This window comes from Mucilaginibacter puniceus, assembly GCF_054783175.1.
On record NZ_BAAGRB010000001.1, the window covers coordinates 977,560 to 1,208,245 of the forward strand.

Sequence of the window (230,686 nt, forward strand, 5' to 3'; positions counted from 1 at the left end):
TGGCACGGTTCATTAAATCGCCGGTGTTGTGGCGGCGGTAAAATGCCAGTGATAATATTTGGTAATGATTATATATCTCGTTCTTTAAATCATACTCAATATGGCGCGACATGAGGATGATAGTTTGCCGCATAAAGAATAAAAACAAGCCGCGTAGTAATGCCAGTATCAATACCAATATACCAAACAGCAACAGGCTCGATCCAAAAATGTCATAGATCAGCTCTTGCCGGTTAAAACCCGCAAATTGTTGGTACAAGCTAATGTTTTCGGTAACCAGGTCAAAAGCTATACGTATAACCTGCGCGGGTAATACACTAAATACGTTTGATATAATTACAAAAAGCACCCCTGGTATTAAGCGCCAGCGGTATTTAACAAAAAATTTATTGAGGTATGCGAGGTCCTTCATTTTGGTATAGCAACAAAAATACAGTAAAAAGCTTTACCGCGATAATCTAAAAAATGCCAATTCCAGTCCGTCCTCCTCTGTGAAATTTTCTCCGCGTTTAAAGCCAGCTTTTTCCAATACCCGTTGCGATGCTATATTAGGTAACTGTGTGCACGCAACTATTGCTTTTATATTTGGTGTAGTAAAGCCATAAGCAACAAGTGCTTCCACCATTTCTGTAGCTAAACCTTGTCCCCAGTATTTTTTTTCCATGCTATAGCCTATCTCAAATATATTTGAATCATTATGAAACGTGCGCAACAGGCATCCTCCAATAAATTCACCATTGCTTTTACTAAACATGCCCCACATGCCATTGGTTTTTGTTGTTTGATATTGAATAAAGGCATTATTGAAAAAACCTATGCGTTCTTCTCTACTTCGCTTGGGGATGTATAGGGCAACCTCTTTATCTGTAAAGTGATTTAAATATGTTTCCAGTTCATGCGGTAAATATTCGCGAATGGTTATTCTGTTGGTTTGGGCAATAAGGTGCATAGCCAAATATAAGGCAATTAGTACTGCGTATAAGCTAAACGCGTTGGTTTTTTAATGTAAATGCTTTGTCGCAATAAAAAAATAGCTACTTTTGACCTACCTTAAAACACTCCATGCCGATCTCAACCGCTATCGATTCTATATTTAACCAACTGGGCGCGTTTGGACATAAAAAAGTTGTTTACTGCAGCGACCCTGATACCGGGTTAAAAGCCATTATAGCTATTCATGATACTACCCTGGGCCCTGCTTTGGGCGGTGTGCGTATGTGGAACTACAAAACCGAAGCTGATGCTTTAAGCGATGTATTGCGCCTGTCAAGAAGCATGACCTACAAAGCCGCAATATCGGGCCTTGACCTGGGTGGTGGCAGCGCGGTTATCATTGGCGATTCGCATAAAGATAAAACCGAGGAATTGATGCGTAAGTTTGGCCGTTTTGTTAAAAATTTAAACGGCGAGTTTATTGCAGGCGAAGATGTGGGTACCAATTTGCGCGATATGGAATATATCCGCATGGAAACCGAGCATGTAGCCGGCTTGCCCGAAACCATTGGCGGCAGCGGCGACCCGGCACCCATAGCGGCAATGGGCGTCTTCATGGGTATAAAGGCATCGGTAAAAGAGCTTTTCGGTACCGATAGCCTAACCGGTAAATCAGTTATTGTGCAAGGCATAGGCCATGTGGGCGAGCACCTGGTAAAATTGCTTCGTGATGAGAATGTTAAAATTTATATAAGCGACATCAATGAAGAACGCACAGGGCAGGTATCAAAAAAGTATGGAGCCGAGGCTGTAACCCATAATAGCATTTTTGATATTGATGCAGACATATATTCGCCATGTGCTTTAGGCGGTACTATTAACACGCAAACAATTAATAAGCTTAAATGCGGCATCATTGCCGGATCGGCCAATAACCAGTTAGAAGATGAAGCCCGGCACGGCAAAATGCTGCTGGATAAGGGTATTTTATTTGCACCTGACTATGTAATAAACGCAGGTGGTGTAATTAATTGCTACTCAGAACTAATGGGCTTCAGCAAAAAGCGTTCGTTGCAGTTGACCGAAAATATTTATGAAGCAACCCGCAATATTTTAAAACTTTCTAAGGCCGAAAGCATTTCTACCATAGAAGCGGCTAATAAAATTGCCGAAAAACGTATTGCAGCTATTAATAAAGTAAAATCATCCTATTAAATAACAATATCACAAACCCGGGAGTTGATCCCAAAATCGTTCTTACTAATGTTAAACAGAAGGCACCTAAGAGTAAAAGTATTACAATCATTGTACGCGTACCATCAATCGGATGTGCGTGATTTAAAGGTTCACGAGAAAAATTTACTGCTGAGTATTGATAAGGTATTTGAGATGTATATCTGGATGCTTTCATTAATATCAGAAGTGGTAGGCTATGCCGAAACCGATGCTACCGAAAGGGCCCACAAACATTTACCTACAGCCGACGACTTAAATGCCAATCTTAAAATTTTAACTAACCGTTTTGTTTTATCACTTAACCAAAACAAGGAATTTTTAGCCGCGCTAAAAAAATATAAAGTATCGTGGACATTTGAGCCCGAGTTGACAAAAACCCTGTTCAGTATCTTAAAATCATCACCAGAGTATGCCGATTACCTGCAGAAAAAGGATGATAATATCCACACTGATAAGGACATTATTAAATTTATCTTCAAAAAAGTTATACTAAAATCATCATTAGCCGACCAGGTTTTTGAGGATATGTTTATTGTTTGGCCGGTTGATAAAGATGTATTGCAGGCACTGATAGCTAAAACCTTTAAAAACTTTGCATCAGATGATGATTACAGCAAAAATGAGTTGGCCGAAGTAACAGGTAATTGGACTGAGGACAAGGAATTTATAATAAGTTTGTTTCAAAATACCATCCGTTATGATGAGGAATACCAGGAACTGATAAGCGCCAAAACCCAAAACTGGGAGCCCGAGCGTATAGCCATGATGGATACATTGCTGATGAAAATGGCTTTGGCCGAGTTTTTAAAGTTTAACTCCATACCGGTTAAAGTAACCATTAATGAATACCTGGAGATATCTAAAGAGTTTAGCACACCCAAAAGCAATTCGTTTATAAACGGTATATTAGACAAGATTTTGATAGAGCTAAAGGCTCAAAATAAAATTGTAAAAATAGGCAGAGGATTAATAGAATAATTATGATGAAAAAACTGTTTTTAGGTTTATTACTGGCAGGAACTACTTTGGTAGCTTGCAACCAAACCCAATCAACCGACACTGAAAAAACTGATGGCGAAGGCACAACTACTGTAAATGCCAATGCCCCGGTAATGAAATTTGAATTAGAAAGCTATGATTTTGGTAAAGTAAAAGCGGGCGATAAGGTTACTTATGATTTTAAGTTTACCAACACCGGCCCATCGCCATTAATCATAAGCACTGCTACCGCATCATGCGGTTGTACTGTGCCCGAGTGGCCTAAAGAACCTATACAACCAGGCCAGGACGGCAATATAAAGGTTACTTTTGACAGTGCCAATAAAGAAGGTTTACAGGATAAGCAAATAACCGTTACCGCCAATACCAGCCCCGCGCAAAATGTGGTACATTTGGTTGGCGAAGTACTTACAAAATAAATTGAACAAAAAATGATAGCAACTATTTTATTACAGGCTGGTGGTTTTGATAGCCGTATGTTAATTATGTACGGCCTTATTGCGCTGGTATTTTATTTCTTTATGATACGCCCGCAGTTAAAAAAGCAAAAGGATCAGAAGAAATTTACTGAAGAACTAAAAAAAGGCGACAAGATTATTACCACAGCAGGTATGCACGGCCGTATAGCCGAAGTTGCCGATACTACTTTTTTAATTGAAACAGAGGGTGGTGGTAAAATACGTTTTGATAAATCAGCCATATCATTAGATGCATCAAAACCATTAAATACGCCGCCTGCAGCCGCTAAGTAAGCTTAAAGCATAAGGCTTAAAGCGAAAAGCTTATGAAGAAATATACATAAAGCGGAGAGAAAAGCAATAGCTTTCACCTTTCCGCTTTCTGCTTTTAGCTCAAAAATATGCCTATAATAAAACTATCAGCAACAGAAAGGAGACGGGTATCGGTATTTTTTACCTGCCTGGTGCTGGCTATTATTGCATGGGTGGTAGTTACCCTGTCGCGCACTTATAATTTCAGCGTAAAACAGGTGCTGGCTTATAAAAATACTCCAAAAAAGCGGGCCTTTCATTCTTTACAATCAGATACAGTTGATGTTACGGTTAAAGGCACAGGCTGGGAGATGCTTTTTTCAAAAATGAATAGCATGAGCCCGGCTATAAAAATAGACCTAAGCTCGTTAGAATATGAAGACTACGTATTGTTAAGCGAGCAGGTTAAGGCCATAAATAAGAATAAGCAGTATCCGCATGAAATTGTATCATTTAACCCGGATACACTTTATTTTGATTTTTCGCACCGCCGGGTAAAACGCGTGCCGGTAAAATTGGCCATGAAGTTAAAATACCAGCAGCAGTTTGCCCAATCAGATAATATTATTATAAACCCCCGCTACGTTACAATAAGCGGGCCCAGTAGTGTAATTGACAAGATAACCTCCTGGCAAACCGACTCGTTAAAAGCAACCGATGTAAGCGAAAGTATAAATACGCGTGTTAAATTAGTGCCTGTAAAGGAGGGTAATATTGGTATATTTCCTAATAGTGTGCAGGTGAAAATACCCGTAGCTGAGTTTACCGAAAAAACTATTGAGGTACCTGTTAAACTGGTTAATAACACCAGTTATTATAATGTAAACTTGCTGCCTAAAAAAGTTAGTGTGACCTTTACTACTGCTTTAAACAAGTATGCGGGAATGAACGATGAGTTTTTTGAGGCCGAAGTTGATTTAAGTATGTGGAAAAATTATGGGTATAAAATACTGCCTGTTAAAATTACACAATTGCCCAATTTTTGCAGAATAGTAAAAATAGAACCACAAAGTGTAGACTTCATTATCAAAAAATAATGCTTAAAATAGGTATCACCGGTAATATTGGCAGCGGTAAAACTACCGTAAGCAAGTTATTTGAACTGATGGGCATACCTGTTTTTTATGCCGATGATGCTGCTAAAATATTAATGGTTACTGATGAAACACTGATAGCCGGTATAAAGCAAACCTTTGGCCCCGAAAGTTACCTGGATGATAAAACCTTAAACCGAAAGTATATAGCCGATATTGTTTTTAATGATGAAATACAATTGGCCAAATTAAACGCGTTGGTGCATCCTGCCGTATTTAGGGCGTTTGATAGTTGGGCCGACCAGGAAGTAAAAGATGGCGTGCCTTATGTTTTGAAAGAAGCAGCTGTTTTATTTGAAAGCTCATCCTACAAATTTTGCGATAAAACCATAATGGTTACCGCACCATTAGAGTTGCGTATAAAACGTGTTATGCACCGCGATAACATTACCCGCCAGGAGGTACTGAACCGCGAAGCGCGCCAGTTTACCGAAGAAAAAAAAATACAACTGGCCGATTATGTGATCAAAAACGACGAATCGGAATTGGTGATACCACAGGTGTTGAAATTGCATAATATTTTTTTGTCATTAGTCAATGGTCACTAGTCATTAGTGCATATAAGTAATAAAAGAATCTAATGACAACTGACCAATGACCAATCCCCCAATAATAGATGATTTTGTAGCCTTTGATGCCAATGGTTTATACTGTAAATACGGCGATTTTTATATCGATCCGCAGCAGCCGGTAAAAAACGCGGTCATATCGCACGCACATGCAGATCATGCGGTTAGCGGTAACACCAATGTATATGCTACACCAGCTACGTTGCAGTTTATGCAATTACGTTATGCTAAAAGCACAGGTAGGGTTTTAAATAAAGTAACCTACAATGAGCCGTTTAATATTGGAGGCGTACAGGTTACTTATATATCCGCAGGGCATATATTGGGGTCGGCGCAGGTTTTAATGGAATACGGGGGCGTAAAATACCTTTATACGGGCGATTATAAACTGCAACCTGATGCCACTTGCGAACCTATTGAATGGGCAAAAGCCGATGTGCTGATAACCGAAAGCACCTTTGCCGACCCGGCCGTAATACACCCAGATCCGGTTGAAGAGATAAAAAAACTAAATAACATACAAAGCAATATCCTGTTAGGTGCCTATAGCCTGGGTAAAAGCCAGCGTTTGATACAAATGATAAATGAATATGCTCCGCAGAAAAAAGTATTAGTGCATCACCGTATTATGGCTATTAATGCTATTTATGAGCTGATGGGGTACTCGCCGGGCAATTACCAGGTATACGGCCGTAAATTAATGAAGGAACAAAAGGAATACGTATACATAGTACCCCCTTTTACTTTCGACAGCTATTTTAAAGCCACGGGAGTAAAGCGCCTTTTTGCTTCGGGATGGAAAAATTTGCAGGTAAATAAGGATGATACCCTTTTTATATCAGACCATGTGGATTGGAACGATATACTGCAAGCCATTAAAGAAGTGCAACCCACCCAGGTTTGGACACTGCATGGCAACGGCAATCACCTTAAAAATCATTTTGCTGATAAGCTTTTTGTAAAGATGTTATGCTAACTATACGTTTAAATTAGTTTCAAGGTGTAATTTGATTATATTGTCGGTCCTTATCAAAACCAATATGAGAGCGTATTTTTTAATAATAATTTTATTTATTGCTGCTTGCAGTAAAAAAGAAACTGCACCTGTTGAAACTGCACTTGTTGAACCTTCGTGGGTAGTAACAACATTTGCGGGTAGTGGAGAAAAGAAGATAGCGAACGGAACAGGAACTGCAGCATCATTTTATAGCCCTTCAAATATAACAATCGATGCGGCAGGTAATCTTTATGTAGCAGAAGGTAGTTTAATACGCAAAATAACCCCGGCAGGGGTAGTTACAACTATAGCTGGCAGTAGTACAACTGCCGGTTATGCCGATGGCATTGGTACGGCGGCGTTATTTCAAGGAATAACTGGGATTTTTTCAGATAAAGCCGGCAATATATATGTTGCAGACCTAGGTAATTACAGGATACGTAAAGTAAATACAAATGGGACTGTAACCACTATAGCAGGGAGCGGAGCTAAAGGTACAGCTGATGGTACAGGCACTGCAGCCAGTTTTACTTACCTTGCCGCTATTACGCTTGATGCAAATGACAACCTTTATGTAATTGATGACTTTACAAAAATAAGGAAAGTGACCCCTTCTGGTGTGGTAACTACCTTATCGGTACGTTCAGCAACAGGCACAGGGGCTCCATATTTTCTGTTATTTGGACTTACAACCGATTTAGCTGGTAACATATACGTATGTGATTCAAATAACAATTTGATAAAAAAAATCACTCCTGATGGGGTAGCTTCCACTCTTGCGGGTACCGCTAACGTCCGGGGTTCGGCAGACGGTGTAGGTACGGCTGCTTCATTTGACGGGCCGTTTCAAGTTGCAACTGATGCTGCAGGTAATGTTTATGTTAGTGAAGCATTTAATAATAAAATACGCAAAATAACACCTGGAGGTGTGGTTACTACTATTGCCGGTAACGGCATGGCGGGGGCAACTAATGGTTCTGGTGCTTCAGCATCTTTTAATCATCCCTACGGTATAGCGGTAGATATGGCGGGAAATATCTATGTGGCCGATGCTTACAATAATTTGATTCGTAAAATAACTTTCAAATAATACATTGATAAACATAGCTAGTTGAGGTAAAAATTTAACGCATATTTTTATATTAGCATATTCAAAGGAACCAATTACCTTTTAAACCATTTTATTAAACCATGAAATTAAAATTCACATTTATTGCCGGTATTGCCTTGACTTTACTGAGCATACAAAGCTTTGCGCAAGACAAAAACTTTTACATTTTTTTAGCCATTGGGCAATCAAACATGGAGGGCAATGGCAGGGCCGATGCGCAGGATACCACAGTAGACAGCCGTTTCCAGGTTTTACAGGCTGTTGATTGCGATGGCTTAAACAGGAAAAAAGACAACTGGTACACTGCAAAACCCCCTATTAGCCGTTGTAGAACCGGCTTAACCCCGGGTGATTACTTTGGCAGAACGTTAGTTGCCAACTTGCCTAAAAATATTCGCGTAGGTATTATTAATGTATCAGTAGCAGGCGCCAAAATTGAGGTTTTTGATAAAGACAACTACCAGGCTTATGTAAATACCACTGCCGATTGGTTGAAAAATATTGTTAAAGAGTACAACGGCAACCCTTATGCAAGGTTAGTGGAGTTAGCTAAGATTGCGCAAAAATCGGGTGTTATTAAAGGTATATTACTGCACCAGGGCGAATCAAACAATGGTGATACGCTCTGGACAAAAAAGGTGAAAGTAGTGTACGATAACCTGATGAAGGACTTAAGCCTGAATCCTAAGAATGTACCATTATTGGCAGGTGAGGTGGTAAACGCCGATCAAAACGGTGCTGCCGCGGGCATAAATAAAATAATGGCTACACTGCCTCAAACTATTCCAAATTCATACGTCATATCATCAGCAGGTGCCCCTGCCAAAGGCGACAGGCTGCATTTTACAAACGAAGGTTACCGCATATTAGGGACACGTTACGGCGAGAAGATGCTTGACATATTAGGTGTTAAAAAGAAATAAAAAACAATTCAAAAATTATAGGAGAAGCCCGGGTAAGCAATTATCCGGGCTTTTTAATTTTATAAATAGCCCGAAGGGCATTACCAAAAAATTATAGCACAAATGGTTATTATTTAAACAATTAGAATAATAAGGTGTATTTTATAAGGAGAGTATTGAAATATACGACTAAATATTGCACTTATTAATTTACCGAAATGAAGACCAATAGCTATAAAATTTTCTTTATCACCCTGGCAATATCATTTATATTGATGTATGCGGTGATGTACCTGAATGTGGAGCAGGCAGACCATATCTATATTAGTATGACAAGGCTTTACATGACCACTATGATGATAACTGTTATGGCCGTACTTATGCTGGTAACTATGGGCACAATGTACAAAAATAAGCGGCTAAATCTGGGTATAACCGTAGTAAGCATTGTTGTTTTCGCGTTATCATTGGCAGGGGTACGGGCACAAACCTTTATTGACGATGTACAATATATGAAGGGTATGATCCCGCACCATTCTATTGCTATTTTAACCAGTAAAAATGCCGATATTAAAGATCCCGAAGTCAGGAAACTGGCAGATGGGATAATTGCTGCTCAAGAAAAAGAAATAGCAGAAATGAAAAAGATATTAGCACGTATGGACAATCAATAACTTAATTTGTTACCAACCAAATAGTAAGCGTCCACAAAAGGCCAGCAACGGTAAACGAACTGATTACTGATGCATATGTACAATATTATCAAACCTTTACCTCAATTTTTAAAACTTTTTAGCCTGTTTTATTATTGTATATAAAGGATAAAGTGTGTATGCCACTCCTTACGACGTTGTTTTCATGGTGGCGTACAGCGTTCAGAATGAAAAACTTTAAATACAATGTCAGGAATAAATAAAGTGATCCTGGTGGGGCACATAGGTACCGACCCGGAGTTAAGAAAATTAGCAGGAGATATAAGCGTAACCAGTTTCGCGCTGGCTACTACCGAATTCATCAAAAAAAACGGTGTAAAGGTTGAACAAACCGACTGGCACCAAATTATATTGTGGCGTGCTTTAGCCGACATAGCAGTTAAGTTATTAAAAAAGGGAAAGCTGGTATATGTAGAAGGGAAACTCAAAACCCGCTCGTACCAGGATAAAGAAGGTATAAACCGTTATACTACTGAAGTTGTTGCCGAAACATTTAACCTATTGGGCCGCAACAGCGATTTTGAGGAACATGTAGAAAACACCACCTCTCACAACTCGCAGCAGTTTGAAGAAATTCATACTTAATGAGCCTGATAGTTACTTATCAGTTAATTTTAAAAATGTAAATTAAAATATAAAACTGGGGGTTGGTTTATTATAGGTATATTTAAAAAAGTTCATTCCTTCCTATCTTCCCTAAATGGCCAAAGTAAATGTTGTCGATCCATTACAAAAGCAATTTCCCGTAGTTGGTATTGGTGCTTCGGCCGGCGGGTTGGATGCTGTTAAAACATTTTTAAAAGCATTACCCGCTAAAACAGGGATGGCATTTGTGTTTATACAACACCTCAGTCCCAGCCATGAAAGTATATTACCCGAGATATTAAGAAAGATAGCGCCATTCCCTGTTAATTTAATTACAGACAATATACACCTGGAACCCGATAACCTATATATCATACCTCAAAACAAGGTGGTTACGGTAATTGACCATAAGCTTAAGTTAACGCCACTAACCAGCCAAAATAAAAAAAGCACTATTGATCTTTTCTTTTCATCCTTAGGCATTATTCACCAAAGTTATGCCATTGGTGTAGTACTATCAGGAGCTTTACATGATGGTACACATGGTCTGCAGGTAATCAAATCATATGGTGGGTTAACTTTTGCCCAGGATGAAGGCTCGGCTGCTTTTGACAGTATGCCTAATAGCGCTGTTAAGGCCGGCGTGGTTGATTTTATTTTGTCACCCGAAAACATAGCCGAACGTATAATTTCCATTAATGATCATTTTCATAATGATGATGCGCCAACTGAAAAATTACCGTCTGTTTTACCTAAAACGGATAACGAGGTATTTAAACAAATATTAACCATACTACGTGTACGCCGCGGGGTTGATTTTACTTATTATAAGCAAAGCACGCTTAAGCGTCGTATCATCAGGCGAATGGCATTTAGTAAAACAGATAAATTGGTTAGCTACCTGGCATTTTTACGTGAAAGTAAAGCCGAACAGGATACTTTGTATAATGATATGCTGATATCGGTAACTCACTTTTTTAGAGATACCAAAAGTTTTGATGTTTTATGTACCAATATATTACCCGAACTGATACACAAAAAAGAAGAAGATGACACTTTAAGGATATGGGTAGCAGGTTGCGCTACGGGCGAAGAGGCTTATTCAATGGCCATTTGTTTGCAGGAACATCTGGGGGATAAAACGGCTGCTATGAAAATACAGATTTTTGCTACTGATATTTCAGAAACAGCCATTGCCAAGGCTCGTACAGGGATGTATCGCCTGACAGAGTTGGAGGGTATTTCGCCTTCGCGTTTACAACAGTTTTTTACTAAAATAGACGGCAATTACCAGGTAAATAAAATTACACGCGATATGTGCGTATTTGCGCACCATAATTTATTAAAAGATCCCCCTTTTTCTAAAATAGACATGGTAAGCTGTCGTAATGTTTTAATATACCTGGAGCCTGTTTTGCAAAAGCGGGCGTTAACTACTTTTAATTACTCGTTAAATCAGGATGGGTTTTTGATGTTGGGTAAATCAGAAACTATAGGCAGCAACACCGATATTTTTACTCCTTATAACAGTACCGAAAAAATTTACCATCGTAAAGGGGCAGCAGGCAGGTTTATGGCAGTGAGTACGACCGGCCGCGAAAAAACATTCAGAGAGATAGACCAGGGTATACAAAAGGAAAGCATTAACCGGGATATTTTTAAAATGGCTGATGATGTAATGCTGGCTAATTTTATGCCGCCTGCGGTATTGGTTAATGAAAAGTTTGATGTGGTGCAATTTAGGGGATCAACAGACACATGGTTAGTACCGCCAATTGGCAAACCAAGTTATAATGTGTTAAAAATGGCACGCGAAGGTTTGGGGTTTGAGTTGCGTAACCTGCTGCATTCGGCCCAAAAAACTAATGGCGCGGTACGCAAGTTTGCCGTATTTTTTAAGGTAAATGATGTGCAACAATATGTAAATATGCAGGTGATACGTATAACAGAATACGCAGATCCGCATTACATGGTCATATTTCAGCAAACCAACTCCGGTGGCATACAACCTAATTTGTTTGAAACCAGTATGCCTGACGATCTAACAAGTCATAATGCTGCCGAGTTGCGTGTTGACCAACTGGAGAGAGAACTGGTACAAAACCGGGCCGACATACGCATCATATCCGAAGAACAGGAAACTGCTAATGAAGAATTGCAAAACGCGAATGAAGAGTTGCTATCGGGCAGTGAGGAATTGCAAAGCCTGAATGAGGAACTGGAGACTTCTAAAGAGGAACTGCAAAGTACCAACGAGGAGATCATGATAGTGAATGAAGAATTGATTGACAGAAATGTGCAATTAAATAATTCGCGATTATATGCAGATGGTATTATCAGCACCATACGCGACTCTTTGGTTATATTAGATAAAGAGCTTAGAGTTAAACGAGCTACCAGTGGCTTTTACAACAAATTTAAACTTACCGAGGAAGAGGCAGAAGGCAATTATATTTACGAGATAAAAAATAACCAGTGGGATATACCCATATTAAGGAAGTTATTGAATGACGTGTTTTTGGCTAAAAAGCCCTTGCCGGATATAGAGGTGGTAAAGGTTTTTTCGGACATTGGCGAGAGAACATTATGCGTTAATGCACGTGTAATTGATAACATTCATAGCGAGAATCTTATTTTATTGACATTAGAGGATATCACTGACAAGCGAAAAGCCGAAGAAGGATTAACGGAGGTGGAATATTTGCTGGCTGAAAGTAAAGAGCGCCTAAAATTTGCTGTTGATTCGGCAGGGTTGGGTACCTGGGATTACGACCCGCAAACCAGGAAGGTAGTATGGGATAAACGCTGCAGGGAAATATTTGGCTTAACAAAGTCGGATATTTTCGATATGGAAATATTTTTGGCCACCATAAACGATGACGACCGGATACGTGTTAAAAATAGCATTGTCGAAACATTGAATGATAAGGATTCGGGTGAGTTTGATCTGGAATTTCGCACTGTGCCCATCAACGGAAAAATTAAATGGTTAAAGACAAAGGGAAGGGCTTATTTTAACGAAGATGGTACAGCCGTGCGCTTTATAGGTACCTTGCTGGATATAACCGTGCAACGATTATTAGACGAGGCTACAAGCGACTTACTAAGTAAAAAGGATGAATTTATAAGTATAGCCAGCCATGAGTTAAAAACCCCCATTACCAGTTTAAAAGCGGTGCTGCAAATGATAGAACGCATCATATCCCAAAAGGAGGAGATGAAGCAGGTAACTACATTTGTTCAAAAAGGTATTAAACAGGTTGATAAATTGGTGGTTTTGATAAAAGATCTGTTGGAGGTTACCCAAATACAGACCGGAAAACTCGAACTGAAGAAGACACATTTTAACCTGGACGAGATCATTAAAGACTGTTGCGAAGATTCGCAGATATTATCTGAAAAACACAGCATGACCATTAACGGCGAAAAAAATATTACTGTTTATGCTGACAGGAACCGGTTAGAACAAGTAATTATTAACTTGATATCCAACGCCATTAAATACTCGCCCGCTGCTGACAAGGTAGTTGTTAACGTTTCTAAAGCAGGTGGTGCCATAAAAGTAGCTGTTACAGATTTTGGTATAGGCATACCTGCAGATACCTTGCCTTTTTTGTTCGATAGGTTTTATAGGGTTGATGAGGTATCACAACGTTACTCGGGCCTGGGCTTGGGGTTGTATATATCTGCCGAGATAGTAAAACGGCATAAGGGTGATATCGGCATAGATAGTACCCCGGGCAAAGGATCAACTTTTTGGTTCACCATCCCGCAGGGTAATAACTAATCGCGCAGGCGCATGCTACACGCTATCAGTTTATTTAATACCAGGGTGCGGTTGCTGGCGGGTTCGTTCAAATTAACTTCAATGGCACCATGGTTATTAAAAACATCCACGGCTTCCTGCGCTTCGCGCGTATCGACGGCGTGTACAGTAACCACAGTGCCGTTACGTGCCAGGGTAGCGTAATGCTCGGCTTCATGCTCATCATCAAACAAATGCCTAAAAAAGTTGCCCAGCCGGTCGGTTTCGGCTGCGCCATCGGCTTGCGTGTGTATATCCACATTTTCCGGCTCAAACTCATTGGCCAGTAAGTACTCGCTTGCCTGCTTGGCAAGGTCAATATCAGCAAAAATGCCTATTACGGTTATCATAAATATATAATGATTTGAAAGACGAATTGTTTTATAGGTATGATATTAGATATTATAAGCTAAATTTTAACTTGTAATATCAAAAACAAATTGTTAGGTTTAAATAAAGCGTTTTAAACCAACCACTATACTTAAATTATACACACCACTTATTTTTAACTGCTAATTATGACTTTAAGGTCCGGTAAAGGTATTTCCGAAAAGAGAGATTTGTTACAAGTGGTCGGTGATGATGTACCCTTTAAAAAGCTTACCGAAAATAGTTTTTCAGGCATTAGCTTATTAGATGGAAATTTAAATGTTATCTATCTAACACCATCTGCCGAACGTATAAGCGGGTGGGATATAAAAAGTGAGTTTGCAACTAAAATTACTGAGCTAATTCATCCCTCAGAACAGGCCATGGTAAATGAATTGTTGCAGGATGTATTAGCAAATCCGGGAACGCCAAAAACCTGCAGTTTTCGTTCGCTACATTTTAAAGGCCATTATATATGGCTGCAATTCACCTTTACCAATATGTTAAACGAAGGCGACGTAAAAGCTATCGTATGCAATTTTATAAATATATCTAATCAAAAAAAATCTGAAGATAAGTTACAGCAAACCGTAAATGAGTTATCAGCCTATAAATACGCTTTAGATGAAGCGGCTATTGTGGCCATTACCGACCAGAAAGGCATCATTCAGCACGTAAATGATAACTTTTGCAGGATATCTAAATACAGCAAAGATGAACTAATTGGTCAGGACCACCGTATCATTAATTCGTCATACCATAGTAAGGCTTTTATAAAGGATTTATGGGTAACAATAGCAAATGGTAAAATTTGGCGTGGCGAATTAAAAAATAAAGCAAAGGACGGAAGCCATTATTGGGTAGACACCACCATTGTGCCTTTTTTAGATGAGAATAACGGTAAACCTTACCAGTACGTTGCTATACGATCAGACATTACCGAACGAAAATTAGCGCAGGAAAAAAACATTGATTTACTGGAAAATATAACAGATGGCTTCATTTCATTGGATGAAAACATGTGTTACACCTATGCTAATAAGCGGGTAGGTAAAATGGTTGGCATTGAGCCCGAATTGTTAATTGGAAAAAATATTTGGGAAATTTTTCCTGACGCTGTAGGGTCATTAACCTGGCAAGCCATACAAACTGCTGTTAACGAAAAAAAATATGTTTGTAATGAGGATTATTATGAGCCGCTTGGGTTATGGCAGGAGAACCGGGTATACCCATCAGGTAACGGGGTATCTATGTTTATAAGGGATATAACCCAAAGGAAGCGGGAAGAACATCACTTACGCTTGTTAGAATCAGTAATTACAAATACAACTGATGCGGTATTAATTACGGAGATTGAACCGCTGGATGAACCCGGGCCGCGAATTATTTATGTAAATGAAGCCTTTACTACAATGACCGGTTATTCTGCAGAAGAAGTTATAGGTAAAAACCCCCGTATGTTACAAGGACCTAAAACTGATAGCGGAGAATTAAAACGATTAAGTAAAGCTATACGCAACTTTGAGCCATGCGAAGTAACAGTGATAAATTATAAAAAGAACGGTGAAGAGTTTTGGATAAATTTTTCAGTAAGCCCAATAGCTGATGATGAGGGTAAATACACCCATATGATAGCCATTGAAAGGGATGTAACTGATCATAAAGCTGAAGAATTGCAAAAGAGTTTATTAGCCCAACAGGTTACCAACGCCTTTAAGGAGCGGAATACGATACTTGAAAGTATAGCCGACGCTTTTTTTGCAGTAGATAAAAATTGGGTGGTTACTTATTGGAATAAAACGGCTGAAGAAGTTTTAGGCAAATCAAAAGACGAAATGATAGCTCATAATTTATGGGATGTATTTTCAGATTCGGTAGGGTCGACGTCCTATAAGCAATATCACCAGGCTATTAAAACCAATACTTCTGTTCATTTTGAAGATTATTATGAACCGCTCAATAAGTGGTATGAGATAAGCGCTTATCCCACAGGCAAAGGATTATCAGTTTATTTTAAAGATATAACCGACCGTAAGTTATACGAGATAAGGCTCACAGAACTAAACCAAAGTTTACAAGCGCAAACCAAAGAACTGGCTATTTCAAATGCTGAATTGGAACAATTTGCTTACGTAGCATCACATGATCTGCAGGAGCCTTTGCGCATGGTAACCAGCTTTTTAACCCAAATTGAAAGGAAATATGCTGCTATAATTGATGATAAGGGAAAGCAATATATCCATTTTGCAGTTGATGGCGCTAAACGTATGCGGCAAATTATTTTGGATCTGCTGGAGTTTTCAAGAGTTGGACGTGCAGAAGAAAGTGTGGAGAGTGTCGATCTCAATACTTTGGTAAATGACATTATTGTTTTATACAAAAAAAAGATAGGAGAAAAAAAGGCGGTAATGATGGTTGAAAAATTACCTGTTATACGTACATCAGCAGTACAGATAAGGCAGGTTTTTCAAAACCTGATAAGTAATGCCTTAAAGTATCATAAACCAGGCCATTCGCCGCGACTCAATATCTCATTTATGGCTGATGGTAAACATTGGCAATTTGCAGTTAAAGATAACGGCATAGGGATCGATCCCGAATATTTTGACAGGATATTTATTATTTTTCAACGGCTGCATAATAAAGACGAGTACTCCGGTACAGGTATGGGTTTGGCGGTTACCAAAAAGATAGTAGAAAATCTTGGCGGAAAAATTTGGGTAGAATCGGAAGAAGGAAAAGGGAGCACATTTTATTTTACCATTTTAAAAACTTAAGCTATATGAAATCGATACACATTTTATTAGTAGAAGATAATGAAGGGGATATTTTGTTAACTACAGAAGCATTGCAGGAAAGCAGGATAGTTAACAAAGTAACTGTTTTAAAAGATGGTAAAATGGCCATTGATTTTTTTAGAAATATGACGAGTAAAGAGGCTATTCCGGACCTGGTTTTATTAGATATCAATTTGCCCAAAAAAAATGGACTTGAAGTTTTGCAATATATCAAAAGCAGTGATGAGTATAAACAAACACCGGTGATCATGTTAACTACCTCATCCTCTGAAAAGGATATCCTTAATTCCTATAAAAATTACGTAAATTGCTATATAACCAAGCCAATTGAAGTACATGATTTTATAACAGCTATTGCAAAAATTGAAGATTTTTGGATCAATATTGTTTCTATCCCTAAAGAATGATCGATAACAAAGCATATAAAATTTTAGTTATAGAGGATAACGCCGGCGATTATACCCTGGTGGAGGATTTTTTATTTGAACAAATTGCTGCGCCTGTTATTACCCACGCCAAAACTTATAAAGCCGCCTCCGAAATTCTTAGTGACGATTGTGACTTCGACGTTGTTTTATTGGACCTTTCATTACCGGACAAAACCGGTGAATCTCTCATTAAAGAGGTAATAGCTTGTAGTAATAATATTCCCATAATTGTTTTAACCGGTTACGCCGACTTTGATTTTGGCGTAAAATCATTGGCTTTAGGGGTGTCAGATTATATTTTAAAGGAAGAACTAACGGCTATATCGCTGTATAAAAGCATCATTTATAGTTCTGAACGTAAGAAAGCTACACGCGATTTGCTGGAGTCGGAAAAAAGATATAGTGATCTGTTCCATCTAAGTCCGTTACCTATGTGGGTTGCCGACTTAAATACGTTGGAATTTTTAGATGTTAACGCTGCAACTTTAAAACACTATGGTTATAACCGCGATGAATTTTTATCACTTACCCTAAAAGACATCAGGCCCCCTGAAGAAATACCCAATATGATTAAAATGGTAGCAGAGGGAAGGGAAAAAACTGATCAACCTACTACTAGGTTATCAGTCCATAAAAAAAGTAGTGGCCAATTAATGAATGTTGAATTGCAAATTGCACCAATTATTTATAAAACTAAAGCAGCCAGTATTGTAACAGCTACCGATATAACAGAAAGATTGAATTATATAAAAGCTATTGAAGATCAGAATGAAAGGCTAAAAGAAATATCTTGGATACAATCCCATATTATAAGGGCGCCACTGTCAAGAATAATGGGTTTGGTGCCATTGATAACTGATATAGAAGATCCGGCTGATCGGGAGGAAATGTTAGGATATCTAATGCTATCGGCTAATGAACTGGATGAAGTAATTAGAGGCATTACCGAAAAGGCACATAAAGCCGATTATCAATTCCCATCAAATTCTGGCGATAACGGTTAATATTAAGCCATTTATTCCTGTTTCTTAAAGCAGATTATCCAAAGCAGATAAAATCGCCTAAATTTTTTTTATCAATTAAAATATATTTATAGCTTTAGCAATAATGTTATCTTGACATTTAAAAGCCAAATATTACAACCAATTTTATAATTGCCTTTTATGCATAATTTATTAAAGAATGTTGTTGCTACGGTATTTATTGCCGGGCTAACCGTTACCACAGTATTAGCACAACCCAGAAAACGCCCAGATCCAATTTATATTGACGCTACAGAGAACACTATAGTGCGCAGCTTTATTGATCTGCCCGGAGGAAACGGCAGGGTAACGCATAGTGTTAACGTGGGTAGCCCTACTACGGTTCATTACACTTATGATATGGACAAAGGGATGATAGTTGCTTTATGGAAAGGCGACTTCTTAAATGCCTCAAGCATGTGGATAGAGCGCGGCGACGGTTCATCAAAAGTACGCGGTAAAGCAACCTATTTTGGCAAACCGGCCTTAGTGATCAATAAATTAAGTACTGACCAGGCTGTTTGGTCGGCCGACACTGCCGGTACACGGTATAAACCAACAGGCTATAAATTGGATGATACCGGCCTGCCAACATTTATGTACCAAATTTACGGCGCACAAGTGAGCGATGCCAGCAGAGTATTACCTAACGGCGAAGGCATAAAACGCGAGATAACCGCACAAGGCGCAACCACAGGCATGTACGCGCGTTTAGCCTCGGCCAGGCAAATTGTAAAGGTGAGCGAAGCCTTATATAGCATTGATGATAAAGCTTACCAGGTACACCTGGATGATGGGGTAGTACCTGTAATACGCTTATCTGCCGAGGGCCAGGAACTGATCGTGCCTTTTAAAGGTAAATTAACTTACTCTGTTATTTTTTAAGCTGATAGTTGATGAAAAATATAATATCAAAAACATACAGGAATTTATTACCCGTGCTGGCTGTGTCCTATCTGTTAGCAGGCAGCAACCAGGCTTTTGCACAGGCCGAATCACCTAAGGAAGACGACTACTTTAAAATAAAAAACATTACAGCACCTGCCGGTAGTATTTTAGAAGTGGGCGGTTTATGTACACTGCCTAATGGTACACTGGCGGCAACCACCCGCCGCGGCGATATTTTTATGATAAAGGATCCGCATACTTTAAACCCGGTGTTTACCAAATTTGCATCAGGTTTGCATGAAGTGCTGGGTGCCGAGTGGGTAGACGGTTCATTATACGTAGCGCAGCGTGGTGAGTTAACCAAAATAACCGATACCAACAACGATGGCAAAGGCGATCTGTTCGAGACCGTATATGCCTGGCCAATTACCGGTAACTACCATGAATATAGCTTTGGCCCTAAACTGGCACCTGACGGCAGCTTTTTTGTAACCCTTAACCTGGGTTTCCCTGACGAGTGGTGGCACCCGCAAAGCATGGCACCATGGAGAGGCTGGACATTAAACATCACCAAAGACGGTAAAGTAACCCCATGGGCAGCAGGTATGCGCTCGCCATGCGGAATTAGCATGATCGACGGTGAATTGTGGTATACCGATAATCAGGGCGACTGGGTAGGTTCGGGTAGTTTGATGAAGGTGCCTAAAGGCGGCTTTATGGGCCATCCCGCCAGTTTGGTATGGACCAACCTGCCAAACTCACCCGTTAAATTGACACAGGAGCAATTTTACGCTAAAAATAACCCGCGTGTGGAGCGTGATGAAAAAGGCAAACCCGTTAAGCCAGAAAATATTGTGAACGAGGTTTATCAAACCAAGTACGACGAGAAAAAACTATTCCCCGAATTAGTGATGCCTGCTGTATGGTTGCCACATGCTATTTTGGGTATATCCAATACGGAAATTGTAAAAATACCTAAAGGTTCATTTGGTCCGTTTGAGGGCCAGTTATTGGTGGGCGACCAGGGCCAGAGTATGCTGAGCCGTGTGTTTTTAGAGAAAGTTAATGGCGAATACCAGGGAGCAGCAATGGCTTTCCGTAGTGGTTTTAGTTCAGGCGTAATCAGGTTATCGTGGTTAAAGGATGGTTCATTAGCTGTTGGCGAAAGTAACCGCGGGTGGGGATCAGCAGGCGAGGCTACCATGGGCCTGCAACGTTTGGAGTGGAACAACGATATACCTTTTGAAATGAAGGCCATACGTGCCAAAACAGACGGCTTTGAAATTGAATTTACCAAACCTGTCGACCGCAAATCTGCAGAGGATTTGGCATCGTATGCTATTGAAGGATTTACTTATAAATATCACGGCGTATACGGCAGTCCGCCGGTAGCTACCGAGAAATGTCCGGTTATAGGTGTAAAAGTGTCTGACGATGGCTTAAAAGCGCGTTTAATAGTAAATAACATGCGCAAGGAATACATCCATACCATCACTATTGATGGCATACGCGAGAAAGAGCATTATTATAGCCTGGTACATCCAACGGCTTATTATACGTTAAACAACATCCCGTCGGGTACAAAGTTGACCGGATCAGGCATCAGCAGGAGGAACTCGGCATTGGCGGCGGCTAACAGATCTGTATCAGCAGCAATAAATAGGGAAATAGCTGAGGCAAAAACTACGGCTACGAAAGCTACTACTGCTGCTAAAGCTACTACTGCTGCTAAAGCTACTACTGCTGCTAAAGCTACTACTGCTGCTAAGTCAACAACCGCTAAAAAAGCTGTAGTTGTTAAGGTTAGCAAAGCGCCAACTTACGAGGAAGTAAAACCGTTATTGCAAAAAAATACCTGTTTAGCCTGTCATGCACCAACTACCAAATTGGTTGGTCCGGCGTATAGCGAAGTTGCTAAACGTAACTATACCGTAGCACAGATATTAGAATTAATAAAAAATCCAAAGCCAGAGCACTGGCCGGATTACTCGACCCCAATGGCGCCAATGCCGCAGGTTAGCGTGGCCGATGCAACCAAAATTGCACAATGGATAAGGTCATTAAAATAGATCAAATTATTTAACACTGTATTGATCCCGCTTTAACCAAGCGGGATTTTTTTTGGTCCGGTGCGCCACCTATTTGCAATATCTGTTAAAAATACTACATTTAATCTTCCAAGATAAACCGCTTAGTATGAAATGTTTTCCAATAATCAATGGCGCAGCCGTAGTGTTGGCTATGTTAGTGAATGTAAATGCAGTAGTTGCCCAGGGGCCTCAAATCCCCATTCGCGATCCGCTTACACCCGGTTACGTAAAAAAAATTGCATTAGACGATGGTAAACTGCCGCCGCCAACCGCTACCGGTAATTTCATCATAGGCCCAACGCATACCCCTTCGCCGTATAGCGTAGCTTACGATACCGTACCCAAGGGTACCATATACCGGTTTACCATTAACTCAACCGATAGTAAGATTTACCCCGGCATAGCTAAAGACAGGGGCACCTTTGGCACGCCCGACCCGGACAATCCTGCTAAATTAAATGTAACTACCAGCCATCCGCAACCCTATACCCGCCAGGTAGCAGTGTATGTGCCCAAACAATATGTAGTGGGTAACGTCGCGCCGTTTATAGTAGGCATGGATGGTCCTGATAATTTATTGTTTACCGTACTGGATAATTTAATTAATGCCGGGAAAGTTCCACCAATGATAGCCATATCCATAGGTAATGGTGGCGGCGACGCGCAGGGAAGCCAACGCGGCCTGGAGTACGATACCATGAACGGTGTATTTGCCGAGTTTGTTGAATACGAAATATTGCCAATGGTGGAAAGTAAGTTTAATGTGAAATTGAGTAAGGACCCTGATGCTCGCGCCGCAATGGGTGCCAGTTCGGGCGGTTCAGCAGCGTTGGCCATGGCCTGGTACCATCCCGAGTGGTACCATAGGGTGTTAACCTACTCGGGTACGTATGTAAACCAGCAGTGGCCCTATAACCCTAAAATACCGGGTGGTGCCTGGGAGTTTCATAAAAGCCTGATACCTAATAATCCGCGTAAACCTTTACGTATATGGATGGAAGTAGGCGACCAGGACTTGTATAACCCCAACGTAATGCGCGATGAAATGCACGATTGGGTACTGGCTAACGAAAACATGGCCCGCGCACTGGCCGATAAAAAATACACCTACCAGTATGTATTTGCCAAAAACGCCAAACATGTGGAGGGTGCCGTAAAAAGGCAAACCTACCCCCTGGCGTTGGAGTGGTTATGGAAAGATTATAAACCGAAGAAGTAAGTAATAGTATTTGGACGTTTGATGTCCCCGCAGGGTCTCTTGCATAGGATCCTGCGGTAGTAAAAATAGGAATACTATATTTACATCACTGTATTACCACTATTGATTATTGTTCGGTACGGTATATTTTATCAATAATGTTCCCAAACGGTTATTAAATCCCATAATGGGACTGGTCATGGTTAGTACATTTGCGGCAGTATCAACTTGTGTGTTGGCAATATTTACATCAGCATCTGTTATAACTTCTGCCCAGGGCCGTCCTTCATCTTTCTTATTGGTAGATGCGATTATTGTCCCCTTAGTATCTGCTACTATAATTCGCTGTATGTTTTGCTCTTTAACCATGTCGGCCATATAAAGATTTACCTGGTTTAAATTGCCTTGCATCATTTCGGTTCTTAATGCCCATACAAAAGGTTTAGCCAATAGTTGCAAATGCTGACTATGCGCCTGTAACAGTTGTTGGTTGGCTTCCGCTTTTAATGCAAGCTGTTCGGTTTGAGCTTTATCCTTTAAGTTACTAATTTCAATAGCTTTCCATATCCAAATGGTGGCCATTAATACCACTGCTATTGCTATGGCAATAAGAAATGGTTTGTTGTGTATTAAAGACGGGGAATTTGAATAATTATCATTATTTGCAGCCATAATTACAAAGATTAAATGTTTAAAAGTGAAGTATGGGCACCAGTATCAGGTAGCCCCTTGTTATACAAGGAATAGCCCACTGTTTAGTTTTAGAAAATATGAATTACCGGCCAACACCGTAAACTGGCACTATTATGGTACATTTATTAACCCATGAAAAAAGATTCCACCGACAGTAAAGAACAATTAACATTCCAGCAGAAGTTAGGGTTAACCACCTTGCTTATAGTGGTGGTACTGATAGTTAAAACAACTTTTAATGTATTTTTAATGGTCCTGGCTGCATCCTTGATTGCCTTATATTTTCACGGCCTGGCCGATTTTATAGAAAAAAAGACAAAGCTTGCACGAGCATGGAGCATGACTATTTCTGTATGCGCAAGTTTTATACTGTTAATTTTACTGTTGTTGTTGATAGGCAGTAAGGTGCAATCGCAAATTGAAGAATTAAGCTCCAATTTCCCATCAATGGTACAACAGGCTAAGGACCGTTTAAACGAAACAACTATTGGCCAAAAAATTCTGGAACAGGTTTCGGGTACAAATTCAACCCAAATTACAGATCAGGCTAAAAAGTTATTCAGTTCAACCTTTGGTGTGCTTGGCGACTTATATGTTATTATATTTCTGGGGATTTTTTTTACCGTGTCGCCAGGCATATATGTAAAAGGTATTGTTGCCCTTATACCAGCCAAAGGCGAGGCAAAGGCACAGGATATTTTGCATAAACTTGATAGCAAACTGAAGAGATGGCTGGCAGGAAAAATATTCGCTATGGCAGTTGTAGCTATTTTAACAGCCGTGGCACTGGCAATTTTGGGTATCCCTATGCTATTTGCTTTAGCCCTGATTGCCGGTATACTTAATTTTATACCCAACTTTGGGCCTATTATCGCCATGATACCGGCGGTGCTGGTGGGGTTGTCTATGGGGATTGATACTGCGCTTATAATTGTTGGCGTATATACCCTTATACAGGTAGTTGAAAGTAATTTTATTACCCCCATGGTTCAAAATAAGTTGGTTAGCATTCCCCCGGCAATGATTATTACCGGCCAGTTAATAGTAGGATCGCTGACCGGGTATTTAGGTATCATACTTGCTACACCGCTGGTGCTTATTGTAATGGTGTTGGTACAGGAACTTTACATCGCAAAAAAGCATCCAACAGGAAATAACTAAAAATTCATAAACAATTATATATATTGTTCAAAATTTAACCACAACCTAAATAATAATAGCCGGCACTTAACATAAACATGAACGAGATATTTCGCAGCATTAAAGTTTTCCTGGCTCGCCGCTTTAGCCTGCTGGAAGATAGGGCAGACGAAGCCGACATAGTTGATTCTATACGTAAAGACGTTGATTTTAAGGGTGTGCACCTTTGGGCACTCATCTTTGCCATCTTTATTGCTTCCATTGGGTTAAACGTTAACTCTACAGCTGTAGTTATCGGAGCGATGTTAATTTCGCCCATTATGGGCCCGGTTATGGGTATTGGTCTGGGTATTGGTACCAACAATCTGGATCTGGTAAAAAAAGGTGCCCGAAACCTGCTGGTGGCAACCATCATCGGTATATTGACGTCTACACTGTATTTTTCCATTTCGCCGCTGCATGAGGCACAATCCGAATTGCTGGCGAGGACATCCCCATCTATATGGGATGTATTTATTGCTTTTTTTGGCGGACTGGCGGGAATGGTAGCAGCATCAAGAAAGGAAAAAAATAACGTAGTGCCCGGGGTAGCTATTGCTACCGCGCTAATGCCCCCGCTTTGCACCGCGGGTTTTGGTATAGCTACGGGTAACTGGTATTTCTTTTTAGGCGCGTTGTACCTGTATTTTATTAATAGCATTTTTATTGCTATTGGTACCTTTTTAATGGCGCGTTACCTTAAAATGACTAAGTTTCATGCCGAAGATGCTCAAACGGAGAAAAGAGTAACCAGGTATATTGTCATTATAGTTTTAATTACCATTGTGCCGAGCATATTTATGGCATACCGTATAGTTGACAAAAGTATATTTGAGGCCAATGCCCACAAATTTATAGATGAACAATTTAAATTTAAAAATACGCAGGTAGTATCGCGTAACTACATTTATCGCACCAACGAGAAATCTATAGACATACTTTTATTAGGTGAAGAACTGGATAAGGCAATGATTGATACACTGAACAGGCGGCTTAACAATTATAAATTGCAAAACGTTAAATTAAATATACGGCAGGGCTTAAATGCCAAGCAACAAATTGACCTAAGCCAAATTAAAGCCAGTATACTGGAAGATGTGTTTAGTAATACTACCTATAATACAGCCAAAGAAAATGAGGATACGATAACTGCTGATACAGCCGTGCTGGCCGAATTGAAGGTATTATACCCGGCAATAAGGTCTTTTGGGTTGAGCCGTATGGTACTATATCGCAAAACCGACAGCCTGGTAACAGACACTGTTGAGGTTGCACTTGCCGATTTTAAGTCAACATTGCGGAAGGCAGATAGGGATAAGTTACAGAAATGGCTAAGGGTGCGTTATAAATCAACGGCTATAAGGTTAGTGGTAGAGTAAATCCCTATGGTAATAACAGCCGCTTAGCGAGTTTTCCTACTGACAGTCCCTGCACTATGATAGAGAATACTACAATAATATAAGTGATCAGCACCCATTCGTTACGGTGCATATTCTCTGGCAATGATAGCGCTAAGGCCACAGATATTCCACCTCTAAGGCCCCCCCAGGTAAGTATAACTATTGCATTTTTTTCGAGGTGCATACGCTTACGCAAAATCTGCACCGGAAGAAAAACAGAAATATAGCGAGATGCTAAAACCAACAAAATAAGAATAGCACCAAGTATAACTATGGTTGATTCAACTTTTATTACCAGCATTTCAAGCCCTATCAACATAAAAAGTATAGCATTAAATATTTCGTCAATCAGGTCCCAAAACTTGCCGAGGTAATCTCTTGTTTGCTCAGAAAGTGCAGATTCCCTGCCTTTATTGCCAATAAGGATGCCGGTAACTACCATGGCAAGAGGGGCTGAGACGTGAATAGTATTGGCCAGCGAATATCCGCACATTACTACAGCCAGGGTTATTAGTACCTCCACCCTATAATTGTCTATTGATTTCAAAGCTAGAAACCCTGTATATCCCAATAAACCGCCAAACAAAAGGCCGCCAATGGCTTCGCGCATAAAAAGCAACCCTACATCAATAGCCGAAAGCTCGGAAACACCAACAGTTAATATTTCAAGGATAGTTAAAAAAACAACAACAGCAACACCGTCATTAAAAAGTGATTCGCCCGCTATCTTCAATTCAAGCGATTCAGGAATGCCTGCTTTTTTTAAAATGCCCAGCACCGCAATAGGATCGGTAGGCGAAATGAGTGCCCCGAAAAGCAGGCAATGAATAAAAGGGGTATGCACATTAAACAGTACTAACAAATAATAGGTCATTCCGCCAATAAGTGCCGTTGATATCAACGTACCAACAGTGGCCAGTACAATTATGGGTATAAGCTGTTTTTTTAGTTTTTTATAATCAATATGTATGGCGCCGGCGAAAAGCAGGAAACTTAACATGATCTCCAATAACACTACCTTAAAGTCTATGGCACCTACTAAATTGGTAGCATTGTTTGCCAGCCAGGGCACTCTTGCCCCAAATATAGCCAGCAAAATAGAAGTGATGAGCGAAAGTGCCATTATGCCTATAGTGGATGGCCATTTAATAAACCGGGCATTTATATAAGCAAATACCATGGTAAGAAATATAAGCGCAGCGATAATATGATATATATCCATTAATTTAAATTAGATAAGTTAAGAGGGTGCCTAAAAACCAAAAATACATAATCTTACCTTATTAATTGGTTATGCCGTTTAAATACCATTTTGAGTTGGTGACAGCTATTACGGTTAAAAAATGTTTTCTTAACTTTGCGCATCGGTGCCCGCCTGTTTTGGGTACATGCTTGTAAAATATTCAAGCCATCACACGGTGTCTGTTCAGACAGCCGGCAATTAATCACAGTACTTTTATCTACCGGGTGAAGTGCTATATTATTTACTGCCCTAACGGGATCAAATCTTCTACTATTATGAAGGAAATATGGAATAGCTCATTTTTTGGAAATACCACCTTGGTTTGGCTTACCTGCTTGGGTATTTTAATCGCATCATTTATAGCAATTGTTATATTTAAAAAGATCGTTCTAATCAGACTCAGAAAATGGTCGGCTCAAACAGTAAACACTTTTGATGATTTCCTTATAGCCACGATTGAAAAATCGGTGATCCCACTTCTTTATATAACAGTCGTTAATTTTGCCATTAAAGTATTGGTGCTGCCTGCTGTTTTAACCAATATAATTGATGTTGCTTTTCTGTTTGCGGTAACCTATTTTATATTGCAGATCATATCTGCAGTGATAAAGAATTTTGTTTTTTCTTTTCTGGAAAAGCAGGAAGATAGCGAAACCAAGGAAAAGCAGGTCAAGGGGATGCTCATCATTATCAACGTGGTTATCTGGCTTTTGGGAATCCTTTTCCTGATAAGTAATTTGGGGTATAACGTTACCACTATTATAACGGGTTTGGGTATTGGAGGTATTGCTATAGCACTTGCCGCACAAACCATCTTAGGCGATCTATTTAGTTATTTTATCATTTTCTTTGATCAGCCATTTGAGATCGGCGACTTCATAATTGTTGAAGAAAAAATGGGTGTGATAGAATATGTAGGTATTAAAACCACCCGTTTAAGGACTTTGAGCGGCGAACAACTGATATGCTCAAACACGTATTTAACCAGCACACCTGTACACAACTATAAGCGTATGGAACAACGCCGTATTGTATTTAATATTGGTGTTGTTTATCAAACCCCGTATGAGCAATTGAAACAAATTCCCGAAATGATCAATGATATAATTCGCTCCAAAGCAGATGTTCGTTTTGATAGGGGGCATTTTTCAGGTTTTGGTGATTCAAGCCTGGATTTTGAGTTTGTTTTTTATGTGGAAAGCAGAGAATATAATTTTTACATGGACAGGCAACAGGAAATTTACTTTGATATTTTTGCTGCCTTTGCTGCCCGGGGAATAGAATTTGCCTATCCAACCAGGACGTTATGGGTGAGCAATACGTCCACAGCAGCAGAAGGGGCGGGCAATGATCAGCCTTCTCTTGATAATAACCTTTAGTAAACAGGTAGTTAAGTTATTTAACTATTAAAAGGAAACAAAAGCCCGGTAGTAATGTAGTATTAAAAGGATGGAATATCTGAGCATTTGCCATCCCGAATTTTATTAAATCACTACACATGAAAATCCCGTACCGTTTAGTATTGTTTCTTAGCATTGCAGTTGCCATTACTTTAACTTCCTGCTCAAGGAAATTAAATTTTGTTACCTCGGCGGTAGTGCCCGCGGCACAGGGTTCCGCTAAGATCAGCAAAGACGCTAATAATAATTACGCTATCACCGTTAAGGTTAATAACCTGGCCGAGCCTGACCGCCTGCAACCCAAACGCGAGCTTTATGTGGTTTGGATGGTAACAGAAAACAACGGTACCAAAAATATTGGACAGTTAAAAAGTTCAAGTGGTTTTTTCTCCAGTGCATTAGAGGGCGAATTGCAAACCGTTAGCGCGTTTAATCCACAACGAATTTTTATCACTGCCGAAAATGATGCAAACATACAGTATCCCGGCAGCATGGTTATTATGACTACTGAGGGTAAAAACTGATCTTATTTCTTATCCCTGCAGCGTATCTAAGGGAACTAACTATGCTATGTTGAAGAGTAGCGGCAACACATCAATGCATAGTATTACCTACTTAAAGATGTAACACTACTTTGTCAGTGAAGCACCCAGCTTAATCATGTTTAGTTTAATTTTTATTTAATTATCTGCAATTTAAGTGGTATGTGTATATTAATAATTGAATATTATTTCCCTTTGTTTAAAAATTTTCGTAAGATATTGTTTCGTAACGAAATAATTACCTAAATTAGCCTAACCAATAATTAATAACCTAAAAAACAACCTTTTATGAAAAGAAATTACCTGTTGATGGGATTGGTATGCGTTGTGGCATTCAATTCCTGCAAAAAAGATGAGAAAAATCCTGAGGATGAGTATGTAGCATCGGACATTGTTGATCCCGGAAGGTTAGTTGCAGCCAGTGCAAAAGGAAAACTGGATACCCTGGCCCGCGATTTTGCCTTTAGTGAGGGCCCCGCGGTTGATAAAGAGGGCAATATTTTCTTTACCGATCAGCCTAATGATAAGATTTTTAAATGGGACGTAAAAGCCAAAACAATTTCGACCTTTTTGGTAGGTACCGGCCGCTCAAACGGTATGGCGTTTGATAAGGATGGTTATCTAATTGCCTGCGCAGATATGAATGGCGAGTTGTGGAAAATTGCCCCAAATGGTAACCGTACTATATTAGCAAGTAAGTATAACGGCAAATTGCTTAACGGACCTAATGATGTTTGGATAAACCCGGTTACCGGTGGTTTATATATAACTGACCCAATATTCCCGCGTAATTACTGGGCCATCGGCGATCCGCGCCAGCAGCCATGGGAGCCAACACATTCAGAGCAGGCAACAACAGGTAAAGGCGGCCATGTTTATTATTTGGCAAAGGGTTCAAAAACGTTGGTTAGGGTAACATCCGACGCTATGGGCTGGGATTCAGACTCATGGCCAAATGGCGTAGTAGGTACCCCCGACGGTAAGAAACTATACGTAAATAAATGGGCCGGCAATAATATGGGAGGTACCTGGGTATTTGACATTAATACCGATGGTACCCTTACCAACATGAAAAAATTTGCTGATATGGGCGGCGACGGTATGTCAATGGATGAAAAGGGTAACATTTATATCAGTAATGGTTTAGGTATTACCGCTTTTGATCCTGCGGGAAACCAGGTATTAAAAATCCCAATTAAAGGTGGCGCTACCAACAACGTATTTGGCGGCCCGGATAATAATATTTTATTCATAACCGGCCCGTCAGACAAACTGACCTCTGTAAAAATGAATGTAAAAGGCGTAGAAAAATTTTAAATACCTAAACTTAATTATATATGCCAATAGCGGTGGGTGTAACCCATCGCTATTTTTGTTTTATATCATATTAATTTCCACAGTTAAAGGGCAGAAATTCCCCATTCTAAAGTTTGTGACATGTGTTCTTAATGCCTCACAACATAGGCACTAAATTTGTAATTATTACATGTGTTAAAATATGTTAATAATATACTACATTTGCCCGCCCAATATTAATTTTGCATCGTAGATGAAAATTGCTTATTTGTATATCCTGTCCCTTTGCTTCCTATTGTTAGGGGGGTATTGCGCTGCATACGGAATTTTGCCCAATGATAATAGCCGCCCGGCAACCAAACGCATTGGCAAAACGCAATTAGTAAAATTACCCGTTGTTAACCAGGATCCTGTTATAACACATAACACTTTACCCTTAGACGATAAGCAAACTATTGTTAGTGTTGTAAATGATGATGACGATTTTGGCTTCCGGCGCAGGTACGTATTGCTAGTTACTAGCCTGGTAATACTGGCCTATGCTTCATTTTTAAATTACCTCTATAAATACTTTAAGAACCGGCTTTACAGCTATAAGCAATTATTAACCGTCGGGGCCTATAAATACCTTCTTCAAGGCGCGTTGCGCATTTGATCAATACCCCTTAAGCATTAGTTTAGCTCAATAATTGCTATGCCTTTTTGGGATATAATATTCTTTTCGCGTGCAATTTTTAGATGAAAACTGGTGCTGTTCCGCGCACAGGAGAATTGCTTATTCTCCATAACTAAAAATTGTTAAATACTAATTACATCATGAAAAAAATTGTAATGCTAATGGGCTTAGCCGCAGTATTATACGCGTCAAGCTGTACATCAAAAGCAGAAGAAAAAGAAGAATCCTACAAATATGTGGTTACTAGTCCGCTACAGGTGGATACTTCCTATACTAAGGAATATGTTTCACAGATCAAGTCTGTACGAAATATTGAGATAAGGGCGCAGGAGAAAGGCTTCCTGCAAAACATTTATGTTGATGAGGGCCAGTCGGTAAGCGCCGGCCAATTGCTGTTCAGGATAATGCCAAAGGTATATGAAGCCGAGTATCAAAAAGCACAGGCCGAAATAAAAGCGGCAGAAATTGAACTATCAAATACCAAAGCTTTGGCCGATAAAGACATCGTTTCAAAAAATGAGTTAGCTATGGCACATGCCAGGCTTGACCAGGCAAAAGCCGAAGCATCGCTTGCGCACATCCATTTATCATTTACAGAGATACGTGCTCCGTTTGCGGGTACTATTGACCGTATCCCTTTAAAAATAGGAAGTTTGATTGATGAAGGAGCGCTGTTAACCAGCCTGTCAGACAACAGCCAGATGTTTGCTTATTTCAACGTGTCTGAACCTGAATACCTGGACTATCAAACTAATTTGAAGGGACGTGCCAATAATAAAGTGGGGCTGCTTTTGGCAAACAACCAACCGTTTAAATACACAGGCGAAGTAGAGACCATTGAAAGTGAATTTGATAACGAGACCGGCAATATTGCCTTCCGCGCACGTTTTCCTAATGCCGATAGGTTGTTAAGAAACGGCGAAACCGGTAAAGTGCAAATGACTGTTCCGCTTAAAGGAGCCCTGATAATTCCGCAAAAAGCTACCTATGAGATACAGGATAAGACCTATGTTTTTGTGGTGGGTAATGATAATGTGGTAAGGTCAAAGCAAGTCACTATTTACAGTCAAATGCCCGATTTATATGTAATAAGCAGTGGCATCTCGTCATCAGACAAGATATTGTTAGAGGGAGTGCAAAAAGTAAAAGAAGATGATAAAATAACCAGCGAGTACCGCGCCCCAAGGGAGGTTATTGCTCATTTGCAATTGAGAACAGAATAGTGGACCAATCCCAAAATAAGAAATTAAATGTTTAATAAATTCATACATAGGCCGGTTCTGTCTATTGTAATATCGCTATTGATCACCTTTTTGGGGATACTGGCTATTACGACATTACCGGTAACGCAATTTCCATCCATATCGCCGCCGAAGGTGAATGTAGTTGCAGAATACCCCGGAGCAAACGGCGAGTTGATGATCAAATCGGTTATTATCCCGTTGGAGAGAGCCATAAATGGTGTACCGGGTATGAAGTACATGGCATCAGATGCAGGTAATGATGGCGAGGCCGGTATACAGGTAGTATTCAATTTGGGTACTGACCCTAATCAGGCATCCATCAACGTACAAAACCGGGTAGCCTCTGTGGTAAACAAGTTGCCACCGTTAGTAGTACGCGAAGGGGTAAAGATTACCCGCGAAGAATCGAATATGTTAATGTACATCAACCTATACAGCGATGACCCGCATGCTGATGAAAAGTTCCTGTATAATTACGCTGATATTAATATTCTGTCGGAGTTAAAAAGGGTTAACGGTGTTGGTTCGGCCCAAATTTTAGGTACCCGCGAATATGCCATGCGTATATGGCTAAAACCCGATCGTATGCTGGCCTACAAAGTATCAGCCGATGAGGTTTTGGAAGCTATTAATGAACAAAGTTTGGAAGCTTCGCCCGGTAAAACCGGCGAAAGCTCGGGTAAACGATCAGAGGCATTTGAATATGTGTTGAAATATCCCGGCAGGTATAATACGCCGGAGGGATACCAGAACATAATTATAAAATCAAACCCCAATGGCGAAATGCTACGCCTGAAGGATGTGGCTGATGTGGAGTTTGGCAGTTCTTACTATGACTTGTATTCAAACCTAAATGGTAAGCCTTCTGCAGCAATTGTGGTTAAGCAATCATACGGTAGTAACGCCAGCCAGGTTATAAAGGACATTAAGGAAAAACTGACAGAAATAAAAGGAAGTTCGTTCCCCAAAGGAATGAATTACGAGATCAGCTATGATGTTTCCAAATTCCTGGATGCGTCTATAGAGAAAGTGCTGCATACCCTGGTAGAAGCATTTATACTGGTAGGATTAGTAGTGTTTTTGTTCCTGGGCGATTGGCGGTCAACCCTTATCCCGGCTATCGCGGTGCCCGTATCGCTTATAGGCACGTTTGTGTTTATGCAATTTTTTGGCATTACGCTTAATATGATCACCCTATTTGCGCTGGTACTTTCCATAGGAATAGTGGTTGATAATGCTATTGTGGTAATTGAGGCGGTACACGCCAAAATGGAAGAGAAGCACCTCTCGCCGGTAAAAGCTACCGAGGAAGCCATACATGAAATCAGCGGAGCCATTATAGCCATAACTTTAGTAATGGCAGCCGTATTTATACCGGTTGCATTTATGTCTGGACCGGTAGGGATATTTTACCGGCAGTTTTCCATCACTATGGCAACTGCTATTATTCTTTCCGGTGTGGTTGCGCTTACCTTAACACCTGCGCTTTGTGCGGTTATGCTTAAGAATAATCATGGTAAAGCCAAAAATAAAAACTGGATATATAAAATACTGGATAGCTTTAATAACTGGTTTAACCGTATTGCCGGCAGGTATCAAAACCTATTGAAGACAATTGTTAACAGGCGGGTAATAACTTTTATTATGCTAATAGGGTTTTGTGTGGGTACATGGCTATTAAACACTACTATTCCCTCAGGATTTATACCTAACGAGGATCAGGGTATGTTTTATGCCGTAATCCAAACCCCTCCCGGCTCGTCATTAGAAAGAACTAACCAGGTAGCCGAACGGTTACAGGAAATAGCGCAAAAGATGGAAGATGTGCAATCTGTATCATCATTGGCAGGTTACGAGATATTAACTGAGGGAACAGGTGCTAACTCAGGTACGTGTTTGATCAACCTTAAAAGTTGGGAAGACAGGAAACATTCAGTACAGGAAGTGATAAAGCAGTTGGAGGAGAGGTCAAAAGAAATTACCGGAGCTACTATTGAATTTTTCCAGCCGCCTGCTGTACCCGGTTACGGTGCTGCCGGTGGTTTCGAGCTGCGCTTGCTGGATAAGGAAGGAACCAACGATTATAAAAAGATGGAAACCGTGAGCCGTGATTTTGTGCACGAGTTAGAGAAACGTCCTGAGCTATCATCCGTATTTACTTTTTATAGTGCCAGTTTCCCGCAGTATATGCTGCATGTTGATAATGATATAGCTCAGCAAAAGGGAGTGACTATTGAGAACGCAATGAATACACTCTCAACCCTGATAGGAAGTAATTACGAAACCAGCTTTATTAAATTCAATCGCCAGTATAAAGTAATGGTACAGGCCCTGCCTCAATACCGGGCATTGCCGCAGGATGTATTAAAGTTATATGTAAAGAACGATCATGATGACATGGTGCCTTTTTCCTCATTTATGAAAATGGATAAGGTATATGGCTTATCAGAGATCACCCGGCATAATATGTATAACGCGTCAGAAATTAGCGGTGCCGCCGCCCCTGGTTACAGTAGCGGCTCGGCAATTAACGCCATTAAGGAGGTAGCCAAAAAAGCGCTCCCTCGCGGGTATGGTATAGACTGGGCCGGTATATCGGCAGACGAGGTTACCCGGGGTAATCAGGCTATTTATATATTCCTGATATGTTTGGTGTTTGTGTACATGCTGTTATCTGCCCAGTACGAAAGCTTTTTGCTGCCATTCCCGGTTATTCTGTCATTACCGGCGGGTATTTTTGGAGCATTTTTATTTTTAAAGCTATTTGGGCTGCAGAATAATATTTATGCCCAGGTAGCCATGGTAATGCTAATAGGATTACTGGGTAAAAATGCTGTACTTATTGTAGAGTTCGCGGTACAAAGACACCGTGCCGGAGATTCAATATTCAAAGCCGTTATTGCAGGCTCAGTAGCCAGGTTTAGGCCAATCCTCATGACCTCGTTTGCCTTTGTGGCAGGGTTAATACCACTGGTAATTGCTACCGGGCCGGGTGCTATTGGTAACCGCACTATTGGTTCGGCAGCGGCCGGGGGTATGGTGTTTGGTACCGTTTTCGGGGTGATCATTATCCCGGGGCTATATTTCATATTCGGCACCATAGCCGAGCGTTTTCAGCCTAAGCATGAAGACGAAAATCCGTTAACTGAAGATCTGAATAATAATGTATAATCGCACCGTATATAAAAGTATAGCCTTACTGGGCTTGTGCCTGGGCTATGCCAGCTGTAGTATTCCGAAGATCGCACAGCGTGAGGAAAAAATAGAAGTACCAAAAGTGTACACCGATGTTAGCGATACTACCAATATAACATCTGTGCAATGGCGCCAATTTTTTACCGATAAGAATTTGGTGAGCCTGATTGATACTGCGCTGAAAAACAACCAGGAGCTGTTGATCACCCTGCAGGAAATTGAAATGGCGCAAAATGATGTTAAACTTCGCCATAGCAAATTGCTGCCAACCGTTGGGGCACATGTAGGTGCCGGAGTTGAAAAAGTGGGCCGTTACACCAGCCAGGGTGCCGGTGATGCCAGTACCGAGATCATGCCGGGTAAGGAGTTTCCCGACCCATTAACCGACTTTGGCGTTAACTTATACGCCAGTTGGGAAGTTGATATCTGGAAAAAATTACGTACCGCTAAAAAAGCGGCTATTGTAAGGTATTTGGCAACGGTTGAAGGGAAGAATTTTGTATTGACCAACCTGGTTGCAGAAGTAGCAAGTTCCTACTACGAATTAATGGCGTTGAATAACCAATTGGCCGTTGTAAGGCAAAATATCGAGCTGCAAAAAAACGCGTTGGAGATTGTTAAAGTGCAAAAAACGGCTTCACGCGTAACAGAGTTGGCGGTGCAAAAATTCAGGGCCGAAGTGCTGAAATCGCAAAGCCTGGAATTTGATATTTTGCAGGATATAAAAGTGACCGAAAATCGGATCAATCTTTTATTGGGCCGCTACCCGCAGCCCATAGTAATTGACCAAACCGACTTTTTAAGCTTATCGCCTGCAAGGGTTAATACCGGTATACCATCGCAACTCATGTCAAGCCGACCGGATATCAGGCAGGCCGAATTGGAGTTGGCCGCTTCTAAATTGGATGTGAAAGTTGCCCGCGCTGAATTTTATCCATCGTTTGATATTACGGCTACCCTGGGTTTGCAATCATTTAAGCCAGCATATTTGGTTACGTTACCTGCATCGTTGATCTACTCGTTTGTGGGTGATATGGCGGCACCGCTGATCAACCGCGCCGCTATTAAAGCCGAGTTTAGAAATGCCAACGCACGCCAGCTGCAGGCCATGTATAACTACGAGCGGGTAATTTTGAATGCCTACCTGGAAGTTTCTAACCAGCTATCGGGCGTAACGAACTTGCAAAGGAGTTATGATCTGAAACGCCAACAGGTGGATGCCCTGACACAGTCTATTGACATATCAGGCGACCTGTTCAGGTCTGCACGTGCCGATTATTTGGAAGTATTAATGACCCAGCGCGATGCATTAGAAGCCAAACTGGAACTCATAGAAACCAAGCAAAAGCAATTAAATGCTGTGACCAGTGTATACCGCGACCTGGGCGGTGGCTGGGCACAATAAATACTTAATAAAATACTTAATACCCCTAGTAAGAGCCGGCTATTAGCTGGCTCTTTTTGTTTTATTAGTTATACAGCTAAGGTTTAGGATTTATCAACAATAATTTTCATATTTAAACACCAATTGTAAATCTGATCAACCAAAAATGAAAAAATATCTAATCCTATTTTTAGTATTCATTGTTATGAACACTTATGCCCAACAGCCTGACCCTAATTTTGAATTATACATTTTAGCGGGCCAATCAAACATGGCGGGACGTGGTGAGGTAACTGATGCTTACAAAGCCGCGGGTAATGCCAATGTGCTCATGTTAAACAAAGAAGGTAAATGGGTGCAGGCAACCCACCCGATGCATTTTGACAAACCTAACGCGGGTGTTGGCCCGGGATTGGAGTTTGGTGTGCAAATGGCAAAGGCCAATCCAAAGGTTAAAATAGGATTGATACCTGTTGCTGTTGGTGGCTCGCCTATTGAAAGCTGGCTGCCGGGGGCTTTAGACCAGGCTACCGGTACCCACCCTTATGATGACGCGGTGGCCCGTATTAAACTGGCTATGCAAACAGGTGTTGTAAAAGGCATAATCTGGCACCAGGGCGAATCAAACAGTGGCCGTCCCGCGCAGGTAGCTAAGTATTTAGATCAATTGAAGGAACTGATTACCCGCTTCCGTACCATGGTAGGTAATGATAACTTGCCCTTTGTAGCCGGGGAGTTGGGCCGATATGCCACATTTGGTAATATAAACGCGGAGATAAATAAACTACCTGATGCATTGCCGAATACAGCTGTTGCTACCACCGAAAACTTAGTACACAAAGGCGATAACCTGCACTTTGATAGTCCATCGGCTGATGAATTAGGGAGAAGATACGCGGCTAAAATGCTATTGTTGCAAAAGAAAAATAATGAGTAAAGTGCTTTTTGAGGAAACTCAAAGGAATATTCTTTTAATTATTGTACCTATACCAATTGCGGTAGCTTTTGGTGCAATGGCTGCGGTTCAAATAATCTCAGGAAAACCCATAGGTAATCATCCAGCATCAAACACCGCTTTGGTAATTATATTTATTGTACTTGTTGTTATGGCATTAGTAGTAGGGTCGCAAAAATTGAAAACAAAAATTACACCTGATGAAATAGCCTACGGTATTGGCATATTTTCGGGAGAAACAGTTACCCGGTTTAATGATGTAAAAAGTATTTCTATAAGAAAATACAACCCTTTAAAAGAATTTTTAGGTTGGGGTGTAAGATATAATTCAACAACTGATTGTTTCACCATGTCTGGCGATGACGGATTAGAGTTGACTATGACCAACAACAAGAAAATATTAATAGGCACCCAAAAGCCCAATGAACTGCAATTGGTATTGGAAACTTATTTTAAAGATAAGTTGGTATTGACAGATGAAAATAAATCCTGAAATTATTTAAAAAAATCAGGACCTTGCACCGGCAAAACATGAAGCCCGTTTAATGAAGAAATTAACTGAAGCTAACGCCCGGTCGTTTACCATCCAATTAATCATAATCACCTTTTTTATCCGCCTGCTTATTGCCGCATACACCGGCTTAGGGGTGGGCGAATCATACTATTTTCGTGGTGCCCTGCATTTAGACTGGAGTTATTTTGACCAGCCGCCTTTGTTTTTTTGGCTGGGTGGTTTAAGTATTAAAATATTTGGCCTCACCAATTTAGGCCTTCGCTTCCCTACCGTTTTATTATTTGCAGGGGCAGGCTGGCTGCTATACCTCATTACGCAAAAATTATTTAATGCCAAGGCAGGCTTTTGGGCCGTGGTATTGATGAATTTAAGCGCGGTATTTACCATAGGTATAGCCTGCTGGTACCAGCCCGATTGCCCGTTGATATTTTTCTGGCTTTTAAGCACGTATTATGTCATAAAGGTATTAGGTGTAGGCGAGGATAAAAAAGTTGATCCTGCGAGCCGAAAAGCTTATCTGTTGTGGATCATCATAGGTATATGCATGGGCTTTGCCACACTAAGCAAATACCATGTGCTGTTTATATTTGCAGGAGTGTTTTTATTCGTAGCGGTTAATAAAAACCAGCGTCATTGGCTAAAGCACCCGGGTCCATATTTGGCCATTGTTATTACTATTTTGATGGCTATGCCTGTTATCTGGTGGAACTATAAAAACAACTGGGCATCGTTTGTTTTCCAGGGAACAAGGGCAGGCACCAGGCACGAGCCTTTTCAAATACATATTGATTGGTTTTTACGAAGCATAGGAGGGCAGGCTGCCTGGTTATTACCGTGGATATGGTTCCCAACCATCAGGCAGTTATTTGTTACTTATAAACTGCGTGCACAGGAGGCTTTTGGTTTTAATTTCTGGATGTCGGTACTGCCCATAGTCTTCTTTACGGTTATTACCTTATGGGCCGACCTACAATATCATTTCCATTGGCAGGCACCCGGTTATATGATGCTATTTATGCCTCTGGGCTTCGCTATAGATAAAGCTTTACATGGTGCGGATGAAAAGCGCAAACGCCTAACCCGCAGGTGGCTTAATTTTTCTATTTACTTTACTATAATCACCATAACCGTATTAGGTTTACACATGGTAACGGGCTTTTGGCAAAGTTATGGTCCTAAATGGGTGGTAAGCCTGGGTGGTGGTAAAACCGACCCTACTATGCAGGGTGTTGACTATGATGATATTATGACCCGCTTTGAAAAGGAAGGCTGGCTCAACAACGATAAAGTATTTGCGGGCAGTACCCGCTGGTGGCTAACCGGTAAGGTAGATTGGGCATTAAAGGGTAAAAAGGATATCATCTGCTTTAACCGTGATTCGCGCAATATGGCATTTTTGGTTGATCCAAATAAACTAATTGGTAAAGATGCTATAGTTATAGGTGAGGATCATCAGATAACTGTCGATGATGATGTAAAACCGTTTTTTAATAATGTTAAGCAATTAGCCGATATCCCGGTGATACGTAATGGCGTTATTGAAAGCTATTTGCAGGTATACTATTGTACCAATTTTCATGAAGCGCCACAATCGTCTGCTTATGATGATTATCCGTTGTACAGGCAGTTAAAAGGTTTGCCTGCATTTGGGAAATAAATTAATTTACTAACCTGCCAACAATTTGGTGGATATGGAGTTATTATTTTGCGTTTAGAGTGCCCATTACGCTGATTGCTGGTAACCTAATTAACTTTTTTTGATTAACCATTATCACAAAATATGACTACACCAATTAATGGAGACGGCTACCGGGAAATTTTTGAAAATAGCCCTACAGCTATGCTTATTATAGCTACAGATGCCCCGGTATATACTATGTTGGATGTTAATCCCGCTTATCTTAAAGCAACAAATAGTACCCGTGAGGCATTAGTTGGTAAATCGGTATTTGCTGTTTTTCCGGGTAACCCTACTGATGAAGAATCGAAAAATATTGAAAGGACCTATTATTCTTTTGAACAGGCAATAACTAAAAAACAGCCTCATACCATGAGTAATTACCGGTATGATATTCCTGTTCCGGGTACAAACCAGTTTGAAGAACGTTATTGGACAACTACCAATACCCCTATATTAAACGAAAAAGGCGAAGTAAAATATTTTATCCATTCGCCCCAAAACGTAACAGAGCTATATAAGTTAAGCCAGCGGGAACAAGCAGGAATAGAAGCGTTAAATAAGCAACGCGGGCAATTATATTCAACTTTTATGCAGGCGCCGGTAGGTATAGCCATTTTTAGAGGGCCCGAATATATTGTTGACCTGATAAACCCACCATTATGTGAAGTGTACGGGAAAACGGCCGAAGAAATGCTGGGAAGATCAGTTTTTGAAACCCTTCATCATGCTAAAGGGATGGGTTTTGAAGAGTTGATAGATAATGTACGGTTAACAGGGGTTTCTTTTAAGGGGCAAGGTATTGCTGCGCCTCTTGAGCGAAACGGGGTATTAGAAACTGTTTACCTCGATTTTGTTTATGAACCTTTTAGAGAAGAGGATGGTAGCATTAGCGGCGTAATTGCCATTGCCATTGAAGTTACCGAACAGGTAACCGCTAAAAAGAAAATTGAAGAAGCAGAAGAAAGAGCAAGGCTGGCAGTAGATGCTGCTGGTTTGGGCACATTTGACCTTAACCTGTTAACCGGGCAAACAATTACTTCAAAAATATTTGCCAATATTTTTGGTTTTGATGAGCCGGTATCAAGGGAGGAATATGTAAAAGCATACCACCCTACGGATATGAAGTTACGCGAAAAGGCTCATGCAGAAGCTTTAGCTAATGGAACGTTGTTTTATGAGGTAAGGATAATACGTCCTGATCAAACTACGCGATGGGTACGGGCAGAGGGAAAGGTATTTTATGATAATGGAAAGCCGGTGAGGCTATTAGGTACCATGTTAGATATAACCGAGCAGGTATTGGCTAAACAGGAGCAACTTAAACTAACAACCTTGGTGGCTAATAGTGTAGATCTGATGTCGTTATTGAGAATGGATGGAACTAATTCATACATTAATGAAGCGGGAATGAAGATGCTGGGCTTTAAAAATGCGGAGGAAGTATTACAAACACCTATTGCCAACTTACACATGCCCGAAGATTTTGAGTTTGTGCAAACAGAAGTATTGCCTACAGTAATGAGTAAAGGGCGCTGGGCGGGAATAATGAAGGTTAAACACCTGCAAACAGGTGAAGTTTTTCCTGTATACAATAACTGTATTCGCATTGATGACGAGGAGGGTACACCAATTGCGGTAGGCGCTGTGATGCGCGATATGCGGCCCGAGATAGCATCAAAACAAGCACTTGAGAACAGCGAACAATTATTAAGGAATATTACGTCAGCTGCGCCTACCGGCTTATGGATGACAAACGAAGAAGGTAACTTAATTTATGTAAATCAAACCTGGGTTGATTGGACGGGCTTTTCATATGAAAAGCAACTGGACACCGGATGGGCAGATGCTTTAGTGATTGAGGACAGAGAAAAAACAGCCGATAAATTTTCTAAAGATCAAGCCGAACGAAAATTGTATGAGGCGGAGTTTAGGATAAACCATGTCGATGGAACTGTGCATTGGTGTGTGGCAACCGGAAGTCCGCAATACCGAAAGGACGGTAGTTTTGCCGGGTATATAGGTGCCTGTGTTGATATAACCGAGCAAAAGTTTCTGCAACAGCAAAAAGATGATTTTATAGGCATTGCCAGCCATGAATTAAAAACACCGGTTACCAGTATTAAGGCCTATACCCAGGTATTAGAGAAAATGCTTCTTAAAAAAGGGGATGAAAAGGAAGCCGGGATGATAAACAGGATGGATGTACAGCTTAACCGTTTAACCAGCCTTATTGGTGATCTTTTAGATGTTACTAAAATTAACTCGGGTAAACTGCAGTTTAATGATGCCGACTTTGATTTTAATGAATATGTTAAAGAATTAATTGAAGATCTGTCACGCACAACCACCAAGCATGCCTTGATTGAGAAACTTGCCCCTGCAGGTATTGTATTTGGTGATAAGGAACGCATTGGGCAGGTAATAACCAATTTAATTACAAATGCTATTAAATACTCGCCACAGGCTGATGAGATAATAATATATACTGATGTTAAGGATGAAGAAGTAACGCTTTGTGTTCAGGATTTTGGCATTGGTATATCTAAAGAAAACCTGGAAAAAGTATTTGAACAGTTTTACCGGGTAAGCGGTAATATGCAGCATACTTACCCCGGATTAGGGCTGGGCTTATATATATCGTCAGAAATAATTAAACGCGAGGGTGGCAGGATATGGGTTACCAGTGAGGAAGGCAAGGGATCTACTTTCTGTTTCGCCTTGCCGCTAAAAAAAGCCGATAATGATTAAAGAAGTTAAATAAGCTTACGGTAGGGTAACTTGATGCCTTGACGAGCAATTTACAATAGGTAAAACTAAATATGATAACCTTCTAACTGTTCGGCAACCAAATGCAATAAACCCTCATCTACCACGCCTGGATTTTTGCAGATATGTAAAATTTTATGATGATCAGGCTCAAAACTGCCAATAAATACATCGTCGTTATAAACCTCATACTTACATTGATCGTCCTTATGGTGCATATAATCGCGCACTTCTAAATGATAGTTCTGCTTATTATGTGTTACTGATATTTCAAATTTTTCCATGACATAGCTTGTTTAAGCAATAACCATATCGCAAGGATATTGTTGTAGTTTTATACTATAGCTGCTATAAATTATTAATATTTTTTTGAATTACCTGTTTATCTGCCGACGTTTTGGCTAAAACCAATGCTTTTAAAAAGTTTTCTTTAGCTTTTTGAGTATCGATGGGCTTATAAAGTTCGCCGAGTAACGTGAAGTAAAAAGGGTTATTATTCAGCTTCAGCGCCTCAGCCTCTATAATAGCAGTTGCGTTACCCTTAACCTTTGCCAAAGCGTAGGTTCTGTTCAATGCTGCAATGGGCGAGTATTGTAACATCAATAATTTATTATATAACTGTAATATACTATCCCATTTTTCCAGGGTATCCGTTTTGTTCGTGAGCCAGTAAGCAATACCTGCTTCCAAATGATACTTGGTTAAAGTGTCGCCATTGGACGCCTTGTGAAGATGATAAGCGCCTTTATATATCAATTCCTGGTTCCATAATGTCTCATCCTGCTCATGGTATAAAATCAATTGTCCGTTATTGCTTTTGCGCGCCTCAAATCGCGATGCATGGAAGCACATTAAGGCAAACAAGGCATTTACAGCGGGTTTATTTGTTGATTCATTTTCTATCAGCATATACGTTAACCGCATAGCTTCCAGGCATAATTCATCTCTTAATATAATATCTTTACTTTCAGAGTAATAGCCTTCATTATATAATAAATACAACGTAGTTAAAACGGTTGATAACCTGCTGTCTATGTCTTCCTGAGCCGGGAATTCGATTTTTACCTTTTCAACGCGCAGTTTTTCTTTGGCCCTAAAAAGTCGTTTATTAATAGCTTCCTTATTAGACAGAAAGGCATTGACAATCTCATCAATGCCGAAACCGCAAAGTATACGTAAAGCCAATCCAATTTGACTCTCAACAGGAATGGAGGGATGGCATATCGCAAATAGCATTTGTAACTGGCTGTCGGCTATATTTTCTTTTGAAAGGTCAATTTCAACTTCTTGTACAATGGCAGATGAATTTTTTAATTCTGGCACTATCTTTTCAGTAAAAACCAAGCTGCGGTTAAAATGATTTTTGGCTTTGTTTTTTGCAACGGTGTATAGCCATGCCGTGGGGTTGGCGGGTACACCTTTATATGGCCAGTTCTCTAATGCTGCTAAAAAGGTTTCTGCAGCAATATCCTCTGCCAAATCTATCTGATCAATACCAAGCAACTTGCAGAGCACAGTTGTAATTTTACTAGCCTCAGTTCTAAAAAGGTGTGGTATGAGTTGATTATGATCCATAATAAGAAAGCCTCTCAAATATTGAGAGGCTTATAAATACTGCTTATACTTTAGTATGGCTATTAATTTCCCTAACTTCCACACTGTTGCCATCACCCTGTAAAACCGGGCTGCCTTTAGCAAATTCAACAGCCTCATCAATGCTATTTGCTTTAACAACGATATAACCACCAATTGTTTCTTTAATCTCGCCAAATGGACCGTTGGTAACCACATTATTGTGCCATACCACTTTGGCACCTTCAAATGGTAGCCCGTTACCAGCAACAAATTGGTTTTTGGCGGCTATGCCACCAATCCAGTCCATAGTTTGTTTCATCCAAACTTGTATTTGCTCTGGCGATGCTACTTTCATCCCATCCTCATGCCTGAAAATTAAAATGTACTCTTTCATCTTGTTTAAAGTTAATGTTATAAAATGTACGAATTACTTTCATAACAAGTGATATAAATCAAATTGGACATTACCTGGTAATTAATTTAGTGATTTCCTTGTCGTGCCATTTTGAAAATAATACAACCATACAAATTGCCCCAATCATGGCAAAAAGCATGTCCGACTGTGTATCCCATATGTAACCTTGTGTTCCTAAAAATGAATCTCCCGATTCGCCTGATTGTAGAGAAACAAACCACTCTAAAAATTCATACACGACACTAATTGTTGTACAAACGCATACCGTTAAAAACGCTATCCATCTTTTATTTTGAATAATATTTAGTCGGATAAAAAGTTCGCGTGTTATAAATGCCGGAACAAAACCCTGAACAAAATGCCCTACCTTGTCGTAGTTATTACGGGTTTGATGAAAAGTATCTTTTATCCAATCAAATAAAGGTACTTGCGCATAAGTATAATGGCCACCAATAAATAAAATGTAACAATGGAATAATATCATTGCATAAGTTAAACTGGTGAATTGAAATTTTTTATAAGTTAGTATTAAAGCTACGAAACCTAATATGGCAGGAAATACTTCTAACACCCATGTAAAATAATCGTGCGGTTTAATTGCCGAAAAAAGCAAACCCAAAAAGAATAAAACAATAAGTAAGGTTTTTTTCATCGTACAATATAAAGGCTTTTTAAATAATTTATTTAAATTAACCACTTTATCGATCATCATGAAAACATCAAACAGAAGAAAATTTATTGCTACTTCAACAACTTTAGCTATGGGAACAGCCGCTTCAGCATTGCCTTTATCAAATAACCCTGCAGATAAATACCCGGTCGTGCACCATGTATTATTTTGGTTGAAAAACCCGGATTCAAAAGCAGATCGTGATAAATTGATAGCCGGTGTAAAAACTTTAGCTAAAATTCCAACCGTGCGTGAGTTAAGAGTAGGTATAGTAGCCAGTACCGAAAAGCGCGATGTGGTTGATAATAGCTGGGGGGTATCTGAATTAATGTTTTTTAGTGATCTGGCCGGGCAGCAAGCTTATCAGGATCATCCTATACACTTAAAATTTGTTGAAGATTGCAGCCCGCTTTGGGACAAGGTGATTGTATATGATGCTATTGAAGCTTAAAAAAATCTTTATGTAACAGATACATTACAAAATAACAAACATATTTGCATATTTGTGATTATATAGCAAATGAGTATAGAAGACGACATACAAAGTACAAAGTTTGAAGATAATTTTCAAAAAGTAGCCATCAATATTGCTTATACCGATGGTTGGCTGCAGAATAATTTTCGCGCGCACTTTGAAAAATATAATCTTACCATTCAGCAATTTAATGTGTTGCGCATATTACGTGGGCAATACCCTAAGCCTGCTACGGTAAACCTGTTAAAAGAGCGGATGATAGATAAAATGTCTGACGCATCGCGTATTGTTGACCGTTTGGTACAAAAGGAATTGGTGTCCCGTTGTACCAATACTAAAGACCGACGCGCAGTTGATGTGCGGATAAGCGATAAGGGATTGGATATCCTGTCAAAAATGGACGCGGAATTTAAAGTGAAAGATATCCTCCAAAAAAATCTATCAGCTGAAGAAGCAGCTACACTAAGCGATCTATTAGATAAGCTAAGAGGATAATTACATCTCAGCCAAAAACGCGGCCAAAGCAATCCCAATACCCAGTAATACCGCTATCAATTTTCGCATGGTAAATTTATGGTCGGAGCTTGACTCAAACAGTATAGTGGTTGATATGTGTAAAAATATACCAATAACCACACCCATTATCCGGTTAAAATATTGTTGTAAGTTGCCTATACCGCCATTGCTTAACGCCATGCTGAAATAGTAACCTAATGGAGACATTGCCGCAAATAAAAATATGTAAAGTATGGTATTGTTACGGCTTTGATGATTAGCTAAGAAAACACTTCCTAAAGCAAAGGCGGCAGGTATATGGTGCAGACCAATACCAAACACTAATTCGTTTTGATAGCCCTGTGCCAGCGGCATCCCCTCTAAAAAAGCGTGCAGGCACAAACTTACCATAATACCTAATGGAAATATGGCATGAGTAGCCGAGGGTTTGTGCATGTGTCCATGCTCAATACCTTGTGAGAATTGTTCTAATACAATTTGGAATAAAAAGCCCACCAAAATAAATACCCCAACCAGGTTATCGCCACCATGGTAAGCGTCAGGTATTAAATGCAGAACGGTAATAGCGAAAAGGTAAGCACCGCTAAAAGATAATACCAGTTTAAGGGTTTTATGGTTATCACCTTTAAACAAAAACACAGACGTTCCACCAAAAAAGGCGCAGGCAAATAAGAATATGATTTTCCAGATCTCCATTAAAATTTGGGTTGTAATTTTTTAAATAAAACGGCAAACAGGCAGCCAATTAATATACCATAAATTGCCCCGCCTAACACATCAATGGGGTAATGCACCCCTACATATACTTGTGCAAAGCATATTATGCCTGCCCATAAGGTGGCCCATAGCGCTATCCACGACCATTTTTTGTAAAATATCAATATTAAAAAAGCCGCCATAGCAAAATGATCAGTAGCATGGGTAGATGGAAAGCTATACCCTGTGCCGCAGCCCACACGGTTAATATCTGTGTCGCCCAATGCAACTTCGCGGCAGGGTCGTATGCGTTTAACAGCGGGCTTAATTAGGCTTGCGCTGGTAAAATCGGCCACACCTGCAGTTAAAGCTAAAAGTATGATAATAACCGCCCCGGGTTTTCTATATCGCCATAGGCAAAAACTTATAATAAATATATATAAGGGTATCCAAAAACTTGGGTTGCGCAAATAAGGCATTATCCAGTCGAAAAACACATTACCCAGTTCATGGTTAATGAAATAAAATAGATGCCGGTCAAATTGTAAAAGGGCTTCGGGCATTGGATAACTATTATTAATATTTTTTGTCATCTCGAACGTAGTGAGAGATCTATACATATGCTACGAACGAGTGTATAGATTTCCCCCGTTGGTCGAAATGACAAGTGGTAAAATAAACCAGTCAAACTTAAGGCTTTTATTAATTTTTATGCTCAGGTTTTTGTCATTAAAAAAGTCGTGTAACATTGTTATCAGTTTAATAATTATTTTTGCACGCAAACAAACACTACTTTGACACTTATAAAATCAATTTCGGGAATCAGAGGCACTATAGGTGGTGCCGCCGGCGATGGACTTACGCCGATGGACATTGTAAAATTTACCTCGGCATTTGGCACCTGGGCCATTCAAAAAGCGGGCATTAAAAAAATAGTATTGGGCCGCGATGCACGTATATCAGGCAGTATGGTAAATAACCTGGTTACAGGCACTTTACAGGGCTTAGGGATAGATGTAGTTGATTTGGGACTATCTACCACGCCGACTGTTGAAATTGCTGTGCCGTTGGAGGATGCTGCCGGTGGTATCATATTAACTGCAAGTCATAACCCTAAGCAATGGAACGCCTTAAAACTATTAAATGCCAAAGGCGAGTTTATAAGCGATACCGACGGTAAAGAAGTACTGGATATTGCCGAAAACAGCAGCTTTACTTATGCCGATGTAAATGAATTAGGTAAAGTTGTATATGATGATAGCTATATGCAAAAGCATATTGACCAGATACTGGCACTGCCACTGGTTGATGTTGATGCCATTGCTAAGGCGGATTTTAAAGTAGTTATTGACTGCGTTAATTCAACAGGTGGTATTTTTGTACCTGCTTTATTAACCGCGTTAGGTGTAAAAACTGTACATAAATTATTTTGTGAGCCCAATGGCGAGTTTCCGCATAACCCGGAGCCATTGCCCGAGAACCTAACGGCTCTATCAAAAGAAGTAATTGCTAAAAATGCCAGCTTAGGCATAGCTGTTGACCCGGATGTTGACCGTTTATGCTTTGTAAGCGAAGATGGTAATATGTTTGGCGAGGAATATACACTGGTTGCCGTTGCCGATTATGTATTGAAAAATAACAAGGGTAATACGGTATCTAACCTGTCATCAACACGTGCTTTGCGCGATGTTACTGAAAGCGCCGGTGGCGAATATCACGCGGCAGCGGTAGGCGAGGTAAACGTAGTTAACCAAATGAAAGCAGTAAATGCCATAATAGGTGGCGAAGGTAATGGTGGTGTTATTTACCCGGAGTTACATTATGGCCGCGATGCTTTGGTGGGGATAGCTTTATTTTTAACGCATCTGGCTAAGTACGGTAAGACTATCTCTAATTTAAGAAGTTCATACCCTAACTACTTTATATCTAAAAATAAAATAACACTTACGCCCGAAATGGATATTGACGCGTTATTGGCAAAAGTAGAAGAGAAATATCAGGCTCAGCCGCATTCTACCATTGATGGTTTAAAAATAGAATTTGATAAGCAATGGGTACACCTGCGCCGCTCAAATACTGAGCCTATTATTCGTATTTATTCTGAAGCTGATTCGGAAACAGCGGCGAATGGATTGGCTAATAAGATCATTGCGGATATAAAAGAAATTTTGCAGTTGAGTTAGGGTTAGCCTGTAAGTCGGAAAAGTCAGTAAGTCCGGAATATACTAATCACCAATTCACAAATCACTAATCAACTAACTCATGCGTGTTTACCTCGATAATGCTGCTACTACACCACTTGATCCTGAAGTGATGCAGCAGATGTGCGCGGTGATGGAGAGTACCTATGGTAATCCATCGTCCATACACGCGCATGGACGTGAGGCAAGGACGGTGATTGAGAAGGCCCGTAAAACTGTTGCTAACCTGCTGCATACTTCGCCGGCCGAGCTGTTTTTTACCAGTAGCGGTACCGAGGCTGATAATACGGCTATACGTTGCGGAATTATTGATAATAATATTACTCACGCTATATCTACCCGCATAGAGCACCATGCTGTTGTGCATACGCTGGAGGCTATGGAAAAGGCCGGTAACATCAAGTTAAGCTTTGTTGATGTAGATGCTAAGGGCAACCTAAATTATGAGCACCTGGAGCGGCTATTGCAGGATAACGAGCGCAGCTTTGTATCATTAATGCACGCCAATAACGAAATAGGTACTATTAACGATATTGAACGTATTGGCGATATATGCGAGCAGTACAACGCTATATTTCATTGTGATACGGTGCAAACTATGGGGCATTATCCGCATGACCTAAGTAAGCTTAAAGTCCATTTTTTGGTGTGTGCCGCGCATAAATTTCATGGGCCAAAAGGTGTTGGCTTTTTACATGTGAGCCATAAAATAAAGATCAAGCCATTTATATACGGCGGCGCGCAGGAGCGTAACCAACGCGGCGGAACCGAAAACGTTTATGGTATTGCAGGTTTAGCAAAAGCAATGGAGTTAGCTTATGCCAATATGGATGAACATGCGCAATATATACAGGGATTGAAAACCTATATGATGGAGCAGCTAAAGCAGCATATAGCCGGCGTTGAATTTAATGGCGAAACTGATGAGGACAAAAGCCTGTATACTGTATTAAACGCCTCTTTCCCGGATACAGAAATAGCCGATATGCTGTTGTTTAATTTGGACATAGCCGGAGTCTCCGCATCCGGCGGTAGCGCCTGTAGTTCGGGTACGGATATTGGTTCGCACGTATTAACCGGTATTGGTGCAAGCACTACAAGGCCATCCGTAAGGTTCTCATTTTCAAAATACAACACTAAGGATGAGATTGACTATGTTGTGGCAAAATTACTGGAATTCTTCCCTGTGAAAGTGTAATTATTACACGATAAAATATTTCTTTTATCGAAATTAATTTAAGTTTTTGGCATGGTTATCGTAGTTGTATATATACAATTAAATATGAAACCTATGGAAACTAATAAGAAAAATTCCGGCAACGGTAACCGACCAAACGAAATACCTGAAAAAAGACAATCAGAACAAGAAGGTTCAGGATATTCACCACAAAGGGAGCAACAACAACAAAATAGCGGTAATGATGCTTCATATAGCGAGCAAACCGATGTTACTCCGCCAAATCAAAAAGAATTCCCTGCAGAAGGACCTGCAAAAGGCAATTTTGAAAGCCGCCCACACGGACGTACTACTGCCCGTATGGTAGGCCATGAGCCGGGAACAGAAGGCAATATTTAAGATTTTATAAACTAAATTTTAACCTATAAAGGCTTTCATTTTTGGAGGCCTTTATAATTAAACCTAATGTTATGGAAAATTATAATGAAACTTCCGGAAACGGAAATCGCCAAAATGACCAAATGGACCTACAAAGGGCCAACAGAAATCAAATTAGAAACGAACAGGAAAATCAATCTCAATCCAACAGGGATATTTCTCAGCAGGAGGGTCAACATGATCGTGAAGGTCAACAACGGGCAAATCGAGAGCAAAATAGAAGCAATCAGGAAAGCCAATCAGGCTCCAACAGGCAATCTTCTCAACAAGAAGGCCAAAATGACCGTGTAGACCAGCAATGGACCAATCGGGATCAAAACAGAAATAACCAGGAAAGTCAATCACAATCTGGTAACATGTCTAATCAGGAAGGTCAAAATAAAAGACCTGTATATATAAAGGACATGCCCGAAATTAAACCCGAAACTAACCAGGGTGGGGTATAAAGGCATAAAAAAAGGGAGCTAATAGTAGCTCCCTTTTTTATTAATATCTGATTAATTAGTTCTTCATCATCTTTAAAAACGATGATAGTTCCTCTTTCATTTCCCTGCGGTCTACTATAAAATCCAGGAAACCATGCTCCTGCACAAACTCAGCAGTTTGGAAACCTTTAGGTAGATCTTTCTTAATAGTTTCTTTAATTACACGCGGGCCTGCAAAACCAATTAAGCTGCCCGGCTCGGCAATGTTAATATCACCCAGCATAGCATATGATGCAGTTACGCCACCTGTTGTAGGGTCGGTTAATAAAGAAATATAAGGTATTTTAGCTTGTGCTAATAAGGCCAGTTTAGCCGATGTTTTAGCCATCTGCATTAATGAAAATGCCGCTTCCATCATACGTGCCCCACCTGATTTTGAGATCATCAAAAATGGGATGTTATTTGCGATGGAATGATCAATAGCCCGGGCAATTTTTTCGCCTACTACTGATCCCATTGATCCGCCTATAAAGTTAAAATCCATACAGGCAATAACCAGGCCCTGCTCGTTTATTTTGCCAACGCCTACACGTAAAGCATCTTTTAAACCGGTTTTAAGTTGGGTTTCGGTTATACGCTCCGTATATTTTTTGGTATCCGTAAAGTTTAATGGGTCGCCTGATGTTAAGTCGGCAAAAAGCTCTGTAAATTCATTATTATCAAACAGAATAGAAAAATATTCTTTTGAACCAATACGCAGGTGGTAACCGCAGTAATGGCAAACATATTGATTTTCGACCTGTTCAGAATAGTGCAGGGGTTTTTTACATTGAGGGCATTTGTTCCAGATTCCGTCAGGGGTTTCTTTCTTTTCCTCAGTAGTCGTAATTATCCCTTTTATCTCTCGTTTAAACCACGCCATATCTATATCTAGCTCTTTCAATTAAATGCAAAGAAACAAAAAAAGTTTGTAAAGGATATAAAAGTTGGTGGAGTTGTAATTATTACAGCAATTTTTAAATAGTGTTAAATTTACAATAACTACTAACTTTTTTCGGCCTAAAAGCAAGGAAAATTAGTAACTTTGAGTATAAATTAAAATTCATGGATTTAAAAAATTATAAAGGCGTACTGCATGGTGATCAGGTGCAGGAGCTATTTGAAGCAGCAAAAAAGCACCAGTTTGCTATACCTGGGGTAAATATAATAGGTACTAACTCTTTAAACGCTGTATTAGAAACAGCTAAAGCGGTTAACTCGCCGGTTATTGTACAGTTATCAAACGGTGGCGCGCAGTTTTACGCAGGTAAATCATTAGATAACTCCAAACTGCAAGCTTGCATTTTAGGAGGTGTATCTGCTGCAAGGCACGTGCATTTATTGGCCGAGCATTATGGGGTAGCTGTTATTTTGCATACCGACCATGCCGCTAAAAAATTATTACCATGGATAGATGGTTTGTTAGAGCATGGCGAAAAGTTTTTTGCCGAAACTGGTAAACCATTATTTTCCTCACATATGTTAGATCTATCAGAGGAGCCTTTAGAGGAAAATATAGAGATATCTGCAAAATACCTTGAGCGCATGGCTAAATTAGGTATGACGTTGGAAATTGAATTAGGTGTTACGGGTGGAGAAGAAGATGGAGTGGATAACAGCGATGTAGATAGCTCACGTTTATATACCCAACCCGAAGAGGTTTCGTACTCGTACGAGCATTTATTAAAGGTTAGCCCGCGCTTTACTGTGGCTGCTGCTTTTGGTAATGTACATGGAGTTTATAAACCAGGTAATGTTAAATTACAGCCAAAAATATTACATAACTCGCAGGAGTACGTTAAAAAGAAATTTAATTTAACTGCCGAAAAACCTATAAACTTTGTATTCCACGGTGGATCGGGTTCAAGCCAGGAAGAGATACGCGAAGCAATTAGTTACGGTGCTATTAAAATGAATATTGATACCGATATGCAATGGGCATTTTGGGAAGGTGTAAAGGATTTTTATCTGTCAAAAGAAGCCTACCTGCAAGACCAGATCGGTAACCCTGAAGGTGAAGATTCTCCAAACAAAAAATATTACGATCCAAGGGTTTGGTTACGCAAAGGCGAGGAAAACTTTGTTAAAAGGTTAACCGCAGCGTTTGAAGATCTGAATTGCTTGAATGTTAATGATAAACTTTAATTTCGATACTCAAAATGATATAAGCGTCAATATAAAACATTGGCGCTTTTTTTTGGTTTAGATTTAAGATATTTAACAAAAAATGGCCAGGAAAAAACACAATTTGTTCGAACGCTTCTCTAATTGGGCAACCACCGCTACAGGTAGTTCATGGGCTTTTTTTATAGCCCTGTCTATTATTATTACATGGCTTGTTACCGGGCCAATATTTGATTATTCAGATACCTGGCAACTTATAATTAATACGGGAACTACTATTGTTACTTTTTTAATGGTGTTTTTGATCCAAAAATCACAAAATAAAGACTCAAAGGCGGTACACTTAAAATTAAATGAACTATTAGCATCGCATCAGGGGGCCAGTAACCGTATGGTTGATATTGAGGACCTAACTGAAGACGAACTTGATCACCTGCACCGGTTTTACGTGGAATTAGCCGATTTAGCTGAAAAGGAAGATGACTTAACTTGTACCCATTCCATTGACGCGGCACAGGAAAACCATAACCAAAAAATAACCGGTTATCAATCAAAAAGCTATTATGCCCATGCTAAAGCCAAAAGAAATGCAGGTAAGGCAAGTAAATAATGCTAATGAACTTGAAAATGTTTTTGCTATACGTCGGCAAGTGTTTGTAGTTGAGCAAAAATGCCCGCCTGAGTTAGAGTGGGAGTTTGAAGATGAATCCACCCATTTTTTGGCAACTGTTGATGATATCCCCGCAGGGGCGGCACGCTGGCGTAAAACCGATAAAGGTTACAAATTAGAACGTTTTGCCGTATTGCAAGATTTTAGAGGATTGGGTGTAGGACAGAAACTGGTAAAAGCTGTATTGGCGGATCTGCCTGCTGATGCCAATTACATTTACCTGCACGCGCAAATACAAGCTATAGGTTTATACCAAAAATTAGGTTTTGAAATAACCGGGCCCGAATTTGAAGAAGCGGGTATAAGGCATTATAAAATGGTGCTAAAGTAATTTCGGATTTCGAATTTTCAATTTCGGATTTATTACCTTAGTCAATTTTTGAGGTTTGTTTGTCCTTTTTAACCAACTCTTCTCTTTTAAAATTGCGTATTATAAGCCTGCTGCCGCCATTATTATTTACATAGCTGGCAACCCAGTTAATAAACACAATAACCTTGTTACGGCCTCCTAAAAGCGAAATAAGGTGCACAAACATCCATATCAACCAGGCGAAGAATCCCTGGAAACGTATTTTACCCAAATCAGCCACCGCTTTGTTGCGGCCTATGGTAGCTAATGAGCCTTTGTCATTATACTTAAATGGTTCAGTTGGTTCCCCTTTGATAATATGAACAATGTTTTTACCCAACTGCTTGCCCTGCTGTATGGCCACTTGCGCCACACCCGGATGACCCTTTGGGGTATCATCGGTTATCATGGCGGCTACGTCGCCAATAGCAAATATATTTTCTGTGCCTTTAACACGGCTTATAGTGTCAACACTGATGCGGTTGCCCCGCTCAATACTATCTTTGTCAATACCTTCCGGTACAACGCCCATTACTCCTGCAGACCATATAACATTTTTTGTTCTGATGGATCTGCCGTCCTCAAATTTTATTTCATTCCCATCGTAGCTTTCCACCTTTACATTCAACAGCACTTTAACACCCATATTAGTTAAAAATTCTTTTGCCGCGTGTGATGCACTATCTGAAAATGGCCCTAACACTTTTGGTAAAAAATCAACCAGGTAAACTGTCATGTGTTCTTTGCTCAGTTCGGGATAATCTTTGGTGAGGATATGATTACGTAATTCGGCCAGTGCACCGGCCAGTTCAACACCAGTAGGGCCTGCACCCACCAATACGAATGAGAGGTAAGGTTCACGTTCATCTTTGGTAGTTTTCAATACCGCTTCTTCCATGTTTTGCAATATCAAATACCGCAGATTAAGTGCCTCTGGTATCGATTTCATGGGCATGGCAAAGCGTTCAATGTCTTTATTGCCAAAAAAGTTGGTGGTCGACCCGGTGGCTATAACCAAATAATCGTAGGCAATCTCACCCACGGTAGTATCTAATGTGCTTTTATCAGTATTAATTTTAATTACTTCGGCAATACGGAAACGGAAGTTTTTTTGATCGCTAAAGTTTTTCCGTAATGAAAAAGCTATTGCTTCGGCTTCCAAACTGCCTGTGGCAACCTGGTATAACAGAGGTTGAAAAGTATGGTAATTATGCTTATCCAGCATTAAAACATCTACAGGTTTATCTTCTAACTGCCGGGCAACTTCCAGGCCGCCAAAGCCGCCGCCAATAATTACAACTAATGGGTATTTTGAATTATGAGTTGAAGCCATAATGGGTTGTTTTAAATAGATATTTTATAATATTTTATAATTAAGTATAAACAAAAAAGGCTCCAAATGTTCTTTGGAGCCTTTAAATATTGAAGATAATATTATCTCAAATCTTTCTTTCCAAAGTCGATTATAACCGGTGTCGCTACGCAAATTGACGAATAGGTACCAAAAAGCACCCCTATCAACAATGCGAATGAGAAACTCCTGATAACATCACCACCGAAGAAGAATAATACTACTAATACAAACACTACAGTTAAAGCAGTAATAATGGTACGGCTTAAAGTATTGTTGATAGCGTTATTAATTACCTCTTTAGGCTGGTCGGTTTTAGCACGGTGTACCTCTAAGAACTCGCGGATACGGTCAAATACAACCACCGTATCGTTGATAGAGTAACCTATAACGGTTAATATAGCAGCTATAAATGCCTGATCAATTTCTAAGAAAGGCAATATGTTTTTAAATAATGAGTAAAATGATAATACCATTAACGCATCATGAGCAGTAGCTACCGTTGCACCCAGACTAAACTGCCACTTACGGAAACGTAATAGGATATATGCCGCAAGCATTATAATAGCGAATATTACTGTCCATACAGCTGATCTTTTTAAACCTTCAGCAATAGTAGCCTCCACTTTTTGTGATTGCACTATATCTTGTTTAGATACTTGTGTTTCTGCTTTTGTGTTAAGCGCTTTTAATAGTTCCGTCTCAACCTTGGCATCAGCAGTAGTTGAATTATCATCAATTAAATAATTGGTGGTAATGTTGATCTTATCGCCCAGGGTTTTTATCTCGCTACCATGGCCAAATACGCCTTCTATCGCATTCCTTACATCTTGTGTGGTTGCATTTTTATTTTGAAAATGGATAGTATATGAGCGTCCACCCTGAAAATCTACACCGTAGTTAAAGCCTTGTGTAAACATGGATACTACACCTGCTCCAATAAACAAACCAGAGAAAGCATAGAATTTGAAACGATTTTTAACAAAACCGTAGTTGGCATTTTTGAAGGTATGTGAACTCCATGGGTGAGAGAATTTAATATCCCAGCCTTTTTCAAGCATCCACTCAAATATAACTCTTGATATTAATAATGAACAGAACAATGAGGTTATAATACCAATCATTAAGGTGGTGGCAAAACCTTGTATTGGGCCACTACCAAAAACAAATAGAATGAAACCGGTTAAAAAGCTACTGATGTTTGAGTCAAGAATAGAAGGTAACGCATGTTTAAAACCATCATTAATAGCTATACGCAATGATTTGCCTAATGCCAACTCTTCACGTACACGCTCATATATCAATACGTTAGCATCAACCGCTATACCCAAAATTAATATAATACCTGCAATACCCGGTAACGTTAACACAGCGCGTAAGCTGGTTAATACCCCCATCAGGAAGAATACGTTGATTATAACGGCAACCACAGCTACGGTACCTGCACGATTATAATAAGCAACCATAAATATCAATACCACTATTAAGCCCATTATACATGAGGCCAAGCCATTATTGATAGACTCCTGGCCTAAGGTCGGACCTACTACATCCTCACCTATTATTCGGGCAGGTGCATCTAAACGACCAGCTTTTAATACGTTGGCCAAATCCTTAGTATCTTCAATAGTAAAGCTGCCTGATATAGATGATACTCCACCGGCTATTTCGCCTTGTACGGTTGGTGCCGAATAAACATTGTTATCTAAAACAATAGCTATTGACTTTTTATTAACGCCGGATGAAGCTTCGGCAGTAATAGCACGCCATTTTTGGGCACCTTCCGAGTTCATGCTCATAACCACTTCCGGGTTTCCTTTTTGGTCAGTGCTTGGGTTTGCATCATTAATCACATCGCCTGATAATACAGGGCCATTCTCGGCACCTGCTAATTTAATGGCATACAACTCATACACCTTGGTTTTATCCATAGGTTTTACACCCCAAAGAAATTTCATGTTTTGAGGGATAACCGACTTAGCTTCGGCACCACGTAAATACCCAGCAACTTTGGCAGTATCTTTTTCGGCCGCCCAACCTGCTACCGGGCCCGGGCGTAACTGTTGCTGACCTGTTTGGTCCTGGTAAATAGCAGGAGACAAGATGGAAATAAGTGGGTGTTCGGCAGCTAAAGCGGCTCTGTTTGCTAAAGCTGAAGTATCTTTTGCGGCACTTTTTTGAACTTTATTTAATAAAGCTGTGCCTCCTTTTGCAGCAGTAGTGTCTTTTGTATCAGTAGCGGTTTTTGATGTATCAGTGAGCTTGCTTTTTGCAGCTAATAACTTATCAAGGCTATTTAATATAGGGTAAGCTTCAAGGTTATCATAAGTTTGATAAAACTCTAAATTAGCCGTACCAACTAATAGTTTACGTACACGTTCGCGATCTTTAACACCAGGCAACTCAATTGTTATACGATTGTTTTGTTGTCTTTGTATATTAGGTTGCGTTACTCCAAATTGGTCAATACGGGTATTTAATACTGTATAGGTTTGCTCTACAGCTGCATTCGCTTCTTCTTTTAAATAAGCCTCAACATCGCTGTTTGATGCATTAAATTTAAGATGCGCCTGGTTGTCTTTAGTCGAAAAGATAGAAGCTAATCTTCCGTTTGGATTAAGCTTTTCATACTCGTTAACAAATACGGTAATATAATCTGATTGAGATTTACCTGATTTAACAATGGCATTAGCATTTGCTAAAGCCTGGTTAAATACCAGATCAGGGTTGTTGTTTGATAATGTTTTTACCAAATCAACCAATTCTACCTGCATCGTAACATTCATGCCACCTTTAAGGTCAAGACCTAAAGCCAACTCCCTTTCCACACAATATTGATAGGTGTGGCCCAATACCGGATAAGCCGGTAATTCTGATACAGAATCTAAATAACTTTTTTCTCTCGCTGTATCGCCGTTGGCATATATCCTCGCGTCGTTTTCAACTTTTTTCGCTACCCATGTAAACGAAAGCTGGTATATACATACAATACCCAGCAGTATAGCGAAAAATTTAATAACCCCTTTACCTTGCATCGTGAATTGAAATATTTAATTAATTAGTTTATAAGCGTTTTTAAACAAGACGGCAAATCTAATAAAATTTTACAAGCATAAAATTTTATATTCAAACAAAATAATTGTTTTAAATGTTAGCGCCGCTCAAGTGTGATAAATGAATATGGAAACAAATGTTTTTCGTCTGTTTCATGATCTTGCCTTGCGGTTTCTTTCCATACATTTTCCTTAATTTCAGGAAAATAAGTATCCCCATCAAATTCCTGATGAACAATAGTTAAATATATTCTATCTGTTAAAGCCATTGCCTGTTTATAAATTTCGGCACCGCCAACAATAAATATTTCATCCTCGCCGGCACATAGTTTTAATGCTTCGTCAATAGAGTTAACAACCTCGCAGCCATCTATAGTGATGTTTTGGCGGGTGATGATAATATTACGGCGATTAGGCAACGGCTTACCAACAGATTCGTAAGTTTTACGTCCCATTATGATGGTATGGCCGCTGGTTATCTCCTTAAAATGTTTAAGGTCCTTTGGTAAATGCCAAAGTAACTGGTTGTCTTTGCCGATAGCGTTGTTTTTGGCTATGGCTACTACTATAGATACGATCATTACACTGCTACCTCGCCTTTAATATGTGGCCATGGATCATAATTCTCCAATTCGAAATCTTCAAACTTAAAATCAAAAATATCTTTTACATCAGGGTTAATTTTCATAGTTGGCAGTGGACGCGGCTCACGGCTCAATTGCAGCCTGGTTTGCTCCAGGTGGTTGTTGTATAAATGCGCATCGCCAAACGTATGTATAAAGTCGCCGTATTGTAATCCACATACTTGTGCCACCATCATAGTAAGCAAGGCGTACGAGGCTATATTAAAAGGTACACCCAAAAATATATCAGCGCTCCGCTGATATAATTGGCACGAAAGCTTACCATCAGCCACATAAAATTGGAACAGGCTATGGCATGGAGGCAAAGCCATTTGGTTAACGTCTGCCACATTCCATGCAGAAACCATTATACGGCGCGAATCAGGGTTGTTTTTAATTTGATTAATAACCTGGCTTATTTGGTCAATATGCCCTCCGTTAGGTGTAGGCCATGATCGCCATTGGTAACCATAAACCGGGCCAAGGTTGCCATTTTCATCGGCCCACTCATCCCAAATGCGCACACCATTATCTTTTAGGTATTTGATGTTGGTATCGCCGCTTAAAAACCATATCAGTTCATGTATAATTGATTTCAGGTGCAGTTTTTTAGTAGTAACCATCGGAAAACCATCCTGCAGGTTAAAACGCATCTGGTAACCAAATACGCTGATAGTGCCTGTGCCGGTACGGTCATGCTTTTGCGTGCCGTTTTCCATTACATGGCGCATAAGGTCTTGATATTGTTTCATTTTTTTGGAGTTGATTAAGTTGATTGAGTTAGATTAGGTTAAATAGTCAAGCGATCCGTTTTTCAACTTAATCAACCACTCTCTTATTCAACTTAATCAACTTATCGATTACAAATAAAAATAATCTATTTTTGGTATCCTACGGATGTTTATAAATATAGGCCGTTGTTAATCTTTTTATGATATTATTCCCCAATGCCAAAATTAATATTGGCCTAAATATTACCGAACGCCGCACAGATGGTTACCATAATCTGGAAACCGTTTTTTATCCTGTTAAAATTAATGATGCTTTAGAGGTTATTCCTGCCGATAAATTGAGCTTTGAATCCTCAGGTTTAGAAGTTCCGGGCAGGATGGAGGATAACCTTTGTATTCAAGGTTATCATTTGCTTAAAAAGGATCATGATCTGCCTCCTGTAAAAATACATCTGCATAAAAATATACCCATAGGGGCAGGCCTGGGAGGAGGATCGGCTGACGCGGCATTCTTCATTAAGTTGATGAATACGCAGTTTAATTTAGGTTTATCGGTTGACGAAATGCAGGATCATGCCCGCACCCTTGGTGCCGATTGCGCTTTTTTTATTGAAAACAAACCAGTGTTTGCTTTTGAAAAAGGGGACGAGTTTGAACCTATCCGGCTTGACCTTTCTAATTACAGCATTGTATTGGTTATGCCGCCTGTTCAGGTGTCAACATCCGAGGCTTACCGGGGGGTGGTAAGGCCCATGATGGTCAAAGATTCGTTAATGGAGCTAATTCAGGCCCCTATTGCCGAATGGAAAAAATACATCAAAAACGATTTTGAAGAAACCATTTTTAAAAATCACGCGGAAATAAGAGGGGTGAAGGCTGCCTTGTATCAATCGGGGGCGTTGTATGCCAGCATGAGCGGAAGCGGCTCATCTGTATTTGGGATATTTGAAGAAACGCCTGATCTGTCTTTTTTAGAGCAAAACAACCAGGTGTTTTATAATATATAACTTATTAGTTTATATAGTCTCTATCTTCTTCACTTAGTGTATTGGCTTCGCCTTTGTGAATCTGATCATGATAGGCCTCAATATCATATTCTTGTTTTTTAGGTCGACCCACCAGTATGCCTAAAATAAATGCTATAACAGCCACAACTCCCAGTACTACCAACTTGGATAAATAAACATCGCCAAACAAAATGGTGAATTTTACCTGGTCGGTGTTTTGCATTAGTACAGTTGTAAGCAATACGGTTATAACAATGATAATGATAGTTTTTATGCTCATGATTTTTGGTTAACTGTTTTTATACAATATCGACTTTTTATTGGGTTTATAAAAATTGCTTCTGTTATATTTTTCTTTTTTCAGGGGGGGTAGGGCAGTTGCAGTTAATTTTTTATTGCCTCATTAAAGGTATCATTTTTGGGAGCTGTGTTTTGAAAAAAAATTGCCTTCAAAAATTTGGAATCAAAAATTGCTTGAAATAATTATATCGAAAACCAATTTTTTTATTGGCGTCAAAAAGGAGGGTGTTGCCCTGATTTTTTGACGAAAACGGAAAATGTATTTTCATTACACTATCCTTCCAAAAAATGCCCCGATTTCCATATAGTAAATTAAAATTTTATTTAATGTAGTATATTTATCTGAATATAAGTTGTTTATGTTATTTTAATGTGTACCATATGTTTGTTTGCTAAATTATTTAGTATATAATTTTTAATAACCAATTTTTTATTTATATTTTTTGTTTTATTGATTTAAATAAATATTTGATTAACAATTTATTATGATAAATAATATATGTTAAATAATTGTCTTATGTACCTTAAAATTGCTTGTAACTTGCTATGTTTTTTACAAAGATTTAGGTGGAAAGCAATTGTGAACTTAATACACCATTTGATTTTGCGAATTTTGTGTCTTTTTAATTAAAATATAGCTAAAGCACTGTAGCTCTGTTTAATTATTATAATGGCTTAAAACGGCTTAAATTGAGTTGTGTGAGCGGAGTTTTCCTCCCCTACTCGCATACAAATTGTAGAAATAAAATAATTTTTGAGCAAGAATACGGCAATTGGCAACGATATTTTGATGGAAGCGCTAACGATTTTTACGTTTGTGTAATTGTGTTTGAGCTACGGGAAAAAGAAAAATGGTTGACAAAATTATTGTGGCGCCCACCCAAAAACCGGTGGTCATTTTATGGATATCATTAAAAAACAGGAAAGACATCAGGATGCCGTATACCGGCTCCAGGTTGGTGATTAAAGCCACACGAAAAGCCGAAAGCTCGCTCATTACTGATACCCCGGCTACATAAGCCAGCGATGTGCAAACCGTGCCCAATAATATCAAGTAGCCAAGGTCTGTAGTTTTTAAATACATGTTTTGGTCAAAACCGCCAACGGCTAAAAGGTAAATTGATATCCATAAAAAGGCACCCGCTAATTCATAAAGAGCAATTACCGGTGCGGTGTTATGTTTAATTTGTTTGCCATTAATGATAGAAAAAATGCTTGCACTGGCGGCGCTAATAATGCCGAATGTGATACCCTTAGTGTATTGAGTTTCAAATTTGAATATTAATCCAATACCGGTGATAATTAGCAAGCCGGCAATGATCTCTATTTTTGAGATACGCTTTTTGTTGATCAATGGCTCTAAAAACGCAGTGAATAAAGTAATAGATGACAGGCAAACCAATGCCACCGGAACAGTAGAAAATTTGATAGACGAGAAGAAAAATATCCAATGGCCACCTACTATTGCACCCGTGAAAAGTAATTTGAAAAGGGTTTTGGTAGTAACCTTAAATGCTGTTTTATTAATAGTAAAGTATAAAAAAAGCGATATAGCGGCTATTAAAACCCTGTACCAAACCAATTGTACAGCTGCTATTGATATCAACTGGCCCAAAATGCCCGTAAAACCCCATATAAATACGGTAAAGTGAAGTATCAGCAGGTTTTTATTGATGCCTGCAGGTATTGCTTTATTAAGTGCAGCCATTTATTTGGGGGCTTTACGCAACAAATACAACCCGAGTAAACCAAACAATCCATTGGGTAAAAATACTGCAACTAATGGCGAGAGATTACTTTTTATCGCAAATACCAGGGCAAATTTATCAACTACAATATAAGCAAAGCATAAAAATAACCCTATCCCCAGCGGCAAACCAATGCCACCACGTACTTTACGAGATGATATGGAAACACCTATCAGCATAAGGACGAACGACGATAAAGGATGTACAAATCGTTTGTATTTTTCATATTCCATATCTTTTAAATCGCCTGCACTACGTATTTTTTCTTTTTCTATACGTTTATTCAACTCCTTTAATGACATGGCCGGATAAGCATTATTTACCACAAAATCTGAGGGTTGCAGATCTAATACGGTGTCTTTTTGATTGATATCCATTTTTAAGGTTTCCCTTAAGCCGTTAACATACCGTACAGAATAGTTTCTAAAAGACCATACGCGTTTAACCGAATCATAAATAGCATTACTTGCAACTAATTTTTCTCGTAACACATCGCCATCAAATTTCTCTAAAACGAACATATATGCAGAATGCGAATTGTTATCGTACGATTGTGCATATACATATGTGTTTTTATCTAATTGTAAATGCACGTCGTTTTTAGAGGCATCACCATAAAAGCCATGCGTATTTTCAAAATTTATTTTTAACGCGTTAGTAAATGGTATTAAAAAAACGCTGGCAAAAAACGATATAACGAAAATTATTGCTGCAGATACAAAATATGGCCTTAAAAAGCGACTAAAGCTAACCTTTCCGCTTAAAATAGGCACTATTTCGGTTTGGTTAGCCATTTTAGCGGTAAAAAAAATCACTGCCAAAAAGTTAATAAGCGGAGATAAAAGGTCCATATAAAATGGAATAAATCCTGCGTAATATTTAAAAGCTATTTCATATAGTGTGGCGTTTTTAGTCAAAAAATTATCCATGTGTTCGGATATATCGAACACAACAGATATCACTATGAACAGTATTAGTGTAAAAAAGAAAGTGCCCAGGTATTTCTTAATAATATACCAGTCCAGTATCTTTAAATATCTGTCTAAAAAAGCTTTCATTTATAGTCGTTGCCCCAGGCGGTTAACCATTATTTTTTTCCAGTTATAAAATTCGCCTGCAATTATTTTTTCGCGAGCCTGGTTAACCAGCCATAAATAAAAATGCAGGTTATGTAAGGTAGCTATTTGCGCGCCCAATATCTCGCCCGAATGTATTAAATGGCGTAAATAAGCCTTTGAGTATACGGTATCAGTAAACAGATCACTATCAGCCTCGATAGGCGAAAAATCATTTTTCCATTTTTCGTTTTTGATGTTGATGATACCATCTTTGGTGAACAACATACCATTACGTGCATTACGGGTAGGCATTACACAATCAAACATATCAATACCTAATGCAATATTTTCCAAAATATTTACAGGCGTGCCTACACCCATTAAATAACGTGGTTTTTGCTCGGGTAATATATTGCAAACAATTTCAGTCATGGCATACATTTCTTCGGCAGGTTCACCTACTGATAAACCGCCAATGGCATTACCTTCTCTTTCAAACGACGCAATAACTTCTGCCGATTTTATACGCAGATCTTTATATACCGATCCCTGTACAATCGGAAAAAAGGTTTGGTTATAGCCATATTTGGGCTCGGTACTGTCAAACCTGTCGCAGCAGCGCTTTAGCCAGCGGTGGGTCATTTCAATAGATCGTCGTGCATATCCGTACTCACAAGGGTAGGGTGTACACTCATCAAAAGCCATAATAATATCGGCACCAATGGTGCGCTGTATGTCCATTACATTTTCGGGTGTAAACAAATGTTTTGAGCCATCAATATGCGAGCGGAAGGTTACGCCTTCTTCTTTTATTTTACGCACTTCGGTTAATGAGTATACCTGGTAGCCGCCGCTATCAGTTAAAATAGGGCCATCCCAGCCATTAAATTTATGCAAGCCACCGGCTTTTTCAATGGTATCTAATCCGGGCCTTAAGTATAAATGATAGGTGTTGCCCAATATAATTTGGGCTTTTATATCATTTTTTAACTCGTGTTGGTGTACTGCTTTTACCGTGCCTGCGGTACCAACAGGCATAAATATAGGCGTTTGTATATTTCCGTGATCGGTAGTTATCTCGCCTGCGCGGGCTTTTGAAAGCGGATCTTGTGCTGTTAAGTTAAATTTCATTCAGGTTGCAAAATTAGGCTTTTTTGTTGTAGATGTGGTAAAGGTTATACGCTATAAACCGCCTTACTTTATTTGGTGAGTTTTTAACACAGATTAATTGGTAATAACTTTATCACATCTGCACCCTTTACAAGTTTTTTTAACAACTTTGCTTCAAAGTTTTAGCCCGGTTTGGAATATTATATACAAGTAGTCTTCTTCGTTTTATTTTTACTGTGTTTTATTATTCAGTTGTATTTTCTTATAACAAACCATAAGTCGCTGGTGGCATATGTGTCGGATGATGAACTGCCCCAAATTAAGCTACCTATATCAGTTATTATTAGCGCACGTAATGAGGCTCAAAACCTGCGCGAGAACCTGCCGTCGATATTAACACAAAAATATCCCAAGTTTGAGGTTGTAGTTGTTAATGACTGCTCATCTGATACTTCGGATTTAGTTTTAGAGGAATTTCAAGCTAAGTATAAAAACTTAAAAGTTGTTACCATAACAGAGCATGTCCGTTTTAAAACCGGGAAAAAATTCGCGCTTACTTTAGGTATAAAAGCGGCTAAAAATGAGCATTTGTTATTTACCGATGCCGATTGTCAACCGGCCACTCCCAACTGGATAACCCGTATGGCAGCCAAATTTACCGGTGATACACAAATAGTGCTGGGCTATTCGCCTTATTATAAAACTGGCGGATTTTTAAATGCGCTCATCAGGTTTGAAACATTAAAAACAGCAATCAACTATTTATCTTCCGCATTAAATGGCGATGCCTATATGGGTATAGGGCGCAACCTGGCCTATACCAAAACCTTGTTTTTTGGAGCCAAAGGTTTTGCAGCGCATATGCATGTATTATCGGGCGATGATGATCTGTTTGTTAATCAAAATGCTACAGCTACTAATACAGCTATTGAAATACACCCGGATACATTTGTTTTTAGCACTCCAAAAACTACAATGTCATCATTATTCAGGCAAAAAAAACGGCATATGGGTGTGGGTAAACTATATAAGGCCAAACACCGTAAAATTTTAAGCTTGGATGCGGTAAGTGGTTTATTATTTTATACCCTGCTAATAGGTTGCTTGTGCTGGCGGTTTGAAGCCTTTGCCATATTACTCATTTTGTTTGTAGTTAGGTGGATAATACAGCTCATTATCTATCGTAAAACATTTAAAAAGTTGGGCGAGGCTAGATTTTTGTGGTATTTACCCTTATTTGATTTTGTTTATTACCTTTATATAAACGTGTTTGGATTGATTGGGACCTTTATAAAAACCAGACAATGGAAGTAAACGCCAATTTTACCGAGAATGCTAAAAACGATTTCTACCTGGTAGTAAAGGCACGCGAAGGAAATCAAAAAGCATACGCAGATTTGATGCACCGCTATAAAGATTCGATATACTTTATGGTGCTCAAAATGGTAAATAATAAAGAGGACGCAATGGACCTAACCGTTGAAACCTTTGCCAAAGCATTTGAAAAGTTAGAAAAGTATCAACCTGAGTATGCTTTTAGTACCTGGCTTTTTAGGGTGGCTACCAATAACTGTATTGACTTTATCCGTAAAAAAAAGCTGAATACCACTTCTATTCACAGCATGGTCGATGGTGACGGAGAAGAGCAAACTTTGCAGATTAGGGCAGATAGTTTAGACCCCGAAGAGCAATCCATCAAAAAACAAGAAACCGAAAAACTTAAAGTATTGATTGATGGGCTGCCGCCCCGTTACCGTAACCTGATTACCTTGCGTTATTTTGATGAGCTGGCTTACGAAGAGATAGCCCAGCAGCTTGACCTGCCTTTGGGTACAGTTAAGGCACAGCTATTTAGGGCCAGGTACTTACTGTCAAATATTATGAACCGAAAAACAAGGGATGACATCTAACAGGCTATTCACTTATTTTCCTGATCTGACCGACCACCAAAAGCAGCAATTTGAACAATTGCCTGAGTTATATAATTTTTGGAACAACCAAATAAACGTGATATCCCGTAAGGATATTGACGAGTTATTTGAGCGCCATGTGTTACACTCATTAGGTATTGCCAAAGTAATGCCGTTTTTACCTGGCGAAAAGGTACTGGATGTGGGTACAGGCGGTGGTTTCCCGGGGATACCGTTAGCTATATTATTTCCTGAAACGGATTTTTATTTAGTTGATTCTATCGGCAAAAAGATAAAAGTGGTACAGGAGGTGGCGAAGGCCATCGGTTTAAAAAATTTACGTGCCGCGCACTTGCGTGCCGAGCAGGTGAATGAAAAATTTGATTTCGTAGTATCACGCGCTGTAACCCGCCTGGGCGAGTTTTATCCCTGGGTGAGGGGTAAGTTCAATAAGAACTCCAAAAACACCTTAGCCAACGGCATATTGTACCTTAAAGGCGGTGATCTGCAGCAAGAGATAACCGAATCTGGTTTAAAAGTACAACAGTACTATCTTAAAGATTACTTCACAGAAGAGTTTTTTGAAACCAAGCAGGTTATTTACGTTAAGGGTTAATTAATCCCTTCCCGGTAATGGCGGTGGCGGCGGTACTTTTGCTGACCCGCTTTTTTTCTTAAATAAATTTAATGGGTTTGGCGGTGGTGGCGGACCACCTGCAGGCGGCGCAGCCAATTTTGGCCTAGCCGGAGCTTTGGCATTCTTTTTAAAAGGATTGATCTTTTTTAAAGCATCACCTGTACTTTTTAAAACCTTTTCGGGCGGTGGTGGGGGTGGCGGTGCGCTTTGCGCAAATGTTTTTGACGATGGTATAAGTAATCCCAGGCCAAGCATGCCTATTGCCAGGTATTTTATGGGTTTTATTTGGGTCGAATTTGGTTTAATAAGCATAATGTATAGCTTTTAATTGCTGACAGTAAAAGCAAATTATCGGCAAAATGTTTTATTAAACGCAAAAAAATCCAGTAAATTACTTTTAGACTTTAATGAAAAATGCCAGATCATTTAATAACCTGGCATCTAAATTAATTGGATGTTAAAAAAACCTTAGTTTTTACCATAACTGTAGGCCGTTATTACAACCTGGCCAAGGTTTAGCCCGTCTTTTTTAGGCAAAGGCTGCATCGGATTATTTTTATCATTAAAGTCGGCCAAAGTAAATGCTATAGACATTGTATAGATACCGGATTTAACCTGCATTTTGCTTTTGTATAAATTTAAAACCCGTAAAACTTCTTCGTCACATCCGCTGCCAATTCCGTTTACTATCCGGCTATTAGTTATCATATAGTCATCAATCTTTACTTCGGCAGTTACATATCCCCTGGTTCCATTTTGCCTTGCTTCTGCCGGGTATTTAACATTGTCACCTATGAATTTTAAAAACTCACCGGTAAATGGGTTTGGTTTTACAATAGGCGGCGGAAATTTAACCTGATCTGTTTTAGTTTTAGGCGCAGATTTATCTGGTCTTACAATCGGCGGCGGAAATTTAACCTGATCTACTTTAGATTTAGGCGCAGATTTATCCGGCTTTACAATAGGGGGCGGAAATTTTACCTGGTCTACTTTAGGTTTAGGCGCAGATTTATCCGGTTTTACAACCGGCGGCGGGAATTTAACCTGATCTGTTTTAGGTATACTGTGTACATAAACTCTTTGTTTTATATTGTCAAAACCAACGGCAATAATATAATTTGTTTTTCTCAATAAATCCAGGTCAAAAGTGGCACTAGCGCCTCTATGCTTACCAAGTTTAGGCGAGGTTTCTAACGAGATTTGCAGTTGGTTTGAACCATTTGTTTTAGCGTCTTTATACGTCATTATATAATTAGCATCTTTAAAATTTGTGGCAATTTGGCTCAGTTCTGCGGTGCCATAATAGTTATTAGGATCAATATAATGAGTAAGTTGTTTGTAACCTTTAGTGTCAGGCTTAACTATAGGCGGCGGGAATTTGACTACGTCAATTTTAGGTTTGACGCGCTCAGGTGGAGGCGGCGATAATTTGACCTGTTTTTTGGCAACAGGTGTTTTTTGCTGTGGCGGTGTTTGGGTACTTTGTTTAAACGTTTGCGGTGCCAGATCTATCCAGCCATAAGTTTTACTGAATCCCAGGGTTGAGACACATAGTAATGCCGCGCCTATAGGCACAGCTACCAGGTATTTTAGCCTTGCTAAATTGCCCGAGCGTTGTTGATGTAACATAATAATTCGGTTTTTTAAAAGGTTTAGGTTGTAAAATGAGTGTGTAATGGCAGGCCCGCTTAATCCATACGCATTGTTAACTAAAAAGGACGAGTAGGAGGTGGCATCAGCTTCATGGGTAACAGTTTGTTCATCGGCAATATATTCGTGTTGGGTTTTAAGGCTGTTTTGCAGCAGGTAAACCAAGGGGTTAAACCAATTGATGATCTTTAAAAATTCTAAAAATAGTATATCAGCCGAATGTTTTTGGCGGATGTGCACCAGCTCGTGCCTTAAAATAGTGCGCTCATTGTTGGCTGCGGTACCAATAAAAAGATAATTAAAAAATGAAAAGGCGGTATTTGAATCTTTTAGATACACAACTTTGTAATTGTCCTGTACGGTCACTTTGTTTGTGCGGATAAGCTTATACAAACTAAATAGTTTGATCATAAGGTATACGGCACATACAATAGCACCTGCTAAGTACGCATACCATAAGCCATCCTGTAAAGTAAATGCGGGTGCTGTTACTTGGACCGGCACAGCTATAGGTGCCGGTCCATTGGTAACTTGCTGCGCTACGAAATAGCTTGCGGTGGGAGGTTCAGGTAAAGGGGGTAGTAATATGCCCAGTTGTAAAACGGGCAGTACAAATGATACTATGCTGCTTAATACCAGGTAAAGGCGGTTTAGCAGGTAATGGGTTTCTTTATTTAAAAACAAACAGTAGGCCACATAAAATACACCCAGGTATATATTAGCCTCTAAAAGGTAGTGCAGCCAGTTCATCGTTTTTTATTTTTAAGATTATCAATCAGTTTGGTTAGTTCGTCAAGCTCCTTTACGCCTAATTTCTTCTCATCAGCAATAAACGATACCAGGCTCTCGTACGAGTTACTGAAATAGTTGCTCATCATCTTATCAAAAGTGAATTTCCTGTACTGTGCCTCGCTGATCAGCGGGTAGTACACATGCGAGTTGCCGTAGGCTTTATGGTCAATAAATCCTTTACCCTCTAATACCCTTACCACGGTTGATACTGTGTTATAAGCGGGTTTGGGGTCGGGCATTAGGGCTATAATGTCTTTTACAATGGCTTCTTCCAGTTGCCATAATAATTGCATTACCTGTTCTTCTGCTTTTGTTAATTCTTTTATTTTCATAGCAAACTATTTTTGTAGTTAGGTAAAGGTAAAACTATTTTGATAGTTTGCAAACTATTTTTGCAGTTTCGCGAAAATATATTTTTAAACACCTATAAATAGGGTGTTTACCGTTCATAAAATCAATTATATTTGTTGCCCTGCACATCACAATATGTCATTACTACACCGCGTTGCTTTAACATTTGTAAAAAATATCGGCCCTGCGTCGGCTAAGGCAATGCTTTCTTATTTGGGTGATGCTGAAGAAATATTTAATGCCAGTAAAGCAAAGCTGTTAAGCGTGCCCGGCATTGGCGAAAAAACCGTAGCGCAGCTTGATTTTGACGATGCGCTTGAAACGGCGGCAAAAGAGCTGGAATTTGTAGAGAAGAATAATATCGACCTGGTTTTTTATACTGATCCTGCTTATCCTAAGCGATTAAAGAATTGTTTTGATTCGCCTATTCTATTATACAGTAAGGGTAATGCCGATTTGAATAATCAAAGGGTTATAAGTATTGTAGGCACACGTAACGCTACCGATTATGGTAAGCAACTATGCAGGCAATTGGTAGAAGAATTGAAACCTTATAATACCTTAGTAGTAAGCGGACTGGCACATGGTATTGATGTTGCCGCCCATAAGGAATGTTTAAAAGCCAATTTACCAACTATAGGCGTACTGGGCCATGGTTTGGATAGGATATATCCCAGTCAAAATAAATCAACAGCTGATAAAATGCTGGAGAATGGGGGGCTGTTAACTGAGTATCCATTGGGTATTATACCCGGCCCTCAAAACTTCCCGCAGCGTAACCGCATTGTAGCAGGCATGGCCGATGCTACCGTGGTAATTGAAGCCAGCGTAAAAGGCGGCGCGTTAATTACTGCCGAAATTGCTAATGGCTATAACCGTGATGTATTTGCCTTCCCGGGCAGGGTGGGCGATGATTATAGCGAAGGATGTAACTTCTTGATACGAAATAATAAAGCTGCGCTGCTAACCTGCGCCGCAGACCTGGCTTATAGCCTGGGTTGGGAAAAACCGGATGATTTAAAACCTGCAGAGCAATTTATGTTGCCGCTTGATCTGAATCCGGAAGAACGTACCATATTTGAAATTATCAACCAACATAAACAGCCGATAGCCATTGATGACCTCACCATTAAAACCAATATGCCCATGAGCCAATTGGCCATGAATTTATTGAATATGGAAATGCAGGGTTATATACGCTCTCTACCGGGCAAGACATACCAGGTTTCTTAGAATCAAGAATTAAGATGCGAGAATCAAGATAAAGATAGATTTACACTTGCTATCTTGTTTCTTGATTCTTGCATCTTGTCTCTGTTATCAGGCTCTTCTAATTAAGCCTAAAAGTAAAGCTACAACAGCTATAACTAATAAAACGTGTATAATTCCTGTTGCTGAATAGTAGAAAAATCCTAATGCCCATCCTATAACCAGGATAACTGCAATGATGTAAAGTAAGCCTCTCATGTTGGTAGTTTTTTAGTGTGTGATTTATTAAATCAATACTAAAACCATTCCAAAATGGTGTATACACAAAAAAAAACCCCGCTTAAGCAGGGTTTTTAATATATTTTGAGTGATTAATACTCGTCTTCGTTGAAAAAGAAATCGTCTTTTGTAGGGTAATCAGGCCATATTTCTTCTATATTTTCGTACGGTTCGCCATCATCTTCTAAGGCTTGCAGGTTTTCAATAACCTCTACCGGTGCCCCGGAACGTATAGCATAATCAATTAATTCATCTTTAGTTGCAGGCCATGGTGCATCTTCTAAATGCGATGCTAATTCAAGTGTCCAGTACATATTTTTCCAGTATTATTGTTTAAAAGTCGGTAAATTCAATTTTCGCAAAAGTATAATATTTTAGATTGTTAAATCATATATTTTTTTAATTTTTTTTAAAGCCTCGGTATCCAATGGTTTTCAGGTATGTTTTGCTCATTTCCCAGCTTGCGCGCTAAGGTAAAAAGGTAGTCGCTTAACCTGTTTAAATAAATGTTCACTTTTTCATCAACTGTGCTTTCTTCAGCCAAATGAACGGTAATGCGCTCGGCCCTGCGGCACACGCAGCGTGCCAAATGGCAATAGGATATTGTTGTACTTCCGCCAGGCAAAATAAAATGCTTTAACTCGGGCAAATGCTCATCCATAGCATCCATTTCTTTTTCCAGCAGTTCAATATCCTCTAAATGCAGATCAGGTATAACCATTCGTGATTTTTCAGGATCAGCTGCCAACAATGCGCCTATGGTAAACAACCTATCCTGTATTTGTTTTAATATTTCGCGGTGATGATCGGCAATAGGCTGGTCGCGTATTAAACCAATGTAGGAGTTCAATTCATCCACCGTACCATAGCTTTCAATACGTAAATGATGTTTAGGAACGCGTGTCCCACCAATTAATGATGTATAGCCCTGGTCCCCGGTTTTGGTATAAATTTTCATTCAGCTAAACATAGTTAATAATTACAGTAATATAAATCATTAGTTTGTTAATTTTAAAAAACAAAACTTTAATACGCAATGCCCGATTTTCCATTTGATACCGTTGGCTTAAAACCCGAAGAAATTGACCGCTTGCAGCAAACCTATACTGCACTAAAAGATAAATTCGGTATTCAGCTTACCGGGAACATCAATTTCCATTTGAAACAGTTTGAAGTATTTAAGCATTGTTTTGATGTGAACGTTCGTGATTCATACGTAATTAAGGAAGATGGTAATAGTAGCTATGTGCTTTTTGTAGAAACACATTTAAAAACATCAAACATCAAAGCCGGGGTAACTGACCATTGCGATTGCCAAACCTGGGCGCTGGCTTACTTAAAACATAATTTTGGCAGGGTAGTTATCCGGCCGGAAACGCTTAGAGATAAAATAGTTGAACTGATACACCCCTTAGAAATAGATTTTAAAGAAGATAAAGCCTTTAGCGATGTCTTTTATGTAATAGCTAATGACCATGATAAAGCGGTTAAAGGAATCAACCGCAACTTTCGTAATGCGGTGATGGATATTAGGGAAGATGATTTTGTAATTGAAATAGTAGAGCATACCCTCATCATCGGCAGCAAAAAAACAATTACACCTGATAGGGCAGTACATTTAGCAGAGTTTGTGGCAAGGGTTGCTGAGACGTGTTGATTGAAAGAATATAGAATGATGAATAGTGAACTTCGAATTTCGAAGTAACTTCATTATTTAATATTCGTAATTCGGTGTTCGATATTAAAATCTACACCTTAACCGCCCCTTTTCTTACCGTTTGGATATCCGTATTCTGGTAATCTTTTTCAACCAAACCATCGCGCATACGTACAATACGGTGGGCGTGCTGGGCAATGTCTTCTTCGTGGGTTACTAATATAATGGTGTTGCCTTTGGCGTGGATGTCCTCTACCAAACCCATAATTTCAATAGAGGTTTTAGTATCTAAGTTACCGGTAGGCTCATCCGCTAATATAATTGATGGATTATTTATTAAGGCACGCGCCACGGCAACACGCTGGCGCTGCCCACCCGATAATTCATTTGGGCGGTGGTCAATACGGTTGCCTAAGCCAACATTCTCTAATGCTTTTTTTGCGCGAGACTGCCTATCTTCTTTGTTAACACCGGCATATATTAATGGCAGAGCCACATTATCTAATGCACTATTGCGAGGCAATAAGTTAAACGTTTGAAAAACGAAGCCAATTTCAGAATTACGCACTTCGGCCAGTTCGTTATCCGTCATGTGGCTTACATCAATGCCATTCAAAATATATTCGCCATGCGTAGGGGTATCCAGGCAGCCTAAAATATTCATCAGTGTTGATTTGCCTGAACCGGATGGGCCCATTAAAGCCACAAACTCACCTTTATTGATAGTTAACGATACCGATTTAAGTGCGTGAATAACCTCGCTGCCTATAACGTATTTACGACCTATATCTTTAATGGTAATTAATGGCTCCATGTATTATTTATTGATTTGACTGATGAGTTAAGTTAAATGTTACAACTACCATCAAAAATTAAATCCGAAATCGAAAATCCGATATTCGAAATCAATCCCGATAGCTATCGGGACTCAATAACCTTAGCCACCAAAATGTATTTGTCATCGTGTTTAGGCGCGTTTTGTAAAGCCTCTTGGGTAGTTATTTGCTGTTTCACTACATCCTCCCTAAATACATTCACTTCTTCCGACATATAAACTAACGGTTCAACACCTGAGGTATCTACCTCATTTAGTTTGGCCATAAAATCCAATATCTTATTCATGTCGCCAATCATTTCCTGCTTTTCGTTGTCAGCAAGTTCAAGGCGGGCCAAATGAGCTATTTTATCTACGGTTTCGCTATCAATGTTCATTCTTGTTCAAATTTTTGTTTGATGATGTTATATACCTTATCGCGTAAAGCATCGGCATCATCAATAGTTAATTGTGATGTTTCAATGGGTTGATGTACAAATATATTACAAATACCCGGTTTGCTGCCTTTTTCTATCCCGGTATCCCACAAAATCTGCCATGTATCCGGCGAAGTTACAGGAATAATAGGTATTTTCAATTCAATAGCTAATCTAAACGGTCCATTTTTAAAATCATGCAAACGTGGTGGGTAATTGTCAGGTATTTTCCCTTCGGGGAATATGATAACTGTAGTGCCGTTGGCTAACCGCTCTGCGGCCTGTTTAAATGCCCTGAATGATGACATTTTGCTTTCACGGTTAACCGGAATATCCACTGTTTTAAAAAACAGGCGGGTAACAAAACTTTCCAGTAATTCCTCCTTACCCATAAAACAATAATTGTTTTTTACCAACAAGCTTATGGAAGTAATATCCAGGTTTGAGGTATGGTTTGGGCATACTATATAGGTTTTGCTCCAGTCGATAGGTTGCTCAAAATGGAATTTGTAGAATATGCCGGTAACGGATGAACTTAAAAAGCCCCATAAACGACGCACGTGGTTCATTTTTGGGTATCGCGATGGCTTGCGTGAAAAGTAATACAATAATGGCCAAAGCAGGATATAGAAAAAGCCCACACTACAGTGATAAAAATAACAGTGCAGTTTTTTCAATATCATTTTCATCGCCTTCAAAAATAGAAAAAATACTTACTTTCGTCGCTATGGAAACTGTTGTTAGTGGCATCCGGTCAACCGGGAACCTGCATTTAGGTAATTATTACGGAGCGATACAAAATTTTGTAAAAATGCAGCACCAGTATAACTGCTATTTTTTTATTGCCGATCTGCATTCGCTAACCACCCACCCAACCCCGGCCAACCTGCATAATAGTGTTAAAAGCGTATTGGTAGAGTACCTGGCAGCGGGTATTGACCCTGAAAAGGCTACCATATATGTACAGTCGGATGTGCCAGAAATATCGGAATTGTATCTTTATTTAAACATGAACGCCTATTTAGGTGAGTTGGAGCGCAGTACTTCTTTTAAAGATAAGGTTCGTGATAATCCCGAAAATGTGAACGCCGGGTTATTAACCTACCCGGTATTAATGACGGCAGATATATTGATACACAAAGGTACCAAAGTGCCTGTGGGTAAAGATCAGGAGCAGCACCTGGAAATGGCACGTACCTTTGGTAACCGCTTTAACCGTTTGTACAATACCGAATATTTTAAAGAACCCTTCGCATTTAACTTTAGCAATAACCTGGTTAAAATTCCGGGGCTGGATGGTAAAGGCAAAATGGGTAAATCAGAAGGGGAGGGCAATGCCGTATATTTGGCCGATGCTCCTGAAGTTATCCGTAAAAAGGTTATGCGTGCGGTTACCGATAGTGGCCCGACTCAAGAAAATCAAACCAAACCAGAAGAAATACAAAATCTGTTCGACCTGATGAAAGTGGTATCAACAGAAGATACTTATAAGCATTTTGATAATCTCTACAACACCATGCAGGTGCGTTACGGCGACCTGAAAAAGCAATTGGCCGAGGATATGATCATCGCCACAGCACCAATCCGCGACCGTATCAATGCCATTGCTGCTGATACAGACTACCTGCGTAAGGTTGCTCAATTAGGAGCTGATAAAGCCCGGGAAAGTGCTTCAAAAACTTTAAAAGAGGTTAGGGAAATTATTGGTTTCAGGAGTTTTTAACGGTTCATAGTTGATAGTTCATAGTTCATAGTGTATATTAGTCGGTAAATATTTGTGGATGTTTGGCTATGAACCATCATCCATAAACCATGAACTAATTACGCAAATGCACATAGCTATAGTAGGAAACATAGGCGCCGGTAAAACCACCCTTACAGAGATGCTGGCCAAAAATTATGGATGGGATCCATTGTATGAGGCCGTTGATAATAACCCGTACCTGGAAGATTTTTACAGTGACATGAAACGGTGGAGCTTTAACCTGCAGATATACTTTTTAAATAGCCGCTACCGCCAGATCATCGAGATACAAAAAAATGGCCGCAATATTTTGCAGGACCGTACCATTTATGAGGATGCCTACATATTTGCCGAAAACTTGCATGATATGGGTTTGATGACCACCCGCGATTATGAGAACTACCAATCCATTTTTGATAATATAACCGAGTACATTAAACCACCGGATCTTTTGGTTTACTTAAAAGCTTCCGTTCCAACTTTAGTAAATAACATTCAACGCCGGGGCCGCGAGTATGAAATAGGTATACGTATTGATTACCTATCCAAACTGAATGAGAAGTACGATAAATGGATAAAGAACTATAAGCTGGGTAAACTATTGGTGTTGGATAAAGATAATTTAGATTTTGCCAACAATCCTGAAGACCTGGGTAATATTATCCAATCCATCGAAAGAGAAATAAACGGCTTATTTTAATTTTAGAATTACAATTTACGATGTACGATTGATCGGTCAATCTAAAATCGTAAATCTAAAATCGTAAATCCATGAACATCCTCGGTATCATACCTGCACGTTATGCTTCCAGCCGTTTCCCGGGTAAGCCGTTGGTGGATATTGCCGGTAAAAGCATGATACAACGGGTTTATGAGCAGGCCAAAAAATGCCCGCATTTAAACGAGGTTTTGGTGGCTACTGATGATCACCGCATATTTGAGCATGTAAAAGCCTTTGGCGGCGAGGTAGTAATGACTGCTGATACCCACCAAAGCGGTACCGACCGTTGTGCCGAGGTAGCTTTAGCTTATACCCATTACGATGTTATCATCAATATACAAGGCGATGAACCCTATATTGATCCGGAGCAGATAAGCAAGTTGGCCCAATGTTTTAATTCGCCGGATGCACAAATTGCCACTTTGGTAAAGCGTATTAAAACCGAGCAGGAACTGCATAATCCCAACTCACCTAAAGTGGTGGTTAATAAACTGGATGAAGCGGTTTACTTTTCACGCTCAGCGTTGCCACACATCAGGGGAGAGGAGCCGCAAAACTGGTTGGAGTTTTATCCATACTATAAGCACATAGGTATTTACGGTTACCGAGCCGATATTTTACAACAGATAACCAAGTTACCTATATCCCCCTTAGAAAAAGCCGAGAGCCTGGAGCAACTACGCTGGATAGAGAACGGCTACCGCATCAAAGTTGCCGAAACCGACCTGGAAACCTATGCCATCGATACGCCGGAAGATTTGGAATTGATCAAATAGATCGACACCCCTTTATTTTTTACGGGCGTTTAACAGGTCGTCAATTATATAAGCTATATCTAAAAAGTTATTAGCCAAATTGGATATGTTATTTTCTAAGTTATCATCAAGCGAAACCCATCCCTCCATTAAAGTAAGTGGGCCATAGTTGGTGCTAACATTTGGCCATTTATTGGCATGATCTTTAAATTGTTTCCTAAATTCTTCGGCAAATCCACGACTTTGAATGCGGAAGCTTTTTAACTCTCTTAACTTCAAAGCATGAATATTATAATATAGTCTATTCTTTTGCAAAGTATCATCATTTACCCAAACTGAAAAAAACACCGACTCCACGAAAGGTTTTGCCTTAGGCGATTGATTTAACCAGGCTTTTTTCTGAATTTTTAGCACAACCGAACTCAACCAAATATCAACTTTTAATTCCAGATTTTTTTCAGTAAAAGCAGACACGTTTATTAACGAAAGGCTTTTTTTAAATTTATCTAAATAATAGGTTGTATCCATTTAAATGAAATTAAAAAACCTTTTCGACAATTACAATTTACCCGGATTACTACGCTGTTTGGTATTACTCTTCGGCTGTATTTTTCATTTTCATTAATAAAGTATAAGCCCCTTTAGTTACAAACGTTTGGTTGCTGATGTCCTTGCCCTCAACGGAAACTTCTGTATATCCATCCTGCGTTACGCCTGTTTTAACCTCGGTTATTTTATATTGATTTGGCCCCTTTACTACAAATGCAAAGGTTTTATTTTCATAGTTTACAATGGCGTCTTCAGGCAAGGTTAAGGCTTTGCCTTTTGTAACTTCAATTTCGGCATTCATAAAAGTACCGGGCAATAATGACTTATCGTATTGTTCAAAATGGCAATGTACCACCGTTCTGCGCTGGTCACTTAAGTCCCGCCCTATCAATACTATTTCGCATATGTATTTTTTATCTGGCCTGCTGTTGGTATAGGCAATTACCTTTTGTCCTTCATGTAATAAATTAACATCTTTCTCGAATACATCTAAACCCAGGTGTATATCCCGCGGGTCAACAATTTCAAAAAGTACATCGCTGGGGTTTACATATTTGCCTACGTTTACATTTACCTTGGTTACATAGCCGTCAATAGGTGAGTGTATAGCCGCGCTGCGGGTAATGGTGCCATCAGTAACCCTGGCAGGGTTCATTCCTATCAGCCTTAATTTTTCAGCTAATGAGCTTACTAATATTTTTTGTCCCTCATAATCAGATTGAGCCTGTTGGAAAATTTTGTCGCTATTGGCTTTGCTTTGGTTCAGATCGCGCTGGCGCTCAAAATCTTTTTGCGTATAAATTAGTTTGGCTTTTGCAGTAAGATAGTCTTGTTGTAGTTGTATAAACTGTTGATCTTCCATTATGGCAACAACCTCGCCTTTGCTGATATGCATACCGGGTAGCAACTTGGTCGATTTTAAATAACCACCCATTGGGAAGCTTATACTCACCATGTTTTGTGGGGGTACATCAATAGCCCCCGTTACTCTCAATGTCGTAGCTAAACCACGAGTCGTTGCATGACCTGTATCGATCACCGCATTTTTTGCCTGCTCGGGTGTTAAGGTAACCGTGGTTACGTCTTCAACAGCTGCAGGTTCAGTTGCCTGATTTTCTGTTTTATCAGTTTGGCTGCCACATGAGTACAAAACAATGGCACACAGTACCAAAATATATTTTTGCAGATATGTCTTTAAAGTAGTTTTCATCTTATTGATTTTGAAGAGAATTTAATTGGATAATGGCCTGGTTCAGATTGTTTACTGCATCGGTGTATTCGCTTCTTAGCGAGGTTGCCTGGTTTATTAGTAATACATACTCCAGGTAATTAATTTGGCCCGCAGTAAATTGCAGGTTAGCCGTTTTGTATATCAAATCGGCGTTGGCTAAGCCTGTTTTTTCGTAATAATCTGCCTGTTGCTGGTATTTGGTTATTTCAGCAGCCGCCTGTTTGTAGCGGCTTTGCAGGGCTTGTAAACCTGATTGATAATCAACCTGTGCCTGTTGCTCTTTTATACGGAACGCGCTTACTTTATTTTTTTGCGCGCCGGCAAACAACGGTATTGAAACCCCCAATTGAACGGATGAGAAACGGTTACCTCCGGTATAAGTTTGGTTAACACCATTTACCGTTTGCGTACCATTAAAGCTTTGATTAATATAGCCCAGGTTCATATCAGGTAGTAGTTTTGCCCGTTCCAACTCGGTTTGTGCTTTACTTATTTGTTGTAGTTGGTTTAAGTATAACGATTGCGGGTGGTTAGTAAAAACGGTATCAGCTATTACCGGAGGTGATAATTTAAAGCTTACAGACTCCGGCTGGTAGTTTTGTTGTGTGTTTAATAAAACCTGGAACCTGTTATAAGCAATGTCAATATCGGCATTAACCATTTCTATTTGGCGGGCTATCTGTGCCCGTTGAGTTTCGGCGGTGGTTTTCTCCAAAATATTGCTTTCGCCTTTTTCAAAACGCAGATTGGCGTTTTTAACAAACAGGGCATAGGCACTATCCGCGCTAAGCAATAGTTGCAGTTTTTGTTTCAGGTAAAGTATATTATAAAAATTTTCGGTTACCAGTCTTTTCAGTTCGCGGCGATACAAGTTTACATTCAATTCGCCTGCCTGGTATTCGGCATTTAGCAATGCTTTTTGACGGGTATAAACTGTTGGGAAGTTAACCGATTGCACTACAGATAAGCGGTTGTCGCTATAGGCACTGTTAATATTTCCATACTCTCCGGTTATACCGGTTTTAGGTATGGTTACACCGGTGGCCGTATTCTTTTTAAGGTATTCGGCATTTAGTTTTTCGCTTTTTAGGTTGAGGTTGTTTTTTATAGCGGTATCAATAGCCGCGCTTAAACTGATATGGGTTTGTGCCCTGGCGTTACCCGTTAACAAGAAAAAGATGAATAACACAGGTACAACAGTTTTAGCTGATGTTTTTACAGCCTTTATTTTTTCAAACAACATATACAAAATTGGTAATACAAATAAGGTTAAAAAGGTGGCGGTAATTAGTCCGCCTATTACTACGGTAGCCAATGGCCGTTGTACTTCGGCACCTGCGCCATTACTCAAAGCCATTGGTAAAAAGCCAAGAGAAGCAACACTCCCCGTCATTAATACAGGGCGTAAACGCTGTTTGGTGGCTTCAAATACAATATCTTTCAAATTGGTCCAGCCGCCTTTTTTTAGCCGGTTAAACTCAGATATTAAAACCAATCCGTTTAACACGGCTACGCCAAACAAAGCTATAAAACCTACCGCCGCACTAATACTAAACGGCATGCCGAATATGAGCAATGCAAATACACCACCAATGGCTGATAAAGGAACTGCCGAGAATATGAGTAAAGCATGTTTAATTGAACCCAGTGCAAAGTAAAGCATCAACAGTATCAATAGGAGCGATACCGGCACAGCAACAATTAAACGGGCTTTAGCCTCATTTAAGTTCTCAAACGCACCGCCATAAGTAACGTAATAGCCGGACGGTAATTTTATTTGTTTATCTACCTTTTGCTGCAGTTCTTCAACAATACTTTGTACATCGCGCCCCATTATGTTAAAGCCAACTATGATGCGCCTTTGCGCGTCCTCGCGTTGTATCTGGTTTAGCCCTTCTTCAATATTTACTTCGGCAACCTGTTGGAGTGGTATTTGTCCGCTATTAGGGGTGGATATCAATAACTCCTGTACATCACTTAATTGTTTTCTTTGTTCGCCTGCCAGCCTTACTACCAGGTCAAAGCGTTTTTCTCCTTCGTAAACTGTACCACTGCTTTGCCCGGCAAACGCGGTGTTAATGGTTTTGTTGATGTCTTCTATATTCAAACCATATTCAGCAATTGCGGCTCGATTGTAGTGTATTACAATTTGCGGCATACCGTTTACTGTTTCTACATAAACATCACGCGTACCTTCAATGCCACCTGCTATTGCCCCTAACTTTTTGGCATAGGTTGAAAGTTCATTTAAATTATCACCGAATATCTTACAAACTACATCCTGCCGCGCACCGGTCATCAGCTCATTAAAACGCATTTGTACAGGGTACTGGAAACCAAAAGTTACCCCAGGGATAGCATCCAGTTCTTTAGACATTTTAGTGCTTAGTTCATCAAAGGTTTTGGCACTTGTCCATTTACTTTTGTCTTTTAAAATCACCATCATATCACTGGCATCAATAGGCATGGGGTCGGTCGGGATTTCGGAACTACCGGTTTTGCCTACTATTTGTTCCACTTCAGGGAACTTACTAAGCAATATTTTTGATCCCTGCCGTATGGCTTTAACGGATGTTTCTAAACTGCTGCCGGTTAATACCCGCGTATCTACGGCAAAATCGCCCTCTTCTAATTTGGGTATAAACTCGCTGCCTAATTTGGTAAGCGTAAATATGGTTACTATAAATGCAAGTGACGTTACACCGATTACCATTTTAGGATATTTGATAACCTTCTCTAAAGCGACATGGTAATGCCTTTGCAAATAACTCATCATTTGGTCAGACCAATTAGCTGTATTGTGCGGTTTGCGGCTTAAAAACAAGCTGCTCATTACAGGTACATAGGTAAGCGATAAAATAAAAGCACCTATTAACGCAAAAGCAACGGTTTGGGCCATTGGTTTAAACATTTTACCTTCTATACCCTGGAGTGTGAAAATTGGGATATATACGATTAAAATGATCAGCTCGCCAAAAATGGCCGCATTACGCATACGTGCCGAAACGCTAACCACTTCCCGGTCCATTTCATCCTGGCTAATTTCTTTGCGTTTTTTAAGGTGTATCTCATGCATTATGGCTTCTACAATAATCACGGTTCCATCTACTATTAAACCAAAATCAAGCGCCCCCAGGCTCATCAGGTTGCCTGATACACCAAACAGGTTCATTAAAATTACGGCTATCAGCATAGCCAATGGAATAACTGAAGCAACTATTAAAGCCGCCCGAAAATTTCCCAGAAAAATGATCAGCACAATAAGTATAATGGCTATTCCTTCCAGTAAATTATGCTGTACGGTATTAATAGCATTATTTACCATTTTGGTGCGATCCAAAAACGCGTCTATCACTACACCTTCGGGTAAGGTTTTTTGTATTTGTGCAACCTTGTCTTTAATATCCTTAATAACCGCGTTACTATTGGCTCCTTTAAGCATCATTACTACAGCTCCGGATACTTCCTGTTTGCCGTTCCAGGTCATTGCGCCAAAACGTGTGGCATGGTCTATGCCCACTTCGCCAATGTCCCTGATAAGCAACGGTGCCCCGTTGGATAAACTTTTAACAACAATGCTATTAATATCATCTACAGAACCAACCAAACCCTCGCTACGGATAAATAATGCCGTTGGGCCACGCTCAATGTATGCACCACCGGTATTGCTATTATTTTTTTGCAACGCGGTAAATACATCCGAAATAGTAACATTGTTAGCTTTTAGCCGGTCGGGGTTAATAGCTATTTGATACTGTTTAAGATAACCCCCAAAGCTACTTACATCAGCAATGCCGGGCAGCCCCAATAATTGCCGGCGTACTATCCAATCCTGAATGGTGCGCAGTGCCATGGCATCATATTTCTTTTCATAACCGGGTTTTGCTCTTACGGTGTATTGGTATATCTCGCCCAGTCCGGTGGTTACAGGTGCAAGCTCGGGTTTGCCATATTCAGCAGGGATTAAACTGATCACATTATTTAACCTTTCGGCTACCTGCTGCCTTGCCCAGTATATTTCGGCGTGTTCTTCAAATACAATGGTTATTACCGACAAGCCAAAACGCGAAAAACTGCGTATCTCTTTTACGTCAGGTATATTACGGCATGATTGTTCAATAGGGAACGAGATCAACCGCTCTACATCGGGTGCACCTAATGATGGCGTACGGGTAATAATTTGTACCTGGTTATTGGTAATGTCAGGTACGGCATCAATAGGTAAGCGCTTAACCTCATATATACCAAAGCCCATCAGGCTAAAAATTAATAAGCCGATAATAAGTTTGTTCCGTACAGAGAACTCAATGATTTTATTTAACATGAATAGGGGAAATAATTGTTAATGTTCAGAAAAAAAACATAGGCATAGCCTTGCACTGTAAGTACAGTGCACTAACAATTAACAGGAGGGCCGCGAAGTATTGTTTGATCAGTAACCCAGCCCGGAGGGTAAGGCTCGTCAGGCAAAATTATAGGTTGGTTTATTTTAACGGGGAGCGGAACTATATGAAATTTATAGCCAAAAACTATATCCGGAATTATTGCTTGAAGATCATTTGAAAAAGCGTAATCGGTATAAAACACATGGTCCATCCTAACACGCTCCAGTATGTTATAATGGTTGTCGCGGAAACCGTAGCCTTTCTCGTCGGCATGGTGGTGCGCAACAATATTGTGCACCAGCACTAATATTAGTGCCGTGAACAAGAAAAATTTGCTTATACACCGTATACACCGTTTCATGATAACAAATATATAGTATTGGGTAATACTAAACAATTGATTGAATGTATCAAATATTTGACATCCTCATAATTCTATAGTTTTAACAAAAATTTCTTCTTTAAAACTTTCCAACAATTCTATTTTCTTATCAGCAAGCCCAAATATTTTCTTACTTTTGTATCCCGTACACAAACATTTGGTTTCGGCTTAAAACCGGCTCCATTTTCAAAACAAAACATGACTAAATATATATTTGTTACGGGCGGTGTATCCTCGTCGTTAGGCAAGGGTATTATATCGGCATCTTTAGCTAAGTTACTGCAATCTCGTGGCTACAGCGTAACCATTCAAAAGTTTGATCCCTACATTAATATTGATCCCGGAACATTAAACCCATATGAGCATGGCGAATGTTATGTTACCGAGGACGGAGCCGAAACCGACCTTGACCTTGGCCATTATGAGCGCTTTTTAAATACGCCTACATCCAAGGCAAATAATATTACTACCGGCCGTATTTACCAAAATGTGATCAATAAAGAACGCGAGGGTGCTTTTTTAGGTAAAACTGTACAGGTAATTCCGCATATTACTGATGAGATAAAACGTAACATACGCATATTGGGCGAAGACGGTAAATACGATATTGTAATTACCGAATTAGGTGGTACCGTAGGTGATATTGAATCGTTGCCTTATATTGAAGCTGTACGACAGTTTAAGTGGGAAGTAGGTTCAAGCAACGCAATAGTAATACACCTTACATTGGTGCCTTTCCTGGCTGCTGCGGGCGAATTAAAAACCAAGCCTACACAACACTCTGTTAAAATGTTATTAGAGTATGGTATACAGCCGGATATATTGGTTTGCCGTACCGAACATCACCTTACACAGGATCTGAGAAAAAAAATCGCATTATTTTGTAACGTTAACCTTAATGCCGTTGTCGAATCAATAGACGCATCAACTATTTATGATGTGCCATTATTGATGTTGAAAGAGCAACTGGATAAAACAGTATTATCTAAATTAAAACTGCCTAATAAAAGTGAACCGGATCTTGAAAATTGGAAAGATTTTTTGGGCCGCTTAAAAAACCCTACATCCGAAGTTTGTATTGGTTTGGTAGGGAAATATGTGGAACTGCCCGATGCTTATAAGTCTATCATCGAATCGTTTATACACGCCGGTGCTAAAAACGAGTGTAAAGTAAAAGTACAGTATATACCGTCAGAACAATTAACCCCGGGTAATGCTATTGAAAAATTAAAAGGCCTGGATGGGGTATTGGTTGCACCGGGATTTGGTGAACGTGGTTTTGAAGGCAAAATTGAGGCGATACGCTATGTGCGCGAAAATAATATTCCCTTCTTCGGTATATGTTTAGGTATGCAATGCGCCGTGGTTGAGTTTGGCCGTAATGTTTTAGGCCTAAAAGATGCCAGCAGTACCGAAATGAACCCTGATACCAATAATCCGGTTATTGCCATGATGGAAGAGCAGAAAAAAGTAGTGAACAAAGGTGGTACCATGCGTTTAGGTGCTTATGACTGCGACCTAAAAAAAGGAAGCAAAGCTGCAGCTATATATGGTAAGTTGCATATAAGCGAGCGCCATAGGCACAGGTATGAGTTTAACAACGATTATTTAAAAAAATATGAAGAAGCTGGTATGATTCCATCTGGTTTTAATCCTGATAATAATTTGGTGGAGATAGTTGAACTTAAAAATCACCCATTTTTTATAGGGGCGCAGTTCCACCCCGAATTAAAATCAACGGTTGCTAATCCGCATCCACTTTTTATTAACTTTGTCGCCGCTTCACTGGCTTACGCCCGAAAAAAATAGTACTTGTACGATAAAATTAAGTAATGGATAGAAATACGTTTACAGGATTATTCCTGATCATGCTCATTATAGCCGGCTCGGTATATTTTTTAAAACCGAGCGAGACTGAGTTGCAAAAAGAGAGAGAGAAACAACATATAGATTCGCTAAAAAGAGCCGGTATTGCACCCCCTGCTGAAATTAAGATCGATAGCTCAAAAGCCGCTCAACCAGCGGTTGATTCGGCTGCTTTAAAAAGCCCGTTCGGTGGCACTATAAGTGGCACCGAAGATTTGATCACTGTTGAAAATAATGACCTGCGCATTAAATTAACCACCCGTGGCGGCCGTATTTATTCGGTTGAGTTGAAAAAATTTAAAACCTACGATAAAAAACCGTTAATATTATTTGATGGCGATAAAAATAAATTTGGTTTTACTTTCTCTGCTGCAGGCACTGCCAACATCAATACCAACGACCGTTACTTTACGCCAAGCGCGACCGAGTTAAAAGTTGCCGGCACAGATTCGTCGTCAATCACAATGCGTTTAAGCTACAGTGCTACTCAATACATTGATTATATATACAGTTTAAAAGGCGAAGGATATAAAGTTGGTTTTACTATAAAAGCAACCGGGTTAGATAATGTAATTGCCAACAGTAACTCAATTACTTTAGATTGGTTAAGTAATTTAAACAGGCTGGAAAAAAGCCCGGTGTTAGATCGTGAGTATTCCATGATCCAATACCTTGATGCGGAGAATGATTTTAGCACTTTAGGCGATACTAAAGACGATCAAAAGGAAATAACTGATCAAAAATTACAATGGGTATCATTTAAACAACACTTCTTTTCAAGCGTATTATTAAGTAAAGAAGGTTTTAGTAAAGCTAAATTCGCGGTAGTTACTGATACCGCTATACATAATGAAATAAAGCAATTAAAAGCTAACCTGGTAATTGCACGTAGTGCCGATGGAAGCTTCCCGATGGAGTTTTACTTTAGTCCTAACCGTTTCAATACTTTACAGGCTCAGGGCCATGATTTAGAAAAGCAGATCAATTTGGGTTGGGGACCGTTAAAATATATCAATCGTTATGCTGTATTACCCATATTTAACGCGCTAAATCATTTTAACTGGAACTATGGCTTAATTATTTTGGCATTAACCATTATCCTTAAATTGGTTTTATCGCCGCTTACCTATAAGTCATACCTTTCAATGGCTAAGATGCGTGTTTTAAAGCCCGAAACCGACGAAATTGAAGCCAAGATTGGTAGTGATAATCCTACACTGCTACAGCAGGAAAAATTAAAACTCTATAAAAAAGCCGGGGTTAATCCACTAGGCGGTTGTTTGCCTTTACTGCTGCAAATGCCTATAGTTATTGCCTTCTTCCGTTTTTTCCCAAGTTTATTTGAGTTGCGCGGACAAAGCTTTTTATGGATGAATGATTTGTCGACTTATGATGATATCATCAAATTTGGCTTCTCTATCCCGTTTATCGGCGACCATTTAAGCTTAATGTGTGTGTTGATGACTATATCGACCTTGATATATACCTATTTTAACAACCAAATATCGGGTGTAACCGGCCAGATGAAGTATATTGGATACATTACCCCAATCATATTCTTAGGTGCGTTAAATGGCTATCCATCAGGTTTAAATTATTATTACTTCCTGGCAAATATGTTTACGTTTTTACAGCAGTATTTAATTCGCTTGATGGTTGACGATAAAAAAATACATGCTCAAATTGAAGCAAATAAAAAGCGCCCTGTTGATCCTAAAAAGAAAAAATCAGGCTTTGCCGCTAAAATGGAAGAAATGATGCGCGAGCAGCAGAAAGTACAGGCGAAGAAGGGAAAGAAGTAGAGATTAGCGGTTAATTAGAGAGTAGTCAAAACATGAAGGGGCCTTATTGGCCTCTTTTTTTGTGGTAATTAACAACTAAATGTAAATTAGGAACGTGAAGCCTTTAAGATTTTATTTATTCTGGATTAGACTTATCATGTTTTTTGTGATAAGTATTCCAACAGTTTTAAAGGCGCAAACTAGTCAAACGGTTAATGCTAGTAGTCAAACGGCAGTTGTTAATTTCCCGGTAACTACGTGCACATATACTTGGACTAACAGTAATCCTGCTATTGGCCTTGCTGCCAGCGGTACTGGAGATATTGCCGCGTTTACAGCAACAAATATTACCGGAAGCCCTATTAATGCTACCATTACTGCTACGCCAGTTGGTCCTTCGTCACAGCCGCCGTTATTGTACGTTCCCCTTACTAATAGCAATACTGTATCAGTAATAAATGCGACAACTAACGCATTGATTACTACAATACCAGTGGGTAGTAGTCCGTGGGGAGTTGCCATAAGCCATGACTATAATAGGGTTTATATTGGGAACTTTGCTTCTAATAACATAAGTGTTATTTATATGCCTACTAATAGGGTGATAGCTACAATACCACTTAATTCGAGACCGGAGGCGATAGCAGTTAGCCCAGATAATTTAAGGGTTTATGTATGTGAGTGGTCTACTAACACTATAGCCGAGATAGATGCTTTAACAAACACAGTAATAGGCAGAATTGCTGTTGGAAATAAGCCAATGGGACTATCTTTAAATTTTGATGGAAGTAAAATGTATGTATGTAATACAGATGGAACAATATCAGTGATAAACACAGTAACAAAAACTGTTGTTTCTACTATAAATATAGACCCCGAACCGCTATATACATTATTGAGTAATGATGATAAAACTTTGTATGTTATTCACCGTACTCTACATGAGATAGAGGTCATTAACACAGCAACATCTACCGTTACAGCGCGTATCAATATTGGCGCTAATGCTCAAGGTGGAATGGTGTTAAGTCCGGATGGAACTCGTCTTTATGCATCCAATTGGGGGGATAAAACTGTGTCTATAATAAACACAACTACTAGCATGATCATTGGAACAATACCTGTTGGGCCCGGCCCTTTTGGTTTGTCAGTAAGTGATAATGGTAATTTACTTTACGTTTCCAATTCAGGCGATAACACTATGTCTGTTGTTAACACAACTTCATTAACAGTAACATCAACATTTAACTTGGGGGGGCTACTATATTCAACAGGTAATTTATATGTACCACACGCTGACTGCAGTCAACCAATAACTTTTAATATAACAGTTAACGCTGCAGCTATAACGCCGGTTATAACTACTACCAGTAGCCCGTCCACAGTAAGTACTACTTATGGTACACCGTCTTTACGATCAAGTTTTATGGTATCAGGTGTAAATATAGTATCAGGTATATTGGTTACCCCACCCGCCGGATTTGAAGTGAGCATAAATGGCAGTAATTTTTTTAACACGGTTACCGTTCCAGGTAGCGGCATAATAGCACCAACACCTGTTTATATCCGGCTAAAAGGAACTACAGCTGCGGGCATTCACTCAGGTAATATACTTTTAAGTAGTTCTGGCGCACCGGATGTAAATGTAACTATGCCCAATAGTACAGTTTCCCCATTTCCTATAAACATTAATATCTATGCTCTTATAAATTATGGCGATGTATTAAATGATATGACGCTTATACCTTCTAATTTTGATTTTAGTGTAATTAATGCGAGCCTAAAAAATGGGGAAACAGCAACAGCCATAGATGTTACTTTAACCGGTGGAAATACAGGGCGAGACCCGGTTGGTATATATAACAATGTAATTCATTCATCAAACCTAAGGGGTAACAATGGTTTTTTATTGAGTAATTATACTATCAACTATAATAGCGGGCCTATAACAATAGCTCTGGCCCAACTAATCATCACCGCTAATAATATAAATAAATCTTTAGGAAATACGCTTACAGGCGGGCCCGGTTCAACCGATTTTACGGTTACCGGTTTACAAAATGACGAAACTATAAACACGGTAACAATAACTTATGGCAATGGCGCGGCGGCAAATGCTCTCTCCGGTACTTATAGTGGATCAGTAGTACCATCTGCAGCGGTGGGTGGTAATGGATATTTGGCAAGTAACTATGCTATAACGTACATGCCCGGCAATATTGTTGTAGCTGCTGCGGGTCCGGCTATAACTACATCCGGTACATTACAACCACTTACTACCATATACGGTACGCCATCATTATCAACAAGTTTTACAGTTTCGGGCAGTAACTTAACCGCCGGAATTTTGGTTACGCCACCGGCAGGTTTTGAGGTAAGTGCTGATAATATAATTTTTAGTAATACCATAACGATTGGTTCGGCAGGTACTGTTACTGCAATCCCGGTTTATATTAGGCTAAAGCAAACCACATTTGCGGGTAGTTATTTTGGTAACATCAATTTAACAAGTGCCGGTGCTGCTTCCGTTAATAGCCCAATGCCCACAAGCACAGTAACACCTGCTCCATTAACAGTAACTGCAACTAACGTAAGCAAAGTTTATGGGAGTATTCTTACAGGCAGTACAGGCTCAACGGCTTTTGTAGTAACTGGTCTTCAAAATGGAGAAACTGCTGGTAGTGTTAGTATCACTTATACAGTAGGTTCGGTAGCAACGGCCAACGTGGGTACTTATAATGGCTCGGTTATAGCGTCGGTAGCTACAGGTGGTACATTTACAGCAGGAAATTATGATGTAACTTACCAACCAGGAAGTATAACCGTTACACCAGCGTCACTAACAATTACTGCAGATAGTAAAACAAAAATTTATGGGGATGCCAACCCAACCTTGACTATTACCTACCAAGGTTTTGTAAATGGTGAGAGTACAATGCAGTTAACCACACAGCCAGTTGCTGCTACAACTGCTACGCAGGCTTCTGATGTTGGCGTATACCCTATAACCGTAAGTGGTGGCTCGTCACCAAATTACACTTTAAGTTATGTTGATGGTACGCTTACTGTTTATAAAGATATTAGCATACCCAATGCTTTTACCCCTAATGGTGACGGTATAAACGATACCTGGAAAATCAGTAATTTAAATCCTAGTCTTAAAATTACAGTAGAGATAATGAACCGTTATGGTACACGTGTTTATAATTCAATCGGTAATTCAGCGTCATGGGATGGTTATAGCAATGGCGTGCCCGTTCCGTTTGGGGTGTATTATTATGTTATTAAAGGGGTGAAAGAAAAGCCGCTAACCGGATATATAACGGTTATACGTTGATCAATTAAATAAAAAATCAACTAAAAATATTAGCAAAACTTACTACATTTACATCCATGTATGCAATTGTAGATATTGAAACGACGGGAGGGCATGCCAGTGCTAATGGTATTACCGAAATAGCTATTTGCATACATGATGGTAAAAAGGTAACCCAGCGTTACAGCACCCTTGTTAATCCCCGCAGGGATATTCCTATTTACATACGCGCGTTAACCGGCATCAGTAATGAAATGGTAGCCACGGCGCCCGATTTTGAAGATGTTGCAGCCGATATATATCACCTGCTGCACGGCAAAATATTTGTCGCCCATAACGTAAATTTTGATTACTCGTTTGTACGCCACCATTTAATGGCAGCGGGATATACACTACACTCCAATAAGCTTTGTACGGTAAGATTAGGGCGTAAAATATTGCCCGGTTTGCCATCCTACAGTTTAGGTAAGCTATGTAAACAGTTGAATATAGACAATGATAGCCGTCACCGCGCCATGGGCGATGCGGATGCTACTTCAAAACTATTCTCGTTACTACTACAAAGCGATACCAATAACCATATAAAAGCCGCCTTAAAGCAAAACTCAAAAGAGCAGGTATTACCACCGCATCTGCCTAAAAAAGCTATTGAGCAATTGCCATCCTCGCCGGGGGTATACTATTTTCATGATGCCAAAGGCAAGGTGATATATGTTGGCAAAGCCAAAAATATCAGGAAGCGTGTATGCAGTCATTTTACGGGGAATAACACAGGCTTGCAGCGGCAGGAGTTTATGCGCAATATTTACCAGATTACGCATCAGGAATGTGGCACGGAACTAATTGCCTTTGTCCTGGAAGCGGTAGAGATCAAACGCCTGTGGCCAAAGTATAATCGCTCGTTAAAACGTTTTGAGCATGCTTATGGTTTGTACGCTTTTGAAGACCAGCGCGGCTACCTGCGCCTGGCTATAGATAAGTACCGTAAAGGCAACGAAACGTTGTACACCTGCAACAGTATGCTGGAAGGTTATAACTTGTTAAACAGGCTTATTGTGGATTTTGGGCTATGCTCCAAGCTATGCTTCATTCAAAAAAATAACCAGCCCTGCAATAACGGCGATGGCTGTGCATGTACCGGGAGTGGAGCGGTTGAGGATTACAACCAAAAAGTAACTTACGCGCTAAATGAGTTACGTGAGGCATTACCAACATTTGCCATACGCGATGAAGGCCGTACCGACGATGAGCATAGTTGTATATTAATTGAGAAGGGACAATTTTATGGTATGGGTTATATATCACACTATTTTCAGGTAGAGGATATACATCAACTTAAAAATTACTTAACGCCATACCCTGGCAATGATTATATAAAAACCATGGTGCATAATTATGCCACCCGCTACCCCGAGCGTAAGGTGATGTTTGCGGGTTAAAGCAAATGTCATTTCGAGCATAGCGAGAAATCTATTCACAGATAGTAACCATGTGTATAGATTTCACCTCGTACCTCGTTCGAAATGACAAGCGGGTTTTGGATAGATGTACATCATTTGTATCTTGCCCTAAAATCAACCAATAAAAAACTAAATATTATGTCAGGAAAATTAACAGGTAAAGTGGCCATTATTACCGGTGCCAGTGCGGGTATTGGCCGTGCAAGCGCATTGGCCTTAGCTGCTGAAGGCGCCCATGTTGTTATAACCGCCCGCCGCGGCGAAAGGCTGGAAGAACTAACCGCCGAAATAAAAAAATTAGGATCAAATACCACCATAGTTGTAGGTGATGCCCGCGATGAAAAAACTGCCGAGGAAACCGTTAAAGCCGCGTTAGCGGTAACCGGCAAAATTGATATCCTGTTGAACAATACCGGTATGGGTATTTATAAAGATTTGGTTGATACCAGTTTGGAAGATTATGAAACTATGGTGGACACCAACGTACGCACCACCTTTTTATTTAGCCGCCACGTAGTGCCGCACATGATCAAACAAAAAAGCGGAACTGTTTTGATGTTATCATCAATGGCAGGGATGTATGGTTTTGCAGGTGAAGCGGTTTATTGCGCAACCAAATTTGCGCAAGTAGGCTTTGCGCAGGCATTGGATAAAGAATTACGTCCGCATGGTATTAAAGTAGGCGCTATTTGCCCGGGCGGTGTTAAAACCGAGTTTGCTTTAGGCACAGGCCGTACCAAGGAAGGCGTAGCCCAATCGGGAATGTTGGAACCGGAAGATGTAGCAGGGGCGGTGCTGCTGGCTTGTACGCAATCGCCTGGATCGCGTATCATCGAGATACAAATGCGTACTATGGCTGAAGCGTTAGCTTAATAAAGATTAGTTATTGAAGATTAAAGATTAGGTTTGGCAGTTGTGTCCAAACCTTTTTTATTTAATGTTATTCTTGGCATGTTATCTGCTTTGGTTAGGTACATCATTTACCAATCAAAATCAAACCATGAATAGCATTAATCAACAACAACCCGAAGATAATTTTGAAAACTTAAATGGCACCGAAGCCATAACCAAATTAAAAGCATTGGCAGAAGATGCCAAAACCTGCTTTTTTACTACCAATATTAAAACCGGCTTGCCATCATCAGCCCGCCCAATGACCGTACAGGAAGTAGACGACGAAGGTAACCTATGGTTTTTATTAGCTAACGACAGCGGAACTTACCAGGAATTGGAACACGAACCATTAGCACAATTATTTTTCCAGGGATCAAAATACTCCGACTACCTGAATGTGTATGGCATCGTAAGCTTAAGCCGTGACGAAGAAAAAATTAAAAAATACTGGAACCCAATATTAAAAACCTGGTTTACCGAAGGGCAGGACGACCCACGTATTGCGACAGTTAAAGTTGAACCTACAGAAGCTTATTATTGGGACAATAAACACGGCAATGCTGTAGCCTTTATTAAACAACTGACCGGCGCAGCCATCGGTAAAACGTTGGATGATTCGGTAGAAGGGAAATTGGACGTTTAATAGTCAGTTGGGAGTAGTGAGTAGTCAGTGATGAGTTTGTTAAGGATACTGACTACTCACCACTATATAATCCCCGCCTTCTCCAACTCTACCTGCATTTGCTGTTGAATCTTCAATGCTTCGGCACGTGCGGCATCTGCAAAATCTTCACCATTACCGGCATATATGATAGATCGGGATGCGTTTACGATTAAACCACAATCTTTGGTCATACCATACTGGCAAACATCAGCTAAACTGCCGCCTTGCGCGCCAACACCGGGTACCAGTAAAAAATTATCAGGCGCGTATTGGCGTATGGCAATAAATTCGGTGCTTTTGGTGGCACCAACAACATACATTATTCTATCGGCACCTGCCCAGGTATTGGCTTTTTTAATTACGGCCTCGTATAAAAAACCATTTTCGGTAGTTAAGTATTGAAAATCCTTACTGCCTGCTGATGAGGTAAGCGCTAATAGAATTATCCACTTACCATCATAAGCCAAGTATGGCGTAACGCTATCATTTCCCATATACGGTGTAATGGTAATAGCGTCAAAGCTCATCCCTGATGAGGCTTCATCAAAAAAAGCGCGGGCATATTTATCCGATGTGTTACCAATATCGCCACGTTTGGCATCAATAATATTTAAAGTATTTTTCGGCAGATATTTCCACGTACCTATCAGGCTTTGTAAACCTTTTACCCCATAAGCCTCGTAAAAAGCAGCATTGGGCTTGTATGATACGCATAAATCCTGTGTGGCATCAATTATCCGTTTATTAAATTCAAAAATAGGGTCGGGGTAGCTTTTTAAAAAATCGGGTATTTTGTCAATATCGGTATCCAGGCCAACGCATAAAAATGATTTTTTTTGTTTGATCTGATCTATTAACTGCCGGCGCGATATCATGAAAGGATATTTTAATTATTTGAATGGTCAAAAAAACTAAAAAATAATTTAAGTGTAACAGTTATATAGATATTTTTTTAAAGTTTTGATAATTTAAATTAATTGATTAAAATTGTATCGTTTTCCAAATGAATTTTTCTTGCGCTAAAGAAACAATTTAAGATCCACGTTATTTTTTAGTTACTGGTTTAGATAGTCCGAAGCAAGCTGCAAAATAAATTTCTTTCAAAAATTTTAATAAATATTTCTATTCAAAACCAACAGGATAGGTTAAGCAAAATACAAATGGGCTTACTGCCATTTAAACATAACATTCTAAGTAAAAAATCTTTTTGAAATATAATTCATATCATGTCTGATACAACCGAATTGAACGACAAGCTCGTTTCTGAGTTGCGCGAAATTGCCAAAAGTTTAGGTATTGCCGAAGCTGACGAACTACGAAAACCACAGCTAATAAGCGGTATAGTTGAACAGCAACAATTAATTGAGGCCGCCCGGGCTCAGCAAAGTACTGTTGAAAACAACTATGCCGAGAAAGGCGCGCCAGCCGCTGCTGAGAGCAACGATAAAGCACGGAAACGTATACGCACCATAAAAAGTAGCAATACACCACGAGTGGAAGTGCCGTTGGATGATACCAACTTATTTGATCTGCACGATGAGCCGGTGATTGAAGAAACTGATAATGATGAAATAATTACTCCGGTTCAACCGGTAGCTGAGCAACAGGAAGGTGAGCCGGGTACTAAAGCTGAAGAACGCGTACCTGAGGCACGTCAGCCTAAGTTTGAGCGCCGTGTTAACAATACAGGCAACGGTACCGCAAAAAGTCAGGACCCCGCCATTAACATGGATTTTGATAATGTTATTGTAAACGAAGGTGTATTAGAGATAATGCCCGATGGTTACGGTTTCCTGCGTTCATCTGATTATAACTACTTAACATCGCCTGATGATATTTATGTATCACAGTCGCAAATAAAATTATTTGGTTTAAAAACCGGCGATACCGTTCGTGGTAGCATACGTCCGCCAAAAGAGGGCGAAAAATATTTTCCATTGGTACGTGTAGAAGCCATAAACGGCCGTATACCCGCCGAGGTGCGCGACCGTGTACCATTTGATCACTTAACACCTTTGTTCCCGTCTGAAAAATTAAGCTTGTTTACTGATCCGGGTAATTATTCAACCCGTATCATGGATCTGTTCTCGCCGATAGGTAAGGGGCAGCGTGGTTTAATTGTGGCACAGCCTAAAACCGGTAAAACCATGTTATTAAAGGATGTGGCTAACGCAATCGCCAAAAACCACCCGGAAGTTTATCTGATCATTTTATTGATAGATGAGCGCCCGGAAGAGGTTACTGATATGGCCCGCAGTGTACGCGCCGAAGTAGTATCATCAACTTTTGATGAGCCCGCAGAGCGTCACGTGAAAATTGCTAATATCGTATTAGAGAAAGCTAAAAGAATGGTAGAATGCGGCCACGATGTAGTTATCTTGTTAGATTCTATCACCCGTTTGGCGCGTGCCTACAATACCGTAGCGCCTGCGTCAGGTAAAATATTATCCGGTGGTGTGGATGCCAATGCATTGCACAAACCTAAACGCTTTTTTGGTGCCGCCCGTAACATTGAGGATGGCGGTTCATTAACCATTATAGCTACCGCGTTAACAGAAACCGGTTCAAAAATGGATGAGGTGATATTCGAAGAATTTAAAGGTACCGGTAACATGGAACTGCAGTTGGATCGTAAATTATCTAACAAACGTATATTCCCGGCTATTGATATTACAGCTTCAAGTACCCGCCGTGATGACCTGTTGTTGGAGCGTGAAAATTTACAGCGTATATGGATACTGCGTAACCACTTGGCTGATATGAACTCGCAGGAGGCAATGGAGTTTTTACAGAGCCAGATACGTGGTACAAAAACCAACGAGGAGTTTTTGGTATCAATGAATTCATAAAAAATATAATTAACTAACTGTAAGGGTTGTAAAACGACGAAATTATTTGAATTTCACACTTTTACAACCCTTGTTACGTTATAGCAGTTATAAGTCTTAAACTATCCTTATTGATTTATTAATATAATACTAATACCTTGCACGCTAAATGAGGAAGCGAGTAAAAAAACATGTTCCAAATGCCATTACCTGTGCTAATTTGTTCAGTGGCTGCGTAGGTATTGTTTTTGCTTTTCAGGGTGAGTTGATATTTGCCGCCTACGCGGTATTGCTGGCTGCCATTTTTGATTTTTTTGATGGATTTGCCTCGCGCGTTTTACAGTCATTTTCGGGTATAGGCAAGGAGTTGGATTCGCTGGCAGACATGGTGAGTTTTGGTGTTTTGCCATCCGTAATATTGTACCAGTTATTTTTGCAGGCACCTCAAATTGATAAGGTTAGTCCCTATTTAAATTTTATTGCCTTTTTAATACCCGTTTTCTCGGCCCTAAGGCTGGCAAAGTTTAATACCGATACGCGGCAAGCCGAAATATTTATCGGCCTTCCTACACCCGCAAATGGTATGCTGATAGGGTCGTTCCCACTTATATTGGATCAATATCCTAATTTAAATAGGTACATCCTTAATCCTTATGGTTTATCGGCGTTTGCCCTTATAATGTGCATTTTGCTGGTAGCAGAAATGCCTCTGATGTCGCTTAAATTCAAGAACAAAGATTTTAATAAAAATATTTATCGGTATTTACTGCTGTTGTTTTCGGCAATACTGATACTATTTTTTAAATTTGCCGCAGTACCGGTGATCGTATTCTTCTACGTTACCTTATCTATAATTCAATTTAAAATAGCAAATGACAAAGTTCCAGGCTGAAATAGACGTAATGCCAAAAAAAGAGATACTTGACCCACAAGGAAAAGCAGTAACCGGAAGTATGAAAAATTTAGGTCTTGCCGAAATTCAGAATATCCGTATAGGCAAACATATTACGCTGGAAATTGAAGCCGAAAATGCCGAGATAGCTCACGCTAAAGTTGATGAGGCCTGCAAAAATTTGCTGGCCAACCTCATCATGGAATCTTATACTTTTAAGATAGCGCAGGTTTAAAGCTTCGCTTTAGCTTCAGTTTGAATTTGCGTTAAAGCCGGCATATTTGCCGCTATAATGGTATTTACTTCTGCCAATTTTGCTTTTGCTTCATCAGTACTTATACTTCCCGTTTTACAGCCACTTTCAATTTGCTGAATAAGGGCTTGTGTGTTTAGCATACCAAAAAAGCCAAGTGTAGCTTTTAATTTATGTGCTGCCGCACCCGCGGTAGGTAAATCATTTGCAGCAAGTGCAGTTTCAATCTCCTGTAATATAACAGGCGTTTGCTGCATAAACATATCAATTGTATCTACAATAAATTCATCGCTGCCATCGGCAATTTCATTTAACAGGGATAAATCAAGATCTTGGTTGGTATAGTCTGCCATGTATATTAGAGTTAGCCAAAATTAAAATTTTTTAACAATCAAGTTGTCTTTTAGTTCGTTTTTTAGCTGTAAAATTTTTTTATTTAATGTAGGATGAATAAAGTCGGGCGCAATTTCTGCCAAAGGTTCAAGAGTAAACTTACGCTTATGCAGTTCAGGATGGGGTACTTTCAATTCAGGTTCATTAATTAAAGCATCGCCGTAAAATAAAATATCTATGTCAATTAACCGTGGCCCCCATTTTTCCTCGCGTACACGGCCTATTACCCACTCAATATTTAATATTTTTTGCAGTATAAGTTGTGCCGATAATGCAGTTTGTATTAATACAACCTGGTTCAGATAATCAGGCGAATCCGTTTTACCCCATGATTGTGTTTCGTAAACGGCCGACTGTTTAATTACAGGTGATATTTCGGCCTCAATGCACCTGATTGCTTGTTGTAAAAGCAGGTTTCTATTACCCAAATTGCTGCCCAATAATAAAAAAACCTTAACCATTTGTTGTAACAATTATTATATAACAGGCTCTTAATAGTATACCTATGTATTGTTAAGTTTGCATAGTTATAAAATATTATAATATTAAATGAAACAATTCTTCAAATTTGTTCTGGCTACTATTGTCGGCTTATTTTTTACGATGATAATAGCCTTCTTTTTTATTGTAGGGATAATAGCGGCAGCGGGTGGTGAAAAGACTACAAATGTTGAAGCAAACTCCATATTACATATACAGTTTACTAAGGAAATAGCCGAGCGTACACCTGAAAATCCGCTTAAAGGTGTACCACTATTAGGATTAAGTGATGATAAAAATATCGGGTTAAATGATATTTTGGCTAATATTAAAAAAGCTAAAACCGATGATAACATTGAGGGTATTTTTTTAGATGAGAGCCAGTTAAACGCCGGCGAAGCAACCGTTGAAGAGATACGCAATGCATTGATAGATTTTAAAAAGTCGGGCAAGTTTATTATTGCCTACTCTGAAATATATACCCAGAGCTTTTATTACCTGGCATCAGTAGCTGACAAAGTTTATATCAACCCTAAAGGTATATTTGATTTTGGCGGGTTTAGCTCGCAAATAACCTTTTTAAAAGGTGCGCTGGATAAGTTGGGTATCGAGGCCCAGATAATAAAAGTAGGTACCTATAAAAGCGCGGTTGAGCCTTATGTGCTAACCAAAATGAGCGATGCTAATCGTCAGCAGGTAACATCTTACGTAGGTTCATTATACGGCCATTTTTTAACCCGCATAAGCACCAGCCGTAAAATAAATAAGGATAGCTTGTTTAATTATGCAAACAACTTATTGATACAGGAGCCTGAAGATGCTGTAAAGTATAAATTGGTTGATGGTTTGAAGTATAAAGATGAAATACTGTTAGATGTAAAAAACCGGTTGGGCATGGATGTTAAGGACGATATAAAAAGCATTGAAATTGAAGACTATACTCATACCACTACCAAAGATGATGTAGATAAAGCCAGCCCGGCTGAAGGCCGAATTGCGGTTATATACGCCTCGGGTGATATTACAGGTGGTGAGGGTAATGATAATATTATAGGGTCCGAAACTACATCAAAAGCCATACGCAAGGTTAGGCTGGATAAAAAAGTAAAAGCGGTGGTATTACGTATAAACTCGCCGGGTGGCAGTTCGCTGGCTTCAGACGTTATTTGGCGGGAAGTGATGCTTACCAAAAAGGTTAAACCTGTTATTGTATCTATGGGTGATGTAGCTGCCTCAGGTGGTTATTATATAGCATGTGCGGCCGATTCTATCATCGCGCAGCCAAATACCATTACGGGTTCAATAGGTATATTCGCTGTGATACCTAACTTGCAAAAACTTTTTAACGATAAACTGGGTGTAACCTTTGATGGGGTAAAAACCGGCAAATACGCTGATTTAGGTGATATGACCCGCCCGCTCACTAACGAAGAAAAAGCCATCCTGCAAAAGCAGGTTAACCGGGGTTATGACGATTTCACCAAAGCCGTAGCTGCAGGCCGTAAAAAAACACAAGCCTATATTGACAGCATTGGCCAGGGCAGGGTATGGACAGGCGAGCAAGCCCTTAAAATTGGTTTGGTTGATAGGTTAGGAAACATAAGCGATGCGGTTAAATCAGCCGCTAAAATGGCTAAGTTAAAAGACTATAAACTGGTAACCTATCCCGAGCAAAAAAGTATGTTTAGTGCTTTGGGTATGGATATCAGCGCACATGTAAAAAGCCGCGTCCTGCAATCAGAACTTGGTGATAACTTTAAATACTATCAACAAATAAAAGGCATTACCCAAATGATGCGCACTCCGCAGGCACGTATGGAGTACGATGTGGTGGTTCACTAATTGATAATTATGAATTATACATATTTATTTGGTGGTATTGCTTGTCTAATATTTGGTGGATGGCTTACTATTCATCAAATTAGAATTTTTAAAAAAGGCAAGCAAGATCGATTAGGGGTTGATATTAAAGGTTTAAGTGTCGGAACTCTATTGTTAATTCTAGGTGTGTATTTGTTAACTCATCTTTAGTCCTCTCCATCCTCTATCAACTAACAAAAACCTTTTGTATTTTTACGGGGTTAAACCATTATGGAAAATAAACCCATTGCCCGCGCGCTTCGCCTGCTATCGCAACTCATGGAACTGCATGAGGTAAATCCGTTTAAAATAAAATCAATAGCCAATGCTGCTTTTAAGGTAGATAAGCTGCCATTTAAAATATCCGGTAAAACCGTTGAGGAAATGGAGAAGATAGACGGCGTAGGGAAAAGTGTAGCCGCCAAAGTAAGAGAACTGGTGCAAACAGGCACAATGGCCGAGTTGGAGGATCTATTGGCCGCAACCCCTCCGGGTGTGGTAGAAATGATGAAGATAAAAGGCATAGGCGCTAAAAAAGTAGCTACCATTTGGCGCGAAATGGAGATTGATAATGTGGGAGAGTTGTATTATGCCTGTAATGAGAATCGCTTAATAGAAGCCAAAGGCTTCGGTTTAAAAACACAGGACGAGATACGTAAAGCCATTGAGTTTAGTATGGCCAGTAATGGCAAATTTTTATATGCTCAAATTGAGCAAGACGCACGTGCTTTACGCAACCTGTTAAAAAGTGTTTTTGTGGGTGCATTGGTGGGTTTTGCCGGAGAATTTAGGCGTTTATGTGAAATTGTTACGGAATTGGTTTTTGTATTAGGTAGCCGCGATCAGGAAATGGCGATTAGTACGGTCTTAGAATCGGACTTTATATTTAAAATGAAGGATGAAGGTTGCGGGCATATCAGTGGGGAACTGGAGAGTGGCCTGAAAGTGAGCATTTACTGCGTGGAGAAGAGATATTATTACAGGGAATTGTTTATCCGCACAGGTGATGAAGAGTTTACAACCACTATTTTAAGGGATATAGATGAAGGCGTTGACCAGCCCGAAAGCGAAGAATTGATATTTGTTAAAGCCGGTATAGATTTTATTTTACCTGAACTGCGCGAAGGAACTGATTTTATTGAAAGGGCTGCAAAGCACCAATTACCCCAGTTAATAAGCGAACATGACCTGAAAGGTACGCTGCATAACCATAGTACCTGGAGCGACGGTGTAAATACGATAGAAGAAATGGCACTGTATTGCCGTGATGAGTTAAAGTTGGAATACCTGGGTATGTGTGATCATAGCAAAAGCGCCTTTTACGCTAAAGGCTTAAGTATTGAGCGTGTATTACAACAGCACGAGGAGATAGACCACCTGAATAAAAACCTTGACGGGTTCCATATTTTTAAGGGAATAGAATCAGATATTTTAAATGATGGATCGTTGGATTACCCGGATGAAATATTGAAACGATTTGATTTTATTGTGGCTTCGGTACACTCTAATTTAAAAATGACCGAAGAGAAGGCCACTGAACGGTTGATTAAAGCTATTGAAAATCCTTACACCACGATATTGGGCCACCCAACAGGCCGGTTGTTGTTAAGCCGAAATGGATATTCTATCGACTACAGAAAGGTAATTGACGCCTGTGCAGCAAATAATGTGATCATTGAAATTAATGCCAACCCGTTGCGTTTAGATTTGGATTGGCGCTGGCACCAGTATGCTTTGGATAAAGGTGTTTGGTTATCCATTAACCCGGATGCACACCGTAACGAGGGCTTTTTGGATATGAAATATGGGGTATTAACTGCCCGAAAAGGTGGTTTATACAAAGAAAGATGCTTAAATGCTTTATCATTGCAGGAAATTAAAAATGTATTTGACTTGAAAAGGTCAAACGGGTAGATTAATATTAAAACAAATTAAATTGTCATCTCGAACATAGTGAGAGATCTATACACACGATAATCCGAAAATATGTATAGATTTCTCTCTGTCGCTCGAAATGACATTATTATATAACACACAACATGGTTATTGAGCAACTGCACGATCATCAAAATACACTGCAAAAGGTAATTGACATATTAGTGCCTGATATTGAAGCGGCATGTCAACTAATTACCGACACCATAAAAAGTGGTAATAAAGTTTTACTGGCAGGTAACGGCGGCAGCGCGGCAGATGCTCAGCATATTGCGGCCGAGCTAACCGGGCGATTTGTAAAAGATCGTAAAGCGTTGCCTGCGATAGCTCTTACTACTGACACATCGGCCATAACATCAATAGCGAATGATTATGGTTATGATTTTGTTTTTTCGCGACAGGTAGCCGCTTTGGCACAACCCGGCGACTTGTTTATAGCTATATCTACCAGTGGTAACAGCCAGGGTATTATCAATGCTATACAAACTGCTAAGGAAAACAATTGTAAGGTTTTGGGCCTTTCGGGCAGAGATGGTGGTAAAATGAACGGGCTTTGCGATTTGAATGTCGTGGTACCATCTGACACGACTTCACGTATACAGGAAATACATATTCTGGTTGGCCATATACTATGCACCGCGGTTGATAATTTATTTTAATTATTAAATGAGAAACAACCTGGAACAATCCCTTTTAAATAAAATAATCGATCTGCCATCGCTTAAAAATCAAATGAGCGTATGGAAAGACGAGGGTAAAAAGGTGGTGTTTACCAATGGTGTTTTTGATTTGTTGCATATAGGCCATATTACTTATTTAGCTAAAGCGGCAGAATTGGGGGATAAATTGATCATCGGTTTAAATTCCGACACATCCGTAAAACGTATTAAAGGCGATGACAGACCAGTGAATGACCAAAATAGCCGTGCTATGTTATTGGCGGCCTTATTTTTTGTTGACGCGGTAGTTGTTTTTGAACAAGATACACCGCAGCAACTAATTGCCACTTTATTGCCTGATATTTTGGTGAAAGGCGCTGATTACGCCGTTGAAAATATTGCAGGTGCTAAAGAAGTGATGGCAAACGGGGGTGAGGTTAAAACCATTAGCTTTGTAGATGGCTATTCCTCAACCTCAATTATTCAAAAAATAAAGGATAGAGCAGGGAAATAGGGTATCTTTGAATTTTATAATTTATCATGTTTAGTAAGCAGTGCAATACCATATTTGAACAAACCGTAGCCGATTATCACCAGTATAACGATATTGATAAGGTTTGTCCTAATCCTTTTGATGCCGCAACCATCGATAATGTACTATATGCTAAATGCTGGATAGATACGGCCCAATGGCACATGGAGGACGAAATACGGAACCCCTCCATTGACCCCGCAGAGGCTTTGTTATGGAAACGCCGCATTGATAAATCAAACCAGGATCGTACCGATATTGTAGAGGAAATTGATACTTATTTCTTTGAAAAATATAAAGGTGTACAACCCAAATCATCAGCCCGTATCAATACAGAAAGTCCTGCATGGGCGGTTGATCGATTATCCATTCTGGTGCTGAAAATATGGCATATGCGCGAGGAAACCCTGCGTACCGATACCAATGCCGCGCAATTAGAAAAATGCAGCCAAAAGCTGGCTATATTACTTCAGCAGCAAATTGATCTGTCACTAGCAATAGATGAACTGTTGGCCGATATTGAACAGGGTGATAAGTACATGAAGGTTTACCGCCAGATGAAAATGTATAACGACCCGGCACTTAACCCGGTTTTGTACAATAAAAAGTAAATGGAAGGCAACAAGCACCTGCTGGTTATGCGTTTTTCGTCAATGGGCGATGTAGCCATGACGGTGCCTGTAATCAAAGCCCTGCTTGATCAAAACCCCCAAGTTACCGTCACTTACGTTTCGCGTCCTGCATTTGCCGAGTTTTTTGCAGGTATACCACGGCTTAATTTTTTTGCTGCCGATGTAAAAAATGAGTATGATGGTTTTACCGGCCTTTTAAATTTAAAAAGCCATCTTCAAAAGCAAGGAAGATATGATGCCGTTGCCGATCTGCATAATAGTCTGCGTACTAAAATACTGCGGAGGTTGTTTCGTTTTTCAGGCATCAAGGGTAAATATGTTGATAAGGGCCGTACCGAAAAAAAGCTGTTAACCCGTTTCCCATATAAAGTATTAAAACCCTTAAAGCGCATGCATGAACGCTATGCAGATGTTTTTAGGGCGTTAGGTTTTAAGGTAGACCTGGATTATCAATTGGTAAATGATCCTCAACAAGTAACTGCAGAAATAACCGCAGTTACGGGTGTAAAAGATATAGCCTGGATAGGTATAACTCCCTTTGCTCAATATAAAGGCAAAACCTATCCTATGGAAAAAATGGAGGAGGTGTTTGATAAACTAAGCACCCAAAACGTTAAAGTTTTTTTATTTGGGGGATCGCCGCTTGAGCAGGAAATATGCGCGGGATGGGAAGCAAAATACAGTAACGTGATTTCAGTAATACAAAAACTCAATATGCAGCAGGAACTGGTGTTAATTAGCCAATTAAGCGTAATGTTAAGTATGGATTCGGCAGGTATGCACCTGGCATCTTTAAAGGGCATCCCGGTGGTATCCATCTGGGGTGCAACGCACCATTACGCTGGCTTTTTGGGGTATGGGCAGTCGGAAGACAATATCGTAGCTGACGATATCGAATGCCGCCCATGTTCGGTATATGGTAATAAACCTTGTTTCCGTAAAGATTACGCCTGTTTGTATAATATACAGCCACAAGCTGTGGTTAATAACTTGCTTAAATTTGTTTAGTAAACAACGGCTGGTAATTACTGTTAAATAATAAAATCCTGCTATGAAAAAGTTATTACTCATTCGCCACGCTAAAGCCACTCACGAAACCGGGTTTATAGATTTTGAACGCCCTTTGCAAGAATCAGGTTTACATGATGCCGCTATTATGGCTGCACGGTTGAAAGAAAAAGGCTTAATACCCCAAATACTGGTTGCCAGCCCGGCTTTGCGCACGCTATCAACCGCTAATATTTTTTCGCAGCACCTGGCTGTACCGCAACCCCAAACCAATAAGGATATTTACGAAGCTACGACCTTAGCGCTAATGAAGGTAATCAATGCCTTGCCCGATGAGCATGATTTTATAGCCTTAGTTGGGCATAATCCGGGCATGAGCGACTTGCTTTATTACTTAACCAGGCAATTACAGGATGTACCTACATGCGCCATTATGCTGATAGAATTTGATGTAGATAGCTGGATGGAAATTATTGAAGATGCCGGCAAGCTGGTTTACTATGATTATCCTAAAAGCTAATTATTATTGTTCTGCAGTTGCTTTAACAATAATTCAGCAATAGCAATATCTTCGGGGAAGGTAATTTTGATATTGCGGTAATCACCATCTATCAGCCTAATGGCTACGCCTGTTTCTTCAACCACGCTGGCATCATCAGTAAACTTAGTATCGTAAGCTTGCTCATAGGCTTTTTTAAGCTGCACTGATTGGAAGGTTTGCGGAGTTTGTACCAGGAATATCTCATCGCGTATCAAACTGGCTGATACATCGTTTTTTACCTGCCTGATGGAATCACGGCTTTTTACGGCTACAACCGCGTTACCGTGCTCTGCTGCCTGAATAAAGGAGTTATCTATAATTTGCACGCTTGTTAATGGCCTTACAGCGTCGTGTACTGCAATTACTGCATAGCTGTCAGTAATAGTATCTAAACCGTTTTTAACTGAATGAAAACGGGTTTTACCACCATTAACTACTTTATGTGGCGTGTAAAAATTATATTGCTTGCATAGCTCATCCCAATAGGAGGTAGCATCAGCAGGAAGAACTAAAATAATTTGGGGTTGCGATTCAGCATCGTAAAATGCCTGTATGGTATGCATCAAAACAGGCAAGCCATTCAATAACAAAAACTGTTTGGGTATGGTGGCCTGCATCCGGCTGCCCGTGCCGCCCGCTACTATGATGGCGTAGTTTTTTAAATCATTAGTCATTGTGTCATTGAGTCATTGTATGACTATCTCTAAGCTAATCTAACAAATAAAACCAATGACTTAATGACTAATGACCAAATGATTATATAATCAGCATGGCATCGCCATAGCTGTAAAAGCGGTATTTTTCTTTTATAGCAACTTCGTAAGCGTTCATCACATTTTCGTAACCACCAAATGCCGATATCATCATTAGCAAAGTAGACTCCGGCGTATGGAAGTTAGTGATCATGGAGTTAGCTATGCTAAAATCATACGGCGGGAAAATGAACTTGCTGGTCCAGTCGTTAGCTGCTTTTAAAGTTTTATTGGCAGAGACAGCTGACTCAATAGCACGCATAGAAGTAGTGCCCACAGCACAAATACGTTTTTTACGCTCAATACCTCTGTTTACAATATCAGCTTGTTTTTGCTCAATAATAAATTGTTCAGAGTCCATTTTATGTTTGGTCAAATCCTCTACCTCAACCGGGCGGAAGGTACCTAAACCAACATGCAGCGTAACCTCAGCAAATTCAACACCTTTCAATTCCAGGCGTTTCATAAGTTCGCGGCTAAAGTGTAAACCAGCGGTAGGGGCCGCAACAGCGCCTTCATGCTTAGCAAATATGGTTTGGTAACGTTCTTTATCTTCTTCGGTAGCTTTACGTTTGATGTATTTAGGCAGTGGTGTTTCGCCTAATATTTCTACATTACGACGGAACTCTTCATCGGTACCATCAAATAAAAAGCGTATGGTACGGCCGCGCGATGTGGTATTATCCACAACCTCGGCAATTAAAAGGTCATCCTCGCCAAAGTATAACTTATTACCAACGCGTATTTTACGTGCCGGGTCAACCAGCACATCCCATAAACGAAGCTCTTTATTCAGCTCTCTCAATAAAAACACTTCAATAGTAGCGCCGGTTTTTTCTTTATTACCGTACATACGTGCCGGGAACACTTTGGTATTGTTAAGGATCATTACATCCTTGTCATCAAAATAATCAAGTACATCTTTAAATACTTTATGCTCAATTTTACCTGAATCGCGATGCAGAACCATTAAACGTGATTCGTCACGAACGTCAGAAGGGGAGTGTGCAATTAATGATTCGGGTAAATTGAATTTAAATTGAGATAATTTCATGTTAATATATATGAATTTTCAGGGCGCAAATGTATGCAATTTTTTTAGCAATAAGTTAACAGATGATTAGGGTATTTGTGTTGCTTTGCCAATATATAATTAATTTTTTGCACCTTGTAACGTGTAAGGCAGATTCATGTCTAATATACACACGATATGATATTTTTAAAACTTTTTAGGGAAAGCTTTTTATTTGCGTATGATGCCTTAAGGCAAAACAAGCTGCGTACCTTGCTTTCTTTATTGGGTGTTACCATTGGTATTTTTACCATTATAGCTGTTTTTTCGGCAGTTGATACGTTGCGTGATAACTTGCAAAAAAGCGTAAATAAACTGGGCAGCAACAGTATATACATTGAAAAATGGCCATGGGTTGCTGATGGCGAATATCCGTGGTGGAAGTATATGCAGCGCCCGGTGCCAAAATTGAGGGATTTTCGCGAATTGCAGGATCGCAGCCAGGCCGCCGAGGCTATATCCTACGAGATAAGTATTGATAACCGTACTGTAAAGTATAAAAGCAATACGGTTGATGGTGCTCAAATTTTTGCCGCTACACAGGATCATAACAAAACCTGGAACTTTGATTTTGATGATGGCAGGTACTTTACAGATATTGAATCGCGCACGGGTGCGCCGGTAGCCATATTGGGCTATGAAATTTATGATAATTTGTTTCCCGGTGTTTCGGCCGTTGGTAAGCAAATAAAGGTTATGGGCAAATATGTAACCGTAATTGGTGTGTTTGCCAAAGAAGGGGAAGATATGTTGGGCTTATCTAATGATAAGCAAGTGCTAATACCCCTAAACTTTGCCCGCACCGTATTGGATGTGCAAAGCGATAGATATAACCAGTCAATTGTGGTTAAAGGCAAACCCGGTGTACCGGTGGATGAATTGGAGGGCGAATTAAAAGGCGCAATGCGTTCCATTAGAAGTTTAAAGCCCGGCGAAGATGATAATTTCTCTTTAAATAAAATTACCCTGTTATCAGACCAATTGGATATATTATTTGCGGTAGTAAATATTGCAGGAGCAATTATTGGCTTGTTCTCCATATTGGTAGGCGGCTTCGGCATTGCCAATATTATGTTTGTATCGGTAAAGGAGCGTACCAATATTATCGGCATTCAAAAATCATTAGGCGCTAAAAATTATTTCATATTATTACAGTTCCTTATTGAGTCTGTTATTTTATGTTTATTAGGCGGATTAATAGGTTTGTTATTGGTATACGGCGGAACATTTGTAGTTAAATGGGCATGGGATGTAACCATAGTTTTATACCTTAAAAATGTAATTATTGGTATAGGTACATCAGTTGCCATTGGTGTAATATCAGGTATTATACCTGCTTACTCGGCATCCAAACTTGATCCTGTTGAGGCCATAAGAACTAATTAGTTTATTGGTTCATTAGTTCAATGGTTCATTGGTGGGTAGTTCATTATTGCGTGTATTATATTAACTTATCCGCTTGCAAATACTAATGAACTAATGAGCAAATTAACTAATGAACCAGCTAAACCTGCGGTTTATAATACTTCGATATCTTTTCAAAGAAAATTCCAGGTACGAAAGGCTTGGTTAAATAATCGCTCATGCCTGCTTCCAGTGCTTTATTATAGGTTTCGGGCATAGCGTCAGCTGTAAGCGCTATAATAGGCAGGTCAGGATATAGCGCCTTAATAATTCTTGACGCTTCAAAGCCATCCATTACCGGCATTTGCAGGTCCATAATAATAACATCGTATTGTTTGTTATTAACCATGTTTACGGCAATACTTCCATCCAAAGCTTCATCAACATTAGCCTGCCATTTTTTCAAAAATTTAGAAGCAATAAACAGGTTCATCTTATTATCATCAACAATTAGTACGTTCATACCATACAGGTTAAGCATGGTTGAATCATCTTTGACAGGCTCGATATCTTTTTTTTCAGGGAGCATATACGATAGCGAAAAAGTAAATTGGGTCCCTTTATCCAGTTCGCTTATCACATATATATGGCTTTTATGCAGTTCAATTAATCGTTTAGTAATGGCCAGCCCTAAACCTGTGCCGCCCGTATGACTGTTAATAAATTGGCTTTCCTGCATAAAAGGATCAAATATCATTTTTAGGTTTTTTTCGGCAATACCTATACCTGTATCAGCAATAGTGAATTTAATAGTAACCTGCGTGGTATCTTCCGACTCTTTATCCAGGCGAAAAACTATTTTCCCTTTATTGGTAAATTTAACCGCGTTGCTTATCAGGTTATTTAATATCTGGCTTAGCCGCATCTGGTCACCCAATACAAATTGAGGGATGGCCTCGTCAATACTTAATTCAATATCCAGTTGTTTTTCCAACGCCTTAGGCGAAAACGATTTCCTGATTTTTTGTGCCAGTAGATGAATATCAAACAACATATCGTTTAACTCCAGCTTGCCGGCCTCTATTTTATTATAATCTAAAATGTCGTTAATAATAGCCAGCAGGTTCTCTCCCGAGAACTTGAGAATATTCAAATACTCCAATTGTTCGGGTTTCGGATTTTCGCTTAACAATAAGTTAGTTGTGCCTATCACAGCATTCATTGGTGTGCGTATCTCGTGACTCATGATGGATAAAAACTCAGATTTAAACTCTGATGATTTCTCGGCCATTTCCTTAGCATATATTAACGCTTCGGTAGCCTTTTGCTGATCAGTAATATCTTCGCCAATACTGGTAGTTTCTTTGATTAGGCCATATTCATCGTAAGTAACTGTGTTTTGCCAGCTGATTATCCGCTGCTCACCACTACGGCATATTACCGGATTAATGTATTGCGGTTTAACAGCATTGTCAGTCAACCAACCGGTAAGCACGGGTTTTTGAGCTGCCGGAATAAAATCAATCCAGTTTTTACCTACTATTTGATCTTGTTCATATCCCAGCAAATTTGCCAAATATTGGTTACAAAAAGTAACTGTGCCATCTTTATCCACTGACAGGGCCACCAGTTTTATGGTTTCCAACACCAGTTTGTATTTACTTTCTGAGAGCTTAAAATCTATTTCGGCTTGTTTACGCTCGGTAATGTCCTGTAATGTACCTGCAATTTTTCGTAAGCTACCATCATTACGTGTAATTAATTTACCAACTATTATACTTACGTATTTTATTTTTCCGGTATGGGTAACAATCCTAAAAACGCAGGTGTAATTATTAATAGTGCTAACACTTTTTAAAAAATGCTGCAAAATAAACTTATCATGTTGATGAGTGTATTTTAATAATAGTTTAACAACACCAAACTCGCCTGCAGCTTGCTGATCAATTTCAGCAGTACGTGCTATCTCATCAGACCATTTTATTATTTTTGATGATGTATCCCAGTTCCAATTACCAATTTTGGCTATAGTTTGGGCTTCAATTAATTCGTTACGGCCTATTTTAATCGCTTTTTCAGCTAACCTGGTTTCAGTAATATCTTGTACTATACCATGAATGCGTGTAATCTTACCCTCGCCATCTAGTAATAAGTCGCCGGTAATAACTTTAATATATTTTAAATCTCCGTCAGGGGTAATTAAACGGTGTTCATGTTGCTTAATAGGAGAGGTGGTAATATTTGCCAGGAATTGTATATAACTATCTGCATCTTCGGGGTGCAACAGGCTTATATAATAATCATATTTATTTATGCCGTTAGGTATAGTTGGAGTACCCAAAATAGAGAATAAACTTGCTGACCAATAACTATCTCCTGATTTGAAATCATACCACCAATTGCCAATTTTGGTAATGTGTTGTGCTTCAAGTAATAAAAGTTCATTTTGCTTTAAAGCATCTGCATATTTTTTCTGTTCGGAAATGTCTGATACCGATGCAGAAATGCGTGAAAGATAATTTCCATGGCTATCAAATACCGGGGCTAACTTGGCTAAAAAAAACCTGTCTGTGCCAAAAAGTGATGCAAACTCAATAGACGTGGGTTTGTGGTATTTAATTACATAGTCAAGTGCGTTATTGAATTTTGTGGCTCTTTTCTCACCTAAAATATCAGCGGGGGTTTTACCTATAAAGGTTCTTACATCAACAACGTATGAATTTGTCTCATTAAACCACGCATTTAGGCATACTTTGTCTTCATTGCACTCAAATATGATATCATTTAATGAATTTAATAAAGCATTAAGCTCTAAATGGCTTTCAGGAAAGGCTTTATAATGATTGCCAACAGATTTTTTTAGCTGTTTATAATGTTTGACAGCTAAAACTATCATTATTATGGTGAGCACTAATGCTAATAGCAAAAGGTATATGTAAAAACTATATCTGTATTGAATTAAAAATGCAAACCTGTACGTGTTGGCCATTATATTAAATCACTTTTTAATAGTTTTTGCATTAAAGTGTTGTAAAATGTTATAAAACGGATGAATTTAATACATTTTTTTTACAATTCCTTAATCATAGTTAAGGGTAATAGCCCGCATATTTACTATATTTGTTGGATATTTTTTTTTATCTATGTCATCTACAGCGCAACTCACCATTGAAGGTAAAACATACGAATTTCCGGTAATTGAAGGTACCGAAGGAGAAAAGGCAATTGATATATCAAAATTGCGCGATCTTACCGGTCATATTACACTTGATATTGGTTATAAAAACACCGGTGCAACCAAAAGTGCTATAACTTTTTTAGATGGCGAATTGGGTGTGCTTAAATACCGTGGGTATCCTATTGAGCAATTGGCAGAAAAATCAACCTTTATTGAAGTTGCCTATTTGTTAATATATGGCACGTTGCCTACAGCAGATGAACTGCAGAGTTTCCGGATGGAGTTAAGGCGCCATACACTGATACACGAGGATATGAAGAAGTTTTTTGATGGTTTTCCGTCAAAATCACACCCGATGGGCCAATTGTCATCATTGGTCTGTTCCCTGTCAGCTTTCTATCCGGAATCTTTAGAAGCTAATCAAACTAAAGAGGAGGTTAATCAAAGTATTATTAAGGTATTGGCTAAAATGGCCACCATAGTTTCATGGATATATAAAAAATCATTGGGCCACCCGGTTATTTATCCGCAAAATAAATACGACTATGTGACCAACTTTTTAAATATGACGTTTGGCCAGCGTACCGAAGAGATCGAGATCGATCCGGTTGTAGTGAGCGCCATGAACACTTTGCTAATATTGCATGCTGATCATGAACAAAATTGTTCAACTTCCACAGTGCGTATTGTAGGTTCGTCAGAGTCAAATATTTATGCTTCGGTATCTGCAGGTATATCTGCATTATGGGGCCCGCTTCATGGTGGTGCCAACCAGGCAGTTATTGAAATGCTGGAGCAAATTAAAGCAGATGGCGGCGACACCGATAAATGGATAGCTAAAGCAAAAGATAAAAACGATCCTTTCCGTTTAATGGGATTTGGACACCGTGTTTACAAAAACTTCGATCCACGTGCCAAGATCATTAAAAAAGCCTGTGATGATATCCTTGAAAAGCTAGGTATTGATGACGAGGTATTGGAGATAGCAAAACGCCTGGAAGAAGTAGCTTTGAAAGATCCATATTTTGTGGAGCGTAAATTATATCCAAACGTTGACTTTTACTCAGGTATTATCTATCGTGCATTAGGTTTCCCTACGGATATGTTTACAGTATTGTTTGCTTTGGGCCGCTTACCGGGATGGATAGCGCAATGGAAAGAGATGAAAGAAAATAAAGAGCCTATTGGCCGCCCGCGTCAAATTTATACCGGCGATGTTAATAAGGATTACGTTGAAATTGAAAAAAGGTAATATCTTTAAATGATATATGAAACCGCCTCATGCTGCATGTGGCGGTTTTTTTATGCCTGCTAAAACTATCGGTGCTTTTTAATAGTTTTGAAATTACCCAACAAATGACCATACAGGAAATATTAAAACAATATTGGCGCCATGATGCCTTCCGCCCAATGCAGGAGGATATCATACAATCTGTACTGTTGGGGCATGATACACTGGCGCTGTTGCCTACAGGTGGAGGTAAATCGGTTTGTTTCCAGGTGCCTGCGTTGGCCAAAGAGGGGATATGTATAGTTGTATCGCCCCTGATAGCCTTAATGAAAGACCAGGTAGAGAACCTGAAAGCTAAAGGCATTGAAGCCATTGCCATTGTATCCGGCATGGGTAAGCGCGAGGTGGATATTGCATTGGATAATTGCATATACGGTCCAATAAAATTCCTTTACCTATCTCCCGAGCGTTTGTTATCCGACTTGGTGCGCGAACGTATCAAATACATGAACGTTAATTTAATAGCGGTTGACGAGGCGCATTGTATATCCCAATGGGGATATGACTTTCGCCCGTCATACCTGCACGTGGCTGATCTGCGCGGACTGCATCCACAAGTACCTGTATTAGCTTTAACGGCAACCGCTACTGAAGAGGTCAGAGACGATATACAGGAAAAACTGCTATTTAAAAATCAACAGGTATTTCAAAAAAGCTTTGAGCGTAAAAATATAAGTTACGTAGTACAGTATACTGAAAACAAGTTTCGTAAAATGCTGGATATTGTACATGGCGTAAAAGGCAGTGGAATTGTATACGTTCGCAGTCGAAAGGATTGTGCCGAGATAGCTAAATTTTATACAGATAATGGTATCGCTGCCGATTATTACCACGCCGGTTTAAGCAGCGATGAACGGTCTAAGCGACAGGAAAGCTGGAAAACTAATAAAACCCAAATTATTGTAGCCACTAATGCCTTTGGGATGGGTATTGACAAATCCGATGTGCGTTTTGTGATACATAAGGATATGCCCGAAAGCCTGGAAGCTTATTATCAGGAGGCGGGCCGTGCCGGGCGCGATGAGCATAAAGCCTATGCTGTTTTGCTATATAACCATCCCGATAGGTTAAGGCAGGAAAAAATGTTTATGCTCAACTTTCCGACGGTGGAGGAAATCAAACTGGTTTATCACCAGTTAGCTAATTATTATCAACTGGCTTATGAGACAGGAGAGGGGCTGAGTTTTGACCTTGACCTGGGCGATTTCTGCTCGCGTTTTAAACTGGAACCGATTAAAACTTTAAACGCGTTAAAGTTTTTGGAGCAGGATGAGTATTTATCATTTAACGAAAGTGTGTTTCTACCTTCACGATTACGGTTTGAGGTAGAAAATGAGGAGTTATATAATTTCCAGATACAAAATAAGGGCTGGGATAAGTTTATTAAAACTCTATTACGTTCATACGGTGGGGCTTTTGAAAACTATGTACGCATACGCGAGTTTGACCTTGCCCGCCGTAGTAATATGAGTGTACAACAGGTTATAGAAGGTTTAAAGCAACTACAGGAGTTTAATATATTAAGCTATTTGCCCCAAAACGATAATCCGCAGGTTACGTATTTAAAACCCCGGCAGCATGCCAATAACTTATATATTAACAAAGGTTACATTGAAGACCGCAAAGCCACTTATTTGAAAAAAATGGAAGCGGTTTTTGCTTATGCCCAACATAAAAAATGCCGCAGCCAAATGTTGCTGGCTTATTTTGACGAACCCAATGCCCACAAATGCGGTGTATGTGATGTATGCCTGGAAGAAAAGCGGCAAAAAAATGCCGTAGAAATTGGTGATGATATTACTACCGAACTGGTGCAATTGCTAACCGCCTCGCCAATGGATCTGGATGATCTGGTTACCTCGTTGAATACCGGCACCGAAAAGGAACGTATAGAAACTATCCGCCTTTTGCTTGATGCCGGAAAACTTAAATTTAACGGCGAAAAATATTACCTATAATCGCCCCATTCTCTTCTTTTCTCTCCCTCTGTTACAAAAAACCGCAAGCCATTGGTCTATAAAATACAGGCGTTGGTAGCCGGTTACAGGTAGTATGTCTATTACACCAAAATTTGGATTAACAAATTGTAATTCACGTAGTCATAAGGGTGTAAATAACAAACAGAGACATTAACAACAATTAAAATATTATATCATGAAAGCAACAATATTAACCCTTATCGCAGCTGTAATATTAACAGCAACAACTGCAACTACTAAAGCTACTGCAGCAACAACTACCCAGCCAATCACTTTAACCGGCATCAACAACATCAATAAAATTGAAGCACATGGTAACGTGGAAGTGTATATCGTTAACGGTACTAAAGATGCGGTAAAAGTATATGATACCGCTTACTATGCCAGCAGCGCATTGGTACAAGAGCAAAACGGCACTTTACGTGTAACTAACTATGATAAAGCAAAAAAACTATTGGTTGAAGTAACCGTAACCGACTTGCGCAATGTAGTTGCTTATGACAACGCAGTGATCAAATCTGATAAATTAGCCTTGATTGGCTTAACAGTAGACTTATACAACAATGCTTATGCAGGTTTACAATTAAGCAACTATGCAGCCAGCATTAATGTAAATGACCAGGCTAAAGCTGACCTTGCTGGTGATGTTATGGAGTACAACTTAACTTACAGCTACGCTGCAACAGTTAACCGCACTGCACTTGTTGCCATGAACACTACCGAGAACAGGGTTGCAACACCGGTAAGCCCGGCGTTCCGCAATGCTCCAAGAGTGATGGCCAGTATTTAATCAAAATACTAAATACCCCTAATATCCCTATTACAATACCCTAAACCTTTTCTATAATTATAAGTATGTTTAAAAGTCGTTCGCCTGGATCGCGAGCGGCTTTTTTTTGTTGTTACGCACAAGCCGTATTGTCAAAATCAATTTGTAACTTTAGTTGTTAAGTTAGCGTCTAATTACAACAAACAAACCAACTTGCAATGAAAATATTAAACATAGGCGTACTGACTGTAGGTATCGCGTTAACCCTATCTTCATGCGACAATAACTGTATAATTGGCTCGGGTAACCAGGTTACTGAAACCCGTAAAGTAAACAACTTTACAAAAATTGATATCTCTGGAGGATATATAATCAAGCTGGTACAGGATAGCAGCTTGTCATTAACGGTTACTGCTGATGATAATATTCAAAAATATATTAAAACTAATGTCAGTGGGGATAAACTACGCATATCAAACAAAAATATTTGTACAAATAGTGGCGATGTGATTGTAATAGTTGGCATACGTAATTTGGAAGAGCTAAAAGCCTCGGGCGCGGTGGAAGTATCATCTGACGGGAAGATCAACGCAAAGGACGTGAATATCAGCCTTTCAGGGTCAACAAAACTTACCTTAGACATTAATGCTGCGCGTTTAGTTACTCATGCCAGCGGATCATCAGAAATAAATTTAACCGGCCAGGCCAGTGAGCATGATCTGGAATTAAGCGGAAGTAGCAATGTTAATGCTTTTGACCTGGTGACGGGAGTTTATAATATCTCTACGTCGGGTTCAAGTGACTGTGATATTAATGTATTGCAGGAATTGAATGTGCATAGTAGCGGTTCATCAGGCATTAAATACCGTGGCAATCCGTCATCGGTAAATAATCATAAATCTGGTTCATCATCAATAGAAAAAGTTAATTAATCTAATCATAAATCAAAAAATGGCGAAAATGCTTTTTTAGGCTTTTTCGCATTTATTTAAACCTATCACACATCATGAAAAAAGCAACTAAAATAATTGCTTACCTTGTTTTGGCTATCGTTCTGGTAGCTATTGTAGCAGTATCATATGTTACATTGGCCCTGCCCGATGTAGGTAAACCCGAAGATATTAAAGTACAAATAACACCTCAACGAGTGGAGCGCGGTAAATATTTGGCCATGAACGTTTCAGTTTGTTTAGATTGTCACTCGCCGCACGATTGGACAAAATTTGGTGGCCCTGTTGATACCACCCGTTTAGGTGCGGGAGGTGAAAAGTTTGATGCCGGCGTTGGTTTTCCAGGTAATGTTACCGTGCCTAATATAACTCCTGCAAACTTAAAATCATGGACGGATGGAGAATTATTTCGTGCCATTACTACTGGTGTTAAAAAGGACGGATCAGCCATATTTCCATTAATGCCGTGGCCATACTATTCAAAAATGGATAGAGAGGATGTATACTCAATAATTGCTTATTTGCGTACACTTAAGCCTGTTAACACCAATCACCCCAAGGCTGAGCTAGATTTTCCGCTTAACATTTTAGTAAATACTATGCCTAAAAAAGCAGCATTGGGTACTAAACCTGCAGTGAGCGATACTATTAAATATGGCCAATACCTGGTACAGTCTGCGGCTTGTATGGATTGCCATTCGCAGAATAATAACGGGGATTTATTACCTGGGTTGGAGTTTGCAGGAGGACGGGAGTTTAAAGTTAATGGCAATTCGGTTTTTTCGGCAAATATTACTCCTGATGCTCAAACAGGTTTAGGCAATTGGACCCGAGAAGCATTTATAGCCCGCTTTAAATCGTACACCGATATCAGTTTAGCGCCTGTGGTTAACAAAGCAGATTTTCAAACCGTTATGCCGTGGGGGCAATATGGAAGAATGAGCGAAAGTGACCTATCGTCAATTTATGCCTATCTTAAAACAGTTAAACCGGTAAATAATAAAGTAATCAAATTTCAGCCTGCTACGGCATCTGTGAATTAAAAATAAATTCGTATTTTTGCGCCTCGAAATTTATAGCATCTACAACCATTTAGCTATAAACTAGAAGTACATATATTAAATACACCGTTAAAGATGAATATTTCACAGGAAAAGATTGATAACCTGAATGCAGTTGTAACTATTAACATGAATCCTGAAGATTATCAGGCACGTGTTGATAAAGCTATTAAAGATCACGCTAAAAAAGCTAAGATACCTGGTTTCCGCCCGGGAATGGTACCGCCGGCACACATCAAAAAAATGTACGGCAAAAGCATTTTGGTTGATGAGGTTAACAATTTACTGTCAGATACTTTAAACAACTACTTAACCGAACAAAAATTAGAGGTATTGGGTCAGCCGTTACCGAAGATTGACGATAAAAAAGAGTATAACTGGGATTTTGCCGACAACTTTGAGTTTAATTACGAGGTTGGTTTGGCACCTGAGTTTACTATTGATCTATCATCAAAAGATAAATTAACTCAATACGAGATTAAAGTTGACGATGAGACCTTACAGTCACGTATCAAAAACATTCGCAGAAGCTATGGCAAGATGACAAATCCTGACGTATCGGCAGATGATGACGTATTATATGCGCAATTAACGCAGCTTTCTCCTGATGGTGCTGTTTTTGAGGATGGTATTGTAAATACAACCTCTGTTCGTTTAGACCAGGTTATTGACGAGAAAATTAAAAAATCGTTGATAGGTTTAAAAAAGGATGATGAGTTAGTATTTGATATTCAAAAAGCCTATAATAATGACGCGGTAAAAGTAGCGGCCCTTTTAGGTATTGATGATGCAGAAGCAGCTGATTTAAAATCAAACTTCCGCCTGACAGTTAAAAACGTTAACCGTTTAGAAGAAGGTGATTTGAACCAGGAGTTCTTTGACAAATTATTTGGCGAAGGTGTTGTAACCGACGAAGCTGGCTTTGTAGCTAAAATTACCGAAGAACTGGAAAGCATGATGGTACAGGATGCAGACAGAAAACTGCAGAATGATATTTACACTTACGCTTTGGATAAGGTTAATTTTGAGTTGCCTGACGACTTTTTGAAGCGCTGGTTAAAAGCTACTAACGAAAACTTATCGCAAGAAGATTTAGACGGTGGTTACAATGATTTTGCAAAAAACCTTAAATGGACACTTATTGAGAACAAGATATTAAAAGACAATAATATCGAGATCAAATATGAAGAAGTTTTCGCGGCAGCAAAACAAAGCCTGGCTCAGCAATTTGCCATGTACAGCCCGCAGCCTATAGCCGAAGAGCAATTGGCACAATACGCTGTACAATACATGCAAAACAAAGAGAACGCCAACAAAGTATTTGAGGAGGTAAAAGCACTTAAAACATTAGATTATATTAAGAGCGTAATTACTTTGGATAAAAAGGAAATAAAGTATAACGACTTTAAAGCGCAAGTAGCCAAGTAATTATAGTTTAAATATCTTTTATCAAAAGCATCTGCCTCATAGCAGATGCTTTTTTGTTAGTAATTATTTTACTTTTAAAAAACTTAATATTAAAAATTGTATTCAACTAAAAACTATATTTATCGCGATACAAAAAACCGCGACATACACATTTAAATAACTATCATGAACAATATTGATAAAAACGAATTCAGAAAATATGCTGTTAAGCATCACCGCATTAATGGCCTTAACGTAGATAGATACATGGCCGGGGTTGACAGGAACTTTTCTCCGTCAGGTATAGCAACCGGTCATGGTATTACTGGCATGACGCCTTATATTATTGAGGAGCGCCAGCTAAATATTTCGCAATTAGACGTGTTTTCGCGTTTAATGATGGACCGTATCATCTTTTTAGGTGAAGCGGTTTACGAAGGCATGGCCAATGTTATACAGGCACAATTGCTTTTCTTACAGTCAGCAGATGCTAAACGCGATATCCAGATATATATCAACTCTCCGGGTGGTTCTGTTTACGCAGGTTTAGGTATTTATGATACCATGCAACTCATATCAAACGATGTAGCTACCATTTGTACGGGTATGGCTGCTTCAATGGCCGCTGTATTATTATGTGCAGGTACCGAAGGAAAAAGGGCAGCGTTGCCACACTCGCGTGTAATGATTCACCAGCCATCAGGAGGCGCGCAGGGCCAGCAGTCTGATATCGAGATCACTTACCATGAGATCACCAAACTGAAAAAAGAATTATACCAAATCATAGCCGACCATAGCGGTCAGCCGTTCCAAAAAGTTTGGGATGCTTCGGACCGTGACCATTGGATGATTGCCGAAGAAGCCAAAGAATTTGGTATGGTTGACGAAATTTTACGTGGAAATAAAACAAAAGCTAAGTAAGCTTGGTATAGTGAGTAGAGAATGGTTGATTAGGTGAGTAGTGCTAATATGAACTGTCCACTTAATCAACTTAAGCAACTACTTAACCAAAAAATGCGTAATTTTGTAAATTAATAATATCACAATGAATAAGAATAGTAAAGAGATCAGGTGTTCATTTTGCGGCGCAGGCAAGCAAGATTCCCTGATGCTTATAGCGGGGCTTGATGCACATATTTGTGATAAATGTGTTAACCAGGCTAATGAGATATTAGCCGAGGAGTTAAAGGTGCGTAAGGTGAAATCATCACCATCGGCGCCATCATTACTAAAACCATCAGAAATAAAAGTACACCTTGACCAATATGTTATTGGTCAGGATGATGCAAAAAAAATATTATCAGTTGCCGTTTATAATCACTACAAGCGTTTAAACCAGCGTATTGATAAGGATGAGGTAGAGATTGAAAAATCAAACATCATTATGGTGGGCGAAACCGGTACAGGTAAAACTTTACTGGCAAAAACGCTGGCCAAAGTATTAAATGTACCTTTTTGTATTTGCGATGCTACCGTATTAACCGAAGCCGGTTATGTAGGAGAGGACGTGGAGAGTATATTAACACGTTTACTGCAGTCTGCAGATTATGATGTTACGCTTGCCGAAAAAGGTATTGTATATATTGACGAGGTAGATAAAATCGCGCGTAAAAGCGATAATGCTTCTATAACCCGTGATGTATCTGGCGAAGGTGTACAACAAGCTTTGTTAAAAATATTGGAAGGAACCATGGTTAACGTACCACCACAAGGCGGCCGTAAACATCCCGACCAAAAAATGATAACCGTTAACACCAGCAATATTTTATTTATATGTGGTGGCGCTTTTGACGGTATTGATAAAAAAATAGCCAATCGCTTACGTACCCAAACAGTAGGTTACAGGTTAAAGGGCAACGATGCAGAGGTAGACCTTAAAAATTTATACAAATATATTACCCCGCAGGACCTGAAATCATTTGGTTTAATACCTGAACTGATAGGTCGTTTGCCGGTACTAACTTATTTAAACCCATTGGATAGGGAAGCCTTACACAATATTTTAACTGAGCCAAAAAACTCTTTATTAAAACAATACAAAAAACTGTTTGAATATGAAGGTGTAAAGCTTGATTTTGAAGACGATGTTTTAGAGTTTATTGTTGATAAAGCGATGGAATTTAAGCTGGGCGCGCGTGGTTTACGCTCAATTTGCGAAGCCATCATGATCGACGCTATGTTTGAGTTTCCATCTAAAAAAGATGTTAAAAAATTGAACATTACTTTAGAATACGCGCGCGAAAAATTTGAGCATTCGGACCTTAAAAAGTTAAAAGTAGCTTAACAATAAATATATAAGTTAACCTTATATTTAGTAAAACCTTGCAGCCCTGGCCATTGTGCCGGGGTTTGCTGTATAAAAAGAGCACTTATTGACACACAATAAGTTGTATATTAGATAAAAGACGAAAGAAAAGAGGAAAAAAGATGAACGAAGAATTAAATGTAAAGAAAGACGGAACTGCACACGTTGTTAAAGAAGTGCAAAGCCCTATTAAATCGGGCTTAAAAACTAAAGATGCTATTGTAGCCAACTGGCTGCCACGCTATACCGGGCGCCCGCTGGATGCCTTCGGCGATTATATTATACTGACCAATTTTTCCAGATATATACAGCTATTTTCAGAATGGAACGATGATGCGCCTATTATGGGTTTAGATAAGCCCATGCAAAGCGTAACAGCAAATGGTATTACCATTATTAACTTTGGTATGGGTAGTCCGGTAGCGGCAACCGTAATGGACCTGTTAACAGCGATACATCCTAAAGCAGTTATATTTTTGGGTAAGTGTGGTGGTTTAAAAAGAAAGAACAATGTAGGCGACTTAATATTGCCAATAGCGGCCATTAGGGGTGAGGGGACATCAAATGATTACCTGCCGGCTGAAGTGCCCGCATTACCTGCATTTGCTTTACAGAAAGCAATATCAACCACCATACGTGACTTCTCGTTAGATTACTGGACAGGTACCTGCTACACCACCAACCGCCGTGTTTGGGAGCACGATAAAAAGTTTAAAAGCTATTTAAAAGAATTGCGTGCTATGGCTGTTGATATGGAAACCGCTACCATATTTACCTGTGGTTTTGCTAACAAAATACCAACGGGCGCGTTATTACTGGTGTCAGACCAGCCGATGATACCGGAAGGGGTTAAAACCAGCGAAAGTGACTCGAAAGTTACCGGTGCTTACGTAGAAACGCACTTAAAAGTAGGAATAGAATCATTAAAGCAATTAATTAATGGCGGACTTACCGTTAAGCACTTGAGGTTTTAATTTGAGGTTGATTAAGTTAGATTGTCAAATAGTTGATTAAGTTAAAGGGATGTTGTTAATTTTGACAACTACTCACTTAATCAACTCCATCAACCAATACACCAAACATGTGGTACAATAATATATTAGAAACCATTGGCCATACACCACTGGTTAAGTTAAATAAGATAGTAAAGGACATCCCAGCGACGGTTTTAGCCAAAATTGAGACCACCAACCCCGGCAACTCCATTAAGGACCGTATGGCCCTTAAAATGATTGAGGACGCCGAGAAAAGCGGTAAACTAAAACCCGGCGGAACTATCATTGAAGGTACATCCGGCAATACCGGTATGGGTTTAGCAATTGCGGCAGTAATCAAAGGCTATAAATGTATTTTTACCAGTACCGATAAGCAGTCAAAAGAAAAGTTTGATGCCTTGCGTGCCTTTGGTGCCGAGGTTATTGTTTGCCCTACCAATGTTGACCCTGAGGACCCGCGTTCGTATTATTCAGTATCATCACGCTTGGAGCGCGAGGTACCTAATTCATGGAAGCCAAACCAATATGATAACTTATCCAACTCGCAGGCACACTACGAGCAAACCGGCCCCGAAATATGGGAGCAAACCGAAGGTAAAATAACGCACCTGGTAGTAGGAGTGGGCACTGGCGGTACTATATCGGGTACGGCCAGGTATTTAAAAGAGCAAAATCCTAACATACAGGTATTAGGTATTGATACTTATGGCTCGGTATTTAAAAAGTATAAAGAGACGGGCATATTTGACAAGAATGAAATATACCCATACATCACCGAAGGTATAGGTGAAGATTTTTTACCTGCCAATGTGGATTTTAGCCTGATAGATCATTTTGAAAAAGTAACCGATAAGGATGCCGCGCTAATGACGCGCGAGATAGCCCGTAAGGAAGGTATTTTTGCAGGTAACTCCACAGGGTCGGCCATTGCAGGCTTATTGCAGATGAAAGACAGGTTTAAAACGGGTGATGTGGTGGTGGTGATATTCCCCGATCATGGTACCCGTTACTTAGGTAAAATGTATAACGAGGATTGGCTGCGCGACCGTGGATTTATTAAAGACGAGAAACTCACGGCACGGGATATCATCAGCAAAAAAGAAAACCAGGAAATTGTTACTATTGATAGCGAGAAATCGGTTTTAGAAGCTATAAATACCATTAAGTCATTAAATATTTCGCAGATACCGGTTACCCAACAGGGTATGGTTATAGGTAAAATTACCGAAAGCGATATTTTAGATGCGCTGTTAGACAACCCATCACTAAAATCTCAACCGATTAAAAATATCACCACCCCGCCGTTCCCGTTTGTTGATCTGAATACTTCTATCGACAGGATATCAGGGTTGATCAATAAAGATAATATAGCGGTATTGGTAGAGGATGAGCAAGGTAAAATAGAGATCATTACCCAGTATGATATTATTAATGCGATATCGGCTTAGTAAAGGTTAAAGCTGAAAGGATAAAGGTAAAAGGTGTTGTGTGAGAGTATGACACCTTTTTTGTTTAGTTATTCTTCAACGACTATTTCGTCAGTAAATAGTTTATTAATTTCATCAACTATTTGATCTACCAGTCCATTGTGGCGAATAAAGTTTACTATCCAATTTATGCCACCAAGCCAGCAAAAAGCTATTAGCCCAATCCACCAGTCACCAGTAGATAAACCACCAAATAATCCAGCTATTACTCCAACGGAAGATGAGAAAACAAATAGTTCAACACAAAAATATTTATAAATTAGGAGGGAATCTTCTTTGCTGAATGTAAATGTGCCGGTGATTCCTCCAAACAAAGAGTGTCGGCTACTAGATGTTGAGCCTTTATAGCTTACTTTCCAACCATCGATAATAATATTGTCAGCCGATTTCTCATAAAGTGTTTTTTGTATGCGTTCCATTATCAAGGACTGCATTTCACTAGTTATTTGTCTACTTAGCTTCCTTTTTAATGTTACAGAAATTGGGAATACTTCTTTTATGGCCGATATGTGCATTCGTTTTACCATTTTTTAAATATCACAAACACCGCCAATATTATAAGCGCGAAGCCAACTAAATGATTCCAGGCAAATTTTTCTGTTTTGAAGAAGATGATGGAGAATATCATAAACACGGTAAGCGTGATAGCTTCCTGGATGGTTTTTAGCTGTACCAGGGTGTAGGGGCCGCCATCGCCTTTAAAGCCTGCCCGGTTGGCCGGTACCTGGAAAACATATTCAAAAAACGCCAGTCCCCAGCTGATGAGGATGATGGATATTAGCCCCAGGTTTTTGCCCCATTCATAATCTTTAAATTTTAGATGCCCGTACCAGGCAAAAGTCATGAAGGTGTTGGACATAATGAGGAATAGGATGGTTTTTAAGCCGCGCATAAGGTATAAAATATTATAGCTCAAGATACTGAAATTGCAGATTATACTAAAACCCGGTTTAACTGCGTTTAAACCTTATAGTAAAAATATACTCTAATAAATGGTGTAACTTTTTATATGATTATTTCGTAAAAGAAAGTGTTAAATTAATAATTGAGAAAATTGTTTTACTTTTGTGATAATTGATTGACAGTAGCCTAAACATTAATAGGTATATTTGTAAATAAACTCACCATTGCTTAAATTACTAATTGAATTATTTTACCAACTGAACAAAATATGAGAAAACATTTTTGGTGGATATTATGCGTTTTTTTAGCGTTTGCAACCAGTTTCATCAGCTGGACACCGATTGAAAAAACCAATACAACAAAAAATAACAAAGCAATATCTTCAGCAAAAGAGATATTTCAGCAATATGTATCAACCGTATACCAAACTGCTAAATTACAGCAGGCAGGTTTAGATATTAATGTTTTTCAAAAAGCCCTTACCGGTTATATCAATTTAAAATTGGCTAATAAACTGCCTCAAAACAGTTCGGTTATTACCGTGGTTGATTTCACCAAATCAAGCCGCGAAAAACGTATGTGGATAATTGATATGGTAAATAACCAGTTGATAATAAATACTTTGGTTGCTCATGGACAAGGAAGTGGTGATGATATGGCTAACCGTTTTTCAAATACTAACGAATCGCACCAAAGCAGTTTAGGTTTTTACGTAACAGATGATGTTTATTATGGTAAACATGGCCGTTCATTAAGACTAGATGGACTAGATGCCGGCTTTAACAGTAATGCACGCGCACGCGCGGTAGTACTTCACGCTGCAGATTACGTTAGCCAGGGTACTATTGCTCAATTAGGCCGCTTAGGTCGTAGCTTTGGCTGCCCTGCAGTTGCTCCTGAAGTGGTTAACCAGATCATTGATACTATAAAAGGAAAAAGTATGCTTTTTATAAACGGTAACGATACCCGTTATACGTCAAAATATTTAAACGAAGAGCTATCAGCCAATTATATCGCAGCTGATATGAAAACCGCTTCGTTTTCGGCAAGCCTATAATTAATTAACTTGATAAAAATGAGAAAGCCTCTTATGCTACAACATAAGAGGCTTTCTCATTTTTATAACTAACTATATAAACTTAGTCAACCAGTTTTTCCAGGTTGGCATATAATACAATATCCAATCCATAAACATCTTTACGTACTTCAACTTTACCATTTTCAGCCCATGCAGTTACATAAGTAAGGTACACAGGCACTTTTGGCGATAAACTAACTGTAGTAGGCGCAGGGTTGTCTTCGCTCATTTTCTCTACTATCATATCATATTTTTTGCCTTCGCCAAATAATTTAAGTGCCAACCCCTGCGGGTCGCCCACACGTACACAGCCGTGGCTTACAGCCCGCATAGGTTTGGTAAAGGGTAGTTTTGCAGGGGTATCATGCAAATAAACACTGCTTTGATTATTGAATAAAAACTTGATCTTGCCTAAAGCATTTGCATCTCCGGGCCTTTGTTTAAATTCGTATGTACCATCCTTACTTGCCGATGACCAGTCAATATCTTCAGGGTCATCAATTTCATTACCGTCTTTATATACCCTTATATTCTTATTGGCTAAATAATAGCGGTCCTTAGCAGCTTCTACCATTATCTCTTTATTGGCAATGCTCTTAGGTATGTTCCATATAGGGTTAACATCTGCGCTATGTATCAGGCTGTTAAGCTGCGGTGTTTCGTGCGAAAATGGTCGGTCAACCGCATCACCCGCGTCATAGTTTATCAGCGATTTAATATCCTCTTTATTGCGTCCTTCGCCCACACATACCTTCATGCTGATTACCGATTTACCATCTTCAACCACATTCAGCATATATGCAGGTATATTAACAATCACATATTTCTTTTCGGTTGGCTTGTTTTTCCATCTTAATCGTTCAAGGTTCACAATAAAAAAGCGTCTTGTCTCTTCTTTTGACATGCCCGGCGCCTGTATACCCTGCTTTAATGCTTTTTGTATAGCTGTGTAGCTAACATCTTTGGGTTGTATACTATCTAAATAATTTTTAAGGTTAACGGCTTTAAAAACAGCGGTCATATCGCTGCTGTCAGGACGTTTGGTTTCAACATAATAACGGGCATATATTTTTTTAGGATTGATAACGCCATATTTTAACGCGTTTGAATATTTGATCAACGAGTTTGCCGTAAGTAGTTCCAATTCGGCTATAGTGCGGTAGGCCTCATCTAAAGTTTTAACTTCCTTCTTAGCATCAAGCTTTTTAATCAACGCATCAATTTCCTGCGCTTTAAACATTTGCGGTTCAAGGCCATGATCGCCTGCTGTTAAGAAATAGTTGGCGGTTAATTCGCCATTTATAATATGGTCCATCACAAAAACAGGGTCATAGCCGTTTTGCTCATAAAATTCAGTGATTGTACGCGGATTGTCTAATTTGTCCCTTTCTTCAGCCAGCATTTTTTTAAATACCGGCTCAAAACCTTCAGGCGTTACATCTTTATAAACTTTATTTTTGGTTTCTTTAAACAGGGTTTTACCCATGTCTGACCGACTTTTTTTACAGCTTTGAAAAGCAAATGTTACAGCTAAGCATAGTAAAATAATAATCGGCTTTATAACTTTTTTGGTATTGGTTATCATAGTTTAGTTAATTTGTTTAGCTATAAATAGCAATAGCTATACCATAAATGCTATTTTAAAATAATAAGTTTGAACATCAATAATATTTAATAAAACTAATGGCAGCAAATAATAAACAGGAAGTTTGGTTGCGGGGCCCTTTGGAGAATATACCACCACTACTACAACCCGTAGCCCACGCTTTATTACAGGCAAGGGAAGAAATAAACGAGTTAATGATTGGTTTCCCTGAAGTATTGTTATGGGTAAAACCTATGGGTATGGCCTCTGCAGGTTTTCATTTGCAGCATTTGACTGGAGTTATAGGCCGATTATTTACTTACGCAAGGGGTGAGGCTTTATCACAACTCCAGTTGGATTATTTGCAAGCCGAGGGAAAAATGCCTGAAAAAGAATACACTATTAATGATTTAGTAGGTCGTTTTAATAAACAGGTGGATAAGGCGCTTAAACAATTGAACAAGGTTGATGAAGCCACTTTAACTGATGCAAGAGGAGTGGGCCGCGCGCAAGTACCATCAACCGTAATTGGGCTTTACACGCATACTGCAGAGCATACTATGCGGCATTTGGGGCAGTTGTTGGTTACTGTGGGCATTTTGAAGAGTAAGTAAATAATTTTGTATTTTTGTGTATGAAGTTTGTATTAGAAGTTAAGGAAAGTAAGGCGGCGGCGCTATTAGCGTTGTTAAATGATTTACCGTACGTAAAAACTAAACCACTTACACCTTATAAAGCCAAAGTGTTAGAAGATGTTAAAGAGGCTGTAGATGAAATGAAATTAGTTTTATCAGGCAAGCTAGAGGCCCGCGACGCAGACGATTTGCTGAATGAGTTATAGGGTAAAATTTATCCCCAAATTTGAAAAAGAACTTAAGCGACTTTCCAAAAAATATCCCTCGCTTAAGTCAGACTTCTCGTTACTTCTAAATTCTCTCAAAGAAAATCCGTCGCAAGGCACATCGCTTGGTAATGAATGTTATAAAATCCGTATGGCTATTGCAAGCAAAGGGAAAGGGAAGTCCGGCGGTGCGCGGGTTATTACCTGTTTCAAGGTAGTTCACTCCACAGTTTTCTTGCTTACCATTTTTGATAAAAGTGAGCAGGAAAATATTGCTGATAAAGAACTTAGGGAGTTATTGAATTTTGTAGATTAGTCAAATTCGATTGAATTAATTAATTGTTGCGTTTGATGAAATGCTATAATTTTTTCATCTGTAATTATATCTTCCGGTGTTATTTGTTTTTTTAATGCTAAACCATTTAATGATTTGCATCTGCTAAGGGCAGTATATAATTGTCCATTGATAAATGCACCCCTACCTAAATCTATGGCAACTTTTTCGAATGTTAAACCTTGGCTTTTATGTATTGTAATTGCCCAAGCAAGTTTAATTGGAAATTGTGTGAAGGTTCCTTTTAATTCTGATACAATTCTACCGTTGCTATATTTATATTCTCTGTTTTCCCAAACAGCTTTTTCCAATTTATGAAGGCTGTTATCTTGTAATCTTATTTCTAAGAAATCATCAGCAATAAATTCAATTTTAGCTATTGTGCCGTTAACCCATTTTTTTCCTAAATCGTTTTTAACAAAAATGATTTGTGAGTTTTTTTTAAGCTCTAAAATTTTGTTTGTAGGATAGCGGCTTTCCTTAAATTCTCCAGTAATTACAGCCTCAAATTTAAAAGAGGTATATAATAATTCATTTAACCGTCTAATATTTTCAGAATTAGCAATATAGTTACTTGCAGCCAGGGTAATTACAAATTCATCGTTTTTAGGAATGTAATTAGGATAGTGTCTCGCATTTAATTTTGAAATTATATTGTCGTTCCTTTCACAAAGACGTATGCTATCTAAGATTTCTACGAATTCAAGATCTTTATCTTGTCGATAAGATTTTTTAAACTCAAAATAACCAGCGTTGAGTCTTCTATATCCGTGCGAGTCAAAAAAGTATTTACTTTTATAATACTCTGAAAAAATTTGGCTGTCTAATTCATCTGATTCATCGGTAACAGGAGGTAGCTGAAAAATATCACCAACAAATAAAATTTGTTTTCCACCAAAGGGTTTATTGGGATCTCCACCATTTTTTTTAAGCGAATAATCTATTGCTTCTAATATATCTGATCTAAGCATTGAAACCTCATCAATCACTATAGTTTCAGTCTGTTGTATGATTTTATATCGTTCAGAATTTTTGTCAAATTTTTTAATTTCAGGATCTTCTGGAAGTAAGACTTGTGGTGGAAACTTAAAAAAGGAATGGATGGTCTGACCTTTAATATTAATTGCCGCTATTCCTGTAAAAGCACACATCAATAGTTTCTTCTTAGTTTTTGATGCGAAATATTGAATGAATGTTGATTTTCCTGTCCCAGCTTTACCTGTAATAAAAAGACTGCAATTGTTGTTCTCTATTTTGTTAAATAATTGATTTACAATAATATCATCTTCATATCCTTGAGGGAAGTCAGTAAATCTACTGTATAGAAAAGGCAATTCAATAGGCTTGTCAAAAATTGTTAATTGGGAAACATCATCGCAAACTATTCTAAGTAAATAAGTAATTTCAATTAGGTTGTCTTTGTATGGATTTTCAATAGTTAGCTTTTTATCATAATGGGCCAACATTTTAAAGATGTTATTACAAGTGTTAGCAAAATTCTCATAGTTTTCTGGACTATCATTAATATGATTAAATAAAAAAGACTTATCGAATTTGATACCTATAAAATCTAAAAAGGAATGAAATATAGTTAAGGAACTATCTTTTTCAAGTTCTAAATAAGAATTATAATGGTTGAAAAAATTGTTAGGGAAATTAATAGGGTATAATTCGTTTTCTCTACCATGATATAGTTGAAAAGCATAACTGCTATTAAAAGTACCTGTTGATCGTTCAACCAATGGGGAACTTTTAAAATTTTCAATCCACTTCTTTTCTGTTTTTTTTATATCGGACATGGTTTAGATTAAATCCGATGTAAATTAACCAATTATAGAATACTTAGCAAAATATGCTATATCTAAATAATGTATTCATAATTCAAAAATTGAATGGTTATGGCAATATTGAATTCCTGTTCCTCAACCAATGGTCTGCTACAACCAAAGCAGCCATTGCCTCAACAATAGGTACGGCGCGTGGCACCACACAAGGATCATGGCGGCCCTTGCCTGATATTTCGGCAGCGTTGCCATCACCATCTACAGTAGCCTGGTTTTGCATAATGGTAGCCACAGGTTTAAAGGCTACCCTAAATTCAATAGGCATACCGTTGCTGATACCGCCCTGTATACCGCCCGAATAGTTAGAGATGGTTTTAACCTTGCCCTGCTCGTCGGTTATAAAAATATCGTTATGTTCTGATCCGCGCATCTGGCTGCCAGAAAAACCTGAACCAAATTCAAAACCATGTACCGCGTTTATGCTTAACATAGCCTTACCTAATTCGGCATGTAGTTTATCAAATACCGGCTCACCTAAGCCAACCGGGCAATTCAATACATGGCAGCTTACCACACCACCAACCGTGTCGCCTTGCTTACGGATATCATCAATAAAAGCTATCATTTCATCCGCAGTAGCCGGGTCGGCGCAACGTACTATGTTTTTTTCTCGTTCGTCAATAAAATCCTGCGCTTTAGTTATTTCTACATTTGGCGCATTTATCTTGCCTACGCTGCTTACATGGGCAATTACCTCAATACCCTGGCTTTTCAATAAAAGTTTGGCTAATGCGCCCGCAGCTACCCGTGCGGCGGTTTCACGGGCTGATGATCTGCCCCCGCCACGATGGTCGCGTATACCGTACTTGGTTTGGTAAGTATAGTCAGCATGTGATGGACGGAAAACATTGGTATTATGGCTATAATCTTTTGAGCGCTGATCTTCATTAGGTATCAGCATGGCAATTGGCGTTCCGGTAGTTTTACCTTCAAATAAGCCCGACAGTATTTTAACCGTATCGCTCTCTTTACGCTGTGTAGTGATCTTTGACTGGCCGGGCTTGCGTTTATCCAGCTCGCCTTGTATATAGTCCAGATCAACCGGTAATTGAGCCGGGCAGCCATCAATAATTACCCCAATAGCTTCGCCATGCGACTCGCCAAATGTGGTTATCCTGAATAATTGTCCGAATGAATTGCCTGCCATAATTTATATTGATGTGCAAATATGCGTATATGCAAATGTGCAGATTGTTTAATTTTATAATTATAAAAGCTTTCGCCTTTTAGCTTTAACCTTTTATCTCAATTTCAAATCCTAACTGCTCCAGATCGCTCCAGAAGGCCGGGTATGATTTTTCAACTACTTTTTCTTCTTCCAGTTCAACTTCCGGTATAATCAATGCCAAAGGGGCAAATGCCATAGCCATGCGGTGATCTTCATAAGTGTTTACAAACAGGTGCTGCGGAATAAATTTTTCGCTGCAGTCCAGTTTGTACATCAGGTTATCCTCAATCAGCTTAACACCCATTTTGCCAAGCTCATTTTGTAAAGCTTTTACACGGTCTGTTTCTTTTATCTTTAAAGTCTCTAAGCCGGTAAATGTAGCCTCGTGTCCTAATGCCGCGCAAACTACAATAACGGTTTGTGCCAAATCAGGGCACTTTTTCATATCAAACAGGTCGCGGCTGATAGGTTTGTTTTCCTTTTTTAAGTAAACACCACCATCCTTAAACTGCGAGGTAATACCAAAATTGGCCATGAGTTCGGTGATAACGCTATCGCCTTGTAAGCTATATTGGGTCAATCCTTTTAAAAATATCTCTGCATCATCGGCTAAGGCTGCAATAGCGTACCAGTAAGATGCCGCGCTCCAATCCGGTTCAACAGGTAAAGTAGTTTCTTTAAACTCCTGGTGTGCAATACTAATGGTATTGCCCGCCCAGGTATGCTTAATGCCCGCCTGCTCAAGCATAGCTAAGGTCATCTCTACGTATGGGCGTGATGTTAACTCGCCTTCTATATTTAGTTGTAAACCCAAAGGCAATCGTGCAGCAATTAGTAATAAGGCGGTAATGTACTGGCTGCTGATATCACCTTTAATGCTGATGGTATCAGTAACCTGTTGTAAGTTGCCTTTTATTTTTATCGGGGGAAAGCCATCATTCTCCTCGTAATCAATAACAGCACCCAACTGGCGCAAAGCATTTACCAAAACACCTATTGGTCTTTGTTTCATGCGTTGGCTGCCGGTTAAAATAACAGGCTCGTCCTGCAATGTAAAATATGCCGTTAAAAAACGCATAGCCGTACCCGCTGGACCGATATTGACAGTGGTGAGTGGTGAGTGGTGAGTAGTGAGTGGTTCTCCCGCAACTTGCAATTTACGCTTTAAAATGCTCGCCAAAGTCATCGTGTCGGCCGCGTCCGAAACGTTTTGTACCATTACTTTGCCTTCGCTTAATGCTTCAATAATCAAGGCGCGGTTACACTCACTTTTTGAACCGGTGAGGTTAACCGTACCATTTATTGATCTGCCTTTTTTAGTAAGCAGTATGTTATTACTCATGTTTGTATTAAGCGTGCGTGGTAACTTTATCTTCTGCCGCTCCGGCTATATCCGTATTCATTACCTCTGTTTGTTTGCGGATCGACTCGCTATGGATCAACTCTAATAGTTTTTCCGTGAAATCAGCATGTAATTTTAATGCTTTACCGTAGTTAATACGTTTGTTTAATATCTCATCCCAACGGTTTACCTGTAAAATGGTAATATTGTTATCGCGTTTGTAAGTGCCAATCTGCTCAGCAATATTCATGCGCTCAGCCATTTTCTGGATGATCAGGTCATCAATTTTATCTATGTTGTTGCGCAATTCGCTCAGTTTATCATTTACTTCAGCGTCACGGGTTTCCGGTTTGCGTAAGGTTAAACGGTCAATAATATCAATTAAGGCTGATGGTGTAACTTGTTGCTTAGCATCTGTCCAGGCAACACTTGGGTCGATGTGCGATTCGATCATTAATCCCTGCATATCCAGATCAAGCGCTTTTTGTGATACGTAACCAATTAACTCACGGTTACCCGAAATATGGCTCGGATCGCAAATTAGAGGTAGGTGGGGAGCCAATGTTTTTAAGTGGATAGCAATATCCCACATTGGTTCGTTACGGAAAGCAGTTTTTTCGTAAGATGAAAATCCACGGTGTATTGCAGCTAATTTGGTGATACCTGCATTATTGATACGCTCCAAAGCGCCTATCCATAATGATAGATCCGGGTTCACCGGATTTTTAACCATTACCGGAATATCAACACCTTTTAAAGCGTCAGCAATTTCTTGTACAGTAAAGGGGTTAACTGTTGAACGGGCACCAACCCATAAAATATCAACACCTGCTTTTAAAGCTTCTTCAACGTGTTTACCTGTAGCTACTTCAACAGTAGTTGGTAAACCTGTTTCTGCTTTAGCGCGCTTTAACCACTCTAAACCAATGCTGCCTATACCTTCAAATTCTCCGGGACGTGTACGTGGTTTCCAGATACCGGCACGTAATGCGGTAACACGACCTGTATTAGCTAATAAATGTGCAGTTGCTACCAGCTGATCTTCTGTTTCAGCACTGCATGGGCCTGCTATTAAAAGAGGTTCTTTTCCTGTTTTTATCCAGGAGTTTAGGGGTTGTATGTTTAAATCCAGTTTCATCTTATTTTAAAAATTCAAATATCGGTAAAAAGTATAGTTTTTAGTTGGTTAATTTTTTAATGCTAATGTATTTGCGGGCAGGTTTTGCTTTAGCTAAATTTAGTTTCTTTTCAATGTCGCTATCGTCTTCGTGCCTTTTGTATTCGCCCAAAATATTAAAGTTTTGAGTGTATTTAAGTATCTGTTTTACAGCTGTATCATATTGTTTGGTATCTTCCCACTCTACATCAACATAAAAGTTGTATTCATTACGGCGCCCAAGTACCGGCATGGATTGTATTTTACTCATGTTTACACTTTGCGCAGCAAAAATATTAAGCACTTTAGCCAACGCACCAACCTGGTTACCCACCTGGAAACATAGCGAAGCCTTATTTGCCGCTTGTTTTTTGGCAGCGTTTTCATGCGTGGTTAGTATCAAAAACCGGGTATAATTCTTTTTGTTTGATTCAATGCGGCGTTCTAAAATATCTAACCCATATAAGTTGGCCGCCAATGAGTTGGCAATAGCTACTGTATCAGTTAATTTTTCGTCATGTATCCGTTTTGCACAGGCCGCGGTATCATTGCTTTCTACAATTTTTAAATTCGGATAATCGTCAAAAAAGTCAATACACTGGCGTATAGCAATAGGGTGTGAGGTTACGTATTTTACATTTTCAAGCACCACCCCGGGCAAAGCCAATAAATGCAGTTGGATAGGCAGGTAAATTTCGCCCACAACCGGAAAGTTATAATTAAGTAACAAACTATAGTTGGGCAATATGCTTCCGGCAATGCTATTTTCAATAGCCATTACTATATAATCAGCCTCGTTTTTTTCTAAGGCTTCAAATGTTTGTTTAAAAGAGTTACACTCAACGGTTTGGATATTTTCTCCAAAAAATTTAAAGGCAGCCTCTTCATGGAACGAAGCTTTTATGCCCTGTATGGCAACTCTTGGTTTTTCTTTCTTCATAACGTATTTAAAGCAAAAAGTCCCGGCTATTATGCCCGGGACTTTTCAGTTTCTTTATATGATTATTAGTGCATATTAGTCCCGGCTCTCACTGTTAAAGTAAAAGTAGTAACCATAAAAATATACACTTGTTAACTTCATTGTTTTTTATTTCGCTGTAAATGTACAGCATAATATTGATTTGTCAAAAAGAAAAATTATTTTTTTGAACTTTATAATTCGGCGTAATAAGCCAAAGCCTCAAATAATTCCTCTTTAGTACAGTTATTATCAATATTAAACTGGCCTATAGCATCTAATAACGTACAGTTTATTTGCCCGTTTTGGTTCTTTTTATCCTTTAACATATACTGTAATAAAGTATTGTTATAAGTATCTTTTAGTGGATATCTTGGATAAAGGTTCATCAATACCTCGGTTATCTCTGTAAGTTCGGCAGCCGTTAGTTTTGCTTTTTTGTGCGATAGGTAGGCCTCGCATATCATACCGATGGCTATAGCTTCGCCGTGCGATAATGAATCCTCATCATTTAATAAAGAATAGGTCTCAACCGCATGCCCAATAGTATGCCCAAAGTTTAATGATTTGCGGATATTTTTTTCGTGCGGATCCTCCATCACCACCTTGTTTTTTATACCTACTGATATATAAACCAATTCGGCTGATGGATTTTTAAGGTCGCTGGTTTTAAGTTTGTTCCAATACCCGGCATCACAAATCAAACCATGCTTCAACATTTCGGCATTGCCTGATAGTATCTGGCGTGCAGGTAAAGTTTGTAAAAAACGGTAGTCGATAAAAACAGCTTTAGGCTGGGTAAACGTGCCTATAATGTTTTTAATGCTATCAATATCAATGCCTGTTTTACCACCCACAGAAGCATCTACCTGCGAAAGCAGAGTAGTAGGTACATGCACAAAATCAATCCCTCGTTTAAAGGTGGATGCTGCAAAACCACCCAGGTCGCTAATAACACCACCGCCTAAGTTAACCAGTAGACTTTGCCTGTCGGCACCAAAATCTATAAGCATTTTCCAAACACCTATGCAAAAATCAATGTCTTTGCTTTCTTCGCCGGCGTTTATTTCAATAATATCAAAAGTGCGGTCGCCTATGGCATCCTTTACTAAAGGCAGGCAATGTTCGCCGGTATTCTCATCAGTTAAAATAAAAAATTTGGAGTATTTACCCTCGTCAATAAACTTCACCAGTTCATTAAGGCTGTTTTCAAAATATATATTGTAGGTATTGCTTTGTATCGTCTCCATAATTTCAATAGCGCAATTATCGCTATAAATTGTATCAGTATCCATAAAAATTAAATCACCTTTATTGTATCGCCATTAAACTCCACTATATCGCCTTTCTTAACTTTAAGGCGTTTGCGGTAATCAATTGCGCCATTATACTTAACTTCACCCTCGGTAACTACTATTTGCGCTTCGCCGCCGGTTTGTACCAGATTGGCTGCTTTTAGTAATTGTATCAAATGTATAAAGTCGCCGTTAAGTCTAAATTCGATCATTGTGCGGCAAAAATAAACTATTCATACAATAATGGGTTATGTTGATATAATTTTGTTGATAGTTCATGGTTATAGTCATGTGCGGATAGGCAAATAAAATTTATGGATATAAAGAAACTATCATTTGAAAATACCGAGATCGCCTTTAAGCATTACAGCAATGCCGCGTTAAACAGGGCATACTGGTTGTTCAAAATAATCAGCAGTAATTTTTTGGTAAAGATCGGTCCGCCCATTACCAATTTCGCGGTTAAAATTGGCTTACCTATTAAGGGATTGATAAAAGCGACCATATTTAAACATTTTTGTGGCGGGGAAACCATTATAGAATGCGGCTCAACGATCCGCACATTGCGCCAAAATAATGTATGCACCATACTGGATTATTCGGTAGAGGGCGAAGACGATGAACAAGTATTTGATAATACCCGCGATGAGATCATCCGCACCATTAAGCGTGCTACCGAAGACGATGCCGTACCTATAACCGTTTTTAAAGTAAGCGGACTTGGCCGTAATGAGCTTTTGGAGAAACTTGATGCAAGGTTACCACTAACGCCTGCTGAAGAGGAGGAATGGGAAAGGGTGCAAGACAGGGTAGCAACTATTTGCCTTGAGGCGCATACTGCCGGTATCCCGGTTATGATAGATGCTGAAGAAAGCTGGATTCAAAATACCATTGATTTACTGGCCCTAACTATGATGCATAGCTTTAACAAGGGCAAAGCTATTGTGTATAATACCTACCAGTTATACCGCCATGATAAATTGCGATCATTGATTGACGACCATGTAATGGCGGTTAAAGAAGGCTTTATTTTGGGTGCCAAATTGGTACGTGGTGCATATATGGAAAAGGAGCGTGCCAGGGCAGAGGAGAGGGGATACCCATCGCCCATACAGCCTGATAAGGAGGCTACCGATACCGACTATAACGACGCGTTGATCTATTGCATTGATCATAACGGCGAGATAGCCATAGTCGCGGGCACCCATAATGAAGAAAGTTGCCGCTTGCTTACCGAGTTAATAGCCGAGAAGGGTATTGATCCTAAAAACCCTCATGTATACTTTTCCCAATTATTAGGCATGAGCGATAACCTTACTTTTAACCTGGCTGATGCGGGTTACAACGCAGCCAAATATGTGCCCTATGGCCCTGTTAAAGCGGTATTGCCTTACTTATTCCGTCGTGCGCAGGAAAATACCGCTATAGCCGGGCAAATGGGCCGTGAGTTGAGTTTGATCGTAAAAGAAAAAAAACGTCGTAAGTTGGGCTAATCTAACAATCCGTTAGTTTTAAAATACTGCTGTATGTTATCAGGCGCGGTCATTAAATAGGTTTGCATACCCAGTTTTTTTGCAGTCTCTAAATGCTGTGGGCTATCATCAATAAATAAAGTCTCGGCAGGTTCAAGGTTGTTTTCGCACAGGACTTGTTCAAATATCTCAGAATCGGGTTTGCGTTTACCTACCAGGTGCGAGTAATAAACCTTTTCAAACAGATCATCATTGTTGCCCATGCCAAACTCTTTTTGCAGGTAGCTGTGCACATAATCGTAATGAATGGCGTTAATATTACTCAGCAAAAAAGTACGGTATTTAGCCTTAACCTGTTTTAATAATTCATGGTTTCCCAGCGGGATATCCAAAAATATCTTATTCCATGCGCCGTCTATTTGTTCGTCGGTAAGGTCGGGTTTGCCTGATAACTCTCGTATCCGGTTCCTGAAATCTTCAACACTTATTTCGCCACGTTCCAATAAATTAAATACCGGGTCCTGTTGGCGGTGGCCATAAAATTCGGCTGCATTATTGATACCCAGTTGTTTCCATGCTTCGGCAACTTTGGCGAAATCAATATTGAATATTACGTTCCCGTAATCAAAAATAATGTTTTTAATATTTTGCATTAGCTCTTTGTAATTAGCGCACAAATATGTAAAATTGCAACCTGAAATTTTTAGAAATTTCAACCGCGCCTATAGCTCAGTTGGTTAGAGTAGAAGACTCATAATCTTTTGGTCCCTGGTTCGAGCCCAGGTGGGCGCACAAACCTCTCTTTGGAGAGAATTAAAAACCCTCTAAGTCGCTGATTTAGAGGGTTTTTTCATTTATTCTCCCCTCAACAACCGTCAAGAAAGCCAAAGTTCTCGTTACCTATCCGACTACCTGTTTATAATTTTTAACTTAGGTAACACAAACCTATTCAATGAATTGACATACAGTTAATTACAGCGATAAAAGTTTGTTTAAATCAGTCTTTTTAGGCGATTCTGTGTTACCTTTTTGTTATCTAAAAACAGGGTGTTTATTGAGCATTTTAAACTTAAAAATTAAATTTTATGCAAACATCACAGTCATTCGGTATCCATTTTACCACGCGCCCGGACAAAGCCAGGGACGGAAAAGAACCAATTTACGCTTGCGTAACCGTAAATAAGCAAAGGGCTTACATTGCACTCAAACATAATGTCGATCCAAAAAATTGGGATAGCGGTAAGGGAACGGCTAAAGGCAATAAGGATGAAGTTAAATCCATTAACAATTACCTGGGAGAGGTTCGTAACACGATCAGCAATAACTACAAGCAGCTACAGCTTAAAGGTAAAATGCTTTCCGCAAAAGCAGTGAAAGATCTGTATTTGGGAGCAGAAGAGGAAGTTTATACCCTCAGCCGCCTTTTTACCTACCATAACGAAACTTCCACTACAGATTTGAAATGGAGTACCCTTAAACATTATTATGTCACCCAGCGCTATTTAGTGAAGTTTTTGGAGGATCAGCACCAATCCACTGATATTTACCTGCATCAACTCGATTTTAAATTTGTAAAAGATTTTGAAGTTTATTTACGTAACCATAAACCAAAAGATCACCAAAAGCAGATTAATAACAACGGAGTGATGAAGCACATCATTCGACTTAAAAAAATGGTCAACCTGGCGATGAACCTGCAATGGATCGACAATGACCCTTTTGCAGCTTATAAGTTGAAAATACAGAAGGTAAACCGGGAGCAACTATCCGAAAAAGAACTGGCTGATATGGAAAAGAAAGTATTTACCATAGAGCGCCTTGATATGGTTAGAGATTTGTTTGTTTTTTGCTGCTATACGGGACTGTCCTATGTAGATGTTATCAATTTAACACCAGGCCATATTGTTGCCGGTACAGATGGCGAAAAGTGGATCAGGACTTGCCGTGAGAAAACAATGATTCCGGTTAATGTGCCCCTTTTACCGCAAGCACTAAAAATATTGGATAAATACAAAGCCAATATACGATCACTATCAGGAGGTAAAGTTTTCCCTGTAATGTCCAATCAAAAAGTAAATAGCTATCTAAAAGAGATTTCCGAGGTATGTAACATTGCAAAAAATGTAACCTTTCATTTGGCCAGGCATACTTTCGCCACTACAATTACACTTTCAAACGGTGTACCCATTGAAACAGTAAGCAAAATGTTAGGGCACACAAAAATCACGACCACGCAGATTTATGCGAAAGTGGTCGAAAGGAAATTGAAGGAGGATATGCAAAATCTGAAAAACCGTTTAGCTTCCAAATAACTGATTATCTTATTGATAAATTCAATCTTATTACAAAGCGTTTTTTATAATCAAATTTTTGATGCACCGGAACTAAGAAATACAACTCAAATTTCAACAGACGAAGCATTTAAATTGCCATGCAAGTTACTTTGAAACGGGCTTTAAATGTGTAAGAACTATTTTTAATATTATGAAAACAAGCAATTTATTGAAACATAAATTGCTTGTTTATAGCAAATATTTATGATAAGTTAATTTGAAAACTTTTAAGACCGGTTTTAATTTTTTCACCATTTAGCATTTTAAAGCCATCCAAAATATCATCAATTAAATTAGGGGTAAATCGATAAACCTTATTTCTTACAAAAGCAGCCAATTGGCATTTATTATTTTGCTTAGAGTTTAGTTTATAAAATGTGCGGTAACCACGTAGCTCCATTGGTGCTCCTGCGAGTTCTATTACAGGTTTATCAAGTAAAATGGCTAAAATTTCTCCAAATGACCCTTCTCCGTCAATATTTTCGATCAGTACCCATTGCCAGTACCAATTTAAAAACCTGTTCATGGATCGAACCTGAATTATGTTTAACTCGGCACCAGTATCAACAAAACTCCACATGGTTTCTATAGCCGTTTCGATAGCATTACAAAAAAATTGTTTTAAACCCTTTTTGAGTTTTGAATTTTCGTAAATAGAAGCGTACTTATATTCTGTTAATAGGCCCCACACATCTGCCTGGTAATCTGCCTCTTCAATAACTTTTGGGAATTGCCCGATACCATTGGCAACTTCTTTTGTTAATCGGTGGCCGTCCTTGCTATAATGTAAAGCTTCATGGAAAAAGAACAACCGGCTTGCTTGCATAATATCTGTATCAGGCGATTTATTCAGCCGTTTTTCTAAGCCAAATAAAAAACCATCATCAAGTAACCAGGTGTTAGATTTCTCAATATATTCAAATCCATCTTCAACGTCAACGGTTTCAATATCAATTTTATCATTTTTTAAACTGGTTTTATTTATGTCCGTTACAGACGACCAGGGATGTTTCAACTGCTTTGATACCTTTTTATATTCCGCATCAGTAGCGCAAATCATTTGTAACCAATTTTCTGTCTTCTTTCCTGCAATTTGTGTTATAAATGGTTTTAAATTATCGTCCAATTGGTTTTGCCATGCTATTCTTATTTTTTGCGCCGCTTTTCTATCATCCTCAGAAAGTATTATCCGGCTGTCTACTTCTTTTGTAACCAAAATAGCTTCTTTATATTTCGGACTTTCATCCCGGCTAAACTGGTAGGTTTGTACAAACGGGTAGATGTTCGTATTAATACGAGTACCCAATGCAAAGGGCAGACCAGCAGAAGACGCAATAAATAACTGTATTTTGTCGCGGTCGCTTAACTTGTTAGCATAGGTATCTAAAACGCTCTGAAATGCAGTAACTACTTTTTCTATGCAGTTCTGATCGTATAGTGAATCAACATTTGGTGTTTGTAAAACGATGTCAAATTCGTTAGACGGGTTTGGCACTACCTCGTATGTAGCCTGTTTATCAATATTAAAAGAAGTAGCAACTCTGATACTAACATCACCCTTCCCTTTTTGAATTTCAACAGGTAGATCAAGTGGTAAAATTGAAAATAAATATTCTGTTGATGGCTTTGCGCTTTCTTTTAGCCATTTATGTACTTTATGATGATACTGATATATAACATAGGGGTGAGTATTACCGATCAAAAACCCGAAATGAAATGCAATTGGGATGGGTGTTAAGCCAAAATATGCAATTAAAGCGTCTGGATTTTCGTCTAATACAGGTTTTACTACCTCTACAAATTTCCTTTGTTGATAAAGTGCTAAATTATCAAATGATAAATTATAAAGTTCACTCAACTTAGCATTGCCGGCTTCAAAATCGATAAACTTATAGTTCTCAATTTCGTCATTACCTAAAGCAGATAAACATTCTGATTCAGTGATTTTTCTATCTAAGCCGTAATGAGCGATTACTATGGTTAGTCTTCCTTTCATGTTTAGTTAATTAGTGGAGATGGTTTAACCGTTTTCAATAGCTCCAGGTAAATATCAATCGAAAAAGGAGTGTTGGTTTGAATTGCTAAAAATAAAGCTTGTTTGCCTACTTTTTGTATCAGGTCTGAAAAACTATAAGGTGTTTTATTTTCACTGGCTTTAACAAGTTTATCTAACTCGTCCGCGTTCAAAGCAGTGCCCTCAAATAAACTTTCAAATACCAATTTTCGGGCCTCAGCATTTGGCCTTTCAAATTCAATTATTTGTACTGCTCTTCTTATAACCGCTGGATCTAAAACTTTTAACCTGTTTGTTATTAAAATGACCGCCAGTTCAATTTTTTCCCGGGAAACTAAATCAATCTGTTTAATTAAAACATTCAAACCTGCACGGTCTTCATGATGGGCTTGATTTTGATCTCTATCTGTTGCTAAATCATCGGCTTCATCAATGATAAGAACACCCATCTCACCGGCTTTTAAACTTTTTTTTATTTGTGTAAACGCATCGGTAATACGATTGCCTATGTCGCCGACAAGGCCACCGCCGCGTATATTTGATGGGGTTTCGTAACAAACAACCCTTTTATTAATTAGGTTACTTAAAGGCGTTCCAATACTATGGGCCAAAGCTGTTTTTCCGCAGCCCACATCACCAGCCAAAATTATTAATGGGGTGCCCGATAATATGTTAGAAAAAAAAGCAAGTTTGTTAGCATGGTGTGTTTTGTGCCATTTGTTTACTTTATCAGTATTAAAAAAAAGTTCCAACGAGTTTAATAATGCCGCCTTTTGGTTATCTATGGCAATAAGTTGATCATATGCTTTTTGTGAAGCGGTATCAGGGTGTTTATTTTGTTGAAGTTGAACGTCCATATATTATTTTGTAATTACTGATCTCGATAATTTTAAACTATTACTTATATAATCCCTTTCTGAACTTTCGTTACCAACCAAAGGAGATCCGTTGTGGCCCCAGCCCCTGCGTTCTAATTCTTCATTAACAGAAGTTGAATTTGGCTTACCAAAATCCATATCAGCAAACAAACCAGCCGTAGAACCGGCAGGAATTGACCAGAAATTTATTCCGCCAGATAAACTGCCGCTTGAGAGGTGACCGCCCACACTAACGGTATATTTATAAGATTGAAATTTTGTACCAGCTGAATTATACAACTGAATTTCAAACGATTTTAGTAGTTTCTCATTGAGAAGATAGGTGATATCATTAATCCAGCCTTTGGCTCTATCGTATGATATAATTCCTTTGTTGGCAAAACCAATTATGTCTTCATAAGTGTTTTGCATGACTGCCTTAACATCAGCTACGGTGTAAGTGTCTGTTCCTGTAAATGTAATTGCGCTCATATTTTTTTGTTAATCGCAGTGTGATGAAAATATTTTACCAAATAGTAATTGTAATTGTGCAAGGCTATCTACATCCCTACCATCAAGATCAGCTACTATTGCCCTATTCATAATCTCAGCAGCTTCCTGTAGCCATTCAGCGAGGTCGTCAACCTGATACCAAGACCAACTCTTTACAATGTTATTGTCAGACATTACGGGGTCAAGAACAGTCCAGGTTTTTGAGGTGTCAGGGGTTACGCTCTTATAATAATCTTTAAACCATATCGTTTCTTTTTGCTTAACAATATGGGCTAAGTAAGAGAACCAATTTGCTAAAGTTTGCGGATAAGTAGTATCATCGCCACAGGTTTCATAAGCTTTGGCTGAAAGCAGGTTTATTAAGAAACTGGGAATACTTAATTTATCGTTTGTTTCATGCTCTTTATTAATACGCCACCATTTTAGTAGACGTATCATATCATTAAAGGTAACAATACCATCAGTGTTTTTTGTTACCGCGGTCCTCGTTCTTATAAACTCCCGGTGTTTTTCAATACCGGTTCTAATCTCCTCGCCAGTATTGCGAATCAAAACTTGTTCTCCGCTTTTACTGCCTTCAAACATAGGCACGATATCAAAGGTCAATTTTTCGTTATCAAAAATGATATTAACAGAACTTTTTGTCTCTTCGATTTCGTGGTCAGGGTAACACTCCTCCGCATATTTTTTAAACCTGCGAATGAGAGGCTCAAACTCTGTTTCTTTGTCCTTTTTCACAACAAAAGGTAAATCAATATCCTGACCTTCAGTTGTCGTGTTGCCGTACATATGCCTACGCAATCCAGTGCGTGTTGCAAATGAACCGGAATGCGGCATATCAACAATGGTAAGGCCATCGGCTTCAGCTTTGGCTTTAATATTGGCCCTTACTTCATCAGATTTTATTTTAATGGCGTCCCGACTTTCACGCGGCGGGGCTATCCAAGCAACGAAATTTTTTATCCTTACGTGTAAGGTGCTTCTATGGCTGTATGAACTCATGTTATATTAATTTATGTTAACGTATAATTGGATATGCTCCATAAAATATATTTTTCGCCACATGGCAAAAAAATAATATTTAAGAGCATATATTTATGAGTACCAAATAAACCTATTACATGATAGAACCTCGGACACTCGAAAAACTTGAAGCTATTGATGAAAGATCATGGCGGCTGATTTATAAACAGCTTGTGTTATATTCCAATTTCAAATTAAATAAAGCGGGTTTTGAAGTCAGAACTGAAAAAGATAGCGTAGATGCCGAACATTTTGTTGCTGATGCAGTTGAAAAACTCTTTGACGGTACAAGAAAGTGGGATTTTGAACAATATCCTGATGTAACCATTCACTTAAAATTGATCATCAAAAGTTTAATTTCAAATCATTTTAAATCGTCTAAGCGTTCCGTTGTCAAAGCAGGGGGCGATGCTGATAATATAATTAATGCCCAGGATAGTTTTGATGATCCAATAAATGATGAACTTTTAAGTGATGATAGCCGTACTACCGAAACAGAAGAAGTATTAATTGATGATGAGGACTGGAAAAGAATAGAAACCGCTTTTGGTGAATTTAAAGATGATTATGCCATTTTTTCAGAATGGCTTGAGGGTAGCCCACCCCGGGTTATTGCAGAAAGTTTTGAAATATCAGTTAGTGACATAAATAATGCCATTAAAAAAGGAAAAAGAATTGTGAAAACATTATTTAATAAACAATCATGAAAAACATTAAAGTAAACATTGACCAACTTAATGATGACTTGTTCATGATGGTACGTAATCAACCCGATTTGCTTGATGAGTTTTTAAAGGAAGAGGGATACAATCCATCTGAAGTTGAAAAAAAAGGTATTGCCCAAATTAAGGCACTTCTATTTAAGCATAGGGTTGCATTAAAACAGGCTCAACAAGAAAGTTTATATACAAAAGCTATCGCTGTTTTTGTTAGCGCACAGGCAAACACAAAAGAGATAATATTGCAATTGCTTCATCAGAGAGCTCCTAAATTGCAATTTAACAATCTCGAAAAGATGGATGAAACCGACTTACGAGAAATACTGGACGAAACTGACTTACTTGATCTAATGAACAAAATTGAAAAGGGCGAACTGCAATGAAAATTAATCCGGGTTTTGTTGCAAAAAAACTTTTAAATAGTTTAGGCATTGAAGATACATCTTCAATAAATATGGCTGACCTAATAGTTTATCATGATGGCATCGTAAAAGAGGTAAACCTAAATAATTGTGATGGTCGATTAGTGATGAAAAATGGTCGTTCTATAGTTTCAGTTGATTCAAAAATTGAGTTTGCTCAACGGAAAAGATACGTATTAGCACATGAGTTGGGCCACATATTGATGCACGCGGACAAAGACGCTTCATTTACAGACGATGATTCTACATTAGATGGTTATAAGAATGGTCCTCAAGAAAAGGAGGCTAATGATTTTGCGGCTGAATTATTAATGCCTGAAGAGTTATTTAAAGCCTCCTGTTTTAAGAAAAAATTTAGTCCCGACTTAATCAGAGAACTTGCTGAAAAATTTAATACCAGCTTGACATCAACAGTATATAGATTTATAGATCTTGGAAATCATCCAATAGCAGCATTCTATAGCAAAGTAGGCAAAATTCAATATTGGAAAAAGTCTAATGATATGAGGTATTGGATACCTGATAAAAATAAACTGGATGTGCCGAGTGATTCGGTGGCTAATGAGTTTTATGTTTATAATAGAGTTTATAGAAAAGAAGACTCGACTCAAGAAATATCAAAATCTACCTGGTTTGATTTAGGTAAATATGATGAGGACTCTCCGATGTATGAGTTTTGTATTATTACTCCTCGATATAACTCAGTATTGAGCGTTGTTTGGGAGCAATAGATAATGGACTTTTGTGATGTGCCTACTAAGGCTCAATAAAATTTATATTGCGCAGACTTTGTAGAACTCTTCCATTTTGTCATTTAATTCTTTAGACAGATGATACCAGTCGGTCATTTCAATGCTCTTCATCATTAAGTACAACGTGTCTATTATATGTTATTTCATGCCTTTGCTGATAGTTGAATTTATGTATAAAGATGAAGTTGTTTATTATAAGGGTCCCAGATAATATAATATAATAAAAAACACCTACCTCATACATGAGGTGTGAAAAATATATTTTGGCCTTCACCACATTTGCCACAGTAAAATTTAAGCTATGGCAAATTACAATGAAACTAAGAACGACTTTCCAAAAGTTCACAGGGATCAGTTGATAACTGTTCAGGACTTGATTGATTTTAAACAGCAACTTATAGGCGACATTAAGAAATTGCTAAAAGAACAATCCGGGCATCCGGGCCACCAATGGCTCAAAGCTTTTGAAATTAAAAGGATGTTACGCTTGTCGGAAAGCAAGCTTCAAATCCTGCGGGATAAAGGCGTTATTCCATTCAAGAAATTGGGTGGTGTAACGTACTATAACCTGGAAGAGATCGAAACCCTGATGCACTCAGGGACATTAATTGATCAGATGAAAATGGCATGAAGCGGAAGGTAAAACGGATCATTCCGAAACAACCAAAAGCCCCCCAGGCTAACCTTAAAAACAAGGGAGCAGACCTGGACGGATTTGGTGTTAATGTGCCCCCGGACAGATTTGTGGTACATATCTATTTTGACCAAAAGGATTTGGCGGAATTTGCTGATGTGTTCTTAGCGGAGCAGAAATCACTGAAATGGAAAACGGGAACTGGTACGCCAATTCGTAACTGGAAAGTTTGTGCGGCTGACTGGATTTTTGACCATCTGCAACGAATTAAGCGAAAATCAAGGCTATCGCCATATTGCAGCGAATCAATTTGAGTATGGATGTTTTAACAAATCCAATCGAGGACTTTGAAAAAGGAGGAGATTGCCTCTTTCAGCAATCAGCAAGATAAACGTTTGTCCGACAAACGAATCTTGCCCTCTCTTCCGAAGTCAGTCCGGGGGCATAGAAAAAATCCTCCAGGGTCGGATTTTTTAAAGTATAGAGCAATGGAAAACGAAGAAGAAAACCGATTAAGAAAAGTCACAACGAGGTTCAAACCGAACGAATTTAAGGTGCTTGACACACGCTTTAAGAAAACACGGTTTTTGAAACTAAGTGAGTATATCAGATGTGTTTTACTCGAAAAACCGATTACCGTAAACTACCGTGATAAGTCAATGGATGATATGCTGGAAGAACTGGCGTTGCTGCGGAAAGAACTGAATGCTATCGGAAATAATCTCAATCAGGCAGTTCGTCAAATCAACAGTGCCCACGGAAATGCTGATAACAGATTATGGTCAAATCTTCTTTCCATTATTGGGAGTAAGGTTGATCCGTCAATAGCGCAAATCAAAGAACATATGCAAAGTTTCTCAGAATTATGGTCGCAAAAATTAAAACCGGAAGAAGTATAATCGGTGCAATAAATTACAATGAACATAAAGTACGGCTGGGTAAAGCAGAATTGATTTTAGCACAAGGCTATCTCAAAGACCCGGTTGAACTAACGTTCAATGATAAGTTGCTAAGGTTAACAGATTTGACGAAACGCAATGAGCGCACTCTTGTCAACACTTTGCATGTTTCGTTAAACTTTGCTGTTAGTGAAAACTTAGGCAAGGATGTCCTTCAGCAAATTACAGATGATTACATGGAGGGTTTAGGTTTTGGAAAACAGCCATATTTAGCTTATCAGCATTATGATGCAGGGCACCCCCATTTACATATTGTAACGACTAACATCGAGCCGGATGGTAAACGCATCAGCTTTCATTTGCTTGCCAACAGGGCATCAGAAGATACTCGTAAGCAAGTTGAATTAACTTATAATCTTGTTAAAGCGGAGGATCAGGGTAAGCAACAAAACATCATAAGCAAGCCCTTGGAGGAGGTGGCTTATGGTAAATCAGAACTAAAAAGATCGATCACAAATATTGTAACCGAAGTGGTTAGGGCTTATAAGTTTACCAGCATCCCAGAACTAAACGCTGTACTCAATCAGTATAATATCACCGCAGATCGTGGGTCTAAAGATTCAAGAATGTATGAAAAGAACGGCTTGGTTTATTGGGTATTGGACGGAAAAGGCAACAAAGTTGGGGTGCCTATCAAGGCAAGCAGCATCTATGGCAAGCCAACTTTGAAGACACTCGAAGACCGTTTTCGGTTAAATGAAATGCTCCGCAAGCCATTAAAAGAACAGTTGAAAGGTGCAATAGAAAAAGTTTTATTGAAACCAATATCGAAGTCAGCTTTCCAAAAGCAACTGAAAGAGCAAGGTATTCAAGTCGTATTCCGGCAAAATGAAGAAGGCCGTTTGTACGGAATAACATTCATAGATCATAAATCTAAGGCCGTATTTAACGGTAGCGATTTAGGCAAAACGTATAGTGCAGCTTCACTTTCTGGCTGGTTCAAAATCGAAAAGACAACCCAACATCAGCCTACAGTAAAGGCCGCAAATAAAGATATTACGTCTTACAAACTCCCTGACAATATTTCAGGTTTAACTCCTCCCGACGGTAACGGTGAATCTCTGATGGATATGTTATTTCAGGAAGAGCATCAGGATATGTCTGCTTTAGGACGGCTACAACAAACAAAAAGGAAGAAGAAACGAAAGGGACACTCACTATAAATCAATTATTATGCAAACAGGTGAAAATGAACAAGCCCTAAGAAAGATCATTGATTTTACAAGGCTACTGAGTTTAGGCGTATTACTTATCCACTTCTATTTAAGTTGTTATCCGGCATTCATGCAATTGGGGCTAACAAAACCGATAATAAATCATGTACTACTACCCATTTCTAAAATGTTGATTTTTAGGCAGGTTATGTATGTGAAGATTTTTGCCCTATGTCTGCTACTGGTTTCATTAGTAGGCAGTAAAGGTAAAAAGGATGAAAAAATCCGAACAAAAACGATAATTACCTATTGCGTCACCGGTTTGTTGTTATACTTCATCAGTAATTTAATATTGACATTAGGTTACCCTGCCTATACCATTGCCATCCTTTATATCGGTTTAACTTCATTGGGGTATATTCTATTGCTTTCAGGTGTAAGCCTGCTTTTTAGAATTTTAAAGCTGACATTAGGTAAAGATATTTTCAATAAGGACAACGAATCATTTCCACAAGAAGAAAGACTGCTTGAAAATGAATACTCCATTAATCTACCAGCCATCTATAACCTAAAGGGTAAAAGCCGCAAAAGTTGGATCAACATCATAAACCCATTCAGGGGTACGTTAATTGGCGGTAGCCCAGGATCGGGAAAGTCATATTTTGTGATACGGCACGTTATTACACAGCATATTCAAAAGGGTTTTACCATGTTGGTATATGATTTTAAATATGACGACCTTTCTAAGATAGTTTACAATGCCTTGCTAAAATATGGGCACCTGTATAAAGTAAAGCCATCCCAATACATCATCAACCTTGAACAGATCATGCACCGCGCTAATCCATTAGAACCGCAAACCATGCTTGATATAACCGATGCGATAGATTCCAGTCGTACCATTATGCTGGGCCTTAACCGGGAATGGATAAAGAAGCAAGGCGACTTTTTCGTGGAATCACCTATCAATTTTATTACTGCCATTATGTGGTTTTTAAAGAAGTATGAGGGTGGCCGCTATTGTACCCTGCCCCATGTTATTGAACTGGCACAGGTTGAATACAAAGAACTTTTTGAAGTTTTATTACAAGAGCCTGAAATTGAGGTGTTGATTAACCCCTTTGTTTCAGCATGGAAAAATGAAGCTTACGAACAGTTGGAAGGTCAGGTGGCCAGTGCGAAGATCAGTTTAGCCCGATTGTCATCACCACAATTATACTACGTATTGAGTGGTAATGATTTTTCATTGGATATTAATAACCCCGAGGAGCCTAAAATAGTTTGCCTGGCGAATAATCCGGTAAAATCACAGGTCTATGGTGCTGTACTATCTTTGTATATCAACAGGATCAATAAGCTGGTTAATCGTAAAAATCAGCAAAAGTGCAGTATGATCTTCGATGAGTTCCCTACAATTTATTTTAACGGGATAGATAATCTCATCGCGACCGCAAGATCAAATAAGGTCGCTGTTACGTTGGCGGTACAGGATTACAGCCAGTTAAAAAAGGATTATGGGCGTGAACAGGCGGAAGTGATTTTAAACATCGTTGGTAATGTGATTTTTGGTCAGGTAACAGGCGATACCGCGAAACAACTATCAGAACGCTTTGGCAAGATCAACCAGGAGAAGGAAAGTATTTCTATCAATAGTTCGGATACCTCTGTTAGCAAATCTGTACAATTGGATTATGCTGTGCCTGCTTCTAAAATATCAGGTCTTTCATCGGGCGAATTTGTGGGGATGGTTGCCGATGACCCGGATAACAAAATTGATCTCAAAACTTTTCATAGTGCGATTCAAAATGACCATGATGCCATAAAAAGGGAAGAAGAAGCCTATAAGCCGATCCCTTCGGTGAGAGAAGTAGATCAAGCGGAGGTATTAATGAACTACCACCAAATTAAAGAAGATATTAAGGTTTTGGTGGAAACTGTTTTAAGTCAGCTTTGTTGAATTAAGCAATTATTTTGCTTATTATTTACAAATAAGCAATTTTACAACGCATCTTTCGTTTAAAACACACTTAGTTTGCTTTTTTTGTGCTTGCTAATTATTTTTTCCATTATACCATAGTAATCCTTTTATTTTTAATTAGTCCGTATTTAACAATAGAGCCTATAGCGTAAGACCTTACTCCATATAATATTTCTTTTACCTGAAATAAGTGTCTATGAGAAAATTTGCGGAGCGGTTAAACAGCGCACTTGAAAACCAATTAAACGAAGTTTCTTCCAACGGAGAAACATTAGCAGAGCGATACAGGGCCTCTATTATGCTTTCCAAAAAAGCGATGGCCAAGCTTAAGAATTATATCCATAGCTATTCCTTTGAAAATACTGAGGATGAGATTCATTTCTTTAAAAAAGTGAAACCACAGTTTTATAACCGGTACATTTATTTCATAAATGTATATAATCTCATTATGCAAAAGCCGCTTGGTGGGGATGACATATTAAAAGAATACATCAACATTGAACTGACTGATTTAAAACGGTTTTTCGACCACAACCAAGCATTTTATCAATATTACAGGTCCGGGTCATGTAAAATGGATGAGATTTATTTTACTCGTGGTGGATTTGATGTTCATGTAGAATTAGATGATTTTGAAGATGATGAAGTTTATTCAACCAGTCATGATTATAAATTATCTAAGATCATTGCTAATGAAAAATACCAGGATTATCTCAACCTTGAACTGGTGAATATAGATAACAATGTCAATCATGCACAGGATATCGCTCTTGAACTTCCCCTGACATGGACTTCTAATAAAACTGATATGGTAGAGCTGATTTATGCTTTGGTTGCTTTGGGGGTATTTAATAACGGAAATGCTGAAATTAAATCAGTGATCAATTTCTTTCAGCATATTCTACAAGTGGACCTTGGAGCCTATTACCATAAATACACAGATATTACCCGTAGGAAAAAGGAACGTACTTCCTTTTTAGATAAACTCAAAGTCGCACTTTTAAGGCGCATAGATGAAAAATTCGCGCTCGATGAACCTATGCAACAATCTATGCACTTTAATTAAGCCATAATAGACAAAATATAGCTGGGTTTAAATTTTAATTTAAAAACAACTCCGAATAACCAATAAAAAACACCTACCTCATGTACGAGGTGTGAATTTTAAATTGTTGGTACCCTCACCTTTGTTTTCAGGTTACCGCATGGAGTGGTAACTTTTAAACTAAAATCCTATGTTGTCTTCAATTTCCTGGCAGCACTATTTGGCAGCCATAATTATTCTATCCCTTATTTATTACGGGTACGTAGTACTTCGTTATTACCAAAAAGAAATTAGCAACCTGTTTAACCGTAAGCAAGATGCCACGGTATTATTCTCAAATGTTCAATCCGGGCCCTATCAGGTAATGGGCAATGCGAAATTAGATAATGGAGTAACCATCACCGAATCTCAGGACTTGGTTTTTTCCGAATCATTAGAAGATCATCCGCCAGCAGGTGCAATCATTGCAGCGGACATTACCCCATCGCAGGAATTAACGGTTGAGGCCGGTAATTTAATAGATGCTTTTAAACAGATTGATAACAAGCCGGAGTTTATAACCCTACTTCGGATATTGATCGGATCTTATAAAAGATATAAAGATGAAATTGATTTGCCAGTAACACTAAACCGTGTTGTGGAATTATCCAAAGGAAAACTAATGTTTCCCATTGCCTTAACAGATTTGCAAGTTAACTGGGCATAAAGCTAATTAAATCTATAACCCATTTTAAATTAATCATGATGGAATTTCAAAAAACAAACCTCCGTTTAAGAACGGTAACCTTTTTCAAACAGGTAATAGCAGTAATCTCCTTTTTGTTGATTAACCCGTCCCTTTACGCCCAAGATGGCAACGCTGGTATAACAGAAGCGACCACGCAGGTGAAAAGCTATTTTTCAACCGGCACCAGTTTAATGTATGCCATCGGGGCGATCATGGGATTAGTCGGTGCTATAAAAGTCTTCAAAAAATGGAATGACGGTGAGCATGATACCGGCAAGGTAGCATCCAGTTGGTTTGGTAGCTGCATATTTCTTGTCGTCGTTGCTACAGTGTTAAAATCATTTTTTGGAGTATAGGCTAAATAAAAGATTATGTCAATGTATCAGATTAACAAGGGCATTAACAAACCCATAGAGTTTAAAGGGCTTAAAGCACAATATATTGGTTATCTCGCGGGCGGCCTGGTCATACTATTAATTGGTTTTGCAATCATGTACCTGATAGGTGTACCTGTTTATTGGTGCATTATTATAGTTGCCGGATTAGGATGCGCCTTATTTTATCAGGTATTCAGATTAAGCCATAAATACGGTGAGCATGGCCTAATGAAAAAGGCAGCCAAACATTATCTGCCCAACCATTTAAAATTTAGCTCCCGGAGGATTTTTTTACGATTAAAACAATAATCATGGCATCACATAGCAAAGCGGAACAAGTATTCCCCATTTATAAAGTTGAACATCAGTGTATGATCTCAGCGCAAGGAGATTTGACAATTGGTTACAAAGTCAATCTGCCGGAGATATTTACATTATCTAATGACGAATACCATGCTTTTCATGAGGTATTGATAAAAGCACTAAAACTCCTTCCTAAAAACAGTATTTTTCATAAACAGGATTGGTTTATAAATGACCAGTATGAAGCCGTCTTTGCACAGGATAACCAGGAAAATGTTAAAACATTTTTATCTCATTCGAGTGAGCGGTATTTCCATGAAAGGGCGTATTTACATCATCATTGCCATATCTATTTGACTAAAAAGCCGGATAAATTTAAGCGGTATTCAAGCGGGGTAAGTTTGCTGATGCGTAAACGAATTGTTCCTGTTCAAACAACTTGTGAGGAGTTGTTTAGGGATTTTGAAGACAGCGCGGGTCAATTCATAAGAGTTTTAGAAGATAGTGGGTTAATATCGTTAACCAGGTTAAATGATGATGAACTGGCCGGAACGATGAAGGTGCCCGGAATTTTAGAGCAGTATTGTTTCCTGTTGAATAAAAATCAATCCCCGGTTTTAAAGGATATTCATATCGAGGACGAAATCAGGATCGGCGATAATCACTGCCAGCTTTATACGCTAAGTGATGCGGAAGACTTGCCCGCGCTTTGCGGTCCCAGAATAACCTATGACAAGTACAGTACGGATAAAACGAAATTTAGCACAGGCTTTGCTACACCTATTGGCACCTTACTAAGATGTAATCACTTATATAATCAATACATCTTTATCGGGGATAGTAAGCAAACCTTAAAAAAACTGGAATCTAAAAAGCTTCGGCTTCAATCCCTGTCAGCCTATTCGCGGGAAAATGCGATTGGCAGGGATGCTACTCATGATTTTTTGAATGAAGCAATTAGTCAGCAACGGTTACCTGTTAAAGCACACTTTAATATTTTAGCATGGACGGATAACCCGGACAATTTAAAAGATCTTAAAAATAGGGTGAGTTCTTCGCTGGCTCAAATGGATGCGCAGCCGAAACAGGAAACAGATGGAGCAGCGCAGATCTGGTGGGCGGGATTACCAGGGAATGAGGCCAGCTTTCCAATGAATGACACCTTTGATACGTTTGTTGAGCAAGCTACCTGTTTCCTTAACCTCGAAACTAATTATCAATCCAGCATTAGTCCTTGCGGTATTCGCCTGGGCGACCGCCTATCAGGTAAACCTGTTCATGTTGATATTAGTGATGCCCCCATGACCAAAGGGATAACCACCAACCGCAATAAGTTTATTTTAGGTCCATCCGGTAGCGGTAAATCATTTTTTACCAACCACATGCTGCGCAGCTATTTTGAACAAGGCTCCCATGTGGTTATCGTAGATGTTGGACACAGCTATCAGGGTTTATGTGAATTTGTGGGGGGCTATTACTTTACCTATACCGAGGATGAGCCGATCAGCTTTAACCCATTCTATGTTCCCGAAGGTGATACCCTGGACACGGAAAAAAGAGAAAGTATAAAAGCCATGATCCTTGCCTTATGGAAAAAGGAGGACGAGGATGTGCAAAGGTCTGAATATGTAGCTATATCAGATGCGCTGTATCATTATTATGTAAAGCTAAAAGTCGAAACGGACATATTTCCGTGCTTCGACAGCTTCTATGATTTTTTATCAAATGAGTTTTATGAAACCATGAAGCAATCTAAAGTGAAAGATATTCGTTTTGATATTGACAATATGTTGTTTGTATTAAAACCGTACTATAAAGGTGGGGAATATGCCTATCTGCTAAATGCGAAGGAGAATCTCGATTTATTACAGAAACGCTTTATTGTCTTTGAATTAGATAATATTAAAGATCATCCAATTCTGTTTCCAGTTGTTACACTAATTATCATGGAAACATTTGTTTCTAAAATGCGGAAACTCAGTAAGGATACTCGTAAAATGATATTAATTGAAGAAGCCTGGAAAGCGATTGCACGAGAAGGTATGGCAGAATATATTAAATACCTGTTTAAAACAGTTCGTAAATATTTTGGTGAAGCCATCGTGGTAACACAGGATATTGAAGATATTATAAGTTCACCGGTAGTTAAGCAAGCCATTATCAATAACAGTGACTGTAAAATATTGCTTGACCAGCGTAAATATCAAAATGACTTTCCTAAAGTTCAACAGCTATTAGGTATCACGGATAAGGAAACAGCGTTAATAATGAGTATGAACAGGAACAACGATGAGAAATTACAATATAAAGAGGTATTTATTAGCCTGAATGGCCAATTATCTAAAGTTTACCGTACTGAAGTAAGCCGGGAAGAATACTGGACTTATACTACGGAATCGTCTGAGAAAGCAAAGGTACAGGCCTACACTAAAAAATTTGGTAATGTTCGCCTGGCTATCGCAGCAATTGTAAGAGAAGAATTAGAAAAAGCAGCTTAATTAAAACTAACCATTATGAAAAGATCAACCATTTTAATCGTCCTTACAACATTGTTATTTTACAGTTGTGGCAGTAACAATACAGCAACTGACATTTCGGGCACTTATGTTACACATTTCAAAAATGAGTACAGTATTACTTCTGATACCTTAGTAATAACATCGGAATCAAATTCGCAAACTTATAACGTTGAAAGACGAACTGGCTTTAATAAGGTACGGGATAGTAAAACACTTCCAAAGGAATTTAAAGTTGCAAAGTGGGTATCTACATATAATATAGACAAGCAATTGCTACAGGAAACTGAATTAGGCAAACAAATTTCCATATTACCAAACAAAAAAAGTTTAAAACTTGGTGATACCGAATACCAAAAAGTAAAATAATAGTTCTTATTTCTTAACATAATTTACCTGGTCAAATGACCAGAATGGGAGGCCTTATGAAAAAAATTAAGCAATCAATGATTCTGTTTTCTGTAACAATAGCCCTTTTGATACCTACAAAAACTGCTAATGCTCAATTTATTATTGGTGAAGTTATCAAGCTGACCGTAACTAAAGTTATTAAAGCCATAGACCTGAAAGTACAGCGTATGCAGAATAAAACAATATGGTTGCAAAATGCTCAAAAGGTCATTGAAAATCAGTTGTCTAAAACAAAACTGAATGAAATATCCGGCTGGACAGATCAGCAAAAACAACTATATAGTAACTATTATACCGAATTAGGGAAGATCAAATCTGCCATTGCAAAATACCAGCGAATTAAGGATATAACCATGAAGCAAGCAGCTTTGGTCGGTGAATATAAAAAAGCCTGGAGTTTGTTCCGGCAGGATAGCCATTTCAATCCCCAGGAATTAAGCTATATGCAGCAGGTCTATTCAGGGATTTTGGATGCCAGTATTAAGAATTTAGACGAAATCATGCTGGTTGTTAGCCCCACTAAAACCCAAATGACAGATGAACAACGTTTGGAATTGATTAACCACGCCAGTGATCACCTTGATGAAAATTATAATGATCTGCACCAGTTCAATAATCAGGGCATTCAATTGAGCCTGCAACGCAGTAAGGATTTAAACGATACGAAATCAATTAAAAAGCTTTATGGAATCAATTAACCGCTTAAAAATTCAGGCAGATGAGATCCGCCGGAAAAGTAAAAAATTACTCGCATTTGTAATCATGACCGTAACGGCATCAGCCTTCATTACAAAGGTAGAGGCACAGACTTTTGCAGAATGGTTCAATCAAAAAAAAACGCAAAAGAAGTATTTATTACAACAGATAGCCGCCTTACAAGTGTACTCCGCCTATTTAAAGAAAGGTTACAATATTGCTCACAATGGGTTAGGTTCAATATCCGGCTCATTGAAATCTGAAAATGGTTTGCACACAACCTATTACAACAATAGGATGAATGTTAACCCTGTCGTCAGAAATAACAAGCAGGTGAGTGATATACTGCAATGGCAAAAGGATATTCTTACCCGTATGGGGGATTTAGATAAAACAGCTAATATATCCGATGATGAAAAGAAGTACATCATACAGGTAAAATCTGCCCTGTTTAAGGATTGTGACGAACAGATCACCGAGTTGCAGAATGTGATAACGGACAGCAAACTACAAATGACCGATGAAGAGAGATTGACCCGTATAGGCAAAGTACACCTTGCGATGCAGGATAACTATCGTTTTTCCTCCACTTTTTCAAATCAGGTAAAAGTATATGCGGTGCAACGGGTGCGGGAAAGTAACGATGCGGCAACTACAAAAAGTTTATATGGTATTCAATAATAAAGCAGGGTTATGAAAAAGCATTTAAAATATATTATTGGTGTGCTGGTCGTACTTGTTGCTGTTAGCAATACTGTCAAATGCAAGGCTCAGGCACATGAAATGCAGCAATTGATTTTAAACATCGAAAAGCTTACCCAATTAAAGGGTATCCTAACCGATATGAAAACAGGGTATCAAATCTATCAGCAAGGCTATGGGACAATTTCATCCTTATCTAAAGGCAACTTTGACCTGCATAGCGTTTACCTTAACGGCCTTTTGTCTATTAATCCGGCAGTTAAGAATTACGGAAGGGTTGCGGAAATTCTTATACAGCAAGCCAGCCTGATCAGTGAATATAAAAGTGCTTACAGTAAGTTTAAACAAAGCGGCACATTCAGTACAGGTGAATTGAACTACATGAGCAATATTTATGTACAGTTGGTCAAACAAAGCCTTCAAAACCTGGATGAGTTGGCCAATGTGCTGACTGCCGGGAAACTCAGAATGTCCGACGACGAACGGCTGCGGGCAATTGATCGCATATATGGCAGTAGTTCAGACAAGCTTCAATTTCTGCGGCACTTTAACCGGCAAGGGGCCATGCTTAGTATCCAGCGAAGTAAAGAGATAGGCGATACGCGAACGCTCAAACAGCTTTATGGTATAAATAACTAATCCGAATTTTTATGAAAACCAAGGTTTATTTAACTGCAATTATTGCGGTAACGGGGATCGCTTTTCCCTTATTTTCTAAAGCACAAGGACTTGCGACTGATATTCAAGGCCTTCAGGGAACACTAAACGGTGTATATAATGATATGCTGCCGATGTGTAGTCAGTTGATCGGTGTAGGCCGGGCAATAGCAGGTTTCGGTGCATTATGGTATATAGGCAGCCGTGTTTGGCGGCAGCTTGCATGTGCCGAACCCATAGATTTTTATCCTTTAATGCGCCCCTTTGCCCTGGGGCTGGCCATTCTTTTATTTCCGACAGTGATCGCCGTTATTAATGGCATTATGCAACCGACTGTTAGCGCGACAAGCGGCATGGTACAAAATTCAGATAACGCTATCGCTGCCTTATTGAAAGCAAAAGAGGATGCAGTTGAAAAAACGAATACCTGGCAAATGTATGTAGGTGCTGATGGGGATGGCGATAGGGATAAATGGTACAAATACACCCATCCTGAAGACAAGGATGGAAGTGGTGAGGGTATGCTGGCCAGTGTAGGCAATGATATGAAATTTGCCATGTCCAAAGCATCGTATAATTTCCGCAACACGGTTAAACAATGGATGTCAGAAGTTCTGCAGGTGCTCTATGAAGCTGCCGCCCTATGTATCAATACCATCCGAACGTTTTATTTGATCATTCTCGCCATTTTAGGGCCCATCGTGTTTGGGCTGGCTGTTTTCGACGGTTTTCAGCATACACTCACCGTATGGTTGGCAAAATATATCAACGTTTTTCTTTGGCTGCCCATCGCTAATATTTTCGGTGCAATCATTGGCAAGGTGCAGGAAAATATGCTCAAACTCGATATTTCACAGGTTCAAAATGCAGGTGATACCTTTTTTAGTGCAACAGATACGGCCTACCTGATTTTTTTAATTATTGGTATCATCGGTTATTTCACCGTACCAAGTGTAGCAAACTATGTAGTTAACGCGGGTGGTGGCAACGGGTTACTGCAAAAGGTAAACAGTATCGTAAGCAGTACCAGTCATTCCGTTGTTGGCGCGGCAAGTGCGGGTGGTAGTATGGCCGCTGATGCTTTTGGTAATCAAAAGGAAAATACCAGTCAAAGCATGGCATCTGGGGCCGTTTCAAAACCTTACTTCCAGGATAAAGGGCAGGCAGCAAATAGCTATCAGGCCTCAAAAATTGACCCTCAAAAATCTTAATTAATTCACCTCTTAATCTCAGTCTTATGTTCGCACATCTTAAAAATATTGATACAGCATTTAAGCATATAAAGCTGTTTAGTTACCTGCTCATAGGGGCATGTATCTTAATTTCATGCTTTGCACTTTTTAAAAGTTATCAGGCGGCAGATATTGCCGGAAGCCGAATCTACATATTAGCCAACGGGAAAGCTTTAGAGGCTTTTGCGGCAGACCGAAAAGATAATATCCCTGTAGAAGCGCGGGATCATATCAGGATGTTCCATCACTATTTTTTTACGCTTGACCCGGATGAAAAAGTCATTGATGCCAATATTGGCAAAGCTTTATATCTCGCCGATGAAAGTGCTAAAAATCAATACAATGATTTAAAAGAAAAAAGTTATTACAATAACCTGATTTCCGGAAATATCAGCCAGGAGATAATCGTAGACAGCATTCAACTGGATATGAACCAATATCCTTATTATTTCAAATGCTTTGCTACGCAAAAGTTGATCCGTTCCACTTCGACAGTAAACAGGAGCCTAATTACACAGGGATACCTACGCAACGTTACCCGTTCCGATAATAACCCCCACGGTTTTTTGATCCTGCATTGGGAAACATTAGCTAACAGGGATACCACTATTCAACACTAATGATGATGAACTTATTTAAAAATAACAGATCAAAAGAGGCCAGCGATAAAGTCAATGATCAATTAGCGGCAGTATTGGCAAACAGGCTTATTAAAGTACAGTTCCGCATAGCCCAATATCTGAATGCCTGGTTTAATGCGTATTCGGTTAAGCAAAGGAAATGGATACTGCTGTCATCGGGTGTCTTGATAGCCGGGCTTTTAATAGCCGGTGTATTCAGCTCATTTTATAGCATCTCGCTTTGGTCGCAGGGCAATTATACATCCGCTCATATCGGCATGGCTTCCGAAATACCCAAGCCAAATTTTAGTAAACATCAATTAATAGATTCTTTAACCATAAAAAAGTAGATCATGGAAACACAACAGGTAAGCGGTCAAACGCCGCAGCACTCGCAGGAGTTCTTAAAAGAACGCAAATTTTTAATGATAGTCCCTTTATTGATCCTGCCATTCTTAACAATGGGATTTTGGGCTTTAGGAGGTGGTAAACAGGTAAACGGCCAGTTTGATGCCTCAACTACTAAAGGGCTGAATACCTCGCTGCCCCAGGCACAGTTTAAAGACGAGAAAGCTGAAAATAAGATGGGTATCTATCAAGATGCCAAAAGGGATTCAGCAGGATCGGAAAATAGCGGCGTTAATCAAAACTTCGTCCGCTCAATGGGATTTGATGCCGCGAAAGCCAAACCTATAGATTCTATGGGCAGTGCGATCAACCCCGGCGAACCACAAAATATGGCAGATGCAAACGAGTTGAAAATTCAAGCCAAACTTGCGCAGATCAACCGCCAAATCAGTCAGCCGGAAGCACCGCAATATTCAGGCGGCGGAACACATGGCCAGCAATCGGGCCCGGATGTCAAAAGGTTGGAAATGATGATGAAAACAATGAACAGCGGCGGTAACGACCCGGAAATGCGGCAACTCAGTCAAATGTTGCAGCAGATCAATGATATTCAAAATCCGGAAAATGAAAATAGCCGCGTACGTAGCCAATCTTTAAAAAATCGTCAACGGGCATATCCGGTAATCGCCGCTAAAGACGAGGACGAAGATGATAACGGAGTATCAAACGATCAGCCATCTGTCCGCTATGCTTCTTATGAGGGCGGCCGTAAAGACAAAAAACGTCATACCGCAAATACAGGGCAAGCACCGGGTAATACGATTCAGGCGGTAGTGCATGAAGATCAGACACTGGTAAGCGGCGCGGTTGTAAAACTACGTTTGGTAGACGGTATTTATGTTAATGGCCGCATGATCCCCAAAGGCAGCTTCGTATATGGCACTTGTGGATTGAATAATGAACGGCTGATCATTAAGATCTCAAGTATTCGCTACTTAAATAATATTCTTCCGGTTGCACTTTCTGTATATGACCTGGACGGCATGGAGGGTTTATATGTGCCGGGGTCTATTGGCAGGGATGCCGCTAAGAACGGTATGGGCGATGCTGTCCAATCCGTACAGCTAATGTCAATGGGTCAGTCCGTAGGCACACAAGCTGCCGGAGTTGGTATTGAAGCCGCTAAGGGGCTTTTTGGCCGTAAGGTAAAACAGATCAAAGTTAAAATTAAAGCAGGTTACGAAGTATTGCTAAAGGATAGCAACGAAAGAGACAATTAAACAGATCATCATGAAAACATTAATCATCATCATATTTCTTGCCGCCATAGGGACAGTTTCCTATGCACAGGACACCGCATACATTAGCCGGGATAAAACAACGGCCTTGTTTTTCAAATCATCGGTTAAAGTCATTGGGAAAACACCATCTGATTTTGAAGTCAGGCAGGTTGAAAACGGCATAATAACGCTAAAAGCAATCAACCCTGATTTCAAGTCGGTCATGCTGAATATACAGGATCAAAATACCAATGAGGTTTATCATATACCTGTGCAATATTCTTATGGTCGGGCTGGACAGAGAATAGAAGTTGGAGGTAGCAGAGCCGTTATTACCGTTATCAGATCACCAGTGAGTAATAATGCAGCCATTGGTAGTCTGCTTGCATCCGGCAAACGCTCGGATGTGGTTGCCAGTAAGAAAACAGGAGGTGTTAAAGCTTGGGTAAACAAATTATCGCTTGCGAGTAACAAGGTGTTTTTCAGACTGGATATTCGCAACCGCTCAAACCTGCCTTACGATGTCGATTTTATTCGTTTTTATATCAGGGATTTAAAGACGGTTGCCCGCATGGCAACCCACGAGCAGGAAATAGTCCCCATATATTCAAACCTGATTAAACACACCACCATATCAAAAAGCAAGGAGATCGCTAAAGTATTTGGTTTCAATCGTTTTTCCCTGTCGGAAGATCAGGCATTGAATATTGAACTATACGAGCGGAACGGTAATAGGCACCTCTATCTCCAAATTAAACAAAAAGACCTGGATGATCTGAAAACGATCAATTCGGCTACACCAGCAGCAGTTATACTGGCTGCAAACCAATCAATTAACAGTAAATATTAATTTAAAACAAGTAATCATGAACGAGCAAAATTCTGAATTTTTGAAAAAAAGCTTGCTGAACCTGGGGTTCGGCGACAAATTAAACGCTGAACTGGACAAAGAAATGGAGGCGAAAACGCCTGAATTTATGTTGGGTATGCAGCATGAGTTTAATCAGAAGACCATTGATTATACGCTTCATTTTAAGGCTGGCGATAACCAGGATATGTATTTTTTTAATAAATACGATGCGACGATCAGCCACAAGGATGATCCGGCCAAAGATGTGAACCAATCATTTTTTATCAATAAGGGTAGCGGGATCACCGCTAAGGAAGCCTTTAATTTAATGGAAGGCAGAGCGGTTCACAAACAACTATACAACTTGGAAGGGCATAAATACCAGGCCTGGTTGCAACTGGATGATAAGAACCTGACCGATAACGGCAATAAAAAAATTAAGCATTACCATGAAAACTATGGCTATGATATAGATAAAGTGATTGCCGGTAAAGGAATAAAAGAACTGGACGACCCGAAAACTAACGAGGAATTGATGCGTTCCCTGAAAAAAGGGAATGCCCAACAGGTTACCGTAGATCGTGATGGCTCCGAACAAAAATATTTTATAGCCGCTAATCCGCAATTTAAAACAGTGGATCTGTACGACCATCAAATGAAAAAGATAAAACGGGAAGAACTATTGCAGCCGGAACAGAAGGCTACTAAAAGTTTAAAACAACGGGAGCAGCCAACGGAGGAGCAGCTAAAAAAAAAGCAGTCGCGAAGAACTAAATTAAGTGTATAATAGATTAAGAAGAAACAGGCTCAGTGAGCCTGTTTCTTCTTAATCTATTTAATATGCTTATTCTTACTTATCAAATTTTATATTTTCTATATTATGTTCTATTAGCCATTGTTGAAATGAGTTTTTGTCCAGAGCAGTAAAGTGAATAATTTTCCCATTTTTTAATAGGATGGTAAATATATCCGTGGAAGCCAGGAACTTCCGAAGTTCATCAGCTTTATAGTCGAAACCTGGATAACTGGAAGTCATATTGTTGATTTAGGTTGCTTACAAACTGATATAAAATTTTGTCCCGGTTCCTTCAATGCTTTTAAACCAAATGCTACCGTTGTGATGCTCCAGGCATTGTTTGGTAAAACATAGCCCCAGGCCAGTTGAGGTTTCGCCGTTTGTCCCTTCCCGTTGTGCAGAAGTGAATTTTTTAAACACCTCGGATTGTAAAGGCAAAGGAATACCTATACCAGCATCAACTATCTTTAAAACAAGTTTTTCACCTTTAAGCTTACTTGACACTTTTATAGTGGTGTGCGGATAAGAAAATTTTATAGCATTAGAAATAACATTTTGAACTGCTCTTTTTACCTGATTGCGGTCAATTTCTTTAATGACTTCTTCCACACATAATTCAGAAATAATTTCAATGTGTTTTAGGAGGCTTAACCCCAATTGTTCATCGATGCACTGCTGCTAAAAGCTGTTCATTTCTGTCGAAATTTTATTCAATTTTTTACTTTCGTCAAGTTCAACAAAAAGCAGATCATCCAATATATCAATAGCGTGTTTGCAGGAAAGGTTGCAAAGTTGAATTAATGTTTGATTTTCAGGATCTGTTATTGATTCATGTAAAAGGTTCGACAATCCGTATATATTGTTAATAGGGTTTCTTATATCATGGATTACCTTTTGATAATTTTGCTTTGTTTCACTTACAACCTGTGTTAGCCATTCTGTAATCGTTATTAAAGCGATCACACCAATAAATTCATTTTTATTGTACACCGGCAGGAAATCGGTTTGGAAAGATTTCATGAGATTGAAAACTTCAAAGATGGTTTGATCGGGCCCAGCGTGCGGTTTAGTGATGTTACAGTCAATCACCCTGCAATGGCAGGAATTACGCTGTACATCTTTAAGGGTAACAATGCCTATCGCTTTAAATTCTTTACCAATTACGGTCAAGTAATCGTTTTCTTTAAGCCATTCAGAGACATCCAGCATATCTTCCAGGGCAGATACACACAGGTAATCGCTGTCAATAAGATTAGTAATTTTCATCCGGCAGGTTTAAGCAACTCATAATTAATGGCGCAGGCAAAGCTTATCTGTCCATAGAGGTACTGGTATACCCGAAGTACGAAACAAGCCCGCCCACACCATTGGCATGAGCGCTCCGCTTATTCTCGTACTCCCAAAAATTACCAGTTTCCTATGGACGAGTTTTGCAAACGCAATATTTTCAAAAGAAATAAATCAATTTAAATATCTCCCTGGGAGACATAAATAAATTAGGTAAAAATAAGTAATTTTTTACTTAACTTACAATTAAAGATAATGGCTATTAAATTGATTAATAGATTTTCAAATAGCTATGGAAAGTAATAGCTATAGAATTAGGAATGTTTTTGAAATAGCCAATAAAAAGCACTCACAATTTAAAATACGTGTTTTTTTATTAATGTGGGCTACCGGGCCTAACCTAACCCTGTATATTCATACCCAATTTTTGAGTTAGATAGATTAACGAAATGTATTTATAAAATCGGTGTTCTTTAGCAATGCTGATTCTAAAATACTCTTCCAATAATTAAAGCCAAATGCTATTTTATCTTTTTCCAATCTCTCAATCCCAGAAAGGACAATTTCCTCAATCGAAGTTTTCCAATATAGGATTCAATATTGTTCCTTAATGGAGAGATAACTATATCGCTATTCTCACTAAACCTTTTGAAAAGTGATAGGTTAGCGTAGTGGCTTTGAATGATATCAAATAAGTCTTTATCAATTCCTACATGGTTATCTAAATAGAATTTAGTTTCAATGAGGTCTTTATTTATTATAATGTCTACAAAAAGAAATTGCTCTTTAGGTAATTCATCCAAATATAAGTTTAAAAACATACGTGATCCGTCTTTTAACCACGCCTTGCTTTTGTAACCATTACAAATTGTGCAACTTGGGAAAAGGTTTTTCGGGTGAACAACAAATTCACTAAATTCCGCTTTTGGTAGAAGATGGTCAAAGGAATTAATCTCACTTAAAGTGCAATTTTGACAAGTAGCGATTATTCTATTCGTTTCAGTTGTCGTAATTTTCGTCTTTAAAGCCTGAATCACACTACTTTGATAATTATACAGTTTAAGAAGATCTATTTTTTCTTTTTCGTCAAAATTAAAGCTAGTCAAGTGCTGTAATTTATTTAAGCTGAATTTTGTATCGAAGGTTTCAAATTGACCCTTAACGTTTTCTCGTAATAAAGTCAGGCGGGTTTTTAAATCGGGGTCTTTGACAGTATTTTTCTTTCGCTTGACAATGTTGTCATGGAAATTCAACGCATTCTCATCGAAGTGTTTAAGATTACGCATTTTGATTATTTATTAAACTTTTAATATACAAGCGAATATTAAGACTCAATGGCATTTCATCAAATTCTAAAAGCGTGATTATATCTTCATAGGTTTTACCTTCCTGAACCAACTCTTGAACAATTTTTTTATATTGCTTTGGAACGCTTTTGTTTCCAAAAACCTCATCTGTTAAAATAGTCAAGTTTTCACCAAACGACTCTATTCCAATTCTTCTAATTGATGGAATATTTCCGTTTTTCTCAATAATGAAAACATTTTTAGACATTAACTCACGAATTATCAGCGGTGAATGGGTAGCTATAATACAATAGGATTCAAACTCATCTACAAGTTCATAAATCGTATTCATCAATTCCGTTATAGCATTTGGATGTAAATGTGTTTCCGGTTCGTCATAAAGTATTAAAGAATCAAAGCGTATATGAGAGATAATTTCTGATATAATATAAAAAATGATTTTTTGGCCGGAGCTTAGCACACTTTTTATTTTTAAGAATTCAGCTAAATTAAAATCAAAGTTATTTCCTTTTTCGACCACAATCCTACCTGTTTTCTTTGTTAAAAAAAGGTCTATAATATCATCCTGAATAAAATTTAACAAAATTGATCTCCATTGGTCTATCCTTTCTCTTTGTATAATTCTTGACAAAGTGTCTTCAAAACGGATAGTTAGTGCAGCATCAGAAAGCAATTCATTATTGGAGTCTCTTACTCCGCAATAAACATAATTGAATGAAGCAGTTTTTAATGGGATTTGATAATTATCAAACGCACTATATGAAACGGCAATTACCTTGCTAAAAATAGGTACGAGTGGTTTAAATAATTCAGCATTGTTGTTAGAAATATGCATTGGCAACGATGTCATAAATTGAGTCTTCCCGGTACCGTTTTTCCCAATTAACGCATAAATTCTATTTGGCAACTCTTTGTTGTTATTGAAATTAAAATCGACATCGGCTGGTGTGGTTGAAAAATTGGGCGTGAACTTATATTGAAACTTGTATAAGTTTGAAAGGTCATGCCCGTTTAATTCGTATTTAATCGTTCTTAAATTTCTTTCAACGGCATCGTGCCTAATTAATGAATTAATAAAATACTTCTTTCTTTCAAACCTTTCATGAATTTCGGGGAAAAACGCTGCATCTTTGATAGCAAAAAGGACACTTTCCAACTCAAGACCTAAGCTTTGATTTAAATTTTTATAGTATTGAGCATTTTGACCGACCGAACAAAAATTATCGCTAAGCATGGTAAAGATGTCGGGAATGTTATCTAACGTTGTTGTCTCATCGGATGTCATTATTTTGACCATACCAATATTTTTACAATCATTTTTAGATTTATAATAGAAAAGCGAAAATTCACTTTTAAAATCATAATCGTTCCAGCCGGGGTTAAAAACCAAAGAAAAAGATGGAAAAACATCTGGTGTAGGGTGGGAATTCATACGGTCGGACCGCCCATTTGGAACCTTTATTAAATGAAATGGAATGTTATTCCGTTTTATTCCAATTGGTAAATTACTTACTTCTTGGGTTGGCTGGATAGAATAAATAGCGGTAGCGTTGTTATTGTAATCACTTTTTACGACCTTATATCCTTCCGTTTCTAAAATCGAATTAATCAATTGAATAATAACGTAGATTTCCATTTGGTCTTTTCGAAATTCAGGAAGCAGTAATCTTGTTATAAATTTCTCGAATGAATCGTTGTCTTCAACTAATTTGAATCGATGAATAAACGTTTGGTCGTAGTCCCAATCGCTGTTATTTACTAAGTGTTTTATTGCATCTTCATAGGCATTATCGTATCTTGAATCAGTTGAGGGCATTGTATGCAAATCCCATATTCCATTTAGAAATTCAACTAATTTTTCGGAATCGTCATCGCCACCAAAAGGGTTTGGTTGTTGGATTATAGTTTTGAAAACTTCATATTTAACTTGCTTAGATATCGAATACATTTGTTGAATTGGATTTAGTGCTTACCTTATTTTATGAGCTTTGTCAAGTTTTCTTAAGCAGAGTGAACCGATTGTCATAATATCCAATGCATCCGCTTCCGTTATTTCCCATGAAATTTTAGGCGAATGAGCCACTGTATTTCTGAACATTCCAAAAAAGCCTTTTAAAAGATTTGCAAATCCTTTATGTTCACTAATTTCTGTTTCTGAAGTAAAGTTGTTAATAATAATTATAGGGTTTTTTACAGCAAAGCATTCGTCGATTAATTCACCTCCGTCTTTGTTAACATCGGATAATGCTCTCAATTTGTCAGCTACGCTTTTTGTGGCTTCAAAGACAGCATGAAAATAGTTATCAACCAGCAATTCAGCTTTACAAAATTTAAAAATATCATCATGAACATTTCTATCTTTAAGTTTATTGATAAGCGTTGACGCTCTATTTTCTGCATCATTAATTGTTTTTGATTTTTGTACTGGTCGAAAAACAGCATCATCGCCATATTCTAATTCTATAAAAGATAACAATTGATTCACCTCAACCCTAAAACTATTAAACTGATCTTTTCTATCGCCCAAAAATCTTGCGGGGTGCAGTGCGACTTGAATAAATCTCAATATATCGTTTGATCTGTTTGTTTTATGCTGGATGTATGAAAATGCATTATACAAACGTTTCCACTTTGTATTGTCAGGTGTCGGATTGCTTATCAAGCAATCGTTTAAATATTTATTAATCTCGCTTCCAGTCATTATATCGCCAACTTTCATAGAAATACCTTCAAGTACATACGGAGCAATAACCGGAAATTCTTTTGATGCCATTGTTCGATGGAGATTATAGGTTGAGGGTTACTTCAGGTCTAAATACAAATGTAACAACGTTTTATTCTACTTACTATATTATATGTCAAATAAGGTGACTTTGATAGCCTCTTTAAATTGCAAATAAATGTTAAAGATGGCATGATTAGGGATTTTTAATTATTAATGCTTTCTGATTTGTTTTTATGCTGTCCCTGCGGCCAGGCTATACGCTATATCTTTCTCTGAAAGGATGCCGCTGCTATCCTTGACAGGGGATTTTAAAAGATCGCCTGTCTAAATATTCTGCTACTGCATTTTCGCTATGCTGCAAAAGCATCCGCTTCGGTAACCTGCCGGAAGGTGCAATTAAGAGCATCATTCAGGACCTCACTTGTTTACCCGCTCCATTTCATTACGCCGGGAAAAGCTGCGCTTGCCTTTACTCTGTACTTAATTTATTGCTAAAAGATCAGACACTTTAAGTAGCTATTTTCCAATCGAAACGGAGAAAAAGGCAGCTAAGGTTTTGCCCGCATTGCCTCAAGACTTCTAAAATATCCACAAAAGACTACGGCATAATGAATTAGCTCGTCCCTCGCCAATTCACCCTGCGGGACTTATTCCGTTTCCTTTTGCCTGCTGCGGGCACCTTTTAATTGCTTTCTTTTTTTCCGTTTTTTCTTTTGAAAAATAGCTTTTTAGGAAAGTCTTCGGGAAAAGAGGGAACAAAAAAATAAATTTTTAACCCTTTAAAAGCAGTAAAAAATGAAAACAGCAGAAAGAAATGCAAACGGTGTACAAGGTGCAACCGCAAAAGCAAACGAAGCAACCAACAAAATTCAAAACCGCTCGAACCTGACCCGTAACGAAGCAAAAGATGAAAAAGTTAACGATCAAGCACCTGCCCAAACGCCGGAAGTTGAGGCAACCCACAACGCCGAAATTAAGAGCGATAGCCCCGCTACAGTGGATAACAAACTCGCTCACGTTAACGGGCAACCCGAAAAATCCGAACTGAAAGAAGAACCAAAGGCAGAGGTTAAAGCCGAGCCAAAAGCAGAAGTTAAAGCTGAACCTGTAAAACCTGTTTTGAATTTAGAGAGCACATTAAAATTGGTGGAAGAACTGCACCGCCGTAAGGTGCAACGGGATAAATTATTGGAAACTATCCAAAATTTGGAAGCTTTTGAGGTTAACCAAAAGGATGAAGCCGAAGAAAGCGGGACAACTAACTATTCCCGTTGTGAACTGACCATTGAAGATGATAAGGGCAAAAGCTTTAGCACTAAAAACCCTGTAATCATTTTTCATGTAACGCAGTATGTGAACGCCCTTTGTATAGACAAACTGGCGCAGATTGAAGCAGGTATCATTATTCCTGCTTAATTAAATGGGAAACGCCCCTTGTATCAGCGTACAGGGGGCGTTATTTAAGACATTTCTAATCTTAAAATCTAATACAATGTTAGAGTTATTTATCGAATTAACCAACCAAATATTTTGGGATGGTTATGCACAACAGTTAGCAATTGAAAACCCGGTAAGGTTTCAATTAGAGTTAAACGATTTTATAAACACCTGTCAAAATTAAGGCGATGGAAGATACAATCTTTTTGCTTCTGAAAATAACCATCAAAACCACCCATAAAAACATACACGATGCTATACAAGAACTGCAATCCAAAACGGAATTAAATGTAAGTAGTACCAAAAACGTCAAGGTTTTGAAAACAGAGATTATGCAATTAAAAACTAAAACCCATTAAAATTAAATTATCATGGCACATCAAATAAATTTCAATCAGAAAACAGGCAAAGACAGCTTTATGAGCGTAAAAGAAAAAGCCTGGCACAACCTCGGGCAGGTCATAGACCGTTACCCAACCAGTAGCGAAGCGATACAACACGCAGGACTGGATTATATCGTTGAAAAACGCCCTTTGTTTACTTATGATACCAATAACCATGTTTGGGGCAATCCCGATGCGATGCCGGAAATAGAAGTACCAAATTTCTTTGCGACCGTTCGGGCCGACACGGAACAGGTTTTGGGTGTAGTGGGCAATGATTATGAAGTGGTACAAAACCGGGATGCTTTTTCTTTTTTTGATGCTATCGTAGGCGGTGGCGAGGGCATTTTATACGAAACAGCGGGGGCGTTAGGCAATGGCGAACGGGTATTTATAACCGCTAAGCTACCCGATTATATCAAAGTAGGCAGAAAGGATATGATTGAGCAATACCTGTTTTTAACCACCTCACACGATGGTTTAGGGAGCATTACAGCCGCTTTTACCCCGATAAGGATAGTTTGCAACAACACGCTAAACGCAGCCATGCAGAGCAATAGCAACGCCATTAAAATACGTCATACCGCATCAGCAGGGGAGCGTTTAAAACAGGCGCATACGCTTATGGGGATTAGTCATGTTTTAGCGGGTGAAATGGAGGGGTTATTTAATCAATGGGCGAAGGCACGAATCACCGATACCGAAGTGAAAAAATTAATACAGATTGCTATGGCACCTAATAAGGAGGTATTGACAAACTTATCCGAAGGTAAAACCGAACTGTTATCCACCCATTATACAAACATCGTAGATCATGTGTATGAATACGCTTTAGCAAGTCCTACCCAACAATTAGAAACAACAGCCGGAACGGTATTTGGTGCATACAATGCGGTAACGGGCTATTTTCAGAATGTGCGCAATTTTAAAAGTGATGAAGCCAAGTTTAAATCTATTATGGATGGAACTGCCAAGCAACGGGCGCAAACTACTTTTAACCTTTGTAGCGATTTTGTAAAGCACGGAGGCGAGGCGCTGATTTATAATTGATAACCAAGGGCGAGCGATCCCCCTTTAATTTTTATAGCATGAGTATTTTAGCAGATAAAACAGATTTTAAGGTTTTGAAAATCACATCAAAATGCCTTAAACAGCTTGATGAAATAAACAATCTGAATTTAAAAGTGACCAAGGTGGATGATTTTGAAATTAGCCTTGCGACAAATATGCTAAAGAGCGTAATGGACAATAACCAGCAGACGATAATCATAAACCCTGTTACATAGATCATTTTCCTTAAACCTATTAAAAGGGGGAGCAATCCCCTTTATTTTAAATTGCCCGGCGGCGGGCGTAGCCCGCCTGGAAGAACACCCCTTGTTTTCCTATTGTGTGATGATCTTTGGTGAAAACATGGGGTGCTTTTAAGATATTTTGGAGGTGCGTGGATAACCAATACCATCGATGCATTTTCCTATGGTTATAATAGTAGCGTTGTCCAATTGATCTTCGTTATGCTGTACCCATCCATCACCACATTTAATAAAGCATAGCTTCCTGCCCATCTACAAATTGAATCCTATTAACCTTCAATGCTTAAAAAGTAGCTGTGTTGATCTGTAGAAGTAATATAGCGTTTAGCCTTATGGATGGGTTATCATTTGGTTGATGAAGTCCAATGCGTAATGATGAGTGCCACAATGATGGAAATGCCGATGAAAAAAGGCATGATGGATGACAAAATGAAAATGTGGTTTCATTACTCCTAAAATCCGGTTTATAAATATGCCGGATTTATTATTTGAATTTTTACAAATGTGTATCGAAGAATAATGGTTTATTTAAATTAAGATAAAAAACTCTTTTAATATATTAGATAGTTAGTTACTTTTGTTTTAAATGGGATTATTTTCAAAAACGTGCGAATACGCTATCCGGGCCGTATTCTTTATTTCGCAAAAAACTTCTGAAGGCGGACGGGTAAGTATCAAAGATATCGCCGTAGGGATAGATTCACCGGAACATTTTTTAGCAAAAATATTGCAGGACTTAAGCAAAAGAGGTTTAGTTCAGTCAGCAAAAGGTCCGAATGGCGGTTTTTTTGTAGATGAAATTACCTTAAGACGACCTGTTGCAGAGATTGTAGAGGCTGTGGATGGAAACGGGATATTTGTGGGTTGCGCTTTGGGCTTGAAAGAATGTTCTGAAAAGGACCCCTGTCCATTACACAATCAATTTAAAACAATTCGCGACGAAATTCATTCTTTATTAAGGACAACCAATATTGGTGACTTTAACGAAGAATTGATTTTAGGGATCAATTCATTAAAAAGATAATTTTTTTAAATAAAAAGGATAAAAAGGTATTAATATCAATAAAATGAAACGATTTATTAGTGCAATTCTTTTAATATCGCTGATGCTTGGAAAAGCCAGAGCAGAAACAATTGTGATATCCCAAACGGAGGATTCATCCTGGGGTGTAATGCTATTATTAGCCGGAGGTTTATTAATCCTGGTCTTATTGGCGCTATGGCTTTTAAAAAATAGTTACCGTTTAAAAGATACCATCAATGATGTTGATACCGATGGTAAAAATTGGCTCAACAGCCATTTGAAAGATCTGGATAGCCAACAAGTTAATCAATTAATTAACCGTCAGCAGGCGATGCGGAAGCAAGTAATGTCTGTCGGAAAATCACAATAAACAATGAAAAAACCTTTCTTATTATTACTGCTGCTCATTTCAGCTACGCCATTGTTTGCGCAAGCGGCTGAAGCGGGTTCAAGTGTTTGGTTGGACCCGGGCGTACTGATCACGGTTACTTTAATCCTTATTCCGCTCCTTATCGCCGTATACCTTGTTGCTGTAAAAGTTAACAACCTGGCCAGAAGGATCAAAGCCGGTAAAACCAGGCATGATGCCAGGCAATTAGCACAGTCCTTACAAGAATTGGATTTAGAGGCAATGAGCGATGAACTTACCAAACGCAAACAAGCCATCGAATTTGAATTAAGTAATACAGAGTTGGGGGGAGCGGATGCGCCAGAAGATAAGAAAGGGTTGTTACATAATATTGCCGAAGTAAACAGCCCGCGATTTCTCGCCCCGAAAAAGAAAGCTGTTAAAAGACCCGATATTGATCCTGCATTGACCAGATTAATTCTTTGGTACATTGGGACAGCAACTTTTTGGCTGGTATTAGGCACTTCAGTAGGCGAATATTTAGGGATAAAATTTGTGGCCCCTGATGTTGATCATGTGAGCTGGCTAAGCTTTGGCCGTTTACGCCCCGTGCACACCAATATGGTTTTTTGGGGCTGGTCCTCGCTGGCCATGATAGGGTTGGGTTATTACGTGGTTTCAACCGTAAGCAACACGGTTGTGGCTAGTTTGAAAAGAGGATGGTATGCTTTATACCTGATCAATACCTCGGTCATTTTAGGCAGCGTTTCGCTGATGGCAGGCATAAATAATGGGGGCGGCGAATACCGGGAGTATATCTGGCCGATCATGTTATTGTTTGCTATTGGCATAGTTATTACGCTGATCAATTACTTACAAACGGTAGCACGACGTAAAACCAGGGAGATCTATATTTCCAACTGGTACATCATAGCTGCCACCATGTTTACTATTGTAATTGCACTTGTGGGGTATTTACCCTTTTGGCAAAACGGCCTGGGCGAAAGTATAGCACAGGGTTACTATATGCACCAGGGCGTAGGCATGTGGTTTATGCTTTTTAACCTTGGATTGATCTATTACTTTTTGCCACAGCAATTAAACACGCCTATTTATTCTTATAGCCTGGGTATCCTTGCTTTCTGGACTCAAATTTTATTTTACACCTTGATTGGTACCCACCATTTTATTTTCAGCGCTATTCCCTGGTGGCTGCAAACAACCGCTATTATAGGGAGCATGGGCATGCTGGTGCCTGTTTTTGCCGGAACAACTAATTTCCTGATGACCTTACGGGGCAACTTTAATAAAATAGGTTCTAGTTATACGTTACCATTTTACCTGGTGGGTATTATATTTTACTTTACCGGTTCTTTTCAGGGTACCGCCGAGGCTTTCCGTTCAACGAATCTGTACTGGCATTTTACCGATTTTACCACGGCCCATTCGCACATTACCATGTATGGTATCATCGCTTTTATGCTATGGGCATTTATATACACCCTGGTACCCCGCCTTACCGGGAAAGAACCGCGTCAGGGCTGGGTAGGTGCTCATTTCTGGATGGCGCTTATCGGATTAATGTTTTATACGATCCCCTTAATGATCGGTGGTACACTAAAAGGGATAGCCTGGGTAGATGGTAAGCCATTTATTGATTCAGTCGTGCTTATGGCACCCTATTGGCTTTGGCGGGCCATTGGCGGATCGTTGATGTGGGCCTCGCATCTGATCTTTGCCTATAATCTTTATTACATGATTGCCAACCGGGAAGAAACAGATCTGCAAAAGACCGTTTTTGAAGAATTGAATAAACTACCGGCTAATACCTCTAATCAATAACCTGATGGATATTTATAACAATCATAAAAGACTTTTTGGAGCGGCCATAATTTTATTTATTGTCTTAACCATGTTTGCTGCTATCCTGCCCGCTTTGAATTCACAGGATAATAATGCGCCCCTTCCGGGAAGCCATGCGCTGAACGCTGATGAAATAGCGGGTAAGGGTATATTTATAAGAGAAGGCTGTATCGCTTGTCATACGCAGCAGGTTAGAAATGTAGATATGGATAAAATGTGGGGCACACGCCCGAGCATTGCGGCCGATTATGCCAGGAACGTTAGAACAGATGTTTGGCGCAATACAGCAAATCTCCTGGGTTCAGAACGTACAGGACCGGATTTGATGAACATTGGTAACCGCCAGCCCAGCCAGGATTGGCACCTGTTGCACTTATATAATCCAAGATCAGTAGTTGAACAATCTATTATGCCAGCCTATTCCTGGTTGTTTGAAGTAAAGGATTATCCTTATCCGGATGATGTGGAACTTCATGTTCCAGATCAGTTCCGTAAAGGGGTAACAGGCCACATTGTAGCAACCAAAGAGGCTTTGCAATTGGTCGCATACCTCAAATCATTTAAGCAGTATAAACTTCCTGATGGCAAACCAACACCAATTTTTCTATATGGTAAGACCTTATCGAAAACGGAGCCGGCAGGAACTACCAGTAAACTGAATACAGAATTAGACGGGGCAGCTTTATATGCTACCAATTGTCAAAGCTGCCACCAGGAAAACGGAGAAGGGTTGAAAGGAGCCTTTCCACCCTTAAAAGGTAGCCCGATTGTTTTGGATAAAGATCCCAAAGTACAGCTCACCGTTATCATGAAGGGATATAACGGAAGGGCTAGTGAAGGTTACGGCATTATGCCGGCTGTTGGAACCAACAATAACCTGAAGCCAGAGGAAATTTTGGCCATCATCAATCATGAACGCAGTAGCTGGGGTAATAATTCTCGAAAAATTACCCTTACAGAAATAAAGGAATTATTTAATCAGATTAAGTCAGGACCTATAGCTAAGTAGTATGGAAAAGAATAGGAAACTCAAAATGAAAAGTCTAATCACTATGTCCATTACAATTGGGATATTGATAGCAGCCTACGCACCCGCAATTGCTTGTGATGCTTGTAAGGCGCAGCAACCAAAATTTTTACAAGGGATAACCCACGGCCCCGGCCCAACCGGTTACTGGGATTATATTATTGTAAGCATTATGACGGTGATCACCTTATATTCGGTGTATGCTTTGATCAAATGCCTGGCAAAACCCGAAACCCCCGAGCATCAGGATATAAAAAAAATCATCTTAAATTCTTAAGGTTATGGAAGACAGAAGCATCGTGACACTGTTCATGGACGAAGATCCCCAACCCATCGGAACATTTCCGGCTCCGGTATCCTTTAACCTGGATACCAAAAAATTAACAGATGGCAAACATGTGCTAAAGGTTGTCAGTAAGGATCATAAAGGAAAAGAAGGCATCAAAACCATCCCTTTTATCGTGCGTAACGGTCCTGCCATTGCAGTTGAAGGTATCAGAAAAGATGAAGTGGTTGATGGTATCCTGCCGTTAATGATCAATGCTTATAGCAAGGGAGATCAAAAAACATTTTTGCTGCATGGCAGTGAGACGCCCAAAAGCATTCCTTTTTGGATTATTGTTCTTTTAATCGCATTTGCCGCCTGGGCTGTTTATTATCATATTACCTCTGGTGAGATGACTTTATTTAAATAAAAAAGTTAATTACCATCAATCTAAATAGTATATATAACCCCAATGCAATAAAAGATATAAAACTCTTTTATTATTGATTATTGTGTATCTTTCGTTACCTGGACATTCCGGAGCCATTGATCATCTCGTTCAGGAATAGCAAACTGTTAATTCCGTAGCACTTTGATCATATTAATTTATTGATTATTAATTGCGATTTTCTTAATTGCTTACACAACTCGGTGCTCCAAAGCGCACGGAATAGCCTCGTCAAGCCTTCCGGAATATCCACTTCCCTTTGTAATTCTTTTTATCTGTAGAAAATTTTCGTCGATTGTTTTGGAAAAGAGTTCCAGCCAGCGGTCAAAATGCACCGGACCGATTTTTAGCGGCGCATGTTTAGCAAAAGGGTTTTCCCGGAAACCGGGAACGCCAAACAGCGCGGCATTCCAAAAGGCATACATTTTTTCGAGATGTGGCCCCCAATTGTCTTGTATAGCCTCGTCGAAGATCGGGCCCAGCACTGCATCCTGGCGGACTTTGCCATAAAAATCATCTACAAAAAGCCGGATAGACATTATGTCTTTGATATCTTTCTTATTCATTCAAGTATCGTAAATAGTATAAAACATTCCTGTTTGTTTATAACCTTAATCGGATATAAAGATAGTTGGATGTTTAATAATAAAAGATATTTTTATCTTTTATTATATTTTGAGTTATATTCTTTTTTGAAAGAATCCAACGACAACTGATTAAATATTTATTAAATTGGGAAATTGAGCGGAAATTACAGGATAGTTAACGTTAACTATTTGAGATGAACATATTTCCTTTTTTCATTTCATCGGCAAGAGATTGGATAGTCATACTATCAAACATTTGTATCGTTTGGACTTTTATGAATTTATATTTTGCATGCATTGGGCAGGGCTCTTTTTCTGAACATTGAGCTAATCCGATAATGCACTTTTCAAGGATTTCATCCTCTTTCATTGCTGTCAGGACACTGCGAATGGGCATTTTTTTCATTTCCTCCGTAATGTAAAATCCGCCATTGGGGCCCCTGGCTGAACTAATAATTTTATTATCCCTGTTAAGCTTTTGGAGAATTTTCGCAGTAAAAGACTGGGGAGAATCAATCGCTTTTGCAATTTCAGCAAGCCCAAGCATTTTTTCCTCCGTGCCTTTTTGGGATATATAAATAGTTGCCCGGAGTGCGTATTCAGTTGCTTTTGAAAACATCTTCTTTTATAAAATTTAATAACAAAGCTTAATGCAAAATAAACATAAAAGCAGGAAATAGCCTCAATTTATACCCGCTAACCATTCAGCATAAGAATCTTTTGTTTCATATAACTTTAATCCCCGCAGGGACAGCCCTGGCGGAAGTATTTTACAAATAGCTTTTCTTGAAAAGAGCAACAAATTTTCTACAGATGGCTCGACTTCCAGATTTTCCATATTTTCCTGTAACATAACAGCAGGGAATTTAGACAGATAAGCCCGCGATAATACAGTTTATGATCAAACTTTTCAATGATGGCCAGGTTTATGATTTTTTTTAATTCCTTAAAATCAATTATAAATCCTGGAGAATGAAGATAAGCATCCTCTGCTTTGACTGATGCAATGGTCACATGTAACTCATAAGAGTGCCCGTGTATATTCCTGCAGGCGCCATTATAGCCGTCCAGCGCATGGGCCATTTCAAAATGAAATATTTTTGTGATCCTGATCATTGTACAAATAGAATATGAATCCTGCACGTGAATAGTGTCCGGCCCTGTTTAGTTAAAGTTTATCCGGGTCATCCTGCTATTAGCAATGAATAATACATGGGATTTAGAATGATAAAGCCATGGTTAATCTTCGTTTGCACTTCAAGAATTTTATTTTTCAAAAATAGTTAATTTAATAATAATTAAGGATTAATTTGTCCTTAATTATTATATTTACCAAAAATTCATGTTATGGCTAAACGAAATTTCATAAACCGCGCATGATCAAAACAGCATTCTGGTCTATAAATATAGGTTTACTGCTTATGGTATTTCTTGATCTGTTCCCGGCGGGTATCTGGCAATTTAAAACAGTGACCGAACATGGGCTTTGGTATGCGCGAAGCCATACGTTTATTGAGAGTACCGGATTTCAGACCTTACCTGGCTGCGAATGTTCGGGGGTGCTTTGTTTACCCTGGGCGGTGTAATTCCGCTTACATGGTTTGTTATCAGCAGGAGAAGGGGATTGAAAAAAGTTAACCCTAAAGTGGGAGCTCCAATCTAAAACCAGGAAGAACCGGTGGTATCTTACTAATCATAAAGCACTATGAATACAAATGAAATAATGAAACCAATTGTTTATTCCTGTTCCGGTTGCTCCAGCGCGGCACAAATGTCAAATTACCTTGCTGTTCAAATGGATAGAAATGGAACGGCAGAAATGTCGTGCATCGCAGGCGTCGGCGGCAACGTCAAAAAACTTGTTCAAACGGCGCATTCCGGACGGAAAATTATAGTTATCGATGGCTGCCCCCTGGCCTGCGCCAAAGCTTGTTTGAGTAATCATTCAATCGAGCCCGACGCTCATATAGAACTTACCAGTTTCGGTGTGGCCAAGTGCCAGCACCAGGATTTTGATAAAAAGCAGGCAGATGAAATATTGAAGATAATAGAAGAAATAACAGATCAGCAATTAACACTGCAAACCTTATGAATGATGAAATTCTGAACGAGCATATCATTCGATTTTTCCAGCAACAAACGTGTGCAACGATTTGCTGCACAGATACTGAGGGAAACCCTTATTGTTTCAATTGTTTTTATGCATTTAACCAGGATGACAAATTGATGTATTTCAAATCATCACCTAACGCATATCATTCTGCGCTATTGGTTAAAAACCCGGTAATTGCGGGAACCGTGCTGCCGGATAAATTAAACAAATTGATGACAAAAGGTATACAGCTGCATGGAAAAGTGTTGCATCACCTTCACCCATTGGCACTTAGTGCTTCTGTTGATTATCATAAAAAGCATCCGATCGCGCTGGCGATGAAAGGCGAAGTATTTACCATTTTTCTTGATAGCATAAAGATGAAGGATAGCCATTTAGGATTTGGCAACAGCATGGTATGGAAGAGGGGGTGAATATGAATTTGCTTCGGAATGTGCAGTTCATGCACCTTGAATTCCTCTTTCTAAAGTGTAATTACAAATTGAGTGCCCTTGTGTACTTCACTGGTGTATTGAATAGTACCATTCATTAATTCAACATATTTGCTGACAATATACAGGCCTAAACCCGTGCCTCCTATATTTATTACATTTGGAGCCCTGTAAAACCGTTCAAACAGATGTTTGCGGTATTCGGGCGGGATACCGATCCCATAATCTTTTATTGAAATCGACAACCGGCTGTTCAGCCATTCCGTCCTGACCTCCACGGGCGAGTTGCCGATAGAGAATTTGATAGCATTTGATAAAAGGTTTACAATAATTTGTTTCAGCAAAAGAGGATCGTGTACGACTGATTTCTTACCGGCATGCCGATAGAAAATTTCTTGCTCGTTTTTCTGATCCGCTTTTATTTCTTTGATAATCATGCCGATAAATTCTTTTATGTCCAGTTTTTCCGGATTAACAACTACTACGCCGCTTTCTATTTTCTCAACGGACAGAAAGTCGCTCAAAATGTCCGTAATTAAATTTACAGACGACACAATCCTGCTAATATGCTTATCCCTGTTAGGCTGGGCATCAACCGCAGTATATTTTTTTAATAACTTTGCTGACAACAAGACATTGCTCAATGGTGTCCGGAACTCATGGGAAGCCATGGTTAGAAACCGGGATTTCAAATCGCCAAGTTCCCTTTCTTTTTCCAACGATTGTTTTAACTCATTCTCAATCAATTTTAAATGAGAAATATTTCTAAAAATTACGCCTGCATATACAATAGATCCGTCTTCCTCTTTCAATGGGAAAGCATCCATTACGTATACCTTACTTTTTATCGGATAAGGAAGCTCAAACTCCAATATGTTGTTCCCCAGAAAAACTGTATTTAATTGCCTCCTGATTACATTTCTGACTTCTTCTGGAAATTTTGGATATATTTCATGACCAATTAATTCGCTTGGAACTACATTCATGCGTTTATGTAATTCTCCTCCGGTGAATATGAAATTGTAATTTCTGTCAATTATACTTATTGCGCCATCCGGATAGTTGTGCAATAATTGAAGAAATAATTGACGAACGTTGGATACGTCTCTTTCAGTCTGTCCTTTTTCAGTCAGCGGTTCTTTTTGTACTTGCATCTGCCGATGGGTAATGGGTTAACTTAGTTGCCTGTTTTAAGATCAGCCATGCCTTAATGATACTCTCGGCATTTTTTAAAACTCAAAACTTTCGGCAAATTAGCTATTGTTATCAGCCTGATTATTGACAATGATCAGCGCAGTAAGTGATATGCGTCACTTCGTACTTCAAAATCTCCTGGTAAAATTTAATTGCCATCGGCCAGTCAGATTTACCAGGAATTTAGGAAATAGTAAAAAAATGTGACTCATCTAAATAAAAAAGGATAACTTTGTCCTTTATTATTAAAGAGGCAAAAAAAGGCGAAAATCTTTGACATCGTACAGGCACAAAAGACCTTTTTGCGTTGAAAGTATATTTTTTACGACTTAATTTAATCTTCATGAATCATACCTTCCATATACCAGTACTCGGCTTAGCATTTTCGATTGATACACCGTTGAAAGTAGCCCGCTATGGGATTTCATCAGTAGTTTCTGTTGTCGATGATATCCTGATAGAAAGAATGCGGAAATTCCACACTGAAAAAAATAGGGAAGCATTCATTCCGATCGATCAGAAAGAACCCGATTTTCGTGCCAGGCGGATCACTGCTTACCTGAATCTGATGGAAAAGATAGTTGACAGCCAGTTCACATCTTTAAAACAGGAACCTTTTGAACCCGGCAGCGATATAACCCGTTATTTTGAGCTATTACCTGAAACAGCTTCTTTAAAAGTGACATATAATCAAATGCTGGAGGTTCCGGATGAAACAAGAAAGCAAAAAATGCAAAATGAGCTACGCTGGGCCATGCAGAAAGGAGCTATTAATGTAAATATCATGTCCAAAGTGGATAAGCTGAATTTAAATGAAGATGGAGGTCCTTTAGGTGATCAATTCAGCGATGCTTTGTCTGCTTTGCGAGGTTTTGCCCAAAGTAACCTGCGAACATCTTTAATACTTTCTGCCGGAATGAATCCCCGCCTGTACAGTTATCTGGAAACTTTTGAAGATTTTTTTCCGGATAGTGATCAAAAAATCAAAAAGAACGTTATTTTAAAAGTAAGCGACTTCCGCTCGGCATTCATTCAAGCTAAATTCCTGGCGAAAAAAGGAATTTGGGTGTCAGAGTTCAGAATTGAATCGGGACTAAACTGCGGAGGTCATGCTTTTGCCACTGAAGGGTATTTATTAGGTCCGATTCTTGAAGAATTTAAACAAAAGCGCGAGGAGATGATTCAGGAACTCTTTCAACTCTACCAGTCGGGGCTTGAAGCGAAGGGATTGTCAATTATTAATAAGCCTGCGATGAGGATCAGCGTCCAGGGCGGAATTGGTACCGGAAAAGAAAATAGTTTTCTTTTAAATTATTATGGAATGGATGCGACAGGTTGGGGGAGCCCTTTTCTGTTAGTTCCCGAAGCGACAAATGTAGATGAAGAAACATTACAGAATTTAGTCAATGCAAAAAAAGAAGAGTTTTATCTCAGCAACGCTTCGCCGCTGGGGATTCCTTTTAACAATTTTCGAAATTCTTCGTCAGAGAAATTGCGTCTTGAGCGCATTGTAAAAGGCAGGCCGGGTTCTCCCTGTAAAAAAAAATATCTTGTTTCTAATACTGAGTTTACGTCGATGCCAATCTGTACCGCTTCCCGCGAATACCAAAAAAAGAAGATCGACCAGTTAAAGTCCTATAACCTCCAGGAAGCAGATTACCAGACTCGTTTTGACGAAATAACTGAGAAAGCTTGTCTTTGTGAAGGCCTGACCACTTCTGTATATCAAAAAAACAATATGCTACAAGTCAAAGAGAATAAGGCAGTCGCTATTTGCCCCGGACCAAATACTGCATACTTTTCGGGCATCTTTTCTTTGGACGAACTAATAAAACACATTTATGGCAAATTTAACCTGCTTTCTGGGATAGAACGGCCGAATATGTTTATCAATGAATTAAACTTGTATATAGACTATCTTAAAAAGGATGTTGAAAATCATTTTAAAGATTTAAGTGATAAAAAGGCTAAATATTTTTTGAATTTTAAAAATCAACTTCAAAACGGTATTGCCTATTACAAAGAACTGATTCCCCGTCTTAACGATCAGACAGAGGTATATCTTAATAAAATGTACCAGCAATTAGCTGAAGCAGAGATTAAATTACAGTCACTAAATTTCGCTGAGGCTATTTAATTTGATTGTACCTGAAGTAATGAGATATTTGCTTGAAATACTTTACAGGGCAAGATACATGATAATTGATGCAAGCACACAATGGCGGGTAGACTGATTTATAAAGTACAAAGTATTTTTTAATAAAAGATACCCTATGAATAATAGCATTCTGGATTTACTGCACAAATACGATGTGCCATCGCCCAGGTACACGAGTTACCCCACTGTTCCGTATTGGGATTTTTCAACGATAGATGAAGCAAAGTGGAAGAATTCTGTTGTTAACACATTTACAGCTGAAAATGGGGAAATGTGCGTGTATGTTCACCTGCCATTTTGTGAGAATTTGTGCACATTTTGTGCCTGCAACAAACGGATCACTAAAAATCACCACGTCGAAGACCCTTACATTGCAGCCGTCCTTAAAGAGTGGGGTATGTATCGTGCTTTATTTTCAACGATTCCGGTAATAAAAGAAATTCACCTCGGAGGTGGGACGCCTACTTTTTTTAGTGCGGATAACCTGGTGCAACTTATTAATGGCATTACCGCTGACGCTATTGTAAAAGACAACCATGAATTCAGCGTAGAAGTACATCCTAATTATACAACCGAAGAACATATTGCAAAACTTTCGACAGTTGGCTTCAACCGGATCAGTTTGGGTATTCAGGATTTTGATCCTAAGGTACAGTTTGCAATAAACAGGATTCAGACCTTTGAAAAAACAAAGGAAGTTGTTGACTGGGCAAGGAAATACAACTACAATAGTATAAACGTCGATTTGATTTATGGCCTTCCTCATCAAACGATAAAAAGTATAGAACTTTCTGTCTCGCTCGTTAAGACGCTTGAACCAGATCGAATCGCCTTTTATTCTTATGCGCACGTCCCGTGGAAAAGTAAGGGGCAAAGACACTATACCGAGGAAGATCTGCCGGTAGCTTCAGAAAAATGGGCAATGTATAACAGAGGAAAGGAATTACTGGAGGGAACCGGATTTGAAAGTATAGGAATGGACCACTTCGCATTATTGAGTGACACGCTTTTTGTTGCTGCCAAAAATGGGAATATGCATCGTAATTTTATGGGTTATACGACAACGAAATCAAAACTTATAGTCGGTCTCGGGGTCTCAAGCATCAGCGACTCCTGGGACGCATTTGCACAAAACGAAAAAGTAGTCGAAGTCTATGAAAAAAAAATCAGCCAAGGAAAATTACCTTTGGTAAACGGTCATTTACTGAATAGTGAGGATTCTATTATCCGAAAAAATATACTTGAATTGATGTGTGAAGATAAGACCAATCTGGAGAGTGAACGGCTGGAGAGTGATTTTGTCAAAAGCGCCCTTTTGCATTTGCAGGAATTGGAATCGGATGGCCTGGTTACGATAGATGGGACAAACATACACGTGACCTCAAAAGGCAGATCTTTTATCCGGAATATTTGTGTTGCCATTGATGCCCGGCTATGGCGGGAGCACAAAAATGTCAACACATTTAGTAAAGCCATATAAATATAACCTAAATATTCATCCGCAATCCGACTTGAAATCTTCGGCGTCACTCAATACCCAAAGTTTTACGTGGATTCTTTAGAATGTCGGCATAGCGGATCCACCATTTGAAGGATCACACTCGTTATTAGTCTATTGCTTTGCGATAGGCATTAATATACCACTATTGCAAACAACTAAATTTTGGATAATTAAAGAACATCTTTCGCTATTGCAGATATTGCAAAACTTAAAACTTAAAACTTGAAGGTGAAGTACAGCTTTACTGGATTATGCTTTGTTTCACTTTTTTTATTCCAATATTAAAGATGATTGCAATGTCGTGCGATATTTTTATGTCAAGGACCAATGGAAAGAAAAATTTCATAGTGTCATTATTAAGCAAATGGGCAATGTTGGATGTTTTAGTAATCGGCATTTTAGTTGCTTCAATGAAGTCAAACAGCGGAATTGTCGAAATGGCCACGGGGGCTGGGCTAACCTTTTTTGTAGCCTCTATTATTTTATCAATGATAATATCGACTTGCTTACCGTACACAAAAAACAATTGATGTTAATGAAATATCTGAAATTGCGATAGTTAAAATTAACACAATTCAGTGCTCACCTATACGGATATAATCGTGCAAGCCTTGTACTAATTATGAGGTTATTTTTATATTTTGTGATAATGCAAAGTTAAGCTTTACAGCATCAATAGGAGACATGATTTATTCAATTTTTAATTGTGATAAATAGTTATTACCTTTACAACAAGGATAAGACCCAATTTTTAGGTCTTATCTCCGAACAAGAGGTAGAATGGCAACCAGCGTATATATATCGAAGAATTTAACAGAAACCCAGGTGACATTTCTGAAGTTGCTGGATGAATATGAAATTCAGCTATTCAGGTTTGATGAAATTGAAAAGCAAATTGAGCAACAATTTGATAACCTGAATGAAGTGCTTGAAAATCTCGTTCACAAGGGGCTACTGGCCAGGATTGAGCGCGGTAAGTTTTGCCGCCCGAATTTTACTGATGAAAACGTGATCGGGACATTTGTAGTAGCGAATAGCGCTGTCGCCTACTGGTCGGCATTAAATCAACATGGATTGACGGAACAGTTTTCCAATACCGTCTTTATACAGACGACCCAGGAAAAGGAGGACAAAGTTATTTTTGGCACCTCCTATAAGTTTGTGAAGATTATTCCCACAAAGCGTATTGGAATTATGTGGAACGGACAAGGAAATTTTAAGTATCCCATAACCGATGTAGAAAAGACGATCATTGATTGTTTTGACCAGCCACAGTACTCCGGTGGCTATGCTGAACTTTTACGGGCATTCGTACAGGCTGATTTAAAGGCCGACAAAATGATCGCCTATTGCAGAGCAGCAGCAAACATTGCGGTAACAAAGCGTATCGGCTTTCTGGCTGGATTTTTTGAAAAGAAGTCACTTAGTGCATTCGTGGATTATGCCCAAACGCAGGTCAATGAAAAGTACAGCCTGGTTGATCCTTTAGGTAGCGAAACAGGCGACTTTGTATCAGCCTGGAGATTAAGATTAAATATCAGCAGACAACAATTGGAGGGCATCGCCCAAAAGGAATATTAGTGTGATACTAAAAAGAGAAATAGATAATAAAGCCAAAGAACACCTGGTTTCCAGGAGTACCATTGATAAGGATTGGGTATTAGGCCATTTTATAGACGCCATTTTTTCCATACATCGGTGCAGAAACAGTATCGTGTTTAAAGGCGGAACCTGTTTGAGAAAGTGTTACATCAATGATTACCGGTTTTCTGAGGATCTTGATTTTACAGTAACCAGTCCTGATTTCATACTGGATAAGGCATTACTGACGGAGATCACAACATTAGTTACCGAACGGACGGAATTACCCTTATATATTGAACAGCTTACCCAACTACGGCATAAGAACACCCCCACGGGCTATGCGGCAATAGTCAAGTTTTGGGGAGCGGATCATTCTAAAGATCAGGCCGTACCGCCACCGGAACGATGGACGACCAGCATTAAAATCGAGATGATACAATATGAAAAATTACTGTTCCCGGTAATAGAGCGACCTGTTACACATGACTATTCAGACAAGCTAACCAATGCAACCGATGGGATACCTTGTTACAACTTACAAGAAGTCATGGCTGAGAAGTTGCGGGCGTTGATACAACGATCCTATACAGCGCCCAGGGATTATTATGATATATGGTACTTGTCCCATAATATGCCAGATTGGGACTGGCCGGTTGTTGTTAACGCCTTTCATGAAAAAATGAAATTCAAAAACCTTGAATTTACGGGAATGGAACAGTTGATCAATGACGAAATTGACCGTAAGATTAAAGCCGCCTGGGCAAATAGTTTGGGGCACCAAATTAACCCTGCTATACTTCCGCCCTATGGGCTTGTAAAGAAGGATTTAACGGAATTGTTTAATAAAATATTTTAATCAAATTCCTGGGAACGCTTATTAAACTTTAGCATTATTACATAGATATCGCCTGCCCATTTGATTCACTATTATTTGTATTATTCTCTTCCGGTTTGACAACAATTCCATTATTTAATTAGAATTAAGCAGCAAATACGTATATTTAAGGTTTTGAAAATTATATCAAAATGCCTTAAACAGCTTGATGAGATTAATGTTTTAAACTTGAATGTCACTAAAGTGGATGATTTTGAAATTAGCCTTGCTACAAATATGCTAAAGAGCGTAATAGATAATAACGAACAAGTAATTAACATTAACGCAGTTTCATAAATTATTTTTCTTTAAACCTATTGCAAAGGGGAGCAATCTCCTTTGTTTTGAAAATTGCCCGGGGGCTCCGGCAAAGCCGGAGCCCGGAAGAACACCCCTTGTTTTCTTGTTGTTGATGAACTTTGGTGAAAACAGGGGGTGCTTTTAAGACATTTTGTAGATGCGTGGATATTTGTTAAATAACGTCAATCCAAAAGCGAATCGTTTTCAAGTTCTTTTTTTAACTTTTCAAAAAAATCCTCTTTGGTAATTAGCTTGATTGACCTATTCCGGATTAAAAGGACTTTTAAGTACTGAAAAAGCCTTTTAACCGCACTCATGTGATATTTATAGATTTCTTAACAAGTACCGGTAACGTTAGAACCATAATAAATTATTGGCTATTTTAAATAAATTAGGGTTAAAATTCACTGGTTAAATGACTTGTGATTTTTTATAGTAGCAATCGGATCTTCGGCGGGAGGATTAACTCCGTTAAAGGAGGTGTTTTCTGCTTTACCTGTTAAAACTAATGCGGCGTTTTGTGCTGGTGCCTCATTTAAGAACGAACTATAAAAGCAATTTAGATATTATCCTTTCAATTTACGTGCATTCCGTTAAATCGAAAGCCTATGGCAATCATTTAAAAGCAACTAAATATAACATCAATGCAATAAAAGATATAAAACTCTTTTATTATTTATTATTGCATATCTTTGTATAGTTAAGCAGAAAGAGATCCGTGAAGCGATGGATTGCACTGTATTGTGTCGAATATGTCTTTAAGCCGACTGCGAAATATGGCCGAGAACAGCGATAAAATAATTGTTTAATGGTAGGAAATGTTATATAAACAAAGAAATAGCAGTATCAGGCACAGTACTCTATATTAATCTGCCACTTATTTAATACTTACAGCCATGCAAGAGATTGAAAAAAACGAACATTATAAGGTAGTAAAAATTGAGTTTCCAGCCGGTATGAATATGCCCCGGCATAGTGCCACCTCAGATGCCTTTTTGATTGTGGAAACGGGCGAAGCCTTACTGGTATACAAAGGCGATACGTATGAATTAGCATCGGGTGCATATCAGACTATCCCTGCATTTGAACCACATCTATTAAAAGTTATATCAGATTTTAAGGCCTATATCATTCTGGCCAAGGATGCAGAGATTAATTACGCCGTGCAATAAACAGACTTAATAAAAAGCAAATGACAGCTCAACCGATCAAGCGCAGTAAGCATCTTTTAACGCTTTCCAAAGACCACCATGCTGGATTACTCTTTTGCTGGAAGATCAAAGAAGGATTAAAGAGAAATGTAGAACTCTACCGGATAAAAAAATATATTAATTTTTTTTGGGAGCATCATTTGAAAGAACATTTCCAGGAGGAGGAAACCTTGTTGTTTATCGATGATCCGTTATGTCAGCAGGCTGGAGTGGAACACCGGATATTGGAGAACCGGCTGAACGGTTTAAATCATTATGAAAATGAAGCAGCAGGAGAATACAGCATATTCGCAGAACAATTAATCAAACATATCCGTTTTGAGGAAAGAATACTATTTCCTCACTTAGAAACAGTGCTACCCTTAACGGTTTTATCAAATATTGGTGAGGTTTTAGCGAGGCAAAATCAGGAACCTTTTAAAGAAAAATATCCGGATGAATTTTGGATTGATAAGAACGATAAAGCAGATTGATATGGTGAGTGCTCCAGTTAAAGATATAGTCATTTTTATTTTTTATGGTGGAGAAAGTTATGAGATTCAAACTTATACAAATGAGTACAGAAGCCTGATGATGCTTATCTATGACAAAATATACACGGAGGGTTTTGGAGAATGTTTGGGTATGGGCAAATGCGGAACCTGCCTTGTTGAAATTATCAGCAGTTGCGGCGGGTTATCTTATTATGAACGTAATGAAGACATAACGCTGCTTCGGGCAGGCCATACAGATAAAAAGGTTCGCTTATCCTGCCAAATATTGGTTGACAGACATCTCGATGGATTAAAAGTGGAGGTTTTACTCTAAAAAATAACAAAATGATTATACAAGATGTTCTACCGAAATTAGAAAAAATTCAACCTTCGCAGTTGTTAAAATATTGCAGCGCGGCAAGCATGTAATCTAAAATGAACATCAAACAAACATAACAAGCAAATTGGTTATTGTTGACAAAAAAACGGCAAATAATGCGGCTTAACGACAAGAAATTATGAAAATAAGGATAAAAGGCAACTCAATTCGATACAGAATGAGCAAAACAGACGTAGAGCAGTTTATAAAAACAAGCTATTTGGAGGAAACTGTTGATTTTGGTACGCAGAAATTGGTTTACGCTTTAAAAAAGTATAGCGGGTCTGCACTTAGCGCAAGTTTTGAGCAAAACACCATAACATTATATATGCCGGAACAAATGGCGACAGAATGGAAAGCACCGGAGAAGGTCGGGTTTGATGGCATTCACAATAAGCTTTCCCTTTTAATTGAAAAAGACTTTCAATGTTTGGATAATGTTGATGAGGATCAAACCGACAATTACCCTAACCCGGCTTCCGTTTGTTAAAGTTACATAAAAAACAAAAAGATGATTATTCAGAAAGTTTTACAACAATTAGAAAATTCAACCTCCCCGGTTATCAAAGTTTTACAGCGCGGCGAACATTTCAAGGTACTTGTATTAGGCTTCAAAAAGGGAATGATTTTAAAAGAACATCAAACAAACATAACAAGCAAATTGGTTATTGTAGATGGAAGTGTCGTTTATCGAAAAGGAAATGTTGCCCTTAACCTGAACAAATTTGATGAAATAGATATTCCTATTAATGTACCGCATTCAGTTGAAGCGCAAGAAGACAGTATTTGCTTTTTAATACAAGGATAATATGATCACGACAGACATTTGCATTGTTGGGGCCGGGCCAGTTGGTTTATTTGCCGTTTTTGAAGCGGGCTTATTAAAAATGCGCTGTCATGTAGTGGATGTGCTGACGCAGGTGGGCGGACAATTATCAGAAATCTATCCTCATAAACCAATTTATGATATTCCAGGGTATCCGGAAATTAAAGCACAGGAACTGGTCGATAAGTTAATGGAGCAAATTAAACCGTTTCATCCTGGCTTCTCTTTAGGTGAACGTGTGGAAACAGTAACCCAGAATCCCGATGGTTCCCTTGTCATCAGAACCAACAATCACACTGAGATTCATTGCCAGGTATTAGTAATTGCTGGTGGGTTGGGTTGCTTTGAACCGCGTAAGCCGGATATTGACCGTCTGATTGAATTTGAAGGAAAGGGCGTAGCTTATATGATAAAAGATCCTGAACTATTTCGTGACAGGGAAATAGTTTTAGCTGGCGGAGGCGATTCAGCACTCGACTGGACGATTTTTTTAGCAAACACGGCAGCTAAGGTAACTCTGGTTCATCGTGGTGATACTTTCCGTGGAGTGCCACACTCTGTGGAAAAGGTTTTTGAATTGGCAAAAGCAGGAAAAATTGATTTAATACTTCAATCTAACGTCATGGCTCTAGATGGAAAAGAACATTTACAGTCGGTTTCCATTTCAGCACGGGATAATGTAATTACAACCTTACCTGCGCATCATTTTATCCCGCTATTCGGCTTAAGCCCGAAACTTGGGCCGATTGCTGAATGGGGACTGATGATTGACAGATCGGCAATTGAAGTAAACACGGTAGATTTTTCAACAAATATATCGCGCATTTATGCAATTGGCGATATCAATACCTATCCAGGTAAATTAAAATTGATTTTATGTGGTTTTCATGAAGCTGCCCTGATGGCGCAAAGTGCCTTTAAATATGTTTATCCTGATAAAAAATTAAGTTTTAAATACACCACTGTTTATGGCGTGCCTACTTTTTAATGATGATTAAAATAACTATTGAAGATAGAAACGGGAAGCAAACTGCTTTGGAAGTCCCTACCGATATGAACTTAAGCCTGATGGAAGTTTTAAAGGCCGCTGAATATGATATCCTGGCTACCTGCGGAGGAATAGCGCTTTGCGCAACTTGCCAGGTACAAGTGCTCAAAGGAGCGGAGAACCTTCCTCCGCCTAATGACCAGGAATTGGATATGTTGGATACCCTTCCTCATGCCGATGTACACAGCCGACTTTCTTGCCAGTTGCGAATTAATAAAGAAATGGATGGAATGATTTTTCAGATAACAGATGAAAATTAAATCCATATAATAAACTTCTGCCACATTCTGATTGTCGTCTAAATATGGGAAAAGTCCATACAAAAATATGATGAAAGAAGAAAATAATACGATCTGGACCATTGGACATTCCACCCGTTCTTTAGCGGAGTTTATTGCTATGCTTAATTCATTCCATATTGAATTAGTTGCGGATATAAGGAGTTTTCCCGGTTCTCGTAAATTTCCGCAATACAATAAAGAAGCACTGGAGATTTCTTTACCTCAACACAACGTCAAATACGTTTATTTAAAAAATCTTGGCGGAAGAAGAAAAGTAAAACCCGATTCGAAAAATACGGGATGGAAGCACATGGCTTTTCGGGGATATGCTGATTATATGGAAACCGATGTTTTTAAAGAAGGAATAATAGAACTTGAAAGAAATGCATTAAAACAACGTACGGCATATATGTGTTCAGAAGCTGTATGGTGGCGTTGTCACCGTTCCATGGTTTCCGACTATTTAAAGGTTCGCGGTTGGGAAGTAATGCACATAATGGGTATTGGAAAAGATGAAGAACACCCTTACACAGCGCCTGCAAGAATAGTAAACGGAGCATTGAGTTATGAAACTATTGGCGCTCCCTAACAGGAACGATTACTGAAAATATTTTTAAATTATTAAGCTCGAATGCAATGTTAGGTCAACTAAATGAATCAGAGATTGAAAATTTATTAAAAGAACAGGTCACCGGAAGGATTGGCTGTCAGTCACAAGGCGAAATCTATATAGTTCCGGTCAACTATGTCTATCGAAAGGGCTTTATCTACGGACATTCTGCGGAAGGAAAAAAGATCAGGATGATGCGCGAAAATTCAAACGTCTGTTTCGAGGTGGACAATATCCAAACGTGTTTCGCTGGCAAAGCGTCATTATTAATGGTACGTATGAAGAAATTACGGATATCGAAGAAAAGCAGCAAGCCATGCAGGGTATTATTCACCGGGTCATGCCACTGGTTAGCAGTCCCAGTGGACATCCCTCACACGGCATCACAGAAAAAGAAAGTGACGTCGGTACTTCTGTTAAACTCATCGTTTACCGGATCAGAATTGATGAAAAATCAGGCCGCTTTGAAAACGGGTAAGCTTAGCGGCAATTAAGCTTTTTAATTTAAGACCTGCATAAACAAACAGCCGGGGGTAATAACGGTTAACACCGAGAAGATCAAGTCATGCTGTTAACTGTTTTAACATGTTTATTCCTGAAAATATTGATTAAAAAGATTCAATTGGGCTATGATTGTATCAAATGATCGTGCCGCTACTGTCGCGTCGGATGCCCGGTTAAGCTTAGAAACCTGTTCCATCAAAGGCTCAAGCCATTTGTGTAAGGCCTGGTGATCTGACCCTTTCATCCGGCATTCACGGATCATTTTGGCTATTCCTTGTTGCAATGTTATTCCTGTTTTTCGATAATCAGGTAACGATTTGGCAGTTTTGCCAGCAGCCGTGCTAATCACCCGCTGAAGGTTGGTAACATTGTTACTGGTCGGCTTGTCCACCTTCCATTTTGCACCGTTATTCAGTACCAGTTTTTCTGAAGCTGGTACCTGTTGATGTAAGCCCTGGGCATTGCCCATAAAAAAAGTGGCAGATAACAGGAGGATTATTGTAAGTTGTTTCATTATAGGTCTTTCTTTTTAAAAATTCTCAGCGCAAAAAATAAGGGAACAATAATCCAAACCGACTGCATCAACAGCGAAAATACGATCCCGGCCCCGCTCCCAAAAAACTGCTGGTATAATGCCCCGGTATAGCCCATTAAAGCAGAAATATCGAGTTGGAGCAGGATCAATATCCGGGCAAGATCGATAGGATTAAGTGCAGTCAAAACGATCATCGCTTTTTCAAGCGGATAATCAGCGAAGGTGTACAGGAATAGTAAAACCAGGCCATCGAATATGATCGAAAAATAAAACCATAGCATTAAGGCCAGGCCTATTCCTTTGGCCTTATCACGGGTAATTGTTGAGGTCAGGAAAGCCAGGGAAACAAAGCTAAGGGTGAGCAAGCATCCGGATACCATTAAGGTGATGCCGGTGGCAGAAAAAGCAAAAAGGCAAATCGGCAAACATACGCCGATAATAAAAGCAAGCAGGATGGAACTGCTGATACCGATAAATTTACCCAGCAAAATATTGCGCCTGCTAATGGGCTGAGATACCAGCATCTCGGTAAATTCAGCAGCATTGAAATAGTAAGTAGTGGCATAAACAATACTTACCAGCGGAACAATGATCAGGATAACCGTTGTGATGCTCACCAGCCCCTTGGTTACGTCCGCATCGGATAGAAAGATGGTAAGGCTGATCGCTAATAACAGCACCGTGTAAGCCAGCAATACTTTGCTGCGTACGATATCGAGGATGATATATTTCGCGATCTTTAACATAATGGTAAGCTTAATATTTGCGTTAATGCCCTGCTTAATTTTTGTTCGCCGGTTTCCTGTTTCAGGTCAGTTAAGGTTTTATAAAATTTGATCTGTCCCTCAAAAAGGTACATGATATGATCGGATATCTCGTCCGCTTCGCTCAAAATATGCGAGGTTACCAGGATTAGCTTACCCCTTGACTTTTGCTCCAGTATTTTTTCCTTCAGCGCCTCGGCAGCAAGCGGGTCAAGGCCCGCAGAGGGTTCATCCAAGATCAATACATCGGGGTTAAACATAAACGCCAAGGCTGCACTTACTTTTTGCAGTGTTCCACCAGACAACGTGCGCATAGTTTTTTGATACATATTTTCCAACTGATAGGCCTTCAGTAAATCGGTGTCCAAAGCTTCCTGCTGCCGGATATCCGCCACCATCTTAAATAGCTGGCCGATCTTCATATTATCGGGGTAATGCCCTATTTGAGGCATATACCCGATTTGCCTTTTATAATCGAAGGTGTTCAGGATGGAACTGCCTTTAAACAATATTTCGCCGCCATCGGGGATAACCATCCCGAGGATGGATTTAATCAGGGTTGTTTTCCCTGAGGCGTTTGGCCCGAGGACAGATACCACGCCGCCGCCATCAAAATCGCAGCTCACATTTTTGAGCACGTCTAACCGGCCAAATGACTTTTTGAGGCCCTTTACTGCGATTATCTTTTCCATGGTTTCATTCTTGGTTTTTCGTCTTTAACAGATTCGGGGGTTATAGAAGGAATGGCGCGTTCTACCTTATCGATCAGGTTGACGATGAAGCTGCGCATCAGCATCACGCTTTGCGGGTTCTGTTCAATGATCTGCGCGTATAAGCTTATCGGGCGATAGGGAATATCGCCTGTGCCGTCTTTATTCAGGTCATACCCTTCATATTTGTCCCAATAGTTGTCATTGAAAAAGATTTCCTTCAACGTGCCGTTAGTGGTCACATCAAAAGAGTTCCCCTTGTAGTTATTTTGTGTAAAATAGTTTTTATTACAGCTGGCCAATATGCGCATGGCCCAGCCATTGGAAACAAAGTCATTGTGCGTGACAGTGATACGATCCGAGTTTTCCATATAGATCCCGGTGGTGTTCCGGATAAAATGGTTGCCTTCGATCCTGGCATCGGTAATTTCTTTCAAAAGTACGCCATAGATTGAGCTTCCCCAGTTTTGGATAAATGTATTATTCAGCATAACAATGCGCCGGGTGTACATTACGGAGACGCCGGATCCATTGTTTTTAAAGGTGTTATGGCGATAGGTATCATCATCAGAGAACATAAAATGTAGGCCGTATCGGATATTTTTTTCACTGAAGTTATCTTCTATCATACATTTTTTGGCAAATTCAAAATATATACCATCCCGATGCCGTGTAACATAATTGCTTCGGATCAGCACTTCTTTACATTTCCACAAATGAATACCGTTTCCGGAGTTTTCGATGTTATTGGAACCGGTAATGCGGTTATGCAATACCTGGATATATTTACAGTTGGACAAATAAATCCCAAAAAAATTATTAATAAGCGTATTGTTACTGATGGTTACAAATTCTACATTACTCAGCCGGATACCGGCAAAGTCACGCATGGAACCTGTTTTAGAATTTTTGATGATAAACCCGTCCAGTTTAACATGGCTGGAACTGATCGTCACTACCTCTTCCTGGAAAAGGGCATCAAGGATGGGGTGGTCCTGGCCTAAAATGGTCACTTCTTTATCAATCAGGGTGTTCATGCACACATAGAGACCTTTTTTTACCAGTATCGTGTCACCGTTTTGTGCAAGCCCTACCGCTTGTTTTAATGAAGCGACCTTAGTTTGGGGAGCCACGATGATCGTTCGCGCCAGTGCCGGTATAGATATCAGCAGCATCAAACCTATTTTAGCGGCAAACAATCTCATTATTTACTTTTTTTTAACAGCTGTGACCAGGTATAAATGTCGGCCGACTTATCCTTTTTTTCGGCTTCCGCTGCTGGCCTGGAGAAAAAAGCCGCCAGGTTACCGCCCATAGGCGAAGCTATTGAACTATCCCAGAGAAAAAAACATTTGCGGGCGTCCGTGAATTGTCCGGGACGGGTAAAGTCGCTGACTAAAAAAACGCTCTTCGCATTGTTAGTAATGGCGGAGTTTTCCTTTAAAAAACTGGACATACATTCAGTCGCATCGAATTTGAATACTTTTCCCTTTACGGTGATCAACTCGGCGGAAAATCGTTTATCCATGATCGTCATTTTGCAATGTGCGCAGGCATCTTTACCATATTGAATTGGTTCGGGGGCATGGCTGCAGGCGGTCAAAAGACAGCACAGCAGAAGGAAGATTATTTGCAGTCTTTTCATTTGGACCTTTTTGGCGATAGACGCGGTTTATAAAACAATGCGGCTGCTGCAAGTAAACCGCCTACCCCTACTAAGATCCCCCCGGTATCGGGTAAGGATCCGGCAGTAAAGTTGAGCAATTGTTTGTAACCAAAAAGTGGTGGCTGGTAGTTCATCCCCTCTACTTTGATAGCAGCATGAGGATTTAAATTGTGACCGTAGCTATATTCCCACATATAAAAATCCCCGAAGCCAACGATGGCGAACAGACACAAACCAATGAACCATGTCCATAAAAGCCCTCGGTTTTTGATGATGCCAGCGGTAATGCCGATCAGCGTCAGTGCGCCGAAAACATACGGGAGGATCTTAAATTCTTTGAAATCGTCCACCGAAATAAATTTCATCCCAATGTAATGGTTCAGGCCGTTGATCTGGGAGATGCTTCCCGATAGTCCGTTCAGCCAAATTTTCATTTCAAGACCTTCCGGATATTGCGGAGCATCTAATAAAACATGCCATAAGGGAAGAAAATAAGCGCTCAACATCAGTAAACAGCTGACGGCGATCAATACTCTTGTGTGCGTTTTCATGATTGAGGAATTAACCTAAGCGTATAGTGTTGTCAGACACTATACGCTGAAGTCATAATTATTGTGTTACCGGGTTCTCACCGATAGAAAATTTAATGGGTACATTGGAACCCGCAGGTGATACCCTGAAATAGCCCTGCATCTCCTGATGAAGCGCTGAACAGAAGTCAGTACAATAAAAAGGAATAATTCCGACCATACCAGGAATCCATTTTAGGGTGGAGGTTTCACCAGGCATAATCAGTAATTCTGCATTACTTGCCCCTTTGATCGCAAAACCGTGCGGTACGTCCCAATCCTGCTCCAGGTTAGTTATATGTACATAAACTTCATCACCAATTTTGATGCCTTCAATATTATCGGGTGCCAAATGCGAACGTATAGCCGTCATATAGACATCAACGCGGTTGCCTTTTCTTACTACTTTTGTATCTTTTTCGGATTTAGTTACATACGCATTTTTATTCTCCTCCAGTTTGAAGAATTTTACCTGGTTTTTAAGGATCTTTTCCGCCGGGATCATTTGTGCGTAATGTGGTTCGCCAATAGTTGGAAAATCAAGCAAAAGCTTCATTTTATTTCCTGTGATATCTATCAGCTGGCATGACTGTGCCAATTCAGGTCCGGTTGGCAGATATCTGTCCTTTGTAATTTTGTTCAGTGCAAGCAAGTACTTGCCAAACGGTTTTTTTGAATCCCCACCAACAATTGATAAGTGGCCGGGAGAATAATAAGAAGGAATCCTATCAATAACTTCAAGATTATCTATCTTCCATTTCACTACTTCGGATGATACGAACATGGTGGTATAAGCATAGCCCTTGCCATCAAATTCAGTATGTAAGGGCCCCAGACCGGGTTTTTTAACTTCACCATGGAGAACATCCTCATACTTTAACACAGGCAATACACCGTCGATCATTCCATCATAATGCTTTTTGTCTATTGCAGCAAGCATTTTTTTGAAGGAAAAAACAGGAATCACAGCTGCAAGTTTACCGCTGGCCGCCATGTATTCTCCATCAGGGGTTACGTCAACGCCATGCGGAGATTTCGGGCAAGGCATGTAATAAACCAGGCCGGGAAATTTGGTAACATCCAATGTTTGCGTCCCTGTTTCCATAACTGACGTAGCGGTATGCGAATTTTCGTTATAAACATTGTGCGCATATTTGGCAGTTATTTTAGTGCCTTTTCCGGCAGCTATTAATTCTTCCGCCTTTTTCCAGTTAACCGCCATTATAAAATCTTTATCTCGCTGACTCGCATTTACCTCTAATAGGGTGTTCGCTTGTTCTGTATTATAACAAGTAAAAAATATCCAATCATGTGAGGGGCCTTTGCCGGCATGCGCGAGGTCATAATTAAACGGTGGTACAATCAGTTGGAATGCAAGGTTCATGTCTCCCTTGTCCTTATCAACCTTAACAAAAGATACGGCTCCCTTGAAATTTTTCTTGTAGCTATCAATGGGTACATCACCGTTACTGTTATCAAGCGGCTCGCTAAAGCGGGTGTTACCTACTACATATTCTGTATTTTCTGTACAAAACGGCGAGGCATGATTACCACCAATATTTGGCAATTCGAGTATTTCTACAGTTTTAAAAGTAGCCAGGTTAATCCTTGCTATACGCGGAGTATTGTTCCCGTTAATAAATAGCCATCTGCCGTCATCTTCACCGTTTGTTTTTGAAAGTTCAGGATGGTGAGAGTCATCCCATGGTACGAAACCGTGTGAAGTATTCAGCATCGGTTTAGTTTCTTCCGAATAACCATAGCCGTTTTCAGGATTTTGAGAAAATACCGGGATTACTTTTAACAAGCGGCCAGACGGAATACCGTAGGCAGCTACCTGGCCGCTAAATCCGCCTGATAAGAAAGCGTATACCTCATCGTATTTGCCCGGGGCTACATATACCTTTTTTGCAGCATCTTCATCCAGTGAAGAATTTACCTTACCCGGTTTACAGCTATAAATGGTACTGCCAGCTAACAATGCTAGTGCCGGTACCAGTAATTTATGATATGAAAATTTCATGATCTTTGAGAGTTAAGGTTATTTACTATCATTTTGTCTAAGGTATTCCAGTAGCTGGCGCGTTTCATCATCCGTTACGTTCTGGAAAGTCATTTGCGTAAGGTGCTTTTCGAGCAATGCTTTGGCAATCGGATCTTTCTGTGTCATTTCAACCGGATTGGTGATCTGGTTCATGATCCATTCAGGGGTACGTCTTTTGGTGACATCCTTCAATCCCGGACCTACTATCTTCTGTTCTGTTACCTTATGGCATGCGGAGCATTTCGCATTAAAAATAGCCTTGCCCTTATCGGCCATTGCCGGATCTATCGCTTCAAGTTTAATGTCCTTGAATTTGCCGATACCTTTACTGTCACTTTTTGCTTCCGGATCAATATCCGCGGTCGCGGCAGCTGCTGCCGGCTCCGCTGAAGTTGACTCCGTCTCTGATCCGCCGTTGGACTGTCCGCAGGCAAACAAAAGGGTCATTCCCGCAAGCAAACCGGCAATAATTAAGGTTTTTGGATTTTTCATCTTGTTGATTTTTTAGTTGAGTTAAAATTATGGCTAATTCCGGGCCAGCCAGGTGACCGCTCTCAGTAATAAATATGATTTAAATCACATTTAATAACCAAATCTACTCTATTAATTACTTATTTTAAGATTTATATCGTATTAATAAAAGATGTCAAAGTCTTTTATTAATACAAATTTTTTATTTTAAAAAATACCCGTTCGCACCGAATCCTGATACCAGTTCGGCCACCGGTTTTTTACTAAATTCGTTCAATAAAAGTTCCCTGATGGGTTTGACCTGCTCATGCATCGGGCATGGCTGCGTTTCCGAGCAGCGTTCTAATCCGAGTACACAAGCTGAGAATAGACCGTTGCCATCGATCGCCCTGACAATGTCGATCAGGAAGAGCAAATGCCCGTTTTCAAGATAAAAGCCACCGGTCGGCCCTTTGGCCGATGAAAGTATCTTTTTACGAACCAGGGTTTGCAGTATCTTCCCGGTAAAATGCATGGGCGAACCGATCGCTTCTGCTACCTCTATAATGCCGACCTTTTCATTCTTTCTGCTTTTTAAAGCAACGTAGACGGTGGCCCGGATAGCATATTCACACGATTTGGATAGTATCATTTTCCTGGAATTGATTTACAAACCTAAAATATATATTTATCCTTTAAGATAATTCCTTTTCTAATTGAATAGCTTTCGGAAACAGGATATTACTTTCGAGGTGTACATGACGGTGAAGGTCGTTTTCATATTCTTCCAGCTTTTTGAATAGGATGGTATAGGAGCTACAAGCATCCGCCGGCAACTGGTAGTTAGCTGTTATCTTCCGTATGGTTTCAAAATCCCCGCCTACCTGCTCATGTTCGGAATCCATTACTTGTATCGGTTCTGAGATCTTTCCGAAGTTTGCTGAAGGTAGTAAAGCCCCGGAATTGTAAACCTGCGCAAGCTCTTTAATGAAAGGAAATAATAGTTTTTCCTCTTTGACCATGTGCAGGGTCAGGTCGTTCCCGATCCGTTCGAATATTTGAGCCACTTTGATAAGTTCAGGGTGTCTTTCTCCATGTACGCGGGCTACTTTTTGTGCGATTTCCAGGATAAACTGGGTATTCTCACGTACGTAACGGTGGTGGGTATTAATAATGTAGTCACTCAGGAAGCCAAGGTCCCAGTTTTGAAAATCATTCTCGCTATTGGTGGCGGCTTCACCTTCAACGGTAGCCAGTTGGCGTTCTACTTCTGCCGGGTCTATACCCTTTTTCTCGCAAACTTCCGCTATCGTCTTTTTACCGCCGCAACAAAAGTCAATGCCCATGTTTTTAAAAACCTGCGCCTTACGATAGTCCTTAGCCACGATCTCACCGATTGTTTCAGTGTTTTCCGCCTCGGTCTTTTTGGCAATCTTAACCTGCCATACTTGCGGGCCATTTTCCAGATAATCCCAATTAAATACCTGTCCTCTTTCAGCTAAAAGCTGATAGTATAACGGTTTAGGGTCATGGTCGTTGTGAATAATAAATGCCTCGCCGGCCAATAGGGAATCGAACTTGTCAAAGATCGTAGGATGTTTAAACCGCGGTTCGATCACGGTTACGTCTAAAATGTCTAATACTTCCATTTTTTTAAGTGTTAAATAATAAAAGACAAATTTATCTTTTATTATTTAATAAAAAAGTGACGCGCGTCACTTTTAAGTAATATTCCAGATCACAATAAAATTTATTTTAGAAATCACCCGCATTTAGAAGATCCGCAATCTTTACAGGTCAGACACCCTTCTTGGTATTGCAGGTTGGTTGAGTTGCAGTTTTGACATTGCTGTTTCTTTGCTTCGGTGCCATCAGGTATATATTTTTTCAAGGCACGAGCAACGCCGTTTTTCCAGGTATTGATCGCTTCGTCAAGCTGTAGGCTACCTACCAGGTCTACTACCTTTTCGATCGGCATGCCATGGCGCAAGGTGCCGGAAATCAGTTTGGCATAGTTCCAGTATTCCGGGTTGAACTTGTAGGAAAGCCCTTCGATTGTAGTTTTGTGGCCGTATCGGTTCTGGTACTGAAAATCATAGCGGGAAATGCCATCGCCGTCTTTGTTCTTGATGATCAGACCGTCATTCACCCACCGCGGGATGAGAATACCATCTTCATCATCGGAGAGGCCTGTAAAGATTTCGTAGGGTTTACTGTCAATTAACCCAATGAATGCGATCCATTTGTCCTTGTTGTTTTGGAATCGGACGATCTCCGCATCCAGTACCGGCGGCCTGTCAACCGGAAATGCTTTTTCTTCTTCCGCAGCATTTTCTGTTTTATCCTTCGTATTGGCGATAAGGACACCCGAACGTGAACCGTCACGATATACCGTGATGCCTTTACAGCCTGCTTTCCAGGCTGCCATATAAAGTTGCCCCACTATCTCTTCTGTGACATCCGCAGGCATATTAATCGTAACACTTATCGAGTGATCGACCCATTGCTGGATCTGTCCCTGCATCTCTACTTTCTTCAGGTAATCAACATCATTGGCAGTAGCTTTGTGATAAGGCGACAGCACCACTAATTCATCCAGTTCCTGCTGCGAATAATTCTTGTTAAGATCATGGCCGTTCACGGTCATCCACTGTTTAAAGCGATGATGAAAAACAACATATTCTTCCCATGAGTCGCCTACCTCATCCACAAAATCAACGCGTGCATCCTTATCACTTGGGTTAACTTTTCTTCTGCGTTTGTAAACGGGCATAAATACAGGCTCGATACCTGAACTGGTTTGCGACATCAGGCTTGTCGTACCAGTAGGGGCAATGGTGAGCAATGCAATATTTCGCCTGCCATGCGCCAACATTTCATCATAAAGCTGTGGATCTGCATCTTTCAAACGAAGTATGAAAGGGTTGTTTTTTTCACGGTCGGCATCAAATAGGGTAAAAGCACCTCTTTCTTTTGCTGTTGTTATAGACGCCCGGTAAGCTTCAATAGTAATGGTCTTATGTATCTGTACGGCAAACGCTGATCCTTTGTCACTCCCATAGCGCAAGCCCATCGCAGCCAGCATATCACCTTCGGCGGTAATGCCGATACCTGTCCTTCTGCCGTCGCGAGCTTTGGTACGGATATTTAGCCACAGGTTTGTTTCCGTACGTTTTAATTCCGTATCCTCCGGGTCCGCGGTGATCTTTTCGAGGATCGTGTCGATTTTTTCCAGTTCGAGGTCAATGATATCATCCATGATGCGCTGCGCCGCGTGGATATGTTTTTTGAATAGTTCCCAATTAAAAGCAGCTTTTTCGGTAAAAGGACGATCTACGTAACTAAACAGGTTAACAGCCAGTAAACGGCAGGAATCGTAGGGACACAAGGGTATCTCACCGCAGGGGTTGGTTGAAACGGTTTTATAGCCCAGGTCGGCATAACAATCGGGTAAGGATTCCCGGATAATCGTATCCCAAAATAACACGCCGGGCTCTGCCGAGCGCCAAGCATTATGAATGATCTTTTGCCATAAGCGTCGAGGGTCAATTTGCTTTTCATATTTCGGCGTAATACTATCCACAGGATATTGCTGTGAGTAGGCCGATCCGGATTCTACTGCTTTCATGAAAGCATCATCGATGCGTACGGATACATTAGCCCCGGTCACTTTGCCCTGTTCCATTTTAGCGTCTATAAAATCCTCCGCATCTGGATGCCTGATAGCTACAGAAAGCATCAGTGCGCCGCGCCTCCCGTCCTGGGCGACCTCTCGCGTGGAGTTAGAAAAACGTTCCATAAAAGGTACAATACCGGTGGAGGTAAGTGCTGAATTTTTGACAGGCGAGCCTTTCGGCCTGATATGCGACAGGTCGTGACCTACACCGCCCCGTCTTTTCATGAGTTGTACCTGTTCCTGGTCTATCTTAAATATGCCACCATAAGAATCGGCTTCGCCATCGTTCCCGATCACAAAGCAATTGGAAAGTGAAGCTACCTGGTAAGGATTACCAATACCCGTCATTGGACTGCCCTGCGGGATAATATACTTAAAGTCACGGATCAGTTCAAACACTTCTTCTGCCGATAAGGGATTAGGATAGTGCTGCTCTATCCGTGCGATCTCGTTGGCAATACGATGGTGCATGTCATTCGGAGTAGCTTCGTAAATATTGCCCCGGGAATCTTTTAGGGCGTATTTGTTTACCCACACTCTTGCTGCGAGTTCATCGCCTTTAAAATATTCCAGTGATCGCTGGTAGGCTTCTTCAGCTGTATAAACGGTAGTTTTTTTTTCGGAGTTGGCGACTTTCATTATAAGTATAGTAAAAAATGATCATTAAACAGAACGACTACAATAAAAGATAAATATATCTTTTATTGTTTACTAAAAAAGTGATTATCATCACATAATGGATATTTAGACGATACGTTGAACCTTAAAAAGCAGTAAAATACCAACTGGGATAAACGAAATGGAAAGTAAAAACAACAGGAACTGATAGCCCGGAATAAACACTAAAAACAGGGACAATACAGGCTGGATAAAGAGGAGACTGAGATAGACCACGACTAGGATGATATAAAGAATGTTCACGGTAGTAATTAGTTTACAGGATTTGATCAGACCTGTTCTGATAAATTGGCCGATTAGCAGTGGTATGAGAATTCCGAGGGTAAGCAAATGGATATAACCAATTATCAGGTTTCGGTTGAGAAAGGTCCAATTGCCTATAGCCGGAATACAGACAAATAACTGAAAAATACATTTGAGGGTTAGGGCTATGAGCGCGGCTTTTTCAAGAAAAGAAAGATGGCGCCAATGACTTTTGAAATAAAAACATAAAACCAGCCAGCTGACCAGGTTTAAACCTGCGCCAATACAAGCCAGTATCCACAGTCCATTACCGGGTTTACCCCATAAGGTGAAAATAAAATACAGCGGTATTGTAGAAAAGATAAAAATGTTTAGCCAACGGCCCTGATTTACAGTTGCGGGCCTAACCGGCAGAGCTGATGCCAATAGCCCCAGCACAGCCAATAACATAAACCCGTTCATTTGAAAATGCAGGTAAAGATAAATAGCATTATGGTAGTGCGGGCTATGTTGCAGCCCTACCGCGGCAAGTGGCCCTAAAGCGAAAGGCCCCAGCGCAGATAGGCAGAGCAAAATGAGGCTGCCTCGTATAATTTTAAAGGCTATCATATTCACGCTATCCTTTAATAAATTGCTTTTAAAGACTAGATAAGTAAAACAAAAGGTCACCAGTACAAACAGGGTCGAAAAACCAATGGAAACCAGTTTATAGCCTTGCCATGAAAAGCTGGCCAGCATACCATAGGCACTTACGAGTGCCAGGAGAAGTATCATTTTGAAGCCGGAACTTAATTTGCCGCCATTGCACAACGTGCCGATTAATAAGGCGATGGAAAAAAACATCCAGCCTGAAAAAGCAAAGTGTGAATGAGCGTGAATGATGAACTGGTAATCGAGTACGGGTACATCGTAAAGCTGCATGTAACGCAGCAGTACTCCGAAAATGCTCAGGACGATAAAATTGACGATTGCCCATCGGGGGTAATTCAGGGTGGAATACCATTTCATTACATGCCCAACAATCGTTTACCTTCATCGGATATATTGTCATAGGACCAAACCGGCTCCCAAACCAGTTCAACGGTGGCTGCATAACCATCATAATGGCCCTCGATACAATTTTTAACCGCGGATACAATGCTTTCGCCCATTGGGCAATACTGTGAAGATAAAGTCATTTCAACTTTAACCAGCTTTTTCGTGGCGTCTATTTCAATTCCGTAAACCAAACCCAGATCAATAATGTTGATATGCAGTTCCGGATCTATCACCAGCCGCAGCGTTTCCATCATTTGCTCTTTCAAAAATGAGAGCGGGTCGGTAATATCAAAGCTCGCCATAAGTTATAGTTTTATGAAATAGTACAATAAAGATGTTAGACAGGTACAGCATGGCGGTAACCATCAACGCAGCTATCCCAATATAGATAAGCGGCAGGAACAGCAGGTAGCAGCCGGGCATAAAAGTCAGGCAAAAAATCAGGTAGGACACGGTTTGTGCCTTTAGTAGGTTATCAGCAAAAAGGTCTGCGGGCATTGGGGTTTTGAACTTACCCGTCAGGTGTTCGTAGTGCTTTACCCAAACAATAAAAGGCAGTGTCTTGAAGGTTTGGCCCAATATTAACGCGGTGATCCAGCCCATTAGCATGAATTCACCATAGATCATCGAAAAGCGAATGGTAACTGGATTGTTTTTGAGGTGGAAGTAGATAATGAATGGAACAGTGAGCGTGGCGATTTTTAACAGGATAAAAGACAGGAAACTGTTCAGCATCGGCAAATCAATATGTTTTCTTAACCGCGACCGAAGGCATTTTAAAATGAATAAAAAATAGCAGGCTATCCCAACAGCCCCGATCGTAAATATCAAATAAGTCCTAAAACTGAGGCCGAAAAGATAAGAATCAACGAGGAAGTATAGCAACGCGCCGACGATGAGGTAATAGCTGAACGAGAGTAGTTTAGTGTTTTGATAGGAAGACACCAGGAACATAGGCACCAATTTTGTACTTACACCAATCAGCATCAGCAGGAACCATCCGATCAGTCCAAGGTGCGCATGAATTTTCAGAAAATGTAAATGATCCTGTGGAAATATAGGCAGGGTAAAATTAAATACTAAAGCCGCACCTAAAGCGACGGTGAGGCAAAGGCAGATACATGCGCTGAAAATAAAATCCTCCTGGATAGTCTCTTGTTTTTTCTTTTTCGCAGTCAAGTACACATTAACTGTAAATAAGCTGACGGCCAAAAGCAATAATATCGCCCCGCATTGCATATGTATACTAGGCACAAATACCCAAAATGAATAGACAAGGGCAATTAGTCCCGGCAGAAAGAGTGCGAAACTAATCCAGGCCAGCCTCTCGCTGTACAGGTCTGTTTCCAGCACAACAGGGATCAATTGGTAAGACGCACCAAGAATGATCATCGTTCCCCAACCCAGGGCTGCCATATGGGTAATAGCCAGAATTTGCGGATGAAAATAATGCCCGGTAAATGCTTTCACCGAAAATAACATCATCACCGTCAGGATTAAAAAGCAAAACGCGGCGGCCACATAATGGGTCACCACGATTTTATAAAGGCCAGGGTTCTGTTTGATCCCGCTCATTTTTTATAGATCAGCATGTTGATATCGGCAGGGCCTATTGTTTTAAAGACATAGGTCAATCCCTGTTTTTCCAACTCTGGGAGCAGGTATACCGGAATCTTTTTGTGATATACAAATAAGGCACTTCCTGAATTCAGGTTCGGAGTATGCTCCAGAATGGCCAGCATTGGTTTTGGCATTTCCAGGTTACGCACATCTATGTATTTAACGCTATCCTCATCAAAGCTTACCAGTATCTGATCAAATTGTTCATCATCGATCGTTGGTTCTGTTAAAGAAACAGTCACTGTCTTATCCAGGGCATTTGCTAATCTACTGAAATAAGTAACGACCATATTTGGATGGGTGTGTTCAACCCGGTAAGAAAACCCCTTGTCTGCTAACAAATGGATCAATGGCAGGGGCTCAAACGTATTGATGAGTTTTAGTCCCTGACCATCCTTAAGTTTCTTGACACTTGCCAAAATTTCTTTTAGGGGGTCTTTGTCTTGTGCTAATATGGGTCGTACATCGAGTTCGAAATAATTTAATGATTCTTGGAATGGTTTGATTAATACCTGTGGCATATTTTCTACTGGTGTCTCTTCCGCGATTTGGAACCCGATCTGTTTCATACTCAACATAAAATCAGCGATGTCGGTTTTTGAGATCTTGCAGGCATCGGCGATACTTATTCTTTTAACCAACAAATTGCGCAGTACTGGGTTTCTTAGTTTGGAAAATTTTTTGTTCAAACCAATCAGGGTATTGATCACTAGGTCACAGTCAACTTCGAGTAGTTGGCTAATTTTTGTTTGCGCGTTGATTGTGAGTTCCATGATACAAAAATGGACACGCGCAGGCGTTTAAAATATGATATAAATCATGTTATAGAATGATCTCAACGCAATAAAGTGGCAGGGAAACCTAATGCCAGATAAATAGCTTATAGTAAATAAGAATGTTATATTATTTACTTGACTGTACCGTTTCGCTTTTTTTCATCACTTGTAACTACCTGATGTCTCCAAATTATGCATATCAAAGAAAGAATACATATAAACATCCATGCACTGGTCCATAAGCCGGTGATACTCAATAAATAACCAAAAAGTATAGGACCTACAAAGCCACCCATACCACCAATCAAGCCCACCATACCACCCACCATGCCTATCTGATCAGGAAAATAATCAGGAATATGTTTAAAAACGGCAATGGTTCCAACTCCCCAGGTCATTCCTATTAGCATAATCAGACAAATAAATACCCACATATTGGCCTGAAAATATATGCGGGTGTTACCCTGAGCAAGCAATTGCTTTTTGGTTACCATATCTCCTGGTTTTACCAAAACTTCGTGCCAACTTTCTTTTGTGGGTAAAATCAGAATTTTTTTATCTGCATTTTCAAACTTATTAGTTTTTCCAATAATAGGATACGATTTATTATCAACCTGAATAGAGGATTTGGTTACAGCGATTACTTTACCGGGTTTTGTAGCCATTAACCCTGATCCTGGTGATGATATTTCCATACGCGGAACCATAAGTAAAAAACCTAAAATGATAGTAAAACTCAAGACCGCGAACATCACCTTTCTTGCACCGTATTTATCAGAAAGCCATCCCCCAACCGCCCTGAAAAGCGCTGTAGGAAGGCTAAAGCAGGCAGCAAAAAAGCCTGCCGTTATTAGATTAACCTGGTATACATTCATGAAATAAGGGACAAGCCATTGAGAAAAGGTAACAAAACAACCAAATACGAGAAAATAATAGAGGCCGAAACGCCATACTCTTATTTCCTTTAATGTAGATAATACTGCAGTAACGGATTTTCCGGAAGTTGCTGGCTTTTTATTGTCGGCAAAAAGCAAAAACAATAAACCTGTTGCCAGCAATATGGAAGCGTAAATAATGGGAAGCCACCTCCACCTTTCTGGATCGGCACCTCCATTTGTCAAACTATTCAATAAAGAAGGACCAAATATCAAAGTTAAGGCGGCTCCTACGCTACCTGCCCCAAAAATCCCTAAGGCCCGTCCCTGCCAATGTTTAGGGTACCAAACAGAAGTATATCCTACACCAACAGCAAAACTGGTTCCCGTAAAGCCAAATAGAAAACTCAAAACCAGAAACATAGTATAGTCGTTGGCCCTCGATAGTAAAAACATTGGAATTGAACAGAATATTAACAAGAAAACAAATACCCACTTTCCGCCAATTTTATCTGTCAGCATCCCTACAGGAAGCCTGAAAAGAGAACCCGTTAGAACAGGAATACCCAGCAGCCAGCCAATCTGAACCATATTCCATTCAAAAATTCCATTATCTGTGAGGTAGGTTACCAATACCCCGTTTAGCATCCAGGCAGAAAAACAAACGGTGAATGCCAGCGTATTTAAAAATAATATCTTGTGAGATTTAGAGCTTACAGTAATTTCCATTTATATGTTTTTAATAATACAATTGAGCTAAACTATTATTAAATTTGATGTAATAACATGATGTTAATCATTTTTTGAGATGACCATCATTATTAATAAATACTCCTTTGATGATATTTTTGTAACCTATTATAATGGTATGAAATTAAACATTGATAAAAAAGCATTAACAATTGCGGTAGTTCTATCCTTAGTTTTGACCATTACTGTATTTTATGGTTCTAGAGAACTGCAAAATTTTGATGCGGCTCTTATCGCTTATCTGTTCGGAACTGTATTCGCCTTTTTTGGAGTAGTTTACAGATACTCTGTCTGGCTTCAGCGTCCGCCCACCTGGATGTATTTTAAACGTGGCTGGCAATTTTTTTTTACGGGAGGTATCTTTTCTTACTTTGTTTTAATAGTTAAAGAAGGGGTACAGAATATTGCTTTTCAAAAATTCATTTATCCTCGCGGAAGAACAAGATGGATAGGACATTTTATGATGGCTTTCGGTTGTACGGCAGCCTTTGCTATTACTATTCCACTAACATTTGGCTGGATACATTTTACTATGGCACCCGGCAGCGGTGTTGATCCTGCATCAACGGCTGTTTATGAGGCGCATTTTTTCGGCTTTAACATGATGAATTTTGAGCTAGGTTCCATCATGGCCTTCCTGATTTTCCATGCCCTAAACTGGTGCTCATGGTTAGTTATTGCCGGTGTATTAATTTTCTTATATCGCAGGTTAACTAAAGGCGGACTCATTGCTACTCAGACATTTGAAGGAGATTTACTGCCGCTTATTATGCTTCTTGCCATCTCTGTTACCGGATTGGGCTTAACGTACGATTACGAATTCATGAAAGGTATTGCCTATGATTTTATGGCCGTGACTCACGCAATAACAGTTATTATTTTTTTAATCTGGATACCTTTCGGAAAGTTTTTTCACATCATACAACGGCCCGCCCAAATTGGCGCTCATATCTATAAACGCGAAGGGATGAAAAAAGGAATGGCTGTGTGCCCTCATACTAATAAAGAATTTGCTACTCAATTACACGTAGACGATTTAAAAATAGTTACCAAACAATTAGGATTTGATTTTACATTAGAAAATGGCAAATCTCATCTTGATTATAGTCCGGAAGGCAAACGATCAATCTTGGCCAAAGCTCATTTAAAAGCACGCCAAGAGAGTGGTAGTTTGTTTGGATAATAACCTTATTAATTAATTTTTATGGCATTACTTCCTGTATCTCCGGATAAGATTATCGAGCAATTTGGACCACACCTTAATTATCCCCCAAGGGAAGGATATGATGGACGTGATGAACCTGACAAAGTTGTTGAAACGCACTGCTGTTTTTGCGGAATGCAATGCGGTATCAAATTGCTAGTTAAAAGCAATAAAGTAGTAGGTTTTGAACCATGGATGGAATTTCCTTATAACGAGGGTCGTTTGTGTCCAAAAGGAGTACAGCGCTATCTTCAAAATAATCATCCGGACCGCCTTATGCAACCGCTTAAACGTGTTGAAGGTGCGGGTTTTAAACCAATCAACTGGGACGAAGCGATGGAAACAACCGTTTCCGAAATACAGCGAATACAAGAGAAATATGGTAAGGATGCTTTTTCTGTATTATCAGGGGTTTCATTAACCAATGAAAAAAGTTATTTGGTAGGAAAATTCGCCAGAGTAGCGTTAAAAACCAAAAATCTCGATTATAATGGTCGACTGTGTATGGTAAGCGCTGGGGCCGGTAACAAAAAAGCTTTTGGGCTTGACCGTGCATCTAATAACTATTCTGATCTTGAACATGCAGAAGTGATCATGGTGTGCGGAGCCAACATCAGTGAAACTTTCCCCACCCTTACCTGGTGGATATGGCGAGCCCGCGATAACGGAGCAAAATTAATTGTAATAGATCCCAGAATAATTCCACTGGCACGTACGGCAGATTTACATTTACCCATAAAACCGGGTACAGATTCGGCTTTATACGGTGCCATGCTTAAGTACATGGTAGATCATGATATGGTTGATCATGATTTCATTAATAATCATACTTCCGGTTTTGCCGAAGCCATAGAGGCCGTTAAAGATTATACGTTGGAATGGGCCGAGGAAATAACCGGAATTGAAAAGGAAAAAATAAAACAAGCCGCTGAACTGTGGGGCAAGGCAAATACTAGTTTTTTACTGCATGCCCGTGGAATAGAACATCATTCGAAAGGAGTAGACAATGTGCTGGGATGTATAAACCTGGTACTAGCAAGCGGACGAATAGGTAAACCTTACTGCGGTTATGGAACCATTACCGGGCAGGGAAACGGGCAAGGTGGAAGGGAACATGGGCACAAGTGTGATCAACTTCCGGGAAACAGAGACATAACAAACCCGGAACACCGAAAATATATAGCAGGTGTCTGGGGAATCCCTGAACCAGAACTACCGGGTAAAGGGCATACTGCCTATGAACTCATTGATGCTATCCACCGTGGTGAAGTGAAAGGATTACTATCTATCTGTTTTAATCCCCTGGTATCGCTTCCTAACAATAATTATGTAAGAGAAGCATTAGAGAAGCTTGAATTTTATGTAGTTATAGATTTTTTTCTGAATGAAACAGCCCGCCATGCAGATATAGTTTTGGCAGGTTCTTTACAGGAAGAAGAAGAGGGAACAGTGACTACGGCAGAAGGCCGTGTAGTACGAATAAGACAGGCGGTAACGCCACCCGGAGAGGCTCGTACAGATACTTCCATTATTTTAGAACTGGCAAAGCGCTTGGGAGCAGAAGATAAGTTTACCTATGAAAATAGTGAGGCGATTTTTAATGAGTTGAGAGTCGCATCAAAAGGAGGCACAGCCGATTACTATGGAATAACTTACAAAAAGGTAGAAGATAATATGGGCATTTTTTGGCCTTGTCCTTCAGAAGATCATCCCGGAACACCTCGTTTATGGGAAGATAAAAAGTTTGCAACTCCTGATGAAAGAGCTCACTTCAATCCGGTAAAATACCGCGATCCCGGAGAAATAACGGATGATCTGTATCCCATAGTATTAACTACGGGACGGGTAGTATCGCAGTATTTAAGCGGTACACAAACCAGAAGGATCGGTAAATTGGTAGAACAATACCCAGAACCTTTATTGGAGATTCATCCGGACCTTGCCGAAAAATATGGGATCCGTCAAAGAGAAATGGTTAAAGTGTCAACCCGTAGAGGAGAGGCGGAATTTCCAGCCAATATTGTGGAAACCATCCGTACAGATACCGTTTTTATTCCGTACCACTGGCCGGGCAAAAAATCTGCTAACCAACTTACATCGGGCACTTTAGACCCGGTTTCAAAAATACCAGAATTTAAAGTATGTGCGTGTAAATTAGAACCTTTAGGTGTGATAGTCCCTTTAATAGACGAAAACAAAGCATATGCAAGTGTTTAATTATCTATGAAATAAAAATAATTTATTATGCCTGTTACAAATTATAAAACGGATCTGGAGTTTTTTGTCGATATGCAACGCTGTATCGGCTGTAAGGCTTGTGAGGTAGCATGTGGAGAATGTGAAACCAATGGGCATGAGTCAATGATTCATGTAAATTATGTAGAACGTGCAGTTACCATCCAAACTACAGTACAGATTTGCATGCATTGTGATGATCCCGTTTGTGCAAATGTTTGTCCAGCTGACGCCATCAGCAAAGACGAGTTTGGAGTAGTGCATACGGCAAATACATCCAGATGTATTGGTTGCTCTAATTGTGTAGTAGCCTGTCCGTTCGGAGTTCCCATTAAAAGCGAGCCTTATGACATGATGATGAAATGCAACATGTGCTATGACCGTACAAGTGCTGGTAAAAAGCCAATGTGTGCCACCGTTTGCCCAAGTGGAGCACTCTATTATGGTACCCGCGAAGAGATAGCGAAAATGAGGCCGAACAGCACACCGATTAACACTTTTCAATTCGGACAAGAAACCGTTACCACGAAAGTGAATCTCATGATGCCAAAAGGAAGTACTTCTTTAAAAATAGATTGAATAATATGAATAACGATGATACTAACAATAAGCAATGGGAACGCGATTTCCCTGTACATGCACTTGAATCTAATCAGGTAAGCAGGCGCAATTTTGCAAAATTTCTGTGTCTGGTTTCCGGGGGAATGGCTACCGGGAGTGCTTATGTTGCCGTAAAAGCAAACTTTTTCCCGCCCGAAGAAGTTACCGGAGCACATTTGGTATGCAAACAGGATGAATTGCCTGTAGGTGGCACCAAGGCATTTGTATTAGAGGGCAGTAAAATTCCGTATATTTTAATTCGTCTGGAGAATAAAGAATGGAGGGCTTATGAGCAAAAGTGTACTCATTTGTCTTGTGCCGTATATTATAAGCCTCAAACCGGAAAGATCGAATGTCCTTGCCATAATGGTTGGTTTGATGCCATGACAGGTGAAGTATTGGCTGGTCCACCGCCAAGACCATTGCCTCAATTAGAAGTATTTATAAAGGGTGAAGAAGTCTTCGTCAAAGCGTTTACGAAGGCATCGCCAGAAGTTTTTTCGAAGGATAATAATATTTAAATTTTACATTACCAGGTCTTATTGCATAGAAACAATATTATGAGTAATTTTAGAGAAACACAGGACCAAGCCCACCCCAACAAAAAAGGAAACTTAATATTTAGTTTGATTCTTGTACTTATTTTGAATTTAAATATTCAAATTTGGCTTCTTTATACGGCTCTCAATAATGCGCTTAATGAAAATACGGACATCGCTTTTCCTGCCTTCATTGCTTCGTTCGTTCTTTTCCTGATTGGTTTTTTCTGGCTTTATTTTTTGCCAGGCAAAAACAGAAATTAGATTTCCACACCTTGATAAGGTATAATACTTAATGAATAATTTAAAAATCGCCATAACCGGCTGGGGTGGAATTTCTCCATTAGGTGTAGATAGCGAAACTGTTTGGGATAAATACCAGGACAACCAACATTACTGCAATAAAATAGAATTGCCTTGTGGAATAGAATGGTGCGCTCCACTTTCTGAAGAAGCCAAGGCGAAAATACTCGATATTAGTTCAGAAAGGTTGCAATACAAACAGTTAGATCGCAGTGTTTTATATGCGATGGCGGCATCGAGGATAGCTATTGAGCAAGCTGGATGGGGTGAAGATGCAGAATTTGGTATTAATATAGGCTCTTCCAGAGGTGCTACCGGTACTTTTGAAAAATATCACACTCAATTTATCGAAAGCGGTAAACGATTTGTTAATCCATTAACTTCTCCAACTACAACCCTGGGTAATATAGCCAGTTGGGTAGCTGCTGATTTAGGTGCAAAAGGCCCGGTTATTTCGCATTCAATTACTTGCTCAACCGCTTTACATTCAATGGCCAATGCAATAGTTTGGTTAAAATCAGGTTTTTGTTCCCGGTTTTTAGCAGGAGGGAGCGAGGCTCCTTTAACAGCTTTTACCATTGCACAAATGAAAGCCATTAAAATTTATTCATCATTGGATGATAAATATCCCTGCCGTTCTATGGATCTCAGTAAACTACATAATACGATGATTTTGGGTGAAGGAGCCGCCAGTTTTTGCCTTGAATTGAAATCCAGTCATTCACTTGCTCACATAACCGGACTTGGTTATGGTACAGAAAAAATTAGTAATGGGGTCTCCCTTTCTGTAGATGCATTATGTTTACAAAAATCCATGCAAATGGCACTCAAAGGACATGATTTAGAAAGTGTGGATGTAATTGTTCTACATTCTCCTGGTACAATTCAGGGAGATAATTTTGAAATGAATGCAATCAATGCGGTTTTTAGCCAAAGTAAGCCTCTTTTAACTAGTAACAAATGGAAAATTGGCCATACTTTTGGAGCTTCGGGGGCCCTAAGTATGGAAATGGCTTTACTTATGTTAAAGTATAATCAGTTTATTCAGCCGCCTTATTTGCCCCACCAATATTCAAACAGACCATTGAAAAAAATATTGATAAACGCAGTTGGCTTCGGAGGTAATGCAGTAAGTATTTTAATTGAAAAATAATTTTAGATACTGATCCGACTTAATCAGTTTTTAATCCGCGTTATTTTCATCAGTTTCCCTCACGTTTCATTCTTCTTTAATTACCTTTATTCCATTCAAGCTTCTTTCCAAAAATGAGCGTATTGTCTGTCATTTTAACCATTTCTAAAGCTATACACCACACATTTCCGGGTTTTGCAATGGCGAAAGGAAATGTTTTATGATAAATATCGCAAGGTTGAATTTGTCCAGGAGCGTTATATAATACTTTGCCTGAAAATTGTATTCCCTTGAGGCATAATAAATCTAATTTAGTTGGTAGGATTGTCCCAGCTATTTTGGAGTTTTTTGAAAGCAATTTTGAATGGAAAGACGTGTCCGAAGATTTAAAAAGCAGTAGATGTGTTTTTTCTTGAAAGACATAAAAACAATTGAAACAGTACGGAAAAGCAAATTCATCTACACAACAAATGGTGGCCACCTTATTTATTTTGATAAAATCAGATATTTTCTCTGGTATAATCCCTGACCCAATATTTGCTTGCATAAGCATTTTAATGATAATGTGTAAAATTCGATGATCTGTGTCTGTTATTCAATGATAATGATTAAATAATAATGTGATTTAAATCATTTTTATACATACCTATTTTGCACAGTTTTGACGCTATGATAATATATAAGCAGTTTACATTCGATTCGGCGCACTTTTTACCCAACGTGCCTGATGGGCATAAGTGTAGGGCCGTACACGGGCATACTTATAATTTCACTGTTTTTCTAGAGGACGATTTGATGGAAAAGCACGGGTGGGTGGTAGATTATGCTGATTTGAAAAATGCTATTCAACAGATAATTAAAATTATTGATCATCAACTTCTAAACAATATACCGGGGTTAGAGAATCCTACCAGCGAAATATTAGTTATATGGTTGTGGAATAAAATTAAACCTCTTCTTACATCGTTAAAAAGAATTGAATTGAAAGAAACTGCCTCTTCAGGAGTGATTTATGAAGGATATTGACGGACAGAAAAACATCAACTGGAATCTATTCTAAGCTATTTATAGCTGATTCATCAATGATTACCTTATTAGCCTTTGCGATGGAAAGATGGTAACGGTGATATCCCAAAGATATTGTCAGCCTGATATTGTTCGGTAAAGTAACCTGCCGGAAAATGATACAGAACCTGGCTTGGGCGACAGGCTATAACGTGGTTACATTGCCATTGGCAACCGGGGTGTTGTATAATCAGGGACTTTTACTAAGTCCTGCGATAGGGGCAGTATTGATGACAGTCAGTACGGTTGTGGTGGCCATAAACGCCGGATTGTTAAAGGTCAAAAACTGATAGGGAATGCGAAACATTTTAAAGCCCGCTCAAAAAAATTAATATATTTGTTTAATGAAGTATATAGCAATATTGCTTATTGGTTGTGTGTTATTCCTGTCCACTTTTCCGGGGATGGCAAACACTGCATCCAATTCTGCAAAAATGGATTGCTGCAAAAAACTGGCCGGTAAGGATACTTGTCATCATAACCCTGCTAAAGATGAGGCCGGTGGTTCCGAAAAACCGGGCTGTACCATGCTATTTTCCTGTAGTATTTGCGGGTTTATCCCTGTTTGTACATTAAGATTACAATCAAACGTTTCATTGATGCTTAGGAAACCAGTTTCTCTTTATATAACCGGTAATTTATCCGATTACCATAAAACTAACTGGAAACCGCCGAAAGCCTGTTAAATAATCTCCGGACAGCCTAAACCGTTCAATAGAAATATTATTTAACTTTTTAAAAAAATCAAAAATGAAAAAGATAATGTTAAGCATACTGGCAATCGCGTTTGCCGCAACTTCTGTAATGGCAAATGTTACTGCACCTGTTAAAAAAGCAAAATCAAAGCAGGCTACCTGTACCAGTTGCCCTAAAGGACAGACATGTGCAAAGACTACCTGTACTAAAGCAGATTGCTGCAAGTAACCCGCATCAATTATAATGAAAAGCCCCTTGCCAATCGGCGAGGGGCTTTTTTTGTGAGTAAATTTGAAGAAAATAAATATCCTTATAACTGGTTCAAAGTATCATTTTAACATTAAATTCTTATATTTGTATAGTCGATAGGGCGTGTTACCTATGTAACTACCTCAAACGACGAAAACTTTATAATTCATTGATTATCAGTCGATAGTAAAGATAGGTTCGAGCCCAGGTGGGCGCACTTCAAAAAAAGCCGTTTCTAATTAAAGAAACGGCTTTTTTTTATTATGACTCAGACTATATATTGCTACTTGCCCAAAGAATAATTTATCCCAAAATTATAAGAAGTAAGCACTATCGCGCCTGCAGCAGCATAATCGTGTATTTTAAAATTACAGAACATAGATTATTTCGCAGTGTAAACATTGTTTTTCAAATCAATATCCGGCAGTTCGTGGTCAGGGTCAAGCACGATAGATGTAATAGTTGATGTTGACGGATATTTAAAGGTCCAGGTACCATTACGCTGCCAAATATTTACCGGCAGATGTATGGTTTCTGTTTTGCCATTTTGCTGAGTAATTTTCAAGTCAACCGGCATAGCCATTTTTTCTTTATTAACCAAGGTGATCAACGCGCCATTTTCAGGGCGGTTGCTTACATATTTCACATCCTGTACGGCCTGGTCTATTTTCCAGGTAGTAAAAAACCACGATTTAAAAAACCAGTTCAAATCTTCGCCGGCGGCATCATTCATCGCCCTAAAAAAATCATAAGGTAAGGGGTGTTTAAATGCCCAGTTGTCAATATATTGTTTAAAAGCATAATCAAAACGATCTGGCCCAAGCACTACATTGCGCAGCATATTTAAACCCAGAGCCGTTTTATTATAATATTGCCCATAATCATTCAGGCCAATAGCTTCTGATGCGGTCATTAATGGATCCTTGCTATTTTTAAACCCCCTTAATATGCTTTGCGCTTTTTTAGCGGTATCGGCATACTCGCCATTATTAAATTCACGTGAGGCATGTTCATTAATAAAGGTGTTAAAACCTTCGTCCTGCCACATGTATTTGCGCTCGTTTGAGCCTACTATCATGGGGAACCAGTTATGGCCTATCTCGTGGGTTACATCGCCCCATAAGCGGCTGCCTTTATAATTACTCAGGCAAAATATAATGCCCGGGTATTCCATACCCAATGCTACGCCCGATACGTTTACAGCCGAGTTCCATGGATATTCAAAATAAGCTTTGGAGTATATTTCCATACTATGTTTTAAATACTCAGTCGAACGGCCCCAGGCATCATTACCCGCGCTTTCACGTGGGTAGGCTGATATAGCAATGCCTTTACGTCCCGATGGAAAATTAACCCTTGCAGCGTCCATAATAAACGCTGTTGACGCGGCCCAAGCTACATCGCGGGTATTTTGCATTTTAAAGTGCCAGGTTAATGTACCTTTAGCGGGACGGGTATCCGGTTTACCAACTTCATCAGGTGTAATAACCATTACTGTTTTATCGCTGTTACGGGCATTGTTTAAACGGCTTTGTTGGATAGGTGTAAGTACTTCCGCACCATTTTGCAAATCTCCTGAACCCACAACTACCATGTTTGCAGGGGCAGTTATGTAATAATCAAAATCGCCATACTCCAGGTAAAACTCACCTAAACCCATGTACGGTAAAGTGTTCCATCCTTCTACATCATCATACACACACATGCGCGGGTACCATTGGGCAATTTCATAGACATAACCTTGTTGGAATTTTTTGCGTCCCATACGGTCGGCACCATAAAAAGGGATAGAGAAACTATAGTTTATTTTTAGCTGTATTTTATCTCCCTTGGCAGTCATTGGTGTTTTTAAACGCACCTGCATACGCGCATCGGTAATTACCGGGGTAACGGTATAGGTTTGATTTTTATAGGTGATTGATACAGAAGCAATTTTATACCCGCCTTGCGTATACCCTTTTACATCAAAGCGGTCGCCGGTGTATGGGGTGGTAGCACCGCCGCGCGAATCGGGTTTAAATAAGTTTTGATCCAACTGCAGCCATAAATAATTCAATTCGTCAGGACTATTGTTGGTGTAGGTAATGCCAACTTCGCCGGTTATGGTGGTGTCTTGTTGAGCTTCATTAAGCGTAGCACGAATTTGATAATCTGCACGGTTTTGCCAATAGGCTGCTCCGGGCTTGCCACTTGCCGAGCGGGTATTACCACTGGTAACAGGCCAGGTTATAGGGCCAAAAAGGTCCTGATGATCGTAAGTTGTATTTTCAGTTGCAGTTTGTGCAAACGTAGTAGGTGCCATAGCCAGCAAACTGCACGCCAATAGCAGGTAATTTTTTATTGAAGACATGTAATTCAGTTAATTAATGAAGCAAAGAAACGAAATATATTTTTGATTTGAATAATTGTAGACCTACACCTGAAGGTCATAATCAAAACTTTTCACGCTCAAATAACTTTAAATTAAAATGCTTATTGCAATTTAGCACTTCATTATGAATAAACTCGCCAACTCTTCCTCACCATATTTATTGCAGCACGCCAACAACCCGGTTAACTGGTACCCATGGGGTGCCGAAGCTTTGCAAAAAGCAAAAGACGAAAATAAACTGATATTAGTAAGTATCGGCTATTCGGCTTGCCATTGGTGCCATGTAATGGAACATGAAAGTTTTGAGGATGAGAGTGTAGCCGCTGTAATGAATGAATATTTCGTCTGTATAAAGGTTGACCGCGAAGAGCGCCCCGATGTTGACCAGATATATATGAGCGCCGTACAGCTAATGAGCGGCCGCGGCGGATGGCCGCTAAATTGTATTTGCCTGCCCGATCAACGGCCTATATATGGCGGAACCTATTTTCGCAAAAATGATTGGAGCAGCCTTTTATTTAACCTGGCTGACTTTTATAAAAATAAGCCCGAAGAAGCAGAAGAATATGCAGTGCGCTTAACCGATGGTATTCAAAAGTATGAAACACTTGACCTGGTTGAAGAGCACCAGGAATATGATAACGAAACCTTAAAGCCAATTATTGATAACTGGAAGAAGTATCTTGACAGGATAGAGGGTGGCTTAGGCAATGCGCCAAAGTTCCCGATGCCTAATAACTGGCAGTTTTTAATACGCTACGCGCATTTATTTAAGGATGATGAAATTGCCGCTCTGGCTAAGCTAACCCTGCAAAAAATGGCCTATGGCGGCATTTATGACCATATAGGCGGCGGATTTGCCCGATACGCCGTTGATGGTGTTTGGCACGTACCGCATTTTGAAAAAATGCTGTATGATAACGCTCAGCTGATCAGTTTATATGCCGAAGCTTATACCTGGAACGCAGATAATTTATATCAGCAAGTAGTTAACGAAACTATTAAATTTTCAGTGGGGGAATTATTATCGCCCGCGGGTGGCTTTTATTCGGCATTAGATGCAGATAGCGAAGGCGTAGAGGGCAAGTTTTACGTGTTTAGCAAAGGCGAGATAGAAAGTATTTTAGGTAATGATGCTAATCTGTTTAATAGGTACTACCATGTCACCTCACGGGGTAACTGGGAAGAGGAACACACCAATGTATTTTTCAGGCGTGAAACTGATGAGCAGTTAGCAGAGCAATTAAATATACCGGTAGCTGATCTGCAAGGAAAAATAAAATCGGCCAAAGCAAAATTATTTGATGCCCGCAGTAAACGTATCCGCCCGGGGTTAGATAACAAAATATTAGCCTCGTGGAATGGCTTGATGTTGAAAGGGTTGTGCGATGCTTATCGCGCTTTTAATAGCGAGGAGTACCTTAACCTGGCTTTAAAAAATGCCAATTTTATTATTGATAATCTGGTTAGCAATGGACGTGTAACACGCGTTTATAAGGCCGATAACAAGGTGGCTTTTTTAGATGATTATGCCAATATTATTGATGGTTTAATTGCTTTGTACGAAGTGACTTTTGACGAACAATGGTTACAGCAAGCTATCCAATTAACGGATAATGCCATCGCCCATTATTACGATGCAGCCAACGGGTTATTTTATTACACCGCCGACGATGATGAGCAATTAATAGCCCGAAAATCTGAAATTATGGATGGGGTTACACCCGCGTCAAACTCGGCTATGGCGCGCAATTTGAAAAAAATGGGTTTGTTGTTTGATAAAGAAGAGTACATTGAAATATCAGCACAATTGCTTCGTAATGTAATGCCTTTTATGGCGAAGTATGCGTCGGCTTATTCAAACTGGGCCATGTTGTTGCTTGATGAGATTGTGGGAGTTAATGAAGTAGCCATTACAGGAGATAATTTTGAAAACTATCGTATCCATATAGAAAATAGTTACATCCCTAATAAAATAATGTTGGGAGGTAAAAAAGGAAGTTTACCTTTGCTGCTCAACAGGTTTGGTAACAGTACGCAAATATTTGTGTGTAAAAATAAAACCTGCGGATTACCCGTTACTAATATTGCAGACGCTTTAAAACAAATTGAATAACACAATACTTAAATATATAACAATGTGCCGAAGGGTGCTAATTAATTAACCAAAAAAGAATAAAAATTCAATGAAGATTGCACCAAACCATGTAGTATCATTAACTTATGATCTATATTCTCCCAAAGACGGTACAGAAGCATTAGTTGAAAGCGCAACACAGGAACAACCATTAACATTTTTGTTTGGAGTGGGCCAGATGCTTCCAAAATTTGAAGAAAATTTAAGCACCTTATCAACAGGTGATAATTATGATTTTACCATATCAGCAGCTGATGGCTATGGCGAGGTTGACGAGAATGCTATTGCCAACCTACCTAAAGATATGTTTAATGGCGCTGATCTGCCTGAAATCGGCTCTATATTGCCTTTGCAGGATAACAATGGTAACCGTTTCCAGGGCCAGGTAGTATCAATTGCAGAAGATGCTGTAATTGTTGATCTGAACCACCCAATGGCAGGACAATCATTACATTTTAAAGGTGTGATATTGAACGTTAGGCCGGCAACTCCAGAGGAATTGTCGCACGGCCATGCACACGGGCCGGATGGACACCATAGTCACTAAAAATTTAAAACGCCTGGCAGCAATGCCGGGCGTTTTTAGTTCATATCAATGGTGTTGTTTTTTGTTATATAACAATATAGCGTAATCTGCGATGATATAGGCTCGCCGTTCAACGTAGCGGGAATAAATTTTTTATCTTCCTCAAATAATCGGTTAGGGCTAACATTTATTACCCAGTCAAAATCGTCGTCAAACGGTGTTTTAATATGAAATTTAAATTCGGCCAAACGCCCTCCCGGACTTATTAATAATTCCATTACCACATAATATATATCCAGATTCACTTCCCGCATATCACGCGGAAGTGTAAAGCATTTTAAATAAGGTAAATATCCATAATAACGCCCGCCAGGTTTCACTGGTTTGGTTAATAGGTCAGTATCTTTTACGGAAGCATCAAAGTCATATATCATATTTGAGTTTTCATCTTCCGCAGTTTCAAGTTGTAATGTATTGGTGTCATAATTATAACGTTGAATTGGCTGGCCCTGTTTATTAAAAAACTGCCATGTTCCGGTTTTTTTATCATCAGTGTATTTGCCGACGGCAATTGGTTTTTTTTTGTTGTAAAATGCCTGGTATATGCCTTGTTTAATTTCCCTGTCGGTTCCAATAATTGCGGTATATTTTTCGGTTACTTCAGGTGTTATTTTACGCGTGCGCTTAATTATATCCTGGGCAAAGCAATTTGATAGGGTTATTAGCGTCAATAAAAATGGTAGGGTAATTTTTATCATATAAAAGGCAATTTAACAATTATTACAACAGCTTATATGGTTAATTATTATTTGTAATGTGGTGTAATAGTTTATTTTTGAAGTTATAATTAGAGCATTATGCCAACACTTTCTGATCAATCAACCTATAAACCTGTTCGTTTTTCTGAAACAACCATAACCGAGTTAATGATACCATCCTACTCCAATTTTGGTGGGAAGATACATGGAGGAATTTTACTATCACTGATGGATAAGGTGGCCTATGTTTGTGCGGCTAAACACGCAGGTAATTATTGCGTAACCGCATCTATTGATACGGTTGATTTTTTGGAGCCTGTTGAGGTAGGAGAATTGGTATCATTATTAGCATCTGTAAATTATGTGGGTAAAACCTCGTTAATGGTAGGCATTAAAGTGATATCCGAAAACGTAAAAACCAACGTAGTAAAGCATACCAATACCAGTTACTTTACCATGGTGGCTAAAGACGATAACAACAAACCGGTACAAATACCGGGGTTGATATTGGAGAACAAAGACCAGGTGCGCCGTTTTATAGAGGCCCGCAGGCGAAAAGAGATCAAACAAAATTACAAGCAGGAACTTTCTGATATAGCCATTCCAGCGGATTTTGAACAGTGCAAACAACTTCTTGCAGATGAGCGATGCGTGGTATCATCCTAGAAATAACAGAAATATTTAAAAATTTTAATAAAAGATAAATTTTTTTAAAATTCAGGAAAAATACTTTTCTTAGATTTAAAGAGTTATATTGGGAGCAAATATGCTATATAAACCCTAATTAATGTCTTTTTTAAATAATGTATTGCATCCGCCGACTTATGGGTGGCAGGATGAAAATGGAGCTCTCTCCAAACCGACCCCAAGTCAAATTTTAAAAGAATTTTTTTCACGCTTAAATGTTTTTAAGGATAAAAAAAACTGGCTATCCTTTATGAGTTGGTTTTTGGTCCTGGCTTTAGCGCCATTTCTTTTTGTATTCATATTCAAATATTTTTCCATTAAACTATTTATAATTGCTTTTGTGTACAGCATGATCATCATGGGCACGCATGGCACTATTTGGCACCATAGGTATTGCACACATGGCGCCTATAAATTCACCAATAATTTTTGGCGATTTTTTACGCAAAATTTAACACTCAAGATCATCCCGGAAGAGATATATGCCATATCGCACCATGTGCATCATGCCTTATCCGATAAGCCCGGCGATCCATACAATGCAGGCGGCGGTTTTTTATACTGTTTTTTGGCGGATGTAAATCACCAGCCTATAGCGCGTGATATGAGCGAAAAAGATTATGCCAGTTGTGTTAAATTAATGAGGCATACCGGCGTAAATACCAATACTTATGCCCAGTATCAAACCTGGGGCACATTGGCTAATCCTGTACGTACCATTATCAGTGTTTTATTAAACTGGACATTTTGGTTTGTTGCGTTATATTTTTTAGGTGGGTTGGGCTTGGCATGTGCCGTATTTGGTTCGGCAGCTGTTTGGGCGGTTGGTGTGCGTACTTTTAATTACGAGGGCCATGGCAAAGGACAGGATAAGCGACGCGATGGTGTGGATTATAACAGGGATGATATGTCTATTAACCAGGTATGGCCGGGCATAGTAGCAGGCGAGTGGCATAATAATCACCATTTGTTCCCTACAAGCGCACGTTCTGGTTTTAAAGCTTTCCAGGTTGATAGCGCTTGGTACTATATAAAATTCATGAGTATGATAGGTGCTGTAAAATCATATAAAGACTCTAAAGCAGAATTTAATGAAAAATACTGTAAAGCCAATACGGTATGTGTGAAAAGTAAAGTAGAAATGCCCTTGCAGCAACATAGGTCTGAAATGTTGGTAACTAAATAGTGCAGTAATTTTACTGCTATAAAAAAGGGAAGCATATCGTACATGCTTCCCTTTTTTAGTTTAACCAACTTAAAAATTTGCCTGTTTACAGATAGAATTTTTACCTTAGACAACCAATTATCTAAAAATCATCAAAACCAACTCAATGAGAAAGAGATCATTTTATTTACTTGCGCTTATATTAGCAGTAATTTCCATTAATTACAGCGTAAGCGCACAATCTATCGGCATCTTTGAGGGTCAGGGAGATGTTGGTAATGTTAAACCCAAAGGAAATGCTACCTACAATGCAACAACACAGCAATACACTTTAACATCATCCGGAGCTAATATTTGGGGCACTACAGATGCGTTTCACTACTTATGGCGCAAAATTAAAGGCGATTTTATTTTACGGGCCAATGTGCGCTTTATTGCACATCCTGGTGCGGCTGATAACCGTAAGCTGGGATTAATGATACGTTCAGGTCTGGATGCCGGAGCAAAATATGTGGATGTAGCCAGGCATGGCAATAATAAATCAGCCATACAGTATAGGCTAAAAGATAATGACAGTACCAGGCAAATTGAATCAAAAGTATTAGGTGCTGATGTTATACAGTTAGAAAGAAGGGGAAACGTTTATACCATGTCGGTTGCTAAGCAAGGCGATCCCTTTACGAATGATATTTTTACTACTGACGAAATTGGCGACGACGTTTATGTAGGTATATTTTTATGTGCTCACAATGATAAAGCTGTTGAAAAAGCAATTTTTAGTAATGTAAGGATAGTTGTGCCGGCAAAGCCCGATTTTAAACCCTACACTGATTACATAGGCAGCAATATTGAGATATTAGATCTGGCTAACAAAAATAGCCGAGTAATTTACCAGTATAACAAATCTATACAGGCGCCAAATTGGACCCGGGATGGTAAAAAGCTATTATATAATCAAGACGACTTGTTATATACTTACGACTTGGCGACCAATAAACCGACGCTTTTAAATACAGGTGATGTTAAACGTAATAATAATGATCACGTGATATCATTTGATGGTAAAATGTTGGCCATTAGTAGCTTTGGTGTACGTGGCGGTCCTGATAACGGGCGATCAATAGGTTATGTTGTACCTATTACCGGTGGTATTCCAAAACGCATAACTACGGTTGCACCATCCTATATCCATAGCTGGTCGCCGGATGGTAAATCTATTGTTTTCATGAGCACTCGCGATGGTAACTCAGATATCTATCGGGTATCCCCTGACGGTGGTTTAGAAACCAGGCTAACAACCGATCCAGCTTATGATGATGGCTGTGAATTTACCCCCGACGGTAAGTATATTTATTTCAATTCGGTACGGTCGGGCCATATGCAGATATGGCGCATGAAGCCTGATGGCAGCGAGCAAACTCAAATTACACATAGCGATTTTAACGATTGGTTTCCGCACGTATCGCCTGATGGCAAGTTTATCGTATATATATCTTTCCTGCAAACAGAGGTGAAACCTGATGACCACCCCTTTTACAAGCATGTATATTTACAACGTATGCCTATAAATGGTGGTAAACCAGAGGTGATAGCTTATTTATATGGTGGGCAGGGAACTATCAATACGCCATCTTTTTCGCCCGATAGCAAAAAAATAGCTTTTGTGAGTAATACGGATTTGTTATTCCCAATATTTCCTATTGAGTATCAAAAAAAGTAATATTGCTACGTCGAATTAAAATATAAAAAATCACCTTGAAACGCTTTGGTAAAGGTGTTATTTGTTTACCATAAATTGAAAAATAATACAAAAATGAAATTACGTTTAGGAATGATTGGCGGGGGTGAAGGAGCCTTTATTGGTGCTGTACACCGTATTGCCGCCCGTATTGATGACGAGTACGAATTGGTTTGCGGTGCATTTAGCAGCAATGCCGAAAAATCAAAAAGAAGCGGTGTTGCGTTGGGTATAGATGCTAATCGCGCTTATAGCTCATACCAGGAGTTAATTGAAAAAGAAAAGCAATTGCCCGAAGATCAGCGTGTACAGGTAATTAGCATTGTTACTCCTAACCATGTTCACTTTGATCCTACTAAGATGGCTTTGGAAAACGGGTTTCATGTTATTTTAGATAAACCTATGACCTTCTCGTTAGCAGAAGCTAAAGAATTGGAAAAAGTGGTTAAAAACACTGATAAGTTATTTTGCTTAACACATACTTATACAGGCTATCCAATGGTTAAAGAGGCTAAGCAATTAATTAAAAGCGGTAAAGTAGGTGCTATCCGTAAAGTTTATGTAGAGTATCCGCAGGGATGGCTAAGTAAATTTGAAGAAGGCGGCGACAATAAACAAGCCGAATGGCGCACCAATCCTGCAAAAAGCGGTATATCCGGCTGCATGGGCGATATTGGTACCCACGCTTTTAATTTATGCGAGTATGTAACCGGCTTGCAGGTTACTAAACTATGTGCCGATTTGAATATTGTAGTTGAGGGCCGTAAGTTAGACGATGACGGTGCAGTTTTATTAAAATTCAATAATGGCGCAACGGGTGTATTAACTGCATCACAAATAGCTGCAGGTGAAGAAAATAATGTTAAAATACGTGTATACGGCGAAAACGCCGGCTTAGAGTGGCAGCAATCAGACGCTAATACTTTAAAAGTTACCTGGTTGGGCAAACCTGCCGAGATATGGCGTACAGGCGGTGGTTATGTTAGCTCATTTGCTACCCACAATACACGCACACCTGCCGGCCACCCTGAAGGTTATTTAGAAGCATTTGCCAACTTATACCGCAATTTTGCTTTAAGCATTAAAGCAGGTATTGAAGGTAAACAAGCCAGTCCTGAAGCATTGGATTTCCCGGGCATTGAGGATGGCGTAAGAGGTATGGCATTTGTTGAAAATGTAGTGGCTTCAGATAAATCGAATGAAAAGTGGACTAATTTTAATATATAAATTGATATGACAACTATTAAAGGACCTGCAATATTTTTAGCGCAGTTTTTAGGGGATAAACCACCTTTTGATACTTTAGAAGATATATGTAAATGGGCAAAAAGCCTCGGTTTTGAAGGTGTGCAAATACCTACTTGGGCAACCAGTTATTTCGATCTTCAAAAGGCAGCTGAAAGTAAAACTTATGCTGATGAAATTAAGGGACTGGTTAATAGCTATGGCTTACAAATAACCGAACTTTCAACCCATTTACAAGGACAATTAGTAGCCGTTAACCCGGTTTATGACAAGTTATTTGATGGGTTTGCCCCGGCACAATACCATAATAACCCAAAAGCAAGGCAAGAGTGGGCAGTACAGCAAATGAAATACGCGGCCAAAGCCTCACAAAATTTAGGTTTAAATGCGCATGTTACTTTTAGCGGTGCATTATTATGGCCAATGGTTTACCCATGGCCGCAGCGCCCTGCCGGATTGGTTGAAACCGGATTTACCGAATTAGCCAAACGCTGGGAGCCAATATTAAACGCTTTTGACGAAAGTGGCGTTGATGTTTGCTACGAGATACATCCTGGCGAAGACCTGCATGACGGTATTAGCTATGAAATGTTTTTAGATAAAGTGAAAAATCATAAACGTGCTTGTTTGCTGTATGATCCGTCGCACTTTGTATTGCAGTGTTTAGATTATCTGGACTTTATCGACATCTATCATGAGCGTATTAAAATGTTCCATGTTAAGGATGCTGAGT

Annotated in this window: 232 protein-coding genes, 1 tRNA gene and 2 pseudogenes (2 of these 235 running past the window's edge); 152 read left to right on the plus strand and 83 right to left on the minus strand. The window is 39.3% G+C overall.

Annotated features, from left to right (window positions below; genetic code table 11):
• Both ACYVJ6_RS04625 and ACYVJ6_RS04630 read right to left on the minus strand, forming a co-directional pair.
• A protein-coding gene (locus ACYVJ6_RS04625; RefSeq protein ID WP_460692857.1) for an ABC transporter ATP-binding protein crosses the window boundary here: on the minus strand, nt 1–412 show its beginning. 1,376 nt of this gene lie to the left of the window's left edge; the window shows 412 of its 1,788 coding nt (coding positions 1–412); it begins with the start codon at nt 410–412; the stop codon falls past the left edge of the window.
• Nucleotides 413–445: 33 nt separating this feature from the next.
• The gene (locus ACYVJ6_RS04630) at nt 446–949 is read right to left on the minus strand and encodes a GNAT family N-acetyltransferase (RefSeq protein WP_460692858.1); all 504 of its coding nucleotides are present in this window, start codon (nt 947–949) and stop codon (nt 446–448) included.
• A gap of 113 nt (nt 950–1,062) precedes the next feature.
• On the opposite strand from ACYVJ6_RS04630, the gene ACYVJ6_RS04635 reads away from it, so the two are divergent.
• The 12 genes from ACYVJ6_RS04635 (at nt 1,063) to ACYVJ6_RS04690 (ending at nt 13,696) form a co-directional block, all read left to right on the plus strand.
• Nucleotides 1,063–2,148 (plus strand): Glu/Leu/Phe/Val family dehydrogenase, encoded by a 1,086-nt coding sequence (locus ACYVJ6_RS04635; RefSeq protein WP_460692859.1) that lies wholly within the window; start codon nt 1,063–1,065, stop codon nt 2,146–2,148.
• Nucleotides 2,149–2,196: 48 nt separating this feature from the next.
• Entirely contained in the window at nt 2,197–3,147 is a 951-nt protein-coding gene (nusB, locus tag ACYVJ6_RS04640; protein WP_460692860.1) for a transcription antitermination factor NusB, read from the plus strand.
• A 2-nt stretch (nt 3,148–3,149) separates the two neighbouring features.
• Nucleotides 3,150–3,587 carry a DUF1573 domain-containing protein gene (locus ACYVJ6_RS04645; protein ID WP_460692861.1) on the plus strand — a complete coding sequence of 146 codons (438 nt, stop codon included), beginning with the start codon at nt 3,150–3,152 and terminating at the stop codon, nt 3,585–3,587.
• Nucleotides 3,588–3,599: 12 nt separating this feature from the next.
• Nucleotides 3,600–3,920: a preprotein translocase subunit YajC gene (gene yajC, locus ACYVJ6_RS04650; RefSeq protein ID WP_460692862.1), complete on the plus strand. Its 321-nt coding sequence runs from the start codon at nt 3,600–3,602 to the stop codon at nt 3,918–3,920.
• Nucleotides 3,921–4,027: 107 nt separating this feature from the next.
• Nucleotides 4,028–4,975: a CdaR family protein gene (locus ACYVJ6_RS04655; RefSeq protein ID WP_460692863.1), complete on the plus strand. Its 948-nt coding sequence runs from the start codon at nt 4,028–4,030 to the stop codon at nt 4,973–4,975.
• The gene (gene coaE, locus ACYVJ6_RS04660) at nt 4,975–5,580 is read left to right on the plus strand and encodes a dephospho-CoA kinase (protein WP_460692864.1); all 606 of its coding nucleotides are present in this window, start codon (nt 4,975–4,977) and stop codon (nt 5,578–5,580) included. Before ACYVJ6_RS04655 ends, coaE begins: the two co-directional genes overlap by 1 nt.
• A 46-nt stretch (nt 5,581–5,626) precedes the next feature.
• On the plus strand, nt 5,627–6,577 hold the full coding sequence (locus tag ACYVJ6_RS04665; RefSeq protein WP_460692865.1) for an MBL fold metallo-hydrolase: 951 nt from the start codon (nt 5,627–5,629) through the stop codon (nt 6,575–6,577).
• A gap of 64 nt (nt 6,578–6,641) precedes the next feature.
• A complete protein-coding gene (locus tag ACYVJ6_RS04670) occupies nt 6,642–7,688 on the plus strand; it encodes an NHL repeat-containing protein (RefSeq protein ID WP_460692866.1) in 1,047 nt (348 codons plus the stop codon).
• Between the two features lie 101 nt (nt 7,689–7,789).
• On the plus strand, nt 7,790–8,632 hold the full coding sequence (locus tag ACYVJ6_RS04675; RefSeq protein WP_460692867.1) for a sialate O-acetylesterase: 843 nt from the start codon (nt 7,790–7,792) through the stop codon (nt 8,630–8,632).
• 197 nt (nt 8,633–8,829) lie between these two features.
• Nucleotides 8,830–9,285 (plus strand): DUF305 domain-containing protein, encoded by a 456-nt coding sequence (locus ACYVJ6_RS04680; protein ID WP_460692868.1) that lies wholly within the window; start codon nt 8,830–8,832, stop codon nt 9,283–9,285.
• Between the two features lie 225 nt (nt 9,286–9,510).
• A complete protein-coding gene (locus ACYVJ6_RS04685; protein WP_460692869.1) occupies nt 9,511–9,909 on the plus strand; it encodes a single-stranded DNA-binding protein in 399 nt (132 codons plus the stop codon).
• 115 nt (nt 9,910–10,024) lie between these two features.
• Nucleotides 10,025–13,696 carry a CheR family methyltransferase gene (locus ACYVJ6_RS04690; protein WP_460692870.1) on the plus strand — a complete coding sequence of 1,224 codons (3,672 nt, stop codon included), beginning with the start codon at nt 10,025–10,027 and terminating at the stop codon, nt 13,694–13,696.
• Here the strand turns inward: ACYVJ6_RS04690 and ACYVJ6_RS04695 are convergent.
• Nucleotides 13,693–14,064: a hypothetical protein gene (locus tag ACYVJ6_RS04695; RefSeq protein ID WP_460692871.1), complete on the minus strand. Its 372-nt coding sequence runs from the start codon at nt 14,062–14,064 to the stop codon at nt 13,693–13,695. The two genes, ACYVJ6_RS04690 and ACYVJ6_RS04695, sit on opposite strands and share 4 nt — an antisense overlap.
• A 168-nt stretch (nt 14,065–14,232) precedes the next feature.
• Here ACYVJ6_RS04695 and ACYVJ6_RS04700 point away from each other — a divergent pair, with 168 nt between their 5' ends.
• From ACYVJ6_RS04700 to ACYVJ6_RS04725, 6 genes are all read left to right on the plus strand, one after another.
• Nucleotides 14,233–16,860 carry a PAS domain S-box protein gene (locus ACYVJ6_RS04700; protein WP_460692872.1) on the plus strand — a complete coding sequence of 876 codons (2,628 nt, stop codon included), beginning with the start codon at nt 14,233–14,235 and terminating at the stop codon, nt 16,858–16,860.
• A 5-nt stretch (nt 16,861–16,865) separates the two neighbouring features.
• Nucleotides 16,866–17,288, plus strand: coding sequence for a response regulator (locus ACYVJ6_RS04705; protein ID WP_460692873.1), 423 nt, complete (start codon nt 16,866–16,868; stop codon nt 17,286–17,288).
• Nucleotides 17,285–18,313, plus strand: a complete 1,029-nt coding sequence (locus ACYVJ6_RS04710; RefSeq protein ID WP_460692874.1) for a PAS domain S-box protein — start codon at nt 17,285–17,287, stop codon at nt 18,311–18,313. Before ACYVJ6_RS04705 ends, ACYVJ6_RS04710 begins: the two co-directional genes overlap by 4 nt.
• Nucleotides 18,314–18,472: 159 nt before the next feature.
• Nucleotides 18,473–19,216, plus strand: coding sequence for a hypothetical protein (locus ACYVJ6_RS04715; RefSeq protein ID WP_460692875.1), 744 nt, complete (start codon nt 18,473–18,475; stop codon nt 19,214–19,216).
• Between the two features lie 11 nt (nt 19,217–19,227).
• Entirely contained in the window at nt 19,228–21,288 is a 2,061-nt protein-coding gene (locus tag ACYVJ6_RS04720) for a c-type cytochrome (RefSeq protein ID WP_460692876.1), read from the plus strand.
• Nucleotides 21,289–21,415: 127 nt separating this feature from the next.
• Entirely contained in the window at nt 21,416–22,528 is a 1,113-nt protein-coding gene (locus ACYVJ6_RS04725) for an alpha/beta hydrolase (protein ID WP_460692877.1), read from the plus strand.
• A gap of 99 nt (nt 22,529–22,627) precedes the next feature.
• Here ACYVJ6_RS04725 and ACYVJ6_RS04730 read toward each other — a convergent pair whose 3' ends face one another.
• Nucleotides 22,628–23,179 carry a hypothetical protein gene (locus tag ACYVJ6_RS04730; RefSeq protein WP_460692878.1) on the minus strand — a complete coding sequence of 184 codons (552 nt, stop codon included), beginning with the start codon at nt 23,177–23,179 and terminating at the stop codon, nt 22,628–22,630.
• 153 nt (nt 23,180–23,332) lie between these two features.
• Between ACYVJ6_RS04730 and ACYVJ6_RS04735 the strand changes: the two genes are divergently transcribed.
• Entirely contained in the window at nt 23,333–24,361 is a 1,029-nt protein-coding gene (locus tag ACYVJ6_RS04735; protein ID WP_460692879.1) for an AI-2E family transporter, read from the plus strand.
• Nucleotides 24,362–24,438: 77 nt separating this feature from the next.
• A complete protein-coding gene (locus ACYVJ6_RS04740; RefSeq protein WP_460692880.1) occupies nt 24,439–25,758 on the plus strand; it encodes a TIGR00341 family protein in 1,320 nt (439 codons plus the stop codon).
• A 4-nt stretch (nt 25,759–25,762) separates the two neighbouring features.
• Here ACYVJ6_RS04740 and ACYVJ6_RS04745 read toward each other — a convergent pair whose 3' ends face one another.
• Complete coding sequence (locus ACYVJ6_RS04745; protein ID WP_460692881.1) at nt 25,763–27,001, minus strand: cation:proton antiporter; 1,239 nt, start codon at nt 26,999–27,001, stop codon at nt 25,763–25,765.
• Between the two features lie 296 nt (nt 27,002–27,297).
• On the opposite strand from ACYVJ6_RS04745, the gene ACYVJ6_RS04750 reads away from it, so the two are divergent.
• The 11 genes from ACYVJ6_RS04750 to ACYVJ6_RS04800 all read left to right on the plus strand — a co-directional run bounded on the left by ACYVJ6_RS04750 (nt 27,298) and on the right by ACYVJ6_RS04800 (nt 42,657).
• Nucleotides 27,298–28,401 (plus strand): mechanosensitive ion channel family protein, encoded by a 1,104-nt coding sequence (locus ACYVJ6_RS04750; protein WP_460692882.1) that lies wholly within the window; start codon nt 27,298–27,300, stop codon nt 28,399–28,401.
• 119 nt (nt 28,402–28,520) lie between these two features.
• Nucleotides 28,521–28,946 carry a hypothetical protein gene (locus ACYVJ6_RS04755; protein ID WP_460692883.1) on the plus strand — a complete coding sequence of 142 codons (426 nt, stop codon included), beginning with the start codon at nt 28,521–28,523 and terminating at the stop codon, nt 28,944–28,946.
• A gap of 306 nt (nt 28,947–29,252) precedes the next feature.
• The gene (locus ACYVJ6_RS04760) at nt 29,253–30,281 is read left to right on the plus strand and encodes an SMP-30/gluconolactonase/LRE family protein (protein ID WP_460692884.1); all 1,029 of its coding nucleotides are present in this window, start codon (nt 29,253–29,255) and stop codon (nt 30,279–30,281) included.
• A 232-nt stretch (nt 30,282–30,513) separates the two neighbouring features.
• Nucleotides 30,514–30,915 (plus strand): hypothetical protein, encoded by a 402-nt coding sequence (locus ACYVJ6_RS04765; RefSeq protein WP_460692885.1) that lies wholly within the window; start codon nt 30,514–30,516, stop codon nt 30,913–30,915.
• Between the two features lie 161 nt (nt 30,916–31,076).
• Entirely contained in the window at nt 31,077–32,159 is a 1,083-nt protein-coding gene (locus ACYVJ6_RS04770) for an efflux RND transporter periplasmic adaptor subunit (RefSeq protein ID WP_460692886.1), read from the plus strand.
• A gap of 27 nt (nt 32,160–32,186) precedes the next feature.
• The gene (locus ACYVJ6_RS04775; RefSeq protein WP_460692887.1) at nt 32,187–35,351 is read left to right on the plus strand and encodes an efflux RND transporter permease subunit; all 3,165 of its coding nucleotides are present in this window, start codon (nt 32,187–32,189) and stop codon (nt 35,349–35,351) included.
• Nucleotides 35,344–36,780 carry a TolC family protein gene (locus ACYVJ6_RS04780; RefSeq protein ID WP_460692888.1) on the plus strand — a complete coding sequence of 479 codons (1,437 nt, stop codon included), beginning with the start codon at nt 35,344–35,346 and terminating at the stop codon, nt 36,778–36,780. The genes ACYVJ6_RS04775 and ACYVJ6_RS04780 overlap by 8 nt, the downstream gene beginning before the upstream one ends.
• 145 nt (nt 36,781–36,925) lie before the next feature.
• Nucleotides 36,926–37,696 (plus strand): sialate O-acetylesterase, encoded by a 771-nt coding sequence (locus tag ACYVJ6_RS04785; protein WP_460692889.1) that lies wholly within the window; start codon nt 36,926–36,928, stop codon nt 37,694–37,696.
• Nucleotides 37,689–38,207, plus strand: coding sequence for a hypothetical protein (locus ACYVJ6_RS04790; RefSeq protein WP_460692890.1), 519 nt, complete (start codon nt 37,689–37,691; stop codon nt 38,205–38,207). Before ACYVJ6_RS04785 ends, ACYVJ6_RS04790 begins: the two co-directional genes overlap by 8 nt.
• 52 nt (nt 38,208–38,259) lie before the next feature.
• Entirely contained in the window at nt 38,260–39,885 is a 1,626-nt protein-coding gene (locus ACYVJ6_RS04795; protein WP_460692891.1) for an ArnT family glycosyltransferase, read from the plus strand.
• A 123-nt stretch (nt 39,886–40,008) separates the two neighbouring features.
• Entirely contained in the window at nt 40,009–42,657 is a 2,649-nt protein-coding gene (locus tag ACYVJ6_RS04800; RefSeq protein WP_460692892.1) for a PAS domain S-box protein, read from the plus strand.
• Between the two features lie 65 nt (nt 42,658–42,722).
• On the opposite strand, the gene ACYVJ6_RS04805 is transcribed toward ACYVJ6_RS04800, so the two are convergent.
• The 4 genes from ACYVJ6_RS04805 to ACYVJ6_RS04820 all read right to left on the minus strand — a co-directional run bounded on the left by ACYVJ6_RS04805 (nt 42,723) and on the right by ACYVJ6_RS04820 (nt 45,317).
• Nucleotides 42,723–42,959 carry a hypothetical protein gene (locus tag ACYVJ6_RS04805; RefSeq protein ID WP_460692893.1) on the minus strand — a complete coding sequence of 79 codons (237 nt, stop codon included), beginning with the start codon at nt 42,957–42,959 and terminating at the stop codon, nt 42,723–42,725.
• Between the two features lie 64 nt (nt 42,960–43,023).
• Nucleotides 43,024–44,250 (minus strand): RNA polymerase sigma factor, encoded by a 1,227-nt coding sequence (locus ACYVJ6_RS04810; RefSeq protein WP_460692894.1) that lies wholly within the window; start codon nt 44,248–44,250, stop codon nt 43,024–43,026.
• Between the two features lie 43 nt (nt 44,251–44,293).
• Entirely contained in the window at nt 44,294–44,644 is a 351-nt protein-coding gene (locus tag ACYVJ6_RS04815) for a YciI family protein (protein ID WP_460692895.1), read from the minus strand.
• A gap of 70 nt (nt 44,645–44,714) precedes the next feature.
• Complete coding sequence (locus ACYVJ6_RS04820; protein ID WP_460692896.1) at nt 44,715–45,317, minus strand: DUF2238 domain-containing protein; 603 nt, start codon at nt 45,315–45,317, stop codon at nt 44,715–44,717.
• A 58-nt stretch (nt 45,318–45,375) separates the two neighbouring features.
• Here ACYVJ6_RS04820 and ACYVJ6_RS04825 point away from each other — a divergent pair, with 58 nt between their 5' ends.
• Together ACYVJ6_RS04825 and ACYVJ6_RS04830 are read left to right on the plus strand one after the other, a co-directional pair.
• Nucleotides 45,376–45,786 (plus strand): Dabb family protein, encoded by a 411-nt coding sequence (locus ACYVJ6_RS04825; protein WP_460692897.1) that lies wholly within the window; start codon nt 45,376–45,378, stop codon nt 45,784–45,786.
• 69 nt (nt 45,787–45,855) lie between these two features.
• Nucleotides 45,856–46,305 (plus strand): MarR family winged helix-turn-helix transcriptional regulator, encoded by a 450-nt coding sequence (locus ACYVJ6_RS04830; protein WP_460692898.1) that lies wholly within the window; start codon nt 45,856–45,858, stop codon nt 46,303–46,305.
• On the opposite strand, the gene ACYVJ6_RS04835 is transcribed toward ACYVJ6_RS04830, so the two are convergent.
• Nucleotides 46,306–47,022, minus strand: coding sequence for a ZIP family metal transporter (locus ACYVJ6_RS04835; RefSeq protein WP_460692899.1), 717 nt, complete (start codon nt 47,020–47,022; stop codon nt 46,306–46,308).
• Complete coding sequence (locus ACYVJ6_RS04840) at nt 47,022–47,585, minus strand: phosphatase PAP2 family protein (protein WP_460692900.1); 564 nt, start codon at nt 47,583–47,585, stop codon at nt 47,022–47,024. The genes ACYVJ6_RS04835 and ACYVJ6_RS04840 overlap by 1 nt, the downstream gene beginning before the upstream one ends.
• Before the next feature lie 231 nt (nt 47,586–47,816).
• Between ACYVJ6_RS04840 and glmM the strand changes: the two genes are divergently transcribed.
• From glmM to ACYVJ6_RS04860, 4 genes are all read left to right on the plus strand, one after another.
• On the plus strand, nt 47,817–49,205 hold the full coding sequence (glmM, locus tag ACYVJ6_RS04845; RefSeq protein WP_460692901.1) for a phosphoglucosamine mutase: 1,389 nt from the start codon (nt 47,817–47,819) through the stop codon (nt 49,203–49,205).
• A 79-nt stretch (nt 49,206–49,284) separates the two neighbouring features.
• On the plus strand, nt 49,285–50,421 hold the full coding sequence (locus tag ACYVJ6_RS04850) for a cysteine desulfurase family protein (protein WP_460692902.1): 1,137 nt from the start codon (nt 49,285–49,287) through the stop codon (nt 50,419–50,421).
• Nucleotides 50,422–50,514: 93 nt separating this feature from the next.
• Nucleotides 50,515–50,799: a hypothetical protein gene (locus ACYVJ6_RS04855; RefSeq protein ID WP_460692903.1), complete on the plus strand. Its 285-nt coding sequence runs from the start codon at nt 50,515–50,517 to the stop codon at nt 50,797–50,799.
• Nucleotides 50,800–50,921: 122 nt separating this feature from the next.
• Nucleotides 50,922–51,284 (plus strand): hypothetical protein, encoded by a 363-nt coding sequence (locus ACYVJ6_RS04860; RefSeq protein WP_460692904.1) that lies wholly within the window; start codon nt 50,922–50,924, stop codon nt 51,282–51,284.
• A 55-nt stretch (nt 51,285–51,339) separates the two neighbouring features.
• Here the strand turns inward: ACYVJ6_RS04860 and accD are convergent, their stop codons facing one another.
• Nucleotides 51,340–52,185: an acetyl-CoA carboxylase, carboxyltransferase subunit beta gene (gene accD, locus ACYVJ6_RS04865; protein WP_460693297.1), complete on the minus strand. Its 846-nt coding sequence runs from the start codon at nt 52,183–52,185 to the stop codon at nt 51,340–51,342.
• Nucleotides 52,186–52,367: 182 nt separating this feature from the next.
• Between accD and fbaA the strand changes: the two genes are divergently transcribed.
• The 3 genes from fbaA to ACYVJ6_RS04880 all read left to right on the plus strand — a co-directional run bounded on the left by fbaA (nt 52,368) and on the right by ACYVJ6_RS04880 (nt 54,427).
• Complete coding sequence (gene fbaA, locus ACYVJ6_RS04870) at nt 52,368–53,447, plus strand: class II fructose-bisphosphate aldolase (protein WP_460692905.1); 1,080 nt, start codon at nt 52,368–52,370, stop codon at nt 53,445–53,447.
• 82 nt (nt 53,448–53,529) lie between these two features.
• Entirely contained in the window at nt 53,530–54,036 is a 507-nt protein-coding gene (locus ACYVJ6_RS04875) for a low affinity iron permease family protein (protein WP_460692906.1), read from the plus strand.
• Complete coding sequence (locus ACYVJ6_RS04880) at nt 53,996–54,427, plus strand: GNAT family N-acetyltransferase (RefSeq protein ID WP_460692907.1); 432 nt, start codon at nt 53,996–53,998, stop codon at nt 54,425–54,427. Before ACYVJ6_RS04875 ends, ACYVJ6_RS04880 begins: the two co-directional genes overlap by 41 nt.
• Before the next feature lie 37 nt (nt 54,428–54,464).
• Here ACYVJ6_RS04880 and ACYVJ6_RS04885 read toward each other — a convergent pair whose 3' ends face one another.
• The 4 genes from ACYVJ6_RS04885 to ACYVJ6_RS04900 all read right to left on the minus strand — a co-directional run bounded on the left by ACYVJ6_RS04885 (nt 54,465) and on the right by ACYVJ6_RS04900 (nt 60,224).
• Complete coding sequence (locus ACYVJ6_RS04885; protein ID WP_460692908.1) at nt 54,465–55,778, minus strand: NAD(P)/FAD-dependent oxidoreductase; 1,314 nt, start codon at nt 55,776–55,778, stop codon at nt 54,465–54,467.
• Between the two features lie 101 nt (nt 55,779–55,879).
• Nucleotides 55,880–58,831, minus strand: a complete 2,952-nt coding sequence (secDF, locus tag ACYVJ6_RS04890) for a protein translocase subunit SecDF (protein ID WP_460692909.1) — start codon at nt 58,829–58,831, stop codon at nt 55,880–55,882.
• 116 nt (nt 58,832–58,947) lie between these two features.
• Nucleotides 58,948–59,430, minus strand: a complete 483-nt coding sequence (locus ACYVJ6_RS04895) for a dihydrofolate reductase (protein WP_460692910.1) — start codon at nt 59,428–59,430, stop codon at nt 58,948–58,950.
• A complete protein-coding gene (locus tag ACYVJ6_RS04900; RefSeq protein WP_460692911.1) occupies nt 59,430–60,224 on the minus strand; it encodes a thymidylate synthase in 795 nt (264 codons plus the stop codon). The genes ACYVJ6_RS04895 and ACYVJ6_RS04900 overlap by 1 nt, the downstream gene beginning before the upstream one ends.
• 179 nt (nt 60,225–60,403) lie before the next feature.
• Between ACYVJ6_RS04900 and ispE the strand changes: the two genes are divergently transcribed.
• The gene (ispE, locus tag ACYVJ6_RS04905; RefSeq protein WP_460692912.1) at nt 60,404–61,210 is read left to right on the plus strand and encodes a 4-(cytidine 5'-diphospho)-2-C-methyl-D-erythritol kinase; all 807 of its coding nucleotides are present in this window, start codon (nt 60,404–60,406) and stop codon (nt 61,208–61,210) included.
• A 4-nt stretch (nt 61,211–61,214) separates the two neighbouring features.
• Here the strand turns inward: ispE and ACYVJ6_RS04910 are convergent, their stop codons facing one another.
• The 4 genes from ACYVJ6_RS04910 to tgt form a co-directional block, all read right to left on the minus strand.
• The gene (locus tag ACYVJ6_RS04910; protein WP_460692913.1) at nt 61,215–61,490 is read right to left on the minus strand and encodes a LapA family protein; all 276 of its coding nucleotides are present in this window, start codon (nt 61,488–61,490) and stop codon (nt 61,215–61,217) included.
• Between the two features lie 819 nt (nt 61,491–62,309).
• Nucleotides 62,310–63,218 (minus strand): DMT family transporter, encoded by a 909-nt coding sequence (locus ACYVJ6_RS04915; protein ID WP_460692914.1) that lies wholly within the window; start codon nt 63,216–63,218, stop codon nt 62,310–62,312.
• Entirely contained in the window at nt 63,219–64,316 is a 1,098-nt protein-coding gene (locus ACYVJ6_RS04920; protein ID WP_460692915.1) for an LptF/LptG family permease, read from the minus strand.
• On the minus strand, nt 64,317–65,447 hold the full coding sequence (tgt, locus tag ACYVJ6_RS04925) for a tRNA guanosine(34) transglycosylase Tgt (RefSeq protein ID WP_460692916.1): 1,131 nt from the start codon (nt 65,445–65,447) through the stop codon (nt 64,317–64,319).
• Between the two features lie 264 nt (nt 65,448–65,711).
• On the opposite strand from tgt, the gene ACYVJ6_RS04930 reads away from it, so the two are divergent.
• From ACYVJ6_RS04930 to rsmG, 3 genes are read left to right on the plus strand one after another with little or no spacing between them, the layout of a single operon-like run.
• Entirely contained in the window at nt 65,712–66,740 is a 1,029-nt protein-coding gene (locus tag ACYVJ6_RS04930; RefSeq protein WP_460692917.1) for a glycosyltransferase, read from the plus strand.
• The gene (locus tag ACYVJ6_RS04935) at nt 66,731–67,336 is read left to right on the plus strand and encodes an RNA polymerase sigma factor (protein WP_460692918.1); all 606 of its coding nucleotides are present in this window, start codon (nt 66,731–66,733) and stop codon (nt 67,334–67,336) included. The genes ACYVJ6_RS04930 and ACYVJ6_RS04935 overlap by 10 nt, the downstream gene beginning before the upstream one ends.
• Nucleotides 67,326–67,952: a 16S rRNA (guanine(527)-N(7))-methyltransferase RsmG gene (gene rsmG / locus ACYVJ6_RS04940; protein WP_460692919.1), complete on the plus strand. Its 627-nt coding sequence runs from the start codon at nt 67,326–67,328 to the stop codon at nt 67,950–67,952. Before ACYVJ6_RS04935 ends, rsmG begins: the two co-directional genes overlap by 11 nt.
• Here the strand turns inward: rsmG and ACYVJ6_RS04945 are convergent, their stop codons facing one another.
• The 3 genes from ACYVJ6_RS04945 to ACYVJ6_RS04955 all read right to left on the minus strand — a co-directional run bounded on the left by ACYVJ6_RS04945 (nt 67,953) and on the right by ACYVJ6_RS04955 (nt 70,747).
• Nucleotides 67,953–68,285 carry a hypothetical protein gene (locus ACYVJ6_RS04945; protein WP_460692920.1) on the minus strand — a complete coding sequence of 111 codons (333 nt, stop codon included), beginning with the start codon at nt 68,283–68,285 and terminating at the stop codon, nt 67,953–67,955.
• 156 nt (nt 68,286–68,441) lie between these two features.
• Nucleotides 68,442–70,373 carry a M56 family metallopeptidase gene (locus ACYVJ6_RS04950; protein ID WP_460692921.1) on the minus strand — a complete coding sequence of 644 codons (1,932 nt, stop codon included), beginning with the start codon at nt 70,371–70,373 and terminating at the stop codon, nt 68,442–68,444.
• Entirely contained in the window at nt 70,370–70,747 is a 378-nt protein-coding gene (locus ACYVJ6_RS04955) for a BlaI/MecI/CopY family transcriptional regulator (protein ID WP_460692922.1), read from the minus strand. The genes ACYVJ6_RS04950 and ACYVJ6_RS04955 overlap by 4 nt, the downstream gene beginning before the upstream one ends.
• A 154-nt stretch (nt 70,748–70,901) precedes the next feature.
• On the opposite strand from ACYVJ6_RS04955, the gene dprA reads away from it, so the two are divergent.
• Complete coding sequence (gene dprA, locus ACYVJ6_RS04960; RefSeq protein WP_460692923.1) at nt 70,902–71,999, plus strand: DNA-processing protein DprA; 1,098 nt, start codon at nt 70,902–70,904, stop codon at nt 71,997–71,999.
• 87 nt (nt 72,000–72,086) lie between these two features.
• Here the strand turns inward: dprA and ACYVJ6_RS04965 are convergent, their stop codons facing one another.
• From ACYVJ6_RS04965 to ACYVJ6_RS04975, 3 genes are all read right to left on the minus strand, one after another.
• Nucleotides 72,087–72,233 carry a lmo0937 family membrane protein gene (locus tag ACYVJ6_RS04965; RefSeq protein ID WP_460692924.1) on the minus strand — a complete coding sequence of 49 codons (147 nt, stop codon included), beginning with the start codon at nt 72,231–72,233 and terminating at the stop codon, nt 72,087–72,089.
• A 113-nt stretch (nt 72,234–72,346) separates the two neighbouring features.
• Complete coding sequence (locus tag ACYVJ6_RS04970; RefSeq protein ID WP_002996718.1) at nt 72,347–72,568, minus strand: DUF2795 domain-containing protein; 222 nt, start codon at nt 72,566–72,568, stop codon at nt 72,347–72,349.
• 95 nt (nt 72,569–72,663) lie between these two features.
• Nucleotides 72,664–73,212 carry a cob(I)yrinic acid a,c-diamide adenosyltransferase gene (locus tag ACYVJ6_RS04975; RefSeq protein WP_460692925.1) on the minus strand — a complete coding sequence of 183 codons (549 nt, stop codon included), beginning with the start codon at nt 73,210–73,212 and terminating at the stop codon, nt 72,664–72,666.
• 78 nt (nt 73,213–73,290) lie between these two features.
• On the opposite strand from ACYVJ6_RS04975, the gene ACYVJ6_RS04980 reads away from it, so the two are divergent.
• The gene (locus ACYVJ6_RS04980; protein ID WP_460692926.1) at nt 73,291–73,911 is read left to right on the plus strand and encodes a hypothetical protein; all 621 of its coding nucleotides are present in this window, start codon (nt 73,291–73,293) and stop codon (nt 73,909–73,911) included.
• Between the two features lie 91 nt (nt 73,912–74,002).
• On the opposite strand, the gene ACYVJ6_RS04985 is transcribed toward ACYVJ6_RS04980, so the two are convergent.
• The 3 genes from ACYVJ6_RS04985 to ACYVJ6_RS04995 all read right to left on the minus strand — a co-directional run bounded on the left by ACYVJ6_RS04985 (nt 74,003) and on the right by ACYVJ6_RS04995 (nt 75,731).
• Nucleotides 74,003–74,725 carry an ABC transporter ATP-binding protein gene (locus ACYVJ6_RS04985; protein ID WP_460692927.1) on the minus strand — a complete coding sequence of 241 codons (723 nt, stop codon included), beginning with the start codon at nt 74,723–74,725 and terminating at the stop codon, nt 74,003–74,005.
• Between the two features lie 104 nt (nt 74,726–74,829).
• Entirely contained in the window at nt 74,830–75,123 is a 294-nt protein-coding gene (gene gatC, locus ACYVJ6_RS04990; protein ID WP_460692928.1) for an Asp-tRNA(Asn)/Glu-tRNA(Gln) amidotransferase subunit GatC, read from the minus strand.
• A complete protein-coding gene (locus ACYVJ6_RS04995; RefSeq protein ID WP_460692929.1) occupies nt 75,120–75,731 on the minus strand; it encodes a lysophospholipid acyltransferase family protein in 612 nt (203 codons plus the stop codon). Before ACYVJ6_RS04995 ends, gatC begins: the two co-directional genes overlap by 4 nt.
• Before the next feature lie 158 nt (nt 75,732–75,889).
• Between ACYVJ6_RS04995 and trpS the strand changes: the two genes are divergently transcribed.
• The 3 genes from trpS to kdsB all read left to right on the plus strand — a co-directional run bounded on the left by trpS (nt 75,890) and on the right by kdsB (nt 78,403).
• Complete coding sequence (trpS, locus tag ACYVJ6_RS05000) at nt 75,890–76,885, plus strand: tryptophan--tRNA ligase (RefSeq protein WP_460693298.1); 996 nt, start codon at nt 75,890–75,892, stop codon at nt 76,883–76,885.
• Nucleotides 76,886–76,991: 106 nt separating this feature from the next.
• Nucleotides 76,992–77,606 (plus strand): deoxynucleoside kinase, encoded by a 615-nt coding sequence (locus ACYVJ6_RS05005; RefSeq protein ID WP_460692930.1) that lies wholly within the window; start codon nt 76,992–76,994, stop codon nt 77,604–77,606.
• Nucleotides 77,607–77,677: 71 nt separating this feature from the next.
• Nucleotides 77,678–78,403 (plus strand): 3-deoxy-manno-octulosonate cytidylyltransferase, encoded by a 726-nt coding sequence (kdsB, locus tag ACYVJ6_RS05010; RefSeq protein WP_460692931.1) that lies wholly within the window; start codon nt 77,678–77,680, stop codon nt 78,401–78,403.
• A gap of 12 nt (nt 78,404–78,415) precedes the next feature.
• On the opposite strand, the gene ACYVJ6_RS05015 is transcribed toward kdsB, so the two are convergent.
• From ACYVJ6_RS05015 to ACYVJ6_RS05030, 4 genes are all read right to left on the minus strand, one after another.
• Nucleotides 78,416–78,910: a hypothetical protein gene (locus ACYVJ6_RS05015; RefSeq protein ID WP_460692932.1), complete on the minus strand. Its 495-nt coding sequence runs from the start codon at nt 78,908–78,910 to the stop codon at nt 78,416–78,418.
• Between the two features lie 64 nt (nt 78,911–78,974).
• The gene (locus tag ACYVJ6_RS05020) at nt 78,975–80,141 is read right to left on the minus strand and encodes an efflux RND transporter periplasmic adaptor subunit (RefSeq protein WP_460692933.1); all 1,167 of its coding nucleotides are present in this window, start codon (nt 80,139–80,141) and stop codon (nt 78,975–78,977) included.
• Between the two features lies 1 nt (nt 80,142).
• Nucleotides 80,143–84,486 carry a CusA/CzcA family heavy metal efflux RND transporter gene (locus ACYVJ6_RS05025; RefSeq protein WP_460692934.1) on the minus strand — a complete coding sequence of 1,448 codons (4,344 nt, stop codon included), beginning with the start codon at nt 84,484–84,486 and terminating at the stop codon, nt 80,143–80,145.
• A gap of 71 nt (nt 84,487–84,557) precedes the next feature.
• Nucleotides 84,558–84,908, minus strand: coding sequence for a hypothetical protein (locus tag ACYVJ6_RS05030; protein WP_460692935.1), 351 nt, complete (start codon nt 84,906–84,908; stop codon nt 84,558–84,560).
• A 219-nt stretch (nt 84,909–85,127) separates the two neighbouring features.
• Between ACYVJ6_RS05030 and ACYVJ6_RS05035 the strand changes: the two genes are divergently transcribed.
• A complete protein-coding gene (locus tag ACYVJ6_RS05035) occupies nt 85,128–86,738 on the plus strand; it encodes a CTP synthase (protein WP_460692936.1) in 1,611 nt (536 codons plus the stop codon).
• Nucleotides 86,739–86,761: 23 nt separating this feature from the next.
• Nucleotides 86,762–88,597, plus strand: a complete 1,836-nt coding sequence (gene yidC / locus ACYVJ6_RS05040) for a membrane protein insertase YidC (RefSeq protein WP_460692937.1) — start codon at nt 86,762–86,764, stop codon at nt 88,595–88,597.
• A gap of 204 nt (nt 88,598–88,801) precedes the next feature.
• On the opposite strand, the gene ACYVJ6_RS05045 is transcribed toward yidC, so the two are convergent.
• Nucleotides 88,802–89,098: a hypothetical protein gene (locus tag ACYVJ6_RS05045; RefSeq protein WP_460693306.1), complete on the minus strand. Its 297-nt coding sequence runs from the start codon at nt 89,096–89,098 to the stop codon at nt 88,802–88,804.
• On the opposite strand from ACYVJ6_RS05045, the gene ACYVJ6_RS05050 reads away from it, so the two are divergent.
• The 4 genes from ACYVJ6_RS05050 to ACYVJ6_RS05065 all read left to right on the plus strand — a co-directional run bounded on the left by ACYVJ6_RS05050 (nt 88,992) and on the right by ACYVJ6_RS05065 (nt 94,889).
• Nucleotides 88,992–91,913 carry an MBG domain-containing protein gene (locus ACYVJ6_RS05050; protein WP_460693299.1) on the plus strand — a complete coding sequence of 974 codons (2,922 nt, stop codon included), beginning with the start codon at nt 88,992–88,994 and terminating at the stop codon, nt 91,911–91,913. The two genes, ACYVJ6_RS05045 and ACYVJ6_RS05050, sit on opposite strands and share 107 nt — an antisense overlap.
• 56 nt (nt 91,914–91,969) lie before the next feature.
• Nucleotides 91,970–93,331, plus strand: a complete 1,362-nt coding sequence (locus tag ACYVJ6_RS05055) for an exonuclease domain-containing protein (RefSeq protein WP_460692938.1) — start codon at nt 91,970–91,972, stop codon at nt 93,329–93,331.
• A gap of 159 nt (nt 93,332–93,490) precedes the next feature.
• On the plus strand, nt 93,491–94,225 hold the full coding sequence (locus tag ACYVJ6_RS05060; RefSeq protein WP_460692939.1) for an SDR family oxidoreductase: 735 nt from the start codon (nt 93,491–93,493) through the stop codon (nt 94,223–94,225).
• A 127-nt stretch (nt 94,226–94,352) separates the two neighbouring features.
• Nucleotides 94,353–94,889: a pyridoxamine 5'-phosphate oxidase family protein gene (locus tag ACYVJ6_RS05065; RefSeq protein WP_460692940.1), complete on the plus strand. Its 537-nt coding sequence runs from the start codon at nt 94,353–94,355 to the stop codon at nt 94,887–94,889.
• A 62-nt stretch (nt 94,890–94,951) separates the two neighbouring features.
• Here the strand turns inward: ACYVJ6_RS05065 and pyrF are convergent, their stop codons facing one another.
• Entirely contained in the window at nt 94,952–95,782 is an 831-nt protein-coding gene (gene pyrF / locus ACYVJ6_RS05070) for an orotidine-5'-phosphate decarboxylase (RefSeq protein WP_460693300.1), read from the minus strand.
• A 354-nt stretch (nt 95,783–96,136) separates the two neighbouring features.
• On the opposite strand from pyrF, the gene rho reads away from it, so the two are divergent.
• The 3 genes from rho (at nt 96,137) to purS (ending at nt 98,865) form a co-directional block, all read left to right on the plus strand.
• Nucleotides 96,137–97,759 carry a transcription termination factor Rho gene (gene rho, locus ACYVJ6_RS05075; RefSeq protein ID WP_460692941.1) on the plus strand — a complete coding sequence of 541 codons (1,623 nt, stop codon included), beginning with the start codon at nt 96,137–96,139 and terminating at the stop codon, nt 97,757–97,759.
• A 148-nt stretch (nt 97,760–97,907) separates the two neighbouring features.
• Complete coding sequence (gene pssA, locus ACYVJ6_RS05080) at nt 97,908–98,630, plus strand: CDP-diacylglycerol--serine O-phosphatidyltransferase (protein WP_460692942.1); 723 nt, start codon at nt 97,908–97,910, stop codon at nt 98,628–98,630.
• A complete protein-coding gene (gene purS / locus ACYVJ6_RS05085; RefSeq protein ID WP_460692943.1) occupies nt 98,611–98,865 on the plus strand; it encodes a phosphoribosylformylglycinamidine synthase subunit PurS in 255 nt (84 codons plus the stop codon). The genes pssA and purS overlap by 20 nt, the downstream gene beginning before the upstream one ends.
• On the opposite strand, the gene ACYVJ6_RS05090 is transcribed toward purS, so the two are convergent.
• Together ACYVJ6_RS05090 and folK are read right to left on the minus strand one after the other, a co-directional pair.
• Nucleotides 98,862–99,236: an Hpt domain-containing protein gene (locus tag ACYVJ6_RS05090; RefSeq protein ID WP_460692944.1), complete on the minus strand. Its 375-nt coding sequence runs from the start codon at nt 99,234–99,236 to the stop codon at nt 98,862–98,864. The genes purS and ACYVJ6_RS05090 overlap by 4 nt on opposite strands.
• Nucleotides 99,237–99,257: 21 nt before the next feature.
• On the minus strand, nt 99,258–99,737 hold the full coding sequence (folK, locus tag ACYVJ6_RS05095; protein WP_460692945.1) for a 2-amino-4-hydroxy-6-hydroxymethyldihydropteridine diphosphokinase: 480 nt from the start codon (nt 99,735–99,737) through the stop codon (nt 99,258–99,260).
• 88 nt (nt 99,738–99,825) lie between these two features.
• Here folK and sppA point away from each other — a divergent pair, with 88 nt between their 5' ends.
• The 8 genes from sppA to ACYVJ6_RS05135 all read left to right on the plus strand — a co-directional run bounded on the left by sppA (nt 99,826) and on the right by ACYVJ6_RS05135 (nt 106,902).
• The gene (sppA, locus tag ACYVJ6_RS05100; protein WP_460692946.1) at nt 99,826–101,598 is read left to right on the plus strand and encodes a signal peptide peptidase SppA; all 1,773 of its coding nucleotides are present in this window, start codon (nt 99,826–99,828) and stop codon (nt 101,596–101,598) included.
• Between the two features lie 9 nt (nt 101,599–101,607).
• Nucleotides 101,608–101,787: a hypothetical protein gene (locus ACYVJ6_RS05105; protein ID WP_460692947.1), complete on the plus strand. Its 180-nt coding sequence runs from the start codon at nt 101,608–101,610 to the stop codon at nt 101,785–101,787.
• A 60-nt stretch (nt 101,788–101,847) separates the two neighbouring features.
• Nucleotides 101,848–103,530 (plus strand): helix-hairpin-helix domain-containing protein, encoded by a 1,683-nt coding sequence (locus tag ACYVJ6_RS05110; protein WP_460692948.1) that lies wholly within the window; start codon nt 101,848–101,850, stop codon nt 103,528–103,530.
• A 125-nt stretch (nt 103,531–103,655) separates the two neighbouring features.
• Complete coding sequence (gene gmhA / locus ACYVJ6_RS05115) at nt 103,656–104,210, plus strand: D-sedoheptulose 7-phosphate isomerase (RefSeq protein WP_460692949.1); 555 nt, start codon at nt 103,656–103,658, stop codon at nt 104,208–104,210.
• A 7-nt stretch (nt 104,211–104,217) separates the two neighbouring features.
• The gene (gene rfaE2, locus ACYVJ6_RS05120; protein WP_460692950.1) at nt 104,218–104,724 is read left to right on the plus strand and encodes a D-glycero-beta-D-manno-heptose 1-phosphate adenylyltransferase; all 507 of its coding nucleotides are present in this window, start codon (nt 104,218–104,220) and stop codon (nt 104,722–104,724) included.
• A gap of 26 nt (nt 104,725–104,750) precedes the next feature.
• Complete coding sequence (locus ACYVJ6_RS05125; protein WP_460692951.1) at nt 104,751–105,353, plus strand: DUF4254 domain-containing protein; 603 nt, start codon at nt 104,751–104,753, stop codon at nt 105,351–105,353.
• The gene (locus ACYVJ6_RS05130; RefSeq protein WP_460692952.1) at nt 105,354–106,382 is read left to right on the plus strand and encodes a glycosyltransferase family 9 protein; all 1,029 of its coding nucleotides are present in this window, start codon (nt 105,354–105,356) and stop codon (nt 106,380–106,382) included. It abuts the gene before it with no gap.
• Nucleotides 106,383–106,425: 43 nt separating this feature from the next.
• Nucleotides 106,426–106,902 carry a SixA phosphatase family protein gene (locus ACYVJ6_RS05135; protein ID WP_460692953.1) on the plus strand — a complete coding sequence of 159 codons (477 nt, stop codon included), beginning with the start codon at nt 106,426–106,428 and terminating at the stop codon, nt 106,900–106,902.
• Here the strand turns inward: ACYVJ6_RS05135 and ACYVJ6_RS05140 are convergent.
• Together ACYVJ6_RS05140 and queA are read right to left on the minus strand one after the other, a co-directional pair.
• Nucleotides 106,899–107,597 carry a 2-C-methyl-D-erythritol 4-phosphate cytidylyltransferase gene (locus ACYVJ6_RS05140; protein WP_460692954.1) on the minus strand — a complete coding sequence of 233 codons (699 nt, stop codon included), beginning with the start codon at nt 107,595–107,597 and terminating at the stop codon, nt 106,899–106,901. The genes ACYVJ6_RS05135 and ACYVJ6_RS05140 overlap by 4 nt on opposite strands.
• Before the next feature lie 82 nt (nt 107,598–107,679).
• Entirely contained in the window at nt 107,680–108,729 is a 1,050-nt protein-coding gene (gene queA, locus ACYVJ6_RS05145; RefSeq protein WP_460692955.1) for a tRNA preQ1(34) S-adenosylmethionine ribosyltransferase-isomerase QueA, read from the minus strand.
• A 156-nt stretch (nt 108,730–108,885) separates the two neighbouring features.
• Here queA and ACYVJ6_RS05150 point away from each other — a divergent pair, with 156 nt between their 5' ends.
• The gene (locus ACYVJ6_RS05150; RefSeq protein ID WP_460692956.1) at nt 108,886–110,133 is read left to right on the plus strand and encodes an ABC transporter permease; all 1,248 of its coding nucleotides are present in this window, start codon (nt 108,886–108,888) and stop codon (nt 110,131–110,133) included.
• A gap of 118 nt (nt 110,134–110,251) precedes the next feature.
• Here ACYVJ6_RS05150 and ACYVJ6_RS05155 read toward each other — a convergent pair whose 3' ends face one another.
• Nucleotides 110,252–112,987, minus strand: coding sequence for a response regulator (locus ACYVJ6_RS05155; protein WP_460692957.1), 2,736 nt, complete (start codon nt 112,985–112,987; stop codon nt 110,252–110,254).
• A gap of 247 nt (nt 112,988–113,234) precedes the next feature.
• Here ACYVJ6_RS05155 and ACYVJ6_RS05160 point away from each other — a divergent pair, with 247 nt between their 5' ends.
• The 10 genes from ACYVJ6_RS05160 (at nt 113,235) to ACYVJ6_RS05205 (ending at nt 125,474) form a co-directional block, all read left to right on the plus strand.
• On the plus strand, nt 113,235–114,521 hold the full coding sequence (locus ACYVJ6_RS05160; protein WP_460692958.1) for a citrate synthase: 1,287 nt from the start codon (nt 113,235–113,237) through the stop codon (nt 114,519–114,521).
• Nucleotides 114,522–114,550: 29 nt separating this feature from the next.
• On the plus strand, nt 114,551–116,518 hold the full coding sequence (locus ACYVJ6_RS05165; protein ID WP_460692959.1) for a RecQ family ATP-dependent DNA helicase: 1,968 nt from the start codon (nt 114,551–114,553) through the stop codon (nt 116,516–116,518).
• 196 nt (nt 116,519–116,714) lie between these two features.
• Nucleotides 116,715–117,329, plus strand: a complete 615-nt coding sequence (locus ACYVJ6_RS05170) for a GIN domain-containing protein (protein WP_460692960.1) — start codon at nt 116,715–116,717, stop codon at nt 117,327–117,329.
• Between the two features lie 197 nt (nt 117,330–117,526).
• Nucleotides 117,527–118,240: a head GIN domain-containing protein gene (locus tag ACYVJ6_RS05175; protein ID WP_460692961.1), complete on the plus strand. Its 714-nt coding sequence runs from the start codon at nt 117,527–117,529 to the stop codon at nt 118,238–118,240.
• Between the two features lie 74 nt (nt 118,241–118,314).
• Entirely contained in the window at nt 118,315–119,301 is a 987-nt protein-coding gene (locus tag ACYVJ6_RS05180; protein ID WP_460692962.1) for a c-type cytochrome, read from the plus strand.
• A 93-nt stretch (nt 119,302–119,394) separates the two neighbouring features.
• The gene (gene tig / locus ACYVJ6_RS05185; protein ID WP_460692963.1) at nt 119,395–120,747 is read left to right on the plus strand and encodes a trigger factor; all 1,353 of its coding nucleotides are present in this window, start codon (nt 119,395–119,397) and stop codon (nt 120,745–120,747) included.
• Between the two features lie 165 nt (nt 120,748–120,912).
• Entirely contained in the window at nt 120,913–121,647 is a 735-nt protein-coding gene (locus ACYVJ6_RS05190; protein ID WP_460692964.1) for an ATP-dependent Clp protease proteolytic subunit, read from the plus strand.
• Between the two features lie 124 nt (nt 121,648–121,771).
• The gene (gene clpX / locus ACYVJ6_RS05195) at nt 121,772–123,010 is read left to right on the plus strand and encodes an ATP-dependent Clp protease ATP-binding subunit ClpX (RefSeq protein WP_460692965.1); all 1,239 of its coding nucleotides are present in this window, start codon (nt 121,772–121,774) and stop codon (nt 123,008–123,010) included.
• A 143-nt stretch (nt 123,011–123,153) separates the two neighbouring features.
• On the plus strand, nt 123,154–124,005 hold the full coding sequence (locus tag ACYVJ6_RS05200) for an AMP nucleosidase (protein WP_460692966.1): 852 nt from the start codon (nt 123,154–123,156) through the stop codon (nt 124,003–124,005).
• A gap of 107 nt (nt 124,006–124,112) precedes the next feature.
• A complete protein-coding gene (locus ACYVJ6_RS05205) occupies nt 124,113–125,474 on the plus strand; it encodes a pyridoxal-phosphate dependent enzyme (RefSeq protein ID WP_460692967.1) in 1,362 nt (453 codons plus the stop codon).
• Between the two features lie 68 nt (nt 125,475–125,542).
• Here ACYVJ6_RS05205 and ACYVJ6_RS05210 read toward each other — a convergent pair whose 3' ends face one another.
• The gene (locus ACYVJ6_RS05210; RefSeq protein ID WP_460692968.1) at nt 125,543–125,932 is read right to left on the minus strand and encodes a hypothetical protein; all 390 of its coding nucleotides are present in this window, start codon (nt 125,930–125,932) and stop codon (nt 125,543–125,545) included.
• A 101-nt stretch (nt 125,933–126,033) separates the two neighbouring features.
• Nucleotides 126,034–126,405: a DMT family protein gene (locus ACYVJ6_RS05215; protein ID WP_460692969.1), complete on the minus strand. Its 372-nt coding sequence runs from the start codon at nt 126,403–126,405 to the stop codon at nt 126,034–126,036.
• 279 nt (nt 126,406–126,684) lie between these two features.
• On the opposite strand from ACYVJ6_RS05215, the gene ACYVJ6_RS05220 reads away from it, so the two are divergent.
• Nucleotides 126,685–127,473 (plus strand): murein L,D-transpeptidase catalytic domain family protein, encoded by a 789-nt coding sequence (locus tag ACYVJ6_RS05220; RefSeq protein ID WP_460692970.1) that lies wholly within the window; start codon nt 126,685–126,687, stop codon nt 127,471–127,473.
• Nucleotides 127,474–127,555: 82 nt separating this feature from the next.
• On the opposite strand, the gene ACYVJ6_RS05225 is transcribed toward ACYVJ6_RS05220, so the two are convergent.
• The gene (locus ACYVJ6_RS05225; RefSeq protein ID WP_460692971.1) at nt 127,556–129,079 is read right to left on the minus strand and encodes a L,D-transpeptidase family protein; all 1,524 of its coding nucleotides are present in this window, start codon (nt 129,077–129,079) and stop codon (nt 127,556–127,558) included.
• A gap of 98 nt (nt 129,080–129,177) precedes the next feature.
• Here ACYVJ6_RS05225 and ACYVJ6_RS05230 point away from each other — a divergent pair, with 98 nt between their 5' ends.
• From ACYVJ6_RS05230 to ACYVJ6_RS05240, 3 genes are read left to right on the plus strand one after another with little or no spacing between them, the layout of a single operon-like run.
• Nucleotides 129,178–129,693, plus strand: a complete 516-nt coding sequence (locus tag ACYVJ6_RS05230; protein WP_460692972.1) for a DinB family protein — start codon at nt 129,178–129,180, stop codon at nt 129,691–129,693.
• Nucleotides 129,694–129,713: 20 nt separating this feature from the next.
• The gene (locus tag ACYVJ6_RS05235; protein WP_460692973.1) at nt 129,714–129,920 is read left to right on the plus strand and encodes a hypothetical protein; all 207 of its coding nucleotides are present in this window, start codon (nt 129,714–129,716) and stop codon (nt 129,918–129,920) included.
• Nucleotides 129,910–130,236: a type II toxin-antitoxin system RelE/ParE family toxin gene (locus ACYVJ6_RS05240; RefSeq protein WP_460692974.1), complete on the plus strand. Its 327-nt coding sequence runs from the start codon at nt 129,910–129,912 to the stop codon at nt 130,234–130,236. Before ACYVJ6_RS05235 ends, ACYVJ6_RS05240 begins: the two co-directional genes overlap by 11 nt.
• Here ACYVJ6_RS05240 and ACYVJ6_RS05245 read toward each other — a convergent pair.
• From ACYVJ6_RS05245 to ACYVJ6_RS05275, 7 genes are all read right to left on the minus strand, one after another.
• Entirely contained in the window at nt 130,233–132,053 is a 1,821-nt protein-coding gene (locus ACYVJ6_RS05245; protein WP_460692975.1) for an ATP-dependent DNA helicase, read from the minus strand. The genes ACYVJ6_RS05240 and ACYVJ6_RS05245 overlap by 4 nt on opposite strands.
• A gap of 97 nt (nt 132,054–132,150) precedes the next feature.
• Nucleotides 132,151–133,245 (minus strand): chorismate synthase, encoded by a 1,095-nt coding sequence (gene aroC, locus ACYVJ6_RS05250; RefSeq protein ID WP_460692976.1) that lies wholly within the window; start codon nt 133,243–133,245, stop codon nt 132,151–132,153.
• Nucleotides 133,246–133,330: 85 nt separating this feature from the next.
• A complete protein-coding gene (gene aroA, locus ACYVJ6_RS05255; protein WP_460692977.1) occupies nt 133,331–134,608 on the minus strand; it encodes a 3-phosphoshikimate 1-carboxyvinyltransferase in 1,278 nt (425 codons plus the stop codon).
• A gap of 7 nt (nt 134,609–134,615) precedes the next feature.
• Nucleotides 134,616–135,746 (minus strand): chorismate mutase, encoded by a 1,131-nt coding sequence (locus ACYVJ6_RS05260; protein ID WP_460692978.1) that lies wholly within the window; start codon nt 135,744–135,746, stop codon nt 134,616–134,618.
• Nucleotides 135,747–135,786: 40 nt separating this feature from the next.
• The gene (locus ACYVJ6_RS05265; protein ID WP_460692979.1) at nt 135,787–136,704 is read right to left on the minus strand and encodes a prephenate dehydratase; all 918 of its coding nucleotides are present in this window, start codon (nt 136,702–136,704) and stop codon (nt 135,787–135,789) included.
• A 212-nt stretch (nt 136,705–136,916) separates the two neighbouring features.
• A complete protein-coding gene (aroB, locus tag ACYVJ6_RS05270; RefSeq protein ID WP_460692980.1) occupies nt 136,917–138,017 on the minus strand; it encodes a 3-dehydroquinate synthase in 1,101 nt (366 codons plus the stop codon).
• A gap of 5 nt (nt 138,018–138,022) precedes the next feature.
• A complete protein-coding gene (locus ACYVJ6_RS05275; RefSeq protein WP_460692981.1) occupies nt 138,023–138,229 on the minus strand; it encodes an RNA-binding S4 domain-containing protein in 207 nt (68 codons plus the stop codon).
• 102 nt (nt 138,230–138,331) lie between these two features.
• Here ACYVJ6_RS05275 and ACYVJ6_RS05280 point away from each other — a divergent pair, with 102 nt between their 5' ends.
• Nucleotides 138,332–139,510 carry a proline dehydrogenase family protein gene (locus ACYVJ6_RS05280; RefSeq protein WP_460692982.1) on the plus strand — a complete coding sequence of 393 codons (1,179 nt, stop codon included), beginning with the start codon at nt 138,332–138,334 and terminating at the stop codon, nt 139,508–139,510.
• Here ACYVJ6_RS05280 and ACYVJ6_RS05285 read toward each other — a convergent pair.
• Complete coding sequence (locus tag ACYVJ6_RS05285) at nt 139,507–140,142, minus strand: HAD family hydrolase (RefSeq protein WP_460692983.1); 636 nt, start codon at nt 140,140–140,142, stop codon at nt 139,507–139,509. The genes ACYVJ6_RS05280 and ACYVJ6_RS05285 overlap by 4 nt on opposite strands.
• A gap of 65 nt (nt 140,143–140,207) precedes the next feature.
• Between ACYVJ6_RS05285 and ACYVJ6_RS05290 the strand changes: the two genes are divergently transcribed.
• Both ACYVJ6_RS05290 and ACYVJ6_RS05295 read left to right on the plus strand, forming a co-directional pair.
• Nucleotides 140,208–140,281 (plus strand) — tRNA-Ile (locus ACYVJ6_RS05290).
• Nucleotides 140,282–140,574: 293 nt separating this feature from the next.
• Nucleotides 140,575–141,801, plus strand: coding sequence for a site-specific integrase (locus ACYVJ6_RS05295; RefSeq protein ID WP_460692984.1), 1,227 nt, complete (start codon nt 140,575–140,577; stop codon nt 141,799–141,801).
• A gap of 223 nt (nt 141,802–142,024) precedes the next feature.
• On the opposite strand, the gene ACYVJ6_RS05300 is transcribed toward ACYVJ6_RS05295, so the two are convergent.
• The 4 genes from ACYVJ6_RS05300 to ACYVJ6_RS05315 are packed head-to-tail and all read right to left on the minus strand — an operon-like array spanning nt 142,025 to nt 146,208.
• Nucleotides 142,025–143,818, minus strand: a complete 1,794-nt coding sequence (locus ACYVJ6_RS05300) for an SAVED domain-containing protein (protein ID WP_460692985.1) — start codon at nt 143,816–143,818, stop codon at nt 142,025–142,027.
• A gap of 2 nt (nt 143,819–143,820) precedes the next feature.
• The gene (locus ACYVJ6_RS05305; protein ID WP_460692986.1) at nt 143,821–144,693 is read right to left on the minus strand and encodes an AAA family ATPase; all 873 of its coding nucleotides are present in this window, start codon (nt 144,691–144,693) and stop codon (nt 143,821–143,823) included.
• Nucleotides 144,694–144,696: 3 nt separating this feature from the next.
• A complete protein-coding gene (locus tag ACYVJ6_RS05310) occupies nt 144,697–145,185 on the minus strand; it encodes an HORMA-1 domain-containing protein (RefSeq protein ID WP_460692987.1) in 489 nt (162 codons plus the stop codon).
• Between the two features lie 9 nt (nt 145,186–145,194).
• Nucleotides 145,195–146,208, minus strand: a complete 1,014-nt coding sequence (locus ACYVJ6_RS05315; RefSeq protein WP_460692988.1) for a CBASS oligonucleotide cyclase — start codon at nt 146,206–146,208, stop codon at nt 145,195–145,197.
• Nucleotides 146,209–146,327: 119 nt separating this feature from the next.
• Here ACYVJ6_RS05315 and ACYVJ6_RS05320 point away from each other — a divergent pair, with 119 nt between their 5' ends.
• From ACYVJ6_RS05320 to ACYVJ6_RS05430, 23 genes are all read left to right on the plus strand, one after another.
• Nucleotides 146,328–146,936, plus strand: coding sequence for a sigma-70 RNA polymerase sigma factor region 4 domain-containing protein (locus ACYVJ6_RS05320; protein WP_460692989.1), 609 nt, complete (start codon nt 146,328–146,330; stop codon nt 146,934–146,936).
• Nucleotides 146,933–147,331, plus strand: a complete 399-nt coding sequence (locus ACYVJ6_RS05325) for a hypothetical protein (RefSeq protein WP_460692990.1) — start codon at nt 146,933–146,935, stop codon at nt 147,329–147,331. Before ACYVJ6_RS05320 ends, ACYVJ6_RS05325 begins: the two co-directional genes overlap by 4 nt.
• The gene (locus tag ACYVJ6_RS05330) at nt 147,328–148,101 is read left to right on the plus strand and encodes an ImmA/IrrE family metallo-endopeptidase (protein ID WP_460692991.1); all 774 of its coding nucleotides are present in this window, start codon (nt 147,328–147,330) and stop codon (nt 148,099–148,101) included. Before ACYVJ6_RS05325 ends, ACYVJ6_RS05330 begins: the two co-directional genes overlap by 4 nt.
• A gap of 322 nt (nt 148,102–148,423) precedes the next feature.
• Nucleotides 148,424–148,753 carry a helix-turn-helix domain-containing protein gene (locus tag ACYVJ6_RS05335; protein WP_460692992.1) on the plus strand — a complete coding sequence of 110 codons (330 nt, stop codon included), beginning with the start codon at nt 148,424–148,426 and terminating at the stop codon, nt 148,751–148,753.
• Complete coding sequence (locus tag ACYVJ6_RS05340; RefSeq protein ID WP_460692993.1) at nt 148,750–149,070, plus strand: hypothetical protein; 321 nt, start codon at nt 148,750–148,752, stop codon at nt 149,068–149,070. The genes ACYVJ6_RS05335 and ACYVJ6_RS05340 overlap by 4 nt, the downstream gene beginning before the upstream one ends.
• Nucleotides 149,071–149,244: 174 nt before the next feature.
• A complete protein-coding gene (locus ACYVJ6_RS05345; RefSeq protein WP_460692994.1) occupies nt 149,245–149,655 on the plus strand; it encodes a plasmid mobilization protein in 411 nt (136 codons plus the stop codon).
• Entirely contained in the window at nt 149,622–150,878 is a 1,257-nt protein-coding gene (locus ACYVJ6_RS05350; protein WP_460692995.1) for a relaxase/mobilization nuclease domain-containing protein, read from the plus strand. Before ACYVJ6_RS05345 ends, ACYVJ6_RS05350 begins: the two co-directional genes overlap by 34 nt.
• Nucleotides 150,879–150,888: 10 nt before the next feature.
• On the plus strand, nt 150,889–152,826 hold the full coding sequence (gene mobC / locus ACYVJ6_RS05355; protein ID WP_460692996.1) for a conjugal transfer protein MobC: 1,938 nt from the start codon (nt 150,889–150,891) through the stop codon (nt 152,824–152,826).
• Nucleotides 152,827–153,043: 217 nt separating this feature from the next.
• Nucleotides 153,044–153,913, plus strand: coding sequence for an RteC domain-containing protein (locus ACYVJ6_RS05360; protein WP_460692997.1), 870 nt, complete (start codon nt 153,044–153,046; stop codon nt 153,911–153,913).
• 169 nt (nt 153,914–154,082) lie between these two features.
• A complete protein-coding gene (locus ACYVJ6_RS05365) occupies nt 154,083–154,598 on the plus strand; it encodes a hypothetical protein (RefSeq protein ID WP_460692998.1) in 516 nt (171 codons plus the stop codon).
• A gap of 38 nt (nt 154,599–154,636) precedes the next feature.
• Complete coding sequence (locus ACYVJ6_RS05370) at nt 154,637–154,975, plus strand: DUF4134 domain-containing protein (protein ID WP_460693301.1); 339 nt, start codon at nt 154,637–154,639, stop codon at nt 154,973–154,975.
• A 15-nt stretch (nt 154,976–154,990) separates the two neighbouring features.
• The gene (locus tag ACYVJ6_RS05375; protein WP_460692999.1) at nt 154,991–155,305 is read left to right on the plus strand and encodes a DUF4133 domain-containing protein; all 315 of its coding nucleotides are present in this window, start codon (nt 154,991–154,993) and stop codon (nt 155,303–155,305) included.
• A gap of 2 nt (nt 155,306–155,307) precedes the next feature.
• Entirely contained in the window at nt 155,308–157,797 is a 2,490-nt protein-coding gene (locus ACYVJ6_RS05380) for a TraG family conjugative transposon ATPase (protein ID WP_460693000.1), read from the plus strand.
• 15 nt (nt 157,798–157,812) lie between these two features.
• A complete protein-coding gene (locus tag ACYVJ6_RS05385; protein ID WP_460693001.1) occupies nt 157,813–158,184 on the plus strand; it encodes a hypothetical protein in 372 nt (123 codons plus the stop codon).
• Between the two features lie 56 nt (nt 158,185–158,240).
• Nucleotides 158,241–158,924 carry a conjugal transfer protein TraI gene (locus ACYVJ6_RS05390; protein ID WP_460693002.1) on the plus strand — a complete coding sequence of 228 codons (684 nt, stop codon included), beginning with the start codon at nt 158,241–158,243 and terminating at the stop codon, nt 158,922–158,924.
• Nucleotides 158,911–159,603, plus strand: a complete 693-nt coding sequence (locus ACYVJ6_RS05395) for a hypothetical protein (RefSeq protein WP_460693003.1) — start codon at nt 158,911–158,913, stop codon at nt 159,601–159,603. The genes ACYVJ6_RS05390 and ACYVJ6_RS05395 overlap by 14 nt, the downstream gene beginning before the upstream one ends.
• A 12-nt stretch (nt 159,604–159,615) precedes the next feature.
• Nucleotides 159,616–160,263 carry a TerB family tellurite resistance protein gene (locus tag ACYVJ6_RS05400; RefSeq protein ID WP_460693004.1) on the plus strand — a complete coding sequence of 216 codons (648 nt, stop codon included), beginning with the start codon at nt 159,616–159,618 and terminating at the stop codon, nt 160,261–160,263.
• Between the two features lie 11 nt (nt 160,264–160,274).
• The gene (traJ, locus tag ACYVJ6_RS05405; RefSeq protein WP_460693005.1) at nt 160,275–161,492 is read left to right on the plus strand and encodes a conjugative transposon protein TraJ; all 1,218 of its coding nucleotides are present in this window, start codon (nt 160,275–160,277) and stop codon (nt 161,490–161,492) included.
• 26 nt (nt 161,493–161,518) lie between these two features.
• Entirely contained in the window at nt 161,519–162,133 is a 615-nt protein-coding gene (gene traK, locus ACYVJ6_RS05410; RefSeq protein WP_460693006.1) for a conjugative transposon protein TraK, read from the plus strand.
• Nucleotides 162,134–162,138: 5 nt separating this feature from the next.
• Nucleotides 162,139–162,483, plus strand: a complete 345-nt coding sequence (locus ACYVJ6_RS05415; RefSeq protein WP_460693007.1) for a hypothetical protein — start codon at nt 162,139–162,141, stop codon at nt 162,481–162,483.
• Between the two features lie 3 nt (nt 162,484–162,486).
• Nucleotides 162,487–163,761 carry a conjugative transposon protein TraM gene (gene traM / locus ACYVJ6_RS05420; protein ID WP_460693008.1) on the plus strand — a complete coding sequence of 425 codons (1,275 nt, stop codon included), beginning with the start codon at nt 162,487–162,489 and terminating at the stop codon, nt 163,759–163,761.
• Between the two features lie 10 nt (nt 163,762–163,771).
• Nucleotides 163,772–164,611, plus strand: a complete 840-nt coding sequence (locus tag ACYVJ6_RS05425) for a DUF4138 domain-containing protein (RefSeq protein ID WP_460693009.1) — start codon at nt 163,772–163,774, stop codon at nt 164,609–164,611.
• Between the two features lie 16 nt (nt 164,612–164,627).
• Nucleotides 164,628–165,398: a hypothetical protein gene (locus tag ACYVJ6_RS05430; RefSeq protein ID WP_460693010.1), complete on the plus strand. Its 771-nt coding sequence runs from the start codon at nt 164,628–164,630 to the stop codon at nt 165,396–165,398.
• A gap of 267 nt (nt 165,399–165,665) precedes the next feature.
• Here ACYVJ6_RS05430 and ACYVJ6_RS05435 read toward each other — a convergent pair whose 3' ends face one another.
• From ACYVJ6_RS05435 to ACYVJ6_RS05455, 5 genes are all read right to left on the minus strand, one after another.
• Nucleotides 165,666–166,016 (minus strand): sensor histidine kinase, encoded by a 351-nt coding sequence (locus tag ACYVJ6_RS05435; protein WP_460693011.1) that lies wholly within the window; start codon nt 166,014–166,016, stop codon nt 165,666–165,668.
• 69 nt (nt 166,017–166,085) lie between these two features.
• Nucleotides 166,086–166,673 carry a CBS domain-containing protein gene (locus ACYVJ6_RS05440; protein WP_460693012.1) on the minus strand — a complete coding sequence of 196 codons (588 nt, stop codon included), beginning with the start codon at nt 166,671–166,673 and terminating at the stop codon, nt 166,086–166,088.
• A 542-nt stretch (nt 166,674–167,215) separates the two neighbouring features.
• Nucleotides 167,216–167,980, minus strand: a complete 765-nt coding sequence (locus ACYVJ6_RS05445) for a hypothetical protein (protein WP_460693013.1) — start codon at nt 167,978–167,980, stop codon at nt 167,216–167,218.
• Nucleotides 167,973–169,949 carry an AbiJ-related protein gene (locus ACYVJ6_RS05450; protein WP_460693014.1) on the minus strand — a complete coding sequence of 659 codons (1,977 nt, stop codon included), beginning with the start codon at nt 169,947–169,949 and terminating at the stop codon, nt 167,973–167,975. The genes ACYVJ6_RS05445 and ACYVJ6_RS05450 overlap by 8 nt, the downstream gene beginning before the upstream one ends.
• 21 nt (nt 169,950–169,970) lie before the next feature.
• A complete protein-coding gene (locus tag ACYVJ6_RS05455) occupies nt 169,971–170,774 on the minus strand; it encodes a TIGR02391 family protein (RefSeq protein ID WP_460693015.1) in 804 nt (267 codons plus the stop codon).
• 747 nt (nt 170,775–171,521) lie between these two features.
• Here ACYVJ6_RS05455 and ACYVJ6_RS05460 point away from each other — a divergent pair.
• The 11 genes from ACYVJ6_RS05460 (at nt 171,522) to ACYVJ6_RS05510 (ending at nt 178,817) form a co-directional block, all read left to right on the plus strand.
• Nucleotides 171,522–172,142 (plus strand): hypothetical protein, encoded by a 621-nt coding sequence (locus ACYVJ6_RS05460; RefSeq protein ID WP_460693016.1) that lies wholly within the window; start codon nt 171,522–171,524, stop codon nt 172,140–172,142.
• Between the two features lie 76 nt (nt 172,143–172,218).
• Nucleotides 172,219–172,347 carry a hypothetical protein gene (locus ACYVJ6_RS05465; RefSeq protein ID WP_460693017.1) on the plus strand — a complete coding sequence of 43 codons (129 nt, stop codon included), beginning with the start codon at nt 172,219–172,221 and terminating at the stop codon, nt 172,345–172,347.
• A 4-nt stretch (nt 172,348–172,351) separates the two neighbouring features.
• Nucleotides 172,352–172,522 (plus strand): hypothetical protein, encoded by a 171-nt coding sequence (locus ACYVJ6_RS05470; protein WP_460693018.1) that lies wholly within the window; start codon nt 172,352–172,354, stop codon nt 172,520–172,522.
• A gap of 12 nt (nt 172,523–172,534) precedes the next feature.
• Nucleotides 172,535–173,596: a DUF932 domain-containing protein gene (locus ACYVJ6_RS05475; RefSeq protein ID WP_460693019.1), complete on the plus strand. Its 1,062-nt coding sequence runs from the start codon at nt 172,535–172,537 to the stop codon at nt 173,594–173,596.
• 38 nt (nt 173,597–173,634) lie between these two features.
• On the plus strand, nt 173,635–173,832 hold the full coding sequence (locus tag ACYVJ6_RS05480; RefSeq protein ID WP_460693020.1) for a hypothetical protein: 198 nt from the start codon (nt 173,635–173,637) through the stop codon (nt 173,830–173,832).
• 613 nt (nt 173,833–174,445) lie between these two features.
• The gene (locus ACYVJ6_RS05485; protein ID WP_460693021.1) at nt 174,446–174,883 is read left to right on the plus strand and encodes an RrF2 family transcriptional regulator; all 438 of its coding nucleotides are present in this window, start codon (nt 174,446–174,448) and stop codon (nt 174,881–174,883) included.
• A 43-nt stretch (nt 174,884–174,926) separates the two neighbouring features.
• Nucleotides 174,927–175,253, plus strand: a complete 327-nt coding sequence (locus ACYVJ6_RS05490; RefSeq protein WP_460693022.1) for a hypothetical protein — start codon at nt 174,927–174,929, stop codon at nt 175,251–175,253.
• Nucleotides 175,254–175,256: 3 nt separating this feature from the next.
• Entirely contained in the window at nt 175,257–177,074 is a 1,818-nt protein-coding gene (locus tag ACYVJ6_RS05495) for a cbb3-type cytochrome c oxidase subunit I (protein WP_460693023.1), read from the plus strand.
• A 4-nt stretch (nt 177,075–177,078) separates the two neighbouring features.
• Entirely contained in the window at nt 177,079–178,104 is a 1,026-nt protein-coding gene (locus tag ACYVJ6_RS05500) for a cbb3-type cytochrome c oxidase subunit II (protein ID WP_460693024.1), read from the plus strand.
• Between the two features lie 43 nt (nt 178,105–178,147).
• Nucleotides 178,148–178,399, plus strand: a complete 252-nt coding sequence (locus ACYVJ6_RS05505; protein WP_460693025.1) for a hypothetical protein — start codon at nt 178,148–178,150, stop codon at nt 178,397–178,399.
• Nucleotides 178,400–178,403: 4 nt separating this feature from the next.
• Nucleotides 178,404–178,817 (plus strand): cytochrome C, encoded by a 414-nt coding sequence (locus ACYVJ6_RS05510; RefSeq protein ID WP_460693026.1) that lies wholly within the window; start codon nt 178,404–178,406, stop codon nt 178,815–178,817.
• Nucleotides 178,818–179,026: 209 nt separating this feature from the next.
• Here the strand turns inward: ACYVJ6_RS05510 and ACYVJ6_RS05515 are convergent, their stop codons facing one another.
• The 3 genes from ACYVJ6_RS05515 to ACYVJ6_RS05525 all read right to left on the minus strand — a co-directional run bounded on the left by ACYVJ6_RS05515 (nt 179,027) and on the right by ACYVJ6_RS05525 (nt 180,538).
• Nucleotides 179,027–179,401: a group III truncated hemoglobin gene (locus ACYVJ6_RS05515; protein WP_460693027.1), complete on the minus strand. Its 375-nt coding sequence runs from the start codon at nt 179,399–179,401 to the stop codon at nt 179,027–179,029.
• A 202-nt stretch (nt 179,402–179,603) separates the two neighbouring features.
• Entirely contained in the window at nt 179,604–180,041 is a 438-nt protein-coding gene (locus ACYVJ6_RS05520) for an RrF2 family transcriptional regulator (protein ID WP_460693028.1), read from the minus strand.
• 188 nt (nt 180,042–180,229) lie between these two features.
• A complete protein-coding gene (locus ACYVJ6_RS05525; protein WP_460693029.1) occupies nt 180,230–180,538 on the minus strand; it encodes a 6-pyruvoyl trahydropterin synthase family protein in 309 nt (102 codons plus the stop codon).
• 589 nt (nt 180,539–181,127) lie between these two features.
• Here ACYVJ6_RS05525 and ACYVJ6_RS05530 point away from each other — a divergent pair.
• Both ACYVJ6_RS05530 and ACYVJ6_RS05535 read left to right on the plus strand, forming a co-directional pair.
• A complete protein-coding gene (locus tag ACYVJ6_RS05530) occupies nt 181,128–181,514 on the plus strand; it encodes a putative zinc-binding protein (RefSeq protein ID WP_460693030.1) in 387 nt (128 codons plus the stop codon).
• Entirely contained in the window at nt 181,511–181,948 is a 438-nt protein-coding gene (locus tag ACYVJ6_RS05535; protein WP_460693031.1) for a hypothetical protein, read from the plus strand. The genes ACYVJ6_RS05530 and ACYVJ6_RS05535 overlap by 4 nt, the downstream gene beginning before the upstream one ends.
• Before the next feature lie 50 nt (nt 181,949–181,998).
• On the opposite strand, the gene ACYVJ6_RS05540 is transcribed toward ACYVJ6_RS05535, so the two are convergent.
• Nucleotides 181,999–183,120, minus strand: a complete 1,122-nt coding sequence (locus tag ACYVJ6_RS05540; protein WP_460693032.1) for a PAS domain-containing sensor histidine kinase — start codon at nt 183,118–183,120, stop codon at nt 181,999–182,001.
• A gap of 383 nt (nt 183,121–183,503) precedes the next feature.
• On the opposite strand from ACYVJ6_RS05540, the gene ACYVJ6_RS05545 reads away from it, so the two are divergent.
• From ACYVJ6_RS05545 to ACYVJ6_RS05615, 15 genes and pseudogenes are all read left to right on the plus strand, one after another.
• Nucleotides 183,504–185,297, plus strand: a complete 1,794-nt coding sequence (locus ACYVJ6_RS05545) for a hypothetical protein (RefSeq protein ID WP_460693033.1) — start codon at nt 183,504–183,506, stop codon at nt 185,295–185,297.
• A 136-nt stretch (nt 185,298–185,433) separates the two neighbouring features.
• Nucleotides 185,434–186,798: an oxygen-independent coproporphyrinogen III oxidase gene (hemN, locus tag ACYVJ6_RS05550; RefSeq protein WP_460693034.1), complete on the plus strand. Its 1,365-nt coding sequence runs from the start codon at nt 185,434–185,436 to the stop codon at nt 186,796–186,798.
• Between the two features lie 272 nt (nt 186,799–187,070).
• The gene (locus ACYVJ6_RS05555) at nt 187,071–187,349 is read left to right on the plus strand and encodes a paraquat-inducible protein A (protein WP_460693035.1); all 279 of its coding nucleotides are present in this window, start codon (nt 187,071–187,073) and stop codon (nt 187,347–187,349) included.
• Nucleotides 187,350–187,599: 250 nt separating this feature from the next.
• Nucleotides 187,600–188,400 carry a type IV toxin-antitoxin system AbiEi family antitoxin domain-containing protein gene (locus tag ACYVJ6_RS05560; protein WP_460693036.1) on the plus strand — a complete coding sequence of 267 codons (801 nt, stop codon included), beginning with the start codon at nt 187,600–187,602 and terminating at the stop codon, nt 188,398–188,400.
• A 1-nt stretch (nt 188,401) separates the two neighbouring features.
• Complete coding sequence (locus tag ACYVJ6_RS05565) at nt 188,402–189,259, plus strand: nucleotidyl transferase AbiEii/AbiGii toxin family protein (protein WP_460693037.1); 858 nt, start codon at nt 188,402–188,404, stop codon at nt 189,257–189,259.
• Nucleotides 189,260–190,473: 1,214 nt separating this feature from the next.
• The gene (locus tag ACYVJ6_RS05570; protein WP_460693038.1) at nt 190,474–190,749 is read left to right on the plus strand and encodes a cupin domain-containing protein; all 276 of its coding nucleotides are present in this window, start codon (nt 190,474–190,476) and stop codon (nt 190,747–190,749) included.
• A 20-nt stretch (nt 190,750–190,769) separates the two neighbouring features.
• Nucleotides 190,770–191,261 carry a hypothetical protein gene (locus ACYVJ6_RS05575; protein ID WP_460693039.1) on the plus strand — a complete coding sequence of 164 codons (492 nt, stop codon included), beginning with the start codon at nt 190,770–190,772 and terminating at the stop codon, nt 191,259–191,261.
• Nucleotides 191,224–191,595: a 2Fe-2S iron-sulfur cluster-binding family protein gene (locus ACYVJ6_RS05580; protein WP_460693040.1), complete on the plus strand. Its 372-nt coding sequence runs from the start codon at nt 191,224–191,226 to the stop codon at nt 191,593–191,595. The genes ACYVJ6_RS05575 and ACYVJ6_RS05580 overlap by 38 nt, the downstream gene beginning before the upstream one ends.
• 184 nt (nt 191,596–191,779) lie before the next feature.
• Nucleotides 191,780–192,130 carry a DUF7009 family protein gene (locus ACYVJ6_RS05585; RefSeq protein WP_460693041.1) on the plus strand — a complete coding sequence of 117 codons (351 nt, stop codon included), beginning with the start codon at nt 191,780–191,782 and terminating at the stop codon, nt 192,128–192,130.
• A 21-nt stretch (nt 192,131–192,151) separates the two neighbouring features.
• Complete coding sequence (locus ACYVJ6_RS05590; RefSeq protein WP_460693042.1) at nt 192,152–192,448, plus strand: cupin domain-containing protein; 297 nt, start codon at nt 192,152–192,154, stop codon at nt 192,446–192,448.
• A gap of 1 nt (nt 192,449) precedes the next feature.
• On the plus strand, nt 192,450–193,454 hold the full coding sequence (locus ACYVJ6_RS05595) for an NAD(P)/FAD-dependent oxidoreductase (RefSeq protein ID WP_460693043.1): 1,005 nt from the start codon (nt 192,450–192,452) through the stop codon (nt 193,452–193,454).
• Nucleotides 193,455–193,456: 2 nt separating this feature from the next.
• Entirely contained in the window at nt 193,457–193,774 is a 318-nt protein-coding gene (locus tag ACYVJ6_RS05600; protein WP_460693044.1) for a 2Fe-2S iron-sulfur cluster-binding protein, read from the plus strand.
• 67 nt (nt 193,775–193,841) lie between these two features.
• Nucleotides 193,842–194,384 (plus strand): DUF488 domain-containing protein, encoded by a 543-nt coding sequence (locus ACYVJ6_RS05605; protein ID WP_460693045.1) that lies wholly within the window; start codon nt 193,842–193,844, stop codon nt 194,382–194,384.
• A 47-nt stretch (nt 194,385–194,431) separates the two neighbouring features.
• Nucleotides 194,432–194,584: pseudogene (locus ACYVJ6_RS05610) on the plus strand (pyridoxamine 5'-phosphate oxidase family protein); the annotation flags it as partial.
• Between the two features lie 62 nt (nt 194,585–194,646).
• A complete protein-coding gene (locus ACYVJ6_RS05615; protein WP_460693046.1) occupies nt 194,647–194,883 on the plus strand; it encodes a pyridoxamine 5'-phosphate oxidase family protein in 237 nt (78 codons plus the stop codon).
• 111 nt (nt 194,884–194,994) lie between these two features.
• On the opposite strand, the gene ACYVJ6_RS05620 is transcribed toward ACYVJ6_RS05615, so the two are convergent.
• The 16 genes from ACYVJ6_RS05620 to ACYVJ6_RS05695 form a co-directional block, all read right to left on the minus strand.
• Complete coding sequence (locus tag ACYVJ6_RS05620; RefSeq protein ID WP_460693047.1) at nt 194,995–195,423, minus strand: hypothetical protein; 429 nt, start codon at nt 195,421–195,423, stop codon at nt 194,995–194,997.
• Complete coding sequence (locus ACYVJ6_RS05625) at nt 195,423–196,190, minus strand: ABC transporter permease subunit (RefSeq protein ID WP_460693048.1); 768 nt, start codon at nt 196,188–196,190, stop codon at nt 195,423–195,425. The genes ACYVJ6_RS05620 and ACYVJ6_RS05625 overlap by 1 nt, the downstream gene beginning before the upstream one ends.
• A complete protein-coding gene (locus tag ACYVJ6_RS05630) occupies nt 196,184–196,900 on the minus strand; it encodes an ABC transporter ATP-binding protein (RefSeq protein ID WP_460693049.1) in 717 nt (238 codons plus the stop codon). Before ACYVJ6_RS05630 ends, ACYVJ6_RS05625 begins: the two co-directional genes overlap by 7 nt.
• On the minus strand, nt 196,888–198,123 hold the full coding sequence (locus ACYVJ6_RS05635) for a nitrous oxide reductase family maturation protein NosD (protein WP_460693050.1): 1,236 nt from the start codon (nt 198,121–198,123) through the stop codon (nt 196,888–196,890). The genes ACYVJ6_RS05630 and ACYVJ6_RS05635 overlap by 13 nt, the downstream gene beginning before the upstream one ends.
• Nucleotides 198,123–198,563, minus strand: coding sequence for a nitrous oxide reductase accessory protein NosL (locus ACYVJ6_RS05640; RefSeq protein WP_460693051.1), 441 nt, complete (start codon nt 198,561–198,563; stop codon nt 198,123–198,125). The genes ACYVJ6_RS05635 and ACYVJ6_RS05640 overlap by 1 nt, the downstream gene beginning before the upstream one ends.
• The gene (locus tag ACYVJ6_RS05645) at nt 198,560–199,135 is read right to left on the minus strand and encodes a hypothetical protein (protein ID WP_460693052.1); all 576 of its coding nucleotides are present in this window, start codon (nt 199,133–199,135) and stop codon (nt 198,560–198,562) included. Before ACYVJ6_RS05645 ends, ACYVJ6_RS05640 begins: the two co-directional genes overlap by 4 nt.
• A 58-nt stretch (nt 199,136–199,193) precedes the next feature.
• The gene (nosZ, locus tag ACYVJ6_RS05650; RefSeq protein ID WP_460693053.1) at nt 199,194–201,176 is read right to left on the minus strand and encodes a Sec-dependent nitrous-oxide reductase; all 1,983 of its coding nucleotides are present in this window, start codon (nt 201,174–201,176) and stop codon (nt 199,194–199,196) included.
• Nucleotides 201,177–201,194: 18 nt separating this feature from the next.
• Nucleotides 201,195–201,689: a c-type cytochrome gene (locus tag ACYVJ6_RS05655; protein ID WP_460693054.1), complete on the minus strand. Its 495-nt coding sequence runs from the start codon at nt 201,687–201,689 to the stop codon at nt 201,195–201,197.
• A 181-nt stretch (nt 201,690–201,870) separates the two neighbouring features.
• On the minus strand, nt 201,871–202,299 hold the full coding sequence (locus tag ACYVJ6_RS05660; RefSeq protein ID WP_460693055.1) for an RrF2 family transcriptional regulator: 429 nt from the start codon (nt 202,297–202,299) through the stop codon (nt 201,871–201,873).
• A gap of 43 nt (nt 202,300–202,342) precedes the next feature.
• Nucleotides 202,343–203,266, minus strand: a complete 924-nt coding sequence (ric, locus tag ACYVJ6_RS05665) for an iron-sulfur cluster repair di-iron protein (RefSeq protein ID WP_460693056.1) — start codon at nt 203,264–203,266, stop codon at nt 202,343–202,345.
• A 143-nt stretch (nt 203,267–203,409) separates the two neighbouring features.
• On the minus strand, nt 203,410–205,962 hold the full coding sequence (locus tag ACYVJ6_RS05670) for an adenosylcobalamin-dependent ribonucleoside-diphosphate reductase (RefSeq protein WP_460693057.1): 2,553 nt from the start codon (nt 205,960–205,962) through the stop codon (nt 203,410–203,412).
• A 105-nt stretch (nt 205,963–206,067) separates the two neighbouring features.
• Nucleotides 206,068–207,252, minus strand: a complete 1,185-nt coding sequence (locus ACYVJ6_RS05675; protein ID WP_460693058.1) for a hypothetical protein — start codon at nt 207,250–207,252, stop codon at nt 206,068–206,070.
• Nucleotides 207,252–207,584 (minus strand): metal-sulfur cluster assembly factor, encoded by a 333-nt coding sequence (locus ACYVJ6_RS05680; protein WP_460693059.1) that lies wholly within the window; start codon nt 207,582–207,584, stop codon nt 207,252–207,254. Before ACYVJ6_RS05680 ends, ACYVJ6_RS05675 begins: the two co-directional genes overlap by 1 nt.
• Entirely contained in the window at nt 207,571–208,857 is a 1,287-nt protein-coding gene (locus tag ACYVJ6_RS05685) for a cytochrome C oxidase subunit I (protein WP_460693060.1), read from the minus strand. Before ACYVJ6_RS05685 ends, ACYVJ6_RS05680 begins: the two co-directional genes overlap by 14 nt.
• Nucleotides 208,854–209,675 (minus strand): DUF2249 domain-containing protein, encoded by an 822-nt coding sequence (locus tag ACYVJ6_RS05690; protein ID WP_460693061.1) that lies wholly within the window; start codon nt 209,673–209,675, stop codon nt 208,854–208,856. The genes ACYVJ6_RS05685 and ACYVJ6_RS05690 overlap by 4 nt, the downstream gene beginning before the upstream one ends.
• 134 nt (nt 209,676–209,809) lie before the next feature.
• Nucleotides 209,810–211,282, minus strand: a complete 1,473-nt coding sequence (locus ACYVJ6_RS05695; protein ID WP_460693062.1) for an MFS transporter — start codon at nt 211,280–211,282, stop codon at nt 209,810–209,812.
• Nucleotides 211,283–211,361: 79 nt separating this feature from the next.
• On the opposite strand from ACYVJ6_RS05695, the gene ACYVJ6_RS05700 reads away from it, so the two are divergent.
• The 6 genes from ACYVJ6_RS05700 to ACYVJ6_RS05725 are packed head-to-tail and all read left to right on the plus strand — an operon-like array spanning nt 211,362 to nt 217,337.
• A complete protein-coding gene (locus tag ACYVJ6_RS05700; protein WP_460693063.1) occupies nt 211,362–212,486 on the plus strand; it encodes an MFS transporter in 1,125 nt (374 codons plus the stop codon).
• Nucleotides 212,487–212,507: 21 nt separating this feature from the next.
• Nucleotides 212,508–214,724 (plus strand): molybdopterin oxidoreductase family protein, encoded by a 2,217-nt coding sequence (locus ACYVJ6_RS05705; protein WP_460693064.1) that lies wholly within the window; start codon nt 212,508–212,510, stop codon nt 214,722–214,724.
• 27 nt (nt 214,725–214,751) lie between these two features.
• Complete coding sequence (locus ACYVJ6_RS05710) at nt 214,752–215,321, plus strand: 4Fe-4S dicluster domain-containing protein (RefSeq protein ID WP_460693065.1); 570 nt, start codon at nt 214,752–214,754, stop codon at nt 215,319–215,321.
• 5 nt (nt 215,322–215,326) lie between these two features.
• Nucleotides 215,327–215,863 carry a QcrA and Rieske domain-containing protein gene (locus ACYVJ6_RS05715; RefSeq protein ID WP_460693066.1) on the plus strand — a complete coding sequence of 179 codons (537 nt, stop codon included), beginning with the start codon at nt 215,327–215,329 and terminating at the stop codon, nt 215,861–215,863.
• Nucleotides 215,864–215,902: 39 nt separating this feature from the next.
• Nucleotides 215,903–216,145 carry a DUF6755 family protein gene (locus tag ACYVJ6_RS05720; RefSeq protein ID WP_460693067.1) on the plus strand — a complete coding sequence of 81 codons (243 nt, stop codon included), beginning with the start codon at nt 215,903–215,905 and terminating at the stop codon, nt 216,143–216,145.
• Nucleotides 216,146–216,176: 31 nt separating this feature from the next.
• Entirely contained in the window at nt 216,177–217,337 is a 1,161-nt protein-coding gene (locus ACYVJ6_RS05725) for a beta-ketoacyl-[acyl-carrier-protein] synthase family protein (RefSeq protein ID WP_460693068.1), read from the plus strand.
• Between the two features lie 76 nt (nt 217,338–217,413).
• On the opposite strand, the gene ACYVJ6_RS05730 is transcribed toward ACYVJ6_RS05725, so the two are convergent.
• The gene (locus tag ACYVJ6_RS05730) at nt 217,414–217,863 is read right to left on the minus strand and encodes a pyridoxamine 5'-phosphate oxidase family protein (RefSeq protein WP_460693069.1); all 450 of its coding nucleotides are present in this window, start codon (nt 217,861–217,863) and stop codon (nt 217,414–217,416) included.
• A gap of 122 nt (nt 217,864–217,985) precedes the next feature.
• Between ACYVJ6_RS05730 and queD the strand changes: the two genes are divergently transcribed.
• From queD to ACYVJ6_RS05750, 4 genes and pseudogenes are all read left to right on the plus strand, one after another.
• Complete coding sequence (gene queD / locus ACYVJ6_RS05735; RefSeq protein WP_460693070.1) at nt 217,986–218,342, plus strand: 6-carboxytetrahydropterin synthase QueD; 357 nt, start codon at nt 217,986–217,988, stop codon at nt 218,340–218,342.
• Nucleotides 218,343–218,446: 104 nt separating this feature from the next.
• A pseudogene (locus ACYVJ6_RS05740) lies at nt 218,447–218,671 on the plus strand (heavy metal translocating P-type ATPase); the annotation flags it as partial.
• A 54-nt stretch (nt 218,672–218,725) separates the two neighbouring features.
• On the plus strand, nt 218,726–219,067 hold the full coding sequence (locus tag ACYVJ6_RS05745) for a hypothetical protein (protein ID WP_460693071.1): 342 nt from the start codon (nt 218,726–218,728) through the stop codon (nt 219,065–219,067).
• Between the two features lie 64 nt (nt 219,068–219,131).
• Entirely contained in the window at nt 219,132–219,305 is a 174-nt protein-coding gene (locus tag ACYVJ6_RS05750) for a hypothetical protein (RefSeq protein ID WP_460693072.1), read from the plus strand.
• Between the two features lie 403 nt (nt 219,306–219,708).
• Here ACYVJ6_RS05750 and ACYVJ6_RS05755 read toward each other — a convergent pair whose 3' ends face one another.
• Entirely contained in the window at nt 219,709–221,676 is a 1,968-nt protein-coding gene (locus tag ACYVJ6_RS05755) for a M1 family metallopeptidase (RefSeq protein WP_460693073.1), read from the minus strand.
• Between the two features lie 145 nt (nt 221,677–221,821).
• Between ACYVJ6_RS05755 and ACYVJ6_RS05760 the strand changes: the two genes are divergently transcribed.
• Nucleotides 221,822–223,813 (plus strand): thioredoxin domain-containing protein, encoded by a 1,992-nt coding sequence (locus tag ACYVJ6_RS05760; RefSeq protein WP_460693074.1) that lies wholly within the window; start codon nt 221,822–221,824, stop codon nt 223,811–223,813.
• Between the two features lie 70 nt (nt 223,814–223,883).
• Nucleotides 223,884–224,381: an FKBP-type peptidyl-prolyl cis-trans isomerase gene (locus ACYVJ6_RS05765; protein ID WP_460693075.1), complete on the plus strand. Its 498-nt coding sequence runs from the start codon at nt 223,884–223,886 to the stop codon at nt 224,379–224,381.
• A 35-nt stretch (nt 224,382–224,416) separates the two neighbouring features.
• Here ACYVJ6_RS05765 and ACYVJ6_RS05770 read toward each other — a convergent pair whose 3' ends face one another.
• Nucleotides 224,417–225,118 carry a hypothetical protein gene (locus ACYVJ6_RS05770; protein ID WP_460693076.1) on the minus strand — a complete coding sequence of 234 codons (702 nt, stop codon included), beginning with the start codon at nt 225,116–225,118 and terminating at the stop codon, nt 224,417–224,419.
• A gap of 99 nt (nt 225,119–225,217) precedes the next feature.
• Here ACYVJ6_RS05770 and ACYVJ6_RS05775 point away from each other — a divergent pair, with 99 nt between their 5' ends.
• The 5 genes from ACYVJ6_RS05775 to ACYVJ6_RS05795 form a co-directional block, all read left to right on the plus strand.
• Nucleotides 225,218–225,784: an acyl-CoA thioesterase gene (locus tag ACYVJ6_RS05775; RefSeq protein ID WP_460693077.1), complete on the plus strand. Its 567-nt coding sequence runs from the start codon at nt 225,218–225,220 to the stop codon at nt 225,782–225,784.
• Between the two features lie 121 nt (nt 225,785–225,905).
• Entirely contained in the window at nt 225,906–226,991 is a 1,086-nt protein-coding gene (locus ACYVJ6_RS05780; RefSeq protein ID WP_460693078.1) for a fatty acid desaturase, read from the plus strand.
• A gap of 145 nt (nt 226,992–227,136) precedes the next feature.
• Nucleotides 227,137–228,690: a TolB family protein gene (locus ACYVJ6_RS05785; protein WP_460693079.1), complete on the plus strand. Its 1,554-nt coding sequence runs from the start codon at nt 227,137–227,139 to the stop codon at nt 228,688–228,690.
• 93 nt (nt 228,691–228,783) lie between these two features.
• Nucleotides 228,784–229,935 carry a Gfo/Idh/MocA family protein gene (locus ACYVJ6_RS05790; RefSeq protein ID WP_460693080.1) on the plus strand — a complete coding sequence of 384 codons (1,152 nt, stop codon included), beginning with the start codon at nt 228,784–228,786 and terminating at the stop codon, nt 229,933–229,935.
• A gap of 6 nt (nt 229,936–229,941) precedes the next feature.
• A protein-coding gene (locus ACYVJ6_RS05795; RefSeq protein ID WP_460693081.1) for a sugar phosphate isomerase/epimerase family protein crosses the window boundary here: on the plus strand, nt 229,942–230,686 show its 5' portion. The gene runs 308 nt beyond the window's last position; 745 of the gene's 1,053 nt are visible here — the first part of the coding sequence; it begins with the start codon at nt 229,942–229,944; its stop codon lies beyond the right edge, outside the window.

Excerpts from the sequence above, each read along its gene's own strand:
- ACYVJ6_RS04810 (WP_460692894.1), bottom strand. The coding sequence starts at position 44,250 with ATGGATCATAATCAACTCATACCACACCTTTTTAGAACTGAGGCTAGT.
- ACYVJ6_RS05175 (WP_460692961.1), top strand. The coding sequence starts at position 117,527 with ATGAAAATATTAAACATAGGCGTACTGACTGTAGGTATCGCGTTAACC.
- ACYVJ6_RS05150 (WP_460692956.1), top strand. The coding sequence starts at position 108,886 with ATGATATTTTTAAAACTTTTTAGGGAAAGCTTTTTATTTGCGTATGAT.
- ACYVJ6_RS05625 (WP_460693048.1), bottom strand. The coding sequence starts at position 196,190 with ATGTTAAAGATCGCGAAATATATCATCCTCGATATCGTACGCAGCAAA.
- ACYVJ6_RS05375 (WP_460692999.1), top strand. The coding sequence starts at position 154,991 with ATGTCAATGTATCAGATTAACAAGGGCATTAACAAACCCATAGAGTTT.
- ACYVJ6_RS04635 (WP_460692859.1), top strand. The coding sequence starts at position 1,063 with ATGCCGATCTCAACCGCTATCGATTCTATATTTAACCAACTGGGCGCG.
- ACYVJ6_RS05325 (WP_460692990.1), top strand. The coding sequence starts at position 146,933 with ATGAAAAACATTAAAGTAAACATTGACCAACTTAATGATGACTTGTTC.
- ACYVJ6_RS05685 (WP_460693060.1), bottom strand. The coding sequence starts at position 208,857 with ATGAGCGGGATCAAACAGAACCCTGGCCTTTATAAAATCGTGGTGACC.
- purS (WP_460692943.1), top strand. The coding sequence starts at position 98,611 with ATGACAAAGTTCCAGGCTGAAATAGACGTAATGCCAAAAAAAGAGATA.
- ACYVJ6_RS05695 (WP_460693062.1), bottom strand. The coding sequence starts at position 211,282 with ATGGAAATTACTGTAAGCTCTAAATCTCACAAGATATTATTTTTAAAT.
- ACYVJ6_RS05365 (WP_460692998.1), top strand. The coding sequence starts at position 154,083 with ATGTTGTCTTCAATTTCCTGGCAGCACTATTTGGCAGCCATAATTATT.
- ACYVJ6_RS04825 (WP_460692897.1), top strand. The coding sequence starts at position 45,376 with ATGAAAACATCAAACAGAAGAAAATTTATTGCTACTTCAACAACTTTA.
- ACYVJ6_RS05390 (WP_460693002.1), top strand. The coding sequence starts at position 158,241 with ATGAAAAAAATTAAGCAATCAATGATTCTGTTTTCTGTAACAATAGCC.
- ACYVJ6_RS05135 (WP_460692953.1), top strand. The coding sequence starts at position 106,426 with ATGAAAAAGTTATTACTCATTCGCCACGCTAAAGCCACTCACGAAACC.
- ACYVJ6_RS05370 (WP_460693301.1), top strand. The coding sequence starts at position 154,637 with ATGGAATTTCAAAAAACAAACCTCCGTTTAAGAACGGTAACCTTTTTC.
- ACYVJ6_RS04755 (WP_460692883.1), top strand. The coding sequence starts at position 28,521 with ATGAAAATCCCGTACCGTTTAGTATTGTTTCTTAGCATTGCAGTTGCC.
- traK (WP_460693006.1), top strand. The coding sequence starts at position 161,519 with ATGTTCGCACATCTTAAAAATATTGATACAGCATTTAAGCATATAAAG.
- ACYVJ6_RS05440 (WP_460693012.1), bottom strand. The coding sequence starts at position 166,673 with ATGAAAATTACTAATCTTATTGACAGCGATTACCTGTGTGTATCTGCC.
- ACYVJ6_RS04710 (WP_460692874.1), top strand. The coding sequence starts at position 17,285 with ATGATCGATAACAAAGCATATAAAATTTTAGTTATAGAGGATAACGCC.
- ACYVJ6_RS04725 (WP_460692877.1), top strand. The coding sequence starts at position 21,416 with ATGAAATGTTTTCCAATAATCAATGGCGCAGCCGTAGTGTTGGCTATG.
- ACYVJ6_RS04655 (WP_460692863.1), top strand. The coding sequence starts at position 4,028 with ATGCCTATAATAAAACTATCAGCAACAGAAAGGAGACGGGTATCGGTA.
- ACYVJ6_RS05755 (WP_460693073.1), bottom strand. The coding sequence starts at position 221,676 with ATGTCTTCAATAAAAAATTACCTGCTATTGGCGTGCAGTTTGCTGGCT.
- ACYVJ6_RS04760 (WP_460692884.1), top strand. The coding sequence starts at position 29,253 with ATGAAAAGAAATTACCTGTTGATGGGATTGGTATGCGTTGTGGCATTC.
- ACYVJ6_RS05210 (WP_460692968.1), bottom strand. The coding sequence starts at position 125,932 with ATGGAACGCATACAAAAAACACTTTATGAGAAATCGGCTGACAATATT.
- ACYVJ6_RS05775 (WP_460693077.1), top strand. The coding sequence starts at position 225,218 with ATGCCAACACTTTCTGATCAATCAACCTATAAACCTGTTCGTTTTTCT.
- ACYVJ6_RS05200 (WP_460692966.1), top strand. The coding sequence starts at position 123,154 with ATGAACGAAGAATTAAATGTAAAGAAAGACGGAACTGCACACGTTGTT.
- ACYVJ6_RS05015 (WP_460692932.1), bottom strand. The coding sequence starts at position 78,910 with ATGGATACAACCTATTATTTAGATAAATTTAAAAAAAGCCTTTCGTTA.
- ACYVJ6_RS04835 (WP_460692899.1), bottom strand. The coding sequence starts at position 47,022 with ATGGAGATCTGGAAAATCATATTCTTATTTGCCTGCGCCTTTTTTGGT.
- ACYVJ6_RS05720 (WP_460693067.1), top strand. The coding sequence starts at position 215,903 with ATGAGTAATTTTAGAGAAACACAGGACCAAGCCCACCCCAACAAAAAA.
- ACYVJ6_RS04880 (WP_460692907.1), top strand. The coding sequence starts at position 53,996 with ATGCTAAAGCCAAAAGAAATGCAGGTAAGGCAAGTAAATAATGCTAAT.
- ACYVJ6_RS04900 (WP_460692911.1), bottom strand. The coding sequence starts at position 60,224 with ATGAAACAATATCAAGACCTTATGCGCCATGTAATGGAAAACGGCACG.
- ACYVJ6_RS04935 (WP_460692918.1), top strand. The coding sequence starts at position 66,731 with ATGGAAGTAAACGCCAATTTTACCGAGAATGCTAAAAACGATTTCTAC.
- gatC (WP_460692928.1), bottom strand. The coding sequence starts at position 75,123 with ATGAACATTGATAGCGAAACCGTAGATAAAATAGCTCATTTGGCCCGC.
- ACYVJ6_RS04805 (WP_460692893.1), bottom strand. The coding sequence starts at position 42,959 with ATGGAAAAATTTGAAATATCAGTAACACATAATAAGCAGAACTATCAT.
- ACYVJ6_RS05630 (WP_460693049.1), bottom strand. The coding sequence starts at position 196,900 with ATGGAAAAGATAATCGCAGTAAAGGGCCTCAAAAAGTCATTTGGCCGG.
- ACYVJ6_RS05595 (WP_460693043.1), top strand. The coding sequence starts at position 192,450 with ATGATCACGACAGACATTTGCATTGTTGGGGCCGGGCCAGTTGGTTTA.
- ACYVJ6_RS04705 (WP_460692873.1), top strand. The coding sequence starts at position 16,866 with ATGAAATCGATACACATTTTATTAGTAGAAGATAATGAAGGGGATATT.
- ACYVJ6_RS05790 (WP_460693080.1), top strand. The coding sequence starts at position 228,784 with ATGAAATTACGTTTAGGAATGATTGGCGGGGGTGAAGGAGCCTTTATT.
- ACYVJ6_RS05300 (WP_460692985.1), bottom strand. The coding sequence starts at position 143,818 with ATGAAAGGAAGACTAACCATAGTAATCGCTCATTACGGCTTAGATAGA.
- tig (WP_460692963.1), top strand. The coding sequence starts at position 119,395 with ATGAATATTTCACAGGAAAAGATTGATAACCTGAATGCAGTTGTAACT.
- ACYVJ6_RS04795 (WP_460692891.1), top strand. The coding sequence starts at position 38,260 with ATGAAGAAATTAACTGAAGCTAACGCCCGGTCGTTTACCATCCAATTA.
- traJ (WP_460693005.1), top strand. The coding sequence starts at position 160,275 with ATGAAAACCAAGGTTTATTTAACTGCAATTATTGCGGTAACGGGGATC.
- aroA (WP_460692977.1), bottom strand. The coding sequence starts at position 134,608 with ATGAGTAATAACATACTGCTTACTAAAAAAGGCAGATCAATAAATGGT.
- ACYVJ6_RS04670 (WP_460692866.1), top strand. The coding sequence starts at position 6,642 with ATGAGAGCGTATTTTTTAATAATAATTTTATTTATTGCTGCTTGCAGT.
- rsmG (WP_460692919.1), top strand. The coding sequence starts at position 67,326 with ATGACATCTAACAGGCTATTCACTTATTTTCCTGATCTGACCGACCAC.
- yajC (WP_460692862.1), top strand. The coding sequence starts at position 3,600 with ATGATAGCAACTATTTTATTACAGGCTGGTGGTTTTGATAGCCGTATG.
- mobC (WP_460692996.1), top strand. The coding sequence starts at position 150,889 with ATGCAAACAGGTGAAAATGAACAAGCCCTAAGAAAGATCATTGATTTT.
- ACYVJ6_RS05235 (WP_460692973.1), top strand. The coding sequence starts at position 129,714 with ATGAAGTTTGTATTAGAAGTTAAGGAAAGTAAGGCGGCGGCGCTATTA.
- ACYVJ6_RS05785 (WP_460693079.1), top strand. The coding sequence starts at position 227,137 with ATGAGAAAGAGATCATTTTATTTACTTGCGCTTATATTAGCAGTAATT.
- ACYVJ6_RS05430 (WP_460693010.1), top strand. The coding sequence starts at position 164,628 with ATGAACGAGCAAAATTCTGAATTTTTGAAAAAAAGCTTGCTGAACCTG.
- ACYVJ6_RS05425 (WP_460693009.1), top strand. The coding sequence starts at position 163,772 with ATGAAAACATTAATCATCATCATATTTCTTGCCGCCATAGGGACAGTT.
- ACYVJ6_RS05275 (WP_460692981.1), bottom strand. The coding sequence starts at position 138,229 with ATGATCGAATTTAGACTTAACGGCGACTTTATACATTTGATACAATTA.
- ACYVJ6_RS05110 (WP_460692948.1), top strand. The coding sequence starts at position 101,848 with ATGGAAAATAAACCCATTGCCCGCGCGCTTCGCCTGCTATCGCAACTC.
- ACYVJ6_RS05770 (WP_460693076.1), bottom strand. The coding sequence starts at position 225,118 with ATGATAAAAATTACCCTACCATTTTTATTGACGCTAATAACCCTATCA.
- fbaA (WP_460692905.1), top strand. The coding sequence starts at position 52,368 with ATGGATTTAAAAAATTATAAAGGCGTACTGCATGGTGATCAGGTGCAG.
- ACYVJ6_RS05320 (WP_460692989.1), top strand. The coding sequence starts at position 146,328 with ATGATAGAACCTCGGACACTCGAAAAACTTGAAGCTATTGATGAAAGA.
- ACYVJ6_RS05335 (WP_460692992.1), top strand. The coding sequence starts at position 148,424 with ATGGCAAATTACAATGAAACTAAGAACGACTTTCCAAAAGTTCACAGG.
- ACYVJ6_RS05295 (WP_460692984.1), top strand. The coding sequence starts at position 140,575 with ATGCAAACATCACAGTCATTCGGTATCCATTTTACCACGCGCCCGGAC.
- ACYVJ6_RS05030 (WP_460692935.1), bottom strand. The coding sequence starts at position 84,908 with ATGAAACGGTGTATACGGTGTATAAGCAAATTTTTCTTGTTCACGGCA.
- ACYVJ6_RS05515 (WP_460693027.1), bottom strand. The coding sequence starts at position 179,401 with ATGAATAAGAAAGATATCAAAGACATAATGTCTATCCGGCTTTTTGTA.
- ACYVJ6_RS05160 (WP_460692958.1), top strand. The coding sequence starts at position 113,235 with ATGTCATCTACAGCGCAACTCACCATTGAAGGTAAAACATACGAATTT.
- clpX (WP_460692965.1), top strand. The coding sequence starts at position 121,772 with ATGAATAAGAATAGTAAAGAGATCAGGTGTTCATTTTGCGGCGCAGGC.
- ACYVJ6_RS05380 (WP_460693000.1), top strand. The coding sequence starts at position 155,308 with ATGGCATCACATAGCAAAGCGGAACAAGTATTCCCCATTTATAAAGTT.
- ACYVJ6_RS04775 (WP_460692887.1), top strand. The coding sequence starts at position 32,187 with ATGTTTAATAAATTCATACATAGGCCGGTTCTGTCTATTGTAATATCG.
- ACYVJ6_RS05350 (WP_460692995.1), top strand. The coding sequence starts at position 149,622 with ATGGTCGCAAAAATTAAAACCGGAAGAAGTATAATCGGTGCAATAAAT.
- ACYVJ6_RS05400 (WP_460693004.1), top strand. The coding sequence starts at position 159,616 with ATGAAAAAGCATTTAAAATATATTATTGGTGTGCTGGTCGTACTTGTT.
- ACYVJ6_RS05730 (WP_460693069.1), bottom strand. The coding sequence starts at position 217,863 with ATGCAAGCAAATATTGGGTCAGGGATTATACCAGAGAAAATATCTGAT.
- ACYVJ6_RS05035 (WP_460692936.1), top strand. The coding sequence starts at position 85,128 with ATGACTAAATATATATTTGTTACGGGCGGTGTATCCTCGTCGTTAGGC.
- ACYVJ6_RS05760 (WP_460693074.1), top strand. The coding sequence starts at position 221,822 with ATGAATAAACTCGCCAACTCTTCCTCACCATATTTATTGCAGCACGCC.
- ACYVJ6_RS05065 (WP_460692940.1), top strand. The coding sequence starts at position 94,353 with ATGAATAGCATTAATCAACAACAACCCGAAGATAATTTTGAAAACTTA.
- ACYVJ6_RS04915 (WP_460692914.1), bottom strand. The coding sequence starts at position 63,218 with ATGGCTGCACTTAATAAAGCAATACCTGCAGGCATCAATAAAAACCTG.
- ACYVJ6_RS05025 (WP_460692934.1), bottom strand. The coding sequence starts at position 84,486 with ATGTTAAATAAAATCATTGAGTTCTCTGTACGGAACAAACTTATTATC.
- ACYVJ6_RS05635 (WP_460693050.1), bottom strand. The coding sequence starts at position 198,123 with ATGAGATTGTTTGCCGCTAAAATAGGTTTGATGCTGCTGATATCTATA.
- nusB (WP_460692860.1), top strand. The coding sequence starts at position 2,197 with ATGTTAAACAGAAGGCACCTAAGAGTAAAAGTATTACAATCATTGTAC.
- ACYVJ6_RS05395 (WP_460693003.1), top strand. The coding sequence starts at position 158,911 with ATGGAATCAATTAACCGCTTAAAAATTCAGGCAGATGAGATCCGCCGG.
- ACYVJ6_RS05330 (WP_460692991.1), top strand. The coding sequence starts at position 147,328 with ATGAAAATTAATCCGGGTTTTGTTGCAAAAAAACTTTTAAATAGTTTA.
- ACYVJ6_RS05530 (WP_460693030.1), top strand. The coding sequence starts at position 181,128 with ATGAATACAAATGAAATAATGAAACCAATTGTTTATTCCTGTTCCGGT.
- ACYVJ6_RS05655 (WP_460693054.1), bottom strand. The coding sequence starts at position 201,689 with ATGAAAAATCCAAAAACCTTAATTATTGCCGGTTTGCTTGCGGGAATG.
- ACYVJ6_RS05495 (WP_460693023.1), top strand. The coding sequence starts at position 175,257 with ATGAAAAAACCTTTCTTATTATTACTGCTGCTCATTTCAGCTACGCCA.
- ACYVJ6_RS04730 (WP_460692878.1), bottom strand. The coding sequence starts at position 23,179 with ATGGCTGCAAATAATGATAATTATTCAAATTCCCCGTCTTTAATACAC.
- ACYVJ6_RS05230 (WP_460692972.1), top strand. The coding sequence starts at position 129,178 with ATGGCAGCAAATAATAAACAGGAAGTTTGGTTGCGGGGCCCTTTGGAG.
- ACYVJ6_RS05465 (WP_460693017.1), top strand. The coding sequence starts at position 172,219 with ATGTTAGAGTTATTTATCGAATTAACCAACCAAATATTTTGGGATGGT.
- ACYVJ6_RS04630 (WP_460692858.1), bottom strand. The coding sequence starts at position 949 with ATGCACCTTATTGCCCAAACCAACAGAATAACCATTCGCGAATATTTA.
- ACYVJ6_RS04950 (WP_460692921.1), bottom strand. The coding sequence starts at position 70,373 with ATGAACTGGCTGCACTACCTTTTAGAGGCTAATATATACCTGGGTGTA.
- ACYVJ6_RS05020 (WP_460692933.1), bottom strand. The coding sequence starts at position 80,141 with ATGAAAACTACTTTAAAGACATATCTGCAAAAATATATTTTGGTACTG.
- secDF (WP_460692909.1), bottom strand. The coding sequence starts at position 58,831 with ATGCAAGGTAAAGGGGTTATTAAATTTTTCGCTATACTGCTGGGTATT.
- queA (WP_460692955.1), bottom strand. The coding sequence starts at position 108,729 with ATGAAATTATCTCAATTTAAATTCAATTTACCCGAATCATTAATTGCA.
- ACYVJ6_RS04840 (WP_460692900.1), bottom strand. The coding sequence starts at position 47,585 with ATGCCCGAAGCCCTTTTACAATTTGACCGGCATCTATTTTATTTCATT.
- ACYVJ6_RS05475 (WP_460693019.1), top strand. The coding sequence starts at position 172,535 with ATGGCACATCAAATAAATTTCAATCAGAAAACAGGCAAAGACAGCTTT.
- ACYVJ6_RS05780 (WP_460693078.1), top strand. The coding sequence starts at position 225,906 with ATGTCTTTTTTAAATAATGTATTGCATCCGCCGACTTATGGGTGGCAG.
- ACYVJ6_RS05700 (WP_460693063.1), top strand. The coding sequence starts at position 211,362 with ATGACCATCATTATTAATAAATACTCCTTTGATGATATTTTTGTAACC.
- ACYVJ6_RS05590 (WP_460693042.1), top strand. The coding sequence starts at position 192,152 with ATGATTATTCAGAAAGTTTTACAACAATTAGAAAATTCAACCTCCCCG.
- dprA (WP_460692923.1), top strand. The coding sequence starts at position 70,902 with ATGTCATTACTACACCGCGTTGCTTTAACATTTGTAAAAAATATCGGC.
- ACYVJ6_RS05125 (WP_460692951.1), top strand. The coding sequence starts at position 104,751 with ATGTTTAGTAAGCAGTGCAATACCATATTTGAACAAACCGTAGCCGAT.
- ACYVJ6_RS04855 (WP_460692903.1), top strand. The coding sequence starts at position 50,515 with ATGGAAACTAATAAGAAAAATTCCGGCAACGGTAACCGACCAAACGAA.
- ACYVJ6_RS05620 (WP_460693047.1), bottom strand. The coding sequence starts at position 195,423 with ATGAAACAACTTACAATAATCCTCCTGTTATCTGCCACTTTTTTTATG.
- ACYVJ6_RS04690 (WP_460692870.1), top strand. The coding sequence starts at position 10,025 with ATGGCCAAAGTAAATGTTGTCGATCCATTACAAAAGCAATTTCCCGTA.
- ACYVJ6_RS05600 (WP_460693044.1), top strand. The coding sequence starts at position 193,457 with ATGATTAAAATAACTATTGAAGATAGAAACGGGAAGCAAACTGCTTTG.
- ACYVJ6_RS05445 (WP_460693013.1), bottom strand. The coding sequence starts at position 167,980 with ATGCGTAATCTTAAACACTTCGATGAGAATGCGTTGAATTTCCATGAC.
- ACYVJ6_RS05535 (WP_460693031.1), top strand. The coding sequence starts at position 181,511 with ATGAATGATGAAATTCTGAACGAGCATATCATTCGATTTTTCCAGCAA.
- ACYVJ6_RS04745 (WP_460692881.1), bottom strand. The coding sequence starts at position 27,001 with ATGGATATATATCATATTATCGCTGCGCTTATATTTCTTACCATGGTA.
- ACYVJ6_RS05450 (WP_460693014.1), bottom strand. The coding sequence starts at position 169,949 with ATGTATTCGATATCTAAGCAAGTTAAATATGAAGTTTTCAAAACTATA.
- ACYVJ6_RS05130 (WP_460692952.1), top strand. The coding sequence starts at position 105,354 with ATGGAAGGCAACAAGCACCTGCTGGTTATGCGTTTTTCGTCAATGGGC.
- ACYVJ6_RS05570 (WP_460693038.1), top strand. The coding sequence starts at position 190,474 with ATGCAAGAGATTGAAAAAAACGAACATTATAAGGTAGTAAAAATTGAG.
- ACYVJ6_RS05170 (WP_460692960.1), top strand. The coding sequence starts at position 116,715 with ATGAAAGCAACAATATTAACCCTTATCGCAGCTGTAATATTAACAGCA.
- rfaE2 (WP_460692950.1), top strand. The coding sequence starts at position 104,218 with ATGAGAAACAACCTGGAACAATCCCTTTTAAATAAAATAATCGATCTG.
- ACYVJ6_RS05305 (WP_460692986.1), bottom strand. The coding sequence starts at position 144,693 with ATGGACGTTCAACTTCAACAAAATAAACACCCTGATACCGCTTCACAA.
- ACYVJ6_RS05055 (WP_460692938.1), top strand. The coding sequence starts at position 91,970 with ATGTATGCAATTGTAGATATTGAAACGACGGGAGGGCATGCCAGTGCT.
- ACYVJ6_RS04740 (WP_460692880.1), top strand. The coding sequence starts at position 24,439 with ATGAACGAGATATTTCGCAGCATTAAAGTTTTCCTGGCTCGCCGCTTT.
- ispE (WP_460692912.1), top strand. The coding sequence starts at position 60,404 with ATGATATTATTCCCCAATGCCAAAATTAATATTGGCCTAAATATTACC.
- aroC (WP_460692976.1), bottom strand. The coding sequence starts at position 133,245 with ATGGCAGGCAATTCATTCGGACAATTATTCAGGATAACCACATTTGGC.
- ACYVJ6_RS05585 (WP_460693041.1), top strand. The coding sequence starts at position 191,780 with ATGAAAATAAGGATAAAAGGCAACTCAATTCGATACAGAATGAGCAAA.
- ACYVJ6_RS04910 (WP_460692913.1), bottom strand. The coding sequence starts at position 61,490 with ATGAGCATAAAAACTATCATTATCATTGTTATAACCGTATTGCTTACA.
- traM (WP_460693008.1), top strand. The coding sequence starts at position 162,487 with ATGGAAACACAACAGGTAAGCGGTCAAACGCCGCAGCACTCGCAGGAG.
- ACYVJ6_RS05340 (WP_460692993.1), top strand. The coding sequence starts at position 148,750 with ATGAAGCGGAAGGTAAAACGGATCATTCCGAAACAACCAAAAGCCCCC.
- coaE (WP_460692864.1), top strand. The coding sequence starts at position 4,975 with ATGCTTAAAATAGGTATCACCGGTAATATTGGCAGCGGTAAAACTACC.
- ACYVJ6_RS04720 (WP_460692876.1), top strand. The coding sequence starts at position 19,228 with ATGAAAAATATAATATCAAAAACATACAGGAATTTATTACCCGTGCTG.
- ACYVJ6_RS04715 (WP_460692875.1), top strand. The coding sequence starts at position 18,473 with ATGCATAATTTATTAAAGAATGTTGTTGCTACGGTATTTATTGCCGGG.
- ACYVJ6_RS05345 (WP_460692994.1), top strand. The coding sequence starts at position 149,245 with ATGGAAAACGAAGAAGAAAACCGATTAAGAAAAGTCACAACGAGGTTC.
- ACYVJ6_RS05260 (WP_460692978.1), bottom strand. The coding sequence starts at position 135,746 with ATGAAACTGGATTTAAACATACAACCCCTAAACTCCTGGATAAAAACA.
- ACYVJ6_RS04665 (WP_460692865.1), top strand. The coding sequence starts at position 5,627 with ATGACCAATCCCCCAATAATAGATGATTTTGTAGCCTTTGATGCCAAT.
- ACYVJ6_RS05580 (WP_460693040.1), top strand. The coding sequence starts at position 191,224 with ATGAATTTTGGATTGATAAGAACGATAAAGCAGATTGATATGGTGAGT.
- ACYVJ6_RS04875 (WP_460692906.1), top strand. The coding sequence starts at position 53,530 with ATGGCCAGGAAAAAACACAATTTGTTCGAACGCTTCTCTAATTGGGCA.
- ACYVJ6_RS05540 (WP_460693032.1), bottom strand. The coding sequence starts at position 183,120 with ATGCAAGTACAAAAAGAACCGCTGACTGAAAAAGGACAGACTGAAAGA.
- ACYVJ6_RS04945 (WP_460692920.1), bottom strand. The coding sequence starts at position 68,285 with ATGCTTATTAAACCAAATTCGACCCAAATAAAACCCATAAAATACCTG.
- ACYVJ6_RS05750 (WP_460693072.1), top strand. The coding sequence starts at position 219,132 with ATGAAAAAGATAATGTTAAGCATACTGGCAATCGCGTTTGCCGCAACT.
- ACYVJ6_RS05520 (WP_460693028.1), bottom strand. The coding sequence starts at position 180,041 with ATGTTTTCAAAAGCAACTGAATACGCACTCCGGGCAACTATTTATATA.
- ACYVJ6_RS04815 (WP_460692895.1), bottom strand. The coding sequence starts at position 44,644 with ATGAAAGAGTACATTTTAATTTTCAGGCATGAGGATGGGATGAAAGTA.
- ACYVJ6_RS05455 (WP_460693015.1), bottom strand. The coding sequence starts at position 170,774 with ATGGCATCAAAAGAATTTCCGGTTATTGCTCCGTATGTACTTGAAGGT.
- ACYVJ6_RS05645 (WP_460693052.1), bottom strand. The coding sequence starts at position 199,135 with ATGAAAACGCACACAAGAGTATTGATCGCCGTCAGCTGTTTACTGATG.
- ACYVJ6_RS05500 (WP_460693024.1), top strand. The coding sequence starts at position 177,079 with ATGGATATTTATAACAATCATAAAAGACTTTTTGGAGCGGCCATAATT.
- ACYVJ6_RS05385 (WP_460693001.1), top strand. The coding sequence starts at position 157,813 with ATGAAAAGATCAACCATTTTAATCGTCCTTACAACATTGTTATTTTAC.
- accD (WP_460693297.1), bottom strand. The coding sequence starts at position 52,185 with ATGGCGTGGTTTAAACGAGAGATAAAAGGGATAATTACGACTACTGAG.
- ACYVJ6_RS04975 (WP_460692925.1), bottom strand. The coding sequence starts at position 73,212 with ATGAAAATTTATACCAAAACCGGGGACCAGGGCTATACATCATTAATT.
- ACYVJ6_RS05140 (WP_460692954.1), bottom strand. The coding sequence starts at position 107,597 with ATGACTAATGATTTAAAAAACTACGCCATCATAGTAGCGGGCGGCACG.
- ACYVJ6_RS05505 (WP_460693025.1), top strand. The coding sequence starts at position 178,148 with ATGTCCATTACAATTGGGATATTGATAGCAGCCTACGCACCCGCAATT.
- ACYVJ6_RS04830 (WP_460692898.1), top strand. The coding sequence starts at position 45,856 with ATGAGTATAGAAGACGACATACAAAGTACAAAGTTTGAAGATAATTTT.
- ACYVJ6_RS05560 (WP_460693036.1), top strand. The coding sequence starts at position 187,600 with ATGGCAACCAGCGTATATATATCGAAGAATTTAACAGAAACCCAGGTG.
- ACYVJ6_RS05545 (WP_460693033.1), top strand. The coding sequence starts at position 183,504 with ATGAATCATACCTTCCATATACCAGTACTCGGCTTAGCATTTTCGATT.
- ACYVJ6_RS05675 (WP_460693058.1), bottom strand. The coding sequence starts at position 207,252 with ATGAAATGGTATTCCACCCTGAATTACCCCCGATGGGCAATCGTCAAT.
- ACYVJ6_RS04735 (WP_460692879.1), top strand. The coding sequence starts at position 23,333 with ATGAAAAAAGATTCCACCGACAGTAAAGAACAATTAACATTCCAGCAG.
- ACYVJ6_RS05205 (WP_460692967.1), top strand. The coding sequence starts at position 124,113 with ATGTGGTACAATAATATATTAGAAACCATTGGCCATACACCACTGGTT.
- yidC (WP_460692937.1), top strand. The coding sequence starts at position 86,762 with ATGGATAGAAATACGTTTACAGGATTATTCCTGATCATGCTCATTATA.
- ACYVJ6_RS05575 (WP_460693039.1), top strand. The coding sequence starts at position 190,770 with ATGACAGCTCAACCGATCAAGCGCAGTAAGCATCTTTTAACGCTTTCC.
- ACYVJ6_RS04680 (WP_460692868.1), top strand. The coding sequence starts at position 8,830 with ATGAAGACCAATAGCTATAAAATTTTCTTTATCACCCTGGCAATATCA.
- ACYVJ6_RS05245 (WP_460692975.1), bottom strand. The coding sequence starts at position 132,053 with ATGTCCGATATAAAAAAAACAGAAAAGAAGTGGATTGAAAATTTTAAA.
- ACYVJ6_RS05165 (WP_460692959.1), top strand. The coding sequence starts at position 114,551 with ATGCTGCATGTGGCGGTTTTTTTATGCCTGCTAAAACTATCGGTGCTT.
- ACYVJ6_RS04770 (WP_460692886.1), top strand. The coding sequence starts at position 31,077 with ATGAAAAAAATTGTAATGCTAATGGGCTTAGCCGCAGTATTATACGCG.
- ACYVJ6_RS05725 (WP_460693068.1), top strand. The coding sequence starts at position 216,177 with ATGAATAATTTAAAAATCGCCATAACCGGCTGGGGTGGAATTTCTCCA.
- ACYVJ6_RS05180 (WP_460692962.1), top strand. The coding sequence starts at position 118,315 with ATGAAAAAAGCAACTAAAATAATTGCTTACCTTGTTTTGGCTATCGTT.
- ACYVJ6_RS04850 (WP_460692902.1), top strand. The coding sequence starts at position 49,285 with ATGCGTGTTTACCTCGATAATGCTGCTACTACACCACTTGATCCTGAA.
- ACYVJ6_RS05510 (WP_460693026.1), top strand. The coding sequence starts at position 178,404 with ATGGAAGACAGAAGCATCGTGACACTGTTCATGGACGAAGATCCCCAA.
- ACYVJ6_RS05285 (WP_460692983.1), bottom strand. The coding sequence starts at position 140,142 with ATGCAAAATATTAAAAACATTATTTTTGATTACGGGAACGTAATATTC.
- ACYVJ6_RS05705 (WP_460693064.1), top strand. The coding sequence starts at position 212,508 with ATGGCATTACTTCCTGTATCTCCGGATAAGATTATCGAGCAATTTGGA.
- ACYVJ6_RS05715 (WP_460693066.1), top strand. The coding sequence starts at position 215,327 with ATGAATAACGATGATACTAACAATAAGCAATGGGAACGCGATTTCCCT.
- ACYVJ6_RS05265 (WP_460692979.1), bottom strand. The coding sequence starts at position 136,704 with ATGAAGAAAGAAAAACCAAGAGTTGCCATACAGGGCATAAAAGCTTCG.
- ACYVJ6_RS05310 (WP_460692987.1), bottom strand. The coding sequence starts at position 145,185 with ATGAGCGCAATTACATTTACAGGAACAGACACTTACACCGTAGCTGAT.
- nosZ (WP_460693053.1), bottom strand. The coding sequence starts at position 201,176 with ATGAAATTTTCATATCATAAATTACTGGTACCGGCACTAGCATTGTTA.
- queD (WP_460693070.1), top strand. The coding sequence starts at position 217,986 with ATGATAATATATAAGCAGTTTACATTCGATTCGGCGCACTTTTTACCC.
- ACYVJ6_RS05660 (WP_460693055.1), bottom strand. The coding sequence starts at position 202,299 with ATGATACTATCCAAATCGTGTGAATATGCTATCCGGGCCACCGTCTAC.
- ACYVJ6_RS05460 (WP_460693016.1), top strand. The coding sequence starts at position 171,522 with ATGAAAACAGCAGAAAGAAATGCAAACGGTGTACAAGGTGCAACCGCA.
- ACYVJ6_RS05045 (WP_460693306.1), bottom strand. The coding sequence starts at position 89,098 with ATGGCAACTCCCCACGGACTACTACCCACTGGTATTGTAGTAATCAAT.
- ACYVJ6_RS04675 (WP_460692867.1), top strand. The coding sequence starts at position 7,790 with ATGAAATTAAAATTCACATTTATTGCCGGTATTGCCTTGACTTTACTG.
- ACYVJ6_RS05105 (WP_460692947.1), top strand. The coding sequence starts at position 101,608 with ATGAATTATACATATTTATTTGGTGGTATTGCTTGTCTAATATTTGGT.
- ACYVJ6_RS05490 (WP_460693022.1), top strand. The coding sequence starts at position 174,927 with ATGAAACGATTTATTAGTGCAATTCTTTTAATATCGCTGATGCTTGGA.
- kdsB (WP_460692931.1), top strand. The coding sequence starts at position 77,678 with ATGAACATCCTCGGTATCATACCTGCACGTTATGCTTCCAGCCGTTTC.
- ACYVJ6_RS05470 (WP_460693018.1), top strand. The coding sequence starts at position 172,352 with ATGGAAGATACAATCTTTTTGCTTCTGAAAATAACCATCAAAACCACC.
- ACYVJ6_RS04885 (WP_460692908.1), bottom strand. The coding sequence starts at position 55,778 with ATGGCTTCAACTCATAATTCAAAATACCCATTAGTTGTAATTATTGGC.
- sppA (WP_460692946.1), top strand. The coding sequence starts at position 99,826 with ATGAAACAATTCTTCAAATTTGTTCTGGCTACTATTGTCGGCTTATTT.
- ACYVJ6_RS04995 (WP_460692929.1), bottom strand. The coding sequence starts at position 75,731 with ATGAACCACGTGCGTCGTTTATGGGGCTTTTTAAGTTCATCCGTTACC.
- ACYVJ6_RS04780 (WP_460692888.1), top strand. The coding sequence starts at position 35,344 with ATGTATAATCGCACCGTATATAAAAGTATAGCCTTACTGGGCTTGTGC.
- ACYVJ6_RS05640 (WP_460693051.1), bottom strand. The coding sequence starts at position 198,563 with ATGAAAAGACTGCAAATAATCTTCCTTCTGCTGTGCTGTCTTTTGACC.
- ACYVJ6_RS05360 (WP_460692997.1), top strand. The coding sequence starts at position 153,044 with ATGAGAAAATTTGCGGAGCGGTTAAACAGCGCACTTGAAAACCAATTA.
- ACYVJ6_RS05225 (WP_460692971.1), bottom strand. The coding sequence starts at position 129,079 with ATGATAACCAATACCAAAAAAGTTATAAAGCCGATTATTATTTTACTA.
- ACYVJ6_RS05060 (WP_460692939.1), top strand. The coding sequence starts at position 93,491 with ATGTCAGGAAAATTAACAGGTAAAGTGGCCATTATTACCGGTGCCAGT.
- trpS (WP_460693298.1), top strand. The coding sequence starts at position 75,890 with ATGGAAACTGTTGTTAGTGGCATCCGGTCAACCGGGAACCTGCATTTA.
- ACYVJ6_RS05670 (WP_460693057.1), bottom strand. The coding sequence starts at position 205,962 with ATGAAAGTCGCCAACTCCGAAAAAAAAACTACCGTTTATACAGCTGAA.
- folK (WP_460692945.1), bottom strand. The coding sequence starts at position 99,737 with ATGGTTAAGGTTTTTTTATTATTGGGCAGCAATTTGGGTAATAGAAAC.
- ACYVJ6_RS04765 (WP_460692885.1), top strand. The coding sequence starts at position 30,514 with ATGAAAATTGCTTATTTGTATATCCTGTCCCTTTGCTTCCTATTGTTA.
- ACYVJ6_RS05525 (WP_460693029.1), bottom strand. The coding sequence starts at position 180,538 with ATGATCAGGATCACAAAAATATTTCATTTTGAAATGGCCCATGCGCTG.
- ACYVJ6_RS05090 (WP_460692944.1), bottom strand. The coding sequence starts at position 99,236 with ATGGCAGACTATACCAACCAAGATCTTGATTTATCCCTGTTAAATGAA.
- ACYVJ6_RS05415 (WP_460693007.1), top strand. The coding sequence starts at position 162,139 with ATGAACTTATTTAAAAATAACAGATCAAAAGAGGCCAGCGATAAAGTC.
- ACYVJ6_RS05220 (WP_460692970.1), top strand. The coding sequence starts at position 126,685 with ATGAGAAAACATTTTTGGTGGATATTATGCGTTTTTTTAGCGTTTGCA.
- tgt (WP_460692916.1), bottom strand. The coding sequence starts at position 65,447 with ATGAAATTTAACTTAACAGCACAAGATCCGCTTTCAAAAGCCCGCGCA.
- ACYVJ6_RS04820 (WP_460692896.1), bottom strand. The coding sequence starts at position 45,317 with ATGAAAAAAACCTTACTTATTGTTTTATTCTTTTTGGGTTTGCTTTTT.
- ACYVJ6_RS04685 (WP_460692869.1), top strand. The coding sequence starts at position 9,511 with ATGTCAGGAATAAATAAAGTGATCCTGGTGGGGCACATAGGTACCGAC.
- ACYVJ6_RS04700 (WP_460692872.1), top strand. The coding sequence starts at position 14,233 with ATGACTTTAAGGTCCGGTAAAGGTATTTCCGAAAAGAGAGATTTGTTA.
- ACYVJ6_RS04980 (WP_460692926.1), top strand. The coding sequence starts at position 73,291 with ATGCCCGATTTTCCATTTGATACCGTTGGCTTAAAACCCGAAGAAATT.
- ACYVJ6_RS05680 (WP_460693059.1), bottom strand. The coding sequence starts at position 207,584 with ATGGCGAGCTTTGATATTACCGACCCGCTCTCATTTTTGAAAGAGCAA.
- ACYVJ6_RS05190 (WP_460692964.1), top strand. The coding sequence starts at position 120,913 with ATGAACAATATTGATAAAAACGAATTCAGAAAATATGCTGTTAAGCAT.
- ACYVJ6_RS04965 (WP_460692924.1), bottom strand. The coding sequence starts at position 72,233 with ATGAGAGGCTTACTTTACATCATTGCAGTTATCCTGGTTATAGGATGG.
- ACYVJ6_RS05315 (WP_460692988.1), bottom strand. The coding sequence starts at position 146,208 with ATGAGTTCATACAGCCATAGAAGCACCTTACACGTAAGGATAAAAAAT.
- ACYVJ6_RS05240 (WP_460692974.1), top strand. The coding sequence starts at position 129,910 with ATGAGTTATAGGGTAAAATTTATCCCCAAATTTGAAAAAGAACTTAAG.
- ACYVJ6_RS05745 (WP_460693071.1), top strand. The coding sequence starts at position 218,726 with ATGAAGTATATAGCAATATTGCTTATTGGTTGTGTGTTATTCCTGTCC.
- ACYVJ6_RS04895 (WP_460692910.1), bottom strand. The coding sequence starts at position 59,430 with ATGATCGTATCTATAGTAGTAGCCATAGCCAAAAACAACGCTATCGGC.
- ACYVJ6_RS04695 (WP_460692871.1), bottom strand. The coding sequence starts at position 14,064 with ATGATAACCGTAATAGGCATTTTTGCTGATATTGACCTTGCCAAGCAG.
- ACYVJ6_RS05605 (WP_460693045.1), top strand. The coding sequence starts at position 193,842 with ATGATGAAAGAAGAAAATAATACGATCTGGACCATTGGACATTCCACC.
- ACYVJ6_RS04785 (WP_460692889.1), top strand. The coding sequence starts at position 36,926 with ATGAAAAAATATCTAATCCTATTTTTAGTATTCATTGTTATGAACACT.
- ACYVJ6_RS05215 (WP_460692969.1), bottom strand. The coding sequence starts at position 126,405 with ATGCGCGGCTTAAAAACCATCCTATTCCTCATTATGTCCAACACCTTC.
- ACYVJ6_RS05710 (WP_460693065.1), top strand. The coding sequence starts at position 214,752 with ATGCCTGTTACAAATTATAAAACGGATCTGGAGTTTTTTGTCGATATG.
- ACYVJ6_RS05765 (WP_460693075.1), top strand. The coding sequence starts at position 223,884 with ATGAAGATTGCACCAAACCATGTAGTATCATTAACTTATGATCTATAT.
- ACYVJ6_RS05155 (WP_460692957.1), bottom strand. The coding sequence starts at position 112,987 with ATGATAGTTTTAGCTGTCAAACATTATAAACAGCTAAAAAAATCTGTT.
- ACYVJ6_RS04750 (WP_460692882.1), top strand. The coding sequence starts at position 27,298 with ATGAAGGAAATATGGAATAGCTCATTTTTTGGAAATACCACCTTGGTT.
- ACYVJ6_RS05005 (WP_460692930.1), top strand. The coding sequence starts at position 76,992 with ATGCACATAGCTATAGTAGGAAACATAGGCGCCGGTAAAACCACCCTT.
- pssA (WP_460692942.1), top strand. The coding sequence starts at position 97,908 with ATGAGGAAGCGAGTAAAAAAACATGTTCCAAATGCCATTACCTGTGCT.
- ACYVJ6_RS04800 (WP_460692892.1), top strand. The coding sequence starts at position 40,009 with ATGACTACACCAATTAATGGAGACGGCTACCGGGAAATTTTTGAAAAT.
- ACYVJ6_RS05555 (WP_460693035.1), top strand. The coding sequence starts at position 187,071 with ATGCTTTGTTTCACTTTTTTTATTCCAATATTAAAGATGATTGCAATG.
- ACYVJ6_RS05485 (WP_460693021.1), top strand. The coding sequence starts at position 174,446 with ATGGGATTATTTTCAAAAACGTGCGAATACGCTATCCGGGCCGTATTC.
- gmhA (WP_460692949.1), top strand. The coding sequence starts at position 103,656 with ATGGTTATTGAGCAACTGCACGATCATCAAAATACACTGCAAAAGGTA.
- ACYVJ6_RS04790 (WP_460692890.1), top strand. The coding sequence starts at position 37,689 with ATGAGTAAAGTGCTTTTTGAGGAAACTCAAAGGAATATTCTTTTAATT.
- hemN (WP_460693034.1), top strand. The coding sequence starts at position 185,434 with ATGAATAATAGCATTCTGGATTTACTGCACAAATACGATGTGCCATCG.
- ACYVJ6_RS04970 (WP_002996718.1), bottom strand. The coding sequence starts at position 72,568 with ATGTACTGGACACTTGAATTAGCATCGCATTTAGAAGATGCACCATGG.
- ACYVJ6_RS04955 (WP_460692922.1), bottom strand. The coding sequence starts at position 70,747 with ATGAAAATAAAAGAATTAACAAAAGCAGAAGAACAGGTAATGCAATTA.
- ACYVJ6_RS05280 (WP_460692982.1), top strand. The coding sequence starts at position 138,332 with ATGGATATAAAGAAACTATCATTTGAAAATACCGAGATCGCCTTTAAG.
- ACYVJ6_RS05480 (WP_460693020.1), top strand. The coding sequence starts at position 173,635 with ATGAGTATTTTAGCAGATAAAACAGATTTTAAGGTTTTGAAAATCACA.
- aroB (WP_460692980.1), bottom strand. The coding sequence starts at position 138,017 with ATGGATACTGATACAATTTATAGCGATAATTGCGCTATTGAAATTATG.
- ACYVJ6_RS04920 (WP_460692915.1), bottom strand. The coding sequence starts at position 64,316 with ATGAAAGCTTTTTTAGACAGATATTTAAAGATACTGGACTGGTATATT.
- ACYVJ6_RS05690 (WP_460693061.1), bottom strand. The coding sequence starts at position 209,675 with ATGGAACTCACAATCAACGCGCAAACAAAAATTAGCCAACTACTCGAA.
- ACYVJ6_RS04985 (WP_460692927.1), bottom strand. The coding sequence starts at position 74,725 with ATGGAGCCATTAATTACCATTAAAGATATAGGTCGTAAATACGTTATA.
- rho (WP_460692941.1), top strand. The coding sequence starts at position 96,137 with ATGTCTGATACAACCGAATTGAACGACAAGCTCGTTTCTGAGTTGCGC.
- ACYVJ6_RS04645 (WP_460692861.1), top strand. The coding sequence starts at position 3,150 with ATGATGAAAAAACTGTTTTTAGGTTTATTACTGGCAGGAACTACTTTG.
- ACYVJ6_RS04860 (WP_460692904.1), top strand. The coding sequence starts at position 50,922 with ATGGACCTACAAAGGGCCAACAGAAATCAAATTAGAAACGAACAGGAA.